This is a genomic window from Corynebacterium suranareeae, from assembly GCF_002355155.1.
GTDB classification, from domain to species: Bacteria; Actinomycetota; Actinomycetes; order Mycobacteriales; family Mycobacteriaceae; genus Corynebacterium; species Corynebacterium suranareeae.
Window position 1 is genome coordinate 2,938,638 of the sequence record NZ_AP017369.1, and the last position, 230,686, is coordinate 3,169,323.

At 51.7% G+C, this 230,686-nt stretch carries 196 protein-coding genes, 1 tRNA gene and 2 pseudogenes (2 of these 199 only partly in view); 74 read left to right on the top strand and 125 right to left on the bottom strand.

The features are described 5' to 3' along the window. The 12 genes from trhA to purD form a co-directional block, all read right to left on the bottom strand. Window positions 1-110, bottom strand: the 5' end (the start) of a protein-coding gene (trhA, locus tag N24_RS13580; RefSeq protein WP_096458167.1) for a PAQR family membrane homeostasis protein TrhA. Its footprint begins 655 nt before the window's first position; the window shows 110 of its 765 coding nt (coding positions 1-110); its start codon is at window positions 108-110; its stop codon lies beyond the left edge, outside the window. Between the two features lie 102 nt (window positions 111-212). Beyond that, window positions 213-2,501 (bottom strand): phosphoribosylformylglycinamidine synthase subunit PurL, encoded by a 2,289-nt coding sequence (gene purL / locus N24_RS13585; protein WP_096458170.1) that lies wholly within the window; start codon window positions 2,499-2,501, stop codon window positions 213-215. 17 nt (window positions 2,502-2,518) lie between these two features. Next, a complete protein-coding gene (purQ, locus tag N24_RS13590) occupies window positions 2,519-3,190 on the bottom strand; it encodes a phosphoribosylformylglycinamidine synthase subunit PurQ (RefSeq protein ID WP_096458173.1) in 672 nt (223 codons plus the stop codon). Beyond that, the gene (purS, locus tag N24_RS13595; RefSeq protein WP_003854010.1) at window positions 3,187-3,432 is read right to left on the bottom strand and encodes a phosphoribosylformylglycinamidine synthase subunit PurS; all 246 of its coding nucleotides are present in this window, start codon (window positions 3,430-3,432) and stop codon (window positions 3,187-3,189) included. Before purS ends, purQ begins: the two co-directional genes overlap by 4 nt. Window positions 3,433-3,517: 85 nt before the next feature. Next, window positions 3,518-3,997, bottom strand: a complete 480-nt coding sequence (locus tag N24_RS13600) for a glutathione peroxidase (RefSeq protein ID WP_096458176.1) — start codon at window positions 3,995-3,997, stop codon at window positions 3,518-3,520. 348 nt (window positions 3,998-4,345) lie between these two features. Then, complete coding sequence (locus N24_RS13605; RefSeq protein ID WP_096458179.1) at window positions 4,346-5,041, bottom strand: DUF2334 domain-containing protein; 696 nt, start codon at window positions 5,039-5,041, stop codon at window positions 4,346-4,348. 55 nt (window positions 5,042-5,096) lie between these two features. Further along, the gene (locus N24_RS13610) at window positions 5,097-6,440 is read right to left on the bottom strand and encodes a cation:dicarboxylate symporter family transporter (RefSeq protein ID WP_096458182.1); all 1,344 of its coding nucleotides are present in this window, start codon (window positions 6,438-6,440) and stop codon (window positions 5,097-5,099) included. A gap of 324 nt (window positions 6,441-6,764) precedes the next feature. Continuing rightward, entirely contained in the window at window positions 6,765-8,885 is a 2,121-nt protein-coding gene (locus N24_RS13615; RefSeq protein WP_096458185.1) for a S9 family peptidase, read from the bottom strand. A gap of 381 nt (window positions 8,886-9,266) precedes the next feature. Beyond that, complete coding sequence (locus N24_RS13620; RefSeq protein WP_096458188.1) at window positions 9,267-10,160, bottom strand: phosphoribosylaminoimidazolesuccinocarboxamide synthase; 894 nt, start codon at window positions 10,158-10,160, stop codon at window positions 9,267-9,269. Window positions 10,161-10,915: 755 nt separating this feature from the next. Further along, the gene (gene purB, locus N24_RS13625) at window positions 10,916-12,355 is read right to left on the bottom strand and encodes an adenylosuccinate lyase (protein ID WP_197702441.1); all 1,440 of its coding nucleotides are present in this window, start codon (window positions 12,353-12,355) and stop codon (window positions 10,916-10,918) included. 34 nt (window positions 12,356-12,389) lie between these two features. After that, window positions 12,390-13,499, bottom strand: coding sequence for a pyridoxal phosphate-dependent aminotransferase (locus N24_RS13630; protein WP_096460228.1), 1,110 nt, complete (start codon window positions 13,497-13,499; stop codon window positions 12,390-12,392). Between the two features lie 70 nt (window positions 13,500-13,569). Then, window positions 13,570-14,835 (bottom strand): phosphoribosylamine--glycine ligase, encoded by a 1,266-nt coding sequence (gene purD / locus N24_RS13635; RefSeq protein WP_096458194.1) that lies wholly within the window; start codon window positions 14,833-14,835, stop codon window positions 13,570-13,572. Between the two features lie 164 nt (window positions 14,836-14,999). On the opposite strand from purD, the gene N24_RS13640 reads away from it, so the two are divergent. Then, on the top strand, window positions 15,000-15,410 hold the full coding sequence (locus tag N24_RS13640) for an HIT family protein (RefSeq protein ID WP_096458197.1): 411 nt from the start codon (window positions 15,000-15,002) through the stop codon (window positions 15,408-15,410). Window positions 15,411-15,641: 231 nt separating this feature from the next. On the opposite strand, the gene N24_RS13645 is transcribed toward N24_RS13640, so the two are convergent. The 6 genes from N24_RS13645 to N24_RS13670 all read right to left on the bottom strand — a co-directional run bounded on the left by N24_RS13645 (window position 15,642) and on the right by N24_RS13670 (window position 22,724). Next, window positions 15,642-16,421 carry a class I SAM-dependent methyltransferase gene (locus tag N24_RS13645; protein ID WP_231911022.1) on the bottom strand — a complete coding sequence of 260 codons (780 nt, stop codon included), beginning with the start codon at window positions 16,419-16,421 and terminating at the stop codon, window positions 15,642-15,644. A gap of 452 nt (window positions 16,422-16,873) precedes the next feature. Beyond that, a complete protein-coding gene (locus tag N24_RS13650; RefSeq protein ID WP_096458200.1) occupies window positions 16,874-18,319 on the bottom strand; it encodes a sensor histidine kinase in 1,446 nt (481 codons plus the stop codon). Between the two features lie 8 nt (window positions 18,320-18,327). Beyond that, on the bottom strand, window positions 18,328-19,035 hold the full coding sequence (locus tag N24_RS13655) for a response regulator transcription factor (RefSeq protein WP_096458205.1): 708 nt from the start codon (window positions 19,033-19,035) through the stop codon (window positions 18,328-18,330). A 120-nt stretch (window positions 19,036-19,155) separates the two neighbouring features. Continuing rightward, a complete protein-coding gene (locus N24_RS13660) occupies window positions 19,156-19,911 on the bottom strand; it encodes a MerR family transcriptional regulator (RefSeq protein ID WP_096458208.1) in 756 nt (251 codons plus the stop codon). A gap of 45 nt (window positions 19,912-19,956) precedes the next feature. Further along, window positions 19,957-20,988, bottom strand: coding sequence for an alanine racemase (locus N24_RS13665; RefSeq protein WP_096458211.1), 1,032 nt, complete (start codon window positions 20,986-20,988; stop codon window positions 19,957-19,959). Next, complete coding sequence (locus N24_RS13670; RefSeq protein WP_096458214.1) at window positions 20,985-22,724, bottom strand: pyruvate dehydrogenase; 1,740 nt, start codon at window positions 22,722-22,724, stop codon at window positions 20,985-20,987. The genes N24_RS13665 and N24_RS13670 overlap by 4 nt, the downstream gene beginning before the upstream one ends. Window positions 22,725-22,941: 217 nt before the next feature. On the opposite strand from N24_RS13670, the gene N24_RS13675 reads away from it, so the two are divergent. The 3 genes from N24_RS13675 to N24_RS13685 are packed head-to-tail and all read left to right on the top strand — an operon-like array spanning window position 22,942 to window position 26,289. Next, on the top strand, window positions 22,942-24,426 hold the full coding sequence (locus N24_RS13675) for an MFS transporter (protein ID WP_096458217.1): 1,485 nt from the start codon (window positions 22,942-22,944) through the stop codon (window positions 24,424-24,426). Then, entirely contained in the window at window positions 24,416-24,949 is a 534-nt protein-coding gene (locus tag N24_RS13680) for a TetR/AcrR family transcriptional regulator (RefSeq protein ID WP_096458220.1), read from the top strand. The genes N24_RS13675 and N24_RS13680 overlap by 11 nt, the downstream gene beginning before the upstream one ends. Before the next feature lie 23 nt (window positions 24,950-24,972). Further along, window positions 24,973-26,289 (top strand): MFS transporter, encoded by a 1,317-nt coding sequence (locus N24_RS13685; protein WP_096458223.1) that lies wholly within the window; start codon window positions 24,973-24,975, stop codon window positions 26,287-26,289. 25 nt (window positions 26,290-26,314) lie between these two features. Here the strand turns inward: N24_RS13685 and N24_RS13690 are convergent, their stop codons facing one another. From N24_RS13690 to shiR, 7 genes are all read right to left on the bottom strand, one after another. After that, window positions 26,315-28,459, bottom strand: a complete 2,145-nt coding sequence (locus N24_RS13690) for a family 16 glycosylhydrolase (RefSeq protein ID WP_167382125.1) — start codon at window positions 28,457-28,459, stop codon at window positions 26,315-26,317. Between the two features lie 138 nt (window positions 28,460-28,597). After that, window positions 28,598-30,349: an FAD-binding protein gene (locus N24_RS13695; protein ID WP_096458226.1), complete on the bottom strand. Its 1,752-nt coding sequence runs from the start codon at window positions 30,347-30,349 to the stop codon at window positions 28,598-28,600. Between the two features lie 19 nt (window positions 30,350-30,368). After that, window positions 30,369-32,039, bottom strand: a complete 1,671-nt coding sequence (locus tag N24_RS13700) for an FAD-dependent oxidoreductase (RefSeq protein WP_096458229.1) — start codon at window positions 32,037-32,039, stop codon at window positions 30,369-30,371. Next, the gene (locus N24_RS13705; RefSeq protein ID WP_096458232.1) at window positions 32,032-33,081 is read right to left on the bottom strand and encodes an alcohol dehydrogenase catalytic domain-containing protein; all 1,050 of its coding nucleotides are present in this window, start codon (window positions 33,079-33,081) and stop codon (window positions 32,032-32,034) included. Before N24_RS13705 ends, N24_RS13700 begins: the two co-directional genes overlap by 8 nt. Before the next feature lies 1 nt (window position 33,082). Beyond that, complete coding sequence (locus N24_RS13710) at window positions 33,083-33,412, bottom strand: YciI family protein (protein WP_096458235.1); 330 nt, start codon at window positions 33,410-33,412, stop codon at window positions 33,083-33,085. A 32-nt stretch (window positions 33,413-33,444) separates the two neighbouring features. Then, window positions 33,445-34,800, bottom strand: a complete 1,356-nt coding sequence (shiA, locus tag N24_RS13715; protein ID WP_096458238.1) for a shikimate transporter — start codon at window positions 34,798-34,800, stop codon at window positions 33,445-33,447. Between the two features lie 326 nt (window positions 34,801-35,126). After that, window positions 35,127-36,014 carry an HTH-type transcriptional regulator ShiR gene (gene shiR, locus N24_RS13720; protein WP_096458241.1) on the bottom strand — a complete coding sequence of 296 codons (888 nt, stop codon included), beginning with the start codon at window positions 36,012-36,014 and terminating at the stop codon, window positions 35,127-35,129. Between the two features lie 146 nt (window positions 36,015-36,160). On the opposite strand from shiR, the gene N24_RS13725 reads away from it, so the two are divergent. Further along, window positions 36,161-36,931, top strand: coding sequence for an SDR family NAD(P)-dependent oxidoreductase (locus N24_RS13725; protein WP_096458244.1), 771 nt, complete (start codon window positions 36,161-36,163; stop codon window positions 36,929-36,931). Between the two features lie 1,336 nt (window positions 36,932-38,267). Here N24_RS13725 and N24_RS13735 read toward each other — a convergent pair. Next, on the bottom strand, window positions 38,268-39,230 hold the full coding sequence (locus tag N24_RS13735; protein ID WP_096458247.1) for a diaminopimelate dehydrogenase: 963 nt from the start codon (window positions 39,228-39,230) through the stop codon (window positions 38,268-38,270). Between the two features lie 69 nt (window positions 39,231-39,299). Between N24_RS13735 and N24_RS13740 the strand changes: the two genes are divergently transcribed. Next, window positions 39,300-40,112 (top strand): alpha/beta hydrolase family esterase, encoded by an 813-nt coding sequence (locus N24_RS13740; RefSeq protein WP_231911023.1) that lies wholly within the window; start codon window positions 39,300-39,302, stop codon window positions 40,110-40,112. Here N24_RS13740 and N24_RS13745 read toward each other — a convergent pair. From N24_RS13745 to N24_RS13760, 3 genes are all read right to left on the bottom strand, one after another. Beyond that, window positions 40,099-40,914, bottom strand: coding sequence for a Cof-type HAD-IIB family hydrolase (locus N24_RS13745; protein WP_096458253.1), 816 nt, complete (start codon window positions 40,912-40,914; stop codon window positions 40,099-40,101). The genes N24_RS13740 and N24_RS13745 overlap by 14 nt on opposite strands. Before the next feature lie 76 nt (window positions 40,915-40,990). Further along, window positions 40,991-41,428, bottom strand: coding sequence for a hypothetical protein (locus tag N24_RS13750; protein ID WP_096458256.1), 438 nt, complete (start codon window positions 41,426-41,428; stop codon window positions 40,991-40,993). A gap of 687 nt (window positions 41,429-42,115) precedes the next feature. Continuing rightward, window positions 42,116-42,188: transfer RNA gene (locus tag N24_RS13760), tRNA-Thr, on the bottom strand. A 146-nt stretch (window positions 42,189-42,334) separates the two neighbouring features. Here N24_RS13760 and thrE point away from each other — a divergent pair. From thrE to otsB, 5 genes are all read left to right on the top strand, one after another. Beyond that, window positions 42,335-43,801, top strand: coding sequence for a threonine/serine exporter ThrE (thrE, locus tag N24_RS13765; protein ID WP_096460237.1), 1,467 nt, complete (start codon window positions 42,335-42,337; stop codon window positions 43,799-43,801). A gap of 80 nt (window positions 43,802-43,881) precedes the next feature. Continuing rightward, window positions 43,882-44,211, top strand: coding sequence for a hypothetical protein (locus N24_RS13770; protein WP_096458263.1), 330 nt, complete (start codon window positions 43,882-43,884; stop codon window positions 44,209-44,211). 12 nt (window positions 44,212-44,223) lie between these two features. Further along, window positions 44,224-45,681, top strand: a complete 1,458-nt coding sequence (locus tag N24_RS13775) for an alpha,alpha-trehalose-phosphate synthase (UDP-forming) (protein WP_096458266.1) — start codon at window positions 44,224-44,226, stop codon at window positions 45,679-45,681. Then, window positions 45,678-46,166 carry a hypothetical protein gene (locus N24_RS13780; RefSeq protein ID WP_096458269.1) on the top strand — a complete coding sequence of 163 codons (489 nt, stop codon included), beginning with the start codon at window positions 45,678-45,680 and terminating at the stop codon, window positions 46,164-46,166. The genes N24_RS13775 and N24_RS13780 overlap by 4 nt, the downstream gene beginning before the upstream one ends. Before the next feature lie 23 nt (window positions 46,167-46,189). Then, the gene (gene otsB / locus N24_RS13785; protein ID WP_096458272.1) at window positions 46,190-46,960 is read left to right on the top strand and encodes a trehalose-phosphatase; all 771 of its coding nucleotides are present in this window, start codon (window positions 46,190-46,192) and stop codon (window positions 46,958-46,960) included. On the opposite strand, the gene N24_RS13790 is transcribed toward otsB, so the two are convergent. Continuing rightward, window positions 46,955-48,046 (bottom strand): LacI family DNA-binding transcriptional regulator, encoded by a 1,092-nt coding sequence (locus N24_RS13790; protein WP_408607608.1) that lies wholly within the window; start codon window positions 48,044-48,046, stop codon window positions 46,955-46,957. The genes otsB and N24_RS13790 overlap by 6 nt on opposite strands. 105 nt (window positions 48,047-48,151) lie before the next feature. Between N24_RS13790 and N24_RS13795 the strand changes: the two genes are divergently transcribed. The 3 genes from N24_RS13795 to N24_RS13805 are packed head-to-tail and all read left to right on the top strand — an operon-like array spanning window position 48,152 to window position 50,672. Then, window positions 48,152-49,087 (top strand): metal ABC transporter solute-binding protein, Zn/Mn family, encoded by a 936-nt coding sequence (locus N24_RS13795; RefSeq protein WP_096460240.1) that lies wholly within the window; start codon window positions 48,152-48,154, stop codon window positions 49,085-49,087. A gap of 10 nt (window positions 49,088-49,097) precedes the next feature. Beyond that, on the top strand, window positions 49,098-49,790 hold the full coding sequence (locus N24_RS13800; RefSeq protein WP_096458278.1) for a metal ABC transporter ATP-binding protein: 693 nt from the start codon (window positions 49,098-49,100) through the stop codon (window positions 49,788-49,790). Then, window positions 49,791-50,672 carry a metal ABC transporter permease gene (locus N24_RS13805; RefSeq protein ID WP_096458281.1) on the top strand — a complete coding sequence of 294 codons (882 nt, stop codon included), beginning with the start codon at window positions 49,791-49,793 and terminating at the stop codon, window positions 50,670-50,672. A 530-nt stretch (window positions 50,673-51,202) separates the two neighbouring features. On the opposite strand, the gene N24_RS13810 is transcribed toward N24_RS13805, so the two are convergent. From N24_RS13810 to N24_RS13870, 14 genes are all read right to left on the bottom strand, one after another. Next, complete coding sequence (locus N24_RS13810) at window positions 51,203-52,897, bottom strand: FAD-dependent oxidoreductase (protein WP_096458284.1); 1,695 nt, start codon at window positions 52,895-52,897, stop codon at window positions 51,203-51,205. Continuing rightward, on the bottom strand, window positions 52,898-53,707 hold the full coding sequence (locus N24_RS13815; RefSeq protein WP_096458287.1) for a sugar phosphate isomerase/epimerase family protein: 810 nt from the start codon (window positions 53,705-53,707) through the stop codon (window positions 52,898-52,900). It lies immediately after the preceding gene. 12 nt (window positions 53,708-53,719) lie between these two features. Then, on the bottom strand, window positions 53,720-54,784 hold the full coding sequence (locus N24_RS13820) for a Gfo/Idh/MocA family protein (protein ID WP_096458290.1): 1,065 nt from the start codon (window positions 54,782-54,784) through the stop codon (window positions 53,720-53,722). After that, window positions 54,785-56,107, bottom strand: a complete 1,323-nt coding sequence (locus N24_RS13825) for an MFS transporter (protein WP_096458293.1) — start codon at window positions 56,105-56,107, stop codon at window positions 54,785-54,787. Between the two features lie 183 nt (window positions 56,108-56,290). Continuing rightward, the gene (locus N24_RS16645; RefSeq protein WP_231911024.1) at window positions 56,291-56,743 is read right to left on the bottom strand and encodes an IclR family transcriptional regulator domain-containing protein; all 453 of its coding nucleotides are present in this window, start codon (window positions 56,741-56,743) and stop codon (window positions 56,291-56,293) included. Next, window positions 56,744-57,061: a helix-turn-helix domain-containing protein gene (locus tag N24_RS16650; RefSeq protein ID WP_231911025.1), complete on the bottom strand. Its 318-nt coding sequence runs from the start codon at window positions 57,059-57,061 to the stop codon at window positions 56,744-56,746. A 56-nt stretch (window positions 57,062-57,117) separates the two neighbouring features. Further along, complete coding sequence (locus N24_RS13835; RefSeq protein ID WP_096458295.1) at window positions 57,118-58,086, bottom strand: alpha/beta hydrolase; 969 nt, start codon at window positions 58,084-58,086, stop codon at window positions 57,118-57,120. A 125-nt stretch (window positions 58,087-58,211) separates the two neighbouring features. Next, window positions 58,212-59,183, bottom strand: a complete 972-nt coding sequence (locus tag N24_RS13840; RefSeq protein ID WP_096458298.1) for a hypothetical protein — start codon at window positions 59,181-59,183, stop codon at window positions 58,212-58,214. A gap of 78 nt (window positions 59,184-59,261) precedes the next feature. Continuing rightward, window positions 59,262-60,203, bottom strand: a complete 942-nt coding sequence (gene rlmB / locus N24_RS13845) for a 23S rRNA (guanosine(2251)-2'-O)-methyltransferase RlmB (RefSeq protein ID WP_096458301.1) — start codon at window positions 60,201-60,203, stop codon at window positions 59,262-59,264. Window positions 60,204-60,255: 52 nt separating this feature from the next. After that, window positions 60,256-61,638: a cysteine--tRNA ligase gene (cysS, locus tag N24_RS13850; RefSeq protein ID WP_096458304.1), complete on the bottom strand. Its 1,383-nt coding sequence runs from the start codon at window positions 61,636-61,638 to the stop codon at window positions 60,256-60,258. Window positions 61,639-61,675: 37 nt separating this feature from the next. Then, entirely contained in the window at window positions 61,676-63,673 is a 1,998-nt protein-coding gene (locus N24_RS13855; RefSeq protein ID WP_096458307.1) for a sucrose-specific PTS transporter subunit IIBC, read from the bottom strand. A 140-nt stretch (window positions 63,674-63,813) separates the two neighbouring features. Further along, window positions 63,814-65,115, bottom strand: a complete 1,302-nt coding sequence (gene scrB, locus N24_RS13860; protein WP_096458310.1) for a sucrose-6-phosphate hydrolase — start codon at window positions 65,113-65,115, stop codon at window positions 63,814-63,816. Between the two features lie 17 nt (window positions 65,116-65,132). After that, window positions 65,133-65,894 carry a glucosamine-6-phosphate deaminase gene (gene nagB, locus N24_RS13865; protein ID WP_096458314.1) on the bottom strand — a complete coding sequence of 254 codons (762 nt, stop codon included), beginning with the start codon at window positions 65,892-65,894 and terminating at the stop codon, window positions 65,133-65,135. A 42-nt stretch (window positions 65,895-65,936) separates the two neighbouring features. Beyond that, window positions 65,937-67,103, bottom strand: a complete 1,167-nt coding sequence (locus N24_RS13870) for an amidohydrolase family protein (RefSeq protein WP_167382128.1) — start codon at window positions 67,101-67,103, stop codon at window positions 65,937-65,939. A gap of 217 nt (window positions 67,104-67,320) precedes the next feature. On the opposite strand from N24_RS13870, the gene N24_RS13875 reads away from it, so the two are divergent. The 3 genes from N24_RS13875 to N24_RS13885 are packed head-to-tail and all read left to right on the top strand — an operon-like array spanning window position 67,321 to window position 69,906. Beyond that, window positions 67,321-68,259, top strand: a complete 939-nt coding sequence (locus tag N24_RS13875) for a dihydrodipicolinate synthase family protein (RefSeq protein ID WP_096458317.1) — start codon at window positions 67,321-67,323, stop codon at window positions 68,257-68,259. Between the two features lie 15 nt (window positions 68,260-68,274). Then, window positions 68,275-69,186 (top strand): ROK family protein, encoded by a 912-nt coding sequence (locus N24_RS13880; RefSeq protein WP_096458320.1) that lies wholly within the window; start codon window positions 68,275-68,277, stop codon window positions 69,184-69,186. Window positions 69,187-69,207: 21 nt separating this feature from the next. Continuing rightward, window positions 69,208-69,906, top strand: coding sequence for an N-acetylmannosamine-6-phosphate 2-epimerase (locus N24_RS13885; RefSeq protein ID WP_096458323.1), 699 nt, complete (start codon window positions 69,208-69,210; stop codon window positions 69,904-69,906). Window positions 69,907-70,215: 309 nt separating this feature from the next. Here the strand turns inward: N24_RS13885 and N24_RS13890 are convergent, their stop codons facing one another. Further along, window positions 70,216-71,430, bottom strand: coding sequence for a sialidase family protein (locus tag N24_RS13890; protein WP_096458326.1), 1,215 nt, complete (start codon window positions 71,428-71,430; stop codon window positions 70,216-70,218). Then, window positions 71,420-72,160: a FadR/GntR family transcriptional regulator gene (locus N24_RS13895; protein WP_096458329.1), complete on the bottom strand. Its 741-nt coding sequence runs from the start codon at window positions 72,158-72,160 to the stop codon at window positions 71,420-71,422. Before N24_RS13895 ends, N24_RS13890 begins: the two co-directional genes overlap by 11 nt. 282 nt (window positions 72,161-72,442) lie before the next feature. Here N24_RS13895 and N24_RS13900 point away from each other — a divergent pair, with 282 nt between their 5' ends. The 4 genes from N24_RS13900 to N24_RS13915 all read left to right on the top strand — a co-directional run bounded on the left by N24_RS13900 (window position 72,443) and on the right by N24_RS13915 (window position 77,984). Continuing rightward, the gene (locus N24_RS13900; RefSeq protein WP_408607596.1) at window positions 72,443-74,056 is read left to right on the top strand and encodes an ABC transporter substrate-binding protein; all 1,614 of its coding nucleotides are present in this window, start codon (window positions 72,443-72,445) and stop codon (window positions 74,054-74,056) included. Between the two features lie 143 nt (window positions 74,057-74,199). Beyond that, the gene (locus N24_RS13905) at window positions 74,200-75,165 is read left to right on the top strand and encodes an ABC transporter permease (protein ID WP_096458335.1); all 966 of its coding nucleotides are present in this window, start codon (window positions 74,200-74,202) and stop codon (window positions 75,163-75,165) included. Next, entirely contained in the window at window positions 75,166-77,169 is a 2,004-nt protein-coding gene (locus tag N24_RS13910) for a dipeptide/oligopeptide/nickel ABC transporter permease/ATP-binding protein (protein WP_096458338.1), read from the top strand. Beyond that, complete coding sequence (locus N24_RS13915) at window positions 77,166-77,984, top strand: ABC transporter ATP-binding protein (RefSeq protein ID WP_096458341.1); 819 nt, start codon at window positions 77,166-77,168, stop codon at window positions 77,982-77,984. Before N24_RS13910 ends, N24_RS13915 begins: the two co-directional genes overlap by 4 nt. Before the next feature lie 143 nt (window positions 77,985-78,127). On the opposite strand, the gene N24_RS13920 is transcribed toward N24_RS13915, so the two are convergent. The 4 genes from N24_RS13920 to N24_RS13935 form a co-directional block, all read right to left on the bottom strand. Beyond that, a complete protein-coding gene (locus tag N24_RS13920) occupies window positions 78,128-78,496 on the bottom strand; it encodes a hypothetical protein (protein WP_096458344.1) in 369 nt (122 codons plus the stop codon). A 400-nt stretch (window positions 78,497-78,896) separates the two neighbouring features. Further along, the gene (ispF, locus tag N24_RS13925; protein ID WP_096458347.1) at window positions 78,897-79,379 is read right to left on the bottom strand and encodes a 2-C-methyl-D-erythritol 2,4-cyclodiphosphate synthase; all 483 of its coding nucleotides are present in this window, start codon (window positions 79,377-79,379) and stop codon (window positions 78,897-78,899) included. Further along, window positions 79,372-80,139, bottom strand: a complete 768-nt coding sequence (ispD, locus tag N24_RS13930; RefSeq protein ID WP_096458350.1) for a 2-C-methyl-D-erythritol 4-phosphate cytidylyltransferase — start codon at window positions 80,137-80,139, stop codon at window positions 79,372-79,374. Before ispD ends, ispF begins: the two co-directional genes overlap by 8 nt. Before the next feature lie 7 nt (window positions 80,140-80,146). Then, window positions 80,147-80,743, bottom strand: coding sequence for a CarD family transcriptional regulator (locus tag N24_RS13935; RefSeq protein WP_096458353.1), 597 nt, complete (start codon window positions 80,741-80,743; stop codon window positions 80,147-80,149). Window positions 80,744-81,419: 676 nt separating this feature from the next. Here N24_RS13935 and N24_RS13940 point away from each other — a divergent pair. The 6 genes from N24_RS13940 to disA all read left to right on the top strand — a co-directional run bounded on the left by N24_RS13940 (window position 81,420) and on the right by disA (window position 87,994). Continuing rightward, window positions 81,420-82,145 carry a response regulator transcription factor gene (locus N24_RS13940; RefSeq protein ID WP_096458356.1) on the top strand — a complete coding sequence of 242 codons (726 nt, stop codon included), beginning with the start codon at window positions 81,420-81,422 and terminating at the stop codon, window positions 82,143-82,145. After that, complete coding sequence (locus tag N24_RS13945; RefSeq protein ID WP_096458358.1) at window positions 82,142-83,260, top strand: sensor histidine kinase; 1,119 nt, start codon at window positions 82,142-82,144, stop codon at window positions 83,258-83,260. The genes N24_RS13940 and N24_RS13945 overlap by 4 nt, the downstream gene beginning before the upstream one ends. A 187-nt stretch (window positions 83,261-83,447) precedes the next feature. Beyond that, on the top strand, window positions 83,448-84,029 hold the full coding sequence (locus N24_RS13950; protein WP_096458361.1) for a hypothetical protein: 582 nt from the start codon (window positions 83,448-83,450) through the stop codon (window positions 84,027-84,029). 118 nt (window positions 84,030-84,147) lie between these two features. Then, complete coding sequence (locus N24_RS13955) at window positions 84,148-85,404, top strand: hypothetical protein (protein ID WP_096458364.1); 1,257 nt, start codon at window positions 84,148-84,150, stop codon at window positions 85,402-85,404. A 91-nt stretch (window positions 85,405-85,495) separates the two neighbouring features. Beyond that, the gene (gene radA, locus N24_RS13960; RefSeq protein ID WP_096458367.1) at window positions 85,496-86,890 is read left to right on the top strand and encodes a DNA repair protein RadA; all 1,395 of its coding nucleotides are present in this window, start codon (window positions 85,496-85,498) and stop codon (window positions 86,888-86,890) included. Between the two features lie 3 nt (window positions 86,891-86,893). After that, entirely contained in the window at window positions 86,894-87,994 is a 1,101-nt protein-coding gene (disA, locus tag N24_RS13965; RefSeq protein ID WP_096458370.1) for a DNA integrity scanning diadenylate cyclase DisA, read from the top strand. Here disA and N24_RS13970 read toward each other — a convergent pair. Next, window positions 87,986-88,630 carry a hypothetical protein gene (locus tag N24_RS13970; protein WP_167382196.1) on the bottom strand — a complete coding sequence of 215 codons (645 nt, stop codon included), beginning with the start codon at window positions 88,628-88,630 and terminating at the stop codon, window positions 87,986-87,988. The genes disA and N24_RS13970 overlap by 9 nt on opposite strands. Before the next feature lie 505 nt (window positions 88,631-89,135). Further along, the gene (locus tag N24_RS13975; RefSeq protein ID WP_096458376.1) at window positions 89,136-89,759 is read right to left on the bottom strand and encodes a carbonic anhydrase; all 624 of its coding nucleotides are present in this window, start codon (window positions 89,757-89,759) and stop codon (window positions 89,136-89,138) included. 66 nt (window positions 89,760-89,825) lie between these two features. Between N24_RS13975 and N24_RS13980 the strand changes: the two genes are divergently transcribed. Continuing rightward, a complete protein-coding gene (locus tag N24_RS13980) occupies window positions 89,826-90,707 on the top strand; it encodes an HhH-GPD family protein (protein WP_096458379.1) in 882 nt (293 codons plus the stop codon). A gap of 36 nt (window positions 90,708-90,743) precedes the next feature. Further along, window positions 90,744-91,907, top strand: a complete 1,164-nt coding sequence (locus N24_RS13985) for a hypothetical protein (protein WP_096458382.1) — start codon at window positions 90,744-90,746, stop codon at window positions 91,905-91,907. Here N24_RS13985 and N24_RS13990 read toward each other — a convergent pair whose 3' ends face one another. Continuing rightward, window positions 91,908-92,081, bottom strand: coding sequence for a DUF4236 domain-containing protein (locus tag N24_RS13990; protein WP_020948639.1), 174 nt, complete (start codon window positions 92,079-92,081; stop codon window positions 91,908-91,910). It lies immediately after the preceding gene. A gap of 149 nt (window positions 92,082-92,230) precedes the next feature. On the opposite strand from N24_RS13990, the gene N24_RS13995 reads away from it, so the two are divergent. Beyond that, entirely contained in the window at window positions 92,231-93,007 is a 777-nt protein-coding gene (locus N24_RS13995) for an acetoin reductase (RefSeq protein WP_096458385.1), read from the top strand. Window positions 93,008-93,063: 56 nt separating this feature from the next. On the opposite strand, the gene N24_RS14000 is transcribed toward N24_RS13995, so the two are convergent. The 4 genes from N24_RS14000 to N24_RS14015 all read right to left on the bottom strand — a co-directional run bounded on the left by N24_RS14000 (window position 93,064) and on the right by N24_RS14015 (window position 98,650). Continuing rightward, on the bottom strand, window positions 93,064-93,639 hold the full coding sequence (locus N24_RS14000; protein ID WP_096458388.1) for a hypothetical protein: 576 nt from the start codon (window positions 93,637-93,639) through the stop codon (window positions 93,064-93,066). Continuing rightward, window positions 93,636-95,021 (bottom strand): AAA family ATPase, encoded by a 1,386-nt coding sequence (locus N24_RS14005; protein WP_096458391.1) that lies wholly within the window; start codon window positions 95,019-95,021, stop codon window positions 93,636-93,638. Before N24_RS14005 ends, N24_RS14000 begins: the two co-directional genes overlap by 4 nt. A 114-nt stretch (window positions 95,022-95,135) precedes the next feature. Continuing rightward, on the bottom strand, window positions 95,136-95,429 hold the full coding sequence (locus tag N24_RS14010) for an antibiotic biosynthesis monooxygenase family protein (RefSeq protein ID WP_096458394.1): 294 nt from the start codon (window positions 95,427-95,429) through the stop codon (window positions 95,136-95,138). 443 nt (window positions 95,430-95,872) lie between these two features. Next, a complete protein-coding gene (locus N24_RS14015; RefSeq protein ID WP_096458397.1) occupies window positions 95,873-98,650 on the bottom strand; it encodes an ATP-dependent Clp protease ATP-binding subunit in 2,778 nt (925 codons plus the stop codon). Window positions 98,651-98,906: 256 nt separating this feature from the next. Here N24_RS14015 and N24_RS14020 point away from each other — a divergent pair, with 256 nt between their 5' ends. The 9 genes and pseudogenes from N24_RS14020 (at window position 98,907) to N24_RS14055 (ending at window position 111,472) form a co-directional block, all read left to right on the top strand. Then, entirely contained in the window at window positions 98,907-100,340 is a 1,434-nt protein-coding gene (locus tag N24_RS14020) for a GuaB1 family IMP dehydrogenase-related protein (protein WP_096458399.1), read from the top strand. 110 nt (window positions 100,341-100,450) lie between these two features. Next, complete coding sequence (locus N24_RS14025; protein ID WP_096458402.1) at window positions 100,451-101,464, top strand: helix-turn-helix domain-containing protein; 1,014 nt, start codon at window positions 100,451-100,453, stop codon at window positions 101,462-101,464. Window positions 101,465-101,628: 164 nt separating this feature from the next. Beyond that, window positions 101,629-103,533, top strand: a complete 1,905-nt coding sequence (locus tag N24_RS14030) for an FAD-dependent monooxygenase (RefSeq protein ID WP_096458405.1) — start codon at window positions 101,629-101,631, stop codon at window positions 103,531-103,533. Window positions 103,534-104,523: 990 nt separating this feature from the next. Continuing rightward, window positions 104,524-104,880, top strand: a complete 357-nt coding sequence (locus N24_RS14035) for a hypothetical protein (RefSeq protein WP_096458410.1) — start codon at window positions 104,524-104,526, stop codon at window positions 104,878-104,880. Window positions 104,881-105,004: 124 nt separating this feature from the next. Beyond that, a pseudogene (locus N24_RS16740) lies at window positions 105,005-105,150 on the top strand (hypothetical protein); the annotation flags it as partial. A gap of 298 nt (window positions 105,151-105,448) precedes the next feature. After that, window positions 105,449-105,793, top strand: coding sequence for an antitoxin VbhA family protein (locus tag N24_RS14040; RefSeq protein ID WP_096458413.1), 345 nt, complete (start codon window positions 105,449-105,451; stop codon window positions 105,791-105,793). Between the two features lie 86 nt (window positions 105,794-105,879). Then, window positions 105,880-107,778: an MFS transporter gene (locus N24_RS14045; protein WP_231911027.1), complete on the top strand. Its 1,899-nt coding sequence runs from the start codon at window positions 105,880-105,882 to the stop codon at window positions 107,776-107,778. Between the two features lie 13 nt (window positions 107,779-107,791). Beyond that, window positions 107,792-109,495, top strand: a complete 1,704-nt coding sequence (locus tag N24_RS14050; RefSeq protein WP_096458416.1) for a hypothetical protein — start codon at window positions 107,792-107,794, stop codon at window positions 109,493-109,495. A gap of 144 nt (window positions 109,496-109,639) precedes the next feature. After that, entirely contained in the window at window positions 109,640-111,472 is a 1,833-nt protein-coding gene (locus N24_RS14055) for an acyl-CoA synthetase (protein WP_231911028.1), read from the top strand. Window positions 111,473-111,540: 68 nt separating this feature from the next. Here the strand turns inward: N24_RS14055 and N24_RS14060 are convergent, their stop codons facing one another. From N24_RS14060 to dacB, 15 genes are all read right to left on the bottom strand, one after another. After that, window positions 111,541-112,986 (bottom strand): MDR family MFS transporter, encoded by a 1,446-nt coding sequence (locus tag N24_RS14060; RefSeq protein WP_096458422.1) that lies wholly within the window; start codon window positions 112,984-112,986, stop codon window positions 111,541-111,543. A gap of 117 nt (window positions 112,987-113,103) precedes the next feature. Then, window positions 113,104-114,057 carry a PDDEXK family nuclease gene (locus N24_RS14065; RefSeq protein ID WP_096458425.1) on the bottom strand — a complete coding sequence of 318 codons (954 nt, stop codon included), beginning with the start codon at window positions 114,055-114,057 and terminating at the stop codon, window positions 113,104-113,106. A 468-nt stretch (window positions 114,058-114,525) separates the two neighbouring features. Next, a complete protein-coding gene (gene lysS / locus N24_RS14070; protein ID WP_096458428.1) occupies window positions 114,526-116,106 on the bottom strand; it encodes a lysine--tRNA ligase in 1,581 nt (526 codons plus the stop codon). Window positions 116,107-116,151: 45 nt separating this feature from the next. Beyond that, window positions 116,152-116,952 (bottom strand): pantoate--beta-alanine ligase, encoded by an 801-nt coding sequence (locus N24_RS14075; RefSeq protein ID WP_096458431.1) that lies wholly within the window; start codon window positions 116,950-116,952, stop codon window positions 116,152-116,154. Continuing rightward, entirely contained in the window at window positions 116,949-117,644 is a 696-nt protein-coding gene (locus N24_RS14080) for a 6PGD fold domain-containing protein (protein ID WP_096458434.1), read from the bottom strand. The genes N24_RS14075 and N24_RS14080 overlap by 4 nt, the downstream gene beginning before the upstream one ends. After that, window positions 117,644-118,378, bottom strand: a complete 735-nt coding sequence (locus tag N24_RS14085) for a DUF6779 domain-containing protein (protein WP_167382129.1) — start codon at window positions 118,376-118,378, stop codon at window positions 117,644-117,646. Before N24_RS14085 ends, N24_RS14080 begins: the two co-directional genes overlap by 1 nt. 10 nt (window positions 118,379-118,388) lie before the next feature. Next, on the bottom strand, window positions 118,389-118,856 hold the full coding sequence (locus N24_RS14090) for a DUF3180 domain-containing protein (RefSeq protein ID WP_096458440.1): 468 nt from the start codon (window positions 118,854-118,856) through the stop codon (window positions 118,389-118,391). Between the two features lie 15 nt (window positions 118,857-118,871). Further along, on the bottom strand, window positions 118,872-119,351 hold the full coding sequence (folK, locus tag N24_RS14095) for a 2-amino-4-hydroxy-6-hydroxymethyldihydropteridine diphosphokinase (protein WP_096458443.1): 480 nt from the start codon (window positions 119,349-119,351) through the stop codon (window positions 118,872-118,874). Continuing rightward, complete coding sequence (gene folB, locus N24_RS14100) at window positions 119,351-119,743, bottom strand: dihydroneopterin aldolase (RefSeq protein ID WP_096458446.1); 393 nt, start codon at window positions 119,741-119,743, stop codon at window positions 119,351-119,353. Before folB ends, folK begins: the two co-directional genes overlap by 1 nt. Then, window positions 119,736-120,590, bottom strand: coding sequence for a dihydropteroate synthase (gene folP, locus N24_RS14105; RefSeq protein ID WP_167382130.1), 855 nt, complete (start codon window positions 120,588-120,590; stop codon window positions 119,736-119,738). Before folP ends, folB begins: the two co-directional genes overlap by 8 nt. Continuing rightward, window positions 120,590-121,198: a GTP cyclohydrolase I FolE gene (gene folE / locus N24_RS14110; RefSeq protein ID WP_096458449.1), complete on the bottom strand. Its 609-nt coding sequence runs from the start codon at window positions 121,196-121,198 to the stop codon at window positions 120,590-120,592. Before folE ends, folP begins: the two co-directional genes overlap by 1 nt. Continuing rightward, on the bottom strand, window positions 121,176-123,701 hold the full coding sequence (ftsH, locus tag N24_RS14115) for an ATP-dependent zinc metalloprotease FtsH (RefSeq protein WP_096458452.1): 2,526 nt from the start codon (window positions 123,699-123,701) through the stop codon (window positions 121,176-121,178). Before ftsH ends, folE begins: the two co-directional genes overlap by 23 nt. Window positions 123,702-123,832: 131 nt before the next feature. Then, window positions 123,833-124,417 (bottom strand): hypoxanthine phosphoribosyltransferase, encoded by a 585-nt coding sequence (gene hpt / locus N24_RS14120; protein ID WP_167382197.1) that lies wholly within the window; start codon window positions 124,415-124,417, stop codon window positions 123,833-123,835. 55 nt (window positions 124,418-124,472) lie between these two features. Then, the gene (gene tilS, locus N24_RS14125) at window positions 124,473-125,417 is read right to left on the bottom strand and encodes a tRNA lysidine(34) synthetase TilS (protein WP_096458458.1); all 945 of its coding nucleotides are present in this window, start codon (window positions 125,415-125,417) and stop codon (window positions 124,473-124,475) included. A 1-nt stretch (window position 125,418) separates the two neighbouring features. Beyond that, a complete protein-coding gene (gene dacB, locus N24_RS14130) occupies window positions 125,419-126,717 on the bottom strand; it encodes a D-alanyl-D-alanine carboxypeptidase/D-alanyl-D-alanine endopeptidase (RefSeq protein WP_096458461.1) in 1,299 nt (432 codons plus the stop codon). 177 nt (window positions 126,718-126,894) lie between these two features. Between dacB and N24_RS14135 the strand changes: the two genes are divergently transcribed. Beyond that, entirely contained in the window at window positions 126,895-127,371 is a 477-nt protein-coding gene (locus tag N24_RS14135) for an inorganic diphosphatase (protein WP_096458464.1), read from the top strand. Between the two features lie 365 nt (window positions 127,372-127,736). On the opposite strand, the gene N24_RS14140 is transcribed toward N24_RS14135, so the two are convergent. From N24_RS14140 to N24_RS14190, 11 genes are all read right to left on the bottom strand, one after another. Further along, entirely contained in the window at window positions 127,737-129,284 is a 1,548-nt protein-coding gene (locus N24_RS14140) for a polyamine aminopropyltransferase (protein ID WP_096458467.1), read from the bottom strand. Next, window positions 129,272-129,697, bottom strand: a complete 426-nt coding sequence (locus N24_RS14145) for a DUF350 domain-containing protein (protein WP_096458471.1) — start codon at window positions 129,695-129,697, stop codon at window positions 129,272-129,274. Before N24_RS14145 ends, N24_RS14140 begins: the two co-directional genes overlap by 13 nt. Before the next feature lie 11 nt (window positions 129,698-129,708). Next, entirely contained in the window at window positions 129,709-130,122 is a 414-nt protein-coding gene (locus N24_RS14150; protein WP_096458474.1) for a DUF4247 domain-containing protein, read from the bottom strand. Further along, window positions 130,119-130,619 (bottom strand): DUF2617 family protein, encoded by a 501-nt coding sequence (locus N24_RS14155; protein ID WP_096458477.1) that lies wholly within the window; start codon window positions 130,617-130,619, stop codon window positions 130,119-130,121. Before N24_RS14155 ends, N24_RS14150 begins: the two co-directional genes overlap by 4 nt. After that, entirely contained in the window at window positions 130,616-131,227 is a 612-nt protein-coding gene (locus N24_RS14160; protein ID WP_096458480.1) for a DUF4178 domain-containing protein, read from the bottom strand. Before N24_RS14160 ends, N24_RS14155 begins: the two co-directional genes overlap by 4 nt. Before the next feature lie 66 nt (window positions 131,228-131,293). Next, window positions 131,294-132,175, bottom strand: a complete 882-nt coding sequence (locus tag N24_RS14165; protein WP_096458484.1) for a PRD domain-containing protein — start codon at window positions 132,173-132,175, stop codon at window positions 131,294-131,296. 9 nt (window positions 132,176-132,184) lie between these two features. After that, on the bottom strand, window positions 132,185-133,609 hold the full coding sequence (locus tag N24_RS14170; protein ID WP_096458486.1) for a glycoside hydrolase family 1 protein: 1,425 nt from the start codon (window positions 133,607-133,609) through the stop codon (window positions 132,185-132,187). Between the two features lie 110 nt (window positions 133,610-133,719). Next, window positions 133,720-135,729 (bottom strand): beta-glucoside-specific PTS transporter subunit IIABC, encoded by a 2,010-nt coding sequence (locus tag N24_RS14175; RefSeq protein ID WP_096458489.1) that lies wholly within the window; start codon window positions 135,727-135,729, stop codon window positions 133,720-133,722. 269 nt (window positions 135,730-135,998) lie between these two features. Next, window positions 135,999-137,234 carry an NAD(P)/FAD-dependent oxidoreductase gene (locus N24_RS14180; RefSeq protein ID WP_096458491.1) on the bottom strand — a complete coding sequence of 412 codons (1,236 nt, stop codon included), beginning with the start codon at window positions 137,232-137,234 and terminating at the stop codon, window positions 135,999-136,001. A gap of 16 nt (window positions 137,235-137,250) precedes the next feature. Continuing rightward, window positions 137,251-137,613: a cupin domain-containing protein gene (locus N24_RS14185; protein ID WP_096458494.1), complete on the bottom strand. Its 363-nt coding sequence runs from the start codon at window positions 137,611-137,613 to the stop codon at window positions 137,251-137,253. Window positions 137,614-137,743: 130 nt separating this feature from the next. Continuing rightward, window positions 137,744-138,526: an EamA family transporter gene (locus tag N24_RS14190; RefSeq protein ID WP_331713149.1), complete on the bottom strand. Its 783-nt coding sequence runs from the start codon at window positions 138,524-138,526 to the stop codon at window positions 137,744-137,746. 354 nt (window positions 138,527-138,880) lie between these two features. Between N24_RS14190 and N24_RS14195 the strand changes: the two genes are divergently transcribed. From N24_RS14195 to N24_RS14230, 7 genes are all read left to right on the top strand, one after another. Continuing rightward, the gene (locus N24_RS14195) at window positions 138,881-139,846 is read left to right on the top strand and encodes an ABC transporter substrate-binding protein (RefSeq protein WP_096458497.1); all 966 of its coding nucleotides are present in this window, start codon (window positions 138,881-138,883) and stop codon (window positions 139,844-139,846) included. Between the two features lie 6 nt (window positions 139,847-139,852). Then, a complete protein-coding gene (locus tag N24_RS14200) occupies window positions 139,853-140,875 on the top strand; it encodes an iron chelate uptake ABC transporter family permease subunit (protein WP_096458500.1) in 1,023 nt (340 codons plus the stop codon). A 4-nt stretch (window positions 140,876-140,879) separates the two neighbouring features. Further along, a complete protein-coding gene (locus N24_RS14205) occupies window positions 140,880-141,962 on the top strand; it encodes a FecCD family ABC transporter permease (RefSeq protein ID WP_096458503.1) in 1,083 nt (360 codons plus the stop codon). Beyond that, window positions 141,959-142,753, top strand: coding sequence for an ABC transporter ATP-binding protein (locus N24_RS14210; RefSeq protein WP_096458506.1), 795 nt, complete (start codon window positions 141,959-141,961; stop codon window positions 142,751-142,753). The genes N24_RS14205 and N24_RS14210 overlap by 4 nt, the downstream gene beginning before the upstream one ends. Before the next feature lie 87 nt (window positions 142,754-142,840). Further along, window positions 142,841-143,131 (top strand): rhodanese-like domain-containing protein, encoded by a 291-nt coding sequence (locus tag N24_RS14215; RefSeq protein WP_096458510.1) that lies wholly within the window; start codon window positions 142,841-142,843, stop codon window positions 143,129-143,131. A 702-nt stretch (window positions 143,132-143,833) separates the two neighbouring features. After that, complete coding sequence (locus tag N24_RS14225) at window positions 143,834-144,280, top strand: MarR family winged helix-turn-helix transcriptional regulator (RefSeq protein WP_096458516.1); 447 nt, start codon at window positions 143,834-143,836, stop codon at window positions 144,278-144,280. A gap of 7 nt (window positions 144,281-144,287) precedes the next feature. Beyond that, entirely contained in the window at window positions 144,288-148,175 is a 3,888-nt protein-coding gene (locus tag N24_RS14230) for a Pls/PosA family non-ribosomal peptide synthetase (RefSeq protein ID WP_096458519.1), read from the top strand. Between the two features lie 3 nt (window positions 148,176-148,178). Here N24_RS14230 and N24_RS14235 read toward each other — a convergent pair whose 3' ends face one another. Next, complete coding sequence (locus N24_RS14235) at window positions 148,179-149,747, bottom strand: succinic semialdehyde dehydrogenase (RefSeq protein WP_096458523.1); 1,569 nt, start codon at window positions 149,745-149,747, stop codon at window positions 148,179-148,181. Window positions 149,748-149,789: 42 nt separating this feature from the next. After that, window positions 149,790-150,440 (bottom strand): TetR/AcrR family transcriptional regulator, encoded by a 651-nt coding sequence (locus tag N24_RS14240; RefSeq protein ID WP_157736430.1) that lies wholly within the window; start codon window positions 150,438-150,440, stop codon window positions 149,790-149,792. Window positions 150,441-150,462: 22 nt separating this feature from the next. Here N24_RS14240 and N24_RS14245 point away from each other — a divergent pair, with 22 nt between their 5' ends. Together N24_RS14245 and N24_RS14250 are read left to right on the top strand one after the other, a co-directional pair. Then, on the top strand, window positions 150,463-150,642 hold the full coding sequence (locus tag N24_RS14245; protein WP_096458529.1) for a hypothetical protein: 180 nt from the start codon (window positions 150,463-150,465) through the stop codon (window positions 150,640-150,642). 50 nt (window positions 150,643-150,692) lie between these two features. Continuing rightward, the gene (locus tag N24_RS14250; protein WP_096458532.1) at window positions 150,693-151,499 is read left to right on the top strand and encodes an ABC transporter ATP-binding protein; all 807 of its coding nucleotides are present in this window, start codon (window positions 150,693-150,695) and stop codon (window positions 151,497-151,499) included. A 49-nt stretch (window positions 151,500-151,548) separates the two neighbouring features. On the opposite strand, the gene ppk2 is transcribed toward N24_RS14250, so the two are convergent. From ppk2 to N24_RS14305, 13 genes are all read right to left on the bottom strand, one after another. Beyond that, window positions 151,549-152,448 (bottom strand): polyphosphate kinase 2, encoded by a 900-nt coding sequence (gene ppk2, locus N24_RS14255; RefSeq protein ID WP_096460254.1) that lies wholly within the window; start codon window positions 152,446-152,448, stop codon window positions 151,549-151,551. Between the two features lie 148 nt (window positions 152,449-152,596). Beyond that, entirely contained in the window at window positions 152,597-152,731 is a 135-nt protein-coding gene (locus tag N24_RS16300) for a porin (protein ID WP_157736431.1), read from the bottom strand. Between the two features lie 89 nt (window positions 152,732-152,820). Next, window positions 152,821-152,985, bottom strand: a complete 165-nt coding sequence (locus N24_RS16305) for a hypothetical protein (protein ID WP_157736433.1) — start codon at window positions 152,983-152,985, stop codon at window positions 152,821-152,823. Window positions 152,986-153,917: 932 nt separating this feature from the next. Next, window positions 153,918-155,564: a chaperonin GroEL gene (gene groL / locus N24_RS14260; protein WP_096458535.1), complete on the bottom strand. Its 1,647-nt coding sequence runs from the start codon at window positions 155,562-155,564 to the stop codon at window positions 153,918-153,920. Window positions 155,565-155,793: 229 nt separating this feature from the next. Beyond that, entirely contained in the window at window positions 155,794-155,976 is a 183-nt protein-coding gene (locus N24_RS14265; protein WP_096458538.1) for a hypothetical protein, read from the bottom strand. Then, entirely contained in the window at window positions 155,973-157,199 is a 1,227-nt protein-coding gene (locus tag N24_RS14270; RefSeq protein ID WP_096458541.1) for a TRAFAC clade GTPase domain-containing protein, read from the bottom strand. The genes N24_RS14265 and N24_RS14270 overlap by 4 nt, the downstream gene beginning before the upstream one ends. Continuing rightward, window positions 157,196-158,161 carry a hypothetical protein gene (locus N24_RS14275; protein WP_096458544.1) on the bottom strand — a complete coding sequence of 322 codons (966 nt, stop codon included), beginning with the start codon at window positions 158,159-158,161 and terminating at the stop codon, window positions 157,196-157,198. Before N24_RS14275 ends, N24_RS14270 begins: the two co-directional genes overlap by 4 nt. Beyond that, window positions 158,158-160,116: a GAP1-N2 domain-containing protein gene (locus N24_RS14280; RefSeq protein WP_231911029.1), complete on the bottom strand. Its 1,959-nt coding sequence runs from the start codon at window positions 160,114-160,116 to the stop codon at window positions 158,158-158,160. Before N24_RS14280 ends, N24_RS14275 begins: the two co-directional genes overlap by 4 nt. 13 nt (window positions 160,117-160,129) lie before the next feature. Further along, window positions 160,130-162,397, bottom strand: a complete 2,268-nt coding sequence (locus N24_RS14285; RefSeq protein WP_096458549.1) for a hypothetical protein — start codon at window positions 162,395-162,397, stop codon at window positions 160,130-160,132. Further along, entirely contained in the window at window positions 162,397-165,198 is a 2,802-nt protein-coding gene (locus N24_RS14290) for a hypothetical protein (protein WP_096458552.1), read from the bottom strand. Before N24_RS14290 ends, N24_RS14285 begins: the two co-directional genes overlap by 1 nt. Next, window positions 165,199-168,792 carry a tubulin-like doman-containing protein gene (locus N24_RS14295; protein WP_096458555.1) on the bottom strand — a complete coding sequence of 1,198 codons (3,594 nt, stop codon included), beginning with the start codon at window positions 168,790-168,792 and terminating at the stop codon, window positions 165,199-165,201. 40 nt (window positions 168,793-168,832) lie between these two features. Beyond that, complete coding sequence (locus N24_RS14300; RefSeq protein ID WP_096458558.1) at window positions 168,833-171,514, bottom strand: vWA domain-containing protein; 2,682 nt, start codon at window positions 171,512-171,514, stop codon at window positions 168,833-168,835. Further along, window positions 171,508-172,125 carry a hypothetical protein gene (locus N24_RS14305; RefSeq protein WP_096458561.1) on the bottom strand — a complete coding sequence of 206 codons (618 nt, stop codon included), beginning with the start codon at window positions 172,123-172,125 and terminating at the stop codon, window positions 171,508-171,510. Before N24_RS14305 ends, N24_RS14300 begins: the two co-directional genes overlap by 7 nt. Before the next feature lie 265 nt (window positions 172,126-172,390). Between N24_RS14305 and N24_RS14310 the strand changes: the two genes are divergently transcribed. The 9 genes from N24_RS14310 to N24_RS14350 all read left to right on the top strand — a co-directional run bounded on the left by N24_RS14310 (window position 172,391) and on the right by N24_RS14350 (window position 181,892). Next, window positions 172,391-173,764 (top strand): dipeptidase, encoded by a 1,374-nt coding sequence (locus N24_RS14310; RefSeq protein WP_096458564.1) that lies wholly within the window; start codon window positions 172,391-172,393, stop codon window positions 173,762-173,764. A gap of 339 nt (window positions 173,765-174,103) precedes the next feature. Next, window positions 174,104-174,664 (top strand): acetyl-CoA acetyltransferase, encoded by a 561-nt coding sequence (locus N24_RS14315; RefSeq protein WP_096458567.1) that lies wholly within the window; start codon window positions 174,104-174,106, stop codon window positions 174,662-174,664. 383 nt (window positions 174,665-175,047) lie between these two features. Continuing rightward, window positions 175,048-178,107, top strand: coding sequence for a Na+/H+ antiporter subunit A (locus N24_RS14320; RefSeq protein ID WP_096458570.1), 3,060 nt, complete (start codon window positions 175,048-175,050; stop codon window positions 178,105-178,107). A gap of 3 nt (window positions 178,108-178,110) precedes the next feature. Then, the gene (locus tag N24_RS14325) at window positions 178,111-178,602 is read left to right on the top strand and encodes a Na(+)/H(+) antiporter subunit C (RefSeq protein ID WP_096458573.1); all 492 of its coding nucleotides are present in this window, start codon (window positions 178,111-178,113) and stop codon (window positions 178,600-178,602) included. Beyond that, window positions 178,595-180,295: a Na+/H+ antiporter subunit D gene (locus N24_RS14330; RefSeq protein ID WP_167382132.1), complete on the top strand. Its 1,701-nt coding sequence runs from the start codon at window positions 178,595-178,597 to the stop codon at window positions 180,293-180,295. The genes N24_RS14325 and N24_RS14330 overlap by 8 nt, the downstream gene beginning before the upstream one ends. Beyond that, on the top strand, window positions 180,292-180,801 hold the full coding sequence (locus tag N24_RS14335; RefSeq protein ID WP_096458576.1) for a Na+/H+ antiporter subunit E: 510 nt from the start codon (window positions 180,292-180,294) through the stop codon (window positions 180,799-180,801). The genes N24_RS14330 and N24_RS14335 overlap by 4 nt, the downstream gene beginning before the upstream one ends. A 3-nt stretch (window positions 180,802-180,804) precedes the next feature. Continuing rightward, the gene (locus tag N24_RS14340) at window positions 180,805-181,080 is read left to right on the top strand and encodes a monovalent cation/H+ antiporter complex subunit F (protein ID WP_096458579.1); all 276 of its coding nucleotides are present in this window, start codon (window positions 180,805-180,807) and stop codon (window positions 181,078-181,080) included. Between the two features lie 3 nt (window positions 181,081-181,083). Further along, on the top strand, window positions 181,084-181,464 hold the full coding sequence (locus N24_RS14345) for a monovalent cation/H(+) antiporter subunit G (RefSeq protein ID WP_096458582.1): 381 nt from the start codon (window positions 181,084-181,086) through the stop codon (window positions 181,462-181,464). 206 nt (window positions 181,465-181,670) lie between these two features. Continuing rightward, window positions 181,671-181,892, top strand: a complete 222-nt coding sequence (locus N24_RS14350) for a hypothetical protein (RefSeq protein WP_096458585.1) — start codon at window positions 181,671-181,673, stop codon at window positions 181,890-181,892. Window positions 181,893-182,659: 767 nt separating this feature from the next. Here the strand turns inward: N24_RS14350 and N24_RS14355 are convergent. Genes N24_RS14355 through N24_RS14370 form a run of 4 tightly spaced genes read right to left on the bottom strand, consistent with a single transcriptional unit; the run spans window position 182,660 to window position 185,307 of the window. Beyond that, complete coding sequence (locus N24_RS14355) at window positions 182,660-183,268, bottom strand: alpha/beta fold hydrolase (RefSeq protein WP_231911030.1); 609 nt, start codon at window positions 183,266-183,268, stop codon at window positions 182,660-182,662. 3 nt (window positions 183,269-183,271) lie between these two features. Beyond that, window positions 183,272-184,402, bottom strand: coding sequence for a glutamate--cysteine ligase (locus N24_RS14360; RefSeq protein ID WP_096458588.1), 1,131 nt, complete (start codon window positions 184,400-184,402; stop codon window positions 183,272-183,274). Between the two features lie 60 nt (window positions 184,403-184,462). After that, window positions 184,463-185,089, bottom strand: a complete 627-nt coding sequence (locus N24_RS14365; RefSeq protein ID WP_096458591.1) for a LytR C-terminal domain-containing protein — start codon at window positions 185,087-185,089, stop codon at window positions 184,463-184,465. Between the two features lie 5 nt (window positions 185,090-185,094). Further along, on the bottom strand, window positions 185,095-185,307 hold the full coding sequence (locus tag N24_RS14370) for a DUF3263 domain-containing protein (RefSeq protein ID WP_003853699.1): 213 nt from the start codon (window positions 185,305-185,307) through the stop codon (window positions 185,095-185,097). 15 nt (window positions 185,308-185,322) lie between these two features. Between N24_RS14370 and N24_RS14375 the strand changes: the two genes are divergently transcribed. Genes N24_RS14375 through cls form a run of 4 tightly spaced genes read left to right on the top strand, consistent with a single transcriptional unit; the run spans window position 185,323 to window position 189,228 of the window. Beyond that, on the top strand, window positions 185,323-185,904 hold the full coding sequence (locus N24_RS14375; protein ID WP_096458594.1) for a peptide deformylase: 582 nt from the start codon (window positions 185,323-185,325) through the stop codon (window positions 185,902-185,904). Beyond that, complete coding sequence (locus N24_RS14380; protein ID WP_096458597.1) at window positions 185,894-186,901, top strand: N-acetylglutamate synthase, CG3035 family; 1,008 nt, start codon at window positions 185,894-185,896, stop codon at window positions 186,899-186,901. The genes N24_RS14375 and N24_RS14380 overlap by 11 nt, the downstream gene beginning before the upstream one ends. A 26-nt stretch (window positions 186,902-186,927) precedes the next feature. Continuing rightward, window positions 186,928-187,719 carry an exodeoxyribonuclease III gene (locus N24_RS14385; protein WP_096458600.1) on the top strand — a complete coding sequence of 264 codons (792 nt, stop codon included), beginning with the start codon at window positions 186,928-186,930 and terminating at the stop codon, window positions 187,717-187,719. A gap of 6 nt (window positions 187,720-187,725) precedes the next feature. Continuing rightward, window positions 187,726-189,228 carry a cardiolipin synthase gene (gene cls / locus N24_RS14390; RefSeq protein ID WP_096458602.1) on the top strand — a complete coding sequence of 501 codons (1,503 nt, stop codon included), beginning with the start codon at window positions 187,726-187,728 and terminating at the stop codon, window positions 189,226-189,228. Window positions 189,229-189,450: 222 nt separating this feature from the next. Here cls and N24_RS14395 read toward each other — a convergent pair whose 3' ends face one another. Then, window positions 189,451-189,654 carry a hypothetical protein gene (locus N24_RS14395; protein ID WP_096458605.1) on the bottom strand — a complete coding sequence of 68 codons (204 nt, stop codon included), beginning with the start codon at window positions 189,652-189,654 and terminating at the stop codon, window positions 189,451-189,453. Between the two features lie 305 nt (window positions 189,655-189,959). Then, window positions 189,960-191,156 carry a multidrug effflux MFS transporter gene (locus N24_RS14400; RefSeq protein WP_096458608.1) on the bottom strand — a complete coding sequence of 399 codons (1,197 nt, stop codon included), beginning with the start codon at window positions 191,154-191,156 and terminating at the stop codon, window positions 189,960-189,962. A 382-nt stretch (window positions 191,157-191,538) separates the two neighbouring features. Here N24_RS14400 and N24_RS14405 point away from each other — a divergent pair, with 382 nt between their 5' ends. After that, window positions 191,539-192,705: a Na/Pi symporter gene (locus N24_RS14405; protein WP_096460263.1), complete on the top strand. Its 1,167-nt coding sequence runs from the start codon at window positions 191,539-191,541 to the stop codon at window positions 192,703-192,705. Here the strand turns inward: N24_RS14405 and N24_RS14410 are convergent. Genes N24_RS14410 through N24_RS14425 form a run of 4 tightly spaced genes read right to left on the bottom strand, consistent with a single transcriptional unit; the run spans window position 192,702 to window position 195,730 of the window. Further along, a complete protein-coding gene (locus N24_RS14410) occupies window positions 192,702-193,520 on the bottom strand; it encodes a PhzF family phenazine biosynthesis protein (RefSeq protein ID WP_096458611.1) in 819 nt (272 codons plus the stop codon). The genes N24_RS14405 and N24_RS14410 overlap by 4 nt on opposite strands. After that, window positions 193,521-194,279: an ABC transporter permease gene (locus tag N24_RS14415; RefSeq protein ID WP_096458614.1), complete on the bottom strand. Its 759-nt coding sequence runs from the start codon at window positions 194,277-194,279 to the stop codon at window positions 193,521-193,523. Beyond that, window positions 194,276-195,205, bottom strand: a complete 930-nt coding sequence (locus N24_RS14420; protein WP_096458617.1) for an ABC transporter ATP-binding protein — start codon at window positions 195,203-195,205, stop codon at window positions 194,276-194,278. The genes N24_RS14415 and N24_RS14420 overlap by 4 nt, the downstream gene beginning before the upstream one ends. Before the next feature lie 30 nt (window positions 195,206-195,235). Then, window positions 195,236-195,730, bottom strand: a complete 495-nt coding sequence (locus N24_RS14425) for an NUDIX domain-containing protein (protein ID WP_167382134.1) — start codon at window positions 195,728-195,730, stop codon at window positions 195,236-195,238. Between the two features lie 119 nt (window positions 195,731-195,849). Between N24_RS14425 and N24_RS14430 the strand changes: the two genes are divergently transcribed. The 3 genes from N24_RS14430 to N24_RS14440 are packed head-to-tail and all read left to right on the top strand — an operon-like array spanning window position 195,850 to window position 200,815. Beyond that, window positions 195,850-197,325, top strand: coding sequence for a hypothetical protein (locus N24_RS14430; protein ID WP_167382198.1), 1,476 nt, complete (start codon window positions 195,850-195,852; stop codon window positions 197,323-197,325). Beyond that, window positions 197,326-198,363 (top strand): glutamate ABC transporter substrate-binding protein, encoded by a 1,038-nt coding sequence (locus tag N24_RS14435; protein WP_096458623.1) that lies wholly within the window; start codon window positions 197,326-197,328, stop codon window positions 198,361-198,363. It begins immediately after the preceding gene. Next, a complete protein-coding gene (locus N24_RS14440) occupies window positions 198,350-200,815 on the top strand; it encodes a serine/threonine protein kinase (RefSeq protein ID WP_096458626.1) in 2,466 nt (821 codons plus the stop codon). The genes N24_RS14435 and N24_RS14440 overlap by 14 nt, the downstream gene beginning before the upstream one ends. A gap of 499 nt (window positions 200,816-201,314) precedes the next feature. Here N24_RS14440 and N24_RS14445 read toward each other — a convergent pair whose 3' ends face one another. Together N24_RS14445 and pta are read right to left on the bottom strand one after the other, a co-directional pair. Continuing rightward, the gene (locus N24_RS14445) at window positions 201,315-202,508 is read right to left on the bottom strand and encodes an acetate kinase (protein ID WP_096458629.1); all 1,194 of its coding nucleotides are present in this window, start codon (window positions 202,506-202,508) and stop codon (window positions 201,315-201,317) included. After that, the gene (pta, locus tag N24_RS14450) at window positions 202,508-203,893 is read right to left on the bottom strand and encodes a phosphate acetyltransferase (protein WP_096458632.1); all 1,386 of its coding nucleotides are present in this window, start codon (window positions 203,891-203,893) and stop codon (window positions 202,508-202,510) included. The genes N24_RS14445 and pta overlap by 1 nt, the downstream gene beginning before the upstream one ends. 490 nt (window positions 203,894-204,383) lie before the next feature. Between pta and N24_RS14455 the strand changes: the two genes are divergently transcribed. Further along, window positions 204,384-205,751 carry an FAD-dependent oxidoreductase gene (locus N24_RS14455; protein ID WP_096458635.1) on the top strand — a complete coding sequence of 456 codons (1,368 nt, stop codon included), beginning with the start codon at window positions 204,384-204,386 and terminating at the stop codon, window positions 205,749-205,751. 136 nt (window positions 205,752-205,887) lie between these two features. After that, a complete protein-coding gene (locus tag N24_RS14460; protein ID WP_096458638.1) occupies window positions 205,888-206,436 on the top strand; it encodes a GNAT family N-acetyltransferase in 549 nt (182 codons plus the stop codon). On the opposite strand, the gene N24_RS14465 is transcribed toward N24_RS14460, so the two are convergent. The 3 genes from N24_RS14465 to purT form a co-directional block, all read right to left on the bottom strand. Next, a complete protein-coding gene (locus N24_RS14465) occupies window positions 206,425-207,471 on the bottom strand; it encodes a hypothetical protein (protein WP_096458641.1) in 1,047 nt (348 codons plus the stop codon). The two genes, N24_RS14460 and N24_RS14465, sit on opposite strands and share 12 nt — an antisense overlap. Before the next feature lie 15 nt (window positions 207,472-207,486). After that, entirely contained in the window at window positions 207,487-208,512 is a 1,026-nt protein-coding gene (locus N24_RS14470) for a hypothetical protein (protein WP_231911031.1), read from the bottom strand. Between the two features lie 110 nt (window positions 208,513-208,622). Further along, window positions 208,623-209,846, bottom strand: a complete 1,224-nt coding sequence (purT, locus tag N24_RS14475; protein ID WP_096458644.1) for a formate-dependent phosphoribosylglycinamide formyltransferase — start codon at window positions 209,844-209,846, stop codon at window positions 208,623-208,625. A 355-nt stretch (window positions 209,847-210,201) separates the two neighbouring features. Between purT and N24_RS14485 the strand changes: the two genes are divergently transcribed. Continuing rightward, window positions 210,202-210,657 carry a hypothetical protein gene (locus tag N24_RS14485; protein WP_096458650.1) on the top strand — a complete coding sequence of 152 codons (456 nt, stop codon included), beginning with the start codon at window positions 210,202-210,204 and terminating at the stop codon, window positions 210,655-210,657. A gap of 73 nt (window positions 210,658-210,730) precedes the next feature. Here N24_RS14485 and N24_RS14490 read toward each other — a convergent pair whose 3' ends face one another. Next, on the bottom strand, window positions 210,731-212,023 hold the full coding sequence (locus tag N24_RS14490) for an adenylosuccinate synthase (RefSeq protein ID WP_096458653.1): 1,293 nt from the start codon (window positions 212,021-212,023) through the stop codon (window positions 210,731-210,733). 119 nt (window positions 212,024-212,142) lie between these two features. Between N24_RS14490 and N24_RS14495 the strand changes: the two genes are divergently transcribed. Together N24_RS14495 and N24_RS16735 are read left to right on the top strand one after the other, a co-directional pair. Then, window positions 212,143-212,994: a hypothetical protein gene (locus N24_RS14495; protein ID WP_167382135.1), complete on the top strand. Its 852-nt coding sequence runs from the start codon at window positions 212,143-212,145 to the stop codon at window positions 212,992-212,994. Window positions 212,995-213,010: 16 nt separating this feature from the next. Continuing rightward, a pseudogene (locus tag N24_RS16735) lies at window positions 213,011-213,103 on the top strand (F0F1 ATP synthase subunit B); the annotation flags it as partial. Window positions 213,104-213,260: 157 nt separating this feature from the next. Here N24_RS16735 and N24_RS14505 read toward each other — a convergent pair. The 8 genes from N24_RS14505 to N24_RS14540 form a co-directional block, all read right to left on the bottom strand. Further along, window positions 213,261-214,430, bottom strand: coding sequence for an FUSC family protein (locus tag N24_RS14505; protein ID WP_096460276.1), 1,170 nt, complete (start codon window positions 214,428-214,430; stop codon window positions 213,261-213,263). 101 nt (window positions 214,431-214,531) lie between these two features. Further along, window positions 214,532-215,566 (bottom strand): class II fructose-bisphosphate aldolase, encoded by a 1,035-nt coding sequence (gene fbaA / locus N24_RS14510; RefSeq protein ID WP_096458656.1) that lies wholly within the window; start codon window positions 215,564-215,566, stop codon window positions 214,532-214,534. Between the two features lie 247 nt (window positions 215,567-215,813). After that, on the bottom strand, window positions 215,814-217,031 hold the full coding sequence (locus N24_RS14515) for a glycoside hydrolase family 76 protein (protein WP_167382136.1): 1,218 nt from the start codon (window positions 217,029-217,031) through the stop codon (window positions 215,814-215,816). 89 nt (window positions 217,032-217,120) lie between these two features. Next, window positions 217,121-217,789 (bottom strand): RNA methyltransferase, encoded by a 669-nt coding sequence (locus tag N24_RS14520; RefSeq protein ID WP_167382137.1) that lies wholly within the window; start codon window positions 217,787-217,789, stop codon window positions 217,121-217,123. Then, complete coding sequence (gene pyrE / locus N24_RS14525; protein ID WP_096458659.1) at window positions 217,776-218,330, bottom strand: orotate phosphoribosyltransferase; 555 nt, start codon at window positions 218,328-218,330, stop codon at window positions 217,776-217,778. Before pyrE ends, N24_RS14520 begins: the two co-directional genes overlap by 14 nt. A 99-nt stretch (window positions 218,331-218,429) precedes the next feature. Further along, window positions 218,430-219,728: a type III secretion system chaperone family protein gene (locus tag N24_RS14530; protein WP_167382200.1), complete on the bottom strand. Its 1,299-nt coding sequence runs from the start codon at window positions 219,726-219,728 to the stop codon at window positions 218,430-218,432. A 43-nt stretch (window positions 219,729-219,771) separates the two neighbouring features. Then, entirely contained in the window at window positions 219,772-220,596 is an 825-nt protein-coding gene (locus N24_RS14535; protein ID WP_096458661.1) for a sulfurtransferase, read from the bottom strand. 328 nt (window positions 220,597-220,924) lie between these two features. After that, complete coding sequence (locus N24_RS14540) at window positions 220,925-221,647, bottom strand: helix-turn-helix domain-containing protein (protein WP_096458664.1); 723 nt, start codon at window positions 221,645-221,647, stop codon at window positions 220,925-220,927. A gap of 201 nt (window positions 221,648-221,848) precedes the next feature. Here N24_RS14540 and N24_RS14545 point away from each other — a divergent pair, with 201 nt between their 5' ends. Beyond that, a complete protein-coding gene (locus N24_RS14545; RefSeq protein ID WP_096458667.1) occupies window positions 221,849-223,228 on the top strand; it encodes an MFS transporter in 1,380 nt (459 codons plus the stop codon). Between the two features lie 198 nt (window positions 223,229-223,426). Here the strand turns inward: N24_RS14545 and N24_RS14550 are convergent, their stop codons facing one another. From N24_RS14550 to N24_RS14560, 3 genes are all read right to left on the bottom strand, one after another. Continuing rightward, window positions 223,427-223,828, bottom strand: a complete 402-nt coding sequence (locus N24_RS14550) for a DUF4265 domain-containing protein (protein WP_096458670.1) — start codon at window positions 223,826-223,828, stop codon at window positions 223,427-223,429. Between the two features lie 5 nt (window positions 223,829-223,833). Beyond that, a complete protein-coding gene (gene clpB, locus N24_RS14555) occupies window positions 223,834-226,392 on the bottom strand; it encodes an ATP-dependent chaperone ClpB (protein ID WP_096458673.1) in 2,559 nt (852 codons plus the stop codon). 295 nt (window positions 226,393-226,687) lie between these two features. Beyond that, a complete protein-coding gene (locus N24_RS14560; RefSeq protein ID WP_096458676.1) occupies window positions 226,688-228,037 on the bottom strand; it encodes a sodium/glutamate symporter in 1,350 nt (449 codons plus the stop codon). 712 nt (window positions 228,038-228,749) lie between these two features. On the opposite strand from N24_RS14560, the gene N24_RS14565 reads away from it, so the two are divergent. Together N24_RS14565 and N24_RS14570 are read left to right on the top strand one after the other, a co-directional pair. After that, window positions 228,750-229,937, top strand: a complete 1,188-nt coding sequence (locus N24_RS14565; protein WP_096460287.1) for an NAD(P)-binding domain-containing protein — start codon at window positions 228,750-228,752, stop codon at window positions 229,935-229,937. A 10-nt stretch (window positions 229,938-229,947) separates the two neighbouring features. Then, window positions 229,948-230,686 carry the 5' portion of an LLM class flavin-dependent oxidoreductase gene (locus tag N24_RS14570; RefSeq protein WP_096458679.1) on the top strand. The gene runs 305 nt beyond the window's last position, so only the first 739 of its 1,044 coding nucleotides appear in the window; it begins with the start codon at window positions 229,948-229,950; its stop codon lies off the right edge, out of view.

Here is a 230,686-nt window from a genome sequence, read left to right on the forward strand (position 1 = left end):
TACTTTGTCAAGGCGAGAAGTGGCTCATCTGAGCTGTCTTTTGTATCTTCTTCCCTGACGCTGTCCTCAATCAGCGGATCTGCGTCCATATATTCACGATCTTTAGACACGTCACGCTTCTTTCTTCCCTGATTTAACAGTTTCCAATGTAGTGGAAGAAACACAAAAACCGGGTTTCGCATGAACAAAACCCGGCTTTTAGTACAGAAATTTTATGCTACTACTGCGTTAGCTCCCACTGCGTGGCCAAAGGCCTCAGGCAAGGTGTTGGTCCAAGCTTCGCGAAGTTCTGCAACAGACACCTCGAATTCAACATCTGCACCCTTGACAGCGATGGTGGCTGAATCGTTGGTGCGTCCCAGCTTGAATACTGGAATACCCAACTCAGCTGCACGCTTTTCCAGCTCTTCGCCGCGGTTGGTGGCAACCACAATGCGAGAAGCTGACTCTGCAAACAGTGAGGTGAACAGGGATGGGTGGATCTGGCTAAGGTCCACATCCATGCCCTTATCAGCGTGGATGGCAAGCTCAGCCAAGGTCTGGCCCAGGCCACCTTCAGACAGATCGTGAGATGCTGCGAATAGGTCAGAACCTACAAAGAGTTCAGCCAAACGCTGCTCATTGGCAAGATCGACAACTGGTGGCAGGCCGTTTAGGCCAGCTCCAGAAACCTGCTGCCAAATGGATCCGCCGAATTCATCGAAGGTTTCACCCAGCAAGTACAGATCATTATCTTCAGCTGGTAAAACATTGCCGATGCTTTGTTCAACGTTGTCTAGGACACCAAGCACACCAACGACTGGGGTTGGCAGGATTGGTTCTTCACCGGTCTGGTTGTAGAAGGACACGTTGCCACCAGAAACTGGAATACCCAGCTGCTTGGAGCCGTCGGCAAGCCCATGGACTGCTTCCTTAAACTGCCACATCACGCCTGGGTTTTCTGGGGAACCAAAGTTCAGGCAGTTGGTGACAGCCACTGGGCGAGCACCGGTGGACACCACGTTGCGGTAAGCCTCAGCAAGGGCAAGCTGTGCACCAGTGTTTGGCTCAAGCTTGGTGTATCGGCCGGAGGCATCGGCGGAAATAGCAACGCCACGGTTGGTTTCTTCGTCGATACGCAAAACGCCGGCGTTGGCATTCTTAGCCTGCACCGTATTGCCGCGCACATAGCGGTCGTATTGCTCGGTGATGAATGCGCGAGATGCCAGCGCTGGTGAAGCGACAAGCTTCAGCCACGCATCCTTGATTTCTTCAGGATCGACTGGGCGGGCGATTTCGCCTTCTAGCTGCAGCTCATCCTGGTTGTCTGGGCGTGCAACTGGGCGGTTGTACACAGGTCCTTCATCAATGGTTGATGGAGGTGCATCGATAACAATTTCGCCGTTGTGGACCACCACGTAGCGGTCTTTTTCATCGGTGACTTCGCCGATTTCAGCGCAGGTAACATCCCACTTTGCACAGATCTCAAGGAAGCGCTCGACGTTTTCTGGGGTGACAACTGCGCACATGCGCTCCTGGGACTCGGAAGCCAGGATTTCAGCTGCGGACATGTTTTCTGCGCGCAGTGGAACGTTGTCGAGGTTAACACGCATGCCGCCGTCACCAGCTGCTGCCAACTCAGAGGTAGCACACGCTAGTCCGCCACCACCGAGGTCCTGAATACCGACCACAACACCTGCTTTGTACAGCTCCAGGCAGCACTCGATGAGAACCTTTTCTGCGAAAGGATCGCCAACCTGAACAGCTGGAAGCTTGCGCTCTTCGCCTTCTTCGAAGGAAGCAGAACCAAGAACAGACACGCCACCGATGCCATCAAGGCCGGTGCGGGAACCAAACAGGATCACCTTGTTGCCGGTACCAGAAGCAAACGCAAGCTTGAGGTCTTCGACCTTGAGGGTACCCACGCACAGTGCGTTGACCAGTGGGTTACCAGCATAGGAATCATCAAATACGGTCTCGCCGCCGATGTTTGGCAGACCAAGGCAGTTGCCGTAGTGGGAAATGCCATCAACCACACCTGGTAGTACGCGCTGGGTGTCTGGGTTATCCAGCGCACCGAAACGTAGCTGATCCATCACAGCGATTGGGCGTGCACCCATGGCCATGATGTCGCGGACGATGCCACCGATTCCGGTTGCAGCGCCCTGGTGTGGCTCCACGAAGGATGGGTGGTTGTGGGATTCCACGCGGAAGGTCACCGCATTGCCGTCTCCGATGTCCACAACGCCTGCGTTCTCGCCGATGCCGGCAAGAATCTTAGAGGCCATTTCCTCAGTGGTGGTTTCACCGAAGTAACGCAGGTGCACCTTGGAGGATTTGTAGGAGCAGTGCTCCGACCACATCACGGAGTACACGGTTAGTTCAGCATCGGTTGGGCGGCGACCAAGGATTTCCTTGATGCGTGCGTATTCGTCGTCTTTCAGGCCAAGAGCCTCATAAGGCTGATCCAGCTCTGGGGTCTTGATCGCGTCATCGACGGTGTCATTGACAAAAGTGCTCATATTTTCTCTGACTCCTCTTAAGCCGCGATGGTGCCAACGGCGGACAGGAACAGCTCCAGGCCATCAAGAGATGGGCCGGTTAGCTTTTCGACGGCATGTTCCGGGTGCGGCATCAAACCGACGACGCGACCAGTTTCATTGCTGATACCGGCGATGTCGTTGACGGAACCGTTGAAGTTATCGGTGTAGCGGAACACCACACGGCCTTCGCCCTCAAGCTGCGCGATGGTTTCAGCATCTGCTTGGAAGCGACCTTCACCGTGTTTTGCTGGAATGAGGATCTTTTGTCCCTTTTCCAAAGTATTGGTCCATGCGGTGGTGTTGTTTTCCACAGCCAAATGGGTATCCACGCAGTGGAAGTGCAGACCCTTGTTGCGGGTCAGTGCACCTGGCAAAAGGCGTGCCTCGGTAAGAATCTGGAAGCCATTGCAAATACCAAGTACTGGCATGCCTTTTCCGGCTTGCTCAATAACGGATTGCATGACAGGCGCTAGTGCAGAGATCGCACCGGTGCGCAGATAATCACCGTAGGAAAAACCTCCTGGGACGACAACAGCGTCGACGCCTTTGAGGTCTTCGTCGGCGTGCCACAGGCTGATTACTTCTGCACCCGCGATGCGTGCAGCACGAGCTGCATCCACATCATCGAGTGTGCCTGGGAAGGTAATTACACCGATTTTGGCGCTCACTTCGCGACCTCAACTCCCACCACATCGAAGTCCTCGATGACGGTGTTTGCGAGGAGGGTTTCAGCAATTTTCTTTAGGTCGGCTTCGGTGACGGAATCATCTACCTCAAGTTCAAAGCGCTTTCCCTGACGGACATCGGAAACGCCAGAAACTCCGATACGTCCGAGGGCGCGGTGTACCGCCTGCCCCTGGGGATCCAGAATCTCAGCCTTAGGCATGACATTGACAACTACACGGGCCACGGTATTTTCCCTTACTCAAGAAATGGGGACGACAATGTTTCCTGCACAAGTGTAATGGTTGACACTGGTCAAACCTAGCCAGCCCTTAGCGGGGGAGATTTTCTTCAATTGCCGCCACCACATCAGCAGCTAAAGGATCCACTCTCGGACCAAAACGCGTAATCGTATTACCTACTGTATCTACGAGGAATTTCTCAAAATTCCACTCAATGTCATCCCCACCCGTGGCCTGTTTTAGCACCTTATAAAGGGGGTGAGCACCTGCCCCATTAACCTCAGTTTTACTTAACAACGGGAAGGTGACGTTGTACTGATTTTGTGCAAAAGCACACACCTGCGCATCAGTTCCTGGCTCTTGTTCATTGAATTGATTACACGGCACACCGATCACGGAAAATCCTCGATCTTGATACTCCGCGTGAAGTTTCTGCAGACCCTCATACTGAGGCGTTAAACCACATTTGGAAGCCACATTGACAATCAGCAGTAGCTTTCCTTCCCAGTCCCGCATGGTGGTTTCTGTGCCGTCGGTCAACGTGACGTTGATGTCATGAATAGAAGTCATGATCGCAACCCTAGTTGAGGGGTGATAAGGCGCGCTGCTTTTAATTTTCAAGCACACGTTGCAACAGGCGATTTAAGGCATTGGAATCCTGGAATGAGCCTTTGTATATCCCAGGCTTACTTAGACGCTCAGAAGCGATTCTGGCAGGCCTTGTTTTTGGGGCCAGTGGTGCAGATGTGAAACCTGGAAGAATCCTGATCAAGGACTCACCACAAACAGGCCTCGAGGGGTATAAATCGGTCAAAAACTTGCACCGAGGAGGCCGTACAGTGAAAATCCCCACCACAAATCACTTAAAACGGCCGATTTGTGGTGGATTTTCGCACATTCTTTCGCCTAGCAGTTAAATCAACTATAGGGCAATTGCGCAGCAGCGTTGGAGTAGGTTTCCACCTGTGCACCCAAGTCCACAGCAGCCAATGCAGCTTCCCTAAAATCTGCTGCTACTTTAGGGTTCGTTAGGTTTCGAGCAGATGCAGATAACCGCACAGTATTTCCTTTTTCTGCCCCGCGTGTTACAGCCTTCATAACATTTTTGCGCCACCATTTAGCAGCACCAAACCCCTCACCCACCGATAGATTTCGGCAGCCTAGAAATTCACCGTTTTCAAGGTTGTGGAGCCCTTTGGTGGACGCAGCAGCTTTGAATGAAAACTCTGGAAGTACCGCAAAAGTACCTTCGGACATACGCCAGCGAGGTGGTGCGAAAATGTCACTGTCCATGCCAATTTTTTGCATTTGCCTAATAGCTCCAGTCAGCCGCAACCGTGCTTCGTGCTTTTCTAAGGTGGCAAATTCAGAACGGCGCCCCTGGACTGCTTGATCAAATCCGTTCAAGATCAGTTCGTGTCCACGTTCGCGTTGTTTTTCCAACCAGGTGAGTGTGTCTTTATCTTTTGCCAAACGCCACTCACCGTCGATTCTGGGTGCGACAAGTAGTGAGACCATGATGCCGTCGGCACGCAGGTTGGAAATCAGCCTGTTGGCCGCCGGTCTGGTCTGATCGAAAATACTAGAAACTGAAACAAGAAGACGGCCGGACATGCTTGGTATTGTCGCATGTCCGGCCGTTGTCGTCCTGTTGAAAAACTAGTTGGACTTAGTGGTCGTCGTCTTCCATTTCTACATATGGGTCTTTGCCATCTAGAACATCATGGACTTGTTTCATATCCACGGTGCCAGTCCACTTACCCACCAGCAGTGTTGCCACGGAGTTACCAGCGAAGTTGGTTAGTGCACGTGCTTCTGACATGAACTTATCGATACCAACGATGACATCCACTCCGTGCAGCAATTCTGGGCGGTGAGAGGATAGACCTGCAGCCAGGGTTGCGATACCCGCACCGGAGACACCCGCAGCACCCTTAGAAGCGATGATCATGAAGACCAGCAGACCGATCTGCTCACCAAGGCTCATGGGCATATTCATTGCATCGGCAATAAAGATCGACGCCATGGTCAGGTAGATTGCTGTGCCATCCAGGTTGAAGGAGTAGCCGGTTGGGACCACGATGCCAACGGTTGGCTTTGCCACACCGATGTGCTCCATCTTGCGCATCAAGTTTGGCAGTGCGGACTCGGAGGAAGAAGTTGCAAAAATCAGCAGGAATTCCTTGGCCAAGTAACGCAGCAGCTTGAAAATGTTCACACCGGTGAAGACCTTGAGCACTGCACCCAAGACACCGAAGATGAAGATCACGCAAGTGACGTAGAAGGCAAGGATCAAGATACCCAGTTGGATAACTGCATCGAAACCGGTTTCACCAACAACACCAGCCATAGCGCCAAAAGCACCGACTGGAGCAAGCCACAAGATCCAGTTCAGGATCTTAAAAATTAGCTTCTGCAGGTGGGATACAAAATCCAGGATTGGCTGTCCTTTAGGACCCATGGACTGTGCAGCAAAACCCACAAGGATTGCAATGAACAGCACCTGAAGCACTGAACCTGCGGTGAATGCAGAGAAGAACGTATCAGGAATGATGGAGTGGATGAAGCCTAAAAGTCCTTCTGGGCTGCCCTCGGTGGCTGCGAAGGCAGATTCCTCATCAACCGGGATATTTAGTCCACTACCTGGCTGGACGAAGTTACCAACAAGCAGGCCGATTGCCAGTGCAAACGTGGACATGGTGATGAAGTATGCAAGGGCGATACCACCGGCACGTCCCACGGTTGCAGCTGCTTTAACTGAACCGATACCGATAACGATGGTGCAGAAAATCACCGGAGCGATGATCATCTTGATCAAGGACACGAACATGGTGCCCAAAATCTTGAGCTCTTTACCTAGCTCTGGGGAAATAAGACCTACGGCAATGCCGCCGATCAATGCGATGATGACGGCGATGTAGAGCCAGTGGGTGCGATCTTTTTTAGGTGGCTTTTGAACTTTAATGTGTTCGTTTTTAACTTCAACACTTGATGATTCGTTATGTGAATCCATGAAGTCGTCCTCTCTGACCTTTTGGGGAAACGCCAAAAGCGGTCAGATTTCTTTGACCGTTAATCAGCGTGGAGTGGGTTTGCCAACAAACATTTAATAGCTACCTGCTGACAATTCTGGAAAATTATGCAAAGGTTTGCCCAATCATGCAAAAAGCAGATTTTATGACCCCCTCACACGGCATACGTAATACCTTTTTTCGTCGCACGTCAGAACGTGAAATATGCCCCAAAAACCCCGATTTGAAACCCCTTGCCCAAAATGAAAAAATCACCCCCGTTTTCACAGTCGGAGGTGATTTAAGGTTCGATAGACGAACAAGCTTTATTCAATAATTCCGGTCGCCTGATTAATCAACCAACCGTATTCAAACGCCGTCTCACGCCATTTTTCATAACGGCCAGAAACTCCACCGTGCCCGGCAACCATTTCCGTTTTCAACAAGAAGTCTCCACCAGTTGCCGTAGCTCGCAGCTGTGCCACCCATTTAGCAGGCTCTACGTACAGCACGCGGGTGTCATTAAGTGATGTCACCGCCAAAATATTTGGATACTTCTTGGCTTCGATATTTTCATATGGCGCATAGGATGCCATGTATTCATAGACTTGCTTGTCGTCAAGCGGATTGCCCCATTCATCCCATTCGATCACCGTTAGTGGGAGTTCTGGCATCAACATGGAAGTCAACGGATCCACAAAAGGAACGTTTGCTTCAATTGCCTTGAAACGATCGCCAGCCATATTGGCTATTGCGCCCATGAGCATGCCACCGGCAGAACCACCTTCAGCTACCAACATCTCTGGGGCAGAAATCTTCTGTTCAATCAGGGCATCTGCCACATCAATGAAGTCGGTGAAAGTGTTCTTCTTCGTGGTGGTTTTACCGTTGTCATACCAGCCACGACCCATCTCACCACCACCGCGAACGTGGGCGATGGCAAAGATCATGCCGCGATCCATCAACGATAAACGCGCAATGGAAAAACCTGGATCGATAGACGATTCATAAGATCCATAGCCATACAACAACGCAGGGTTTGGCGCGGTGACATCAAGGTCTGCGCGGTGCACCAAAGATACAGGGATCTGCGCGCCATCCTTGGCGGTCACCCACAACCGGGATGCCACATAATCTTGCGGATTATATCCACCAAGCACCTCCTGCTGCTTCAGCAACGTACGCTCGCCTGATTCAATCCAATAGTTATACAGCTGGGCTGGGGTAGTAAACGATCCATACGATAAACGGATCACCGGGGCATCCCACTCAGGATTGCCGCCAGAAGCAACGGTGTAAATTTCCTCATCAAATTCAAGCTGCTGGAATTCGCCGAAGGTGCCGTCGACAAGCTTCATGACCGCAACCTGCCCAATGGCGCCGGACCTGTAGCCCAGGATGATGAAATCGCGATACGTATCGACGCCCTCAATGCGCACATCATCCTTGTGCGCGACCAGCGGCGTCAGCGCGCTCAAAGAATTTAGCTTATCGACGCCACCCCACCCCACCGAAAAGTTCGGCCCCTCGGCGTTATGCGTGACCAACCAAATATCGGAGCCATCAACAACCGCATGGTCAACGTCATATTCCACACCCTCAACACGCGGAATCAACACCTGCGGGGTGCCTTCTGGATCATCAAAGGCCAACACCCGAACCTCAGAGGTGATCTTGGATGCGCAACCAAAAAGGATGAATTTTTCTGAACGCGTGGTTCCAACCCAGGTGGAATAGCGCTCATCGGGCTCGTGGTAGACCAAGACATCGTCCTCAACAGGCGTACCTACCTTGTGTCGCCACACCGTATCCGGACGCCAAGCATCATCAACGCGCTGATAAAAGAGGTACTCCTCCCCCACCCACGTAGCGCCGTAAAAAATACCAGTCAATGTATCCGGCAACAGCTCGCCAGTTGTCAGATCCTTAATCCGCAGCGTGAAACGCTCATCACCTGTGACATCAGTGGAATACGCAAGATACCGGCCAGAGGTAGTCACAGAAGAAGCACCCATGGAGAAAAACTCATGGCCTTCTGCCAACTCATTGGCATCCATGATGATGGTTTCCCCTTCAGCGGGCTCGCCTTCAGGAATCACAGGCGGAGTCCACGCATCGGAGCCTTCTGCTACCGGAATCCGGCAGGAATAACCGTAGCTTTTGCCTTCTTCAGTTCGCGAGTAATACCAATACTTGCCAGCACGAACCGGAATAGACATATCGGTTTCTTTAACGCGAGACTTGATCTCTTCATAGATATTGTCGCGCAACGTAGCAAGATGCTCAGTCTCCTGCTTAGTAAACGCATTTTCTGCCTCAAGGTAATCCAAAGTTTCTTGAGATTCTTTATCCCGAAGCCATTCATAGTTATCTACGAAATCAATACCGTGGTGGGTTCGGGTAATCGGATGGATTGGTGCTTGTGGCGGGGTAAGGCGTTTAGACATAAGCCCCGATCTTAGTCACGCCAACTATCCGCATGCTGCTGTGTTCGCCATTGGCGACATTTCGCAGTAACTCCCTTTTGGAGACGCAAGCATTTATCGCCTGTTTAAAGCCTTCAAATTTCTTGCATGAACATTTGTATGGATAGGGCTTAGAAAACCGCTTAGAAACGCTTCTGGGGAGGTATGACTTTTACACGTTGGGTTCAACATTCGGACCCGACCAAACCAGGAGACCCAGAATCTTAGAAAACCCGAATGTTGGGTCTCCCAGTTTGGTACCTAGCGCGACACACCAAACCAGGAGACCCACAAACGTCAAAAACGCGATTTCTGGGTCTCCTGGTTTGGTCTAGCCCTACTTCAGTGCCAAACGGGGCAGTGTTAGACGCAGGATCCAATCCACTGGCAAAACTTCTTCTCAGAGATCAATTCATAGGCTTCGATATAGCGCTCACGGGTTGCTTCAACCACAGAGCCAGGTAGCGCTGGTGGTTCCATGCCGGAATCTTTATCCCAACCAGATTTAGGGCCGGTCAACCAATTGCGTACAAACTGCTTATCAAAACTTGGTTGCACAGAACCTGCCTCATAGCCTTCTACAGGCCAGTAGCGGGAAGAATCTGGGGTTAAGACTTCATCGCCAAGAACTAACGTGCCGTCTTCATCAATGCCGAACTCAAATTTGGTGTCAGCAAGGATCACACCGCGCTCGCGAGCGATTTCTGCAGCAGCAGTGTAGATGGCGATGGAGGCATCGCGAAGCTGGTTAGCCCGGGTTTCGCCCAGGCGTTCCTCCACAACATCGAAAGATACGTTGATGTCATGATCTCCAATATCAGCCTTGGTGGCCGGAGTGAAGATAGGTTCAGGCAGCTTAGATGCTTCAACTAAACCTTCTGGAAGTTCCACGCCACACACAGAACTTGTCTGCTTGTATTCCGCAAGACCAGAACCAGTGAGGTAGCCGCGTACAACGCATTCAAATGGGAGCATGTTGAGCTTCTTACACACCATTGCTCGTCCCAGCACTTCTTCTGGGATGCGGGGGTCATCTGCGGGGCCCGCGAGGTGGTTGGGGAAATCAATGGTGTCGAAGAAGAACTGGCTCATCGCAGTGAGCACTCGACCCTTGTCTGGAATTTCCGTGTCGAGGATGAAATCGTATGCCGAGATACGATCAGAAGCCACCATGAGGATGTGTTTGTCATCGATCTCATAGATCTCACGGACCTTGCCTGCCGACAGGTGCTTGTACTGGGAGAGTTCAGGACGCATGATAGGCAAGTCTAGACCCCTAAGGTGTGTTCGGAAAATTATGGGACATACGGGCAAGAATCCTTAGCTTTGTGGCATGAGGGCAAACGCGCGAAATGGTTCCGCGAAGAGATTAAGGAAAGCTTAAGGATTGACAGGTACTGCACAGGTGTAAAAACGCAAAAAAGACGGACACTCGCTCATGGAGAGTGTCCGTGCTTTTCAGGCTCCTTGAAGCTAACTAAATGTTAGCCAGGGACCTAGGCTGCGATCTCAAAGGATCGCTAGCGACTAGGAAGAAGCGTTCTGGATGGTGTCGAAGACGCCCTGTGCACCGTTGAATACGGAGCCAACGAGGCCCTGGATGCCGTCGAAGATGGACTGGAAAATATCGAAGATCGCCTGCATTATGATCTCACTTTCTTGTGTTCGCCAGGCTCTTGCTGCCTGACTGGGATGACTCAAGTGTGACCCATAACGCCGGTCGGTTGCAACCCCATCGTGAAAAACAGCGCCATTTTTGAACACCGTTTAATAAGTGTCATTTAGATACCTTTAAGGGCAGCGCAATTTTATTCATCGGAAAAATTTTATGAAAATTTTTTTAAAAATTGCCACTTTTGATCGATTCCGAGGCTTAAAATGTCATTTTTTAGACACCTAAAAGTCATCTAATTGCTTCCACTCGGGCGTTCCAAAAGCGTCCCAAAGCGTTCCAAAAAGACCCGAAACCAAAAAATGGGGCCGCGAAGGCCCCATTTTTCTCGTTTCAACCTTTAAAGAATCTCACCTGGGCGGTAGTCAGCTGCGCCGGGGTGGGCGTCGACAAGCGCCTGAATACGATCTAGTACGCGGGAAACTTGTGATTCTGCAGCACCGATAAACGCATGACGGTCTGCAAGAGCGGCCTCGAGGTCGGCTTCAGTCATTGGAAGGCGCTCATCAGCGGCGAGGCGCTGGATAAGGTCCTGGTCACCGCCGTTTTCACGCATGTTGAGGGCAACGGCAACAGCGTTTTCCTTGATTACTTCGTGGGCGGTTTCGCGGCCGACACCTGCGCGAACAGCTGCCATGAGGATTCGGGTGGTTGCCAGGAATGGCAGGTAACGCTCAAGTTCGCGCTCGATCATGGCAGGGAACGCACCGAATTCATCCAGGACTGTCAGGAAGGTTTCAAACATTCCGTCAATGGCGAAGAATGCATCTGGCAGGGCAACGCGGCGGATCACGGAGCAGAAGACATCGCCTTCGTTCCACTGTTGGCCGGAGAGATCCGCAACCATGGTGAGGTATCCGCGGAGAATCACCTGCAGACCGCCGACGCGCTCACAGGAACGAGCATTCATTTTATGCGGCATTGCAGAGGAACCAACCTGGCCCTCTTTGAATCCTTCGGTGACTGTTTCAGTGCCGGCCATCAATCGAATGGTGTGGGACAGTGAGGATGGTCCTGCACCAAGTTGAACTAGAGCAGAGACTGCGTCGAAGTCGAGGGAACGTGGGTAGACCTGACCAACGGAATCAAAAACGCGATCAAAGCCAAGGTGCGCTGCGATGCGGGTTTCCAGATCAGAAAGCCGCGCTTCATCGCCATCCATCAAATCAAGCATGTCTTGTGCCGTGCCCATTGGGCCTTTGATGCCACGAAGTGGGTAACGGTTAAGAAGCTCGGACACACGCTCGAGTGCCACAAGCATTTCATCAGCAGCAGTGGCAAAACGCTTACCCAAAGTTGTTGCCTGAGCTGCCACGTTGTGGGAACGTCCAGCCATGACCAAGCTTTGGTACTGCGCTGCGCGGGAGCCGATAGCAGCTACAACCGCGATGCCTTTGTTGCGAACAAGCTCGAGTGAACGGTGGATCTGCAGCTGCTCAACATTTTCAGTGAGATCACGAGAGGTCATGCCCTTGTGGATGTGCTCATGTCCAGCCAACGCATTGAATTCCTCGATGCGTGCTTTGACATCGTGGCGGGTCACGCGCTCACGATCAGCAATACTTGCCAAATCAACCTGGTCGATCACTGCTTCATAAGCTTCAATTGCTTTTGCAGGGATCTCCACACCCAGGTCTTTTTGGGCTTTCATCACGGCGATCCAGAGCTGGCGCTCCATGATGATTTTTTCTTCCGCACTCCACAGGTTAGAAAGTTCCGCGGAGGCGTAACGGTTCGACAGGACATTTGCGATCTTCTTTTTATCAGCCACGCAAATTATTATTCCTCACGAACCGAAACTAACCTAGTCGCACCTATTTATTAATGAATTCACCGATTCTGCGCACACCTTCAAGGGTGTTTTCCTTGGATGCACACAAACTCAAACGCACCCATTTGTGGCCTTCCTCCGGGTCAAAATCAACTCCCGGCGCGACCGCCACACCCGCCTGATCAAGCAAGTCCAGCGCCCACTTTTCAGAATCATCAGTGTAGTCAGAGACATCCACCCACAAATACAGGCCGCCATCCGGGTCGGCGAAAGTGCCCAGCCCGATTTCAGGAAGCTTGTCGACGAACACCTCCCGCGCCTCGCGGTACGCTTCCACGTGCTCATCCAGTTCGGCCTCAGCTTCCAAGGTGAACGCTGCGCGTCCTGCGGCCTGCCCAATGGCAGGTGCACACAAAGCTAAAGATGCCTGCAAGTTTTCAATCGGTGTGATCAGCTCATCAGGAACGATGATCCAACCCACACGCCAACCTGTCATGGAGAAGTATTTGGACAAAGTGCCAACCACGATGGCGTTTTTGGAAAACTGATGTGCAGTTGCCAACGGACGCCCAAAGCTCATGCCGTGGTAATCCTCATCAGAGATTAAAACTGCATCATTGTCGTCGCACCACTTGGCAATGCGCTCTAGTTCTTCCGGGTCAATGATGGTGCCGGTGGGGTTTCCAGGGCTGGTCACGATGACAGCCTTTGGTTTGTGTGGAAGTTCTTCCAACATCTGCGCTGTGGGCTGGAAACGAGTTTCTGCAGTGCACCGCAGGTTTAGTACCTTCGCACCTAAAGATTCCAAAATATTGCGGTACGCCGGGTAACCAGGGGCAGGCATTGCCACATAATCGCCATGATCCAAGGTGGCGATAAACGATGCCACAAACCCACCTGAAGAACCGGTGGTGACAATAACATTGTCCGCGTTGGTGTCTACGCCATACGTAGCAGAGTGCCAATCGGCGATGCGTTCACGAAATTCTCGATCACCAATGACCTCGGTGTATCCCAAAGGACCTGAGCGAAGTGCGATCTCTGCTTCTTCAATTACAGCTTCTGGCGCACCAGTTGAAGGCTGGCCAGCGCAGAACATAATGGTGTCTTTGCCTTCGCGCCTGCGACGGTGGACTCGGTCCAACATCTGCATGACGCGAAACGGCTGAACATTGCTTCTAGTGCTTGGCTTCATAGAAGATAAGCCTATCTGCGTACTGCTATTAGATCGAGATACGACCCTCTAAAGCAGCCAAAGCGATATCACTTCGGTAGTGGCTTCCCTCAAGTTCAATGTCCTTGATGGTGGTGTATGCGTTATCGCGTGCAGCTTCCAGGGTCTCACCGACACCGATCACGTTGAGCACACGGCCACCTGCAGAGACCAATTCACCTTCAGCATTAAGTGCAGTACCTGCATGAAGTACATTGTCTGCTTCAGCGTTGCGGATGACATCACCAGTACGAGGTGACTCTGGGTAGTTGTAGGACGCCAACACCACGGTCAGTGCATATGCATCTTCCCACTCCAAGGTTGGCTGCTGCGCCAACGTTCCAGTAGCAACCGCGTTGAGCAAAACTGCCAATGGGGTCTTGAGCAGTGCAAGAACAGCCTGGGTTTCTGGGTCACCAAAGCGGCAGTTGAATTCCACCACTGCAGGGCCTTCTGCACCCCATGCGATACCTGCATAAAGCAGACCGGAGTACGCGCAACCACGCGCCACCATCTCACGAGCAACAGGAACACAGACCTCATCGACAATGCGCTGCACGCCATCTTCAGGCAACCAAGGAAGCGGAGCGTATGCACCCATGCCACCAGTGTTTGGTCCCTCATCGTTGTCATACGCACGCTTGTGGTCTTGAGCTGGAAGAAGAGGAACCACAGTCTCACCATCAACCAGGCAGAACAAGGAAACCTCAGGGCCATCAAGGAAAGATTCCAAAAGGACTGGGTTGCCGCCCTCTAGCACTGCATCCACGTGAGCGCGCGCTGCTTCACGATCAGGAGTGACAACAACACCCTTACCGGCAGCCAAACCATCATCTTTAACAACCCACGTTGGACCGAAACGATCAAGTGCTGCATCAATATCGTCAGAGCTCGCACCAGGAGTAATGGCCTCAGCATGTGCAGTGCGCACACCTTGCGCTGCCATCACATCCTTAGCGAAAGCCTTGGATCCTTCGATACGAGCCGCATCCTTGTTTGGACCAAACACAGCGATACCCGCTGCACGAAGTGCATCAGCAACACCTGCCACCAACGGAATCTCTGGGCCGATAACAACCAAATCAGAGTTCAATTCCTTAGCCAACGAGGTAACAGCCTCAGGATCATCAGCCTTAATGCCAGGGTGGACAGTTGCGATCGATCCAAGACCCGCGTTACCTGGGGCAACGTGAAGTTCTGTAGTTGCAGGGTCAGTTGAAAGTCCACGGAGGAGGGCGTGCTCACGGGCGCCCGAGCCGATTACCAGAATGCGCATGGTTGCATAGTTTATCCTGCAAAACTTGGTCCAAGCCATTCCAGTATTCTTGGCCGATTGAAAAGGGTTGAAAGTGGCGTCGAAAAGCGCCTTCAAATAGCTGGTTTACCTGCAATATTCTTGCCTGAACGAATTTCAGGTAGGCGAAGTAGTAGTCTGTGCATATGGCTTCTGTATTCACGAAAATCATTAATGGCGAACTCCCCGGCCGATTTGTTTATCGATCTGAAAATGTCGTGGCTTTCCTTTCCATCGAGCCACTGACCTACGGCCACACTCTGGTCGTTCCCGTTGCAGAAGTTGATCGCTGGACCGACCTTCCCCAAGACATTTGGAGTGAAGTTAATGAAGCATCCCAGCTCATCGGAAACGCAATCCGCGAGGCTTTCGACGCTCCTCGCTGCGGCTACATCATCGCAGGATTTGATGTTCCACATACCCACATCCACCTCTTCCCCACCGACAAAATGGCCGATTACGATTTCCGCAACGCCATGGCTGCTGATGCTACTGACCCAGCCAAGATGGATGAAGCTGCAGAAAAGATCCGCGAAGCGCTGGACGGTCTGGTCTAGTTTCTTAGTATTTACACTTTTCAAGCCCACCCCTTTTTAGTTTTTGGGGTGGGCTTTTTTAAAAACCAGCACAGGCGACCAAAGGAGCTTGAGGAGTTCTGGTTTTTGGTCAAATATGACGGTTTCTCAGGCTTGAAACCAGCACAGGTGACCAAAAGCAGGTCTGGAAAAGCACTTCTTGGTCGTATGCGCTGGTATCACCTTGATCCCGCTCAAAATTTCACCTCGGGCCTAAATAGATTTAACACCCCTGAATAAGAACTGCGGTGTTGACTCATGCCCTGGCGAGAGACCAAAACGTTGATCAAGTTCCGCTAAGCCTTCAATAGGTGTCACCGTGACGTCCCTCAGGCCTGCGTTGTGGAAAAGTTCCGCGAAATTTTGGCCACTAGACGTTGTGGACATGGGTAGTTTCTGCAAAAGTTCCGGGGTGTAGGTCTCTACAAACGCTCCCGGACCATCGACAGAATCAACCTCAGTACCGGCATCAATTCCTTCCGGATACCATGCGGCATCTACACACGCGATAACTCCGCCTGGTTTTAGCAACGACACCCAACGATTAATCGCAGCTTGAGGATCCAATAGCGTCCACAACACATACCGGCTGGTTATCGCATCAAAGGAACCTTCCGGGAATGCAGGGTCATGTGCATCACCGATATGGAATGTGGCAGTTGCCTTGCCTGCCTGTGCACGACGTTCATTTTCCTGCTTGGCTTGGTTAATCATTTCCTCAGAACCATCAACACCGATGGCCTTAAATCCGCAATCGCTGAGAAGGTGGGTGACATAACCAGAACCGCAGCCCAGATCGAGAACTTGTACTGCATCTTCTTTCACATCAGGTAAAGCCCCTGACCACACAGCCTCCCAAATCGGCCGTTCAAATCGAGCGCGCTCACTTTGAGTTTGGTTGAGGTGATATGCCTGCGCCCTGCCACTCCAATAATTGTTGAGGATGTTTTGTAATTCAGGTGATGTCACGGATTCTTGGCCTACTTCTGTCATTCGCTTGTGCTGTGCATCCCAGCCTAGACCTGATAGACGGTACGCTATGCAGGCCAACGTTGGTTTTCAGCAATCGCCTTTTAAAGGCCCTGTGAGGGGTTGAAGATTTCAGATGGGTATTTACATTACTTGTGGTCTGCGAGGGCGTTACACGCCAATCTGTGAGGTCACTTTTCTAGCGGCAATCTTTAAGTTTTGTTTCTCACTTCATCTAGAGACCAAAGCAGCTTATGCAAAGCAGATTCTTGGTCAAATATGGCGGTTTCCAGACGAGCAAACTTGATCTGGCGACCAAAAGCCCTGGAATCCCCTTTGGCTTTGGTCGTAGGCGCTGGTTTTAAGAGACTGCACCCAACCACAGAAGGCCAAAAGACCAATCAGGCGTGCCAAGACTTCTTAGTTAAGGAAATCTTGACACGCCTATTCAAAGATGCGCGATGCAGCTCAGGCGATTACTCCACCCGGGGCAACGTAATGGTGAACACTGTGCCTTCGCCAGGTGTGCTGTCCACAACTACGGTGCCGCCGTGGCCTTCTACCAGGGATTTAGTAATCGCAAGGCCAAGACCTGATCCACCAGATGCTCTAGATCGGGAGGAATCGGCGCGGTAGAAACGTTCGAAAATGTGCTCGGCATCTTCTGGTGACATTCCGACACCGTTGTCTGCGACGAGGATTTTCACATTGGTTTCATCAGCATTGATCTCAATGTTAACTTCTGCGTCTGGTCCACCGTGGTTTAGGCCATTGGCTACCAGGTTGGTGAGTACTTGGTGCAGACGCGTTGGGTCACCTTCAACAACTGGGATGAAATCTGCTTTGTTTGCCACATTTACTGCACGATCTGGCCACGCTGCACGCATTGAGCCGCGTACTGCCAAAGCTAGTTCGAGTACGTCAACGCGGTGTTTTTCCATTTGTTGGCCTTCGGCACGGGTGAGGGATAGAAGGTCTTCCACCAACACGCTCATGCGTTGGGCTTCGCCACCAATTTTGGACATCACCCACTTGGCATCATCGGTTGCACCTGAAGAATACAACTCGGTGAAGCCCTTGACAGAGGTGAGTGGTGTGCGCAGTTCGTGGGAGGCATCGCCAACAAAGCGTCTCATCTGGGCTTCTTTTTGTTGCGCGGAAAGAATCGAGGCTTGGAGTTGTTCCAACATCACGTTAAGTGCATTGGCTAGTTGTCCCACTTCTGTGGTCATTGGCCACTGCGGAACACGCCTGTCCAAATCACCGCCAGCAATCCTCGAGGCTGTCTCCTCTACTTCCCGAAGCGGCTTCAACGATCGTCTGACCAGGAAGAACGACGTTATTAGGATGGCAACCAAAATTAACGCACCGATGATCATCTGCACCATCACGAGTCGGTACAGCAGGTTTGTTTCACGCCCCATGCTTTTACCCACCACGGTGATGATATCGCCGTTTTTCTCCGCCATAACACGCCATGGCGTGTTGGACGTAGATCCATCGGCTGCAGCTACCGTGTGGGGGCCGGTACCAATGGTGGTTTCTCCGAGGTCAGGTGCTGATTGCGCATCGTTGAAGATGATGCTGGATCCGTCAGGAAAAACCTTGGCCACGTAGTAGTCACTGGGCGGGCCTTGGCGGACACCATCGAAGTTGAATAGTTCAACATTGCGGGCCCACGTCCCCATGGATGATTCAAGTTCTTGGTCCATGCGGGTATATGACACTTCACGCATGAGGCTTGAAACGGCAACCGCATTGACCAACAAACCAAGCCCTGCGATACCCACCACGATCAAAATGATGCGCGTGCGCAGTGGAACGGCTCTGCCTACAGCTCTGACAGGCCCGATTTCGGGTTCTTTTTCTACGCCAACTTCTTTTTCTTCTTGCTCAAGCGCAGCGACATAAGGATTTTCCATAAGAAACTTTAGCTACGTGGGGTACGCAGAACGTATCCAACTCCACGCACAGTTTGGATCAGTTGCGGATCCTGGGTATCTACCTTGCGGCGCAGGTAGGAGATGTAGGATTCCACGACGTTGCCGTCGCCACCGAAATCGTAGTGCCATACGTTGTCCAAGATTTTGGCCTTGGAAAGCACAACTTCAGCGTTCAGCATGAGGTAGCGCAGGAGGTTGAATTCGGTTGGGGAAAGATCCACCAATTCGCCTGCCTTGGTGACCTCGTGGGTTTCATCATTGAGGGTGAGGTCAGCGTACTGCAAGGAAGTTGAGGTGTCTTCTTCCACAGCTCCGCCACGACGCAGGATAACGCGCAGACGAGTGATTACTTCTTCCAGGGAGAACGGCTTGGTCACGTAGTCGTCGGCGCCGATGGTCAGGCCGTGGATGCGGTGTTCCACTGCGTCTTTTGCGGTGAGGTACAGAACTGGGCTGTCGAGGCCTTCGCTGCGTAGCTTGGTGAGCAGCTCAAAACCATCCATGCCTGGCATCATCACGTCAAGGATGTAGGCATCTGGGCGGAATTCACGGGCAATCTTGAGTGCTTCGTTGCCGTCATTTGCGGTCATGACGGAAAAGCCCTGGAATTTCAGGCTTACGGTGAGCAGTTCAACGATGTTTGGCTCATCATCAACGACGAGTACGCGGATTTGGCCATCAGACTGGTTGTCCATTTTCATCTCTTCCATAGAGGTCCGTTAGAGGAACGATTAACTTCCAACCAGTGAACACCCTTGAACTTCAGCACCGCTGACTAGTAACTGTGAATGTACTGAGAGAGTTGAAATGGAGGTTTATTCCCATTCAACGTTTTCCAGGTCAACGCCTTCTACCTGGGCTAATGCTTCAACCAACGTTAAAAGATATTCAGCTTGCCCACGGTAAGTTTCATTAAAACGTTCGTCGTCCACATACATTCTGGCCAAAATAACTTGCTTGCTTGGGCTTACGGTGTACCACTGCCCAATGCTTGCGCGGTGCGCAAGCACAAGCTCGTTGCCCTCTGGGGAGCCGGGCGCAATATGGCGGCGGGAGGCGTCGATAAGCTTTTCGACGAACCCCTCATGCTCATCTTTCACCCTCTGGAAATCCTCTTTTGTCATCCGCTCTTGGATTTTTTGGGATTCCGCCCACTCGGGCGTATCACCCCAGCGCTGGAAGGCTTCCTCTTCGTACTTGGGCAAGTCTTCGCCGAAGATCTCAATTTTGTCTTTCACGCTCATCGCATCCTTTCTAAGGATCTCATCGACTGCTCGGACCATCCGATGCAGCTGACCGATCTGTTCCACCAGGAGTTCCCGCTGGCGACGCATGTGCCCACTAGCTGAATCTGGCTGATCAAGCACCGCCGCGATATCCTTCAACGCAATTCCAGCAGCTTTGTAGATAAGTATCTGCAGGCCGCGTTCGACATCGTCTTCTGTGTAGAGGCGATAGTCCGTTGTGGTTCGCCAGCTCGGCTGAAGCAACCCGATGTCATCCCAGTGCCGCAAGGTGCGGGTGGTGACTCCGAGTAGTTCAGCAGCCTCGCCAATGGTTCGATCTGTCATGGTTTTGATTTAAATCCTTGACGTCGCGTGAAGGTCAAGAGCTCTCTAGGAATTTTTACCTCGGGCCGCTACCTTCCATGCTTCAAGTGTTCCATCTGTGGCACGAACGTAAACCTCATCCACTAAATTAATCACGGTGCAGGCATGGTTGGGCACGACCTGCAGTTGATCGCCAATTTCTGGCAGTTCTACATCTTCAGGCCAAAAAATAGTTGCGTGGTGCTCCGATAAAGCAGACACCCTCGCATCTGGTTGCCCAAGCACAAAACCATGACTATCCATCCAGGCCGGCTTATCGGTGCTTAAAATCTTCGAACCAGCATCCAGAATCACCCGTCGGTCTGCCACATTTCGGCTCACCACCGTAGATAACACGGTCATGGAAACCTGATCTTCAGTGCATGCCCCTGATGTGATCTGCTGGGAATCTTTAAACACATAAACCCCTGGTCGCATCTCATCAATTGCACCGGTGAACTGCGCAGATGGCGAGGATCCTCCAGAAGTCAGGCCACCACCAAGGCGTTCAACACTTGTCTGCAGTGCCTGGAGTTCATCAGCTGCCGCCTGCTTGGCATTTCCTGGACCATAAGAATGCCCAGGAAAGGTGAACACTCCGATATACCTGCTGCCCAGCGCCTCACGAATCTGAGTCAAAGCCTCCGATGATGGAGTCACACCACTTCGGCGATGACCTGAATCCACCTCGATCAACGCTTTGATGTCTTCGCGCAATCCGGCCGCTGCACGGGCCATCTCTACAGAATCCACACCAATGCGAATCTCCCCGGCCAGTGCATTGAGTCGTTCAATCGCTCGCTTCGACAGATACACCGGGTAGGAAATAAAGATGTCTGTGAAACCAGCTTCAGCAAAGACCTCTGCTTCACCGATGGTGGCACACGTTATTCCACGAGCACCCGCATCAATCTGCATCTGTGCGATTTCGGGAATTTTGTGCGTTTTCACATGCCGTCGAATTGCCACGCCATGAGCTGCCGCATGAGTCGCCATAGCAGCAATATTGGCATCCAGGCGCTCACGGTCAATGACAACAGCAGGGGTATCAATCATCATGGAGTTGGAATATTCCTTAGGTTCGAGCGGGCGAGATCAAGCATGGCACCCACTCCGCCTCCGAATACTGTTCGGGTTGCGGCTTTACTGAATCCCATGATTTGTTCCCAGGTAATTGTTGGTGGGATCGAAAGTGCATTTGGATCAGTCACGATATCAATCACCACAGGACCAGGATAGGCCAGGGCTTCGGCCAGCTGTTTACGCACCTTCTTTGGATCTGTGATTCGAACTGACTTGATGCCCACCGCCGCTGCGATATCTGCGAAATTCACTTCCTCATGGTCTGTGCCAAATTCTGGTTGGCCTTCCACGAGCATTTCCAGTTTCACCATGCCCAAAGAGCTGTTGTTAAACACCACGGCCTTCAACGGCAGATCATGTAGTTTAACGGTCAGCAACTCACCCAACAGCATGCCTAAACCACCGTCACCGCACATGGCGATTACTTGGCGATCCCGATTCGCGCTTTGCGCGCCGATTGCATGTGGCAACGCATTAGCCATCGTGCCGTGCCTAAAAGATCCCACGAAGTCGCGGGTACCTTCCGGGTTTTCGATATAACGCGCATGCCACACATTGCACATGCCGGTATCCACGGTAAATACGGCGTCGTTATCTGCTAGCTCGTTCAAAATAGAGGCAACGTATTCAGGGTGGATAGGCACCTGCTTTTCGACGTTACGTGTGTAGGCCTCCACCACCGAACTCAGCTTGCGCTCGTGCTCCTTGAGCATGCGATCCAGGAATAAGCGATCGGTCTTTTCTTCTAGATGCGGCAAAATATTTTCAATGGTTGCAGCAACATCACCTGTCACCGGGTATTTCACCGTGGTGCGTCGACCAATATGTGCACCATTGATATCAACTTGAGCCACATTGTCTTTTGGAAGGAAATCTGAATACGGGAAGTCCGTGCCCAGCAGAATAAGAAGGTCAGCTTCATTGGAGGCATCAACGCATGCGCCATAACCTAAAAGGCCAGACATTCCGACATCAAAAGGGTTTTCATGTTGGATGTATTGCTTGCCACCCAACGCATGTCCAATCGGTGCTTTGATTTTCTGTGCTAATTCCAGCACCTGTGCACGGGCATTCTTCACACCCGCACCGCAAAACAGCGTGACCGTTTTTGCGCTGTTAATTGCTTCAACCAACGCTGCTGCTTCGGTGGGATCGGGGAAGACAACTGGGGTGGCGCAAGAAATAGTGGAATTGGCATAGGTGCCGTCACCAGCATCCTCTTTGGCAATGTCACCAGGAATAACAACCACTGATACCCCATTGCCCGCCATGGTGGATTGGATGGCATGGTGCACAATGCGTTCACCTTGCTCACCGCTGTTGACCATTTCGCAGTAACCAGAGCATTCCTTGAACAGAATTTCTGGGTGTGTTTCTTGGAAGAAGGTTGAGCCAATTTGCACACTTGGGATGTGGCTGGCGATTGCCAACACCTTTGCGCCATTTCGGTGCGAATCATAAAGTCCTTGAATCAGGTGAGTATTTCCAGGACCACACGATGCTGCACACACCGCTAATTCTCCGGTGGTTAATGATTCTGCGCCAGCTGCAAACGCTGCTGCTTCCTCATTTCGAACATGCACCCACTCAATATCTGATTGGCGGACGGCATCCACGATGGGATTCAGACTGTCACCAACCAAACCATAAATTCTTTTCACACCTTGAGCCTCCAAGGTGTCGATTAATTGTTCTGCGAAGCTGTGTGCCATCTCAAACTCCTCAACGTTATGGCGATTGTGTTGCCTAACTTGGTGTGGCCTCGATTGTGCTCTTCAAAACTCGTTACTGCCACGTTTCACCTATCTACCTGGGAGTATTTGAAACGACGGCGGCCTTCTCGCGCGATCGGGAGGTCATTGCGGCAGTGTCTTAAAACACCACAGCCACAGTTGAAACTATACCGACCATTCGTTACAGTTACGATTCATGACTTCAGAAGTTTTACAGGCACACACGCCTACAAAGACCCAACGTTGGGCTTTCCTCGCCGTTATCAGCGGCGGACTCTTTCTGATCGGTGTAGACAACTCAATTCTCTACACCGCACTTCCCCTACTCCGAGAACAACTAGAAGCCACAGAAACCCAAGCTCTGTGGATCATCAATGCATATCCCTTGCTCATGGCGGGCCTACTTTTAGGTACTGGCACCTTAGGTGACAAGATCGGCCACCGCCGGATGTTCCTCATGGGGTTGAGCATCTTCGGTATTGCATCACTGGCGGCAGCTTTTGCACCGACAGCATGGGCTCTTGTTGCAGCAAGGGCATTCCTTGGCATTGGTGCTGCCACGATGATGCCTGCCACATTGGCGTTGATTCGCATTACGTTTGAAGATGAACGCGAGCGCAACACCGCGATTGGTATTTGGGGTTCTGTAGCAATTGTTGGTGCGGCAGCAGGCCCAATTATTGGCGGCACGCTATTGGAGTTCTTCTGGTGGGGATCGGTATTCCTCATTAACGTTCCCGTTGCTGCTGTCGCGTTGATCGCAACGATCATGGTGGCTCCAGCCAATATCGCAAATCCGTCCAAGCACTGGGATTTCTTATCGTCGTTCTATGCGCTGCTCACGCTTGGGGGTTTGATCCTTACTATCAAGGAGGCCGTAAATACTGCACGTCATATGCCGCTGCTTGTCGGTGCCATCATCTTGCTTATCGTCGGCGCCATCCTGTTCAACCGCAGACAAAAGCTCATCAAAGAGCCTCTCCTGGATATCTCACTGTTCCGCAACCGTCTGTTCTTAGGTGGCGTGGTTGCTGCCGGCATGGCGATGTTTACGGTTTCTGGACTGGAGATGACCACATCACAACGCTTCCAGCTCTCTGTGGGATTCACCCCATTGGAAGCTGGTTTGTTGATGATCCCCGCAGCTCTGGGCAGCTTCCCCATGTCCATTATTGGCGGCGCAAACCTGCATCGTTGGGGCTTTAAGCCATTGATCAGTGGTGGTTTTGCTGCCACCGCCATTGGCATCGCATTGTGCATTTGGGGTGCAACGCATACGGATGGCCTGCCGTTTTTCATCGCGGGACTGTTCTTCATGGGCGCGGGCGCTGGATCGGTCATGTCGGTGTCCTCGACGGCTATCATCGGCTCCGCGCCAGTGCGCAAAGCAGGCATGGCTTCTTCCATCGAAGAGGTGTCCTATGAGTTCGGTACGCTGTTGTCAGTGGCGATCCTGGGTAGCTTGTTCCCCTTGTTCTACTCGCTGCATGCACCAGCAGAGGTTGCCGATAATTTCTCTGCAGGCGTCCACCACGCAGTTTATGGCGATGCGGCGCGGGCTTCTTTGGACACCGCCTACATTAATGTGTTGATCATTGCCCTAGTATGCGCGGTAGCGGCCTCGTTGATCAGTGGCTATCTTTTCCGCGGCAATCCAAAGGGAGCGAACAATGCGCACTAGCAAAAAAGAGATGATCCTGCGCACCGCCATCGAGTACATCGGCACGCGCAGCCTGGAAACACTCAGCTATGACACGCTCGCCGAAGCAACGGGGCTCTCAAAATCGGGTTTGATTTATCATTTCCCCAGCCGCCACGCGCTGCTTTTAGGCATGCACGAGCTGCTTGCCGACGACTGGGACAAGGAATTGCGCGCCATAGCCCGCGACCCAGAGGATCCACTTGAGCGACTGCGCGCCGTCGTGGTTACGCTCACCGAAAACGTTTCGCGCTCCGAGCTGCTTTTGCTTATCGACGCCCCCTCCCACCCCGATTTTCTCAACGCCTGGCGCACCGTCAACCACCAATGGATCCCCAACACTGACGATCTAGAAAACGACGCCCACAAACGTGCCGTTTATTTAGTACAACTTGCAGCCGATGGCCTCTTTGTTCACGATTACATTCACGATGACGTCCTCAGCCACGCCCAACGTCAAGCAATGCTGGAAACAATTCTCGATCTGATCCCCAGCCAAGAATAGTTTTCTCCCCTAAAGTCTTGGACATGACTGTTCAGGAATCCAACCGCGTGATTAAACCCAAACCGCCCGTCGTGTCCTGGGCATTTTGGGATTGGGGTTCAGCATCCTTCAACGCGGTGCTGGTGACGTTTATCTTCTCGGTGTATCTGACTGATTCAGTCGGCTCCACACTCGCCGAGGGCTCCAACGCCACCTCGCTTTATTCCATGGCTGTTGCCATCGCTGGCGTCATTGTTGCCGTGGTGGCCCCGGTGATGGGCAGGCGCTCTGACATTCGAGGTACCCGGCGTAGATCCTTGCGCACCTGGACGTTAGTCACCGTCTTTTTGATGTTCTGCCTATTCGCAGTCAAAAACACCGACCCGCTTTACTTCTGGTTTGGTGTTGCCATCATGGCGATAGCCAACATCACTTTTGAGTTTGCCGAAGTACAGTACTATGCACAGCTTTCCCAGATCTCAACCCGCGACAACGTCGGCCGAGTGTCAGGTTTTGGTTGGTCCATGGGTTATTTCGGTGGCATTGTTCTACTTTTGGTCTGCTATTTCGGCTTTGTTGCAGGCGATGGTGACACTCGCGGATTTCTAAACCTGCCCATCGAAGATGGTCTAAATATCCGCCTGGTGGCAGTACTTGCAGCCGCATGGTTTTTAATCTCCGCGATCCCAGCGCTGCTGCGTGTCCCTGAAATTGAACCCCAGGTATCAGCAGAAGCCCAACCCAAAGGACTAGTCGCTGCATATAAGGATCTGTTTGCCAAGATTGCACAACTGTGGAAAGAAGACCGCAACGCGGTGTACTTCCTCATTGCGGCAGCAGTGTTTCGCGATGGCCTAGCCGGCGTATTTACTTTCGGCGCGATCCTCGCAGTTACTGTTTATGGACTTTCTGCTGGCGATGTCTTACTTTTCGGAGTCGCAGCAAACGTGGTTTCAGCCCTGGGAGCACTGCTTGGTGGTTTCTTAGATGACCGGATTGGACCAAAGCCCATCATCTTGGCATCGCTAACCATCATGATTGCCGATGCCACCATCCTCTTCTTCGTCGACGGCCCCACCAATTTCTGGATCTACGGATTAATCCTGTGTGCGTTTGTGGGACCAGCGCAGTCGGCGTCGAGAAGCTTTTTAACCCGCCTGTCCCCCGATGGACAAGAAGGCCAGCTCTTCGGCCTTTATGCCACCACCGGCCGTGCTGTGAGTTGGATGGCGCCGTCGCTGTTTGGCGCATTCGTTGCTTTCACCGGTGATGATCGCACCGGCATTTTAGCCATCGCGCTGATTCTACTGTTCGGTATTGCCCTGCTGAGCATGGTGAAACCTCCCCACAAGGTGAATTGAGGGTCTTGGGGAGAGGCTAAATTTTTTACTTGAACTGGCGCAGGAACTGATTAATCAGATTCTGCAGAGCTTCTTGATTAAGCGCGAGTGTGAAAACCAACGAGCTTAAAGCAGTAAACAACGAAATCCAGCTCACTGTCTCTGCGGTGGAGCTTCCAGTGGGATCAGTTTTTGGAGCGCTGTCGTCATCTGAATCTTCAATGCCACTTGAATCTGGGATTTCATTCGCAGCATCAGGCCAGGCATTATCCACAGAATCAGGTTCGATGTCTACTGCTACATGACCAATCTGGAAACGGTGCTCTGGGAACACCTCATTATTATCAACCGCAGTAATCCAGCTGTCCTTGCCGGATTGCTCCACCATGGTGTTCAAAATCAGGTGCCAAGGTCGCCCAATAACTGCACGGTAGTCCTCTTCTGACAAATTAAAGTGCGCTGGGCGAAGTGGTGCAGCAGCTGGGGTCACAGCATTCCCAAAGACGTCCTTGCCTGCAGAAACCACTGGGGAGCCATCAATGGTGAAGACGATCTGGCCATCGAAAACTTCGACACCCCAATCATGCCAATCGCCGAACATGGACTCGTCCATTTCCATTTGACGAAGCTTCATTTCTGGGCGATTACCAGCACAACCCAAGTGCACCGCAGAATACTGAGTGTTTACACGAGAGCTGTAAAACTCGGTGATGTCCAATTCGCCGTAGGGACGTCCATCATTGTCTGCACAGAAATTGGTATCGTTCTGCATCCAGATAGCGGGGCGGATGCCGTCGACAAGCTTTTCGGACTGCGCCCGAGCGCGCACGGTGAGCCGGAAGTTGCCGGCCGGGATTTCTGGAAGGTGGATGCGTGCGGAGCTGTAGCGGGTCACCTCACCTGGCGCGCACGGTGCTTCCTGCGCATTTTCTGGGGTGGCAATGTCATCGGCGGTAGCTAGGCAGTGGCGGCGAGTAACGATATCCATGCGGCCATCAACAAACTCGACGGCTTCTGGACGTTGCTCGAGTTCTGGATTAGCCCACGACTCCTTCAAATTGAAGTAGTTCCAGGAAGGCCTGCGGCCGTCGGCAAAATCAGCGCTTGCAGGCTCATAGCGTTCTAGCACGGGCATGCGGCCGAGGTAGTCCAGTGTGTCTCGGGTCAAAAGCTGGGTGGTATCTGGCATTGGAGTATCTTCCGTTGCCACGGGCGCTCCGGTGACTTCAATGCGGTCAATCACCATGGAACGAACAGGGAAATCCTCATCAGATGAACGAGGCTTTGCCCAGTCAGCGCTTTCTACCTTTTGGTTAAGGGTAAGCGTCCATTCACGATCAACGATCTCATCGAATGTTTGCCCAGTGATGCCAAAATCATCAATCGCAGCATGACCCAAAGTGACATCGTTGCGCCATGACTGGCGATCAATGGCCTCATCATCAATGAAGTACTCAACGCCATCGCGGGTGGTGCTTACAGTCCAGGTGCGCTGAACTCCATCGAGGGATTCATCTAGTTTAAGTTCTCGAGGTGCGCGGTTGGTGCCGTTGACGCTTTCAGGATCGCAACCCAAGTGAGTATTTGCAGGGGACCATGGTGCGCGCAAATCATAGGAAAAGTGCTCCACCAGGTCCAATTCACCGTAGAGACCATTGTTGGTTGGTTGGGAACAAGCTTGTTCACCGTTTTGCATCCAAATGGCGCTTCGCACACCTTCCACGCCTCCGGTGTTGAAAGTTGCGGTGACGGAAAGATCGAACTGTCCGCGAGCAATCTTTGGTGTCACAATGCGAGCACTGGTGAATTTCTCAAACTGATCCGGGGCGCAAGGTTCTACTTGCGCGGTGTCTTCGTTGAGCTTGCCACGATTGGCAGGATCACTAATAGCGAAGTCCTCATCGACACAGTGTCGTTGCGTGGTGATGGTGAGTTTTCCGTTCTCAATGCTTAAAGCGTCTTCGGTATAAAGAACCTTGTCGCTGCCGTAATCTGGCTGGCGGAAAATATTCCAGCCCTTCAGTGCGTCTTCGGAATCAAATTCTTCTACCCATGTATACGGTGCAGAAAGATCTGGGGCTGGATTAGCCACTTGTGCAGCTGCTGGAGAAACGGCAACGCTTACACCAAGTGCAGCCGTTGAAAAAGCCGTTACCAAGGCGGTAACGGCTGAAGTCACATGCTTTTTCAAGATGGACAACCTTCCTTTTCAAACTTGTCTATATCTATCTATTTAAACAAGTTGCCAAGGAATTTCATATTTGTTTAACAGCTGCAAATAAGGTTTTTTCATGCTTTCGCCGTCGGTGGCACGGCGGGCACGCACCACTTACTTGGAAATGCTCGTAGTCTCCTCCGAGTTTTTCAGAGTCTCCACATTGCCCGCCGCATGTTGGGCCGCAATCCACCCAAAGGTCATTCCGGAACCTACTTGCGAACCAGCACCTGGGTATTCAGAGGCCATGACGGACTGGGCGTCATTACCCGCGGAATACAGACCCTTGATCGGTTCGCCGTTGCTATCGACAACTTGCGCATTCGTATTGATGCTGATGCCAAACGCAGTAGCCAATGGAGTGGGAACCACAGCAATTGCGTAGAACGGCCCCTTCTTCATTGGCCCGATATTGGGGTTTGGTTTGTGGTTTGGATCGCCGGCAGCTTGGCCAAAGAGGAATTCACCTTTGTGGAAATCTTCATCCATGCCCGTTTTAGCAAAGGTGTTGTATCGTTTGACGGTTGCTGCTAGACCTTGTGAATCTACCCCAATGTTGCGTGCCAATTCATCTAAGGATGCTCCTGTGTGCAGGTATCCAGAATCGATGTATTTTTGCAGCGCCAGTTTGGGCAGGTGAGGCATGGTGATCATGCCGAGGCCGTATTTGGCGAGGGTGCGGGAATCAACAATCAGCCAGGCTGGAACAGTCGGGGTGGTTTTGTTGGACTCATACATAGCGCGCACAAATCGGTGGTAAGACACGGATTCATCGACGAACCGTTCACCAGCGGAGTTCACCGCGATGACACCTGGTCGGCCACGATCCCAGATGTGTGGGAACACTGCGGTGGATCCATCTGCTCTGGTGCCAATGGATGAGGGGAACCACAGTGCATTTTCGCCGTTATCATCACCTAGGTGCGCACCCACATTGGCAGCGAGTGTCAGAGTATCGCCGGTGGCGCTTTCATTAGCCCTAGAAAATTGTGGGGTGGGTTGCGGCATGTACTTTTTGCGTAGTTCAGGGTTTTGGGAGAACCCACCAGCTGCTAAAACCACACCCTTGTTTACACGAATACGGTGCTCTACTCCCCCATGGTTAACTACTGCCCCAACCACTGCGGAATTTTCTGTAATCAGCTCAGTGGTTACAGCATTTCGCCATACCGTGCCACCACGCGACAAAATCTGGTGATACATTCCTGCGGTCAGTGCATTGCCCATGACAAGACGGGTTCCACGTGGGTATTTAACCATGTCGGTGGCCCAACGAAGGCCAAGTTTAAGAGCAGTTCCGATTGCTGCGGCAGTTGGTTTTGGACGCTTGGAAAATAGTCCTAAAAGAACATTTACTTCCGGCCTGCGCAGCATCATGGTGCCGTTCATCAGTGCGAATTCATGAACCGGTGGACGGATATGAGAGAAGTTGATCTTGCCCAATTTGCGGCCATCGAAAGGTTTTGGTTCAAGAGCACGGCCAGTTTTTCCGGTTTCTGGAAGTTCAGAGTGGTAATCCACAACATTAGGTGAGCGGAGGAATTCCACACCAATGTTTTCCATGTACTTCAACATCTTTGGTCCTTGGTCAACGTAGGCCATGCGCATTGCTTTATCGGATTTATCGCCAATGAGGGTGTCCAGATAGCGTTCTACTTTTTCACGATCATCGGTAATGCCGTCTTCGCGCTGGAAGTGGTTGTTGGGAATCCACATGGTTCCAGCAGAATAGGCAGTAGTACCTCCGATGTAGTCGCTTTTTTCTAAGACCAATACGTTTAGTCCTTCTACAACACCAGTTAATGCTGCAGAGAGTCCGGCTGCGCCTGATCCTAAAACAAGCAGGTCAACTTCTTTTTCCGTCATTGTTCTTCTTTACTCCTAATTAGTTAAACTCAAATGCTTTGTTTAGTGCAGTATCGATGCTTGCACCTATATGTTTGCCCGCTGCGTACGCGCGGGTGATTGCTGATCCGATCGTTGCTCCACCTCCTGGATAGGCATCTTTAAAGACCGTTGCAGAACAATTTCCTGCCGCATATAGCCCTCCCAGTGGAAGCCCATCCCACCCCAGGACCTCACCATTGAGGTTGGTGTGTAAACCACCTGCGGTACCCAGCGCGCCTGGTTTTAATTCGACTGCATAAAACGGACCAGTTTCTAGTGGCGCTAAACATGGGTTTGGGATGTTGACAGGATCGCCCAAGTGGCGATCTTGTTCTGTCGCGCCTCGGCCAAATTCAGAATCAATCCCCTCACGGGCATCGGCGTTGAATTGTAAAACCGTCGAGCAAAGGCCTGCAGGTTCCACACCAAGTTTGTTAGCAAGGTCGTCCAAAGTCTCCGCCTGCACCATCCATGACGGCGCGTCGGCAGCAGAGGAAAACGTTGGATGCCCTGCCACTGGGTATCTAGCAGTGAAGGTTGAATCCATCACCAAAAATGCTGGAATATTAGCAAATTCTGATGTTTCGGGGTCAATGTTGGCAAAGACGCGGGAGAAATCGTGATAGTTCAAAGCCTCATTAACAAAGCGTTTGCCCTGCTTATTCACCACGATCGAACCCGGCAGGGTTGCTTCCACATTGCCCATGCGCCCAGATTGCTGCCCATCGTAGTGCGCGCCGTGAGCAGTAATAACAGGCACACCCCAGATATCGGTGGTCTCTGAAAACGCAGCGCCCACACCGATTCCCAACTTGAGCCCATCACCGGTGTTAGACGGTGCAGAAATAGGGGTGATTGGAAATTTCAGCAATGTGGAGGTGAGCTCCTTGGACCATTCGAAGCCTCCTGAGGCAATGACCACGTGCTTGGCGGTGATGGTGCGGTGGAGGGAGGCGTCGATAAGCAATATTTCCCAGCCGGCCTGGCTGCGGTGAAGTGAGCTGGCTGCGGTACCCACTGCGATGCGGATTCCGGCGTCCCAGGCGGACGCGACCATGGCGGAGATCAGCGCGCCACCCATAGTGCGTACTCCCTGTTCCGCGCGACTTTCAAGCAGTTGCGGGTTGGGGGCAGCGCCGTGGAGATGATCACGCTCATCCATCGTGATCAGCGGCAAATACGTAGGCGGGCGCACGGCCTCCGCCAAACCCGGAACTACCGACGGATCAAAAGGCCTGTGGTCCAAACCGCGACCACCTTGGGTGGAACCGGGCCATTCGCGGTGATAATCCGGGCGATTCAACGGCGCATAATCCACGCGCGTTTTCTCATCCAAAAACTGCACCGCTGCCGCCGCATTGTCCACGTACCAGGCAATCTCCTCAGCAGAAAGCTTGCCCTTGGTCGCCGCACGAATGTACTCCGCCGCGGCCTCCGGCGAATCCGTGAAACCACGCGCACCCATTAAATGGTTGTTCGGCGCCCACATCACCCCGCCACCTGCGGCCGTCGTGCCGCCAAGCTTTTTATGCTTTTCGACGACACCCACCTGCGCACCTTCGCCCGCCGCGACAAGTGCGGCCGTTAACCCAGCACAACCAGACCCAATCACCAGCACATCCAGTTCATCAGGCCATTGGTCCACTGAAGAAAGAAGTGGCTTAGACATGGTGTGCTCCTGGCTGTGTTGTAGGAAAATCGATGGCAATTTTTCCAACACCAGCATCCGGAGTAGTCAACGTGGTGAAAGCCTGATCAAGATCAGCGAACTCAAAACGGTGGGTAATAAGCGCACGCAATGTGTTTTGGTGCTTATCAAGCAGCTCGATGCACTCTGGAAACAGATTCTGGGAATTGCGAGAACCCAACAAATCGATTTCCTTGGATACAAGTGTGCGCATATCAAACACCAGTTCACGATCCGAAATGCCTACGCACACTACCCGACCTGCGGTAGCAACCTGATCAATCGCAGATGCTAAAGATGCTGGGGATCCAGTGGCATCGATGATTAAGGAAGGCCCGTTTCCATCAGTCCACTGCGCAATCTGTGTGTCTTGGGTGCCGTCTGGAACCAGGAAAGTTTTATCAGCACCGCAGTGCACCGCCAGATCCAGACGAGATTGCACCATATCACTAACCGCGACATCGCATCCTTGATCTTTCAGATAGCGCACCGCCAAAACACCAATCGGTCCTGCACCATTAACCAACACCTTCTCACCCTGGACAGGACGCCCACGCTTGCACGCCTGCATGGCAATGGAAATCGGCTCGACTAAAGGTGCAAGATCAATCGGCAATGAATCTGGAATCTTAAATAAATTGGCAAACGGCACAACCTGCTCATCAACCAAAGATCCATCTTCATAGCAGCCGTAAACGCTCATTTCCTTACAAGCATTCACTCGACCAATCGAACAGGCATAGCAGGTGCCACAATAAAACATAGGGCAAATAACAACCCTGTCACCGATCTTAAATCCATTGCCTTCATCGGTTGGATGGATATCCACGATGATTCCAGCAGCCTCATGACCTTGAATGATCGGAAGCTCCGAAGCGTAGTCATCGTCCCAAATATGCGCGTCAGTTCCACACAAAGTAACAGCCGACATGGCGATCCGCGCAGAGCCAGGCGATGTTTCCGGTGTAGGTCTTTCTTGAAACAAGATGGTCTTTTTGGAAACGGTTACAGCAGCGGTAGTCATGTTAGTTCTGCCCTGCTGGTTGTTTTGCTGGTTGCTCTGCTGGGTTTTCAGCAATGGCTCCGAAAGCAACGTTCCACTTTCGAACTAAGCGCTGCGAGACAAATCCACCAGAGAAAATGGGATCCTGATCCATGATCGTCTCGACCTCTTCAACGCTATCGCCTTCGATGATCAACAGCGCGCCCAACGGATCGCATTCAGTTAAACGACCAGAGATCAGCAACGTACCTTGTTCATGGAGATTTTTTAGAAACTCAACGTGAGTAGGTCGAATAGCCGCCATCTCATCATTTTCTGGAACGTATGCGTAAGTTACGGCGTATGCAGCCATGGAGGATCACACTTTCTTAAAATTCGCGGGTTTTACTTTCCCAAGAGATGGGTTGGGGTCTTATAGGTTTCTTTACCTGTGGCAAAAGCAACCGCAGATAGAACCGCGAAGCCCAAGCACATCCACGCAACCGGCAACCAGTTTTCGGTTTGTCCACCAGTGAGCATTTCCGCAACGGCAGGAGAGAAACCAGACACCAGCAAACCAAGCATGAGACCAATAGCCATTCCGGAATAGCGCACCTTCGCAGGGAATTGCTCTGGGAAAGCTGCCATATACGTAGCGTTTGGTGCGGCATAGAAGAGACCCATAAGAACCATGGCTGACAGGTAAATCATCACGATGCTTCCTGTGCTAATCGCATTGAAGAACACAAACATCATGCCGCCTGCCCCAAGCACACCCGTGATAAAGACCGGCTTGCGTCCAATCTTGTCCGACAACAATCCAAACAGTGGCTGAGAAAAGACGGCCATGAGGTTTGCCACGGAGATAACACCCAACATCGTGGTGCGCTCAACATCGCTATACACCGCATATGCCAGTCCGAAGACATTCAAAATGGTGTTCATCATGGCGAAGGTAGAGGAGAACATCACGCGCAGAACAGCAGCCCAGTGAGTACGGAACAACTCCACAACTGGAACCTTTGGTGCTTCCGGAGCTTCTTCGACTTCTTCTTCAAAAGTCTCAGACTCTTCCAAATGCCTACGGATCCACAGCGCGACTACAGTCAAGATGACACTGAGAATAAACGGAATACGCCAACCCCAACTAAATAGTTGCTCATCAGGTAAAGCCGCGACAGGAATGAACACCAAGGAAGACAGCACGATTCCAAACATCACACCAGAGATGGTGAAGGAGGAGTAGAAACCACGACGACGCTGTGGTGCGTGTTCCATTGATAGTGACGCCGCACCTGGAGACTCACCACCGGCAGATAATCCCTGCAGCAAACGAAGAACCACAAGCATGATTGGGGCAAGAATTCCTACCTGACCATAAGTAGGAAGAAGTCCGATGCCTAACGTGGCCAATCCCATGGTGAACAAGATGATCATCAAGGTCTTTCGGCGACCAATAGTATCGCCCAAGTGACCAAACAACACCGCACCAGCAGGGCGAGCAACGTAAGCAACACCAAGGGTGGAAATGGACAACAGGACTGAATTCGCTCCACCCTCTGGGAAGAAAACGTGAGAAAACACCAGTGCTGCGGCAGAACCGTAGATGAAGAAATCGTAGTACTCCAACGTTGACCCTAAGAACGCAGATAGAGCTGCACGCTTAGCTTGCGGAGTGCCTTTAATGGGATCGGGAGTTACCGGGTTGCTTGCATGCGACATGGAACCACCGATCGTCGATGAAGGTGAATTGATAGTCATCGTATTCCCTCTCAAAGGAATGGACATTAAGGTCAACTGGCTACCCATCGAGAGCTTATTTTGTGATCTGGATAACCAATGCGTTGAACTATATGGCGAATCACTTTGTAAGAGAAATACAAAATTCTACATTATTTAAGTAGGAATTGAGCTTAATTAAGTCGTGGTTAATACTTTTGCTGCATTAACCTTTGCAAATAAGGAATCGTGCACTTTTGGCTCACTGCCCAAAAGCCACAAAATTTATGAAAAAATCTTTGTTTCGAAACCTCTTTCAGGGGTGTACGGGCATTCCCTAAGAGAGATTTCACGGAACTCAAGGGCGCTCAAGGGTTAAAAATCTCCAACGCAATATCGATGACCGCATCCCGAGCAACTCGCCCTGCCCCCTGCATCCATGCCACACCATGACGTAGCTCCACAGAGCACTGCTTGATTGGCAAAGTCACCGTATTTGCTGGCGCCAACTTTCCTGTGCTCTGCGTAGTAACCGCAACCCCAACCCCGACCTCAACCAACAATAACGCCATATACGGATCATTTACCTGCTGGCTAATCCTTGGCACAAACCCGGCCTCAGCACACAACTGAAAAGTGGAATTTCTAAAAACAGAACCAGGAAACTCCGGTGTGGTCACAAAACCTTCATCAGATAAATCCGCCAAATCCACCACATCTTCCCCCGCAAGACGATGATTCTTCGGCAGCACCACACAAAAACCCTCAACGCTAATCAGCTGAGTTTCAATCTCTGGATCCTCAATGGGCAATCCCATCAGCGTGATATCCAAAGCCCCCAAACGCAACAAACTCACTGCCTCTTTAGTGAGCTTTTGCCCAACAAGCTCCAACTCCACATTGGGCAAACGCTTACGCACCTCACTTGTCAGCAACGGCAACGTTGAATAGTTCAACACCCCCGAAAAGCCAACACGCACGACACCAACGATTTCCCCCTCAGCGGCATTCACCGCTTCCCGAGCCACCGCAGTGCTGGCAACAATTTCCCTGGCATGGGGCAAAAACGCTTTCCCCGCAGCGGTTAACTCCACCGACCTAGTACTGCGATCAAAAAGCTTCTGCCCCAGTTCCGCCTCCAGCTTCCGAATCAACTGGCTCAAAGGTGATTGCGCCATCCCCAAACGAATTGCCGCATTACTAAAATGCAATTCCTCTGCGACAACGATAAAGCCTTCCAACCACCGAATCTCCACGAGGACTAATCCTATCGTGGATGGACTTTAGGCATTCGGATCAAGATCTACCGAGCATTTCCATATAGCTCACATCACGTTTTAGCAGTCTGAATCACGCTTAGCATTGGACATGGACATTCTTCGATACCTCAAGGAGGTAGATCATGACATTTCCAGTACTAGAAAATAAAGTCGCGATTGTCACTGGCGCTGCGATGGGAATGGGTGAAGCCACCGCCCGACTATTTGCTGAAGCTGGTGCCAAAGTTGTTGTCGCTGACTTTAATGAAGAAAAAGGTCAAGCCGTTGTGGATGACCTGCTAAGCAGTGGGGCGGAAGCCCTATTCGTCAAGGTAGATATTTCCCAAGGTGATCAAGTCGAGGCAATGGTTGCATCGACTGTTGAGTGCTTTGGCAGGCTAGATGTGGCCGTCAATAATGCGGCATTAACTCCCGATAATGCCCCGGTTTCAGAGTTCGATGAAGACTATTGGGATCGCCTGTTAGCTGTGGATTTGAAGGGCACTGCCCTATCGATGAAATATGAGCTTCGGCAGCTAATTGCTCAAGGCGGTGGCGGTTCGATCATTAATATTTCCTCGGTGTCAGGGTTTAGGCCACAACCAAATAACGTCGCTTATGTTGCTGCTAAACATGGTGTCGTCGGTATGACAAAGGTCGCCGCCCTGGAGAACGGTGCACACAATATCAGGATCAACTCGGTTGCTCCTGGCGCCATTGATACCCCAATGCTTCGTGGTGCTCTCGAGGAAACTGGCCAGACTGAAGAAGAGTTCGCACCGATGCTCAGTTTACTCGGCCGTTTTGGCCAGGCACGTGAGATTGCACAAGCAAGTCTCTGGCTCGCCTCAGATCTGTCATCTTATGTAACCGGTACGACAATTCACGTGGATGCCGGATACACCAGTCGCTAGAACTCCCGTCATTTTAGAATTTGCCCCGAGATCATCAAGGTTTCGGGGCAAATCCCGTTTAAACCCTTCTTTAGCAAGAAATCAGTAGCGTCCCTAAAGCGATGCTATTCTCACGTGTAAGTGGGCAGGACTCTCTAAGCCACTGCCCCCATTAATTGAAACGCCGTCGTCGCGAATACCAGGCAATAGCTTGAAGCATCGCGCGGGGGCGTTTTTCATTCCCCGCAAGATATGGAAGACCACTGCGCTGCGCTGATTGGGCTCGGGTTTGCACTTGAAGCGTTTATCGCCTGTTTAAGACCTCGAGATTTTCGAATAAGTATTTGTACGGGTAAAGCCCTGAAAACCTCTTAAAAGCGATTCTGGAGCCTCGAAATTTTTGGGGCTAGACTCCAAAATTCCCTCTACACAGATGAGACCAAACATACATGACAAGGAATCTCGAAAACCCAAAATTTTAGCACGTATGTTTGGTTTATCCTGCCTTAGGCCAGACAGGCATGACAAAGAATCGGGAAAACAAAAATCTTGGCACCTATGTTTGGTCCGGGGATTGTAAAGTGTCAGCACGTTGTGCACACTCAATGTCTAGTCCTTGTGCACGTTCTACCTCACTAGGTTGTGCACACACTGATCCGTAGCGGTGTGCACACCAACCTGAACCCGAGTACCAGTTTTAGTGCAGTAGATCCCCCGGGCTCGAGTGAGTTGAATCGATGCTTTGCCTCATCACGTTTACGCTGCCACAGCGGTGGCGGGTGGCTTATCCACACTCCACGAATGCTGCAGCAAATTGATGTGAGACCCACCCTTGGCAAGAACAGTAGCCCGCTCATGGAATCGATGGTTCACATTCGCTCAGTGGGCTGACTTGGCCTTGGGAAACTATCCGTTGTGCCAGTCGGGCAGGAACAGCCTTCCGGGGGAGGTTCTAAGCCGACTTCAGAACCCTGTGATTGATGGACTGCGCGGGGTATATGGGTCGAATGTGATGATCGTGTACCTCTGAGCGCCTCAGGTAGGTATCAATCTATTGTCAGCAGCCTGGGATTATGCCTGTGGTGGGGTCTTAGGGTGTGCACAATGTCATGACACTGTGCGTGCATAAGGTCATGACATTGTGCGTGAACAAGGTCATGACCTTAAGCGTGCACAACGTCTTGACACAGAACAGTTTGGTCCGGGGATAGTCCAGACCAAACCCGGGACCCAGACTCAAAAGTTAGGCCCCTGTGTCTGCTCCCATGCAACCAAACCATGCAAACAAACACATGAAACCGCTCACTTTCACATGGGACAAGCCCGAATACACCACCCCTGCCTTAAACGCCTTTAATTAGACATCGCGTGCGATCAAATCATCCAGGTTCTCTGGGGACAGCAGGTATGGAGCAACCTCTAAAACAGTGAAGGCACCGCTTTGACCTTGCTGCTTCATGCGGTGAGCTGCGCGACCGAAGGCGATCTGTGCGGAGGCGGTGAAATCTGGGTTTCGGTCCAGCTTCAGGATGTATTCCACGGTGTGGTTGTATCCGCCGGTGTCTGCGGTGGTGATCACGTGTCCGCCGTGTGGCATGCCGGTATGCTCGGCGTCGAAGGTTGCTTCGTCGATGAAGTTGACTTCTACTTCATAGCCAACGAAGTAGTCGGGCATGGTGCGGATGTCGTTTTCGATGCGCTCGTGGTCGGCGGAATCTGCAACCACGAAGCATTGGCGTTTGTGGGTTTGCTTTCCGGTAAGCTCGCCTGCTTCGCCGCGGCGGGCTTTTTCCAAGGCTTCTTCGGATGGGAGGGTGTACTGGACGGCTTTTTGAACGCCAGGGATTCGTCGTAAAGCATCGGAGTGGCCCTGTGATAAACCTGGGCCCCAGAAGGTGTGCTGCTGGTGGTCGGCGAGCACTGCCGCGGCGTAGACGCGGTTGATGGAGAACATGCCTGGGTCCCAGCCGGTGGACACCAGGGCGACGTTGCCAGCGGCACGTGCGGCTTCGTCCATGACCTGGCGGTGACGAGGCACATCGCGGTGGTTGTCGTAGGTGTCCACGGTGCAGGCGAACTGGGCAAACTTGGGTGCCTGCTCAGGGATGTCGGTGGCAGAACCCATGCACAAAAACAGCACGTCAACGTCATCGGCATGCTTGTCCACATCGGCGACATCAAAGACTGGCGTCTTTGTGTCGAGGGTTGCCCGGCGCGAGAAGATTCCTACAAGGTCCATGTCTGGCTGCTTGGCAATTAGCTTTTCGACGCTTCGTCCCAGATTTCCATAGCCTACGATCGCTACTCGGATGTTGGTCATGTTCTTGTATTCCTCCAATTGTGTGGTGGCACTGTCTTGCTAGAGCTTACCGAGATGCATACTTGAATGATGATTCAGGGACATCTCTTTCATCAGGATCGACAGCGCACATTTCGAATTGTTGAGCCTCTTGGTTCGCCCACGGATGCGCTGATCTTTTTCCATGGTTCCCAGCAATCAGGGTCGGTTGTACGCACCTTTACTAATAAGACTTTCGATGCCCTACCCTACTTGGTTGTCTACCCCGATGGTGTGGATCAGCATTGGAACGATGCTCGATTGGGGTTGGATGAAAACACACGTCATTTAGGTATTGATGATGTGGGGTTCTTTATCAAACTAGCCATCTATTTGGGCAATAATTTTGGCATTAAGCGAGTGTTTGTTGCTGGCTATTCCAATGGTGGACAAATGGTGCTGCGCCTTATGCATGAGGTTCCCAAAATGCTTAGCGGTGCCGCCACCATTGCCTCCAATATGCCCGTCCCAGACAATACGTTGTCTGAGGTTAAAACATTTAAAACTTTCCCCGTGCCCTATTTTTCTATGGCTGGTACCGCTGATCCGTTTTCGCCCTATGAAGGTGGTGATGCCGGCATCGGAAAAGCACACCGTCGCGGTCATGGGATGTCGGCATATGAATCAGCTAAATACATCGCGAAAAGAAATGGGCTGACAACACACAGTCATGTTGTTGTCGATTACGTAGTGTCCATTGATTCTTGGGCAGGAAAAAATCCCGTTGAATTTTGGACACTCAACGGGATCGGCCACGTGGTACCAAGTGGCAAAAACTATCCAGAATTCCTGGGCCCCTCAACCACAACAGTGATAGCGGCTGAGGAGATTGGGAAGTTCTTTGATGGGGTTAGGCGTCGATAAGCTCAAGCTTTAAAAACGCATTGCGCAGGCCGTCCTGCGCAACCGGATCCGTGACTAGGTCAGCAGCAGCCTTCAGCGACTCGGTGGCCTCGCCCATCGCAACGCCGTACGCGCTCGCCTCAAATAGCGAGAGATCCTCATCGCTATCACCGAACGCAATGGTGTTTGCGCGATCCGCATTCAGGTACTTCAGCAAACGATCCACGCCGATCTTCTTATTCACCGACACACCGATCGTGCCAAACAGCGCACCCGATGGCCCGCCCCACGTGGTGTGCTCCAAATTAGGAAATGCCACACGTGCAGCATCCAAATCTTCCTGAGAGTTAAAGATATAACTGATCTTGTTTACATCATCACGATCAAGGCTTTGACCCCAGAACATATCCGGATACATGCCATCAACCGTCACATCAGCCTTATCCGACAACCGCGACAAGACAGGCTTAGCGGCTTCACGGAAACCACGGCTTGCGTACAAACCATTGTTGGACTCGAGATAAAACTCCAAACCACGGTCATAGAGCCACTCCACGATATGGCGGGTCTCTTCACCAGACAAACGACGGTGGAACACAGACTCCTGTGCACTTTCCACATATCCGCCATTTGCCCCGATAAGACCATCCACTCCGATATCCCACAACTGAGAAGTCACCTCAGCGCTGCTTCGACCAGAGCTTAAATACACACGATGCCCCTTAGCGCGCGCCTGACGGATCGCGTCGACGGCCGAGTGTGGAACTTCATTTGAGTAATCCAGCAAAGTGCCACCGATGTCTACGAAAAGTAACTTTCCCATGCCCCAAACTTTACGCGTAAGTGTGGTGCAGAATCGAGGAATTTAGCCAACAATCTCAATCGAGACAAAACATTGATTATCCCGCAGCCTTAACTACAAGCCCCCGAAGTTTCGCCTCAAACTTGTCACTAACTGCTAAAACAGCAAAACTCGTGGGCCAAAAATCACCATCATCCAAAAACGCTTCCTCAGTAAAACCTATGCTTCCGTAGCGAGAGTCATACTTGGAGGCAGGTTGAAAAAACACCACAACCTTGCCATCACGCGCATAAGCCGGAAAACCATTCCACGTCTTATGGTCCAAATGCGCCGCTTCATCCTGCACTACTTTGTGCAACAGCTCCGCGATCTGACGATCTGGCCCATCCAACGCTTCAATAGCAGCAAGGCATTCGGCTGCCTCACGTACCTTTTGCTCAGCCACGCTTTCTCCACCACCACCTGTTCCCAGATCCGTGGTGCGCTGTTGCTGATTTAAAGCCTGCAGCTCCACAGCGCTTAATCCCTCGGTCATCTGAATCTTCCTTCTCTTTGTTTGAAATGTTGTGAACTAATCACGAGATTAACGATTCAGCACGGCGTAAGTCTAGGAAAATTTTCGGGGTAATTTTTTGCAGAATTTTGTGCTCGAGGTGTTGATCCTGGGGTTCAGAAGTGTCTGGATTTAATTTTTCACCCCCGATTTGGACCTCATGGAGTGTCATCGTGAGAGAGTTCGGGGGCTTGGCTACACGGGCCCCAGACACAGGTGCCCAACTTTCAGATTTGAGTGGATTCGAGGCGCCCGGGTTTGGTCGTCGTTTGGTCGTTGAGCGCCCCACCTCACTACCCACAGCCCTGCACCAAACATAGGTGACAAGATTTTCGATTTTCACGGATCTTTGTCATCCCCGTCTGGTTTAAAGCGAGATCAACCAAACATACGGGCCAAAATTTCGGATTTTTGAGTTTTCTTGGCACGTATGTTTGCTCTGGCGTGGTTGGCGGAAATTTTGATGGCTGACCTCAAAAAAGTTGAGGCACCAGAATCACTTCTAAGAAGTTTTCAGGGCCTTGCCCATACAGATACTCATTCGAAAATCTCGAGGCCTTAAACAAGCGATAAGCGCCTTTTCCTCAAAGTTATGAGTAAGTTATGACTTAGCCTACATACAAAACCAAAACCCCTTTACCGAACGTACAGATAAAGGGGTATTTTTTGAGCTGGAGACGAGACTTGAACTCGCAACCTACGCATTACAAGTGCGTTGCGCTACCAATTGCGCCACTCCAGCACCGCAGTTGAGGCTAAGCAACAACTACAAAAAGGTATCCTAGCGTATTGATGCATAACAATGGAATTCGGCGCTAGAGTGTCAGGTGAACCGTGCATAAATACCCTTGATTGGACACTTTTTCCTTGCAAAATGTTTTCCAGCGGATGTTGAGTTTTGCAACCCTTCGTGGTCGCATCTCTACCGTTGACGCTGCCAAAGCCGCACCGCCACCTTCCCCACTAGCCCCAATTGATCTCACTGACCATAGTCAAGTGGCTGGTGTGATGAATTTGGCTGCGAGAATTGGCGACATTTTGCTTTCTTCAGGAACATCCAACGGCGATACCAAGGTACAGATCAGAGCAGTGACCTCTGCATATGGTTTGTACTACACCCACGTGGACATCACGTTGAATACCATCACCATCTTCACCAACATTGGTGTGGAAAAAAGGATGCCAGTCAATGTGTTTCATGTTGTGGGCAAACTGGACACCAACTTCTCCAAACTTTCTGAAGTGGACCGTCTGATCCGTTCCATCCAGGCCGGTGCAACCCCACCTGAGGTTGCCGAAAAAATCTTGGATGAATTGGAACAATCCCCTGCTTCATATGGATTTCCAGTTGCGTTGCTTGGTTGGGCAACCATGGGTGGTGCTGTTGCCGTGTTGTTGGGCGGTGGATGGCAAGTATCCCTCATTGCGTTTTTGACTGCCTTCACCATCATTTTCACCACTAGCTATTTGGGAAAGCACGGCCTACCAACCTTCTTCCAAAACGTGGTTGGTGGTTTTATTGCCACGGTGCCAGCAACGATCGCTTATTCTTTGGCGTTGCAGTTTGGTCTAGAGATTAAACCTAGTCAGATCATTGCGTCTGGAATTGTGGTGCTGTTGGCCGGTTTGACCTTGGTGCAATCTTTGCAGGATGGCATCACCGGTGCGCCAGTGACAGCAAGTGCCAGGTTTTTTGAGACATTGCTTTTTACCGGTGGCATTGTGGCCGGAGTTGGTATAGGTATTCAACTATCCGGCATTTTGGATGTGATGCTTCCTGCGATGGAGTCAGCGGCAGCACCGAATCCTTCATCCACCCTTGCGCGAATTATTGCGGGTGGTGTGACTGCTGCAGCCTTCGCGGTGGGTTGTTATGCGGAGTGGTCTTCAGTCATTATTGCCGGTTTAACTGCGTTGATGGGTTCGGCGTTTTATTACTTTTTTGTTCTTTACGCAGGTCCTGTTTCCGCCGCTGCGATCGCTGCAACTGCCGTTGGTTTTACTGGTGGTTTGCTTGCACGTCGATTCTTAATTCCACCATTGATCGTGGCGATTGCAGGTATTACTCCCATGCTGCCTGGCTTGTCCATCTACCGCGGCATGTACGCCACGCTTAATGATCAAACACTTATGGGTTTTACCAACCTCGCGGTTGCTTTGGCGACAGCATCAGCCCTAGCTGCAGGTGTGGTCTTGGGTGAGTGGGTTGCCCGCAGACTGCGCCGACCACCACGATTTAACCCTTACCGTGCCTTTACAAAAGCAAATGCATATTCCTTCCAGGAAGCCCAGCAAAAGCAGCGGCGTCAGAGAAGGCGTAATAAACCTAATCAAAGCACCAATATAAAACGATAGAAAATCTACCTACTTAGGCGTCTTTCGCTTAAATAGCGTAGAATATTGGGTCGATCGCTTTTAAACCCTCAGGAGGATCCTTGCCGGCAAAAATCACGGACACTCGTCCCACCCCCGAATCCCTTCACGCTGTTGAAGAGGAAACCGCAGCCGGAGCCCGCAGGATTGTTGCTACCTACTCTAAAGATTTCTTTGACGGCGTCACCTTGATGTGCATGCTTGGCGTTGAACCACAGGGCCTGCGTTACTCCAAGGTCGCTGCTGAGCATGAGGAAGCACAGCCTAAAAAAGCTGCTAAGCGGACTCGTAAGGCACCAGCAAAGAAAGCTGCTGCTAAGAAAACTACCAAGAAGACCACAAAGAAAACTACTAAGAAGACCACTGCAAAGAAGACCACCAAGAAGTCTTAAGCCGGATCTTTTATGGATGAATCCAATAGCTTTGTAGTCGTTGCTAACCGTCTGCCGGTGGACATGACTGTTCACCCAGATGGTAGCTACAGCATCTCCCCCAGCCCCGGTGGCCTCGTCACGGGGCTTTCCCCCGTTCTAGAGCAACATCGGGGTTGTTGGGTTGGATGGCCAGGAACCGTCGATGTCGCCCCGGAACCTTTCCGCACTGACACGGGTGTTTTGCTGCACCCAGTTGTTTTAACAGCGAGCGATTTTGAAGGTTTCTACGAAGGTTTTTCCAACGCTACGCTGTGGCCTCTTTTCCATGATTTGATTGTCACCCCTGAATACAACACTGATTGGTGGCACGCATTTCGGGAAGTAAACCTGAAGTTTGCTGAGGCTGTGAGTCAGGTTGCTGCCCCAAATGCCACTGTGTGGGTGCAGGACTATCAGTTGTTGCTGGTTCCAGGCATTTTGCGCCAGCTTCGTCCTGATCTAAAAATTGGATTTTTCCTCCACATTCCGTTTCCATCTCCTGATTTATTCCGCCAATTGCCATGGCGTGAAGAAATCGTGAGAGGCATGCTCGGTGCTGATCTTTTGGGATTCCACCTTGTTCAAAACGCCGAAAACTTCCTCACTTTAACGCAACAGGTAGCGGGTACTGCCGGTTCGCATGTGGGGCAACCGGATTCATTGCAGGTCAGCGGTGAAGCATTGGTGCGTGAAATTGGCGCAGATGTACAAACTGCGGATGGTCGTCGGGTCAGCGTCGGGGCGTTTCCCATTTCGATTGATGTGTCAATGTTTGGGGAGGCGTCGAAAAGCGCCGTTTTTGATCTTTTAAAATCGCTCGGCGATCCGGAAACAGTATTTTTGGGCGTGGACCGGCTGGACTACACCAAGGGCATTCTGCAGCGACTTTTAGCGTTTGAAGAACTTTTAGAATCCGGTGCGCTCGAGCCGGAGAAGGCCGTGTTGCTGCAGGTAGCTACGCCGTCACGCGAACGCATCGACCACTACAGAGTTTCTAGGTCCCAGGTGGAAGAAGCAGTGGGGCGGATTAATGGTCGTTTTGGTCAGATGGGCCGACCCGTGGTGCATTATTTGCACAGGTCATTGAGTAAAAATGAGCTACAGGTGTTGTATTCAGCAGCCGATGTCATGCTGGTGACCCCATTTAAAGACGGCATGAACTTGGTGGCGAAAGAATTCGTGGCAAACCACCGCGATGGTTCCGGTGCTTTGGTGCTGTCGGAATTTGCTGGCGCAGCCGCGGAATTAACTGGCGCATATTTGTGTAATCCATTTGATGTGGAATCCATCAAGAGACAAATGATCGCTGCGGTATACGACCTGCAGCACAACCCTGAATCTGCAGAATCGCGGATGAAAACCAACAGCGAACAGGTCTACACCCATGATGTGAATGTCTGGGCAAATAGCTTCCTTGAATGCTTGGCTCAATCAGGAGACAACTCATGATCCGTTCACGTCTTGCTGCACTCAGTCTACTTCCGCTGCCTCTGCTGTTGACTGCGTGTGGTTCCGACACCGTTGAAATGACAGATTCCACATGGTTGGTGAGCAATATTTACACCACCCCGGATGAGCCCAGTTCCATTAGTGATCTTGTTATTTCCCAGCCCAGCCTAGATTTTGGTCATTCTTCACTGACTGGTTTCACCGGATGCGTTCCTTTCAATGGCGCAGCGGAGTTCTTCCATGAAGGCACTCAAAGTTCAGTGACGGACGCTGATTATGTCACGCTATCGTCGCTTGATTTTGACAAGCTTCCAGAAGACTGCCAGGGCCAAGAATTAGAAGTACACAACAAACTGGTGGATCTTTTGCCTGGATCTTTCAAGATTTCTAGGACTTCCCCTTCTGAAATTTTGTTAACCAGTGATGTGGACGATCTAGATAAACCTGCCATCAGGTTGATTTCCTGGATCGCGCCAACTTCCTAAGCCTAATACGTAGACTGGTGCGCATGACTTTGACTATTGAGGACATCGCAAAGACCAAAAACCTTCTGGTTGTCTCCGATTTTGATGGCACCATCGCGGGATTCAGCAAGGACGCTTACAGCGTGCCGATCAACCAAAAATCCCTCAAAGCCGTAAAAGATCTATCCCAGCAAGCCAACACAGAAGTTGTTATTTTGTCAGGACGCCACTTGGAAGGGTTGAGGAAGGTTCTTGATCTTGGTCAGTACCGCATCACCATGGTGGGTTCCCACGGTTCAGAAGACTCTTCCCGGCCTCGCTCCCTAACACCTGAAGAAGAAGCTCGGCTGGATAGGATTCACGCGGATCTAGAAGCCATTGTTGATGGCATCGATGGTGCTTTCGTTGAGGTCAAGCCATTCCACCGCGTGCTGCATTTTATTCGGGTGTCAGATAAGAACCAGGTTCAAGCTATTTTGGATCAGGCTGCCACGGTGGATTCTTCGGGGTTGAAAGTAACCAAGGGCAAGAACATCATTGAATACTCCATCAGCTCTACGACCAAAGGCACCTGGCTGAAGGATTTTGTCAGCCGTACTGATCCCACCGGCATTATTTTCATTGGTGATGACACCACCGATGAGCACGGTTTTGAAGCTCTAGAAAATGACGAACGCGCCCTAACCATCAAAGTTGGTGCTGGCGATACAGCGGCAAAAACCCGGGTTGACGGGGTTGATGATGTGGGAATTTTGCTCGAAAAGCTCGCGTACCACCGCATGCAATATGTAGAAACTACACGTCTGGGGCTATAAGGCTGGGTCTATTTTTGCCACTGTGGAGCCCGGGTGGAAGGATGTTTCCAATTTCACCTGTGGTTCCACATATTCATTTTCAATCATTTTCAACAGTACTTCAGCAGCTTTGAAACCCTTCATTTTGCTCGGCTGAACCACGGTGGTCAGATCACGAGCAAGAGCCATTTGGGTGCCGTCATAGCCAGTGAGGGAAAGATCGGCAGGCACTGACTTTCCGACAGATTTCAGGTATTCCATCACACCGAGTGCCAGCGAATCCGTGGTGCACAGAACTGCGGTGAGGTGTGGGTGGGATTCCAGAAGTTGCTTAGCCACTTCGAAGTTATACTGCCGGTTGTTAATCCAACATTCCATAATCGGAACGGATGCAATATCTACTCCGGCCTGGGCAAACACATCTAGTGCACCACGTACGCGTTCACGTTGCACCTGGTAATGGGCGTTTTCTAGGCGTTCTCGGGTGACTTCGCCGTCGTTTCGTTCGCGGTCTAGGCGGATGGAGAGGATGCCGATGTGGCGGTGGCCGGCGTCGACAAGCGCTTGGGCTGCAGGTGCAATGGCGGTGCGGTCATTGGGGCCGATAAAAGGCATGCCTTCTTCATAGGTTGGCTGATCGGAGACCACCGCGGGAAGGCCGCGGGCTCGAATGGCATCGATGTGGGGGTCGCCTTTTGCCACGGAATACACAACCACCCCATCAACGGCGGCGTTGTTAATTAGCTGCTGAGCAGAGGCGTGGTCAACGCTCGTTTCAGGTGACGCGGGGATCAGCGTTAATTGGATGTCTCCCGCTGCTTGGGCCACTCCGGAGAGGAAATCTACAGATGCCATGTCTTCAAAGGCGTAGGTGAGATCTTCTGTCAGCAAGACACCGATGGCCCCTGCCCGGCGGGTGCGAAGACTTCGAGCAACCGGATCGGGACCGAGATACCCCATTTCTTCTGCGGTATCTAAAATGCGTTGGCGAAGTTCTGCAGAGAGCTGCTCCGGCCTGTTATATGCATTGGACACCGTGGTCCTAGAGACACCGAGTTTCGCAGCGATAGACGCAAGGGTTCCATATTGTTGTTTCCTGCCCATAATCACCTCAATCTACCAGCTGCAACCTTTGTACAGTCTAAAAGGATTACGCGAGAGTGCTATTTTCAATAAGTTTTCATGTTGACAGCCGTTTTCATTAAGCATTTAATGTCAATTATGAAAAAACTCCTCTGGTCGCTTCCACTCTTGTCTTTAATCTTGGCTGGCTGTTCAACTGCATCCACCACGGCATCCACCACAGCTGCCGATAGCGCAGATGATTCCCTCAAGGTTGTTACCTCCACGAAGGTGTGGGCTGATGTCGCCCAGGCAGTTGCTCCTGAATTAGACATTGAAGCCATCATTACTGGCGGAGACACCGATCCTCACTCCTTTGAGCCATCAGCAGCTGATATGGCCAAGGTTTCTGAAGCTGACATCATCATTGTTGGCGGAGGCGGGTACGATTCCTGGCTTTATGACAGCCTGGACGATGATGATCGCATCATCCACGCATTAGAACTCAGCGAGCATGACCATGATCATGACCACGACGCCAACGCAGCCGATGAAGACCACGAAGGCCACGACCACGCCGACGTAGACAACGAACACGTCTGGTATTCCGCCGAACATGTCGCAGAGGTCGCTGATGATTTTGCAGAAAAAGTCACAGAATTAGACCCCGAAGCACAGGTTGATGCTGCGGCAGTTACTGCAAAAATGGATGAGCTCCACAATAAAATCCACGAGCTTCCAGCAGTAAACATCGTGCAGACCGAGCCGATCGCTGATCATATTTTGTCCCACTCCGACATGGTGGAATCCACCCCCGCAGGGTACCGCGCCACCACATTGAGCGAAGGCGAGCCCACCGCAGCTGATGTTGCAGCATTCCAGGATGCACTCAACAATGGTGACATTGATGTTTTGGTCTACAACCCACAGTCTGCGTCCACCGTGGCAACCAGGTTGAAAGACGTCGCGGAAGAAAAAGGCATCCCCGTTGTTGAAATCTACGAGACCCCTCAAAACAACGAGAATTTCCTCGATGCATTCACCAAGGCAGTTGATGATCTCACATCTGCCGCGAACCAGGTTTAGAATATTTTAAATGTTGTTGACTTTCACTGACGCTGCAGTGGATCCCCTCTGGAAGGGCTTGAACCTAGAGCTCCGCCAGGGGGAATTTCTTGTAATTTTAGGACCCAATGGTGTGGGAAAATCCACCCTCATTGGAACCATTTTAGGCACCCGAAAACTCACTCACGGGTCGGTGGAAACCGATGCTCGGGTGGGCTATATCCCGCAACATCGCATCTTTGACGTTCCTTTACGAGCCCGCGATTTAGTCTCCCTCTCCGCTGCGCATGGCGTGATGACCAAAAGGAGGGCGCCGAAGGGGGACGTCGATAAGCTTCTTGCTCGCGTGGGCGCTACCGGAATCGCCGATCGGCGCGTCGGCGAGCTCTCCGGCGGGCAGCAACAACTTATCCGCCAAGCTCAAGCGCTTGCCACCCGCCCGCAATTATTGCTTGCCGACGAACCCCTCCTCAGCCTTGACCCCGGCGTCGCGCAGCGCACAGTGTCCCTATTTGGTGAATTGAAAGCCGAGGGCGTGGGAGTTGTTGTGGTCACTCATGACATCAACCCACTCATGGGGTTAGTGGATCGCATTTTGTACCTCGCACCCAACGGCCACACCATCGGCACAGTCGCAGACGTCATGCAATCCGAAAAACTTAGCGAACTCTACAACGCACCCGTTACCGTGGCACACATCAACGACAGAATCGTGGTGGTTTAAGTGGATCTTTCCACCTGGATTGCTGATACCCAATACTTGATCAGCGTCGATTTCGTCCAACATGCCCTGATCGCCGCAGCCCTTTTGGGACTACTTTCCGGCGTGATTGCTCCCTTGATCGTGGTACGCCAGCAATCCTTCGCAGTCCACGGCACCGCCGAATTAGCACTGATGGGTGCAGCGGCCGCCTTGCTATTCGGGCTCAACGTCGGTGGCGGCGCTGTGATTGGTTCCGTGGTCGCCGCGATCCTCCTGGCATTACTCGGCATGAAACAACAAGACTCCGCAGTTGGTGCCGTGATGAGCTTCGGCCTTGGTCTCTCAGTGTTGTTCATCCACCTCTACCCCGGCCGCAGCTCCACAGCATTTGCACTGCTCACAGGACAAATTGTAGGAGTGTCCTCAGCATCATTGTGGATCCTTGTGGCAGTAACCATCATTGTGGTCGCAGCCGTTGTGATTTTCTGGCGTCCACTACTTTTCGCCAGCGCTGATCCCGTCATGGCGCAAGCCTCCGGCGTTAACGTCCGACTCATCGCGGTGGCTTTTGCAGTATTGGTGGGCCTTACTACCTCCCAGTCCGTGCAGATCGTCGGTGCACTGCTGGTCATGGCGTTGCTGATTACTCCCGGAGCAGCCGCTGTTGCAGTCACCGCCAATCCGATAAAGGCTGTGGTGCTGGCTGTTATTTTCGCTGAAGTCTCAGCCGTCGGTGGCCTCTTATTGTCATTAGCCCCAGGGCTGCCTGTGAGTGTTTTTGTCACCACCATTTCTTTTGTGATTTACCTGGTCTGCCGCTTGATCGGGTGGGCACGCAGCCGCGACGCCCAGCGCGACGAAGACGCTTTTCGACGCCGCCAGCACGACCATCATCCCCACTAGTCCCTTTTGCACCGGCACATTTGCCAAATCCCTGATCCCCACGGTGGCTGCCTTAAGTTCGATTTCACGGTTTCGATTTCTCGTGCTCAATACCTTGAATTCAATTTCTCAAGCTCAATTTCCCTCGGTTTTTAGTGGTTTTGCTAACGGTATCGAACTTAAGAAATTGAGCTTGGGATATTGAATGTGTGATCTCGAAGTTAAAACAGCGAAGGGATAGCTTCAAAAGTGCTAAAGTGCGACTTCACGGTATCGACTTCACGGTGACGTCTTCTCGTGCTCAACTTCTTATTGGGCGACTTCACTACGAAATCACTCCAGCGCCGACTGAAGTCGTCCCACGTGAAGTTGAGTACGTGAAGTCACCTGTTAAGAAGTCGCCTTTTGGCTCTTTCATAACTACTTCAGACCGCATAAAGCCACCCTTTTTAAAGAAGGGTGGCTTCGTTTTCTCGTTGTGTACATAAGACCACAAGATATTGGCAAAAATGTCGCCTAAATCAAGAAATCTTGTGGTCTAATGCACATCCCTAATTGGCGTTGGCTAGTTCTTTGCCCGCAATGTATCCAAATGTCAGTGCGGGACCTAAGTTGATTCCACCGGCTGGGTAGAAACCACCCATGATGGATGCCCGGTCGTTACCTGCGGTGTAAAGGCCGTCGATTACAGTGTCGTCATCGCGTAGGACTCGTGACTTTCCATCAGCTTTGATTCCGTCAAAGGTTCCGAAGGATCCGGGCACAACCTTCACTGCGTAAAACGGTCCCTTTTCAATCGGGGCAAGTGATGGGTTGGGGCCGATCTTTGGATCTCCGCCGTATCTATTGAAAGGTGTAGAGCCTCGTCCGAATTCTGGGTCTTCTCCCCGGCGCGCGTTTTCGTTGAATTCCGTGATGGTGTTGCGCAGACCAGAGGGATCAATGCCACATTTTTGGGCTAGCTCCTCAATGGTTTTACCTTTCACCAGGTATCCAGAGCGCAGGTACGGGGTAAGTGGCACTGGTAGTGGCTTGGCCATTCCTAGTGGATATTTGCGCACGTAGGTGGAGTCTGCGATCTGCCAAGATGCAACCGGTTCGCCTTCTGGAGCTGCCTTAATCATGGCGTCGACGTAGTCGTAGTAGCCATTGGCTTCGTTGACAAAGCGTTTTCCTGTAGAGACGACACCGATGGAGCCTGGTTTTGCGCGGTCCATGATGTGGGGGAAGGTTCCCACTTTGCCGTTGAAGTATGGGACGAGAGATACCGGGCACCATGCGGCTGCGGATTTAAGATCGTTGACAAATCCAGCGCCGACTTCCCTGGCCATGGACAGTCCATCGCCGGTTGTTTCAGCTGGTGCAAGGCTCCAGTGTTCTTGGCCGGTGGGTGTGCGAGGGAAGAGTTCTTTGCGCAGCTCTACGTTGTTGGGGAATCCGCCGGTAGCAAGGACAACGCCTGCGCGTGCCTCGAAATCAACTAAGCCTTGTGGGGTTTGTACCTTTACGCCGGTGACGCGATCATTGTTGTAATTCAACGATACTGCAGCGTGATGAACCAGCAGATCAACACCTAATTTTTCAGCTGAGGTTGCAAGGCGCGCGGTCAAAGCTGCACCGTTAACCATCTGCATGTTGCGTTTGTGCACGACCATGTCCCACATGTGGACAATCACGCGCCTGCCAGCATGAATCCAACCTCGTGGATCAAATTGTGAGGCAGAGAGGAATTTCATCAGGTCAGGCCCTGCCATAATGCCCATGCCGAGGAAGGAGGTTTCGTAGAGTTGGTGGCGTAGTTTCGGCAGGACACTCTTGGGTACTTTGCGTCCGTTGAATGGTTTTGGCCCAACGGAGCGGTGGCCTGTGCCTGCGCCAGGTAGGTCACCGTAGATATCATTGATTTTCGCGCCGGGTGTCCATTGGAGGTCGGTGTTGTTTTCAAAGAAGTCGACCATTTCGGGAGCAGCATCCAAAAAGGCAGAGATGTTGTCTTCTTGGTAGTACTCCCCCACTACGGAACGCAGGTAGGTTTGGAATTCTTCTTTTGATTCCATCACTCCGTCTTTACGCGCGAAGCTGCTGCCAGGAGTCCAGGCCCATCCACCTGACCATGTGGTGGCACCGCCGAGTACTGAGGATTTTTCAATCACGGCAACTTTTTTGCCGTGGTAGGCAGCGCTGACTGCTGCTGATAATCCGCCAGCGCCGGAGCCGACGACGATGACATCATACTGGTGGTTCATTTAGACTGCTTCCTCAACTTTTTCTAAAAGGTCATGGGTAGTGGTGTAAAGGTGGTTGATCCAACCGGCATCACCGCGGGCGGCAAGTTCAGCGTCATTGGGAGTTTCCACGCTCAATGGCACATTCGGGTCAAGTGCGTTGACAAAGGCTAGGAGGTTTTGTTCGCCTTCACCTGGGGCTAGGCGCAACGAGCGGGATTCCGCCACCAGTCCCTCAAGATCCGCTGGACGCTTCAGCGGACTGTCACATAACTGGAGTACTGCTAGAACATCGGCAGCTTGGGCAAGTTCTTCTGGGGTCGCACCAAATCTGGCCATGTGTAAGGTATCTGCCACGACTTTTGCACCGGTTGCCCGGGCGATATCTGCTGCTTGCGGGAGGGAATGCACGCTGCGGTATGAGATTGGTTCAAGGGCTGGGGTAACGCCGAAATCGAGGGCATCTTCAACCATGTTGCCAATGGTGTCGGTAAGTCGTGCAATATCGTCGTCACCAGCTGCAATGGTGGAGGTTTTAGCACCTAGTGCTCCGGCTGCTTCTAGTGCTGGAAGCCAGTCCTTGCGGGTGGTGTCTGCATTTACTTGGAGGAATTCAGTATCGAGCACATACAGGCCAGTTTCGGCTAACGCCTGTTGGGTGGCAGCAAGCAGTGGAGAGCCTGGGGAGAGGTCATACACAGGCTCATTTTGGGTTACTGCATTAACGCGTAGCCCCACGAAGGCGAATCCCGCAGCGGCAGCTAGACGAACCAGCTGATCAGGGGATGTGGATAGTGAAGATAAAGGAGCAAGACCGATTAGAGGTGACATGAGGAACTTCCGTTAGTTCAGGGTTACAGGCAGATGGGTGGCGGCTGATTCATACACACCGAGCAGGACTTTTAATGCCTTGGTGGCATCGCGGCCGGTGATAAGGGGGTCGCGGTTTTCGTCGAGTGCATCGATGAAATCTGCGATCTGTGCTGTGTGATACGGAATCAATGCTCCGTTGATGGTGCTTAGATCAGCATTGGGGTTGAGATCGGATGGATGCGAAGGGGTGGTTTCTACGGTGTCGTTTTCACCGCGGACTATAAGCCGGCCGTCGGTTCCTTCCGGGAACTCAAGAATTGTCATCGTTGCACCTTGTGTGCCCATCACTTGAACTTGAGCACCTAAGGCTGGCTCTGCCGCTGTGGTGGCAGAAATCGTGGCCAAAGCTCCGGATTCAAAGCGCACTGTGGCAACAGCGCTGTCTTCTACTTCGATGTTGTCACCGTGTTTGAAGGAGTCGGTGTAACCAAATACCTCTACTGGTTCACCGAGCAGCCAGCACATCAAATCGATGTAGTGGATCGCTTGGGTCATCAGCACTCCGCCGCCATCAGCTTCCCAGGTTCCTCGCCACGGGGTGGCGGTGTAATAGGAATGCTTTCGGTATAGTGCGACGGTGCATTGGCCCATGATGGGGCGGCCGAGGGAGCCGTCGACAAGCTCTTTTTTCATCTTTTGGGCCGCAGGCCAGAAGCGGCGCTGGAAGAGTACGCCGAGCTGGACTCCGGCGGATTCGCAGGCATCGATCATGCGTTGTGCGGATTCAAGCTCGATGGCGATGGGTTTTTCGCACAGCACGTGGATGCCGGCTGCTGCCGCTGCAAGCACCACTGCTTCGTGGGTTGGGTGCGGGGTGCAAACTGCAACGATGTCCACGCCTGAGGCCAAGATGTCATCAACGGAATCAAAGCTTGAAGCGATGCCGTACTTTTCGGCGGTTTCTTGTGCTTTCGCAGCATCTACGTCACAGACTGCGGTGACTTCTGCGCCATCGATTGCTTGGACTGCTTCGATGTGGTTGCGGCTAATCGCTCCGCAGCCGATGATTCCGACGCTCCAGATTTTGGTCGACATTTATTTCTTTCCTAGATCTTCCAGTTTGGTGAATGCGGTTTCTTTGGTGGTCAAGATAACTGCAGCGGACAGTGCAATTGCGCCGATGACAAACGCGACGACCGCTTCCCAGCCATTCCATGCGAACAAAGCGGTGGCGATGGTTGGCGCGAAACCAACAACGATCAGACCAAGCTGGTTGCCCATAGCCATGCCGGTGTAGCGCACAGGAGCTGCAAACATTTCGGGGAAGAAGATTGTCCACACACCGTTCCAGCAGGCGTAGAACAAACCTTGGTTAACCAGGCAGAGCGCGAAAATCATAACCAGATCTGCTTCAGAAATTGCCTGGAAGTAGAAGTAGGTGGTGATTGCGCAGGCAATAGCTCCAAACAACAACACTGGTTTGCGGCCCAGGCGATCAGATACCCATGCAGCCAAAGGAATGGTACCGATAGACAGCCCCAGGGAAATGGTATTGACCATCACCATGAAGGAACGATCGATGCCAATTTCATTGGTGGCATATGCCAGCGCATAAACATTGAAGGTGGTTTGTACAACGGCGAAGAAAGTGATGAAGAAAACGCGTGCTACATCGATACCTTGGGTGCGCAGAACTTCCAAAGCTGGAGCGCCTGCTTCTTTTTCAGCCTTTTCTGTGGGTGGCTCCTCCAAGCGGGTGCGCACAAAGTAAGCAACCACAAGGACCAATGCAGACAGCAGGAATGGAACGCGCCAACCCCAGGACATGAGGTGTTCTTCCGGCAGCATCAAAAATGGAATGAATACCAAGCCTGCCAAAACGTTTCCGACAGAACAGCCTGCCATCACCGAGGAGGTGAAAAAGCCACGTTTGCCTTCAGGTGAATGCTCCATGGTCAGTGTGGATGCACCAGCAGCTTCTGCGCCTGCAGAAAAACCTTGCGCGATTCGGGCAATCAACAGCAGTACGGTTGCCCAAATGCCGATCTGGCCGTAGGTTGGCAGCAGTCCAATGGAGATGGATGCGATACCCATGATCATCAATGTGACCATGAGGGCTGTTTTGCGGCTGATCCTATCGCCAACATGCCCCATGACCAGGCCACCGATCGGGCGCGCAATGTAGGCGACACCGAAAGACGCCAAGGATCCAATAGTGGCAACTACCGGATCGCCTTGAGGGAAGAAGAGGTGGTTAAACAGCAATGCGGAGGCGGTGCCGTAAATAACAAAATCGTAGTACTCCAGCGTGGAGCCCAGCAGCGACGCCAACGCGGCTTTCTTGGGCGACTTCGGAGACTCTACAGGCGTCGATGTCTGTGCCTCTGTGATATGCGGGGCCAAAGATGTAGTTTCCATGTGCTCACCCTTTCTGTAGAACTTGCCTGAACATTCATGAACTTTCACGAATTCATGAACTCAGTCACTTTTGATGTTCTTTAGATTAGGGGTCACATTTATACGTCCAAGTTTTTCCCATTCAATGGGAAAGGGCGGGTGTAGGGGTTACCTGCCCACAACCTCAAAGTTCGAAATGCGAACTTAATAAATAGCGTCCTTTTGTAGTCTTAAGCTGAGCTTTTGGCATGCATCGAGCACCGTTGCGGTCACATGTTTTACATCAATCTCGCCTGTCCTGGCCACTACCCCCATCGCGGCCCTAACAACACCCTTGCGATCAACCACTGGTGCAGCCACCGCAGTATTTTCCGGCACCAAACCACCAACAAAAACGATATGACCCTTAGCCCGAATTTCTGGAAGCATCGCAGCCACTGCAGCCCCATCCGTGATTTCACCGGTGATGGAATCCTTAAACGGCGTACTGGTTACCGCCTTGATTGTCTGCGGCGACGCAAAAGCCAACATCACCAGCCCCGATGACGTGGTATGCACATCCAAACGGCTTGCATGCCTGCCCAAAATCCGAATATAGCTATCGGGTGCATCAAAACGCTCGACATACAAAATCGTGCGATCAGAAAAATCAGGCACCTACAAACTCACATATTGCCCCAGCTCATCGTGAACATCCCCCAAAATTGACTGAGCCTGCAAACGCAAACGCTCCAAAGGATTCGCCCGCACAAACGTCTCCCACGCATGCGTGCTGATCCCGTATTTTCCATCGGCAAAACGTTCCAACAACTTCACCGACGTTAACTCCACCACCAATCGGTGCGCCGTGGAACTGGGTAAGTCGCTGCGCCGCGCGATGTCCGAGGCCCCCAACCTCGCATTTTCCGCGTCAAAGCATTGCAACACCCGCATCGCGCGCTGCAACACGGTCTCCCCCGATGAAGAATTAGCCATGCCCAAAGTATAGGGTGGCGTCGAAAAGCATTTTGCTTGTCGACGCCCCCTCCGGCTTAACCGTTAAGCAACCGGTCTACCCAGTTGTTACGCGCTGCAAGCGCCATTTGAGAGACCGAAGCATGAGGGACTAATCCTTCAAACCCGTGGAAACCACCTTGCCAAACATGGAGCTCTGCAACTCCGCCGGCTTCCCAAATTCGGTTTGCATATGCAATATCCTCATCGCGGAATACTTCGGCGCTGCCTGTGTCAATGAATGCTGGTGGCAATCCTGAAAGATCTGTGGCGCGCGCAGGTGCAGCATATATGGAGACATCGTCGGTGCCACGTCGATCGCCAAGCAAACTGTTCCATCCCAACAGATTTGATCCGCGATCCCAGACTCCAATTCCATCGATTTGCTGAGTTGAAATGGTGGCGTCACGGTCATCAAGCATTGGACACATGAGAACCTGTCCAAACAACTTTGGCCCTTTCCGATCGCGAGCCAAAAGCGCTGTACCTGCTGCAAGCCCACCGCCCGCACTGGCACCCGCAATAATGATTCTCTCTGGATCAATGCCCAAATCTGTCGCATTTTCAGCAGTCCATGCAAGTGCTGCGTAGCAATCTTCCACTGGATATGGATCAGGGAATTCTGGTGCCAGGCGGTATTCGACAGTCACAACGATGGCCTTGTGCGCATCAATCCATGGGCTGATCTGTTTTAGTCCAACAAATCTGTCGCCCAAGATCATTCCGCCTCCGTGGGTATGAAACACTGCTGGACGTGTGCCTTCAACACCTCGGGGTGTGAAAATGGTGACCGCGATGTCATCTCCGTTGTATCCGGTGACGGTTTCATCGCGTTGCTCAAGATCATGTTTTGCAATGAACTCTTCAATGAAATTTTCTGCCATTCCAGGAACCCCTTTGCGAAACTCTGGCAACATTTCGGCAGTCATTGTAGGTGGTACTCCGACCGTTGAAAGCACAGCTTCAAGCTCCGGATCAAATGGTGGTGCAGTGATTGGGTTTGGCATGATGTACTCCTTCAAGCACGTAAGTGAATGTAATGTATCTAGGATCACTTATTTGCTAAAGAATGACCACCGCCACACCATCGCAGATTTAATGCACCTACCCGCCATTTGGCGGTATCCACCAATTAGCTCTGCAAGCGGGCAAGCAAATCTGCAAGGAGAAAACGGGAACTACCAGCACCGCTGCGTGGGTCATAACCTAATTGTTGGGTCAACGCTGCATGTTGTGCCTGCACAGTCGAATGGTGCAAGCCTACTTCTGTAGCAGCCGCCCGCATGCTTGCCCCATTACTGAGCGCCCGCAGTACTCTCCTGGTACGGGCATCTAGTTTTAAGACAGCCAACACATCAGGATGCTCCGCATGAGAGTGTTCCAGCGCTTGGACTGCCAATCCAAGTAATCCCAGCTCAGTGGCATCAATGCGGGGGTTTTCGACATCGGTGAGTCGGTAAGCAAGCACTGCCAAATCAAAAGATGATGGAAGTTCACTTGGTGCCACAACTGTTCCCACACCTGCAGGAAACTCCGTTGGTTCCTCCACAGCAGAAACAATACTGACACGCACGGGCCCACAGCCTGCGATCACGATGCCATTCCGGCCGGATGTTCGTTCCTTAGAAACATTTTGAATGAGCACTTTGACCCGAGAAGATTCTGTAAGGCCAAGCCGTGAAACGGCCGATTTTCGTTCCGCTGCCGAATGAGCATTATCCACAGCAATTTCCACCGCCGACTGACCACCATCAGCCCGACGCTCAACCAACCCCACCGCCAGCGCAAGTCGCTCGATCACCATCGAGTCAATTGAATGCGCCGCGCCGTCTCGCTCGAGCCAAACAGAACCAGAGTCCGTGGCTTTTTCCACCACAGGAACCAATTCCGACTGTTTATCCGCGACCGCCCCCGAGGCTTCAAATCGCAATCGATAACGAGCACTCTGCGCGCCCGCAACAGTGCCTGCCAGTGCTGCAGCAGCCCGAACAAGACCGTGCACACCTACGCCATGCTGCATCAACGCGTCAAAATACTCAATCACCCGCACAGACTCCGACGCAGCTGAATCAAGATCGATCAGCTTTCCGACCAACTCCTGCATCGCAGTGCTCGTTTCTTTTACTATGGCGGGTGGAACTGGACGTCGAAAAGCGTTTTGCTTGTCGACGCACCCTCCGGTCTAACCCTTAACGCGGCGCTGGCGCGCGAACTCCGACAGCACCACACCAGCTGCAACCGAAGCATTCAGCGATTCCACCCAGCTTTCGGTCGGAATCGACATGATGGTATCGCAGTTTTCGCGGACCAAACGGGAAATTCCCTTGCCCTCAGAACCCACCACGACCACGACGTTGTCGGTGCCGTCGTAAGTATCCAGCGTGTGATCGCCACCAGCATCCAGGCCAACAACCTGGTAACCATTTTGCTGGAATTCCTTCACAACGCGAGTCATGTTGGTTTCCTTTGCCACTGGCACGCGTGCTGCAGTACCAGCAGATGTACGCCATGCCACAGCCGTCACGGAAGCCGAACGACGCTCCGGAATAATCACACCGTTGCCACCAAAAGCAGCAACAGAACGAATCACGGCACCCAGGTTACGAGGGTCAGTGATGTTATCTAAAATCACAAACATGCCGGGCTTCTTAGAAGCTGCAGCATTGGCGATTAGATCATGCACATCCGCATACTCAAACGGAGGAATGGCCAAACCAATGCCCTGGTGCATGCCGTTGCCAGTCATGCGATCCAGCTCAAGCTTGTTTACTTCCAGCACTGGGATGTTGCGGCCAGCTGCAGTGTGCACGGCTTCGCTAAGACGCTCATCATTAGCTGCACCTTGTGCCACATACAACGCCGTTGCTGGAACGCGTGCATGCAGGCACTCCAGAACTGGGTTACGACCCACGACCAACTCCGGTGTCTCACGCTGGTGACGACCACGATCCCTGCGCTCACGCTCTAATTTGCGCTTGTGCGCTGCGTGATACGTGCGATCCTCAGCCTTTGGGGTTGGCCCTTTACCTTTCAGGCCGCGACGAATCTGTCCACCACTGCCCTTGGTTGCACCCTTTTTATTAGTCTTACGTAAGCCGCCACGACGGCTATCATTTCCTGCCATGTTTAAATTGTCTCCTTAAAAATTTTTGTTTATTTACTGCCAGTTACTGCAACTACTGCAGTTTCCATGTGGCGCCATCTGCGGTATCAACAACCTCAATACCTGCACCTGCCAGACGATCTCGAACCTCATCTGCAACCGCCCAATTTTTCTCCGCACGAGCAGTTGCACGACGCTCAAGCTCTGCAGAAATCAGCACATCAAGAGCCTTTTCCGCCTTGCCATCAGCCTCTGAATCTGATCCCCATTCCACAGGATCAAAGCCCAACACACCAGTCATTGCACGAACCGAAGAAGCAAGCTTTTGCGCTGCTTCACGATCATTTTTGTCCAACGCAGCATTGCCTTCACGAACTGCATTATGAATCTCAGCTAAAGCTTTTGGAACCGCGATATCTTCATCCATCGCAGCTTCAAAACCTGGCGTCCACTCACCGACCTCAACATCACCAACGCGCTCCAAGAAAGCTTCGATGCGACGATAACCCACCGCAGCTTCACTTAACGCAGTTTCGGAATACTCCAAAACTGAACGGTAATGAGCAGATCCAAGGTAATAACGCAGCTCCACAGGACGAACCTGCTTCAACATTTCCGGCACCGACAAAACATTGCCCAAAGACTTGGACATTTTTTCTCCGGCCATTGTTACCCAGTGATTGTGCATCCAGTAGTTGGCAAATTTATCGCCAGCCGCATGTGCCTGGGCAATTTCATTTTCGTGATGCGGAAATTGCAGATCCAAACCACCGCAGTGAATATCAAATTGCTCACCCAAATAGTAGGTGGCCATGGCAGAGCATTCCAAATGCCACCCTGGACGCCCCTCTCCCCATGGAGTCGGCCACGATGGCTCCCCTGGTTTGGCTGCCTTCCACAGTGCGAAATCCTGTGGTCCCCGTTTGCCAAAGTTATCGGTTTCGCCTTGTTCCATATCCTCAACTCGGTTGCCAGACAAAGAACCGTAATCTGATCCTTCTGCCTTTGACCAAGCTGCAACATCGAAATACACAGAGCCATCAACAGCGTAGGCAAATCCATTATCAATCAGGCGCTGCATGTACTCAACCATTTGAGTGACATGACCTGTAGCTCGTGGCTCCACCGATGGAGGAAGCACACCAAGGGTGTTATAAGTCCAGGTGAATTCACGTTCGTAGGTGGACACCCACTCCCACCACGGGCGATTGTTCTCAGAGGCCTTGGTTAGAATCTTGTCATCAATATCAGTGACATTTCGAACAAAAGCCACATCGAGCCCCTTAGCCATGAGCCAGCGGCGCAAAATATCAAACGCTACCGCTGAACGCACATGACCGATGTGGGGTAAAGCTTGCGGAGTGGCACCACACAGGTACACCGAGGCATGACCTGGTTTAACAGGCTGGAATTCTCGAAGCGTACGGGTACCGGTGTCAAAGATGCGTAGAGTCACGTGTCCTAGTCTAACCTGTGTGCGAGCACTCCAGAACCTAACTTAAAGCAGTAGCGTTAACCTCTGCTTTGTTTGCCACATTGAGCAGGTTTGATCCAGCCTCAATTTCACCCAAACCATAAGGATTTACAGCTCCAGTTTTCTTGTAATTAGAGACAACAATCGGGGTGGTTACTTCATAGCCCGCAGACTTGATGGCATCAATATCAAACTCGCACAAAAGTTCTCCTGCTTGGACTTCATCGCCTTGCTTTTTCAGTGGCTTAAAGTGCGTGCCATTGAGGTTTACGGTGTCAAAGCCAATGTGCATCAAGATATCCACATTGGAGCCATCTTCTGCTTTGGTGCGAACCGCAAAGGCGTGCCCAGATGGGAAGGCCACCACAACTTTTCCGCTCACTGGAGAAACCAGCTGGCCTTTGGTTGGAACAATGGCAACACCGGAGCCAAGCTTTCCGCTGGCAAACATCGCATCGCTGACACTGCTGAGTGCGATTACTTCACCAGTTAAAGGAGCTTGAATGATGGTGGAGTTGCTTTCAAATTCTTGTGATTCTTCGGCCTGTACTACTTGTGCTGAGGTTGCATTCGGAGTTGCATCTGGAGCTGCATCTGGATCAATGCTTCCATTGCGTCGCACCAAATACAGGCCATAAGCAATCGCTGCACCGAAAGCGATAATAAAGGTAGCAACCGCACAAACTAAGAACATCACCATATCGGGAGCATCAATAGAAACAACACCTAAGAAACCTGCTGCTCCCAGCGCCACTGCCTTGATATTAAACAGTGCAATCAGTGCTCCACCGATAGCTGCGGTACCGATACCGATAAAGAAAGGCCAACGCAGGCGAAGGTTCACACCGAAGATGGCAGGTTCTGTAATTCCTAGAACTGCAGATACACCTGAGGCACCAGCTAGACCTTTAAGCTTCTCGCTCTTAGCCAGGAAGAACACCGCCAAACACGCTGCACCTTGGGCAGTATTAGCCATGGATGCTGTAGCAAAAATGAAGGATCCACCCTGGTTAAACAGTTCTAGCTCAATTGGAGGGAACGACTGGTGCAAACCAGTAATCACGATCGGTGAGTACACCAGACCAAAGAGCAAACCGCCTACCGGACCACCGAACTCATAGAGCCCCTGGAGACCGTGTGCCAACAAATCACCGGCAGAGCGCATCACTGGACCAATCGCAATGAAGGTCAAGAAGCCAGTGAGCAGCAGGGTAAGGACTGGGGTAATCAGGAAGTCCGCGGTGCCCTTGAGGCGTTTGTGCAAGAACTTCTCGATCGTTGCCAAAATCCAAGAAACAACCAAAACCGGAAGTACGGTGCCCTGATAACCAGCTTGGGCAACATCCAAACCAAACAGATTCCACACTGGCATTTCACCCGCAGCCACGGTTGCGGCCACATCGTAGCCATTGACCAGAGTTGGAAATACCATCGCCATGCCAATGCCGGCACCTAGGAACTCATTTCCACCAAAACGTTTAGTTGCTGTAAATCCAACCAATACTGGGAGGAAGGCAAACGGTGCTGATGCCATCAAGTTGATCATCTCAGCAATCCCGCTGATTTGTGGGAACATCTCAACGAGCGATTGCGGGCCAAAGAGATCTTGGGCGACAAGCACGTTGTTGATTGCCATGAGCAGACCGCCACCAACCAAGATTGGGATTAGTGGCACGAAGATGTCTGCCAAGACTTTTACGGCCCGACTAAACCAGTTGGCGTTGTTGGCAACCACATCTTTGAGCTGCTCGGTGGAGACGGCAATGTCTTTGGATGTGGCTTGATCCAGTTCTTTGAATACATGGTCCACATCGCCAGGACCGACGATGATTTGAAACATGCCACCGGTTTCAAACGTTCCTTTGAGGTCTGGATCATCATCGAGTCCTTGGCGGTCCACGCCCTTGGAATCTTTGAGAACGAGACGCAAACGAGTGGCACAGTGCGCGGCGGCCACGATATTGTCTTCGCCGCCGACATCGCGGAGAATCCGCTGTGCGAGAGCCTTGTGATCCATTGATTTCTCCTCAACCGGAAAGAAACAGACATAAATGTTTGTTCAAAAACTAAACAACATTAAACCTGTTTATTTGTGTCCGATCAAGGGTTTTGATCAAAAATTTGTACAATTCACCACAAATAGCCCTATTTTATGACTTAACTCTCAAAAGTGTCACCATTGAACACTCTAAAAGCGAAAGAAACCTGCCCATTACCTGCAGTTATTTCAATTGCTGTGTTGTCATCGGCAATCACCAATTCACCGGGATCAACATATGCCACACGCTTATCGCCGTTCCTGTCCACAGACAACCGGGCACCATCCCACTCCAAAGACACATGATCCCTAATGTTGATTCGGACAGGTTCAGAACCTAAAACAGATCTAGTTATGCCCTCCTCTCCCTCCGGGAGCAACAATTCTTGGTAGATCGCATGGTTACGCAAATAAAGCTTGCGTGGCACAGTCAAACAGTGCACCCAGCCTTCCCGATCAACCGTGGGGTGATCATCTTGAGCAGGTAATCCCATCCAGCCCACAAGCCAGGCATCGGAACCAGAAACCGCAACTTGCGGTGCATAGAATTCATGGCCGAAATCTAGCTCGCTGAATCCGCGAAGAACATGGAAGGTAGTTCCATCGAGCTTGCCGACGACATACCCACACTGATCAGAACTTGCATAGTGGGTAACGTCTTGGTCCAAGCGGTCCAAACCTTGCGGACAAAAAATCAACACATCAAGCTCTTCGCCGGTTTCTTCATCACGCAGTGTAAAGAGGTTGGGACATTCCCACATGTAGCCACCGGGAATAAGGTCTGGGGCGGAACCAGGCTCTGCTTCACTGAGATCAAAAGTAATCTCTCCGGTAAATTCCCAATTCTCCAGATCAGCAGAATGGTACAACACCGCAGCTCCAGTGAGGTTTTCACGTTGTGCCCCAAGCACCATCTTCCAACCATCACCATCAGCGCTGATCATCGGATCGCGGAAGTGTGGCGTGAAACCGTCGGCGGGTCCGTCGATAAGCGGATTTTTTGGAGAACGGCGATGAATGCCACCCATCAGCCCTGTGGGATCCTCGACATCAACAAGGTTTTGGGTGGCGCGGCGTTTGCCGTCGACTTTGAGGTTTCCGGTGTAAAACAGCTTGAGTACACCACCGGAAAACACAGCTCCGCCGGAGTAGCACCCATCCAAATCATAAGGGGCATCCGGGTAGAGCGCGTCAGGTAAATGCTTCCACTGCAGGCGATTAGGCCCAGTCAGTGACGTGACAGTATGCGCCCAGCCCGTGCGTTTTGGTGCAAAAGGGAAACCTGGATCGTGCTGGTAGTAGACATGGAGAGTATCGCCATCGACATACATTCCATTGGGATCATTAAGTCTTCCCTGCGGAGGAGTCACATGAAATGCTGGGCGCAAACTGGAAAGTTCTGTGTGCATAGCCCCACACAGTACTTTCCTTTTTGTTTCTAGCGCAGCTTTAATTGCTCCATGAGTCGGTAATAATCGGCATTTTCCAGCTTGGAAGCTGCTGCTTCATCAACAATGATGGTCGCGTTATTGTGCATCTGCAGGATAGAACCTGGGCAGGAAGAGGTTACTGGACCTTCAACGGTGCCACGAATCGCTTCCGCTTTTCCTTCACCGGTTGCCACCAGCACGATGTTTTGCGCACGTGAAACCGTACCCAAACCTTGCGTCAGCGCATGAGTTGGAACCTCATCGATGGTGTTGAAGAAACGAGCATTATCTTCCACAGTCTTTGGGTGCAGTGCCTGCACTTTGGTTAGTCCGGTCAAAGATGATGTTGGTTCGTTGAAAGCGATGTGTCCGTTTCCGCCGATACCCAGAAGCTGGACAGCTACGGATTCTGCCGCAAGCAAAGCTTCATATTCTGCGGCTGCTGCATGAGGATCTGGGTTTGCACCATCTGGGCTGAAGACACGTTCATCAACGATGTCGATGTGATCGGTGAATTCTTTGCGAATGGTCTTGAAATAGCTGTTGTCATCGTCGCGAGTAAGTCCCACATATTCATCGAGCAAAAATGCCTTGCACTCTTTGAATGACACTTCACCGGCTTCATACATGCGGATGAGTTCTTTGTAGGTGCTGAGTGGAGAAGAACCAGTCGCAAGACCTAAGGTTCCACCATTGTTAGCAAAGGGAGCAATCAGCTTAGCTGCTTCCTTTCCAACCTCTTGAGCATCTTTGCGGATGATAATGTCCATGGCAGGACTCCTTTATGAAAATTAAGAATGTTTTACCTTTAATTAAATTACTTGATTACCCACGTAGACCTGCTGTAACTGCCCTGTTGAGTCAAAGACCACAAAATTTGTAGGGTTGGATGCATCAATTGCGTGGCCACTAATCCCGAGAACGTCGGCGGCGACAGTGGAGGTGTGGAGGGAGGCGTCGATAAGCGTCATACCCCGGCGCACGTGGTGAGCAAACTGACTAGCTAGTGTGCTGGTACCCCCTGCGATGGCACCGCCATCGCTTAAGCGCGCAACGCCACCGGCAACCGTAACCCCCAAAACGCCGAGGATGTACTCCCCGTCGGGCATTCCGGCAGCCTCCATAGCGTCGGTGATGAAAAAAGCGCGTTCGCTAAGCACTAGATCAACGGTGTCGTCGGACAAATGAACGTTATCTGCAATCAATTCCAGGTACGCGTTCCCGGCGCGCGCTGCGGCAAGCAGGGCTCCAACCGCGCCGGGTGATCTGTGGTGCAGTGGAGGCATGGCATTAAAAAGGTGCGTTGCCGTGACTGTGACATTCTTGTGATTTGCCAGCTCAATGGCACTAATGGTGGTGTCAAAATCTGCGTCAGTGTGACCGAAGGAAGCAATGAGGTTGTGTCTAGCGCAAAGATCTAAAATGTCTGTAAGGTTTTCAGTTTCTGGCGCTAGCGTAATGGATTTAATCCACCCATGACCAGCCTGAATAATCTGTTCAAGATCGTTCGGGTTGCCGGGAAAAATAAAATCAGGGTTTTGCGCTCCACAACGGCAGGCATTGATAAAAGGTCCCTCTAAGTGGAAACCGAAAAGTAATCCCTCTTCACACAACGGCACGAGTCTTTTCACCTGCTCGGCAAGATTTTCAGGTGGTGCGGAAACCATACTTGCCAGCATCACTGTGGTGCCGTTTCTGCGGTGATACTGCGCTGCCGTGCGAGCTTGTTCGAGCGAACCAGTAGGAAATGCACCACCATTTCCGCCGTGATTATGCAGGTCAATAAATCCAGGAACAATGGTGGGAAGCTCTTTATGGAATCCGGCATTTGGAGACACTGGTGTGCCACGAAGTTCGGTGATGACACCGTTTTCTATAGTAATAGACCCATCAATCACACCATGTGCGGTGACAATTCTGCCATCAATACTCCCACGTTCTTGACCTGCGATTTCTTGGGTATTCACCGATTTTGCCATCTTTCTAAGATATTCCGCTTCCCTCCAGCAAGCATAGGACGTATGATGTCTTATGTCTACAGTTTTAGTGCGGAATTAATTCGGTTTTTTCAAGGAGCATTCCACCCAGTTTCCCAACCGCCTTTGCCTTATTACCTCAGCCTTCCTAGCTGATGAACTAAGACTAAAAAACGCAGGCACCCTCCCCTAGTTCGCGTCCAACATTTCAAGGAGCACCATGGCTTCCGCAACTTTCACCGGCGTTATTCCACCTGTTATGACCCCACTACATCCCGATGGCAATGTTGATGAGAAAAGCTTGCGCCAGCTTGTTGACCACCTCATAGACGGTGGAGTCGACGGACTGTTCGCACTGGGCTCTTCCGGCGAGACAGCATTTCTTACTCGTGAGCAGCGCAAATTCGCATTGACCACCATCATTGACCACACTGCAGGACGCGTTCCCGTTACCGCTGGCGTTATTGAAACAACCACAGCACGCGTCATTGAATTGGTGGACGATGCTATAGAAGCTGGTGCTCAAGGACTGGTTGCCACAGCTCCGTTTTACACCCGCACCCATGACATGGAAATCGAAGAGCACTTCCGCAAAATCCATGCGGCCGCCCCCGAGCTACCATTGTTTGCCTACAACATTCCAGTATCGGTGCACTCCAATCTCAATCCTGTAATGCTTCTAAAGCTAGCTAAAGAAGGAGTGCTTGCAGGAACCAAGGATTCCAGTGGCAATGATGGCGCAATCCGTGCACTCATCGAAGCCCGCGACGATGCTGGACTAACTAAAGAATTCAGGATTCTTACCGGCAGTGAAACCACAGTAGATTTCGCTTATCTTGCTGGTGCAGATGGAGTTGTACCAGGTTTAGGCAACGTTGATCCAGCCGCTTATGTCACCTTGGCCAAACTCTGCCTTGATGGACAATGGGCAGAAGCTGCAGCGTTGCAAAAGCGCATCAACCACCTCTTCCACATTGTGTTTGTTGGCGATCCCTCCCGCATGTCTGGATCTAGTTCAGGTTTAGGCGGCTTCAAAACAGCGCTCACGCACCTTGGCATTATTGATTCCAGTACCATGGCACCACCTCATCAAAGCCTCAATGATGAGGAAGTAGCCCGAATTCACGCCATTGTTGATGAGTTTTTATACACCCCTTAAGGCCCACTGCTGACTATGACCACCCCCTCTTGCACCCTCGCATTAGACATTGGTGCGACAAAGATTGCTTATGCCCTAGTCCCAGATGACTCCCCCACAGAGGCCCTATCGCCTGGGCGTCTGGGAACTAAAGATGGCAAAAGCCCCATGGAGCAAATCCGACTCGCGTTATCACACGGCATTAACGCCGCCAAGGAACGCGGGCTGAACATCGCTCGAATTGGCATGGGTGCACCAGGGGTTATCTTGGGACCAGAGGGAATCATCGTCTATAATGGCGAGACGCTTACCGAATGGGCAGGCTCTGACCTGCGCGGACTAGCAAATAAAATGCTTGCTGTACCATTTGCGGCACACAATGATGTACGCGTGTGGGCATACGGGGAACATCACCTTGGAGCTGGAAAAAACCTTCAAGGTCGCGTTCTTTATGTCTCGCTTGGTACGGGTATCGGCGGAGCCATTGTTGAAGATGGTCGTATGATGGGCGGACCCACCGGAAGTGCCGGGGAATTCGCAGAAATTGTGTGTGCTGACCATGCGGGCCGTGCTGTGCGATGTGAAAACGTTGCCAGTGGCACCGGGCTAACCAAGTACTACAACGACGCTGCAGTAACACAGTTGGATCTGCCTGCAATCATGGAAAGATTCCACGACGGCGACGGGCTAGCACAGCAAATAATCAACGGAAATCTTCGAGGCTTTGGCCAAGCTTTAGGCGCGTTAGTCACCGTATTAGATCTCTCAGCAGTGGTGATCGGAGGCGGAGTCGCTGGCATTGGACAACCTGTTACAGACCCCATTACCCAAGGAATATTTGAAACAATCCTCACTCCGAACAATGGAGTACAGGTTCTGAGCACCTCGCTTGGCGCCCAGGCTGCTGTTATAGCGGCAGCCCAATACGCACGCGATACTGCTTGTTAAGTACAGGAAGGTTTAAAAACTATGGATCTAAATACTCAACGCACCGAGCTGTACAACAAACTGCAAGGCCAATTGATCGTGTCTGTGCAAGCCCCAGACGGCCACGCCATGCGCGATACCCACACGCTCACACACGTTGCTGCCGCCTGTGTTGATGGCGGTGCACCAGCTATTCGTTGTGGTGGTTACGGCGGATTAGAAGATATCCGTTCCATCTCAAACCGCGTGAATGTACCAGTTTTTGGGCTCACTAAAGAAGGCACCGAAGGCGTTTATATCACTCCCACCAGGGATTCTGTCCGCGCTGTTGCCGAGTCCGGTGCAGCGGTAGTGTGCGCAGATGCCACCTTCCGACCTCGTCCTGATGGATCCACCTTCGCAGAACTTGTCACCGTTGCCCATGATTCCGGGATTTTAATCATGGCCGACTGTGCAACTCCCGAAGAGGTTTTAAGTGCCCATGAAGCCGGCGCGGATTTTGTCTCCACCACCCTTGCTGGCTATACCGAACATCGAGAGAAAACCGCCGGACCGGATTTTGATTGCCTCCGAGAAGCACGCGCTTTAGTTCCCGATGCTTTCCTCATCGGTGAAGGCCGCTTCTCTACCCCTGCGGATGTAGCTCACGGTCGCCTCATCGGGGCAAATGCCATCATCGTGGGAACTGCGATTACAGATCCAGGATTTATCACTGGTCAATTCGCATCCCTTTTGCGTTAGAAATAGCCATCGTCTTTTACAGCCTGTTTAAGCAACCCAAAATTCCACATGAGTATTTGTATCAATCAGGGTCTTTTAGGGCTGTATACGCGAATTTAGAGGGGTCATTTTTCCGACCCCTTTTTTCGATTTTGCCACCATACTGCACGTTATTTTAACTGACGACCAAGAACGCCTACTCCAAATCTATTTTTGGTCACAGGCGTCGGAATCCAGTCCTTCAAATTTCATCTAGCGACCAAGAATCCTTGAAACACCCATGGATTTGGTCGCATATGACGGTTCTAAGCCCCTGCCCCACCCAGATCGTTAAAAACCAACAAATTCCTGCTTTATGGCATCAATCGAACGACCATCGTAGGCAACAGTGACTCCATAACGAACTTCATCACGAGCACGAATATCAAAGACCAGCTCATCACCTATTTCCAAGGATTGCCGGGCAGGTTTTCCTCGGGTGCGAATTTTTTGAGTGCGTGCATCCGGGTTGGACACAATCTTAAAGACGCCCTCACCCCATTGAGACGGATCAGGTAAAGCAACTTCAATGCCATCATGATCGTCGTTGATAACAACATGACGCAGCGAAACGGCATCCGCAATCGGCTTATCTACGCGAGGTTCAATATCGTTTACGCTGATCACAGTACATTTAATTGCCCGCGTTCCTTCAGCTTCCCACACCACTGCCACGTCACCATTGGGCATTTCCACAGCGGTTGAATAGGCAGCTTCTTCGCGTTCGATGGTGATTCGATGAGTCCACGTCGCCCCAAAATCAGTAGAAAGATCAACGACCAAATGGCGCCTTAAATGCGGATCCGCCAAGTGAGTTGCCGCCAGCATGCGTGCGGCTTTCCAATAAAACACGTGTCCGTTGCAGCCGGGATCAACAAGTTCGGGTATTACTTCCAAGGGACTAAAAGTCTCACCGAAATCATCAGAAACGCTGCTTAAACGGTTACCCACTCCCCTAGAATGCAGCACAATCCGACCATTAGGCAGCTGCGTCATCGCGGATTCATTGCCACCATCAATGTCGGTCACATGGCCATCGCTGCGCACAATTCTTAAGGAAATCTGACGCCCGCGCCGCACCACAAAGCTTTGAATCCACCGCCCATCCGCCAGCACAAGCCCGGTCCCCGACGAGGCAAACGCCGCATCCACATCAGCGAATAAGGACGCAATGCTTTTCGACGCCCACCCATGTTCTTCCCGGCGCGCCAGCCGGGGCTCAAGGTCGGTGGGGTCTTCAAAAAATCCTGCCAGATTGGACAATCCGTGGAAGCATAAATCACCGGTGACAAGGCAGGCGTCGCCAACACCTCGGTGCTTAGTTTCTACAATCGCAGGTTTTGGTGTTGCCCAGTGAAATCCATCTGGAGAAGTTGACGACACTAAGTCTATGGGGGCGGGAAGATCATCGACACTGAGGCGGGCGTCGAAAAGCGTTATTAAACCCTGATCCCAGACCAGCGCTGGAATGCGGTACAACCCGCGCGCAATGAGGCTAGTGTGCATCGAGCATGGCCGAAATCATGCGGCGAAAAGGCGCGTAGTGGGAAAGAACCGCTTCGCGGTAGCCCTCGATATTGCCGTTGCTGAGTGCCTCAACGATATCGGCGTGTGCCTTGATAGTTTCATCAATATCGGATGGCATAGCCAAGTTTAAGATGGGCTGTGCTTCTGTTTGAATTTGCCAAAAAGCATCATTGAGCTCACGAATCAATGGGTTTTTAGTCCGAGCTAGAAGTGCTCGGTGGAATTTTTGATCCTCCACCACAAAGGACTCACCTTGGTCATTGTGCTCACGCATTTTATCGACCAAATCTAGCAACAGCTCGCGGTCATCGTCGGTAAATACTTCAATTAATTCTTCACCGAGGGAAAGATCCAAAATCTCGCGCGTATCTACTACATAAAACAGGTTTTCCACCGAGGTGTCATTATCCAAAATGGTGCGGAAAACCATGCCATTGATCAGTGGTTCTAAAGACATCTTCGATACAAAAGTGCCATAGCCATGGCGAACTTCAACAATATCTAAGGTGACCAGAGCGCGGATAGCCTCCCGGATTGCGGAACGAGAACAACCTAATTCCTCACATAAAAATGCTTCAGAGGGGAGAAGATCACCAGTGCGCAGCCGGTTATCCCGAATGTATTGCTTGATATCACGCACTGCATCTTGGGTGGTTGAACGAGACCTGGACCTAGGCCGTGACTGCGCTGGCTGTCTAGAGCTTTCCATTGTTTTCACTTCCTGTTTTTTAAGATGGTTTCGATCATATAGTCAGTTCTATAACCAGACCCCATCTGCCTTTTCTTCTGCGTACCTTGAGGTATTACACAGTTGGGGGTAAAAATCTGCGGGATTTTTGAAGAGATTTCATTAAATTCATTCCTAAACGTCTGATGTCTGATGTATATTGACTTTACAGCAATTCAATGACACCGCTCACATTTTCTTCAATGGGCATATTGTCACACATCATCGCAGATCCGGGCCCCTCTTTTAAAAAGGATGAACCTCATGAGCACATCAATAACGCGCCGCAATTTCCTCCGAGCAACCGGCATTCTCGGAGCCGCAGCTGGCATCGGCGCAACACTTGCAGCTTGTGCCCCCGACTCCAGCAGCAATAGTGGCTCCACCTCCGCTGACGCAGGAAGCGGAACAGCAAACGAAGAAGGCACCATCACCGCAGCCATCTCCTACGAACTAGGAACCAACGGCTACGACCCTATGACCACCACCTCCGCGCTCACCGTCGCCGCAAACTGGCACACCATGGAAGGCCTAACAGAAATTGACCCCGCCACCAGCGAGGTCTACGCAGCACTAGCCAGCGAGCTGCCTTCATCCGATGCATCTTCCGTAGACATCAAGCTTCGCGACGGCGCCACCTTCCACAACGGCGACGCAGTCACCGCAGACGACGTGGTCTTCTCCTTCGAACGCGTCTTGGATCCTGCCAACAACTCCCTCTACGCCTCATTCATCCCATTCATCAAATCAGTGACCAAGAAGGATGACACCACCGTCACCTTTGACCTCGACTACGCAACCGGAATCCTCAACGAACGCCTTGCCGTGGTCAAGATCGTGCCCAAGGCAGCCGTAGAAGCCGATGCTTCCGGATTTGATACCAACCCAATTGGTTCCGGCCCATACAAAATGACCGACAATGGTGGCGCATCCAAGATCGTTAAATTTGAACGCAACGATGACTACACCGGACCACGCCCAGCACGCGCAGCAAAAATGGAATGGCAAATCATCCCTGATGCCTCCACCCGCACCAACTCCCTGCAGTCCGGCAGCACCATGGCGATCGACTCCGTTCCATACCTGTCGATCTCACAACTTGAAGCCTCCAGCACCGTAGAATCCGTCCAAGGTTTCGGACTTCTATTCGCCATGTTCAACTGCTCCGAGAACAACCCGTTCAACGATGTACGCAACCGTCAAGCATTCCTCTACGCACTAGACATGGACAAAATTGTCACCACGGGAATGTCAGGTCAAGCAACCCCAGCGACCTCCTTCGTGCAAAAAGAACACCCCAACTACAACGAAGCATCCACGGTATATTCCCTCGACGCAGACAAAGCCAAGTCACTCTTTGCTGAAACCGGCCTGTCAAGCATCAACCTGCTCTGCACCGATCACGACTGGGTGAAAAACTGCACCCCATTGATCCAAGAATCCCTCACCGCACTTGGCATCAACGTGGACTTCACTGAACGTAAATCCGCCGATGTCTACAACACCATCGACGGCAACCCCAACGCCTTTGACGTTGTTGTCGCACCAGGCGACCCATCCGTATTCGGCAACGACCCCGACCTCCTCATGCGCTGGTGGTACGCAGGAGACGTATGGACCGATACCCGCATGCACTGGAAAGGCAGCGAATCCTACGACCAGGTACAAAACCTCCTCGAGGAAGGTATCCGCTCCACCGACAAGGCAGAACAACAAGACATTTGGAACCGCACCTTCGATGCGATTTCTGAAAACGTCCCCCTCTACCCACTGTTCCACCGCAAAGTTCCAACCGCGTGGAACCCCAACTCACTGGTTGATTTCAAGCCAATTTCACTCACTGGCTTGAGCTTCTCCGGTGTAGCAACCACAGAATAATTTTTAAGTCCAATGCCAACTTCAAGCTCGGCGTAGCCCGCATTCTGCGCCACGCCGGGCTTCAAGTTTTTAAAGCTTTAACTTTAAAGCAGCATTTTTAACGCATTGTTTTTAACGCACCATCGAAAGCGCGATACCCCACTATGTCCAACCTTTTGAGACTAATCGGCCGACGGCTCATCGCTTTACCGATCATGATTATTGGCGTCACCCTGCTGGTTTTCATCGTCATGTCTTTTTCTCCCGCCGACCCAGCCCGCCTAGCACTAGGAGAGTCCGCATCACCTGCAGCGCTGGAAGCCTACCGGGAAGCAAATGGACTCAATGATCCCATGATGGTGCGCTATGTCGATTTCATCATCGGCATGCTGCACGGTGATTTAGGAACATCCAGTGGTGGAGTTGCTGTCACAGACATGGTTGCGCGAGCTTTCCCAATTACTCTGCAATTGACCTTCTGGGGCTTAATCATCGCAGTCGTTTTGGCCCTGGTCCTGGGTGTGATCGCAGCGTTGTACCGCGATCGCTGGCCTGATCAAATCATCCGTGTTCTATCCATCGCGGCACTAGCAACCCCGTCTTTCTGGCTAGCTATCCTGTTGATCCAGTGGCTGGGCACTATCCCTGGAGCGTGGGGTTTCTTCCCTGCACTGGTTACTCGGTGGGTCCCATTCAGCGAAGATCCCGCCACCTATTTCAACAACATTGCTCTTCCAGCCATCGCACTAGCTGTACCAGTGGCTGGTTCCCTAGCCCGAGTTGTTCGCACATCAATGGTGGAGGAACTAGATAAAGATTATGTCCGCACAGCAATTGGTGCAGGTATTCCCAAGACTGAAGTTGTTGCCCGCAATGTTCTCCGCAATGCGCTCATCACTCCGATCACCGTGATTGGTCTTCGCGTTGGTTACCTCATGGGTGGTGCTGTGATCATCGAGATCATCTTCAACATCCAGGCAATGGGCCAGCTGATTCTAGATGGTGTGACCCGCAATGATGTGTACCTCGTCCAAGGCGTCACCCTGACTGTCGCTATCGCCTTTATCATCGTCAATATCGCCGTGGACTTGCTCTACGTCCTGGTCAATCCGCGTATTAGGAGCATCTAGATGCGCCGTAAACTCACCACCACTTTAGAAAACAAGCCCGGTGCACGCCTTGGTGGCTTCCGTGCTCTTCCAGCAACTTCAAAAATCGCGCTAGTTTTCCTAGTCTTGATTTTCCTCCTCGCGATTTTTGCACCGCTGATTGCCAAGTACGATCCACTGGCTTCAGGCACACCGGTTCAAGCTCCAAGCGGTGAACACTGGTTTGGCACAGATGCAATCGGCCGCGATATTTTCTCCCGCGTTGCTCACGGCGCCAGAGCTTCACTCATCATTGGTCTTTTCGCCACGGGTTCGGCTCTCTTGGTGGCAGCTATTTTGGGATCGATTGCTGCAACAGCAAATAAAGCCATCTCTGAAATCCTCATGCGCATCCTCGATGTGATTATGTCCTTCCCAGGAATCGCATTAGCTGCTGTATTCGTAGCAGTATTTGGCAACGGTGTGCCAGTGATCGTGTTTGCCATTGCTTTCCTCTATACCCCACAGCTTGCCCGCATCGTGCGTGCAAATATTTTGTCCCAATTCGGTGAAGACTACGTCAATGCTTCCAAAGTCATTGGTGCTTCAACCACCCACATCCTGATCAAGCACGTTGCCAGAAACTGCATGGCACCAATCCTTGTTTTCGCCACGGTGTTGGTTGCCGATGCAATCGTCTTTGAAGCATCCCTGTCCTTCATTAACGCTGGTGTGAAACCACCATCACCGTCATGGGGCAATATCCTTGCCGATGGCAAAGCCTTACTACTTAGTGGTGCATGGTGGCCAACATTCTTCCCCGGTTTGATGATTCTGCTGACTGTTTTATGCCTGAACATCCTTTCTGAAGGTCTGACCGATACCTTGGCAAGTCCGAAACCAAAGCCAGTATCTGCTTCTGCAAAGAAGGCACTGAAGAAGGAAGAGGAAGGTGCGAAAGCAGGTTCTGGGATCGTGCTTGGACATACGTCCCGTGAAGAAGCCAATGCTTCTCTGCTTGCATCACTTGCCGCATTGTCCGCCAGTGAAAACAAATCCAACAACAGGCTAGTTTTCCAAGGCGATGCAACCCCACTGTTAGAAGTTCGCGATCTTAAAATTTCCTTCCCCAATGCTCACGGGGACATCAACATTGTTGATGGCGTGAATTTCGCTGTCGCTCCTGGCCAGACCATGGGGCTCGTGGGTGAATCCGGTTGTGGTAAATCAATTACCGCAATGTCCATCATGGGACTGCTGCCACCCACTGCAAAGATCGAAGGCGAAATCCTCTTCAATGGACAAAACCTGCTGGCCCTCAAACCAGATGAACTCAATGCTTTGCGCGGCCATGAAATCGCCATGATTTACCAAGACGCGCTTTCATCACTTAACCCATCGATGCTGATCAGTGCACAGATGAAACAACTGACGCGTCGCGGTGGCAAACGCAGTGCTGAAGAACTCATGGAACTTGTTGGCCTCGATCCAAAACGTACCTTGCAGTCATATCCACATGAACTTTCTGGTGGACAACGCCAGCGCGTTCTTATCGCCATGGCTCTAACCCGCAACCCTCGCCTTCTCATTGCCGATGAGCCAACTACTGCATTGGATGTCACTGTCCAACAGCAGGTGGTGGATCTGCTCAACGAACTACGCGAGAAGCTTGGCTTCGCCATGATCTTTGTCTCCCATGACTTGGCTTTGGTCGCGCGCTTGGTGCACAAACTCACCGTCATGTACGCAGGTCAGGTTGTCGAGCAAGGCACCACCCGCGAAATCCTTATCGATCCCCGCCACGAATACACCCGTGGTTTGCTCGGTTCCGTGCTCTCCATCGAAGCTGGTGTGGACCGCCTCTACCAAGTCCCCGGCACTGTTCCATCACCCAAGGAATTTGTTGCAGGCGACCGCTTTGCACCTCGCTCAGAATTCCCAGAACTTGGACTCGAGCAAAAACCAATCCTTCGACCCATTGCAGGCACCGAGCATGCCTACGCAGCAACCGATGAACTTCTTGCAGCAAAGGGAGAACAGCCATGACCACAGCAAACGACACCAGGCAACCCATCTTGGAGCTGCGAAACACCAACGTGATCCACAAGACGCGTACTGGAAAGCTGTTTCGTCCTGATAAAGTCCATGCCAATAAAAAAATCAACTTCAAGGCCTACCGCGATGAAGTTGTAGGAATCGTTGGTGAATCAGGGTGTGGTAAATCTACCCTCGCCCGCGTCATGGTTGGCCTGCAACCTGTAACTTCAGGTGAGGTGCTGTTTAAAGGAAAACCAATGAAACTTCGCGGCGCCCAGCGAAAACAACTAGGTAGTTCTGTCTCTGTGGTATTTCAGGATCCCGCAACATCATTGAACCCACGGCTGACGGTACGCGAGCAGCTTCTTGATCCCCTACGCGTACATAAGGTTGGCAACGAAGCCTCAAGGAACGAATGGGTTTCTGAGCTCATCTCCATGGTGGGCCTACCACAGTCCGCCCTAGAAGTGTTGCCCCGCCAGGTCTCAGGTGGTCAACGTCAACGCGTTGCCATTGCGCGAGCACTAGCTTTGAAACCAGACATCATCGTCGCCGATGAACCAACCTCCGCATTGGATGTGTCCGTTCGCGCACAGGTTCTCAACCTCCTGCTAGATCTAAAAACCGAACTCGGTCTGGGATTGGTATTCATCTCCCACGACATCAACACTGTTCGCTACGTATCAGATCGCATCGCAGTCATGCTCGCTGGAGAAATCATCGAGGAAAACACGACCTCAGAGATCTTCAACAATGCGCAGCAGGACTACACCCGCACCCTGCTTGACGCAACCCCATCGCTGTTGAACAAAACGAGACTGTAGCTTTTGGTTGGGTGCACATTCCTACATTGGCTTGAACTCAGGACAATGTAGGGATTCCGCCGTGATTTATTGCCGAATATTGTGGTGAATAGGCGCAACCTACTATAAATATTCACCTGATCGAGGCATTAAGAAATTACTTCTTAATGCCTCGCTTTATTGGTCCTTTTATTAGAATCCTCATACGGCTGAAGGAAACCACTGAAAATTAATGTCAAAATCACCGTGAGCATGAGCCCAACCCAGAAACTAGTCCATGATTGTGCCACCAGATAAAGCATCAAAATAGGTACTGCTGAGAGCGCAAAAGTACGTGGAATGAGCCAACCAGGAGGCTTTTTGTAATTCCACAGAGCCCACACCAACACTCCGACGACTAATGCGGTGGCACCCCACAAAATTGAAGGTGCAAGGTTGTCGTCCTTAAATCTCATAACCCGCTGGTTAGCCGAAAAACCTAAGAAGATCGCTGCGGCAACATTCCATAGTCTAGGAGATTTCGAGTTGGGCATGCCTTCTGATTGTACAAGTGAAAATCCTAGATCACTTTTAAGTATCTGACTTCCCCTGGTCCCATGATCCAAGCCAGACGCTTAAAAGGATGGGGAAAAAGACCAACCAGGACAGACTGAGCCAAAAGCTTCCGCCCGAATTAGCGAGTAAAAATGAGATAACAGTGGGAGTGGCTATACCTGCATAGACACGGGGTAGAAGCCATCTGGGTGACTTTTTGTAATTGCATAATCCCCACGCGATGGCAATGACTGTTACTATTCCGCACATCCCAAAAGCCCACGAATCAGGATTCTCTTTCTGAAAATCAAGAATTGCTGCTAATGATGCAGTTCCGAACACACTTATCCCGACAAGGTTCCACACTGCAGGTTTAGCGGACATACTTTCTCACGGTACTTAAGCCTTCCACACGACTGCAGTTGCTACCGATGCGCGTCCTTCGCCACGTCCAGTAAATCCCATGTGATCGGTGGTGGTGGCCGACAGTGAGCATGGTGCACCGAGGATTTCTGAGATCACTTGTTGTGCTTCTTCGCGGCGGGGTCCAAATTTGGGGGTTTGGCCAACCAGTTGGGCGGCGACATTTCCAATGACGTATCCTTGCGCCGAGAGAAGCTCCCGAACTTCCGTCAACAACTGTGTACCCGAAACACCATCGTATTCAGGGCGTCCCACACCAACGAAAGAACCCAAATCTCCCAGGCCAGAGGCAGAAAGGAGAGCATCCACAATTGCGTGAGCTACAACATCACCGTCAGAATGGCCTTCGCATCCATCTACATCTTCGAAGAGAAGGCAAGCAATCCAACAAGGTTTTCCGGCTTCGATTTGGTGGGCATCGGTTGCAATTCCAACGCGTGGGATTATTGGGTTAGTCACCTGGTACCTCAAATATTGTGGGTTCGGCTTCATCGGTGATGCGTTGTGCCAGCATCATATCGATGGGCGTGGTTACTTTAAACGCCATCGGATCACCTTGGACACAGACTACTTCGGAGCCGTACCACTCCATCAGGCTGGCATCGTCGGTTGGGACAAAACCTGGATTGGGATCTGCAAAGAATTTCTTATTCGCTGCAACAAGTTCTGATAACAAAAAGCCCTGCGGGGTTTGAACTGCGCGAAGTTCTGCCCGGTTAGGGGTATCTACAACCACTCCACCATCAGGGGAAACCTGCTTGATGGTGTCTGCAACTGGCAGAACTGGAATAACAGCGGTTGCACCTTCATGGACTTTGCGCACTACACGGGCAATCATGCCGGGTGGGGTTAAAGCTCGGGCGCTGTCGTGGATGAGCACAATTGCATCGGGGGTGGCGTCGTCAAGCAAAATTGCCTGGAGTCCTGCCCACACCGAGTCCGCGCGCTCCCCGCCGCCGTGCACGAGCCGCACGCGTACCCCTTCAGGGTTGTCTAAAAGGCCGCGTTTGCGCAGCAAATCGCGCGCGTACGTTTCCATGTCGGGGCTGACAAGGATGATGGCTTCGTCGATGCTTTCAGAGGTCAGCATCGCTTGAAGCGAGCGCTCTAAAAGAGTGCGTTCCCGCAGCGTAACGAATGCTTTGGGGATCGGTCCGCCGAGGCGAGTGCCACGCCCCGCCGCCGCAATCAGCGCGATGACGGGTATTCGAGATGACATGGTGACTCTAGTCTTCGTCGTCGAAGCTCAGATCATCCAGATCCACATCAGCATCGTCGAAGTCGTCGAATGCGTCCTTCTTCTCTTCCTCATCACCAAGCAGATCCGCGCGGTGGCGAGCGATGGTTTCATCAACCTGGTTCAAAAACGCATCCGCTTTTTCATCATCCACGGTTTCAGCAAGCGCGAGCTCACCAACAAGCACCTGACGAGCCTTAGACAGCATGCGCTTCTCACCAGCGGAAAGACCACGGTCCTGATCACGACGCCACAAGTCACGAACAACTTCCGCAACCTTGTTCACATCACCCGAAGCCAGACGCTCCTGGTTTGCCTTGTACCGACGAGACCAGTTTCCAGCCTCCTCAACATCGATCTCACGCAAGACAGAGAAAACCTTCTGCAGGCCTTCTTCACCAACGACGTCACGCACACCAACAAGCTCAGCGTTCTTTGCAGGAACGCGAACCACGAGATCGGAATGATTGATCTGGAGAACCAGGTAGTCCACCGTCTCACCATTCATTTCACGCTGTTCCAGGGCTGAAATAACTGCAGCTCCGTGGTGCGGGTAAACAACGGTATCTCCGACCTTGAATTCCATTCCCACTCCTTCTAATGGCCGATCCTTGGATCCTTGGGTCCTCAGAATCAGCCCATGGTGCCTACATTGTCCATGCAAGCGACCTATTTATACTTCACCCTGCTTGCCTCTTAAAGATTAAGGGCAGACATTAACCTACGAGATTCTACCATATTTACCGCGCCAAAGCGCTAAGATAACGCTTTTCGACGCCCCCTCCCACCCTTTCAGCCGAAGCTCAACGACTATGCAGGGTGAGGCCTCCCATGTAAGTTGCATTTTGGGGCAGGTGTTACTGGTGTGACGACCTTGATGCACGCATTGCGCGTCAGACATGCCTTGGGCTGCTTGGGACCAAACTGGGGTGCCCAGTTTTCGGATTTTTTAAGATCCTGGGTCTCCCAGTTTGGTTTATCGCGCTTGGTACCAAACACAGAGACCCAGCATTTAAGGTTTTAAAGATTTTGGGTCTCCTGGTTTGGTCCGGCTTGATTTCTGGCCTCCAACCCCAAAAGTCATACCTCCCCAGAAGCGCTTCTAACGGCCTTTAGAAGGCTAATTGATACAAATACCCATTCCGAGTTTTCAGGTCGCTTAAACAGGCCATCAGGCGTTAACCACCTAAAACCGCTCACGCGCAAAATTCGACATCACACAAACTAGCTCTTCATTTCCTAAAAAGGCCATACTTGAAACCATGACGAACCCCTCCCCAGCTCTTGATGGAACACTATCCGGCAGGGTGCTGATCGTTGAAGATGAGCGCCCGCTTGCTCGCATGATTTCGCTGTATTTAAGCAAGGCAGGTTTCGATACCACCACGATCCACGATGGTGCCTCCGCCCCAGATAAGGTGGCTCACTTACGCCCCGATGTGGTTATTTTGGATCTTGGCTTGCCAGGGCTGGATGGTTTGGAAGTCTGCAAACGAATCCGCGCATTTACGGATTGTTATATCTTGATGCTTACTGCCAGGGGTTCTGAGCGTGACCGCATTACCGGTTTGGAAATTGGGGCCGATGATTACATCACCAAGCCGTTTAATATCCGTGAACTTGTCATTCGCATTCAGTCGGTGATGCGCAGACCTCGAAAAATTGATGAGACAATCCAAAACGGTATGACGCTCACCCACGGCACCATTGAATTAGATACGTTGGCTCATGAAGTCACAGTTAAAGGTGTTGGGGTAACACTGACTCGCACTGAGTTTGAGCTGCTTCAAGCTCTCATGCATAAACCGGGTGAGGCAGTATCCCGGCGCGATTTAGTTAGCCAGGTGTGGGATACCACGTGGGTTGGTGATGAACGCATCGTTGATGTTCACATTGGTAATTTGCGCCGTAAGCTGGAAAAACCTGCTCCTGGTTCGCATTTCATCGATACTATTCGTGGAGTTGGCTACCGGATGGCGTTCAAATGACTGCTCTGATCCCTGCCCGCCAAAGTCTGACTTTTAGGTTGCTGTCTGCTCAGCTTGCTGTGGTGTTAATCAGTTTACTTGCAGCGTTAGTTGTCGCAGCACTTGTGGGGCCAGCAATTTTTAATTCTCATCTTGATCTTTCTGGCCCTCTTGATCCTCGCCAAACAGATTTCCACATTCAGGAGGCTTATCGGGACGCCAACTACATCGCGCTGGCTGCGGCGTTACCTACTGCGATTTTGAGCTCCATCGGGGTGAGTTTTTGGCTTTCCCACCGCCTTGGTCAGCCGTTGTGGCAACTTTCTCGTGCAGCAACAGCTATGAGTTCTGGCGATTATCAGGTGCGTGTTCCTATTTCCGATGTGGATAAAGAGGTCGCTTCCCTTTCCCTTGCTTTTAATTCCATGGCCGATCAATTGGAGCACACAGAAGAACTACGCCGAAATATGCTCTCTGATCTTTCCCATGAAATGAACACACCCCTGTCGGTGCTTTTGGTATATATCGATGGCCTCCAAGATGGAATGGTGGAGTGGGACGCGGACACGCATGCTGTCTTCGCTGAACAACTTGGGCGTTTATCCCGGCTCACTTCTGATCTCGATGACGTCTCCCGCGCCCAAGAGCACCGTTTTGATCTGGTCTACAGCACTGTTGCCATTGGTGGGCTAATTCACAATGCCGCTGGTGCAGCTGCGAGCGCGTACCAAGAAAAAGGCGTGGCTTTAGAAGTCACCGGTAGTGATTCCACCGAGCTGATCCGCGTCGATAGCCAGCGCTTCGCCCAAGTCATGGCCAATCTGCTTTCCAATGCCTTACGCCACACCCCTGCGGGCGAAAAAGTTCAAGTCAACGTGTTACGCCAAGGCACAGAAACAGTGATCATTGAAGTCCTCGACAGCGGTGAGGGCATAGCCCCTGAGCACCTCAAATACGTTTTTGAACGCTACTTCCGAGCCAAACGTTCTGACTCCGATGATCAATCCGGCTCCGGAATCGGCCTCACCATCTCCCGCGCACTCATCGAAGCCCAAGGCGGCACACTCACCGCAGAATCCGCAGGCCTCGGCAAAGGTGCAAAATTCACCGTCCGGCTCCCCCTAAAAAGCAATTAAAAAAATTGCTTTTCGACGCTCCCCTCCACCCCTTAACAATCCCTATTTAAGATTTATGCCCCTTTTGTTTGCCCCCGTTTACACCCTCCGTTTAATCAACCGACTGTGTGAATGCGCGTAAACGGACTAGGGTTGTGAGCAGTATATCCAGATTTTTCTGGATGATTCCTGGAATTTCTTAAAACCAATGGAGGACGAATCCGTGAAGTCCCTGAACTTGGCTGCCCGTCGTGGCGCGCTCGTGACCGTGGCTGCTGCGTCAGCTCTTGCGCTTGCATCCTGCAGTGCCGGACAGGTCACCCAGACCTCAAGCCAGGTTGCAGCAGTTGATGGCAACCAGGCAGGCTCCGCGAACGACCCAGTTCTGGTGCGTGACGTAACCGTGCACCTCACCACCGAAGGCGAAGCTGGAGTAAAGTTCACCGCCATCAACCAGGACACCACCCACACTTCTCACACTCTTGAGTCCGTCACCGTTGACGGCGAAGAGGTAGAGATCGACGACGCAGAGCCAATCGAGCGCAACTGCTCCCTCGTCGCAGACATCCAGTCTGAACTTGATCTGCTCGAGGAACCTGAGGTTGGCTGCATCCAGCACGTAGCAACTTCTCTTGAGAACCCAGGTTTCGCATACGGCGGAGTCGTTCCAGTTGAGTTCGTCTTCGACACCGGCACCATCACCATCGACGCCACCGTTTCCGCACCTGTTCTTGAAGCAGGTGTAGAAAACCGCCAGGTAGGTGCAGGCTCTGAGTCTAGCCACCACTAGGCATCCCAAAGCTTTTTAAACCGCCCGTCTCCGACGATCTGTTGGAAGTGGGCGGTTTTTCCGTGTGTAATTTCGAATATCCCTGCATGATGTCCACCCCGTCTTTTATCTTTAGATCATGCCTATCAAATTTGCAGATCAATTAACCGGGAAAGTAAAAGAATTTACGAAAGAGTTTCAGGCTGTAATTGACGATCTTTTTGAAGAACGAATCTCGTCACTCCATAGGTCACTTAGAAACCTTTACGCCGTTGAAAACGAATCAGACTTAGATCTCCATCTAACTAGCTCATTAATTACGGTCGAAGAAGAAGCAGCGGTATTCAACGATGCGGTAGACGAGCTAAAGATTGAATTTTTTCAGTGGGAAGAAGCTGTGATCGAGGAAGCTTGGGAAGCGATTTTAGCTAAACTAACTGAAGAAAAAGCACGCAGGGAATCAACCGATATCACCATTCCCCAAAATAGTGAATCCCCTGGTTCCGATAACTTCAATGATTCCTTCCAACTTCAGATTCAAACTGCAAAACTACTGGTTCGCAGCCAAATAGCAGATACTGAAAAATTTGTTCCCGATGCCCACCGGGGAAAATACTCGCACCAACAAATCCGACTTCACTTAGACAACATTCGAAAAAACCACCGGGCAGGAATCCAAAACTGGTTCATTGACAATGCCAAAGCTGATGATCCGTCTGCTAAGTTATCTGCTTCTCACTTCAAAAGAGATCTTGACCTCTTGCAAGGTTATGGGCAGGTCTTGCTAGAGCTCCTTGAAAAAATTGAGGCGGGTACTTTTAAGCCCATAAAGCTTAAACCAAAGAACAAACAGCCCGATACAGGTGAGCTGGGGGGTCCAAAGAAAACATCCAAGGCATCCACTGTCGGCTCAAAGAAGCTAAAAGAAGATACGCTTAAAACCGAGCCTTCTAAGAAAACAAAAGAGTTTACGCTTGAAGCACTTCAGTTCTTAGAAGAAGATTTCTACCGATACCGAAGTCTTTGGAATCACGTGTTCAATGGCCCAGACAATGAAAAGGAAAAACCAAAACTCCTCAAGTTCAAGGAAGTATTAGAGTTACGCCAAGCTGATCTGAATCGCTGGCGAAATCTTCGAAGCTTCGATGGTGACCATCCCGAATCATTGCAGAAGAAGTTCTCCATGTACTGGAGTACTTCAAAGATTAAGAAATCAAAGAAATCTCGTCTAAAAGCTACTAATCGTCATAGCAGAGTAGATCAAAGTGAAATGCGGTCTATCATTCGCGACGTGATTCGGAGTAAGGGATCAAACGTTGTATCGGACAGAGGTACCTGGGATAATCGACGTGTGTTTCTGACGACAGGTGCGGTAGATTTCAGAGCAAAACGTTAACTGCAGAAAAAGATCCACTCTAATGGATGTTTGAAAGCGTTTTCGAACACCGTTTCCCTTCATGTCCACCCCACCGTTTAAGGTAGGGGGCATGGCAAAAAAGGTTCGCAGCGTACACGAGTGTTCTGAATGTGGTTATTCCAGCCCAAAGTGGTTGGGGCGCTGCCCTGAATGTGGTTCTTGGGGTTCCATGGAGGAACGCACCGTCGGGGAATCCGGTGGTGCGGCTCGTGCTGCCGTTTCAGGTGCTGCACCGGTAGGGCTTACGCCTACGTCCCCGGCGGTACCCATCGGAAAAATCGTTGCGTCCCAGGCCACAAGCATTTCCACGGGTATCGGTGAGCTCGACCGTGTGTTAGGAAATGGCATTGTGCCGGGGTCTGTGGTGTTGATGGCCGGTGAGCCTGGTGTCGGTAAATCCACATTGCTGTTGGAGGTTGCTAGCCGGTGGGCATCTATGAAGGAAGGCGATGGCACCCGGACCGCTCTATATGTCACTGCTGAGGAATCAGCTGGCCAGGTGCGGCTTCGCGCGGAGCGCACCGCAGCTGTCAAAGACACGTTGTATCTTGCTGCGGAGTCCAATCTGGACGTGGTTTTCGGCCATGTCAATGAGGTAAAACCTAGCCTGCTCATCGTGGACTCGGTGCAAACCATGCACGCCGCTGGAGTCGAAGGCGTTGCCGGCGGTGTCGCACAATCCCGTGCCGTTACCGCCGCACTGACAACCCTTGCTAAGACTTCCGGAATCCCCATTCTGCTTGTCGGTCACGTCACCAAAGACGGCAACGTCGCAGGTCCTCGCGTTCTGGAGCACCTCGTTGATGTCGTCCTCAACTTCGAAGGCGATCGCCACTCGTCTTTAAGAATGCTTCGCGGCATCAAAAACCGCTTCGGCGCCACCGATGAAGTCGGCTGCTTCGAACAACAATCCGACGGCATCAAAGAAGTCCCCGACCCCTCCGGCCTCTTCCTCTCCCACCGCGGATCGACCCCCGACGGCACCGCAGTCACCGTCGCCATGGATGGCGTACGCCCGCTGCTGGCAGAGGTCCAAAGCTTGCTTGTCGACGCCCCCTCCAAGAATCCCCGCAGGGTCGTCACGGGGCTTGACGCTAATCGGGTCCCCATGGTCCTTGCGGTGTTATCCGCAAGAGCAGGCCGACAAACCCAAGGAAAAGATGCCTACGTAGCAACAGTCGGAGGCATGAAAGTTGGTGAACCTGCAACTGACCTAGCTGTCGCACTTGCCACAGCTTCAGCTTTAGCTAAGAAACCACTGCCAGATAAAACAGTCGTGCTTGGTGAAGTCGGCCTAGCAGGAGAAATCCGACGTGTCCCCAACGTTGACCGTAGGCTTGCTGAAGCTGAACGATTGGGTTATGAAAAAGCAGTCGTTCCTGCAGGCTCTGGGCTTAAACAGACTGGATTGAAAGTCTTTGAAGCGTCGACTCTAGCTGAAGCACTGTCAGCGGTAAGGTTATAGGTCATGACACCAACTTCCACGCCTGGAACCACCCCAGATGTCAATGCGGCTGGAACTCAGGATGTGCACACTCTCAAAGGCACATTGCAACGACTTGCACCTGGCACCCCTCTTCGTGATGCATTGGATCGAATCGTGCGCGGACATACCGGCGCGTTAATTGTCATCGGTGATGATGAAAATGTAACTTCGATTTGTGATGGCGGTTTTGAATTCGACGTCCCGTTCGCTGCCACCAGGCTCCGCGAGCTATGCAAAATGGACGGGGCTGTCATTTTGTCCTCAGATATAGAGCGCATTAAACGTGCCAATGTCCAGCTTCTCCCCTCCCCAACGTGGCCAACCCAAGAATCCGGTACCCGCCACCGTTCCGCTGAACGCACAGCACTTCATACCGGTGTGCCGGTGATTGCTGTTTCGGAATCACAAAACACCATTACTTTGTATGTCGAAGGCAAAGCTCACATGTTAGAGCAACCAGCAACATTGCTGAACCGAGCTAATCAAGCCTTGGGAACAATGGAACGCTACCGTGATCGCCTCGATCAGGTAAACAACCGACTCCACCTCGCTGAACTACATAGCTATGTCACTGTGATTGATGTTGTCTCGGTGATCCAGCGCGAAGAAATGCTACGCAGAGTTGGTGAATCCATTGATGGCAATGTGCTCGAGTTGGGTAAAGACGCCAAACAGATTCAGATCCAACTCAGCGAATTGCGTGGCGATAATGACCGCGAACGCGAATCAATCATTGCGGATTATCTTGTCACCGATGGCATCCCTGCCGATGAGGAAATCTCTGCAGCATTAGATGCTATCTCATATTTAGATGACAAAGCGCTGCTCAAACCAGCAAATATCGCTCGTATTCTTGGACTACCTCCGACAGAGGAAGCCCTCGATGAGCCAGTAGCTCCTCGAGGTTATCGCACGCTAAGCCGCATTCCACGTGTGCAGAAATTCTTGATGGACAAACTCGTCTTAGAATTCGGAAACCTTGATGCCCTTTTAAACGCCTCGGTCGATGACATTAGTGCAGTTGATGGAGTGGGATCGCTGTGGGCACGTCACATTACCGATGGGCTTGGCCGTTTAAGCTAAGTTGAACGTCACTGCTTGTGAAGGGTTGCTTCCAATAACAGTGTGCAGGAAATACGCTCCAGCTGGGACAGCAGCACGGTTATCGCACTGTCCTGGTGCAGAGTTGGTACGAGACCACGTTGCTTGGAAATAGCGGTCTTCACCAGCTGGGAACACACTAGTTCCATTTTCTACTGCAGGATTGCAATCGACATCGGACCAAATACGCGCATTGGTTGCAAGGTTGTATACCTCGAAACGCAGTACTTCTTCTTCAAGGTTGATTTCGCAATCAGCAGCCGTTGGATTATGCACAGTCATGAACAATTCTGGCTGTGCAGTGCCGGTATAGGTTGGCTGGCTTGTGCTTGCGGAAACCACCAAATCGCTAAGCTCACAGGTCTTTTTCGCATCAGCTGCGGCTGTAGTTGTTTCGGAAGGATCTTCACTTGAAGTTTCTTCTGCAGTAGTAGTAGCAGCAGCAGTGGTGGTGGTTTCTTCCACCGACGAGGTTTCTGTCGTCGAAGTTTCCATCGCAGAGGTCTCCACTGCGTTAGTTGGCTGCTCCTCCTCTGCCTCTGATGATCCACCCCGAAGCGCGACAACTGCCCAGATAATTAAGGCAATCACGACGAGCAGAACTAGGAGCGCTGCCATGCGACGGCGCTTGTAGATGACTTCATTATGTCTCGGCGTTCCCACACAGAACACTCTATTACTTTCATCAACGTGTACAGCGGATTAGCGTTCCGGGCGTGTTGTGTAAGACAACCGATTTATGGCCCCGAATGCTCACACCCCATACGAGCCATTTAAGCGACCGTAATTTCCACATGAGTATTTGTATCAACCGGGGTCTGTGAGAGGCTTACAAACGAATCTGTGGCGTCACTTTTTCTGGCCTCAAAATCGGATTTTGCATATCACTTCACCTGGTGACCAAGAAGGCTTGCTGCAGTGGAAGTTTTGGTCTCATATGCCGGTATCAATGTCCACTAACCGGCACAGGCGACCAAGAACCCCTGGAGTGCCTATGGATTTGGTCGTATATGACGGTTTTTAGATACCGTCCCAACCGAATCGCTCTTATTAGCAAAGTTGGAGTGATGAAAACGTGATTTTAGGCATGCCACTTAGTGCCACGCCTGAAACCAACTAAAAATTAGCCGACGTTCTTGCTAATTACCGGTTCGGTACGCCCATCGGAGAGTCGGTAGCGCAAACCAATGATTCCAACCTCACCGGAATCAACTTTGTTTTTGATTTCTGGGGATCGGGACAAAATCTGGTTCACGGTTGCAACGACGTGGTGCTCTTCGAAATCCTGGATGGTGCTTAGTCCTTCGGCTTTTGCTTCCAAGATTGATGGGGCTACTTTTTCGATCAACACGCGCTGGTAACCGCCTGGAATTTCACCACCGTCGAGAGCCTCGGCGGTTGCAGCGACAGCACCGCAGGATTCGTGGCCCATGACAATAACCAGTGGTACACCGATTGCTTCGATTGCGTATTCAATTGATGCGAAAACTGCCTGGTCAAGGATTTCGCCGGCGGTGCGCACAACGAAGAGGTCGCCGAGGCCGACGTCGAAAATAATTTCAACTGGGACGCGAGAGTCAGAGCAGGAGATCACAACGGCTGCAGGGGTTTGTCCTGTGCGAAGTTCTCTTCTGCGCGGGGCGTCCTGGTTTGGTCGATCTTCGTTGAAACTGATGAATCTTTCGTTTCCGGCAAGCAGGGCTTCCCATACTGCGGGTGGAGTTCTATCAACATTACGCAAAGGCATATGCTTTATTCTTCCACCCGGTGTGACGTATGACCTAATGCGCTGGGCAGTACAATTATCTTCGACATGTCATTTACCGCTTTTCAATCAGCCTTGCTCTCCTGGTTTAGAGCAAATGCCCGCGATCTTGCGTGGCGTGAGCCCAATACTTCAGCGTGGGGAATTCTTCTTTCAGAGGTGATGAGCCAGCAAACTCCCGTCGCGCGAGTCGAGCCGATTTGGCGTGAGTGGATGGAAAAATGGCCCACTCCGGAAGATTTCGCGAATGCGAGCACCGATGAGATTTTGCGGGCGTGGGGCAAGTTGGGCTATCCACGTAGGGCGCTGAGGTTGAAGGAATGTGCGGAGGTGATCGTCGAAAAGCATTCTGGCCAGGTGCCGGATACGGTGGAGGCGCTGCTCGCGTTGCCGGGCATCGGCGATTACACGGCGCGCGCGGTTGCTGCGTTTCATTTTGGGCAGCGCGTGCCGGTGGTCGATACGAACGTGCGTCGCGTGTACCAGCGCGCCGTAGCCGGGCGCTACCTTGCCGGGCCTGCGAAAAAGCAAGAGCTTATCGACGTCTCCCTCCTCCTTCCCAACACTCACGCCCCAGAATTCTCTGCCGCAATAATGGAGTTGGGTGCTCTTATCTGCACGGCTACTTCCCCAAAGTGTGACACCTGCCCGCTGCTTGACCAGTGCGAATGGCAAAAACTTGGCTGTCCTTCTCCCAGCGAAGAAGAGCTGGCTTCGGCGAAAAAGCGCGTGCAGAAATTTGTGGGAACCGACCGACAAGTCCGTGGCCTGATCATGGATGTGCTGCGCAACGCCACCGAACCTGTGCCACTATCTGCGATTGATGTGGTGTGGCCCGATGATGCGCAACGTTCCCGAGCTCTGTTTTCGCTTCTTGATGATGGACTCGCGGAACAAAACGAAGCTGGTTATTTCCATCTGCCACGATAAGAACTGCGCGACTGTAAAAAACAGTAGGTTTAAGTCATGTCTGGTTTCTCTCGTCGTAAGTTTGCCATGCTCACTGCACTCACTGCGGGAATAGTCAGCGTTGTTGCTGTTGGTTGTAGCGCCCCCACAGAACCTGAAACCATAGATAATCCCGTATTCATCGGCATCTCCAGCGATCCATTTAAAAACCTAAGTCCGAATAACTCAGCAAATCTCTTCGCTTTATCCGCCGATGGAACGGGAGGAATTTTCCACGAACTCGCTCCCACTTCTTTTCCATCTATGCACCGTTTAGGAAGCAGATTCATCGCACCGGATAGAGATTCCCTTGCAGTTTTCGACGCTTCATTGGAGGAAGTTTTTCGACACGAAGTGGCTGGACTCGGTGCCGGAACACAGTCCCAATCAGCTCAATCTCCACTACATAAATCTGTTGCTTTCTCCTTCAATGAAGGAACAGCTGAGGCTCCATATCGACACCGCATCGTTTCAGCAACTGAGAAAACATCAACTACTACGGTGACAGATCAGCGGCACTTCTCGCTTACTGCATGTGATGACGGATCCACACGGTGGGTCGAATATTTCCCTGACCGCGGAATGGAAGATCCAACGGGTCCAGGTTCAGCACGCATCGTGACACTCCAAGCTGACGGACAACTTGATGAAATTGATGTTGAGTGGAATTTTTCTGAGCGCCCCTACGCCCCAATTATTCTGTCCTGCGACGATCCAAGCGCTTATATAGTTTCGGAAGAAGACGTCATCTATGTAAAAGACCAGCTAAGCCCTGCCGAGTCCATCGGAAAATTACCTGCTTTTGAAGCAGCAGACCGTGGCCGGTTCGGTGTAGTTTCCGGCGAGGACTACTTCGTGTTTTCTTCATCCGGCATGCTGACCCGCATAAACATCCCTGGAGGGAAGGTCATCTACGCACAACCCATTGACTTGGGTGGCAAGCATCCAATTTCTATTACTTTCGATTCGAGCCGTGCTTACGTTGTTGTTCACGCAGATGAAGATAACCAAGCAGGCCTTATTGAAATAGATTTGAATGATCCAACATGTACTTCAGATCAGCTCTTGCTCACTGGCTTTAACAAACTACTGACGGCGCGGAAACCCAAGCCCGAAACTTCCATTGGTATCGACGCCATCATGCCGATAGATCCAGGCTATTCACTTGGCTGTAAGAAGTAGCTATTTCTTCCATCTGCCGCGATAATTCAGACCACCAGGCAACTTCACGGAAATTCCACCTCGCGAATTAATAGTCACCGGCCCAATGCGCTTCGAACCTGAAACTCCAGACTTGGATACATTCAACCAACTGTCTTTTCCGGTCTTGATAATTTTCCGATAATTCAGTCCCATGCGTGCCAGCATAATCTGTATCACATCATCCGTGCAGAATTACTTTGGTTGACCTAAGGTGGCTACTCAAGGGCCTTCAACGGTTCGATTTACGGTGCAGGCCTGGAAAATCTTGGAAACCTAATTTTAAGGAAGCAAGAGGCAGTGTCATGAGCAAAGTAGCAATGGTTACCGGTGGCGCACAGGGCATCGGTCAAGGAATTGCCCAAAAGTTGGCAGCAGACGGATTTGATATCGCAATCGCAGATCTGCCCCAACAAGAACAACAAGCTGCAGAAACCATCAAGTTGGTTGAAGATGCAGGCCAAAAGGCCATTTTCATTGGTCTTGATGTCACGGATAAATCCAACTTTGACAGCGCAGTGGATCAAGCAGCAAAAGAGCTCGGTGGTTTCGATGTCCTGGTCAACAATGCCGGCATCGCACAAATCAAGCCACTATTGGAAGTCACCGAAGACGATCTCAAGCAGATCTACTCCGTCAACGTTTTCAGTGTATTTTTTGGTATTCAGGCAGCTGCCCGAAAGTTCGATGAGCTTGGTGTAAAAGGCAAGATCATCAATGCCGCATCCATCGCAGCCATCCAGGGTTTCCCAATCCTTGGCGCATACTCCACCACAAAGTTCGCGGTTCGTGGTCTAACTCAGGCAGCGGCGCAAGAACTCGCACCCAAGGGTCACACCGTCAACGCCTACGCGCCTGGCATCGTGGGCACCGGAATGTGGGAGCAAATCGATGCCGAGCTTTCCAAGATCAACGGCAAGCCAATCGGTGAGAACTTCAAGGAGTACTCCTCCTCGATCGCATTGGGCCGACCATCAGTACCAGAAGATGTAGCCGGACTGGTTTCGTTCCTAGCTTCTGAAAACTCCAACTATGTCACCGGGCAAGTCATGCTTGTCGACGGCGGCATGCTCTACAACTAGGGGCTCTAGCGGTATCCTGCGAAGCTCCAATCTTAAAAGCTGGAGCTTCGCAGGCATCACCTAACCATTTTCTTATAGCTATACGGCCGCTTCTGAGCATTTTTAATCCGCAGTGGTGAATCAATATCACGACCATTGTCACGCGACGCAGATTTCTGGCTCGTGGACTCCCGATATGTAATCCAGGCATATCGAAATTGTGGTGAGCTTACTTCAATATTTTCATTGTGAAAGTGCGCTATCAGTGCCAACAAATAGTCAATTACTGCGCGTCCGCCTTTAAGCTGTGACACTACTTGTTGCCGGTCACCACTGCTCTTGGTCCCGAGTTTCAGCTCAATGAGCAGAATCTTCGAGTTCTGAGCATCAACAATGACATAGTCGCACCTTTTCCCCAGATCAGAGCCACCGCCGGTTTGCACGAAGCGGCCGTTAAGATCGAAATTGTCAATCTTAATAACCCGTGCTTCCGCAGGAACATCCTTGAGTTTAATCTTTCTTACAGGCTGCCCGACTTCATCTTCTGTAAGAACTAGTAAGCCATCATCATCAGTGAGCTCACTAGCTAAAAATAAAGAATCTTCCTTCAATAAATCAGCTAGCCTCGCCACAAATTTAGATAGCGCGCTCATCCCCACATAACCTCTTCGAACACATCATTCTGTTTGCGAATCGCCTCATCGAAAAATGGAGTGGCAATTCCGTCCTCAACTGTGACGTCGACCGAATGAAGTTTAAAGCGTCGAGAATCCCCCTCTACTTCGGTGTAATCAACTCTCACCGACTCAGGGGAAAGCACATACTCTGATGCGTAACCATCTGGAAGGGCGATCTGGTCTCGTTGTTTCAGCATCACAAGGATGGATAGTTCCCTGACAATATAGTCACTGTGTGTGGTCACCAAAATCTTAAGACCTGCGTTGGATAATGCAGCAAGCAACCTGCCCATCAGTATTTGGTTATGCGGATGAAGATTAAGCTCTGGTTCGTCAATAATTAACCACTGCCCTTTTTTAGCACTGTGACGAAGGAATTCCCCTAATTCAAAAAGGGCACGCACGGTACTCGAGGTAGAAGTAAGCGGTATGGAACCTGTTGCGCCATCGGGTGCAAACTTGAATTCCCCATCACTTTCTACGAAGCGACCCGAGACCATGGCATCAAAAAGCCTTAAGATTTCGGGATGTTCATCCACGAGGAAACTTCTATTGTTTCGTTTCCTATTTAAAGAACGGAACGTGTTGAAATTGTCCTCGATTGCAGGAGACCAAATGGCTGAAGAAACTCCGTTTAAGGCTTTCTCTCCCTCGATTCGAAATTCTTCGACTAGAAGCGACCTGCCGTAGTCAATATCCTGCTGAAATAAACTAATACCAGTTCGTTCTGCACTTAAAATATATGGAGGCGGAACCGTTCCTGAAAAAGAAACCCCAAGCAGAATTCCTATACAACGATTAATTTGCCTGACGTCTGTCGGTATACTCCCGTCGGGGAACTCAGTCCCTGAATCCTGGTCAAGCGAACTTAAAGCCAAAGTAGCGTTTCGTTCCGAAGCAGAGATCTCTAAGACGCACTGCACTTCACCTGCTCCAGTTTTAACAGGGATACTTCTTCGTTGGCTGCTTTTAAACAGAACATCTTCTATGTCATTTTCGTCTACAGAAATCCGCAATGGGAGATCTGCCATATCAGAATTACTCTTGAGATAATTCATAAACGGCCATGCTGATTGCAAAGCCTGCTGCTCTACCAATGTCTTTACAAGGCTAACTAGTTCATCCCTGTCCAGTACAGCTCTTTTATTGTCAACCAGTTGCAACGCAAGATCATCCAAGACGCTCGCTGTTTGAAAAACAGCACGCTGAGGGTTCCACGACAATCCTTTTATCAGTAGGTAAATTGCATGCGCTAAATATGTCTTACCGGAGCCATTAGGACCCGCGATAACATTCAGATTGCTCGGGGACCAATGCGGGTTTACCAGCGGGCCGAGTTCACTAGCGGAGATCTGCATATCCACAGGTTAACATAGGAATTGTTGCCACTTAGATAGTTTAAAATCTAGCCCTGCGGCCATTTCTAAGACGCAGGGCTAAAAGGTTTGTTTTGGCTTAAATCATTTGGGACTTTAGCTTTCCAAAGGAACCACATCAAAACCAAGAACTTCCACGCTCATCCCGCGCTTCTCATCATCCGCGTGGTTGCCAGCAGGACGGGCATCCGACCATGCTTGATAGTCTTCGCGAGAATCCCAACGAGTAACTACGAAGTAGCGATCATCACCAAATTGTGGACGCAACAACTCGAATTCTTGGAATCCTTTGGCCGTATCTACAGCCTTCTTACGAGCCGCGAAGCGTTGTTCGATTTCTTTTTCAGTCCCTGCGGGAAACGTAAGAGCGGTGATGTTAACAAATGACATGATGACCTCCTCCGCAGCGGAACCCCGTCCGCTGCACTATTCACAACCGGACACCATTAGTGTAACCTAACTACATTTTTTATAGCCTATGAGAATCATCACCTTTAGCACTCTGACCTGGCATTAATTCAATTGAATCCCCGCTTGGCGTATTTATAGCCCGTTTAAGACCTCCGAGTTTTTCGAATGGGTATTTGCATGCGTAAAGATCCGAAAACCCCTTGAAAACCCGTCTGGGGAAGTATGACTTTTAGGACTCAAGCGCATAATTTGAGCTCGACTAAACAGGCACGCCCAAAATCTTCAAAATCCCGAATGATGGACCTCGGCACCGGAATGCACTGATCCTGAAGTCATTAGTCAGAATCTCCTCCCTGAGCATTAAAAAAGGGCCTGAACTTTAGGAAAATCCTAAAGTTCAGGCCCTTTTTTTCAAAAGTTTACTACTCCTTGCTTGGAGCAGTGCCTCCCTGATCATCGGTGCCGTAGTAGTCGCCGGACACCTGATCAATGTCGGTGCCGTTTTCTACGTCTTCCTCAAACTTCTCAAGGGTTTCAAGGTCAATGTCGGAAAGGGAATCGGTTTCTGGGACATCGCCGTCAGCTGCAGAATCCACATCTTGGATTGCTTCTGCAGCCTGGACAGAGATCTCAGAGAACTTTCCTTCTGGCAGTGGCTTTGGACGAGGCGTGAAGGTGAACTTCGCGCGGTCGGTGTCCTTGGACTCGCCATCCCAACCTTCGACGTCAACGGTCACGATCTCACCAGCGCCGATTTCACCGAAGAGGATCTTCTCAGACATCTGGTCTTCGATCTCACGCTGGATGGTACGACGCAATGGTCGTGCACCCAGTACTGGGTCGAAGCCACGGTTAGCCAGGAGATCCTTAGCCTTGTCAGTTAGCTCAATGCTCATGTCCTTTTCAGCCAGTGCGTTGGATACGCGGCCAATGAGGAGGTCGACCATTTGAACAATCTGATCCTTGGTGAGCTGGTGGAAGACCACGATCTCATCAATACGGTTGAGGAACTCGGGGCGGAAGTGCTTCTTCAGCTCATCGTGGACCTTGTTCTTCATTCGATCGTACTGAGCGTCGTTATCGGTCTCGGAAGATCCGGAGAAGCCCAGTCCCACAGCCTTGGAAATGTCAGAGGTTCCCAGGTTGGAAGTGAAGATCAGCACGGTGTTCTTGAAGTCCACGATGCGTCCCTGTCCGTCGGTCAGGCGACCGTCTTCTAGGACCTGCAGCAAGGTGTTGTAGATCTCCTTGTGGGCCTTTTCGATCTCGTCGAAAAGCACTACGGAGAATGGCTTGCGGCGAACCTTCTCGGTCAACTGGCCGCCTTCTTCGTAGCCAACGTATCCCGGAGGGGCACCGAACAGCCTGGATGCGGTGAAGCGGTCGTGGAATTCACCCATGTCGATTTGGATGAGGGAGTCATCGTCACCGAAGAGGAATCCAGCAAGTGCCTTGGACAGCTCGGTCTTACCAACACCGGAAGGACCAGCGAAGATGAAGGAACCGGATGGACGCTTAGGATCCTTTAGACCTGCACGAGTACGGCGGATGGCACGGGAAACAGCCTTGACTGCTTCTTCCTGACCAATGATGCGCTTGTGCAGCTCATCTTCCATGTTGAGCAGGCGGGAAGACTCAGCTTCGGTGAGCTTGAAGACAGGGATGCCGGTCCAGTTGGCCAGCACTTCTGCAATCTGCTCTTCGCCGACCTCAGCGATGTCCTCGAGGTCGCCTGAACGCCACTGCTTTTCCTTTTCTGCACGCTCTTCGCCTAGCTTGCGCTCCTTATCGCGAAGACCTGCAGCCTTTTCAAAGTCTTGGGCATCTATTGCTGCTTCCTTCTCGCGGCGAACATCTGCGATGCGCTCATCAACTTCACGCAATGAAGAAGGTGCGGTCATGCGTTTGATACGCATGCGTGCGCCTGCCTCGTCAATCAGGTCAACTGCCTTATCTGGCAAGAAGCGATCGTTGATGTAGCGATCTGCGAGCTGAGCTGCAGCGGTAAGAGCACCATCGGTGATGGAGACACGGTGGTGAGCCTCGTAGCGGTCGCGCAAACCCTTCAAGATTTCCACGGTGAGATCAACGGAAGGTTCTGGAACCTGCACTGGCTGGAAACGACGCTCTAGAGCTGCGTCCTTTTCAATGTGCTTGCGGTACTCATCCAAGGTGGTTGCACCGATGGTCTGCAGCTCACCGCGGGCAAGCTTTGGCTTAAGCAAAGATGCAGCGTCAATTGCACCTTCGGCGGCACCCGCGCCGACAAGGGTGTGGATCTCATCGATAAACAGGATGATATCGCCGCGCTGGTTAATCTCCTTGAGGACCTTCTTCAGGCGCTCTTCGAAGTCACCACGGTAACGAGAACCTGCAACAAGAGAACCAAGGTCAAGGGAGTAAACCTGCTTGTCCTTCAAGGTTTCTGGAACCTTGCCGTTAACGATGTCTAGTGCAAGACCTTCGACAACTGCGGTCTTACCAACACCTGGCTCACCGATAAGAACTGGGTTGTTCTTGGTACGGCGAGACAGCACCTGCATGATGCGCTCGATTTCCTTCTCACGACCAACAACTGGGTCTAGCTTGCCGTCCTTTGCAGCCTGGGTGAGGTTGCGGCCGAACTGGTCAAGAACCAAAGAAGTAGAACGCTCGCCTGGACCACCAGAAGTTGAACGTCCGCCAGGTGCAGAACCTGCACCTACTGCGTCGCCACCGCTAGAAGCGCCCTGGCCACCTTCTGGTGATCCGCCCTGGCCGCCTTCGTAACCGGAGAGAAGCTGAATAACTTGCTGACGCACGCGAGGCAGATCAGCACCGAGCTTGACCAAAACCTGAGCTGCAACGCCCTCGCCTTCACGGATCAAACCGAGAAGCAGGAACTCAGTACCGATGTACTTGTGTCCCATTTGTAGGCCCTCGCGGAGGCTGAGCTCCAGGACCTTCTTGGCACGAGGAGTAAAAGGAATGTGGCCGGTGGTGGGCTGGGAGCCCTGGCCGATAATCTCTTCAACTTCCTGGCGGACAGCATCCAGGGAGATTCCCATGGATTCCAGCGCCTTGGCTGCAACGCCTTCGCCCTCATGAATAAGGCCAAGGAGGATGTGCTCCGTGCCAATGTAATTGTGGTTGAGCATGCGCGCCTCTTCCTGCGCGAGCACAATCACGCGGCGTGCACGATCGGTAAACCTCTCGAACATGTCTCTCCCCTTAATTTGTTTATTTCTAAATTCGCTTTCACCCACTTTAACGCCCCAAGTAGGCAAAACTTCCCGACTTTTCCACCCCGCTTTGAAATTAGCCAAACTTGAAACCATATAAGGCCTGTTCAAGGCCTATTTTTGAGGCCGTAAGGCCCCTGTACGCCTGTAGCGAACACTGGGTTGGGGCGTCGAAAAGCATCTTTGAGGTACTCTTGCCGTGTTCAGGGTTAATTGATTTATCGATAGGATACCCATGCGTTTTCTCAACAACTCCACTCCACCCTATGAGCTGACCTATTCCGATGTGTTTATGGTTCCTTCGCGTTCTGATGTTGGATCGCGCATGTCGGTGGATCTGCATACCAATGACGGCACCGGAACAACCATTCCGCTTGTTGTTGCGAATATGACTGCTGTGGCTGGTCGACGAATGGCTGAGACAATCGCTCGTCGTGGCGGCATTGCTATTTTGCCGCAGGACGTGCCTGCCGATATCGCTGCGGAAACCATTGCCAATGTGAAGAAAGCCGACCTGGTTTTTGACACCCCAATTACGGTGAAACCGCACCACACGGTAGGTTATGCGCGCAACTTGATCCACAAGCGTGCACACGGCGCAGCCATTGTTTTAGACGGCGATAAGCCCGTTGGCATCATCACCGACAAAGACCTCGAGGGCGCGGACAACTTCACTCAAGTTGGCACCCTCATGTCTACGGCGCTGCTGACTTTGCCTGAGGACATTTCCCCCGAGGACGCATTTGGCATTCTCCACGAGCACAGCCGCAAACTCGCGCCCGTCGTCGCAGCCGATGGATCACTTCGCGGCATCCTCACTCGCGCTGGCGCTCTGCGCGCCACCATGTACAGCCCGGCTATCGACGCCCAGGGTCGCCTGCGCGTAGGCGCCGCGATCGGCATCAACGGCGACATCGAGGGACGCACCAAAACGCTTCTCGACGCCGGCGCCGACGTTCTAGTCGTCGACACAGCACACGGCCACCAATCCACCATGATCAGCGCCCTCAAGCGCATCCGTGCACTAGATGTCAACGTGCCGGTCGTCGCTGGAAACGTGGTCACCGCCGATGGTGTCCGCGACCTAGTTGAAGCTGGCGCAAACATCATCAAAGTAGGCGTCGGACCTGGCGCAATGTGCACCACGCGCATGCAAACCGGTGTTGGCCGCCCACAATTTTCCGCAGTGCTCGAATGCGCGGCCGAAGCCCGCAAACTCGGCGCACACGTATGGGCCGACGGCGGTGTACGCGACCCACGAGACGTAGCCCTTGCACTAGCCGCTGGTGCCTCCAATGTCATGGTCGGATCCTGGTTCTCCGGAACTTATGAATCCCCCGGCGACCTGCGTTTCGAATCCGATGGACGCATGTACAAAGAATCCTTCGGCATGGCATCCCGGCGCGCCGTAGAAAGCCGAAACCAGAAGGTTGAAGCTTTCGAAAAAGCACGCCGCTCCATGTTTGAAGAAGGCATCTCCACCGCCCGCATCTACATTGATAAACGCCACGGCGGAGTTGAGGATCTTGTCGATCAAATCATCTCCGGTGTTCGTTCCTCATTTACCTATGCAGGTGCCGATTCGATTGAAACCTTCTTCGAACGCGCCACCGTTGGAGTTCAATCCACTGAAGGTTATGCAGAAGGAAAGCCACGAGCTTCACGTTAAGTGTTGATTGTGGTTGTGCCGGTAACTCGTCGGGAGCTTTAGGGCTCCCGGCCTTTTTTAATTCCACATTAATGACTTATGTGATCTAAGACTCTATCCTGGTACGCACCATGACTGCTCAACCAGCCCAAGAGCCGCCGAAATATCTGCGCTTTAGTACAAGCGGAATCCTGCCGGATAGCCGCGTTCAAATGTGGGAGGGACATAATGCTCGTGCATTAATCCCGCTCGACATTAGAACTATCGACGATCGACCAATGCAGGCGTCGGAAACCAACCTGCATCTGCCATCGATTCGACTTGCCAGCGTGTTTGGCACATCGCAATTTGTCGAGCGTTCTGAAAGTTTTATTTCAAATAATCCCACTGGAGTCATCGCGATCTTCTTCGCTACTGAAGGTGATGCAGTATTCTTCCACCGCGGAGGCCATGTGGCACTGCGCCCAGGTCAAGCCATTGTTTATGATGCTGACCGGCCATTCCTTCGTGGGTTTAACAATCGGTTTCGGGAGTTGGTTCTCACCATTCCAAAGCAACGTTATCAAGAGATCGTGGGATCAAAAGGCCCAGAACTGCCTGCCATATTTGAGTTTGGGGCAACGGGAAATGCCAGTGAGCAGGCTCTAGCACGACTGGTGCAGGAATCTTTGCACAGGATTGAAAGTGGCGAACCACAACACATCGATTCCACCACTTCCTTAACTAAGTCGTGGAGTGATCTCGAGGTCGAGGCTACTGGTCTAATCCGAAATGTGCTTGGTGATGCAGCAAGTAGCGAAGAAGGGCTGATCTCTGCTGCGCAAAAATATATTGAAACCAATATCTCCGACCGCGATCTTAGTGCCGCTCAAGTGGCGGCAGCTGTGGGAATCAGTGAACGCCAATTAGCTCGTATTTTCGCCGATGCAGAACTCACCATTGGGCGCTACGTACTAAATACTCGGCTGGATTTTGCACGAGATGCGCTCTCATCCCGCGAAAGAGACAGAGTATCTGTCAGTGAAATCGGCAAGCGTTTTGGGTTTGCCTCCCCAAGTCATTTCAGCAGAACCTTCCGCGAGAGGTTTAATGTGACACCGCTGCAGTGGAGGAAAGAATCACAACGACAATCCTTGCAGGGCTAAGGACAAGTGCGCGTTTTATCCCCACACGGACATCATCTTGCCCCAAACGGACAATAATGCCAATCACACTTTCAAGCCCATTGTGACCTGAACTACATTTCTGGTTATCGCACGGAACGACTTCCGTGAATGAGATTTAAGAAAACCTCTCGAAAGGATCTGAAATGCAGTTTCACTACGATGGATACGCTACCGCCGACCCAATGGAGATGCGCGCAGAAGGCAGCGGAGTAAACCGACCTGAAACCCTTCCCGAGGTCATGGATGTGTTGATCGTTGGTGCAGGCCCTGCTGGCACTATTGCAGCCGCTCAGCTTTCCCGCTTCCCCAATGTGACTACCCGTCTTGTAGAACGCAGTGACCGTCGCCTCGAGTTGGCCAACGCAGATGGTGTGCACTCCCGAACCATTGAAACCTTCCAAGCTTTCGGTTTCGCTCATGAAATTCTCGCAGAGGCCCACGAGATCACCGATATGGCTTTTTGGAAGCCGGATCCACACAACCCCAGTGAGATCATCCGCGACAACAGCACTCGTGAATTGCCACAACACATCAGTGAATTCCCGATGGCACTTCTTACTCAAACCCGTATCATCGACCACTTCAATCGATTCATGAAAAACTCACCAACCAGGATGGAACCTGATTATGGTTATGAGTTCGTGGACTTTGAAGCAGCAGATGATTCAGACAATGAAGAGTATCCAATCACCGTTACGCTTCGTCGCACAACCGGAGCTCAAGAAGGCGAACTGGTAACAGTCCGCACGAAGTACTTGGTTGGTGCTGATGGTGCTCGTAGCCAGGTTCGTAAATCATTGGGATACCGCTTGCAGGGTAAACAAGCCAACCATGCTTGGGGTGTGATGGATATCCATGCAAACACCGATTTCCCAGATGTACGCAAGAAGTGCACCATCAAATCCGACACTGGGCGAACCATTTTGCTCATCCCACGCGAAGGTGGTTATCTCTTCCGCCTCTATGTTGATCTGGGCGAAGTTCCTGATGACGGCAGCAAGGCTGTTCGTGACACCCCACTGCAAGATGTTATCGATACTGCAAACCAAATCATGGCTCCATTCACCCTGGATGTGAAAAACGTGGTGTGGAACTCCATCTACGAGGTCGGGCACCGCGTCGCAGACCATTTCGATGACCGTGTTTCAGAGAAAACCTCAAGCGAGCACCCACGCATTTTCATTGCTGGCGACGCCTGCCACACTCACAGCGCTAAGGCTGGTCAGGGCATGAACGTGTCCATGCAGGACGGATTCAACCTTGGTTGGAAGCTCGGGCACGTAGCCAGTGGAAATAGTCCCCGCGAGCTGTTGCAAACCTACGCTGAAGAACGCGAGGACATCGCTTACAAGCTCATTGAGTACGACAAGAACTGGTCAACACTCATGGCAAAGCCAAGCAGTGAAATGGGCAGCGCGCAGGATCTAGAAGACTTCTACCGCGCGAACTCCGAATTCAATGCCGGCTACATGACCCACTACCCGCCGTCCTCTATCACGATGGACGGAAGCAACCAAGATCTGGCAAAGGGCTATCCAATTGGTCGACGCTTCAAGTCAGCGATGGTTGGTCGAGTCTGCGACTTCACCGAAACACACCTCGGACACCAAGCCACTGCCGATGGACGTGTGCGTGCATATGTCTTCGCAGGCGCAGATGCACTTGATGGCAACGACTCCGAGCTTGATCGTTGGTCACAGTGGGCAGAACAACACCTTGATCCAGCATTTGTGGATGCCAAGGTGATCTACCAGAAGCAATACACCGAGTTCGATATCCGCCAGGTTCCATCCGTGTTCAAACCTAAGGTAGGCATCTTCGAGCTGACCAACGTGGAAAATTCCTTCGGTATCACCGCAACCTCCGATATCTTCGACAGCCGCGAAATCTCCCGAGATGGTGTCGTGGTGGTTGTCCGCCCAGACCAATATGTATCCGGAATCTTCCCGCTGACTGATACTGCAGGCCTCGGCGAGTTCCTCACCGGATACTTCCCCAAAATGAAGGGCGCACATCAAACAAGTGAACAACAGCTAGTGCTTCAGTGAGTTGTTCGAGCAGCGTGTGAAAAATAGAAACTAGTCGTCTCTCCTTAGTAGGAGAATTGCGGCTAGTTTTTGTTATTTAATCCGCATTTAAACACATTGCTCTTAGAGATTTTGTGAATAGAGAACATCGTCAGTGGGTAGCTCTGGTATGCAGCATGGTGCCCACACACATGGAATCAAAAATTGTGGTGCGACAGGTGCGGAGGACGAGGACTGCTGTGAATTTGCCGAAGATGTTCCGTGGACAGTGACACTGAAGTGGGAGCGCCGCTGTTCGGTGGAATCTGCGTAGCGAATCGCTCCCAGATAGGTTCGATGATAAACGGCAGAAACAGATCTTCGCCTCATTTCAGTCTGATGGTACTGCCCTTTAGCGATTTACTTTTGGAAACTCTCTAGGCACCATCGCATAAGAGCAAGTTCAAATCAGAGCAAAGGCATAAAAGCGTGTGGTGTCATCAGTTTTTCACTGTCAGACAGAGGCATATTGATTAACGCCACTGGTACATCAATTTTGGTCAAGTTAAAAATTTGCTCGTTGAACCACTCTTCCCGCCCAGTTCACCATTACGTAATAGACTCAGGAAGCATCAAGTAGCTGTCAAGATTCCTCCACTTCGACACGCCAAAAGTAGTGAAAGGTGGAGGATTGCACGTATCCCCATATGGGGGTACATAAAATATATTCGTCCTGATTTCACTCCGCCTAATATTTCCTATGCTTATATAGCTTGTACATAATTTTTTAAGAAAGAAGCAAGACGAGGCTATCGAGAAAATCGTTAAGCTTAGCTACTTCAGCATTAATTCCATAGGGTTAATGTCACCGGTAGTACAAACTCGTTTTCCCGCATCGGTCCTGACCTCGGGAAAGTAGACACAGGGGGTCGGCTCCTCCGGTCCGTACTGCTTGCATAGATACTGCAAAAACATACTGGGTAGCAGTTAAATACTCACACTATAGAGAAAACTAGGGTTTAGGAAAGCGGTATGGAAAATCAGGATAAGGTTCCAGTCAAAGCTTTATTGATTCTTTACTTAGTCATATTTCTTGCTCACTGGATTTTCCTACCGATAAAGTCATGGTCAGATGCAGAGGCAGTTTTAATACTTCTTTTCATTTCTCTTGTTGCAGCAGTATTAGTAATGGTCTTTACGCTTAGAGCACCTTTGTGGGTTCTGGTTGTTGTGAGTTTAGTGGGGCTCATTGGCATGGTCGTAGCTATTTATTTCTTAATGCAAGTTCCAGACGGAATTCTTACTCCAGTTTTTATATTTATTGGTGGAGGAATCTTCTTAGCCGAACTCATCGTAGGTGGCGACCGCTACTGGAGAGCTCGCAGATAAAACATCATTGCGGAGTGTAAATATTTTGTAATTTCAACCACGCTGCCTCTTCCGTTAGAAAAAGATTCAAAAATCTATTACGGCCTATAGCTCTGTGGCCAATTGGTCACGGCAGCTAAATGAGACACGCGATGGTGTCCTGGTGGTTGTCCGCCCAGACCAATATGTATCCGGAATATTCCCGCTAACTGATACTGCAGGCCTCGGCGAGTTCCTCACCGGATACTTCCCAACATGAAAGGTGCACATCAGCTAGTCAATGCGAATTAGGGTTCAGGCTTAGCCTTTTCTAAGTACATGTTGCACGGTTAAACACTCACATGAGAGCTGACCAGTTCAACTGAAAAACCAACGGTGCGGTGAGGACGATCTACTGTCCTCACCGCTCATGTGTGCCTGTTCAAGCAAGAACTTTCCGGGTCTAGAAAGTTCTCGATCGTAATTCTTCTACGAAAACTTTGAGGCTCCAATGAGCTTGTTGAAGCTTCCGTTCTTCAAGTATCTTGGGTCTTGCACCAGGCGTTTTTCTATATTAGCCCGACACATCTCGAACAGAAGAGGAAGAATCTTGAACTCGCAAACTCAACGATCTGTGTGGGTCGAGCAGGCTAAGCATTCTTTGTATCTCGAGGGGCTTTTAACAAGTGCCGAATACAATGAGGACGCAGAGCGTTACGTTTCTGGAACCATCAGCGCCGACCAGCTTGTTGAAAAACACGCGCTAGATTTAATCTTTCTTAGAGCATTGCCTGCTCTTAAGGAGCTAGCTAATTTCTTTTACACCTTTTTTGAGATGCCTCAAACCGCAACTATATTTTGTAATTTCAATCATGCTAACGTCTCTTTCATTAGAGAAAGTTTCAAAAATCTGTTACTGTCTATGGCTCTGTGGCCAATTGGTCACGGCAGCTAAATGAGACACGACACGAGGAGTATCTGCAGTACCTCCTGACACGGCACAGTGGTTTAGCTGAACTTACGCCGACTGTCAGGAAAGAAATGACGCATACTCCGACTCCCGCGTTTTCTAAAACGCGCATCGCTTGGATGATTGCAGTTGCTGCGGCCGCTGCATTCCTTGCAACTTTTAATGAGACCTTCCTCAATGTGGCTTTCACGCCCATCATGCAGGATTTCAACGTTGACGTTAACACTGTCCAGTGGTTGACCACTGGTTATTTGCTGGTTGCAGCAGTGTTTGTTCCAGTCTCAAATATTCTTTATCACCGTTTCCCCACCAAGCCGCTGTTCGTTTCGGTTGTTGCGCTGATGCTGGTTGGTTCCATCGTGGGTGCGCTGGCGCCTTCGTTTGAAGTGCTGTTGATCGCGCGTTTACTGCAGGCGATTGGTACTGGTTTGCTCACGCCGATCGGTATGAATATCACGTTGGCGGTCTCGCCGCGTGAGAAGTTGGGCCTCAACATGGGTATCATGGCTGCGATGACCACGCTCGGCCCGTCGCTGGCAATTGTGCTGTCCGGCGCCTTGCTGACGGTCGCTCCATGGACCACCTTGCTGTGGGTGTTTGGCGGTTTGACGCTGGTAGTCCTGCTAGCTGGCGGTTTTGCGTTGCAAAACGTTGCTGCTTTACGACGCCCCGTCTTGGACACCATTTCCTTCCTGCTGGTCGCTATCGGCCTTGTCGGAATCCTTTATGGTGTTTCGGCAGCATTTGGCGGCGCAGCTCTCTATGCTGCTATTTCGGCTGTCATCGGTGTTGTTGCGCTGTGGATTTTTGTAATTCGTCAGCAGCGCATCGAGCATCCGCTACTTAACCTGCGCCCATTCGCTAACATTTCGTTTGTTCTCGGCGTGCTGATGACCATGCTTGGTCTGCTCTTCGTCTTTGCGATGAACGTTGTCATTCCACTATTCCTCCAGTCCGGACACCAGATGGAACCTTTGGGTGCATCCTTGACGCTTGCACCCGGAATTTTGCTCACCGTGGTAATGGGCCCAATTGCCGGCAAACTCTTTGACCGCCACGGTGGACGTTGGTCTATTCCATTGGGATTCCTCATCATGGCAGTGTTTGTCACCCTGGTGGGTGTTGCTGCTGGACACTCCTCCATTTGGTTATTCGGTACGCTATATATCCCCGCAGTTCTGGCAACCGCGCTGGTCATTGGCCCTTCCCAAACCTTTGCGCTTTCCCAACTTGACCGTGAAACCAGCCCACACGGTGTGACCATTGTGTCCACTGGTTTCCAGATCGCAGGTTGTGTGGGTACCTCCCTTGGTGCTGGTATTTACGGTGCAATCAGTGGTGGTAGTGGTGAATTTGATTCCTTACTCGGTGGTTTCCGTGGAGCTGTCGGCTTGGTTGTTGTCACGTCGATAATTGGTATTGTTCTGGCGTTTTTGGCATACCGCTCAACCACTAAAACTCCAGCTGCTTCTGATCAAGAACTCACAGTGCAGTCCATTATGAAGACTGACGTCTACACCCTATCCTTAGATGATTCAGTCCTAGATGCACTCAAGACGTTTACTGATCGCGGTATTTCTGGCGCACCGATTCTTCACAAAGATGGAACTCTTGCAGGGTTCCTGTCCGACGGCGATGTCATGCGCTACCTTTCTGCAACACATCCATCTTCCACCTCGATCTACTCTTATGCGATCGGTGGCGATGACGATCTTGCACAAGCTATGTCTGAACTAGCTGAACTCAACGTGATGCGCATTGCTACCCGTAATGTCCTCACCATCGATGCTGCATCCTCCATTGTTGATGCCGTAACTGCACTTTCCGATGCCCACATCAAGAAAGTTCCAGTTGTACGTGGCGAAAACGGTCCCGTCGTGGGTATCGTTAACCGCTCTGCGGTTAACCGTTTAGCAATTGGCAGCTACCTGCAAGGTGCGCTGGTGGGAGGCGTCGAAAAGCATCTTTAAGTAGCGTTGATGTATGCGCTCGCTTCAATCGATCCTTGACCTGGTGACTTCGGCATCCAAACTGGCTACAAAAATTGTGGTGGAGCGGGTTGAAAAGCATCCTGTTCATGGATTGGAATGGATGATGTATCCGCCATTTCATCCATGGACTGATGCTTCAACGTTGACGATTGAGCGAAAAGGTGACAGTCGGCGCGCGAGCCGGGATGGCGTTGCGGTTCTTCATCAACACGAACAAGTTCAAACTATCGGCCTGGCCAGCTATTTTATTGACGCTAAAGTGTGGGTAACTGAGCTGGCTGGGCTTGATCTTGCCAATATTGCTGAGAGCAAAATTGCTGGTCGTGACGTATTGGTGCTGCCGTTATCTGATCTGACTTTGAGCATCGATGCAAAATATGGCGTGATTTTAGCCGCGGAGGATCACAACGAATCGGTGCGCGCAGTATCGGTGGAATTCCTAGATAAGTGGGTGGATGAGGAACAACCCCCAGTAGAAGAAGCACCCACCTACCAGGAAATCAGCGAAGAACTGCCGCCGCCTGCGCTTCCTCCGGCTCCTTCTGGAAATCGCGATCTCCGGGTTCTGTGCACGTGGGGAGACATTTCGGATTGGAAACCTGGCGATCAAGTTTCCCTATTTTTGTATTTCAACCTCAACGATCCGCCATTTGAACAGTTGAAAACTACTCGTCGCGGCTTCACCGAACCGGGTGAGATTTATAAAAACCAGCGCAGCTATAAATTTCACGCTGATGGATGGAACGCCACTATTTCCACCAAAGTGCCACTGCGCGCCGAAGAAAACCTCACCGGCTACTTCACCCACAGCTCCTACGCATCCACCCGCCGCACGTCAGCGGTCATCACCGCAGTCTACAGCTACGATAAGGGCGCAATTATCGACGTGACCCTCAACGGTGCGAAACCTCCTAGATATCAAGAACCCTTGGAATGGTCCAGTACCAGCACCTGTGACGGTGAAATTTTCTGGCTATCCGACAAAAGCCTGCCCTTCGTCCGGGGTTTCGATGTCTCAACAGGCAAGCTTTTACACGAGATCTCCATCCCCACCTTCAATGAGATCACCCTCGAAAACGGCAACACAGTCCGCGCAGCGAAAAGACTTTGGGAACTTCCAGATCTTAAAGAGGCAACCGACCCTGTTCCCGCTATCCCCGCAGGCTGGACATTACACAAAAGTTTCGGGAAAAACTTCCATGTTGTCAGCGCTGAAAACGGAACCTGGAAACAAACAATCCTTAAGATCAAACCTTTTAAAGCACTTGAGCTTGATCTTGGTTTTGACGAAATTTCCGCGATTTACCAATATGGCGAACTGATTTACCTGCGCGCTCTACTTCACACCATTACGTTCACCAAGGATCTTGAGATCCTCAGCGTGGAAGTCCATGGAAACCCCAATGCAGGTTATTGGCCACTTTCTGATCTTCCACCAGGAGATTCTCCAACGCTGGGTTTTCCTACTGGATCACTCATGATGTTCCATGAGCAAGAAGGCACCTATGCTTTCCATGATCCCGAAACAACGGAACAACTAACCACTGTGAACTTAGACAGGAATAGTTTTTCAGTGGCATATTCTTCCCACACCAAAATTGTTATCTCACTGAAAAATCCAGAAAGCCGCCTCATTGACAAACTGTTGGTATGGGAACCCAAAACCGGGTGGCGGGAACAAAGCCTGGAGCGCTGAGCACGGGCTGATCAAGAGCGATAGCCTTGAGAAATGGAATCCGTTGATGAACTCCTAAATCTGATCCACCGTGGAGCAGCCACCACCGTGAGTATGAAACTTAAGGTGACCCGAAGCCCGAGCACCCTTCACTTCGAGGGTGGGATGAGACCAACACAGCTCTTGAAGTTCGTGAACCCCGATGGTCTAACCATTGACCGCAGCCACGGTACTCTCCACGTGCAGCAAGATGGATCCGATGTAATACGCGGATCTGGGCACACACGGTGGTTCTTCGACGAAAACGATATCCCCTACGTAGTCGACGTGGATGACTTACGAATCCTCGGTGGTGTAGACACCTTCATCAATCCCCTTGAGGTGATTCAGATAATGAATCTCCACTCCTTAGATATTCGCCAGATAACACTTGGCACAATTGCAGAACGTAATACTTGGATCATTCCTACTGCTGCCCGTCTATTTAATGAAACTGCAGCACAACCTCAGACCATAGAAATCGATGCCGAAACCGGCGTCATTTTGGCAAGGGAAAACAAACAGCAACGTATCGAAGCTCAAGCCGTGGAATACCCAACGGATCTTCCTAATCCTGTGTGGACAGGTTCTGCCATTTCTTGGCCACTAAAAGACCCATCAATCGATTTCCCTGACCCGCTCCCCCACAGCATTTCCGAATTACCACCCCAATCCGATAACCCTCGGCATTTGCGAGTATCCATCAGCTTGGATGCAGTAGAAGGTGCATTTCCGCGCTACCGGATCGGTGATTCGATACGTATTTCACTTGTCTTTGCCCGCGACACACCATTCATGTCCGGCTTAGAAACAACACGTCGCGCCTGGATTCAGCCAGCCACGGAAATGGACATCCATGACACATGGCCCATAATTCTCACTGGTGACGGCTGGACTGCACTCTCCCATTCAGACAAACCAATACGCCACGAAGCCGAGTTAAAGGGATGGTTCTTCCACAGTTTGTTCGGCGGTGAAATGCCCTTAAATGATCTGAAGATTGAACGCATCTACGGTGGCCTAGGCACATTCGACAGTGGTGCCACACGGTGGCAAGAACTCACAGACACAGATGATGCCTACACAGAGAATGGCAGCTGGCTGTTGGAAGTTATCGTCGATGCCACCCTTGACGGCGCAGTTCCACCACAACTTCAGCCACAACAGTTTGAAGCATCCATCACTCACATTGTCGATGAACAACTATGGGTCCTTGGACAGATGCTTCCTGTTCTTCGATGCTGGGATCTTGAAACCGGAGAATACCTAGGTCAAACCTATGTGCCTATTTCAGTTTCTCATAGTTCTCGGCTTCAGTTTTCGGAAGGGTTGATTCACGATTATGAAAGCGCCTGGTCGCTGAATCCTGGGGTGCGCATGCTTGCGGAGTCTCAGCCGTGGATAGAACCTGTCACAGAACTAGACGTTCCAGCGCCATGGGAATTACAAGAAAGCTTCCCCGATGGGCTTTACTCCCTAACTGATGGAGAGCTATCAGCACTGGGTCGAAGCACTCCAGCAGGACAATTGGAAATCTGTGTAATCAGCAATGACGGATCCAGGATCTTGAACGCAGGCCGAGTGGAAGACATGTACTTTGTGCAATTCTGGGGCATGACCGTATTTTTGGATTCAAACTTTCAAGTGCAAAGTGCCCAAGAACATTACCTTGGTGCAAAACGTGAACGCTGGATTACACAAGAAGGCGTAGCTGCCAAGTTCACTGAAGAAGATGAAATCATATTTCTCGATCAGATTTCAGGAAGTGAAATAACTAGGTGGAAAACACCAGAAGGGTACTTCACCGAGGTCAGGATTCTGTCACCAACCCACTTCAACATACTGGCAACTCCGCCTGCTGGTACTGATTATCTCAAACCAGTGCCATCCTCTGTCTCAGTGTTTAGAGACGGTCAATGGAGCGACATAATATTCGAGGACGTCCCAGTAGAAATCTAGAGTTTTCGGTGCTTAATCCCCACGCACCTGCAAGGTGCGGTGGAGGGAGGCGTCGAAAAGCAATTCTTTTAAGACTCTGCTTCTTCGACGCGGGTGACGAAGAGGGAAACCACCAAGGCAATCACTGCAATGATCGCGCCGGCGATGAACGCAACCTTTGTACCTGCGGCGACAGCTTCCGCATGCGCAGATCCGGAGGACGCGGCAATGGATGTGCCGAAGGACAGCGCTGCAATCATGATCGCTGTTCCGGCTGCGCCCGCGAGCTGCTGGAAGGTGTTCAAAATCGCGGAGCCGTGGCCATACAGGTGTTTCGGTAGGGCGCCGAGGGCGGTGGTCATGAGAGGGGTCATCATCAAACACATGCCGATGCTGAACAAAATGTGCAGTCCAACGACCATCCACACAGGTGAATTTTCATTCAGGAACGTCATGGATGATGCTGCGATAGCCAACGCGATTGCGCCGGGAATCAGGAGTGGGCGTGGGCCAACTTTGTCGTAGAAACGGCCGATGAATGGACTGATCAGACCTTGAAGAAGACCACCTGGCATGACAACCAGACCGGTAACCAACGCGGTCACACCAAGGGAAGTTTGCAGGTAGATGGGCAATACCATGACGGTGCCGAGCATCGCGCCGAAAGCCAACAGGATCGTGGTCAAGGAGAAGGTGAAGTTCCTTACCTTGAAAGCACGCAGATCCATCAGGGCTTTGTCTTGTTTGCCAAGTTGGTGTTGTCGTAAAGCGAAGATAACAAGCGCGATGGCACCAACAATGATCGCGACGATACCCACGGTGCCTTCACCCTCTAGGATTGCGCCAAAGGAACTGAACCCGTACACCAAACCACCGAAGGCAAACACCGAGACGATAACAGAGAAAATATCCAGCGGAGTGATCTTGGTTTCGCCGATGTTTTTAATCAAGAAGAAACCAATAACCAATGCAACGGCCACGATTGGGAGCATCATCCAAAACAGCCAATGCCACGTCAAAGAGTTAAGAATAAAGCCCGACAATGTAGGCCCAAGCGCTGGGGCCACCGAAATCACAATGGAAATAATGCCCATCATGGAACCACGACGCTCAGCGGGAACCACCGTCAAAGTAACAGTCATCAACAGTGGCATAACCAACGCCGTACCAACTGCCTGAATGATACGAGCACCAAGCAACACAGCAAACGTCGGTGCCAAAGCAGCCGTCAAAGTACCAACCGTAAAGAACAGCAAAGCCGTAACGAAAATAGTCTTGGTAGAAAAACGATCAAGCAAATAACCAGTAGTTGGAATAACCACAGCCATCGTGAGCATAAAACCAGTAGTCAACCACTGTGCAGTAGTTTCTGGAACCTGGAAATCCGCCATAATCGACGGCAGTGCAACTGACAGAATCGTTTCATTAAGAATCATGATCATCGCAGAAATCACGAGGATCGAAAGAACAACAACGACCTCCCTAGGCAGCTTCGCAGCTACCGGAGAGGCCTGAGTATTAATTTGGGAATCCATAAATGGCAGAAATGGCCTTTCACAGCACGAAATTCAGCTTCAAATTTTAAGGAACTGAACAAAAGTAAAAAAAGCTACTCAAGACTGCCACACTGCGAAGTAATGTGCAAGTGTGGTTTAAGAGGCTTGCTTGAGTTGTTTTGGGGGTTGTTGCCGCAAGGTGTTTTTCAGAATTCTGATGAACTCACACTCACCATCAGGGCCGGGATCTAATTGTTTTGGATCAATCCTGAGCACTGCATAACCCTGGTTAAGGAAATACTTCTCACGATCACGTTCAGCCATGAGGACCTCATTAAGCTCCAGGGAATCATATTTGGAACGTCCATCAATCTCCACGATGATCCACTCATTGATCAAGAAATCCACCAAGAAATACTTGCCATGACCATGATCAAAACGACCCTGTACCTGCACTTTTTCAATCTCTGGCAGTTGGGCTTCCATAAGAATCAACCGAGCTCTAGTTTCCTGAGCGCTATCGGAGTTAGGGATCGACAGCTCAATTGCCTGCCGATATGCCTTTACTCCTCGGTGGCGTGGAAACCCTTCGGCGCTTTGCAACAACTTCTCACGCGTAAGTTGTGGATTAAGTCTGCGTGCTGAATCAATCGTGACCACTGCTGCCACCACCCCATCATCCAACGCGATATCTAAAAATGTGCGGAATGCTCCTGTTAATCGGATCCCCTGTTGCTCCCGAATGTCACGCTGTGAGAGGTAACTATTTCGGTACCTGGTGCCAAGAGTCCACTGCTTCATAGACCCACAACGAGAACGTCCAGGTAAAAGACACAAAACAGATTTCTCGATTCCTAAAGTTTGGTATCCCCACAGTCGTGCTGCAGCCTGACCTGCCACCACTGCTTTGTCTACTGTCATACCCACCGCAAAAGCACGAGCTGCTGCTTTATCCCAAGGCGGAAGATCCCGATATTTGCTGGTATTGATTACTACTTCGTGAGTAAGTTTTGTATATTCACCTCGGCTAATCGCCTCGAATGTCTCGATGTCACTGTGAGAAAGTTTGGTGAGATTGATTAGCTTGAATTCTTCTTGCCAGTTTTTCATGGCTTCACTATGGATCCGAACACTAAAAAAGCCAAGCACGAGCACTTTGGAAAACTGAAAATCTGTGGATAGGTTCTGTTATCCACAGGTTAGGCCGGCTCGGCGTTGCTGTTGGAAGGTGGAGTGTGTTAAGGGCGATTTCTTAAGTTCGATATCTCATTACCGAGACCGCAAGTTCGATACCTTGTACTCAATTTCTTGAGCTCAATAGCTCAAGCTCAATTTCAGTCCACTTTTGGCGTTTTCCCGACTGGTATCGAAAGTAAGAAATTGAGTACGCGAAATTGCTAACGAAAAATCGAAACCGAGAAATCGCAGTTAAGGTCTCGAAACCGTGAAATCGAACTTAAGAGGCCCAAACTCCCAGTTCCCCACCATCACACCTAGGAAAAGGAAAAACTCCAGGACACAATGCCCTGGAGCCAACCCCGAGTCCCCCTTAAGTCACACCGTAAAAACCTAAGTAACTTACTTCTGTTCTGGTTTGACCATTGGGAAGAGTACGGTTTCGCGGATTCCGAGGCCGGTGAGTGCCATGAGGAGGCGGTCGATTCCCATGCCGTTGCCGGAGGTTGGTGGCATGCCTTGTTCCATGGCGGCGAGGAAGTCTTCGTCGAGGACCATGGCTTCTTCGTCTCCGTCGGCGGCGAGGCGGGCTTGGTCTTCGAAGCGTTCGCGTTGGATGACTGGGTCGATGAGTTCGGAGTATCCGGTTGCGAGTTCAAAGCCGCGGACGTAGAGGTCCCACTTTTCGGTGACGCCTGGTTTGGTGCGGTGTTGGCGGGTTAGTGGTGAGGTTTCTACGGGGAAGTCTTTGACAAAGATTGGGCCGTAGAGTTGGTCTTCGCAGAGGATTTCCCAGATTTCTTCGACGAGTTTGCCGTGTCCCCAGCCGCCGTTTTCGGGGACGGAGAGGCCGATTACTTTGGCGATTTCGCGGAGTTCTTCGACGGTGGAGTCGATGGTGACTTCTGGTTGTCCTGGGAATTTGCGGGCGAGGGCTTCGTTTAGGGATGGGTACATCTCGATGACTTTCCACTCGCCGCCGAGGTCGTATTCGGTGCCGTCGGCAAGGGTGACCAGGGTGGTTCCGAAGACTTCCATGGCTACTGCTTGGATGAGTCCCTTGATCAGTTTCGCGCCGGTTTCGTAGGTGCCCCAGGCTTCGTAGGTTTCCAGCATGGCGAATTCTGGGGAGTGGGAGGAGTCAACGCCTTCGTTGCGGAAGTTGCGGTTGACTTCGAAGACGCGGTCGATGCCTCCGACTACGCAGCGCTTGAGGTATAGCTCTGGTGCGATGCGTAGGTAGAGGTCGATGTCGAGGGCGTTGGAGTGGGTTTCAAAGGGGCGTGCTGCGGCACCGCCGTGGAGGGTTTGCAGCATGGGGGTTTCTACTTCGAGAAAGTCTTGGTCTTCGAGGTAGTGGCGCAGTGCGCGCATGACTTTGATGCGTGTTAAAGCATTGGTGCGGGCTTGTTCGCGCATGATGAGGTCGGTGTAGCGGTGGCGTACACGGGAGTCTTCGCTCATGTCGGCAAAGGCCACTGGCAGTGGGCGCAGGGACTTTGATGCCATGTGCCAGGAGTTGGCCATGACGGAGAGTTCGCCGCGCTTAGAGGAGATTACTTTGCCGCGTACAGAGACGATATCGCCCATGTCTACGTCGGCTTTCCACGCTTTAAGGGAGTCTTCACCGACTGCTGCAAGCGATAGCATGGCTTGGACGGTGGTGCCGTTTCCTTCTTGGATGGCTGCGAAGCAGAGTTTGCCGGTGTTGCGGATGAACATGACGCGGCCTGCGATTGCTACCTCAACGTCGGTTTCTTCGCCGACCTCGAGGTAGGTTACGCCTTCTTTACGCTCTTCAAGGTCTTCGGTGACGACAACGAATTGGGAGCGCAGATCTGCAATTGAGGTAGTGCGGTCAACCTCGACTGGGTAGGCGTCCAATCCACTGTCCAGAATGCGCTCGCGCTTTTCGCGACGAATTCGCAGCTGCTCAGGCAAATCGGCGGAATTGTTCTTGGAAGTTGGATTGGAATTAGTCACGATGTCCTAGGGTAGTCGATTGATGTGCGAACTGGGTAAACGCCTTTAGCCTTCGATGTTTTTGAAACCGATGCCAAGGGGTAGACCGACGTTGTCGTGGAGTTGGATATCACCGAGTGTAATTGCGGCGAATAGGCGGGCATCACCGGTTTTTGGTGCTGGTCCAAGGTCGAGGCCACGGATTTCCACGTAATCAGGGGTCACCCCGGCAGCACTGAACACCTGTCGGACTGTATCTTTTACTGTTTCCTCGCCGTGTTCAGCAGCGTGTGCACCGGCGGTGAGGGCTGCTGCCAGGCTCAATGCCACCTCGCGGGACTCTTCCGGTACTAAGACATTGCGCAGGGAGATAGCCAGTCCATCAGGCATGCGCACAGTGGGGACGGAATGCAGTTTCACCGGAATATGCAGATCATTAAGGGCACGTTGCACCAGTACGACTAGTTCATAGTCTTTTTCACCAAGAACAACATCGGTGGCTCCCGTGATCCCCAGAAGGCCAAGCACTTTGGTTACTTCCGAACCTAACGGTGTCAACGTAGGCCCGCCGGATACTTCCACCCGGATGCCGTGAGGCCATAGCGTGGCGGGATTGAAGGAGAAGATGGCGTCGATAAGCTCTTCTCTTAGACGTGCGTGATCGGATTCCGGGCCCGCGTAGGCGACGATGACCACCGCGCCGGGGATGCGTTTTGCTGCGCGGATAAGCGCAATATGGCCTGCGTGAAGGCCTTTTCCTAGAGGTACGAGCACCACGGGTTTGCCGGTTTTGCGCAGGGCAGTGCCGAACATGCGGATGTGCTCGACGGTGTCAAAAACCTTGCCCTGACCATGCGTGAAGCTCAATGATCCTCCTTTTGGATTGCCCACAGTTCAATATCTTGTGCGCGCGACATCTCAGCCTTTCTGCGCGCAAGGTCCCGGAAAAGACGCTGCCTGCCGGGACTGCTTATCGAATCGTACTGGGCACGCAACTTATCCAGCGAAGGCAGTCCGTGATAATCCCGCGTGGCATCATCAACGATATCTGATGCCACCTCGACATCTCCCAAAAATTCATCCAGAAAATTCTCGGCATCACGCCGCAAAACACTCATGAACCCGGCATACGTTAACGCCGCCGCCAATTGCTCCCGTTTGGCATCCGGGACATCAACAACCGATCCACCCATCTCACCGACCAACAAACCAACGATGGTCTCCCCCAGCTCATCCACCGCAGACGCCACCCACCGATCCCGCCCCAACGGGTACGCAGACATCACGATGCCACCTGCGGTTTCCAAAGAATCCATCACCGTGATGCCGTGGGTAAGCGAGGTATGCAGGAACATCTGCCCCCGGCGCGCAAAAGCAGAAAGCTTTTCGACGAACCCCTCCACCTTTTCACTCTCTATCACGATGAGCTCAAAGTCGCGGATTTCTTCGGGCTCGTGAAGCACAGTTATGTGGTGCCCAACAGCATCCAACTTTTCGCCAATATCGACTGGTGACGATCCATCGTAGAAAATTCCAACGCGCAGCCGTGGAGCCTGCATTACTTGTTTTCCCTCTTCCTTGCTGCTGCCAAAAGATCAGCCACGCTCAAGCCACCTTCGCGTTCATCGCGGCGTCGGCGTCCACCGCTTTCTTCTGGGGCTGCATGCCTACGCCTTCTGCGACCTGTTGTTGGTTCCTCTTCAACCTCAACGGATACTTCTACAGGAGCAGGTTCTGGAGTTGGCTCTGGAGTTGGCTCAACCACTGGCTCTTCCTCCTTCGGTGCTTCAGAAAGCTCCTGGGAGTGTTCCTGGGAAAGCTGCTGGGATTCCAATTCCAAAATTCGACGTGCCTCTGCGCGCAGCATGGTTGGTTCATAGCCCCACTCACGCCCAGAAAGCTCAGACAATTGGGTGCGCATTTCTTCCAACTGCAGTTTGATCTCCTCGAGGGTTTCTTGGTCACGCACGCGACGTGATTCGGAAATCTCTACCTTTTCGTGCAGAAGTTCAGCTTCTAGTCGGTTGAGTTCAGATTGGTGTGCAAGTTCGAGGGCTTTTTTCTCTTGCGCAGCAGCTTCTACTTGTTTACGGGATCGGTAAACGAGGAAAAATCCAATGATCGCCGCCCATAGCGCAGCAAGGAGCGCGATTTTCATAGCGCCATCACTGTTGGCTAAGAGCATTATCACGCTGGCGATCAATGCGAGTCCGATGAGGACAGCCAGCAGAATCTGTCCACGGTCGACAGAATTGCCGTCGCCGGAATCCTCGTGTGACAGGTCTTGATTCATGGATTCCAATCTAGCTGATCGTTTCCCCAGATTGGGGAGGCGGAGCCTCACAGCTGCGCTCTAAATAAAGTCCGGCAGCCGCTAATGTGATTCCTCCCAGCGCACAGGCTATTACTCCGGGAAGGTCATCTGCGGCGGCAGCTAATTCACCGGAGCGTGGGAGGACATAACTGCCAATTCCTACATACACTCCGCCGAAAATCGCGCCACCCCATGCACATGCCCTACCCAACATGGCTAAATATGCAATGGTCACGGGGTTCATTTGGGATTTATCCTGGCCGATCAAACCTTCGTCCAATCGACCCTGGACTTTAATCCCCGCGAATCCGCACACCACCGCTAGGAGCCAGAAGGTTAATGAGACGGTGACGGAAATGGTGGACATGGATCCATAAAAACGCCACGTCAAAATGGCAGACACTGCAGCGAGAAAACCTCCCGTTGCAATCAACCAACCGGGTGACGTTTTTTGCATGAAACCCAACGCTCCTTAAATCTTGGTGACACCTTCGATGTCTGTGGGATCAAGATTATCCACATGTTCTGCAATGGTGGTGCCGTGCAGAACCGCATCCGGTTCTGCCTCCAACCATGGGATTAACACGAAGGCGCGCTGCCAAGCCCACGGGTGTGGAAGGGTCAGTTCTGGATCTTCAGATAAGATCTCTTCCCCATTGTCGATGATCTGCACGATATCCACATCCAGGGTGCGTGGTCCCCATTTACGTACGCGGACACGTTCTGCTGCTTCTTCGAGTTTTTGTCCTCGACGCAGCAGCTCAAGGGGTGTGCCCTCTACTTCAACAACAAGAACCGCGTTGAGGAATTCATCTTGATCTTCAATACCCCACGGTGGAGTGGAGTAGATCGATGACTGCGCAACAATCTCATCTTTGAACTCTTCGATCACCGTGTTGAGCAGCGCATAGCGATCATCCATGTTCGATCCAATGGACAAAACAGCATGCATTAGTTGTTGCTCCTTCCGGCAGCCATGGCTTTTCTGGAACGCCTGGCTACCACCGCGACATCAGCAAAAGTACGTGGGATGGGTGCTTTAGGCTTATGGATGGTTACTTCCACCGCATGAAGTGCATCAAATTTAGCCATCACAGCATCAGCGGATTCAGTGGCTACCGTTTCAATCAAGTCCCGGGACGGGCCTTCAACGATCTCTGCAACCAGCAGCGCGAGCGCTCCATAATCAACAGTGTCGGAGAGATCATCGCTGGCACCAGCTGCATCGAAATCCATCCAGCAGGTGACATCGACGATAAACGGCTGTCCCTGTTCCTTTTCAAAGTCGAATACTCCGTGGTGACCGAAGCATTCTAAGCCTTTAAGTTCAATCCGATCAGCCATTGTAGGTTCCTCCACTTCGCCACAATGCGGCCACATCAACTGCGTCTCTAGACACCGGGACATCGTGAACGCGCACGCCCCACGCACCCATGTGTGCAGATACTGCCGTTACCGCAGCAGTTGCGGGATCTGCATCAATCGGGGTGACATCAAGGCCTCGTTCTTTGCGTACACCGGCAAGGAAGCGTTTGCGTGATGCTCCCACCAGAATCGGGAAAGGTCCGGAAATAAACTCAGGTAGTGCCTGCAGCAAACGCCAATTGTCTTCGCGTGATTTAGCAAAACCAAGACCTGGATCCAACACGATTTGATCTTCTGCCACACCTGCTTTTGTGGCGCGATTAACCAGATCATCTAGAACTGCATGCACATCAGCGACAACGTCTCCACCGTGATCTGCTTGGCCTGCTGCATCGCCGAATTGCACGGTACGCCAGTGCATCAAACACACCGGGATTTTAGAATCTGCCATGACAGAAAACATGTCAGGATCAGCAAGACCACCGGAGACATCGTTGATCATAGACACTCCAGCTTTAGCGGCTGCATCGGCCACGGAGGCTCGCATGGTGTCTACGGAAGTGTGGATTCCGGCGTCGTGAAGCGCTTTAATAACCGGCACTACCCGGTCGCGTTCCACTGACGCGTCGACGCGCACTGCCCCTGGCCTGGTGGATTCTCCACCGACATCAATCATGTCCGCACCAGCTGCGACCAGCTGCTTTGCGTGCGCAATCGCGTTGTCTACGTCAATGTACTTGCCGCCGTCAGAGAAAGAATCCTCAGTGACATTGACAATTCCCATGACCAAACAGCGTCCCGGGATGGTCAACGAGGACACATTCATCAGTGACGACCCCGAATCAGCGAGAACACCTCAGCGCGTGAGGCAGCGTTGTTTTTGAAACCACCGCGCACCGCAGACGTCGTGGTCACCGCGCCAGGTTTCCGGATTCCGCGCATAGCCATGCACAGGTGCTCAGCTTCAATCACCACGGCCACTGCTTGGGCATCAAGCTTTTCGACGAGCGCATCCGCAATCTGGGAAGTCAACCGTTCTTGCACCTGCGGCCGTTTTGCATACATATCTGCCAACCGAGCCAGCTTGGACAAACCTGTCACCTTGCCGGACTTGCCAGGAATATAACCAATGTGCGCCACTCCGTAAAACGGAACGAGGTGGTGTTCGCACATGGAGTAAATCGGGATCTCACGAACCAGAACCAACTCTTCATGGCCTTCGGAGAAGGTTTTCTCCAGCACCGTCGTTGGGTCCTCATGAAGACCCGCAAACGTCTCTTTGTAGGCCCGTGCTACTCGAGCGGGGGTTTCTAGAAGGCCTTCGCGATCTGGATCCTCACCTACCGCTATCAGCAACTCACGAATCGCAGCTGTTGCGCGCTCCTCATCGAACTCGCGGACTGCAGCGTGGTTATCCACGGTTGTCTCCTTCATTTTCCGGATTCTCCTGTTGCGCCTCACCGGACTTCCCGGAATCAGGCTCATCTGGAACGACAGGCATTTCTGTGGTTTCAGAAGCATCCAAAACAGACTTCTTCTGGGTCTGTTCTGGATAATCCGGACGCTCATGATCCGGCAGACGGAATCCGATCATTTCGGTTGGGGCTTCCTTGGACAGGTTACCCGGGGTGTGTTCCTCACCAGTTGATTGGTCCATGAGTTCAGAATCACCAAAGCCATAAGCCTTCATGCCGGGGTGTTCACCAGAGGTTGATGGGGTGGCATAAGGGTTCGGTCGGGCACTTACTTGGGTGTTTTCTTGAACACCTTCTTGAGCGGCTTCTTGAGTGCCTTCTCCCCCCGCGCGGTGTTTCCCAGCAGATCCAGGCACGCTCCAATCAGCAGGAGGTGGGGTGCCATAAGAAGAAGGAGTATTTGAACCAGAAGCGGCACCAGCAGATTCAGCCGGCTTCAATGGCGTTTTGCGCTGTGCTTCTAATTCTTTACGGCGGCGCTCACGGGTAGCACGAGATGCTTCCAAAATGGAGAACTTCTTTGGTGGTTCTTCGCCACGCTCCAAAGCTAGTTCCACTGGGGTTTTTACTGGCTCGCGGTTTTCCTGGCGTGGGAACCTTGCGGATTCATCTGGGAATACCTCAGAGACCTTGCGTGGCACGATGTCGTTGAATAGCGCTTCAAGGTCTGGGCGTCGCAGGGTTTCTTTTTCCAGAAGTTTCTCTGCAAGCCGGTCTAGGTGATCGCGGTATTCAGCCAAGATGGAGTAAGAAACCTCATGGGCTTTATCCAGCAAGAACTGCACTTCAGTATCAATGGTTGCGGCGATTTCTTGAGAGTGATCAAGGTTTCCGCCACCACCGCGGCCAGAGAAAGGATCTCCCTGTTCTTGGCCGTATTTCACCATGCCGACAGCTGGTGACATGCCGTATTCGGTGACCATGGCGCGTGCAATCTTGGTGGCCATTTCAATATCTGCGGATGCACCGGTGGTGGGTTCACCAAACACGAGTTCTTCGGCAGAGCGTCCACCCATGGCAAAAACCAACCGGGCGAAAAGTTCATTGCGGTTGTACATGCCCTTGTCATCTTCTTGGGCGGTCATGGCATGTCCGCCGGTGCGGCCACGAGCCAAGATGGTGACTTTGTACACGCGTTCAATATCTTCCAACGCCCACGCGGACAGGGTGTGCCCACCTTCGTGGTAGGCGGTGACTTTCTTTTCTTTCTCAGAGATCACTTTGCCGGAGCGGCGAGGTCCACCAACCACACGGTCGGTTGCTTCTTCCAAAGCATCAGCGGTGATCACGTTGCCACCCACACGCGCAGTAAGAAGTGCGGCTTCATTGAGCACGTTGGCAAGATCGGCACCGGACATTCCGGCGGTGCGCTTTGCCAATGCTTTGATATCGGCGTCTGGTGCAAAAGGCTTACCCTTGGCGTGAACTTCCAAGATCTGTTCACGGCCACGCAGATCCGGGTTGGTCACAGGGATTTGGCGGTCAAAGCGACCTGGGCGCAGCAACGCTGGATCCAACACATCAGGACGGTTGGTGGCAGCCATCAAGATCACGCCTTGACGATCACCGAAGCCATCCATCTCAACCAGCAACTGGTTCAGGGTTTGTTCACGCTCATCGTGTCCGCCACCCATTCCTGAGCCACGGGCACGACCAACAGCATCGATCTCATCGACGAAGATGATGCATGGACTGTTTTCTTTCGCCTGCTTGAACAGATCACGCACACGCGATGCACCGACACCGACGAACATTTCCACAAAGTCAGAACCGGAAATGGAATAAAACGGCACGCCTGCTTCACCAGCTACGGCACGAGCAAGCAGGGTTTTACCAGTACCGGGAGGGCCATACAGCAACACGCCACGCGGGATTTTTGCACCTAGTGCTTCATAGCGGGAAGGATCTTCCAAAAAGTCCTTGATTTCATGGAGTTCATCCACGGCTTCTTCGGCACCTGCAACATCATCAAAGGTGTTGGTCGGCATATCTTTGGTCAGCTGCTTGGCTTTGGACCCACCAATGCCAAACATGCCGCCGCCTTGCATGCGGGTGAGGAAGAACATCAACAAACCGAAGATGATCACCATCGGCAAGATGAAGCTCAGCATGGACATCAAGAAACTATCTTGAGTCACATTGGTGGTGTAGGAATCAGGGTTAGCTGCTTCTACTTTTTCAAAAATCACCGGAGCGGTACGTGCCGGGTACTGGGCGATGATTTCCTCAACGCCTTCGCGTTCCTCCACGGTAATGGGGTCGCGCAACGTGAGTCGGACGCGCTGTTCCCGGTCATCGATCTGAGCTTCGGCGACGTTTCCGGCGTCAAGCTGTTCCATCGCAATAGAGGTATCAACCTCCTGGAAATTCCTGGTGTCACTGCTAAACAGGGACACCAAAAACAGAACGATGAGGATTACGGCTGCGATACCGCCGAACTGCAGGTATTTCTTGTTTTTCATACGCAGTGGCAACCGGCTCAACTAAGGCCGTCTTGCCCGTGCCTTTCTCAGAATTCGAATAAGGGGAACTACTAGACAATTAATCAAACGAAATAGAGGGACAAAACGTTCCCTCTTTTCAACTTTGAGCACTAGTCGGAGTAAACGCGTGGCTCCAGGGTGCCCACATATGGCAGGTCGCGGTAGCGTTCAGCGAAATCAAGGCCGTAGCCGACAACGAACTCGTTTGGAATATCAAATCCGATGTCAAACATGTCAATGCTGGTGGTCAGGCGCTCTGGTTTACGCAGCAAGGTGATCACGTTCAAGGACTTTGGGTTGCGGTTTTTTAAGTTGCGCATCAGCCAGGACAAGGTCAGACCGGAGTCAATGATGTCCTCAACGATCAACACATCGCGGCCTTCGATTTCTTTGTCCAGATCTTTGAGGATCCGCACCACACCTGAAGAAGAGGTGGAGTTTCCATAGGAAGATACCGCCATGAATTCAGCCTGGGTGGGGATGTCAAGCATGCGGGAGAAATCTGCCAGGAAGTAGAACGCTCCCTTAAGCACGCACACCAAGATCAGATCATCGTCAGCGTCTTTGTATTCCTCGGAGACACGCTTGGCCATTTCAGCGATGCGTTGTTTGAGCTTGTCTTCGCTGATCAAGATTGATTCAATGTCATCGCCATATGGGTTGGCTGGAACATTGAAGTCTTTTACATCGGCCATTTCTACGTTGTCGCTCATCGTCGCGTTCCCCTTATTGTCATTCTTGGAGTGGGTGTCAATCAGTGATCTTAAGCTTGCCACTTTGACGCACCACTTCCAACCTTCCGTTAGCGCTTTTACCCACAGCGACGCCACCCTGCCCATGCCAATTTATAAGCAATTGGTCCACGGCTTCGATCTTTCTGGAGTTCACAGCAATTCCGTGTCCCCGCAAAAAATCTGCCAGCATGCGCCGCCGCAGGCCTCTAGGTTCCGCCGCTAGTGCGGTAGGGAACCCATCCTGCCACTCATGGCGTCGCTTTTCGACGTCGCCCTCTACCACTTCGGCATCCTCCACAGCGCGTCGCGCCGCAAGTGCCAAACCAGGTACGGGATCACCCCCGTGGACCTGCGCAAGAAGTGGGATCACTTTGTTTCTAATAGCTACCCGACGATAGGCATCATCGAAATTTTGAGGATCCTGCCACGGTGTTAATCCCAACTCTTCACATGCCCCGTGCGTGTGCGCACGCCGGACCCTGAGCAGGGGCCGGATGATGGATAGCTCCAGGCGTCGAGAAGCATCTTTCATCCCTGCCGGATTCCCACGCAAACCGCCCAGCAGGTAGGTTTCGGCCTGATCGTCCATAGTGTGGGCCACCCAAATCTCATCGGTGAGCTGGGCAAAGGCCTCATACCGGGCTTCGCGGGCAGCGGCCTCCATCCCCTCCCCCGGCGCGACGTGAATGCTTTTCACAATCGTCTGCGCGCCCATGTGGCGGGCCATCGCAGCAGCATTGTGCGCGACCTCGGCAGAGCCGGCCTGCAGATTGTGATCAATACAAATCGCTGTTACCTGCATGTTCTCAGCCAGCGCGGCAGCTACCAACGCTAAAGAATCCGGCCCACCCGACAACCCGATGTGGACAGCTTCGCGACGATACCGGCGCACTGCCTTGCGTAATTCTAAGAAATTAGGGCTTACCCTAGGCAGCTCAAGATCCCCAATGAGGGTAGGCATTTTAGAAGTCCCTCAGCATCGACGCCATCTCATCCAAAGCCTCACGCGCCGGCAAAATTGCCGAATCATTAGACACAAATGCAAAGGTAAATACACGGCCTGATTCTGAGGTCACCACACCAGCCAACGCTGAGGTATCAGTCAACGTGCCTGTTTTCGCGCGCACCCACCCTGCACCGGTCATCCCTTCGTAGCGATCTTCCAACGTGCCTGTTCCATGCGCGATCGGCAGGGAGGTGAGCAAGGAACGCAGCTCAGTTTCCGTTGCGGCACGGGTTAAAATATCGTCCAACAGGCGTGGGGTGATGAGGTTGTCAAAACTTAAACCCGAATTATCCACAATGGAGACATCACTTAAATCAAAGCCTTTGCCTTCAAGGATATCCAGAGTCATCGTGGCCGTACTCGCAGAATCCGTGGGCAACCCTTTTGATGCGGCGACTTCCTTAGCGATGCCTTCTGCCATCACATTGTCAGAATCTTCCATCATCCGAGCAAGGCGCTGATCCAAGGTGTCCGACTCGACGCTGGCAAGCACAGTACTGTCCGTAGTTATTTCTGTGGTGCCTGTGGTCTCTGCGCCGATTCGGTCCGCCAACGCCTGCGCCACATCTAACGCCGGGGTGTGAGACCTCGGCAGATCGCCCTCCGAACCACCAATGCGGCCGGCTTCAATCATCGAAGGCTCAACATCAGCGATATAACCAGCATCAACATCGATTGGATCCCACGTGCTAGCAAACCCCTCATCAGGCCAAATAGAGGTATCGATCAACACAGTATCGATATTCTGGCCTTCAAGTTGTGCTGCCAAATCATCGAGCATCTCCTCACTCAACGTGACATCACCGGCAGCTTTGATCACCACTGTTCCAGGCTGCTCCCCTTCAAGCACTTGCGTAGTGATGGTGTCCTCACGACCAAGCTCATACAAGGCCACCGCGGCAGTTAAGATCTTCGTCGCCGATGCTGGTCTTACTGCGGTTCCTTGATTTTGCTCCCACACAATCTCACCAGATTCCACATCACGAGCAACACCAACGAAAGTGCCCAACCGAGGATCCGCAGCTTGCTCAGTGAGTTGAGCGGTAAGGGCCTCGAAATCTGGGGACGATGCGGCATCTTGTGTTGTGTCAGAGTTAATCGCAGGAGAAAACAACGCAGCGGGCATCTCCACCGTCATAGGTGCCGGATGATCCAGACCAAAACCAGTCTGATTCACCCACACTCCACCACCGATAACAGCCCCCACAGCCACCAGCACACCAACCGATGAGCCCACCCACCATGCATTTTTCATGGGCTCTCCTTTTCCTGCGATTTTAAGCTTAAACAGGCCTCTAACCTTATATCCATCGCCATCTTCTGCACGAACCTTACGCGCGCTTTTCTAAGAATTCCTCCCCCGGGTCTCAGAAATTTCCAAACACGCTAGAATTCAAAAGCAGTAATCAAATTCAACCCGGGAGAAATACCTATGAGCATCGAAGTAACCGTCGAAATTCCAAAGGGATCACGCAACAAGTACGAAATCGACCACGAGACCGGCAAGGTTTACCTCGACCGCTACCTGTTCACCCCAATGGCATACCCACTGGACTACGGCTACATTGAGCACACTCTCGGCGAAGATGGCGACCCATTGGACGCACTTGTCATCATCCCAGAGCCAGTTTTCCCAGCTGTCGTGGTGAAGTCCCGCATCATCGGCGTTTTCAAGATGACCGACGAAGCCGGTGGCGACGACAAGCTTCTCGCAGTTCTCGATGATCCACGCTACGACCACCTCCAGGACATCTCCGACGTTTCCGATTTCCTCAAAGATGAAATCGAGCACTTCTTCGTCCACTACAAGGACCTGGAAAAGGGCAAGCACGTTGACGGTTCCGGTTGGGGCGACAAGGCTGAGGCTGAAAAGATCCACGCTGAGGCAATCGACCGCTACAAGGCATAAGTCTTTTGTAATTTAAAGGCTGCGCACCCCTGTTATCCGATTTTTTCGGCCGGGATGCGCAGCTTTTTGCATACCTCTGGGCCCCAACCCTAAAAAACCAAACATACATGCCAAGATTTTGTATTTTCCAGGAATTTTGGCACGTCAGTCCGGTTTTGATTGAGTCAAACCAAACATACGTGCCAAAGATTCGGGTTTTTAAGGAATCTTGTCACGTGTGTTTGGTGACCGACCTATCCGCCCACAACCGGCCAAAGATAACACCTTCACAGGAGGCCGTTTAAGCGGCTTTCACATACGAGCCTATACAAACACTCATTCGGAAATTTCGACGCCTTAAATCGCCTCACAGCGCATCACCGCAGCTACTCGCCTGATTCTCGGTACCCCTTGCGTAGATCCTCCACAACGCGGGGATGATCCAATGTAGACGGCTCGAGATTCTTAGGCTGATTATCCAACCCGAACACCGCAGCAGCCGCCAAAACCTCATCATTGAGGAAAGTCAGCGGTGGAGTGTCATCCCGCATTCCCAATTCCATATCGGTAGGACCGCAGAGTTGGAAACCCCAATCACCGAAGGTTGGAACATGCACGTGATATGGGATGACTTGGTTACAGCCCGACGATTCTAAGGTTGCTCCAACACGCCAAAACACATCCGGGGTGGTGTACGCGCTGGAAGCTTGCACTACCATGCGGCCTTGTTCATTTAGTCGTGCTCGCGCGAGGGTGTAGAACTCTTCGGAATACAGCCTGGCCATGGTGTCATTGTTGGGATCGGGAAGATCGATAATGATGGAATCATATGTTTCACCGTTGTTTCCACCAGAGCGAAGCCAAGTGAAAGCGTCATCGACAATGATGGACACACGGGGATCTTCCATTGCTCCCCCGTTGTCAGAGCGCAGCACTGTGTTGGCTACTTCAATAACTTCAGGGTCTAGTTCTACTTGGGTGATCTGCATGTGAGGAAACCTGAGAAGCTCCCTCGCTGCCAGACCGTCGCCGCCGCCGATAATCAGCACAGATTCCGCCTCTGGGTTCAGGCTTGGATAGACCAGGGACTCTGTATATCTGTGCTGATCACGGGTGGAATATTGCAAACCGCCGTTGAGGTAGAGTCGTCGATCTTTGCCTCGTTCTGTGACCACGATGTCTTGATAGTCCGATTGGTGTGCATAGATCACGGGATCGCGGTAGAGCTGTGCTCTGGCGGTAGCTACGATCCCATCAGATTTCACTAGAACTGTGGCAAGCGCTGTAATGGCAAGAAGAAGCGCTACTACCGAAACGATGAAATGCGTGCGCGGGAGTAGGTGCCTGAGCAACACACATCCCACAAATAGTGCTGCCACCAGGTTGATCATTCCGGCTGCTGCGGCGCCACGCATCATGCCAAGCCACGGCAATAACACAAAAGGCCAGGCCAGACCACCTAAAAGTGCGCCTAAATAGTCGGCGGCATTCAAGGTGGCGACCAAAGATCCGGTGGTTTTGGCATCGGCAAGCCGGCCTTGCTGGATCATGGTCATCAGCAAGGGCAGTTCAGCGCCGACTAAAATTCCGATCGCAGCGGTAGCAAACACTAAAATCCACAACGATTGGCCAATGGTGGCAAAAGTGAAATGCAAAACCAGCGCGGAGCATCCACCGATGAGTCCAAGCAGGGTTTCCACACCAAGGAAAGTTTGTGCAGGCCAGTTAAGAAACGGCTTGACCAGCAAGGCACCCAGACCAAGGGCTGCTACATAACCTGCAACAATCAGTGAGGTTTCCACGATTCCACCACCGTTTAGGCTGGTAGACAGTGAAACCAGAGCGAGCTCATAAACCAGTCCCGATGCCGCGCAGATAGAAACTGAAACTAATAACAGCCAGCGCCAGATGGGACTTAAGTTCAGATCAGACATGCAGCGTTTACGGCTCCCACCACAATCAGGATCACTGCTGCGACAACCGCGCCGGAGCGTAGTTTGCGGTCTTCAACGAGGTCTCGGAAACGTCCTGGAATAACAACTTCCAATACCGCCATGACAACCACTTGGATGACCAGGCCAAGTACACCAAATACAGCGGTTTCTATCAGACCTTCGGTCAAAATATCCGAGGAAGTCAGCACAGCGGTAACCACAATAATTCCGATGGAAACCTGCTGCGCAGCAGTAATCACAGCAGCATTGGGCAGGTGGTGTACAAACACAAGTTCATGCAGTTTACCTGGGGTGATTAAATCTAAAATCACAAAGCCAACAACGAGGATCACCGCCGCCAGCACGAAATATGCCAGGGTGCTGATGGCGCCGTTGATAAGATAATCGCTCATAATTTTTCTTCCTATTTGACGCCACCGCCGGAACCTGAGGATCCGCCGCTGGAACTACTTGGTGAGGATGGCCCAAAACCGCCGCCGAGCCAAATAAATGCACCACTATTGACGCGATCTAGACCTTCGACAGTGATGGTGCATTCCGGGGTGCCTTCGCCTTTCACAATGATCAAATTTTTCCGGTAGCGCAGATATTCATCACCCGTGGCTGGGTCAGTTGCCCGCTCGGTGGGTGTGGACATGCTGGCGATTTGATCAGCAACTCCGGTTTCACCCGCACACGAGTAGGTTCCGTTGTTACCTGGCCAGCGATCCGAAACTTGACTACCCACTGCGGGTTTCGCCACCACAGCAGCAACCAGACACAGCACGGCGAAGAACAAAAAGATAAATCCTAAGGTTCCGTAATTTCGGGAGCTCATGGTTTGTAAATACTCCTCGTGCTCACGATGGTTCGTTCATCTGGGTAGAGGTGGTAACTGAACCATTCCCACACATCTTCCAAAAATTCTGCCGTTAACGCTGTCAGATGATGGTCGCCTGCGCCGGGAAAACTGGCGATCAACCAGTCATCGCCACCCGCTGCGATTTCCTCGGCAGCACGGGCGAAATCTTCCTCCGACAGCACGGCCACATTGGTTTGAAGCAAGTAATTTTCCCGCGTGATGCTATCAGGCAACGGCCAACGCGCATCTTCTGCTTGTGGTGCATGGCAGGAAATTTCCTCCCGGAAACGCCCCTCGGGCGTTTCAACGGTGACCACATGCGAGCTGCCAATCACCGCTAACTGGCAGGTGCTGGGGTGTGGGGAGGCGTCGATAAGCTTATCGACGAGCACCTCCGGCAAATCCCCATTCCAACTCACGCCGAGTGCTTCGGCGCTGACATCGGCAGGTGTGCAATCTAGGTGATAAATCATGAGGCCTCTGGTGCTGGGTAAACGGTGAGTTCGCCGGGCAGCACCTTCCAACCGAGCGAGACTTCAAATTGTCCATCGGAGCCGTAGCGTTCAAAACTCAGCAACCTATTTCCACCAGCTTCGGCGAGATCCCAATACTCGAATTCTCCCTGATCAGCCACACCTGTGGTTCCTTCTGAGGTGAAGGTGCCCACGCCAGATTCAGTTTTGCGGTACCTAACGCCTTCTACTGTGACTTCACGTGCGGGTTGTTCATCAATGTCAGGTCGAGTAATCCACCATCCGAGGTTCAACTGGCCTTCGTCATACTCCACGCTTAAGTACTCACTGCCCTTGCCACCATCAAGCAGGTACTCGTGCCAAATGTACTGGCCTTGCCTAAATTGAATCGCGCCACGGCACACATAATCCACACCACCACGAGAAATAATGGCACCGGGGCCCAAAATGCGGGCATTAAAAGTGTCAGAACCATCAGCAAACTTCAATGGATCTTGACGCTGCCGAGGCTGCTGCGGTTCGCTCTTTTTCTTCTGCGCAGAAAGATAGAAGAACACAACAGCGATGATCACTAAAATGACAGCCAAGATAAGCCACGTCACATTCATGCGAAACTCCCGTGGGGGGTTGGGTTTGAGATACGTGCCAAGTCTACAGATTGGCACAGCTTCCTCTTATCGCGGCGATGTCATCAAACGTGCGATATGCAATGCCAAATACACAGCCTCATCTTCAGAGCAGGTGGTATCTAATTCCAATTGCAGCATCATGATCACTTTGCCAGCAATGGAAAAAGACACCGGATATTCATCCGCTACTTTGGATGAAAGACTAATTAACCCCTTTTCTGCCTCGTGGGCTTTGCCTTCCCGACCGATCAAGCGCTGCAGCAAAAAGCGCAGGTGGGTGATAAACCGAGCAGCCGTCATGGAATCCCGATCAATATGTTGATCCGGCAAAGCTGCTTCCACCACATCAAAAACCTTGGTGAGCAACGTGGTCAACTGCGCTGTCCTCGCCATGGAATCCTGCCGATTATTCTGCGCAAACTGTGCATTGACCACATGCAACGCCAACGACACTGCTTCATCCTCCGGCAAACTCACCTGTGCCGAATTCTTAATATGAGCCAAAGCCTTATGGCCAAACGCGAATTCTCGAGGATAAAACTGGCTGACTTCCCACCGCAGCGGATTCGGCAAAGAAATCCCTTGAGCAGCACGATCAATGGCAAAACGAATATGATCAGCCATTGCCACCACCGTGGAATCAGGAATATCCACATCACACATAAACTCTGCGGTTTCTGCCAACTCACGAGCCAACGCGATGATCGCCGGATTAAGTTCCGTGATCAACCGCGCTAATTGCTCCGGTGGTTGCATCACCGTTGGGCGGAAATATTCTTGGATCGAGTCGACCTGAACAGCAGCACCAGGAGCACGACCAAAACCCAACCCACGGCCCAACAACACAGCCCTATCTGAACCATTTTCAGCTAGAACCACGTTGTTGTTGAAGACTTGAATAATCTTCCAAGCAGTGTTGCTCACCATTGTCACTCGTTATTCTTTTTCAGGCAGGCCTAGTGCGTTACGTGCAATGACACCTTGATACCAGAAGAACGAATCTTTCCGGATGCGTGACAAAGACTTCAGATCACTATCGGTGCGATCAACATAAATAAATCCATATCGTTTGGCCACACCTTGGTGGGTGGACACCAAATCAATGGCCGACCATGGGCAATAACCGAACATATCGATGCCCTCAGCCCGAGCGTATTGGATCTGCTCAATGTGCTTGCTCAGATACTCAATACGGTAATCATCATGGACACGTCCGTCTTCGGTCAAGGTATCAAACTCACCCAAACCATTCTCCGTCAAGATCATCGGTAGTTGGTACCGGTACCAAATCTGACGCATCACCGTGCGGAAACCATTCGGATCAATGCCCCACCCAAAGCTGGTGATCTCTAAGTGCGTATTCTTCACCGCCTTGTATAAGCCCTGCTCACCCCACGCGATCTGCTGATCGCCGCTGCCATCATTGATTTCTTCCCCTTCAGCAATGGCAGCAACGGTTTGGGAATTGTAGTAATTGAACGCAATGAAGTCAGGCTTCGCGGCCTTCATGATCTCCATGTCACCATCTTCAATGGTTGGTTCCCAACCGCGTTCTGTTAGATATACCCACGCGATGCCGTTGTATTCACCACGAACGGCTAAATCTAGGTACAACCAGTTTCGGATGGCCCACCAATTATCTGCAGTAACCACATCTTGGGGTGCTTCCGTAGCTGCATACACAGGAGCGATGTTTGGTGCAGGACCGATCAAAGCATCATCCAACATCTCATGGCAGGCAATCATTGCTTTGGCCTGTGCCACAAACATATTGTGATTTTGCTGGTACAGATCCTTCTTTGCTTCCATACCGCGAAGCTTGGTGGTGCCCAAAGCATCACCATGCAAAATCATCATGTTTTGTTCATTGATGGTCAGCCACCGCTTCACTTTGGAACCATATTCACGGAACAAAATCTTGGCGTAACGCTCAAAAGCATCAACTGTGTTGCGGTTTCCCCAACCACCCTTTTCATCGAGAGCTGCGGGAAGGTCAAAGTGGTACATGGTCACCAAAGGTTCGATGCCATATTTTAGTAATTCATCGATGAGTCGGTGGTAGAACGCGATACCAGCTGGGTTTTCTTCACCATCACCATCAGGAACGATCCGAGTCCAAGCAATAGAGAAGCGGTATGTTTTTAAGCCCAGCTCTGCAAAAAGCGCGACGTCTTCTTCCACGTGATGGTAGGTATCGGTTGCAACCGTGTAATCACAGGTTCCCTCCGGGTAGCTTTCGCGTACATCAATAACAGAAGGACCCTTGCCGTCCTCATTCCAGGCACCTTCAGTTTGATAGGCCGAGGTGGATGCGCCCCAGAGGAAGTTTTCTGGAAATGGTGGAAGTTTAGAAATATGCATGACTACCTTTTCTTTCTATACGTTTAGTGCTTGTACACATTTGCACACGCACCAAAATTCCTCTTCCGTCACCTTTAATAAGGCCTAAAGAAAAGGAATCTGATGAGCATTTATGCGTGGGCGCTTAAGATCGCTGCTGGATCTGTTGAAGCTTCCGAAGGCTGGATGTGAACAACTTCCTTTCCTACCTCCACTGGCCCAAACTCAGTGGAAGTATCAACGTTAAACTTTGAGGAATTTGTCACCAGCATGATCGTTGATGGATCTAATCCTTTGTCTCGAACCAGATCCAAATCCACCTCAGCCAGTAGATCTCCTGCTTTTACTTCATCTCCGCGCTGTACATGCATGGTGAATCCTTCACCAGCAAGTGAGACAGTATCGATGCCAATGTGGATCAAGACATCTACTCCACCTGCTGCACGGAGTCCAAATGCATGTCCAGTTTTCATGGCAACTTTTACCGTCGCATCACAGGGTGCATAGATTTTTCCGGAGTTTGGCAGGATGGAGATTCCCGCTCCCATTTTTCCACTGCGAAATACTGGATCAGATACCTCAGACAACGCAACCAGCGTGCCGTCAACTGGAGCGTTCAATGTGAGTGAGGAAAATTCTGATTCCAAAGCAGGTACTTCTTCTACTTCGGTTTCTTCCTTAACTTCTGCTGCGAGCTTTTGATCTGCTGCAGCAGTTGCATCGTTTGCCAAGTCTTCTTTAGTCATTCCGAAGAAGTAGGTCAAAACAGCTGCGAGAACAAAGGACACTGCTGTGCCGGCGACAAGCCAACCAATGGTGTTGTTGGTTCCGGAAGGATCAATGCCGATGGGAAGTGTGAGTAAACCTGGTGCACCAGTGCCATAAACCATGGTTGAAGTTGCACCAATCATCGCTCCACCAACGCCTGCCGAAATAACAGCGATAACAAACGGGCGCTTTCTTGGCAGGGTCACACCATAAACAGCTGGTTCTGTAATGCCGAAGATACCGGCCAACGCTGCAGAACCAGACAATGCTTTTTGTTGCTTGTCACGCAGGCGCAGGAATAAGCCAAATGCAGCACCGGCTTGGGAGAGCACTGCTGGGAAACATGCAGCTTTGAGTGGATCAAATCCATTGATGGAAATGTTGTTGATAAACACCGGCACGATGCCCCAGTGCACACCGAAAATCACCATGATCTGCCACAGCATCGCAATCAAAATTCCGGAAACGATCGGTGAGAAATCATAAGCAGATTGCAGCATTGCCGCCAGCCCGTTACCAAGCCATACACCTGCAGGTCCCAATGTTGCCAACGTCAGTGGCACCATGACAGCCAAGACGACCATTGGAAGGATGAAGTTTCGGATGGACTCATGCAAAACCTTAGCTACCTGGCGTTCTAAGAGGGATTGCACCCAGACAGCAATGATGATGGGGATAACAGTCGAGGTATAAGACTGCAGCACCACCGGTATCCCTAAGAAAGTGACGTCATTGCCCGCTTTTTGGAATGCCAGCAATGTCATCGACTGCACTTCGCCATCAACAAGCACGGAAACTGCTTGGAGCTGCGTGTACAGCAGTGCGCCGGCTAGAGCGACTGAAGTAAACACATTCGCACCGAATTTACGTGCTGCAGTAATGGCAAGAATGATCGGCAGGAACATGAAGAATGCATCGCCGGCCGCATAAAGAATCTGATAGGTAGTAGATGTTGTATCAACCCAGTGAGCTGCGGCGGCCACAGCAAGGAGACCTTTTAAGATACCCACACCAGCCATGGGTCCTAGGATGGGAGCAAAAATGGAGGAAACAATATCAACGGCTTTACCCAGGAAGTTTCCGGATCCACCGCCTTGAGTAGCACCTTCTGTATCTGCAGTGATTGCTGCTGGCAAAGCTGCGTAGACCTGTGGAACGTTGTTTCCAATCACTACCTGGAATTGTCCACCAGATTCAACAACCGTGATTACTCCGGGTAGCTTTTTGATCTCTACGTCTTGTGCCTTTGAACGATCTTTAAGCACAAACCTTAACCGCGTTGCGCAGTGAACCACGGAAGAAACGTTGTCTTCCCCACCGACGCGCGACATTATCTCACCCGCTAAGGCTGGATAATCCACTTTTGTGGCCATGATGGACCTTCCTTGAAAAGCTTAAAGGATTGCTTCCCACCTGCTCCAAGAATGCAAAAAACCTGGTCACCGGTGGTGATCACGCAACCTTAAAAGGCTGCACAATCAGCATTGGTGACCAGGTTTTGCTTCCAGTGACTGGAATAACAACCCTGATGGACTGTTGCTTGTGTAACTCGAAATTTACTCTAGATCAACTCTTGTAGAAAACGCAATAGCATTGGATGTGATAAACACCCACGCCATCTATATTTTCCGCAAGAACCCAACTAGACCTGCGAAAACGGAATCGTCGGGTCCTCCAGTTTCTTCGGATCAATCTTTTTACCCTCCGCGATCAGTGGCTTGATGTCATCAAGTACATCCCACACGTTGACGTTCATCGCAGCGAGGATAGTGCTATTTTCATCAATCCAAAACGCCACAAACTCTCGCGTGTTCAGATCACCGCGGATAACTACCTGTTCTTGTGAACCGGTGGCATGGCCGACATATTCACAACCAAGATCAAATTGGTCGGTGAAAAAGTACGGCAAGTTGGTGAACTCAGTTGCTTGACCCAACAAAGATTTCACTGCAGCAGCTGGTTGGTTCAGCGCAGTTGCCCAGTGTTCTACACGGATGCGGTGTCCAAGGACTGGGTGATCATGGTTTGCAATATCACCGACAGCATAAATATCAGGATCACTAGTACGTAAAGTGGCATCCACTAAAACACCGTTATCAATGTCAAGACCTGCGGTTTCTGCCAAATCAACCACCGGGGTCACACCAATTCCGATGACCACGGCATCTGCTGGAACCGCGTCACCGTCTTCAAGGCGCACACCCACTGCTTGTCCATCCTCGGTGACAATTTCTGTAATTTTCACCTCGGTGCGCAGATCAACACCATTGGCAATATGCAGATCTGCAAACACTTGAGCAACTTTTTCACCCAAGATTTTAAGCAGTGGTAGCTTGCCACCTTCCAGCACTGTTACATCTGTGCCAGCTCCACGAGCAGCGGATGCAACTTCCAGCCCAATCCAACCACCACCAATGATGGCTAGCTTTTTGCCTTCGCCGAAGGTGGAACGAATCGCATCAGAATCTTCTACGGTACGTAGATAGTGAACGTTGTTGGCATCAGCACCTGGGAGTGGAAGCTTTCGCACCGTGGAACCAGTGGCTAAAACAAGTTTGTCGTAATCAAGTGTTTCGGTTGCCCCACCAGCATCGACAGTAACTTTATGCCCAGCAGCGTCAATGGAAGTTGCTCGTGCACCTTGACGTAGCGTGACATTGTTTTCTTCATACCACTGAGCGGGATGCACAAGTGCTTTATCAAATTCGGCCTTACCGGCCAGATATTCCTTGGACAGCGGTGGGCGTTCATAAGGAAGATGATCTTCCCCGGCGATCAGCATGACAGATCCTTCGAATCCGCTTTCACGCAGGGCCTCTGCAGTTTTGGCTCCGGCTAGCCCTCCGCCAATAATGAGGACGTTTTGTGGTGTGCTCATGTCAAACTCCTGTTCCTTAAATGTGAGGTCGTTGAATCACGACAGTTAGGAAAACTGCGGCGTCTTCCAACGCAATGAGGCTGTGATGATGCTGCGGGATAACAACGTGATCGTCTTCCCCCAAATCGATCGATTGATCCCCCACGACCAATCGGACCCGGCCCTTCAAAACATGCAGGAGAGCTTCGCCCGGGTTTTCGTGCTCCGATAATTCATGATCTTTACGCAATGCCAGCAATACCTGCGACAGTGAACCTTTAGGGATCGCGCGGAACACGTGAGTTGCGCGCCCACTGTGTGCCTGCGCTGCTTTTTCCATGAGCTCATCTGCACGCTCACTGATATTTACGCTGCTCATCGGTTCGATTGACTCGGACATACCACTTGTCTCCTTTGCGGCGAATGCGCATCAAGAACTGCGCATCACACCTAGGTGGGGCCGTGAACTTTTAATTTGCACTGTTTTTTCCGAGTTTATACAAAGTCGGGTTGAAGCGTCGAAAAGCAATTTATTGCTTGACGACGAGCGCAAGCGTGCCTACCACGATGAGCGCCAGCCCGAGGCTAGCTTTTTTAGACAGCTTTTCGCGGAAAACAATCGCGCCGAATGCTAATGAGACCAAAATGCTGAGCTTATCGATCGGCACGACCACACTAGCTGGCCCATCTTGCAGCGCGCGGAAATAGCACAGCCAGGACAAACCGGTGGTCAAACCGGACAAAATAAGAAAGAGCCAACTACGTTTATCGACCGTAAATATTTGCTTGTGCGTGCGCTGAATAAATACGATCAGCCACGCCCTAACAAGGACGACGCAGGTGCGAATCGCAGTGCCCAAGGTGGATTCAACCCCTTCAATGCCGATCTTGCCAAGGATCGCGGTTAGCGCAGCAAATATCGCAGCCCCTGAAGCATAAAGCAGCCACGACCAGCCATGTTTTTCCGACACCTCTCCCACATCGGTCTTGCGTTCAATCATCAACAGCGTTCCAACACCAATTCCCACCATCGCCGCCAACACCCACGCATTGACCTGTTCGCCGAGAAAGATAATCGCCAGAAGCATGGTAAGCACCGTGCTGGATTTATCAACAGGAACCACCTTGTTGATATCGCCAACTTTCAACGCTTTGAAATAACACAACCACGATGCGCCCGTAGCCAGGCCGGAGAGAATCAAAAAGATCCAGGTACCAGCATCAATATCTTTGATTGCGCTCAAAGATCCAGCCAACGGCACGATCAACCACGCCAGCACCAAAACCACTATGGTGCGAATGGCGGTTGCCAGATTTCAGTCGATATCGCGGATGCCCAGCCTGGCCAGCACCGCTGTCACACCAGCAAACAATGCTGAACCGATAGCAAAGGTCAACCACATAATTTTTTACCGCTCCTATTTATGCCTTAATTGCCTTTAATGTCAGAGGCTGCTGGCCCATCTTGATCATCAAGACATTACAGCGATATATCGCAAACTCACAGTAATCCTGAGAAAAAGCTCGCAGCCTGCACGCTCATAAAGCGCGCCATCACGCAAACCTATGTTTCATAAATTCCACATTCTTAAGGTTAGGCATACCTGATACCAACGGTGTATATTTTCCTTGTTCAAACAATGTCCCATCCAACAAAGGAAACCCCAGTGAAAAAGTCAGCTTTGTTCACTCTCGGAGCCGTTGCAGCACTTCTTTTAAGTGCATGCGGTTCATCCAATGAAGAAACTTCAGCAGAAACCACTTCAGCTCAAGAAGGTGAACAGATCACTTTCACCCACCCAACTATTGATGGCCTGGAGCTAGAGTTTGAAAACCAACCAGAAACCTTGGTGATGGACTGCTACGCCTACAGCTCCTTGCATGAATATGGTCTCAAGCCAGATGCACTCTTTGGCTATGAATGTGACAACTCTGCGCTGATGGGTGACGCTGACACGGCGGGCATTGAAAAGATCGGCCAAGACGGTGAGATCGATATCGAGAAACTGGCTGAGCTTCGCCCCGATGTCATCATTGGCAACGGCAACGCTGATGGTTGGTCTTGGTTCGATGACGATGTCAATGCACAGCTGCTGCGCGTAGCTCCATTTGTGCCACTGCCTTCTGAAGGTTCCATTGATGAAAAGATTGCCGATACCCGCGAGATTGCGGACTTCCTTGGCGCAGATGTAGAAGCAGATAATATTGTGGCTGCTGACGCCGACTTGGATGAGGCTAAAGAGGCATTCACCTCTGCTGTTGATGGCAAAGACTTCAACTTCCTGTTGGCAAGCCCAACTAAGGAAATGCTCTACACCGGTGTCGGTTTCGCACAAGCTGATCTTCTAGAAGAACTCGGTGCAACCATCGTCGGACCTGATGCACCAGCAGAGGGTAACCCATGGGGCAAGGTGGCATGGGAGGATGCTTCCACCTATCCAGCCGATGTCATCTTGGTTGAAAACTATGACGAAGAAGCACCGTTTACTGCTGAACTTTGGGACAACTTGCCAGCAGTTCAGGCTGATCAAGTAAGCACATGGTCATCCAAGGGAGCTTTAACCAGCCGCACCTATGCGGATTGGCTACAAGATCTAGCAGACAAGGTTAATACCTACAACAAGGTGGCATAGCCTTTCATGACAGTCACACAAGATAAGCCAACCGCTCAAATAAACCGCACGGCGGGCTTAATTGTTTTAACCTTTGTCTGCTGTGGGGCGCTAGCGCTCAGCATGGCAGTTGGGTCTAGAACAATCCCGCTTTCAGATATTCTGTTTTACCTCCTAAATCCCGATCCAGCTGATCCAGTCTCCCAAGTGGTGTGGCAGTCGAGAGTGCCTCGCACTGTATTGATCCTTGTTGCAGGTGCAGCGCTAGGTGTTGCTGGAGGTCTCATGCAGGCGGTAACCAGAAATCCGATGACTGATCCCGGGATTTTGGGGGTGAATGCTGGAGCTTCCCTCATGGTTGTTGTCGGACTGGCGTTTTTCGGTGTGACTGATATTTCGCATTACATGTGGTGGTCTTTCGCTGGCGCGACGATCACCTCAGTTGCGGTTTTTGCTATTGGTAATACAGGCCCCATGCGCGGAAGTCCCGTTCGTATGACGTTGTCTGGTGTGGCTTTAGGCGCTGTACTTGGAGGTTTTACCTCTGCAGTATTACTCACCAACTCAACTGTCCTCGAACGTATGCGTGGTTGGTCGGCAGGCACCACAGCTTCGCAACCTCTTGATGCAACGTTATCCATTGTGCCGTTCATCATTGTCGGATTAATCATTGCACTTTCGTGCACGCGAGCGTTAGATGTTTTATCTCTTGGTGAAGCCGCAGCTGTTGCCATGGGTGCCCACCCTCAACGAACCCGACTGTGGGCTTTGGTGGCAATCGCTTTGTTAGCTGGTGGTGCAACAGCAGCTGCAGGCCCCATTGGCTTTATCGGTTTGTTAGCCCCACATTTATCCCGCATGGTGGTGGGTCCGCATCAAGGCTGGATTATGGCCTACTGCGTTGTCTTGGCTCCTGCAATCCTTGGCGTTAGCGATGTCATTGGGCGAGTAATCACCGCTGGTGAAGTGCCAGTTGGTGTGGTTACAGCTTTTGTTGGGGCTCCACTACTTATCTACATGGTGCGTAAGTACCGCATGCCGGAGGTGTAACCCGATGGTTGATACACAAATAAAAAAGCCAACTCAACCTGCCTTAGATTTTGGCCGAAAAATTTACCGGATCGGCCCGAAATCAAGGCCATTTCTGCTGATTAGTGCGCGCACCGCCATCATCACTGGAATTTTATGGATCGCCACTGCCACTTTGGCCATGTATTCATTAGTTAATGGATCTGCCTCAATCACCGTCGGCGAAGCCTTGCAGGCTGTGGCCGGCAACGGGGATTCTTTTACCACCATGATCGTTGTGGAATGGCGCGCGCCCCGCATACTGTTAGCAATTTTGTTGGGCGCAACGTTGGCAATGAGTGGTGCGATTTTCCAAAACCTCACCGCCAACCCACTGGGTTCTCCTGATGTGATTGGTTTTCAAACGGGTTCTTATACCGGGGCTCTTATTGTCATGCTTGTCATCGGTGGTAGTTCCGCAGCAACAATGGTCGGTGCTTTAACAGGTGGCATTGTTACCGCAATGGTTGTATTTTTCTTAGCATCTAAGCGTGGTTTTGCGGGCGGAGTTCGTCTTATCATCGTTGGCATTGGTGTCAGTGCGATTCTGGCGTCCATCAACGTGTGGATCTTGCTTACTGCTTCTGTTGAAGATGCCATCATGGCTAGCTTGTGGGGTGCCGGTAACCTGTCTGGAACTTCATGGAAATCCTTAGCACTGGCAGCAGTTGGTTCCATTGTGTTTATCGGAACTGCGGTATTGCTGGCGCGTCCAATGCGCCTTATGCAAATCGGTGTCCCTTTTGCTGTGGCGTTGGGACAAAACGTCAAAGTTGTACAGATCATGGCCGTTATCGCAGGTATCGGCCTTACCGCTTTGGCTACAGCTACGGCTGGCCCGATTTCCTTTATTGCACTGGCTGCCCCTCAAATCGCTCGCCGTCTTGTCCATGTGGATGGCTTAGCGCTTGCTCCTAGCGCAGCGGTTGGATCCTTCTTGCTTATTCTCGCGGATACGATTGCGCAGCGCATTAATCCAGAATCGCCACTACCAGTGGGTATTGTTACGGTATCCATCGGTGGCGTGTACTTCCTATGGCTTCTACTGAGAGAAGGTCGACGCAAATGACACGTCTTGCCCTAGAAAATGCTCGCCTCGGATACGCAGACAAAGTCATCTGCCAAGATGTCAGTCTAGATGTCCCTGATGGGCAGTTCACCGTTATTGTCGGCCCCAACGCGTGCGGTAAGTCCACGTTGCTAAAAAGCCTTACCCGCTTGATCTCTCCTATGCATGGCCAGATCCTGCTTGATGGCCATTCTTTGCACAATCTTCCTACTCGCGATGTCGCACGCAAGGTTGGGCTTCTCCCCCAGGGCCCAATCGCGCCAGATGGAATCCGGGTTATTGATTTGGTGTCTCGTGGACGATACCCACACCAGAGCTTATTCAAGCCCTGGTCCCCAGAAGACGAGGCGGCGGTTGCAGAAGCCATGGACGCAACAGGCATCAGAGAGCTTTCAGGCAGGCTTGTCGACGAACTCTCCGGCGGTCAGCGTCAACGCGTCTGGATGGCTGTGGCTCTAGCCCAACAAACGCCCATTTTGCTGCTTGATGAGCCAACGACATTTCTTGATGTCAGCTACCAGATTGAACTTTTGGAGCTGTGCCGAAAATTAAACCGAAACAGCGGTCACACTTTGGTTGCTGTCCTGCATGATTTAAACCAGGCTGCCCGCTACGCCGATCACATCATCGCGATGAAAGATGGTGAGGTTGTGGCATCCGGCAGCCCTGATGCTGTTATTACTGAAGAATTAGTACGTACGGTTTTCGGCGTAGATTCCATCATCATCCAAGATCCAGAATCCGGCGCGCCATTGATGATCCCAACGTGGGGGCACGCTGACCACCACTAGCGTGCAAAAGTTCACCACTCCTCGCAATCCCCTCCTGTGGTGACTAACCTCTACAGCATAAACATCTAATGAAGGAGAATGCCCCACATGAAGGAAGTATCTGTCAACGACGTTCCAGCAGGCGCACAGCTGATCGATGTTCGTGAAGTAGATGAGTTCGCTGAGGTTCGTGCACAAGGTGCGATCAATATCCCAATGAGTGAGATCGTTGGCCGAGTTGATGAAATTGATTTAGACCGCGATATTTATGTCATCTGCAAGCTGGGTGGACGTTCCGCCAAGGTTGCTGAATACCTTGAGCAGCGTGGCATTGAAGCCATCAATGTTGACGGCGGAACTGAAGGATGGGTTGCTGCAGGACTGCCAACTGAGTCCTAAATTTTTCCTGTTCAAGATCTCGATGTTCCTTAAATCCACGGAGCATCGAGATTTTTTCATGCAGAAACGTGATGCCATTGATTCCACACTTAAAGGTGGTGCGCTTCTACCCCTGATAGACATTTTTCACCAGAGTCGTTTATTGCCCGTTTAAGGCTTCGAGATTTTCGAATGCGTATTTGTATCGACTACGTGCCCAAAACTCGTTACAAGCGCTTCTGGGGAGGTATGACTTTTGGGGTTCAGCGCCAGAAATCAAACCGGACCAAACCAGGAGACCCAAAATCTTCAAAACCTTAAATGCTGGGTCTCTGTGTTTGGTGTCGCGCTTGATAAACCAAACTGAGAGACCCAGGATCTTAAAAAATCCGAAAACTGGGCACCCCAGTTTGGTCCCAAGCATCGCCCGCAGCAAAACACCCAACCAAGCACTCGAATACTCACCTCCACTTGAGTAACTGTACAAATCCGACGCAACTCGGAGAACTTTCCCGCAATATTGCAATAAATTTGGGCGCCATAAGCTCCACCCCATAAAAAGATCCATCCCTAAAGCCATGGATTACGCTCACCGCCATCGGCACTACCCACCCACACCCAACGCCCCGCAACCAGGCATTTTAGAAACTTACCCCAATCAACAAAATAATGGGCTTTCCCCATGATTCGCTAAGTCCCATTGTTGGCGTTACGCTTATACACATGGCTACGCATCCAGATATCCCAACAGAGCTGCTTGAATCCCCGAGCTATCAACTTGAGCGTCTTCGACGCCGTACTCGTGACCATGTGGAGGCAGAATTGTCTAAACATGACACCACGATGAGGGAATTCTGGACGCTTACGTGTTTGGTCCATTCCAATGCTGCAAGCCAGTCAGTTCTGTGTGAGCTGCTGGCTATCGATGCTTCGGATATGGTCAGACTGGTTGATGCATTAGAGAAGCGCGGTTGGGCAAAAAGGGAACGTGATCCCAAAGACCGTCGGCGTCAGATCGTTGCTTCAACCAAGAAGGGAAAAGCTGCTCAGGCGGACTTACACAAAGTTGTGCTTGTGGCAGAGGATGCTGCGTTGGATGAGTCTACATCCAAGCAGTTGAAGCACCTTCGCAAGTTGGCCGCAGCAATTATCGCTACCGAAGAGGACTAATTTAAACGTGGCATTAAGCAGTGTCCCCGCCCAGTTCCTAAGGTCCGCCGAGGCTCCGCCGAAGCGTACGTTGTGGGACATTTTGGAATCTATCGCCTCCACTTATCCTGAAGCCGCAGCTATTGATGATGGCCAGGTACTTACCTATGCGGAGCTTTTAGAGGAAGTCACTACGCTGGCTGATTCTATGCATACCCAAGGTGTTCGTCGGGGTGATCGCATTGGTATTCGTATGCCTTCGGGTACGCGTGATCTTTATATCGCTATTTTGGCTACGTTGGCTGCTGGTGCTGCATATGTTCCAGTGGATGCGGATGATCCAGAGGAACGCGCTGAGATGGTGTTCGGCGAAGCGAATATTAACGCGCTTTTTGATGCCTCGGGTTTCCATATGATCCGCCCAACCGCAGGTGGCGATACCCGCAGGCCTCGCCTTGATGATACTGCGTGGATTATTTTCACCTCTGGTTCTACTGGCAAGCCGAAAGGCGTGGCGGTTTCTCACCGTTCGGCAGCTGCTTTTGTCGATGCCGAAGCACAGATGTTTTTAGTCAACCATCCTTCTGGCCCACTTGGCCCAGAAGACCGCGTCCTTGCAGGATTGTCTGTAGCCTTTGATGCTTCTTGCGAGGAAATGTGGTTGGCATGGGGACATGGTGCTTGCCTGGTCCCGGCGCCGCGCTCGCTGGTTCGCTCAGGCATGGATTTAGGCCCGTGGTTGATCCGCCGCGATATCAGCGTAGTGTCCACGGTTCCTACCCTGGCTGGCCTGTGGCCAGCAGAAGCATTGTCGCAGGTCCGCCTGCTCATTGTCGGCGGGGAGGCTTGCTCGCAGGAGCTCGTCGAACGCTTATCGACGCCCGACCGCGAAGTTTGGAACACCTACGGCCCAACTGAAGCAACGGTGGTTGCTTGTGGCACACAACTGCACGCTGGCCAGCCAGTAGGTATTGGTTTACCTCTTGCTGGGTGGGATTTGGTAGTAGTCAATGATGCTGGCGACCCAGTTGAGGTTGGTGAAGTCGGTGAATTAGTCATCGGCGGTGTCGGACTTGCTCGCTATTTGGATCCGGAAAAAGATCGGGAAAAGTACGCTCCTTTAAAGTCTGTGGGTTGGAGCAGGGCATATCGCTCCGGTGACCATGTGCGTTTGGAGGAAGACGGCCTGTACTTTGTGGGTCGTGTGGATGATCAGGTCAAAATTGGTGGCCGACGCATCGAACTTGGTGAGGTTGATGCCAATGTTGCAGCACTTCCCAATGTGCGTTCTTCAGCGGTAGTGGTTCAAACCACGGGCGCGGATCAAAAAGTTCTTGTTGCGTATGTGTCTTTGGAAGACGCTGCTGCAGGTTTCGATCACGATGGTGCAGCTGCTCGTCTTAGTGACACCATGCCCGCAGCGTTGGTCCCGCGCATTCATGTGATGGATGAGCTTCCTGTTACTACATCAGGCAAAGTAGATAAGAAATCTTTGCCGTGGCCTCTGCCTGGAACTGTTGTGGAAGCCGATGATCTTAGTGCTACTGAAGCGTGGCTAGCGCAAGAGTGGGTGGATATTCTTGGAACCTCAGTCAGTGATAAAGATGCTGATTTCTTTAGCCTCGGAGGTACTTCTCTAGCAGCGGCAACGTTGGTCGGTCGAGTTCGTGAAAAGGTTCCCACAGCAGCGGTGCGTGATCTTTATGATCATCCGCGTTTGGAGAAATTCGCCGAACGCATCGAGACAATCGCTGCAGAGACCGGTATCTCTTTGGAATCTCCACACGAGGTTGAACAGCGTGTGGTTGTCCCAGTTGCTGCAAGCACGCGGGTGATCCAAACCCTCATTCAGATTCCGATCATGACGCTTCAAGCAGCGCAGTGGCTGGCGTGGCTGTTGTTGGGCAACAATATTTTGGTAGCTTTGGACGTCCAGTGGGCGACACCTGTGTCATGGTGGCTTGTTGTTGCCATGATCTTGATTTTCGCAACCCCGATTGGCAGGCTTCCGATTGGTGGTTGGGGTGCACGGTTAATTACCAAGGGAATAACACCTGGGGATTACCCTCGTGGTGGCTCCACACATTTGCGTATTTGGACTGCTGAACGTCTTGCTGATGCCTCTGGTTCACGCAATATTTCTGGTGCCACCTGGGTGAACTATTTCGCCCGTGCACTTGGCGTCAAGCTTGGCAAAGGGGTGGATCTGCACTCACTGCCACCAGTGACAGGCCTGTTGACCTTGGGTAACAATGTCTCAATCGAGCAAGAAGTTGATATGCGCGGCTACTGGCTCGATGGTGATATTTTGCATGTTGGTGCTATTGAAGTGCATGAAAATGCACGTATCGGCGCACGTTCTACGCTTCTTCCAGGCACTGTGGTGGGCAAAGGCGCACATTTGTTGCCGGGTTCCACAGTTACTGGCGATAAAACCATTAAGCCGGGCTCTCGTTGGGCTGGTTCACCTGCGCAAAAAGTTGGTCGCGCAAAGCACAGGTTCCCGGAATCTCAGCCTCCACGCAGGTCACGCTGGGTTCCCGTATTCGGCGCAACCTCAATTGTGTTGTCGCTGTTACCACTTGTGGCATTGGGAGCTGGCGCTGCGCTGACCTTGTGGTTGGCCACCATTAGCCCCATTTCACTCGCAGTGGGTGTCTTAGTTTTTGCCACGGTAGGCGCTTTGGCTGCGTTTTTTGTCTACACCGGAATCATTTGGGTGTTGGTCAGGCTGCTCCAAATTGGTATCACTGGTGGCATCACACCTGTCAGATCACGGCTTGGTTGGCAGGTGTGGACCGTGGAACGATTGATGGATGATGCCCGCACGTACCTCTTCCCTTTGTATGCCTCTCAATTAACTCCACTGTGGTTTAGGAGTTTGGGTGCGAAGATCGGCAAGGATGTAGAAATCTCCACTGCGGTGATGATCCCGAAACTGGCCGATATCCGCGAAGGCGCATTCCTAGCAGATGACACCCTCATCGGCGGATATGAATTGGGCCATGGTTGGTTGCTCAGCGGTGAAACACGCGTGGGTAAACGTTCCTTCTTGGGCAACTCCGGCATTGCTGGGCCTGAGCGTAAATTGGCTAAAAATTCCTTGGTTGCAGTCCTTTCATCGACTCCGAAGAAGGCGAAAGCTAATTCCAACTGGTGGGGTTCACCACCGGAGCGGATGCGTCGAGTAACCGTGGAAGTTGATGAAGGTGAATCCAAAACCTACAACCCAGGCATGGGAGTCAAAATTGCTCGTGGTGTGGTAGAAACAGCCAGGCTTCTTGCACCGATGACCTCTGGTGTTTTAGCTGCGTTTTCTTTGCTGCTCATGCAGTATCTACTTCAGGAATTCAATATGTGGATCAGCTGGTTGCTTGGAGGACTTATTCTCATGGCGGTCGGTGTGTTAGCCATGGGGATTACGGTTGTGATGAAGTGGGTGTGCGTCGGCAAGCATAAGCCCTCAGAGCATCCTCTCTGGAGCCGCTTTGTCTGGCTTAATGAGCTGCAAGATGCGTTTGTGGAATCCGTCGCCGGGCCGTGGTTCTTGGTGCCCAATTTGGGCACCGGCGCGCTGAATCTTGGTTTGAGTGCGCTGGGCGCGCATATTGGCCGTGGTGCGTGGATCGAATCGTATTGGCTGCCCGAAACCGACCTGTGTTTTATCGGTGAAGGCGCCACGGTTGGCCCTGGCGTGGTCGTACAAACGCACCTCTTCCAGGACCGCGTGATGAGCCTGGATACGGTGAGTATCGCTGCAGGCGCCACCCTAGCGGACCACTCCGTTGCCTTACCGGCTTCGCTTATCGACGCCTCCGCCACCATCGGCCCCGGCTCCCTGGTGATGCGCGGCGACAAGGTCCCAGCGCATACCCGCTGGCAGGGCAACCCAATTGAGCCCTGGATAAACTCCTAAACCCTAGGGCAAGATCTTTAAAATTTTTCCCACCCGCAAGGCGGTTGCCACTGTGTCGGCATACACCTTGCGGGATATTTTTGCACTTCCCCGCATAGATACCCAACGTTGTTCAGCAACATTGCGGATCTCCGTGTACTTCAACATGCCTTCCGCACCATGCCTGCGCCCCAACCCGGACTGCTTCATGCCACCCAACGGTGTAGACACACTCGCCCACGTTGCCGCATAGCCATCATTAATGCCCACTCCGCCGGCTTCTAACTGTCTTGCCACGCCACGCCCAGTCTCTGGGGATGCGAAAACAGATGCATTCAGACCATAAGAAGTGTCATTTGCTTTGGTTACTGCCATCTCAAGCGAGGCCACCTTTTCCATAAACACCACTGGACCAAAGACCTCTTCCGTGCGCAAAGCAGCGCTTTCTGGCACATCTGACAGCACGGTAGGTTCATAGAAGTAGGGGCCCAGATCAGGGCGAGCCTTGCCACCACACAGCACAGTTGCACCAGCACTTTTGGCTTGATCCACAAACTCAGACACTCGGTCAAGCTGTGCCTGATTAATCAATGAGCCCATCTCAACTGACCATTCAAAACCAGCACCCAAAGACATCTGTTGCACACCACGAACAAATCGTTCCACTACCTCTTCATACACTTCTTCCTCGATATAAATCCGCTCAATAGATACGCATAATTGGCCAGAGTTGGAAAAACATGCCTGCGGAAGCTCAGCTATCACATGATCAAGATCAGCATCTTTAGCCACAATCAACGGATTCTTTCCGCCTAGCTCTGCAGAAAATCCCACCAAACGCTCACCTACCTGGCGCCCCAAAATCCGCCCAGTTTTAGTAGAGCCGGTAAACATCAAGAAATCACACTGATCAGCAATCGCCCCGCCAACAACCTCCCCTGAACCAGTCACAACCTGCATCAAATGTGGTGGGAGGCCTGCATCAATAAGTAGCTTCACCATGATAAGGCATGAAAAAGGTGTAGCAAGGTCAGGTTTTGCCACCACACCATTTCCAGCTAACAGTGCTGGGACGGCATCTGAAACACCTAACGTCAAGGGGTAGTTCCACGGCGTAATTTGCCCAACCACGCCTTTAGGAACATGCTGTTGGGTGGTCCTTGTAACGATTGGCAGCGCGCCGGGTCGTTTCTTGTCATTTAAGAACTTTGCGGCGTTGTTGACATAAAACCGGGTAGTGATAGCAATATCAAACACTTCATCAGCTGCCGACGCACGATTCTTTCCGGTTTCTAACTGCACGATATCCATCAGCAGTTCACGGTGTTTTAAAACCAGATCATGAAACCTGTCGAAAATTTTCTTCCGACCTGTCACAGGTGTTTGTGCCCACTGCTGCTGTGCTTGCCGAGACAACTCGAAAGCCCTGTCCACATCTACCTGACCGCCATCAAAAACATAACCAATGGGTTTGCCTGTAAAAGGTGCCTCAACTTTTATCTTTTCGGCATCGCCTTGGGCATTGGCAGTCAGATTTAGCAATGTGTTTAGAAAATTTTTGGGCAGCGGACCTAAAGAGAGACGTTTTAACATAAGGGGTTTCTACTTCCAGCTGGTTTTGTTGTGTGCCCCAGCTTATTTGCTGGTGTCCGCGTTTGACCGCAGTCCACTAAGAAAATTATCTACCGCCCAGGCTGAAAAGCCCGGCTCAATACGTTCGACTTGGATAGGCAACGGCCGTGAAGCAGCAACCAGACCGAAGTGAAACTTCAGTGGTTCTAAGTCAGGTGCGACAAAACCGTGTTTTACAGCCTTGTTTAACAAGCCCGCAATAAGTGGCCGAAGATTACTAATCAGCAGTTCACGGACCTTTTCCACCTTCAAAGATTCCACAACTGTGAGATAAAAACTATCGTTTAACACAGTCGCCTCCATCCCCGATAACGTGTGGCAAATTGTATGCCAGGCTTTTGCTGGGTCACTTTCCCACATTGGATCGAAAGAATCAATGAGAGCCTGAATATCGGCTAAAGCAAGTGGAATCACTTCAACAAGTAGGTCCACCAGGCTAGGAAAATGGCGATGCACAGTAGCCACCCCGACATCGGCTTCAGTGGCTATCAACCTAAAAGACAGCTCTGCATTTTCTTTAAAAATCAAGTCTTTAGCAGCTAAAACTATGGCTTCACGTTTAGCTAGCGCATCTGCTCGCATCTTTAACCCTTGCACTTTTTCTAAATGGAATTCTATGTTCCATTTATCCAAAAATGGAACACCTTGTTCCACCTAATTTAGTTGAGGAGACCGCGTGAGTCTACAAACTGCCGCCACAACCCCTGCCACAGGGGTCGACACCGGCACAGATCACCATCCCAAGGATAAGGCTTGGATCAAGGTGCTTGGTCTTGGATTCGGCATCCCCGTTGCCATCGCACTGATGCTTTTGCCTTCCTGGCGCCAACTACAGCCTCAGGACCACACAACTTAACAATTGCAATTTCAGCACCAGCACCTATTGCCACGGCCATGGAAGATTCCATGAATGTCCAAGCTACCGAAGCCTTTGACTTCCAAACCAAGGATTCAGCCTCAGAGGTACAAGACGCCATCATGCACCGCGAAACAGTGGGCGGCATTGTGGTTGATCCAACCACTCAAACCACGACGATTTACACCGCATCAGGAAATGGCGCCCCCTATGCAACGTTGCTGAATACAATCGCACAGGGCATGCAGGCACAAGGCCAACAGGTTATGGTCGAAGAGCTTGCTCCACTAAGTGAAAATGACCCGCAGGGCACAAGCCTTTCTACCCTGGGCCTCCCCTTAGCTTTCGGTGGCATGATCTCTGCAGCCACTCTCACGTTACTGCTCAAGAACAAGCCTTGGCACAAACTCGCTGGATCATTAATCATCAGCCTTGTCGGTGGCCTCGTGGCTGCCGCACTAATGCAATACGGATATGATCTCTTCCCAGCAGACACTAACTTCTGGAGTGTTGCTGGCACCATTTCCCTAGGCATCGCAGCAATTTCGCTGTTTGTCATTGGATTGGCCGGACTAATCGGCATGGCAGGTGTCGGAATTGGAGCGATCCTCACCATCTTCATCGCCAATCCACTATCGGGCCTTGCTACTGGCTGGTGGTGGTTGCCACAACCATGGGGAGCTATCGGACAGTTCCTCCCCATCGGTGCAACCGGTCACCTTCTGCGCTCTGATCTATTCTTCAACGGCACTGGAGCAACCCAAGAGCTGTGGACACTTATTGCCTGGGCCCTTATCGGCGTAGCCCTGAGTGTCATTTCAGGATTTCGACCTCAAACCCAAAACGTAGCTTCCTAGCTGCCTTAACTAGAAAAACTCCCCTGCTGGGGAGTCTTTCTTTTTGCCATTAGTCACCGATCTGATCGCGCCCACGAAGCACAATCTTCGGATCAGGTTCACCAACCAACTCGTAATCCTTATCCGTGTAATCGAACTTAGACAACACATAACGCATCGCATTAATACGAGCACGTTTTTTGTCATTCGATTTAATAGTGATCCACGGGGATTCATCCGTATCGGTGTATCGGAACTGTTCCTCTTTAGCTCGGGTGTAATCATCCCAGCGATCTAGTGAAGCTAAGTCCATTGGAGAAAGCTTCCACTGACGCACCGGATCAACCTGGCGGATAGCAAAGCGTGTGCGCTGCTCTTTACGAGTCACAGAGAACCAAAACTTGGTCAAACTGATCCCAGAACCCAAAATCATGTTTTCCAGCATGGGAACCTCACGCAAAAACTCTGCATGCTGTGATTCAGTACAAAAACCCATGACTCGTTCCACACCGGAACGGTTGTACCAAGACCTATCAAAGAACACGATCTCACCAGCCGAAGGGAAATGCTGAATATAACGCTGGAAGTACCACGAAGTGGATTCACGTGGTGATGGCTTCTCTAGCGCCACGGTACGTGCACCACGAGGGTTCAGGTGCTCATTAAAGCGCTTAATAGTGCCACCCTTACCTGCGGCGTCACGCCCCTCGAACAAAATAATGTGGCGCTGACCAGTTTCCTTGGTCCAGTTCTGCCATTTAAGGAGCTCGATCTGGAGGGAGCGCTTGACCTTTTCATAGTCTTCGCGGGTGACGCGCTCTTCATAAGGAAAATCTTCCCGCCACGTTTCAATGGGGGTGCCATCAGGGCGCAGCAGTACTGGGTCATCCTCATCCGAGTCATCGACAACATACCCTTCAATTTGAGCAAGATCGATAACAGGAAGTTCATTTTCGTGGGTTTCGGACATGGTGGAAAGTTTACTCATACAGGCCACATTCGGCGCGCCAAAGGTGGAATCAAAATAGTGAATTTGATTTCAGGGACGCAAAAAGCTCCGACCTTTAGGGTCGGAGCTTAATACTTAAAATTTAGTGACTTTAAAAAGTCAGACTAAATTACTTGACCAAACCGAGAAGGTTTGCAAGGTGGGAAGCGATGCCACCAAGGGAGTCAAGAAGGCCACCGTCGGTGAACAGTGCACCGATGATGCCGGAGGTGGAAAGAACGTTAAGGTTTTCGAGGAACTCCATTGTAAAACTCCTTTAGGATGAAAAGATTAGAATGAGTTGTTTTCTTGATCTTGAGTAGCCGCTCTTGGACTACTTAAGATTTTTCCTAATTAGGAAGAGAGGTTGTTGAGTGCCTCGCCGGAAGCGTCAACGCCTTCACCGAAGTCGTAGCCGAAGAGCTTAACCAAGAAGCCAGAGAACTCTGAGAAGACCTCGACGTTGGTAGCGAAGGTAGAAAAGTCCTTGAGGTTTGAGATCAGAAGGGAAAGATCCATGAGAAATCTCCTTGAGAGGACCAGCAAATTTTGCTGGTGATGGTTGCCAGTTTGCTGACGCCCTCAGGACGTCACTCAATTATTCAATCACATTTTGGCAACGCGTCAAGGCGAATCCGAAAAAATTCCCAGCGCAATTTCTATCCCAACTCAGCGAAGGATAATTTGGACGACATTGACCAAAATAGGCGCTGAACTGGAATAATGGCAGTTTCTTTATAGGAAAATCGGGAAACTTATCAGTCAATAGTCATGTTTGTGTAACAGTACTTAATGGCGTCTCGATTAAAGCGAAAATTTGGAAAACCACTTTTCATACATGCCCCAATACGGGGGTAATTTTTAATATTACCTAATTGGTGCGGTCGAAAAACTCATGTGGAATCAGTCGTTTTTATCAAGATTTGAGATGTATATCAGGTTAACTCTAGGTTGCCATATGTGTCACTTCAGGCTCCTTCAAGATGGTGAATACTCAGTTTTACCATAGGGCTCCACCGCCGAGCTCCGGCAGAATCAGCGCATCGATTGCCCCAACACTGAACAATACGTAGCCCTGGGAGAGCCTCAATGGCGAGTCCCTAAGTTCTATTTCTCAGCGTTTACTTCTCGGCCGCTAAGGCCTTATTAGCGTCTTCCCAACAGGCGACTTCACGTGGTCGACTTCCCTCGGCGATAAGTCATTTTCGTAGCGAAGTCGCCCCATAAGAAGTTGAGCGTGAGAAGTCGTCATCGTGAAGTCGTACTGTAGTACTCCTGAAGCTACGCTTTGGCTAGTTTAAGTTCGAGATCACACTTCCAATGAACCCCAATTGCCAATGGGGCGCCTTTGGATTTGGTCAAACAAGTTGATGGGAATCGGGATGGAGACGTCGAAAAGCAATAGTAAAGCCCTCCCGCAAGTGTTGCGGGAGGGCTAAAGGAAATGGGGCTTAGAAGCCGCCCATTCCGCCCATCTCGTCTGCGCCTGGCATGCCAGCAGCGCCAGCAGGCTGTGGCTTGTCAGCAACGACAGCCTCAGTGGTCAGGAACAGTGCTGCGATGGAAGCAGCGTTCTGCAGTGCGGAGCGGGTGACCTTAACTGGGTCGTTGATGCCCGCAGCCATCAGGTCAACGTACTCGCCGGTTGCAGCGTTGAGGCCCTCGCCCTGTGGGAGCTGGGAAACCTTGTCAGCAACAACGCCTGGCTCCAGGCCAGCGTTTGCAGCGATCTGCTTCAAAGGTGCAGTCAGAGCTTCACGGACGATGCGAACGCCGGTTGCCTCGTCGCCGGAAAGCTCAAGATCATTGTCCAGGACGTGAGCAGCCTGCAGCAGCGCAACGCCACCGCCTGCAACGATGCCCTCTTCAACAGCTGCCTTAGCGTTACGGACAGCGTCCTCGATGCGGTGCTTGCGCTCCTTGAGCTCAACCTCAGTTGCAGCGCCAACCTTAAGAACTGCAACGCCGCCGGCAAGCTTAGCCAGGCGCTCGTTGAGCTTCTCACGGTCGTAATCGGAATCAGAGTTCTCGATCTCAACGCGGATCTGGTTTACGCGGCCCTCGATCTGAGCCTCGGAACCTGCACCATCAACGATGGTGGTGTCGTCCTTGGTGACAACAACCTTGCGTGCCTGGCCCAGAAGTGGCAGATCAGCGGTCTCAAGGGAGAGGCCGACCTCTTCAGAGATAACCTGGCCGCCGGTCAGAACAGCGATGTCCTGCAGCTGTGCCTTACGGCGATCGCCGAAGCCTGGAGCCTTAACAGCAACAGACTTGAAGGTGCCACGGATCTTGTTCACAACGAGGGTGGACAGTGCTTCGCCTTCAACATCTTCAGCGATGATCAGCAAAGGCTTGCCGGACTGCATGACCTTCTCCAGCAGTGGGAGGAGATCCTTGATGTTGGAGATCTTGCCGGAAACCAGCAGGATGTATGGATCTTCCAGAACAGCCTCAAGGCGCTCCATGTCGGTTGCGAAGTAACCGGAGATGTAGCCCTTATCAAAGCGCATACCCTCAGTAACCTCGAGCTCAACACCGAAAGTGTTGGACTCTTCAACGGTGATGACGGAATCCTTGTTCAGCTTGCCGCCGCCTACTGCGTACATTGCCTTAGCAATCTGTGCACCGATAGCTGGGTCAGCTGCGGAGATACCAGCGGTAGCAGCGATCTGCTCCTCGGTCTCAACTTCCTTTGCAGCTTCAAGCAGCTTCTCAGAAACCTGAGCTACTGCCTTTTCGATTCCGCGCTTGATGCCCATTGGGTTGGAGCCAGCAGCAACGTTGCGCAGGCCTTCCTTAACCAGAGCCTGTGCCAATACGGTAGCGGTGGTGGTACCGTCGCCTGCGACGTCGTCAGTCTTCTTAGCAACTTCCTTGACCAGCTCTGCGCCGATCTTCTCGTAAGGATCCTCAAGCTCGATCTCACGTGCGATGGTGACACCATCGTTGGTAATGGTTGGGGCGCCCCAAGCCTTTTCCAAAACGACGTTACGGCCCTTTGGTCCCAAAGTAACCTTAACGGCGTCAGCCAGGGTGTTCAGTCCCTTTTCTAGGCCACGACGTGCTTCCTCATCAAAGGCGATGATCTTTGCCATGTGTTTGTGCTCCTGAAATATTTGTAGGACGACACTCACGTCTTCTGCCCGGTAGGCGCCCGCGACGGCACGGTTAGTGAGTGTGGACCAACCTCACCCACCAAGCAGTTGATGATCATTATTGGCACTCTGAATAGCTGAGTGCTAACTACTTTTCTAGCACTCAAGGGGTGCGAGTGCAAGATTTCGACGCTTTATTGAGTCCTTAAATGCGCAAGCTGTTGCGCAACTAAATGCGCGACCAGATGAAAACCATCACGAGCACAATAATCACAACGGCTAAAAACCCTGAGCCAATCCACGCAATCGCTGAACGATTCCGAGCCCGGCGCCGTACTTGACGCTGCGCTTCATAATCTTCCTCCGCACGAACCGCATCAAGCCTCACGCCATCGGCATGCTGAAAACTCATTTAAACCACCTCAAAAATCCACGCTTCTTAGGCTCTTCTGCCGGCAATTCCTGAGGCTCCGGCATCGCAGGGACCGGCTGAGCGGGATGACTCGGCTGGCTCGGCACCAAATTGCTTCTCGACGCCTCCAGCCCCTCCAAAATCCCAACTTCTGAGAACAACTCTCTCAAAGGATCTAGACAACGAAATGGTGCGATACCGCTTCGGTTAATGCGATCACCTTCAGGACTTGCTCCCAAAGGCGACACCGCAAAGCACTTGACCGGATAAGAAGCGTCACCAGCTAAAGGTTGGTTGAGCTGATTCAATAAATGCGTTGCATCCAAGCACTGCAGCATGCTTCGGATTTCCAGGTCCAAAATCTCCCCAGCAACGCGGTCATAAGGACCATCAAGTGGAGCGCTATCTCGGCGGAACGTTGCCCCGAAATTGCTCATCACACGCTGCCAGTTGACCATATTTGTTCCTGAATAATGCAGGTGATCTTGGTTTACTTCAGATAGATGCTGCATGGTGTCAAACTTTGACATGCATAGGGAAATCTTGGGTCGATGTTCAGGTCCCAACACTCGCAGTACGTTTCTCAGCACGACCATCGGACCATCGGTTCCTACGTCATGAGTAGGAACGGAGCCTTCAAGCATCTGTCGGATTCTTGGAACAGACATTGGATCAAACAGGAACAAGATGCGATCCGCTTCCTGGAAAAATTCCAATTCTGATTCACGATCCGAAAAATTCTCTTCCTGCAGATCTTCACCCGCGACATCTCTAAAAACTACAAAGAGTCGCTGCTCTGGATGATTCGACGTAGAGATATCAAAAATCAACGGACGTTGCTGATGCGCATCAGGAGCAGAAGCTGGTGGCGTTGGTGGAAGCAGCCCCATCTGTTCAAACAGCGGCTTTTCATACTTCTCCTGGTAAATCCGCTTCGTGTACTCATCGGCATATAAAAAGGATCCGCCGTTAGCAACAACAAGTTTGCGCAAGAGCTTAACAATCACCGCGATGTACATACTTTTTCCCGATGATCGATCACCTGCCATGGCAAAGGTCAACGTCCCGGAATTCTGCCATCCGTCTGGCAAGGTTGCGTCCTGAGTCGTTGCATCAACAAATGGTGATGCGGTGGCTTCTGGGTTCGGTAAAACTTTGAACGTAAATGGGCACCGCGTGGGAAGTAGACCAGTGTCAGATTGGTAAAGATCGGGAGCGGTCATGCCTGTAAGTCCTCTCGTTGTACAGCCGACGTCAACGCATTGAACATTTGATGTGCAGGTCCAGCTAGCAGACGCTGATCATGATTCTTGACAGCGTTTATAAGCAGTGAATCAAAGTAAGTAAAGCTGGTTCCGTGATCCACCAATGGTTTTCTGGAACTTAGAACATGTAAATTGTTGGGCAACTTCAGTACTTCAGCAGGAATATCATCAGAGATCACCACGAGAGCATCTTCAGGTGAAATCTGGTGCAGATCGCAGTTCCACCCCACTTCTCTTACCGGCGCGTACTTTTCCGAAAGCTGGGCTATTTCTTCAGGGTTAGCAACCCGAACCCGCAGGTCAGTAGCACTGCTGGTCATCACGTGAATAGCACGTCCCTGACTGACTACTGATAAAACACCTGTGGCAAAAGAACACATGAGATCGAATACCTCACGGCTTGTACTCGCTTTCATCGAGGATGTCTTGTCCACCAATACTGTGACATTAGCTCGAGCAATATCAGCTGAGCCGTCCTTATCGATTGTGCGTCCCAAGGCTGATCGAACTGCTGCGGCTTCAGAGTCCAAAGAACTATCGCTGCTGACATCCCCAGCCTGCAAACGAATCATGTCCTGGCCTGGGAATACATTAAGAATTGGGATCGAGCGTAAACCACCGATTGGGTACGTTGGAAGCTGCAGCGTGGTTTCTTGTCGTCCTGCTTCCTGGATTACCACGGACACATATAGTTTGGTTCCTGAGGGGAATTCGCCTGGACCACCATCAGGAAATACCGTGACCTCAGTGTGTCTTTGAGGATTACGGATCCACCAGGTGTTCCCGCGTCGATTGGTCTCAGTGGAAGGAACCTCTACGCGAAATCCCACAGATGCGCTGAGGTCAAATTCAAGCCGTGCAGAAAACCCCTCGCGTGGGATGTCATAGGTCTGGTTGGAATCTAATCGAATCACGTTCATGACCGCATGTCCTCTCCACTATTATTCCGACTAATTGTTTTGATGATAGCTTGCGCAACCACAGCAAAAATCTTGTTCACGTCCCTATCGCGGGATACTTTCTTATTAATGACATCTCGCTCGATATAGCTACGGTAATGCTGGATTGCCCGAGCACTGCTGAGCACCAAAGGTAGATCATCGAGTGCGATCTGTTCACCGAATCTTTCAAATCTCCGGATATCTTCCGTTTTTCCCTCTTTGCGCGTTGATTGCACAAAACGCGATACGGAATCAACCGTCAATGTGCTGAAAGCCCTGTACGTTTCGTCTTTTCCAAACACTGCGATGGCAAAATAGACCCGCAAAAGATCCCACATGAAGTGGTTCCTTCCAGTCTGCACAGACACGCCGTTGTTAATTCCAGCAATGATTTGTTGAGCTTGAGGCGTTTCTAGCCATGCTTCTATCTCAGGCAAAGACTTATCTCTGCTGACGTGCAAAATAACATGATCCAGCACGATTCCTACAGGTGCCCTATTCCTGGCATCACGTTCTGCGTCGACAAGCAGCTCTCTCAAGCGGGGATGTGCATCAGCGCTAAGCCTCACGCGTCGCCAGTTGGCAAGCGCTGGGAAATCCGAAAAACTACTCCGGAAATACGGATCTGCGGCGTTAATACTTGTCGCAAGTTCTGTTTTCAGGAGGAAGTCCAAATAAGAAACAAGATCCTGTGCTGGCGAATCATGCAGTTTTTCAATACTGCTGATCGCTTGTTCTGACATATTGCTGATCCTGCGTCTGCTATCAGGAAGCCTCCGAAGGCTTGGCCAATCGTGTGATTCTGATGCCCGTCGAGGATTATGAATCACTTCAGATGCGCGCGCCCAAATTTCATTAGGGTTGGGTGCTGGTTTAGTTGATACGGCCTGGGTAGCAAGCTTATCTGGACGCTTTCCAAACATATGCTGATCAGCAAGTACTCGTATAGGATGCGTGCTGGAAAAACGACCGCTTCGGATAAATCGTGCTAGACCGTCTCCAAATTGGGCTAGCTCTTTTTGGCTGTTATCCAAATTCTCGTTGGCACTGATTAGGCCCGCGACGATTTCATCGGCATCAAAACCATCAGCATAAAGCCCCTGTGTCATCCTAGACCAGGATCCTTGTGGAGCAGCCTTTGCATGCTGTGGATTTTCTGGATCTATAATCACAATCCTTGGATGCTCAGCGAGCAACTCGCGGTCAATTCCTGGGACAACAAACAAGGAACGAGCATCCATCGATTTATCTGGAATCGGCAAGGTTGCTGCACGTTCAAATGTAGAAAAGTGCAACAGTCGCCGAGCTTCATTTGGAGTCAAGGTCGATGACAACGCTTGGATCCAATAGGCTGCCTCGTTTGTGCTGTTTAGAATCAATACAGCTGTTTTCTCCCCTGCTTGGAGGACATCTTGAAGCTGGTAGAACACTTGCCTGCGATCACCAAACATGCTGTCCACCATCATCCATGCCAAAGACAAATCAGTCATCGGCCCGATTCTGGGTTCACCAGAATCTATAGGAAGTTCTGAAGCATTAACAGCAGCGGCACGAAAAGGGGTGAGCAAATCAGGTGAGCGATACAAGGAAATGGGATAGACAGATTCCAAAGGGCTTTCTAAATCCCCATCGATGACTGCATGGGTAAATACATTGCCCGGACGACCCGTAGCGTCCTTGCCTGCAGGGACAGACTGCATGATCAACGATCTACCTGGCAATGGACGGTATTCAAACCTTCTTGGCAACGCATCAATATCTTCTGAAGAGATGAAATCATCAAAAGGCGTCACCGTTTCAATGTGAGTGGGCGCTACCTCCGCGATGAATTGACGGTCTTCTTTTGTTGCTTGCGCAGACCAAGTTCCCACCTTCCATCCACCTCTGCCTGCAGTTCCTTTAAAGGATGCGTAGGTGACATGAGTCCATCTCATAGCCACGGACAACTCACCTGCTTCCGCCGATCCACGTTCCCAAATTGAGTAATGAGGGAGCAGGATCGATGAGAGCCTTCACATGGGTATCATCGGATTCTTCCTGATGAATAAACAGTCGAAAATAACTGGTTGATGGCAGGCTAGCTATCTTTGGGTCAATTTCCCAGAACTCAACTTCTGGTTCCTGCTCAGAACGCAAAGAGGAGGAACTAATGCCAGCTAAAAGGTCAGCGAACTGCTGGTTTTCGCCGTCATTGATAATCTTTCGAGTCATCACTTCTTGACCATCTTCTGGCTCCAGTGGAAGACGAGACGGGTGGATGCGCAAAGAGAATTGGTTGAACTGCTTATTTGGTCGCTCGCTGTAAATAGACAGGAATAAGCGGTTTTCCCTCAAATGCAGTTTGTAACTGAACTTATCTAAACCTCGGTAAGCGAGGATTTCTGGCTGTCCCCAGATTTGGCGTCCTTCGTAGACTCGGGAGGCAAACAACGCAACATCACCGGCGCCCGGTAGTTTGACCCGCATTCCTCCTTCCTCTTCATAGGCTTCCCTGTGAATGGAAACAAGGCTGGAACCTGGGGTATCCGTAGTTGGCCCAATTTCATGACCAGAGCCACGCTCGCCAAAAACAGCGGTGACCTCGTGGGCTTCTTCAGGCCAACCAAAAGTAAGCAATTGGTTGTTCACACGCTCATATAGCTTCGGACGGCTAATCTCTCCCACCCGAACACGCGAATAAGTTTGTCCGACTTGAGCTTGGTTGCCCACCACATTGACTGGTGTGAGGAAGATGGAATACCAATCTTCAGGCCAAATCACATTGCAAGATGTTTTTGTATCCTCGAGGTCATTGGCCCAATCTCTGCGCGCTAATCCAAAGCTTTCCAGCTGGTCAGTTTCAATCGCGTTGAATTGCAGATCGCTTTCTGGGGCTTCCTGTGTTCGGTAAATCCATACCTCACCAGAGTGGGGAGCGTCCCACGTCACGTGAAAACTCGTGCTGAATCCGTCGAAAAGCTCTTGAATCGCAATTGGCACTTCGACGACTTCAGCTGGGACGTCGATGACGAACTCCTCTGAAGGCGCTGAGCCGACCAATTTTCCGTGGATTTCTGCAAACCGGCGCGCAACAAATTTGTATTCGCGGCCGCGGTGCTGCGGGTGGAAGCGGAATCCCTGGAAGTTGTTTTTATCGGTGGCGATCTCATTTCGAGATGCCGTGACCAAACGTTCATTGCTTGGAGCTGCATAAACAGCAACGCGGTGGGTGTGTTCAGCAGGAGCCCACTGCCCCTTGACCTCTGAACCTGCCACCGATAGTTCGATATTGGACACAGGGTTGATAAACACGGACTCCCCGACCAACTGTGGTTGAGAATTCACAGCGGCGGACTCAGTTGTACCCTCATACATCCACACCTGATACATGCGATATGCAGTGGTTAAAGGTTCTTGATCAACCCATTGGCTGCCCACCGTGCTTACGCGGTGTTCACCTAGATCGGGGTCTTGCTCAAAGGCGACCTCATCACTGACAACGCGGAACACTCGGGCTGCATCTATAAAAGGGTCCGGTGCATCCCATTCCAGATCAAGACCACCAGTAAGGTTTGCAGTAACCCGCAGGAATCCACCGTGGACGTGCCTGACCTCTGCAAATCCATCAAGGCGAGCGAACTCGTAGTCCTGCCAATTACGAATATCACGATCAAGTGCCGGTGTTTCAGTGGTTGCAGAACGGTGCGAACCTCTGCTTTGGCGTCGTCGACGAGGCATAGGCGCAGGTGCAGGTGCAGGTGCAGGGACCTGGGTTTCGGCTTCGGCTTCGGCTTCGGCTTCGGCTTCGGTTTCAGCAACGCTCGTTTCAGTTACAGGTTCAGTCTCCGGTTCAGGCTCTTGTTCAGTCTCCGGTTCAGTCTCACTTACTTCTGTGTAGTGATAATCAGCAGGTTCATCCTCGTACATCTCTTGGCCCACGTTGGAATCTTCAAGTTCACTATGCTTGTCAAAATCAAGGTCAGGGGTAAACATCGCCTCGTCAGTTCCCTGTTCAATGACATGGAGGGTCCCTACTTGGACATAGCCTAAGACTCGTCGAAGAGCTGTCGCCCACACTTGAAGTGCTGGATAGTCGCCCCCAGGTTTAAGCTGGTCAGGGTCTTTTGCGGTGGCGAGTAATTCCTCGTCGGTGGGAAGCTGATCTTCGGTGAATTTTGTGCGGGCGATATCGCGCCAGGTTTTAAATGCACTGAGAATTTGGTATTCGCTAGCCATTAAAACTCTCCCGTACCTGGTAGTTCTGGCCGATGTGGTGAATGATTACCGCGGTCGAAAAACGGTGAATCCACCGGGTTTTCGGGACGGAAATCTTCATTGGTAGGCATGCGGTCGAACAAGGTTGGATCGAAGGTTGTGTGTTGAGGTCGGATAAATGAAATATCAGAGTCTTCGGCAGGCTCGCTGATTTGGAGTAGGACTTCGCTGATTCCGATTGCATCTGACTCGTTTTCCTGTGGCTGATACATGCACAGGGATGGATCCAGGCTAAGAATGCCTTTTACGCGACCTTTTTCGCTGGCTATTTCACCGTTGAAAAATCCGACATGTACTAGATCCTTCAGTGGCTGCTGATATGGGGCATCAACTTTTTTACCTGCACGATAAATCTGGAGGGAATTCAAAATTCCGGAACGGACTTCTAGGCTTTCCTGGGACAGTTTCGTGGTGATGTCGTCCCAGATCTGCACACTGCGGTCTATCTGGCGGTATTGATCGCCACTGAGATATTCAGACAATCGAGCAAGATCACCATATGAGCCTTCGCCAGTGCTGCCGAAGAGGGTATTGGGATTAATGCTATTTCCGGTCTCAGCTGCCAAAGCATCGGATGCATCATCTAAAGCAGCCATCACGCTTGTGCTCATCCAACCTTGTTTATACAGGTCTCGGCGGAATTGTCGGGTCAGTTTCTCCACCGCATCGGAATCTGGAATGGCTTCAGCGAAAATAACTGAATCGGGCATCGAATTTATGGGGATTGGTGATTCCCTGCGGGCACGTTCAATATTTCCGAAAGGTCGTTCCAGCAAAGAACCCATAATTTTGGATATTGATAAAAACTGTTGATATCCCACCTCGATGCGCAACTGTGCAAGTTCTGAGATCTCAACGTTTTTCTTTGCGGCATCAAGCTCGGTAACCAGGTTTTTTCGCAGGTGAGTGAAACGAATTTCATCACGGGCTTCGCACACACATTGCGCAATCCAACAAAACAGCCAGATGCCAAACCAAATGCCAAAGAATTTCCATTTGAATGCTTGATCAGTTGCAGCGAAACTTGTGGCCCACCGGCTGATTTCCGCTGAGGTTTCAGCCAAGTAGTATTCAGCTGCCCACCACACGCCGAAAATCGCTGCGGACCAGAAGGATACCCACCCCAGCCACCTAAAGATTCGGGATCCTAAACCTGTACCGGCATAGGATTTTCCCTGTTGGGACAGACGGCTGACTTCTCGGCGCCATTGAATTTCCTGGGCTTCCATGTCGCGTTTTAAATCTTGCAGGCCGGAGCCAACAAAGTAGGCAAAACTCTTCGAGTTTTGGTCTTGCCAGCGCTTGAACTCACCGATTACCTGTCCCATTCCGCGCTGCCCGCGGTCGCTTTCTTTTGCTAATCGACGCTCAAACTCAGCGACACCTTCCAGGTCGTACGGGGGTACCTCTTCGACATCTACTGCCACTTTGACTTCTACGGGCAGGCCGTCACCATAGTTGGTTTCTGGACCTGGAATAACATCTGCGCTGCGCCTTGCCACAACGACTCGTTGGGATTGTCCAGTGTGAACCACAGCTGGTGTTCTAAAACCATTTTCACCGTGAGCTATGAGTCGAGGTTGTGCATCAAGAAGACTCATCGCGGTGTTCGCATACGCCTGCCACAAATCTTGAAGATCGGCAGCATATCTGATTTTCAGGTCCTCAGTCTGCACCGCTTTTTGGTGTGTTTTTCCATCTAGAGCAGTTGCGGTGACTCGATCTCCCACTCGCGTAGCTGAACCGGAATTGCCGTAGATGCTGGCTTGAAGCGCATCTTCTGCAAGAGTTTTTGATTCAGCAGAAAACTCGGCAAAAAAACGGTTGGGGGTTGTCACCATCTTCTTCAACCACGTGCTGAAGAACTGCCTCACAGCGGCACTTCCTGAGATCATTTTCGTTTTCTCAACGTGAGCTACGATTTCTTCCCCGATCAGTGGGGTTCTAAACTCGTCGAGAATTTCACGTGCTGCTTTTTGCGCGAAGGTATCTGGGTTCTCCGCATACTGCGCAGTCCGCTCCTTTCCTGGGACATCCAGGCGAGGCAGCGGGTTTTCAGCAGTGCTGAGAATCTTTTCCTTCAGGCGTGCTTGAACTGCTTGCCCATCAATGCGCCTGTAAAAAGACCTCACTAAGCGGAAGCTGGAACCTTTCGCTGGCACAAGCTGTTCGATGGGGGCAGAGGTACTGCCTTCCCACAGTCCATACAAGCTGGCGATATTGGCCACGCAATGCAAGGTAAAGCGGTGATCGTTAAAACCATGACGGTAGGTCACCGTTGCAGTGCCAGGGCTTTGGCTATCTTCGGGTGCCAACATCAGGTTCACATAACCACGAAGAATCGGCAGATCTTTATCCAGCGGTGCGCCTACCGCACCAATCATCACGTTGGATCGATGAATCTGGTGGTGGGAACACACGCTGTCGATGATTCCAACCAGTGGATTGAGTTCCTCAGCATGAAGCATTCCTTCTGTGCCATCGATAACGTTGATGACCCCGAGATGCAGCTTCGTGGTACGTGACCTAGACACCAACTCATTGAAGGGACGTCGTTGGAGCTCCGGGAGGCCTTCGTGGTTGGTGGCCAAATGCGTGACTTCAGATGACGATTCGTGGAAACTGTCAGCATCAATCCACACCAGATTGCGCACCAGGCCGGTTTCCGCGAAGTCTTCCAGGGTCTGCCTGATCCCTTCAGAGGTCAGGCCCCTCCCCAGGAACACCGTTAAAATGGTGTCCTGCGAATAGGCATCGGACATTTAGAACTCACCCTCACCAGGAAGAGAAGGTCCTGAAGACACATCACGGCGAGCTACGTTCATGTCTACAACTTGCGTTGATGGAGGGCCTGCAGCCAAGCACTTTTCCAAGATGTCGATGATTTCTTGGGTGCCATCGAAAACATCGGCTGCAATATCAGCAAAGACTGGAATCTGTGCAGCTAACTCACGGTCTTTGACGTCACCGAAAGGCCGATCTGCGGTGGTAAATAGTCGGCCTTGGCGCAGTTTGTCACTTGGAACGTAGTTTTGTGCGATGTCGTTTTGGCGTTGCAGGAAGTTCTTCGCAGCCTCGAAACGTGCTGCTGGGGTGACACCAGCTTCGGTTCCTGGGATTTGAAGGACGTTTCCGGCCATGCGTTCGCCGTCGAAAAGCCATTTGTGCAGCAACTTCTCACCGCGCGTGGTGCGGCCCGGTAGGGATGGGCTTGCGGCGTCATCCCACAGCTGGCGGAGTTGAATGTAGGGCTCAACGGATTCAAAGACGGGGCGTTCCCCGGCGCGTGCCCATGCCAACGATGCCGACTCTAAGAGGTTCGGTAGCCAGTCCAGGCTTCCGCGGAAACGGGAGACTGGAGTAAGCATTGGTGTGGAGAAGTTGATCCAGGAATCAGATTTCTCATCGTAAATCTGCACTGGGGTGGTGTCTGCGGTATCCAACGTTGCTGGGAAAAATACGCGTCCAACCAGGCGGCCGACGTACCATCCCCTGACCATGGCGTTGCGTTCAAGGTCAGTCATGGGCAGTGCTGCGGTCAAAGGACGGGTGCGGCGTCCATGCCAGAATTCTGTGCGATCTCCGGTGATCTGGCGCCATTGCTTTTCAATGGGTGGCAGCAGGGAATCAAATACGATGGGTGCGTAGTTGGGGTAGGAACCAAAGATATCAATGGCACGCTCTTCGCCTTGAGAGACCAAAGCTTTGCCCAGTGGCTTGGAGATATCTGCTGGTCGGTGGTTCGGATAATCACGAACTGCCTGCTCTAAGCTCGCGCCTAGTTCATCACCGGCAAAAGGAATGCGGGAGAAGTTGAAGTTGTAGCGGACTTCATCGCCGTAAAGTGCCCGAACCAGCTGTGGATTAATTTGTGCAAGGGGAAGCGCATACGTCATTGCTTCGCTGAATTTGCTCAGTACCTGCTGGCGGCGGGCACGGCGTTCGTGTTCCGCCAAGCCCGGTGCCGTGATGAATTCACGCAGTGAGCTGGAGATAAACTGTTGGAAGGAAAAACCAGGGCGGCGGATGTATTGGCGGGAGCGCTCGAGCACTTCGCCGGTGTCAATCTTAAGATCAAAGCGCGCTGGTTTAGGGTCGCGCAGGCTTCCGGAACCGGAGGGATCCCGGGTTAGATCGCGGGCCACCCAGACGTCGATAAGCCGGATCAAATCACGTGGTGCTTTCTCCGCACCGGACTTGGATTCCCACACGCCACTAACGACTCTCGTGGAGGCTTCTTGCAGAGCGCTTGTGTAATCGTTTTGTTCATTGATGTCATCGGTGGATGAACGGATGTGCGCCTGGAATTGCTCCGGAAAGGAGTCCACATCAGTCAGGAACACTTCATTGGCTGCCTGGCTAAAACGCGTAGGCACGGTGGTTTGAGATTCATCAGGCCACAGCGCGGGCACATTGGTTTTCAGCTGGGAGATACCCAGGTTGACATCGTTGGTGAGCTGGTAGTCCTTTTCTAGGGAGTGGTGCTCGCGTTCGATGGTGCGCTGGAGCGGGTAGATGAAGTTGCGCAGGAAATCATCAAGCACCACAGCCATGTGGTCTGCAATGTATTGAACCGCACGAGCATGAAGCTGACCAGTGGATCGTGACACAATTTCCTGGATGTACCCATCAGAATCATCGATTCTTCCCTTGCTGTTTTCCAATTCGCTGCGGCTGGCATCATCAAGTGAGACGGCTTCTGGTGCACGGCTGTTTGACAGATCAGACAGTTGCCCGATCAGTTGGTTTTGGATCGTCGCACTTAGCGATTCGATCACGCTCACGCCATAAGGTACACCGAGTTTTGCGATCTCATCACGAAGCATTTCCACTACACGGCGCTGCAACACATCTGCGCTGGCCCAATCTGCGACACCTTTGTACAGCTCATTTCGGTTATCGTGCTCGATGCCTTGGCTGCATGCTTGGAAGGCGCGCTGAACATCACCAATCCATTCGTTTCCACGTTGGCCATTGGCTGCTGGAATCTGTTCCTTGATGGCCAGTTTCATGCGCTGGGTCCAGTTTTCAATCACCTGGTTGAAGCCATGGAAGATCCAATCTGCCACCGGCGTGGTGATCGGTAGAACATCGTTGAGGTTGCCCATGATCGATGGCAGATTATTTTGTAGGCGCTTTTGAAGCTGCTGATCAGAGGCGGCATCATTGCTTGGATCAAAGTGTCCCTTGAGTAGGCGATCTACCGCAGATCGTGCCAGGCGCTGGGCTGCATATTCCGCGTAACGATCACGTCCCATGGATAGCTGCGAGTAGCCGTAGCTGCCCCATGGAATGTTTTTAGCTTCTTGGGCACCCCACGCGTACTTGCTTTGATCAGCGCTTCCGCCGCCACGGTTGCCCAAGGTAAATTGCTCAAAGTTGTCCATGGACACTTCATCAGCCATCAATGCTGCAAGACCACGACCAAGGGCACGGTAGACGGTATCTGGTTTGCCATCACCTAACAGTGCGCCGTTTTCACCAGAGCGGATACCCACGGGGAAGATACGACCCACTGGGATGGAATCATCGCCAACAGAAACACCCAATGCGTTAAACAGACGAGCATCTTCTTCTGATGCTGCACCCATCTGAGCTGCCGCAAGCTCCGCAAACATCGCCAAAGCATTGGGGTTGGTGCCGGCAACCTGATCTGGGGAGAGCTGAGAGAAAATATCCGGGGTCACCATAAACAGCGAGCTCAATCCCACTGCATTGCCCTCAAGTCCAGTGAGGAGTCGGCAAATATCCAGCGCCATCGACGCACCCGCACCACCAGCCATGGACGACACCACGAAGATAATTGGCTGCTCTTTAGAGGTTTCGCCACTGGACACAGATGTTCCGTAGAGTGCAGAACGAAGATCAGCGAGCTCACGTTCTGTTTCACCGCTAAACAAAACGTCCCATGATTTACGCAATTCAGTTTGGATTTCCTGAAGGCGGCTCAGGATAAGCATGCGGCCAATCGAACGGTACTGGCCTGCACCTTTACTAATTGGGGTGGTTTCAGAATCAGGGTTCCGAAGCGCCCATGAAGAAACCCCACCCAACGCACCCCGGGTGGCAAGCTGGTTCGACACCGCGGTATCGACCGTGGCATAACGATCCGAAGAGCCACAGGAAATATAACGCCCACCGGCTTCGGGAACATTCGGAAGGTTCGGGCCGGGGCTTTCTGGCGAGGTCGGCACATCGACGGACACAAACTGCCACGCCCCGGGAAGCTTTGCTTCCTTCGGGTTTGGATAACGCTCGGGAAGATTATCCGCAAGGGTGGTCTTGAGCTGGTCCATCATATATGCAAGCGTTTTTGCGCCAGAACCACCGCAGCCGACAACGAGAACTTTCTTCATGTGTTTATCCTTAAATCAGTTTTTAATCGCACGTTACAGGCTATCGCGCACCGAAGCCGCCGCCAGAACCGAATCCACCATTGGTGTCATTAGATCCGCTACCGGATCCAAAGCCACCACCCGATCCGAAGCCGCCTCCAGGGCTGCTGCCAAAACTAGGAGTTTGCTTGTCGACGCTCCCCTGCGCGGCTGCCTCTGGCGCGCGCGGTGGGGTCTTGGCGGACTGGGAGGTCGCGGCGTCGTCAAGCAATTTTTGTAGTTCGCGTGCCCTATCGGGGGCTTTGCTGGTGATGTCGGCGACCATGCGGTCGATTTGGCTTTGTTCGCGCGGCAGGTTGGTGAGAGCGATCAGTTCCATGCGGCTTGGGTCAGCCCCACTTGCGGTGAGGAACCAGTTGCCTTGGACTGCCAGTGGAAGCTTCGCCTGAGTGCCCACTTGTTTCCCATCGCCGCTAATCGATGGGTCGGTTTGGACGATCACTGATGGGGAAGCAAACGGATGCCAGTGGAAACGCTGGACTTTAAGTTTGTGGCCTTCCACATTGAAGCTGTCTCCGTGCACCACAACCTGCTTGGATGCAGTAGTTTGAGCTGCAAGATCAGGGGTGGTGTTTCCTGCATAGCGCAGTGCTTCGCCGGAGAAATCCACCGGGATTCGTACTGCACTCATCGCCGCTGAAGGGACCTTTGCGGAGATAAATCGCACAATGTACAAAATGAGCAGCGGAATCAGAAGAGACAACACAAGTGCCAAAATGAAGGCTGCTGCGAAAGTAGAGGCATTAATCGGGACGCTTAATGTACCTTCGGTGGGCAGATCCACGCTGGTTTCATTAGCGCCTTCCGCATTGGAAATCTGGAGTGGCACTGAGCCGTTGACCAGGCCATCGCGAAGATCACTCACGGTTAACTCAGCAGGCAATGTACCTTGTTCATCTAATCCAAGCACCAAAGCATTCTCGGGACTGTCGAACGTACTGGATACCGCGATGCCTTCCACTCCATCTGGTAGTACTCCACTGAGCTGAGTCCCAGGAGCAACCCATACCTTGCCGGGCCCAGTGACCGGGATATCTACAGTGACCACGTCCTGATCTGCTGCAAAGCGCACAGATGCCGGAAGCTGTGGCATATCGCGCTGGGTAATGGCGATGCGTGTGGTGTTAAGAATTGGACTCAACGTGGTGCCGGGAAGACTATCTACACCTGCGGTGGTAATCGTGGTGCGGGCTTCCACCGTGCCAATAGCTGGCAGCTGGGAAATCATATCCAGCGGGAAGCTTAGATCACCGCCAGAGATATCCAGTCCTTGAGCCAATGGGGTGAACTCACCTGTATCAGCACGGGTGAAACCAAGATCCACCAACGCAGAGCCTTCCAGAACTCGTGGCTGACCATCACGGCCCACCAACTGCATATTTAACTGCTGGTCATCGCGAAGATTCAAAGAACCATCGGCAGATTCCCCTCCACCAAACACCACTTGGAGATCCGGCTGGATTTCCACCGAGTTGAATACGCGTCCATCAACTGCTGCAGGATCGATCCCTTGGAATTGGATCTGCCATACTCCCTTCCAGTCCCCGCCTTCCTGCAGATTTAAGATTCCATCAGCCATCTGCACGGGAGAGCTTTCAGCTTCCCAGCTAACCTCAGTGTTGTTGGCAGTGGTGTTTCCGGAATCTTTCAGCTCTACAGTCTCGCCATTGGGTGCGGTTAAAACCAAGTGAGCGTTCGCACCAAGATCATCCTTAGCAATCGCGGTGAAACGCACGGAGTTCACCGAATTATCCAAAGTGAAACTGAACGGATCGCCAGCTCGGGTTTCCCCGATTGCTTCGCCACCAATGGCTAAAGCCTCACGGAACGCTGCAAAAAGTCCTCCGACGTTATCTGCAGGGAAGAATGCACCATTGGCTGGTTCTACACCACAGGTGCCACCACCTGCGGTGGTGCTCCGAAGAAGGCTGAAATCAGAAGGATTGGAGGGAGCAGATAAACCAATACCAATGTGAGTAATACCGGCACTGCGCAATCTATCTGTCACGCCACCAGGCTCACACAAAGCTGCTTCAGCAACATCTGCGCCTTCCTGGGCAGTCAATGCACCATCGGTAAAAGTCACCAGCATGCGGCAAGAATTCTCAGATCCAGAGCGGGTGAAATCTTGGTAGGCACCCTCAATGGCGGAAGCATAGTTGGTGTATTGCTCCTGAGTGCGATCCGCGAAGCGAGAGATTTCATCTTGAACCCCACTGGCCGTGGAATCATTTAGTTCAGTCCACGCACCATAATTATCTGGATCAGTGGCACCAGACTTGTAGGTTTGACCAAAACCCGCAACCCGGATGCGGGTATTCAAATCGCCATCACTTTGCTTGGCTAGAAGCTCATCCACAAAGCTTTGTGCTGCCGGTACGCGGTGGTGCTGGGCATCTGCGCCTGGCTGATCTGGATTAACCACGCCGTCTTTAGCCTCATGGATCAACGACTCAGTTTCATCAATCATGATAATGACATCAAGAGCACCTTTATCAGCGATACATGCACCCAAATTACTCAGTGACCCTGATGCTCCGTTTTCCGCAACAGGTGGTTCTTGTGCCATTGCTCCCGGCGCGAAACTTACTAAAGCACCGAAAAATAACGCGGTGGTTGCAGCAACAACTCCACGTGTTAATCGAGGTACGTCCACAGTTTTAAAGTTCAATGTGTTCACCATGACTGCTTTCCTACCCACAAGGCAATATCTAGTGCGGACCACACAACAGCGGCGATCAAAAGAATGGCTGTGACGGTAAACAGCGTCTTCTTCCACGGCACTTCTGTATAAAAGCCGGTTGATTTTCGTTCATTGACGGTCGATATGTACTTACCGATGGAAAGCACACTCAAGATTCCTGCCAACACCCAGGCAGTTACTGCCACAATGAAAAAGAGGTTATCGGTGGCCACTGGCGCACCAAAAGTAATCCACGCATTGAGTCCAAGGCTGATCAGCCCTAAGACTAGGCCGGGGAGAATCCATTCAGTGGGTGCTGATTGAAGTCGCCCACCTGCTCGCCTCCTCCCCGAGGAGCTGCCTAAGGAGCTGCCTGTGGAGCTTCCCGGTGCGGGGCTTTGTGGCGCGGCATGGGGCGTCGAAAAGCCTGATGGTGAACCAGAAGAACCTGCTGGTGTGAACCCGCCCGAAGTCCCTCCCGTAAACCCGCCTGAAGAACCACCAAAACCACCACTTTGTGATCCTCCACCAAAACCAGACTGTCCACCGGAGAATCCTCCAGAGGAAGAACCAAACGTCCCTCCGGGTGACTGGTTAAATCCTTGTGACATCAGCTACTCCGCACGTGAATAAATAACCGAAACTTTAAACCTGCCAAGTTTCCTTGAGATTTTCCTTCTTCTTCGACCTTTTCTTGTTTGCCTAATATAACTCACGGGGTGGACACGCCACGCGCCTTAATCCACATAGACTGTAAATTTTTTCGAACACCTCCTGCGTACCGCTTTGCGCTTTCACCTGCTACACCTGCAAAAATAGCGGTTTTTATGATCCTTTCCGTAACTTGGTGGCTTTTCGTATATAAGGTGGAAAAGCATGACCCAATTCGAAAATGTGCAAGAACTTAAAGCAAACATCGAAAGCCAACGCGAGCAGATCTTTACCCAGTTGAAAGAGATCGTTTCCTTCAACTCCGTGCACAGCGACCCCAACCTGTTAGACGATTATGCAGGTGCAAAAGATTGGGTTAAATCAACCCTGAGCGATGCTGGTCTATCTGTCAGCGAATTCCCCGCAGAAGATGGAACCACCAACTTCATTGCCACCCGAAAGGGCACTGAAGGCGCTCCCACAGTCCTGCTGTACAGCCACTTTGATGTTGTTCCTTCCGGCCCGCTTGATCTGTGGGACACCAATCCTTTTGAACTCACCGAGCGCGATGCGGGCCATGGAACACGCTGGTACGGACGAGGCGCTGCGGACTGCAAGGGCAATTTGGTTATGCACCTCGCCGCTCTTCGCGCTGTGGAAGCCAGCGGAAACACTGACCTCAACCTCACCTACGTCGTCGAAGGCTCAGAGGAAATGGGAGGCGGAGCACTCAGCGCGCTCATCAAGGACAAGCCTTCGCTTTTCGACGCCGATGTCATCCTCATTGCCGACAGCGGAAACGCAGCAGTGGGCACCCCAACATTAACCACGACCCTGCGAGGTGGCGGCCAGGTCACCGTCACGGTGAACACACTTGAAGGCGCAGTGCACTCCGGCCAATATGGCGGTGCTGCTCCTGATGCTGTTGCTGCGCTCGTTCGTGTTCTAGACACCTTGCGCGATGAGCATGGCCGCACCGTCATTGATGGTGTTAACACCACCGCGAATTGGGAAGGCGAGCCGTATGATCCAGAAACTTTCCGCAGCGATGCCGGAATTTTGGATGGTGTAGAGATCATGGGCGACGGCGACAACCCAGCAAGCATGCTGTGGTCAAGGCCTGCTATTTCCATCACTGGATTTACCTCTACCCCGGTGGCAGAGGCACTCAATGCTGTTCCAGCGACCGCATCGGCCAAGCTCAACCTTCGAGTCCCAGCAGGGCTTGAAGCAAACGAGGTGGCACAGAAGCTGAAGGATCACCTGATCAAGCACACTCCATGGGGAGCAAAGATCACGGTAGATATCGATGACATCAATCAGCCTTTCTCCACCGATATCACCGGCCCTGCAATGTCCACTCTGGCGTCGTGCCTCAGTGTCGCCTACGACGGCAAGGATCTTGTCACTGAGGGCAGCGGTGGATCCATTCCACTGTGCACTGAGTTAATTGAGATCAACCCAAAGGCAGAATTAGCGCTTTATGGCGTGGAGGAACCACTCACCGTTATCCACTCCGCTAATGAATCTGTTGACCCCAATGAGATTCGTGATATCGCCACAGCCGAGGCATTGTTCCTGCTCAACTATGCTAAGTAGACCCCGAACCGGGAATTAACAAAGCAATCTTCACAGAATTAACCACCCCCTAATGGGGTGGTTTTTTCATTGCTCAAAAAGAGTGTCTTGATTCACTTTGTGACGACGGTTACCATAGCCAACGTGACTAAAAACATTGACCTTAAGCGAGTAGCCAAGGCTACGTACCCTACTGCGGGATAGAAGGACTGGCTCCCCGCACTAGGGAAGTAGTCGTTAATCAACACCAAGAAGCTTAAGAGTCGGTCCTCCACCTAACAGGATCTTTCACACCCATCTTTTCCATATCCAGAGAAGATCGATCCTCCCCTCTTTTTTCAGACGCAAAGGACCGTGTCAATGTCTCTCTACACCTATACCCAAAGCACCCGTCGCTCCACCATCGTCGAGTTCCGCCGCGAACAAACTCGCAACCACACCATGGAACCAATCCAGGCAGAGCCACGGATTTACGCTGATGACCCCTTCCGCGCACGCTTCGGCCACCAACTGCCACGCGGACTCCGCGAGGAAGCACGCGGCATGGAATGGCGCACCTTCACCAACACTTATGCCCCAACCGGCAACCTACGCATCAGCAACTTAGAATCCTCCGCACGCCGTGGTGGCATGTTCCACTTCACCGCCACCCTAATCAACAACAACCAGGGCGAGCGCACCACCACCGACGCTCAGATCATGGCAACAGGCCCGGTCTCCGCATGCACAAATTTGCTTGCCGACGCCGGCCGTCGCGTTGAAATCCTCGAATTCCACCAATTCGACATCTTTGAAGCAACCGTCACCTTCATCTACACCTGCAACAACGTTTCCCGCACCTGGGCAATGGGCTTTGGCGGTAACCCTGAGCAATCTGCAGCTTCCGCAATGAGCTCCGCAGCCCACCTCCTATACGGTTAAGCAACGCTTTCTTTTGATTCCCCGGGTGCCCTCACTGCACCGGGGAATCAACTATTTTCCAGGAAAGTTCAAAAAATCCACCAAAATACCTTTGACCTGGAACAACTGGTTTCAACTTCGCGCAACAGACCCTTATATATACAGTGCAATTCAAAATTCCATTGGGATCTCAGTCAAGACACAGGTAGACTGCCCTCTGTATTGGTCGCGCCCTGTGCGACGCCGACTGAGCTTTAAATGTGTTTCTCGGTTGACAGACTAGGTTTCTTTATTTCAAAAAAATCGATGTGTGTTGCTAGCTGGGGGTAGCACACACGTTGGCGTTGCTGTTTGGTGTGGCTCCAGAATAAATCCAACACGCGCAAAGGGGAACTGGAGAACACGTGCTCATTCTTTTTCTCGCGCTCACTGCAGCCGCAGTAGTCGCCCCCGCTTTAATCCGAACTCTTGGCCGTCCAGCATTTGGACTTTTGGCACTCATCCCTGCCACCGGTTTCTTCTGGGTGCTCACAGAGTTCATTAAAGGCACCTTCAAAGATGGGGGCGCGCTGAGTCTTCACTATGAGTGGATGCCTTCCGCACACCTAGACATTGATTTCCGCATGGACTCCCTTGCGGCGCTATTCTCATTGATCGTCCTGGGTGTCGGCGCGTTAGTGCTTCTTTATTGTTGGGGTTATTTTGACTCCAACCCGGGCCGCCTCAGCGCCTTCGGCGCAGAACTCGTCGCCTTCGCCATGGCGATGTTTGGTTTGGTTATTTCAGACAACATCCTGTTGATGTACGTCTTCTGGGAAATCACGTCCGTTTTATCCTTCCTTTTGGTCGGCTACTACGGCGAGCGTGCATCATCCAGGCGCTCTGCTGGCCAAGCCCTCATGGTCACCACCTTGGGTGGACTATCCATGCTGGTGGGCATCATTTTGGTGGGAACCCAAGCAGGCGTGTGGAAATTCTCTGATATTCCCGCATACTCAGGTTCGTGGGCTGATGTGCCATATATCGCTACAGCAGCCGCACTGATTCTGGCGGGTGCTTTGTCCAAATCAGCCATTGCACCAACCCACTTCTGGCTTCCTGGCGCAATGGCCGCACCTACCCCAGTCTCTGCATACCTGCACTCTGCGGCGATGGTGAAAGCTGGTATCTACCTGGTTGCACGCCTATCTCCCGACTTGAACGTGGTGGGTTCGTGGTACCTGATTATCATTCCGCTTGGCATGCTGACCATGATCATGGGCGGTTGGATGGCGCTGCGCCAAAAGGATCTCAAGTTGATCCTTGCCTACGGTACGGTCTCCCAGCTTGGTTTTATTATTTCCGTGGTGGGAATCGGTACTCGTGAGGCTTTGCTTGCAGGCCTTGCTCTTACCGTTGCGCACTCGTTGTTCAAAGCAACGCTGTTTATGATCGTCGGCGCGATTGACCACACCACAGGTACGCGCGATATCAATAAGCTATCTGGTTTGTGGCGCAAGATCCCAGTACTTTTTGTAGTCGCAGCCATTTCAGCTGCTTCGATGGCAGGTATTCCACCGCTGTTTGGGTTCATTGCCAAAGAAACTGCATTAGACGCCGTGCTCAATGAACAAATGCTGCACGGTATGCCAGGACGGTTGATGCTAGCTGGAATCGTGTTGGGTTCGATTTTCACCATGGCATATTCCTGCTACTTCCTTTACGAGGCTTTTGCCACCAAACACTCCAAGTTCCCAGAGACCAACGGTGTTTCACCAGCGGTTGCATCCATGCACCCAGTGAAGTTCAAGCTGTGGATCGCGCCAGTTATCTTGGCAATCCTCACGGTTTCTTTTGGTGTATTCCCCAAGCCGGTCTCCGAAGCGATTGTTACCCACTTAGACAATGTGACGCCATCGCATGATGAGGCGCATACCTACCTGGCGCTGTGGCACGGATTGAATGTGCCGCTGCTGTTGTCAGTGGTGATCATTATTTCTGGATTTATTATCTTCTGGGAACGTGCCACCGTTGAACGTCTGCGTCCAAATACCGCAGCATTTGGTAGCGCCGATACCGCCTATGATGCGATCCTGGACGGATTGCGCGTGCTGTCCCACCGCCTGACTGCATCCACACAGCGTGGTTCATTGACCTTGAACATCGGTGTGATTTTCTTCGTGCTTGCATTAGTACCGTTGATCGCGTTGATTACTGGCGAACGCAATGTGGTGCGCATGGAGCTCTGGGATACCCCAGTGCAAGGGTTCATCGCAGCGATCATCATCGTGGTGGCCATTGTGGCAACCACCATGGACAATCGCCTTTCTGCGTTGATTTTGGTGGGTGTTACCGGCTATGGCATCGCGGTCATTTTCGCCCTCCACGGCGCACCTGATCTGGCACTGACTCAGGTGCTGGTGGAAACCATCATCATGGTTGTGTTCATGCTTGTGCTGCGCAAGATGCCCACAGAAGTCGCGTGGAAACCAGAACCAAAGCAGTCTCGCGCACGTGCCTGGCTTGCTGCTGCAACGGGACTGTCTGTAGTGATCATCACTATCTTCGCCATGAATGCGCGTACTGCTCAACCAATCTCGGTGTACATGCAAGATTTGGCATATGAGATCGGCCATGGAGCAAACACCGTCAACGTGTTGCTGGTGGATCTGCGTGGTTTTGATACCTTCGGTGAGATCTCTGTTCTGGTGATTGCTGCCACCGGTATTGCCTCCCTGGTCTACCGAAACAGAAGTTTCCGCAAGGATTCTCGCAGGCCCACCTTGGCAACCACTGGGCGTCGTTGGTTGGCTGCTGCTGTTGATACAGAACGTGCACAGAACCGTTCCCTCATGGTTGATGTAGCAACACGTATCCTCTTCCCAGCCATGATGATGTTGTCGGTGTACTTCTTCTTCGTTGGACACAACGCACCCGGTGGCGGTTTCGCCGGTGGTCTTGTGGCATCATTGGCGTTCTCCCTGCGTTACCTCGCCGGTGGACGTGAAGAACTAGAAGAAGCCCTGCCAGTTGATGCTGGCAGAATCCTCGGCACTGGACTGTCGGTCTCTGCAGTAGCGCTGCTTTGGCCAATGGTGCTGTTGGGTGAACCACCATTAACCTCCCACATTTGGGATCTCACCTTGCCACTCATTGGTGATATCCACATTGCATCCGCGTTGATCTTTGACCTCGGCGTTTACCTCATCGTGATCGGATTGACCATGCACATCCTCAACAGCCTGGGCGGCCAGCTCGACCGCGATGAGGAAATGCGTAAGCAGCGTGCTCGTGACCGTGCGCGCCGCTTGGCGCGCAACCAGCGTCGAGAAGCAGCAACCGTGGGTGCTCGCAGGTCAAATGAAAAATCTGCACGCCAAATGCCTACGATTCGGCCTCCCGGAGCAGACACCGAGCCGGTGGCTGAAAACGGTGAGAACGAAACGTCGATAAGCACAAAGCGCATTAAGCAGGAAGGAAAATAACACATGGTTGCCAATCTTTTCCTGCTTCTAGCAGCCGGAACGCTCGTGGCCGCAGGTGTGTATCTGCTGCTTGATCGCGCAATGACCAAAATGATTATGGGATTGATGCTGATCGGCAACGGCGCCAACGTCCTGATTCTTGTCGCCGGTGGCTCTGCTGGATCACCACCAATTTTGCACCGCGAAAGCGAAATCTACGGCGAGAAAATCGCCGACCCCCTTGCCCAAGCCATGATCCTGACTGCAATCGTGATTTCCATGGCTCTGACCGGCTTTATGCTGTCACTTGCATACCGCCAGTACCGTTACCGCACCGAGGACTTTATTGAAGATGACACCGAGGACGTTGCAATTACTGTCCGACCAACCCTGGCTTCTGCTGCCCCTGACCACGATGCGTCCGATGACCCTGAGACTGGCCGCATGACCTCAGACGGTGATGAGTTTGGCCCAGAGTCCTTCGAAGCACCACTAAAGGGAGATAAGGATGACTAGTTTGTACGAAACTCTCGTCCCGCTGATCCCTTACATGGTTCCGCTGCCCGTAATTTTGCCGGCAGTAGCAGCGGCGTTGGCCCTGATTTTGTCCAAGTATCTGACTGCTCAGCGCACCATCACCATGGCGGTACTGCTGTTTCTGATCGGTCTGAATGCCTCCATGCTGTACGTGGTTGACCGCGAAGGTATTCAAACTTTGCAAATGGGCGGCTGGGATGCGCCCATTGGTATCACGCTTGTAGCAGACCGGCTTTCAGTATCCATGCTGACGGTAAGTTCCATCGTGCTGTTTTCCGTCATGTGGTACGCCATTAGCCAGGGTATTCGCGACGGCGGCAAGGACGAACCGGTTGCGGTGTTCCTGCCTACCTACCTGCTTTTGTCCATGGGTGTAAACCTAGCGTTTCTCGCTGGCGATCTGTTTAACCTCTACGTTGGTTTCGAAGTGCTGCTGGTGGCATCGTATGTACTGCTGACCTTGGGGGCGTCGCCTGCGCGTGTGCGTTCAGGCGTAGGTTATGTGATGGTGTCCATGGCATCATCGATGGTGTTCCTCTTTGGGCTTGCCATGGTCTATGCATCAGTAGGAACCTTAAATATGGCGCACATTGGATTGCGCATGGAAGACGTGCCATCCGGTACCCGGTCCGCGATTTTCGCAGTCCTGTTGGTGGCTTTCGGTATTAAAGCCGCAGTATTCCCACTGGATTCTTGGTTGCCGGACTCCTACCCCACCGCACCATCGCTGGTTACTGCAGTGTTCGCAGGCCTTTTGACCAAGGTTGGTGTGTACTCCATCATTCGAGCGCGCTCCATCATCTTCACCGACGGATCCCTAGACACTATGCTCATGTGGGTAGCACTAGCCACCATGCTGATAGGTATTTTGGGTGCGATGGCCCAGAACGATATCAAGCGTTTATTGTCATTTACGCTTGTCAGCCACATCGGCTACATGATCTTCGGCGTGGCTTTAGGATCAGCACAAGGTCTTTCCGGTGCGATCTTCTACGCGATCCACCACATTTTGGTCCAGACCTCCCTGTTCCTGGTTGTTGGACTTATCGAACGCCAAGCCGGTTCCTCATCACTGCGCCGACTTGGATCCCTTGCCTATATTTCCCCGCTGCTAGCCATCTTGTACTTCATTCCCGCCATCAACTTGGGCGGAATCCCACCATTTTCCGGATTCCTGGGCAAAATCATGCTCATTGAAGCCGGTGCCCAAGATGGTGGCTGGCTGGCATGGGTACTTATCGCCGGAGCTGTCATTACTTCCCTGCTCACCCTGTACACCATGGTGTTGGTCTGGTCCAAGGCCTTTTGGCGCGACCGCAAAGACGCCCCAGATGGTGCAACCGCTCTAGCAAGGCCAGCACCACTCGTTGATGTTCAAGACGAAGTTGCTGTCAAAGACCGCGACGATGTGGGACGGATGCCTTGGGGCATGGTCATGTCCACCGCAGTGCTGGTCTCTGCATCGCTTGCTGTATCTGTACTGGCCGGACCACTATCTTCTATCACCGGACGCGCCGCAGAATCCGCACAAGATGTAAATATCTACCGCACCGCAGTGCTTGGCCCCAACTACTTAGAGCCTTCACGCACCCTAGAAATGGAGCGTTACGACGCCAACCGCGATGACATCAACCACCGCGTAGGTGCCAACGGAACGGAGGAACAACCATGATGAGCGGATTCAAACGCCGATTCCGGCCCATATTCATCATCATCCTCACTTTGATGTGGGTAATGCTCATGGCGGAATTTACCTGGGCTAACTTTGTCGGCGGATTCCTTGTTGCCAGCGCAATTGTGCTGTTCCTCCCACTTCCAGCAATGCCCATTGAAAATATTTCCATTCGCTGGGGATCACTCATCCTACTGCTTTTGACCTGGGTGAAAGACCTCGCGGTAGCCTCCGTCAAAGTAGCTTGGCTGGCACTTCGGCCAGCTGACCCACCACGCACCGCAATTCTTCAAGTTCCCATGCGTGTGCAAAACGATTTAGTTTTGTCATTTGCCACCGTGCTGTACAACCTGCAGCCAGGCGGAACTGTCACCGACATCGACATCGCCAATAGAATGTGGACCATTCACGTACTAGACGCCGACAACGAAGAAGACATACGCCGCGAAATCCAAAACGTTGCCGACCTAGAAAGCAACCTGATCCACACCTTTGAAAGGAGCTAAGCGATGGATTCCACCCTTTACACAGCAGGCTTAACTATCGCAGCTGCCTTTTTCATGCTGTCGTTCATCTTCACCATCTACCGCATCGTGGTTGGCCCCAACTCCATCGACCGCCTGCTCGGCCTTGATGGAACCGTCTCCATGATCCAATGCTCCATGGCAACCTACATCTGCTGGACACTGGACACCACCGTTTCCAACTTCATGATGGTTATCGCACTGTTGGGATTCATCAGCTCAGTCTCAGTCGCCCGCTTCCGCAAGAGGGATGGTGCTTAAAAAATGGATCTCCAACTATTCACCGATATTGTCTCTCTCGTGCTGATTCTCAGCGGTGCATTCTTGTCATTTTCCGCATCGATCGGTCTCGTGCGCTTCAAAGACACCATGTCTAGAGTCCACTCCATGACTAAGCCTCAAACAACGGGACTAATCCTTACCGTTGTGGGTGCCATCATCCGCATTTTGGGCCATGAACACTTTGATCAATCCCAACGAAGCGATCTCGGTGTGCTGGTACTGCTCGTACTGTTCGCGTTGCTGACCAGCCCAGTAACCGCCCAACGTGTCGGCCGTGTATCCAGGCGTGAAGGACTTTACGGAGCCAAGGATGATATGTCGGACAACCAAGCACCAGCAGAGTTGAAACCGAAAAAACCTTAAAGATCATCGCGCGCACGGGCCTCTTTCCGGGTTTTAGAGATAGACGTTAAATAGGCTCTAAAGACCGGCAAAGGGCCCCTTTTTGTTTGGTGAAGTGGGCACGAAGCCGGTGGCAAAATATGGTGTGAATCGGCCAATATGCTTGGCTCGGATTGATTGGCTCGGATTGATTGGCTCGACATCCGAGAGAATTCAAGGAGCACCTGATGTTAAAGATTGGAACCATAGTTGCCATTCTCGGTGCAATCATCTTCATAGCTTCAGTTGTTGCGTCTGGTGTCCACTACCGAATCTCGGAGACCGCAGGCGAAGTAACAAACACGCCTGCTTGGATACTCACCTGGCAAGGCGTCGGGCTTGTGATAGCGACAATTGGCGTCATTGTCTTTTTAGCAGCAATCATCCGAGAAAACAGAAGTCAAAACTAAAAAGATCCATGTCGAGCCACCGGGGTGGGGCGATTATCGCTTGTTTAAAGCCTCGGATTTTCTGGATAAGTTCGGTATGCGTGAGGCCTTGAAAACCTCTCAAAAGCGCTCCTGAGGAGGTATGACTTTTCAAAGTACCGGCCCCGTCTTTTAACGATGGAGGGGTATTAACTATCAATGCTCCATTGCCTGGCGATATTACTGAATTAGACGTAGACCTTTTAGGCTTTCTGACAGGAATAATATCTGCTACCTTGATCGTAGATAAAGATGCAATTGGAATTCCTTTGAGATAATTGGGTCAACCATGTGCAACAATGGGATTTGAAAATCGCCTGTTCCGGAAAGGAATTAAGCATGAGTAGTAGAAGAAAAACTACAGATGCTCTGTATTCTGATCGGGTTAAACTCTTACGTGATAATCCTGAGCAGTATTTTAAGAATTTCCCTAAACCAGAATTTGGTTTCCTTCAGACCCGAAAAAATAGCACCACACCAAAGTCCTCCAAATAACAAATTGCTCCCTCTAACCTTTTGACTAGGGGAACATTTTTAGGTTAAGGGACAAAATGTGTGCTTTTACCGTGGGTCGACCATAAGGGAAATTTATCGGGTTGTTCAGGACCCCAAGTTTTTGACATGAAGCTTGGTCCAGATTGGATCTCAAAATCCAAAACTGGAACACCTGTGTGTGCTCCCATGCCTACTAGCCCCATGCCATGCCACAGCGAAGAATCGGCGAACCATCAAATCGACCCGCGCATAACCTACTGAGATAAGAACTCCGCAATCGCAGCACCAGTTTGACGGCCGTGAGTAGTAAACGTCAGCCAACCTGCGCCGTTAATCACCGAGGTCTGTGCCCCCGGTATAGCGAGGTCTTCTCCAATTGTCGCTTTCTTGGATGAGCCTTTAATGATCAACGTGGGTGCTGTGACATCAGAAAACTGTGGCGGTGTGGTTGCACGGGCTTCTTCTACTTGCTGCAGGAGATCCTTTTTGTTCTTTTTCCTAAAGAGAAACCCCGGCATGATTTTCAAAGCGGTACTCATGCTTTTTAGTTGTTTGTCATCGAAACTGACTAAAGGTGAATCGAGTACTAGGCGTTCCACCCGGCGCGGTTGGTTTTGAGCAATGGTTAAAGCTACGCCTGCGCCAGTACCCGCACCGACCAAAATTACTCGGCGGATTTCTTCGCGGTCGAGGATGGATTCCACTGCTTTGACACCTTGGGACACAGAGCCACTCCAGGGCACGATGCGGGGTTTCAGCCCGAGGCCTGATGGAAGTTCATTGACCACATCGGTAAACACATCGGGCATTTGTTGTGATTCGGGGATGAAGATGATGTGTTTGGATTCAAATGTTTGTTCCACGGATTAGTCCAATGCTTTAAGGTCGTTGAGTTCATCGCATGCGAGATCAACGGCAGCTTTCCAGTCTCCGGTTTTTTTGAATACGTTGCGTTGGCGTTCGTATCCACCGCCGCGCTCCAAAATCTCCAAAACGAGTTCTAGTTCACGGACGCAGCCGAGTTCCCTGGCCAAGGGGGTTAATCGGGATACAAGTCGGCGCAGTTCATCTTGAACCATTGCTTCGTCGGTGTCTGTGGAAATGATGATCTCGGCATCAAGTCCGTAGCGGGCTGCTCGCCATTTGTTTTCAGCAACGTGCCATTGCTGCAGAGTGGGGAGTTTTTCACCTGCATCAATCATGCGGTCATAGTGCACAACAAGGCAGTGGGTTAGCGCCACTATGGCAGAAAGTTCCCTCAGGTTTGAGGTGGAATCAGCAATTCTGACTTCAATGGTTCCCCACTTAGATGCAGGGCGGATATCAAAGTGCATGGAGCCGGTGTGGTTGATAACACCGGATTTGTCTTGGTCAGCCATGTAGCTGCACCATTCATCCCAGCTTTGGAATTGGTAGGGCAATCCGGCGGTGGGTAGCTGTTGATACAGCATGGTGCGGTTGGATGCGTAGCCAGTATCTAGTCCATCCCAGGCCGGTGAGCTTGCAGAAAGGGCCAAGATATGGGGGTAGTTGGTGAGCAAGGCGTTGATGATTGGCCAGACTCGGTCCTCGTGGCTGATGCCCACGTGAACGTGGATACCCCAGATCAGCATTTGGTTTCCCCAGTATTGGGTGCGTGCGATGATCTCGTCGTAGGAGCCTTTTTCAGAAACAGGGTTTTCCCGGAAGTCAGAAAATGGGTGGGATCCTGAGGTCCATAGTCGAAGCCCTAGTTCATCGGCTGCTTCTTTGAGGACGTCTAGATCATGGGAGAGTTCTGCTACTGCTTGTGGAACGGTATCGCATACGCCGGTGACTAACTCGACGGTGTTTTGTAGGAATTCGCGTTCCAGGTGTACTTCGGGGTGGTTTTTACCCACTATCTCAAGTATTTCTGCAGCGCGTGGGGCGAGGTCGCGGGTTGTTGGATCAACAAGTGCGATTTCCCATTCAACGCCCAGGGTGGGTCGCGGTGAACGCTTAAACTCTATGCCCATGGCCTGAGCCTCCTAAACATCTGACTTAAAATCTGGCTGAAAATCTTTCAACGCCAAAAACTACAGCGCCACGTCTTGGACTAGTACCAACACGATGGCGTCACGGCCTTCGGTTTCGGTTGGCAGTACTTCGCTGCGCTCCATGGCTACGCCACCAACGCGATCAGCTAGTTCGCGTGCTGCTTTTTCTGCTTCTGCATTTCCTGCGGTGAAGTAGACGGTATTTTGCGGGATGATGGTGTCTGGAAGGTTTCCGGATTCAACATTCTGGTAGTCACCGCTCAGGGTGTCTGCAACGCGGGCTGCCAGTTGTGGAACCGTGGAGTTGTTGAGCACGTACAAGGTGTTCACTGGGGTGGAAGCATTGCCTGCTGGTTGTGGGTCAGCGGCTGTTTCCTCCGATGCATTCTCCGCAGCCTCTTCCGAACTTTCAGCACCAGCTTCTGGTTCACTAGCTGCTACCGAGCCTGTGGTTCCAGGGTTTGTTTGCGTGGATTGGGTTTGTTCGGTGCTTGACGCAGTGGAGGTGGAATCGTCTTTACCCTGCATTGACCACAGTGCCCAAGCTGCCAACAGCACAGCCACGGCGATCAGGATCATGGCCAAGCCACGCATGGGCAGTCCGCCCTGCTTTTCTTCTTCTGGGGTGGCTGAGTGCTGTGGAGAATTCTGCATGTCCGAAGTCATGTGCTTTAGTCTATCTTTCCGGCACGACGTCGTAGCCTGGACACCAAAGTTGGATTCACTTTCATTGCTTCGGGGGTATCGATGATCACGTTGAGGCGTTGGTAATAACGCACCGGTGAGATACCAAAAGTGGCGCGTATGGCTTCCTCTTTAGCCCCGATTGCGTGGGGTGCATGAGCTTCAAACTCGAGGAGGGTTAAATCATCTGCGGAAAGCATGCATAGAATGTTGCCATGACTGTCCGACCAATCGTTATTCATGGAGACCCTGTTCTCCACAACCCAACTGAGCTTGTTACGGAGGATGTCTCTGAACTGCAGGAACTGATTGCAGATATGTATGAGACCATGGATGTTGCCAATGGTGTAGGCCTTGCTGCTAACCAAATTGGTGTATCCAAGCGCATTTTTGTGTATGACTGCCCAGATGATGAAGGTGTCATGCACAAGGGATGCTTTATTAATCCGGTGTTGGAAACTTCTGAAATTCCAGAGACCATGCCTGCTGATGATGGCTCTGATGAGGAAGGCTGCCTGTCTGTTCCTGGCGAAGGTTTCCCTACCGGCCGCGCGCACTGGGCAAAAGTTACTGGCTTAAATGAAAAGGGCGAGGAAGTTTCTGTCGAGGCAGAAGGTTTCTTGGCTCGGTGTTTCCAGCATGAGGTAGGCCACCTTGATGGTTTCTTGTACACCGATGTGTTGATTGGTCGGTGGAAGCGCATGGCCAAGAAGGCAATTAAGGCTAATGGGTGGACTGAGCCTGGTTTGACTTGGATGCCTGGTGAAGATGAGGATCCTTTCGGGCATGACGCCTAGTCTTCCTCGTTTCCGGAGCCATAAACCTGCCATTGGTGATCGTGTTGTTGCACGTCGCCGGATTCCTGGTGCCAGTGTGCATTGGACAGATGTCATTGGCCATGTGATTGGGTTGGATCCGTTGGTGGTGCGCCCGCAAAGTGTTGGCGGTATGCCTTCTGATGCGAAGGAAATTGTTATTCCCGCAGATCAGCTTGAGGTGATAAAGATTTTATCGCCTCGCACGATTAGGAATTCTGATATCCGCGCGGTGGAAGTGGCTACGGCGAAAGCGTTTCCAGGGCTTGTCAACGAGTGGCACGATGGTTGGTTGTTGCGTGCAGGAGATGGCATTGCGGAGCGTTCTAATTCTGCTTCCCCGCTAGGTCCCGGTGTGGGTTTTGAGCCAGTACCTATGGAGGAGATTTCGCGGTTTTATTCACAGCATGATCTCCCAGTAAAGGTGCACATTCCAGAACGGATTGGCCGACCTGCGCAAAAAATGGTGGATGCCGATCCGAAGCAGTGGGTGATGGGTCCAGAGATTTTGGTGATGACGAAATCCCTGGAGCACATTGAGGCCCGCGAAATGGTTGGTGAACTGGAGTTTAGCGTCGATAAGCAGCCGGACCAGGATTGGCTGGACATGTACCATTTCCGCGGACAGGCGTTGCCCGCGCACGCCCTTGAGCTTTTGCGCACGCAAATCGATGGCCGCATGGGGTTTGGGCGCCTGACCACGCCGGCGGGGCAGACCGTGGCAATCACGCGCGCGACCATCACGGCGGCGGAGGAGCGAATATTTTTAGGGTATTCAGCGGTCGAGGTTGCTCCTGCTTATCGACGCCAAGGGCTAGGCACCGCGCTCGGCTCGCGCATTCAGGCCTGGGGCGCCGAACAAGGCGCAGAGGAAGCATATTTGCAGGTAGTTGCCCATAATGAGGCCGGGATTGGTCTTTATGAAAAACTAGGTTTCAGCGAACACCACAGACACCGCTATGCCGAGCGGAAATTCTAAAATTCAAAACAGCTAGGGTATTAGTCATGCGCATTGTAAATTGGAACGTCAACTCAGCTCGCACTCGTGTGGACCGAATGGTGGATTTTTTGCTTCGCCATGATGTTGATGTTCTAGCGGTGCAGGAAACCAAATGCAAAGATGAGCAATTCCCCACCGAACGTTTCACAGAAATCGGCTACGAAGTTGCCCACTTCGGGCTCAACCAGTGGAACGGCGTGGCTATTATTTCCCGCGTTGGCATTGAAAATGTAGAAACCCATTTCCCATCCCAACCAGGTTTCAATAAAGACATCACCAAGGAACAAAGCATTGAAGCGCGTGCCATTGGTGCCCGCTGCGGAGGTGTGCAGGTGTGGAGCCTGTACGTTCCCAATGGCCGCGAAATCGCTGATCCTCACTATGACTACAAACTGCGTTGGCTTTTCGCGCTGCGCAACTACGTGATCGATACCCTGGAATACCGACCTGATGAAAAACTTGTGCTCCTAGGTGATTTCAACATCGCACCAACCGATATCGATGTGTGGGATATCGCCGCCTTTGAAGGCAAAACCCACGTCACCGAACCAGAGCGCGCTGCTTTCGACGGCCTCATTGAAGCAGGACTTACAGAAACCACACCAGGACCAGGAACTTACACGTATTGGGATTACAAAGGCGCACGCTTCCTCAAAGGCGAAGGCATGCGCATTGACTTCCAACTTGCCTCCCCCGCATTGGCGAAAACCGCTGGAGACACCTTCGTTGATGTTGAAGAACGAAGCGGCACCGGAGCATCAGACCACGCTCCAGTCATTGTTGATTACAAGGTGTAGCTGCGTATGAATTTGCAGATCAACCTAGAGTCTTGGCAAACAGTTGGTTTGATCATCGACTACACCATCAAGATCATCGCCATTGGCTATGTACCCGAAGGACGCCGACCCAGCTCCTCCACCGCATGGCTCTTGGCGATTCTTCTACTCCCCTACGTTGGTCTCCCCCTCTTCCTCTTAATGGGCTCGCCGTACATCAACAGGCGACGACACCGCATCCAACAAGAAGTCAATGACCTCATCGAAGACGTCCACGACGATGTCCCCGACGTCCCCGACGGCATGGAAGTCTCCCCCGAAGTAGAATCCGTCATCAAACTCAACCGCAGGCTCACCCGCATGCCCGCAGTCACCGGCGGGAACTGTGGCTTCTACTCCGATTACCGCGAATCCTTAAAACGGATGACCGCTGCCATCGACGAAGCCGAAGAATACATCCACGTCGAGATCTACATCATGGCCTGGGATAAATACACCCAACCTTTTTTCACAGCACTAGAAAACGCCCACAACCGAGGCGTTAAAGTCCGTTTACTCTTCGACCACGTCGGCAGCTGGAAATACCCCGGCTACCGACGCCTGAAAAAAGAACTCAACCGCATGGGATTTGCTTGGTACCTCATGCTCCCCTTACAACCATGGCGCCTACGCTTCCGACGCCCTGACCTGCGCAACCACCGAAAAATGCTCATCATCGACGGCCACACCGGCTTCATGGGCTCCCAAAACCTCATCGCACCCAGCTACCTGCAACGCAAAAACATCAAACTAGGCCGCGAATGGAAAGACCTCATGGTGGAACTGTCCGGCCCCATCGTCTCCTCCATGGAAATGATCTTCGCCGGAGACTGGTACGTCGAATCCAACGAAGCACTAGACATCCGCGACCACGCAGAAGCCCACGGCTACATCGGCAACACTCAAAAAGATTCCGCGACCAACCTCGTGCAGCTCATCCCCTCCGGCCCTGGTTACACCACCGAGCCCAACCTGCGCATGTTCAACTCCATCGTTCACCACGCCAAAGAACGACTCATTTTGTGCAGTCCCTACTTCATCCCCGACGAATCCCTCCTCGAAGCCGTCACCTCAGCCTGCTACCGCGGAGTAACCGTCGAACTATTTGTCTCTGAACAAGCCGACCAATTTGCCATCGACCACGCCCAATCCTCCTACTACCAGGCACTCCTTGAAGCCGGCGTCCGCATTTACCAATTCCCCAAACCCGACGTACTCCATACCAAGTACATGATCGCCGACCCCCACGACACCGACGGCAACGAAGCACTCGCCGTACTCGGATCCTCCAACCTCGATATCCGCAGCTTTGGCCTCAACTACGAAATCTCATTGATGATCGCCAAAGGCAACCTCATCCAAGAACTCAACACACTCACCGACCGCTACCGAGACGCAAGCAAAGAACTCACTCTGGAAAGGTGGAATCAGCGCAGCTGGCGACGCCGCTACGTTGACAACGTCATGCGTTTGACCTCAGCACTGCAATAATGCGCCCGGATTTTTCGTATAGCGTGGTCTCTGATCGGCCCTTAGGTTCGATTCTGGGAGGGCACTTCCTCAGGACTCTTGGCCCGATTTTTGACACTTGATCAGGAAACCAAACATACGTGACAAAAATCCATGTTTTTGAAGATCCTTGTCACGCCTGTCCGGTTAAGAAACCTCAAACCAAACATACGTGCCAATAATTCCTGAAATTTGAAATCTTTGTCACGCCAGTTTGGTCTTTGGATTGAGGTAGTCCGAAGTATCGATCGACGAACCCCGAATGTCACCCATGCGTGGCCCGATTCCGCCGTACACACGCCATTCATGTGCCAGCACCACGCCGGGACCAAACACAGAGACCCAGCATTTAAGTTTTTCGGAATCCTGGGTCTCCTGGTTTGGTTTATCGCACTCGATACCAAACACAGAGACCCAGCATCCCGGTTTTTGAAGATTTTGGGTCTGCTGGTTTGGCCCGTCTTGAATTTTGCCTTTGAAACCGAAAGGTCACACCTCCCCAGAAGCCCTTCTAAGAGGTTTTCAAAGCCCTATCGATACAAATACTCATTCGAAAAAGTCGAGGCTTTAAACAAGCGATAAACGCCTCAAGCTAAATTTCACCGAAACAGCCGAAATAGCCAGGACAACCAGGACAACCAGGACAACCAGGACAACCAGGACAATCGAACCACCTGGGCCACCTGGGCCACCTGGGCCAACCAGGAAACCCCCTATTTCATTTCCGGAACACCTTTTCGTCCAGCTAGGTATGCGCAACCACATGCAAGAATGGCGCACACTGTCATAGAAAAAGCCATGGAAACTGCTTTGTCGGAACCTAATCCCACCAATGAACTAACCAAAGCTCCCATGGCAAACTGCACAAACCCTAAAATTGCGGAACCTGATCCTGCTCTGCTGCGCACTACTTCAGTTCCTAGGGCGGTCGCATTGGCCATGACCATTGGAATGTGTGAGACAAGTAGGAAAAGCAGTACCAAAAATAGTGGTGTCCAGTGAATAACAAGCACTTCAATCAATAAAACTGCACACAATACTGTGAAGCTTGCGAGCACGAACTGCATGATGCGATGCGGATGTACGCTACGCAAAAGTCGTCTATTGATCATTCCGCCAATGATGAGCCCGCACGCGTTGACTCCAAAGATGACGGAATACAGCAGCACCGGAATTCCCATTTGGTTTTGAAGCACAAAGGGAGAGGCGGAAATGTAGGAAAACATCGCGCCGAAGGACAAGCCGAGGGTAAACACATAGGCCAAAAACTGTGGGTTTTTCAGCACAAAAGTGTAGTTAGATAACATGCCCATCAGGCCCGCAGCGGTGCGTTCTTCGACGGGTTTCGATTCTTTAATTTGGAATGATGCAACAAGCAGTTGGGCAAGATTTATCAAAGCGAGTGCCCAGAAAATTCCACGCCAGCCGAATGGCCCAACCAGCATTCCACCGATGAGCGGAGCAACCACGGGGGCAACTCCTTGAATAATCATCAACAGCGCAAATGCTTGTGCGGCTTTTTGTCCGCGTTCCAGATCAGGCACAATCGCACGCGCGATCACTACGCAAGCACCGCCGCCAAGGCCTTGCACCAGACGGGCAATGATTAAGACGCTTATCGACGGCGCCAGCGCGCACACAAAACTAGCCACCAGCGCGGCTACTGCACCTGCCACGAGCAGGGATTTTCTGCCTAGTTGGTCAGATAACGGGCCGATAATTAACTGCCCTACAGCCATGCCTGCCATATAGGAAGAAAGTGTTAACTGCACCATCGGAGCAGTGGTATTTAAGTCTTCTGCAATGCCAGGCATCGCAGGTAAGTACATATCAGTTGATAGTGCGGAGCTTGCGGACAACAACGCCAGCCCCATGATCAAAGCTGTGGTCAGCTGTTGTTTCTTCTGCATCACTGTCTCATATATCTAATTAATAATGCGCATCGGAGTACCATCGAGATAAGAAGATAGCACCAATGCATAAATGCCTATTGCCTAAAACCGTCTATCGTAACTGATTTCATGCAGCCAGGTGGACAAAATCAACGTTTGTTATTGGTTTGTTCACCCTCAAGCAATGTACGATCATTTCAAGCAACTGCAGCAATTGACACGTCAAATTCATTCAAGAAAAGGGGTAGGGAGATCCATGTCTAGTGGTTTTGAATATGTTCAGCACCCCAGACGCGCCCTCCCTCCTCCCATCCCGGAGCGAAAAGGGCCAGCAGCGGCCTTTCTACCGGGAACTTTTCACCCCATAAATCCGAAAAATATCGCAGCAAGCCACGATCAAGTGCTTTTATCTGGTTGGGGCAAGCTTGTTCGCTCGTTGTTGGTGATCTTGTCTATTTTGGTCATCATCATCGGTATCAACCTCATTTTGGATGGCGTTTACGGGTTCGGGACCTTTTCCACCACCCAGATGTATCAGGTTGCCAAAGATCCACTGATCGGCGTGCTGATTGGTATTTTGGCCACTGCGCTAGTGCAATCCTCCACCACGACCACAACGTTGACAGTTACTGCTGTGGGCACCGGCATTGTCTCTGTTCCCGTAGCTATCCCGATTATTTTGGGCGCTAACATTGGCACCACCATCACGGCGATGCTGGTTGCGTTTTCTTATATGGGCGAACGCAGGGAATTTAAACAAGCTTTTACTGTCGCTGCCATGCACGTGTGGTTCAACGTGCTGGTTGTGATGTTCCTGTTCATCGTGGAACAACTTTTTCACCCATTTCGAACGATCAGTGGTGCAATCGCCACTCAGATCACCGAGCAGACTGGGGGTTCATTGCCCACCAGTGATGTCATGACCAAAGTTTTTGAACCTCTCATCGAGATCCTTGGTATGAACGGCCTCATTGGTTTGATTGATAACCAAAGCATTGCTGCAGTTGTGTGCCTCATTGTGGGCACACTCTTTATTCTGTTTGCGGTACGTGCAATGAGTTCTCAAATCCGTACGATTACCGCTGCCACTGTTACGTCCATTATGGATAAGGTCATCAATCCAGAAAATAGCCCCAAGGCAAGAATCTTGTCTAATTTTTGGAGCTTCATCCTGGGTATTTTGTTTACCCTCATGGTTACTGCTTCTTCCGTGACGGTGGCATCCATGCAGCCAGTTGCTGTATCTGGTGTGGTGAAGCAAAAACCACTATTGGGTGTCATTTTGGGTGCGAATGTGGGCACGACTGTAACAGCTATGTTTGCCACATTCGCGATTGTTAACGATCAGGGTGAATTCGCCATTCAGGCTGCGCTGATTCACGTCATTGTGAACTTAACTGGCGCGCTCATGGTGCTATGTATTCCACAATTAGCTAATGCGATTGTCCACCTATCAGAAAAAACTGCGAGGTTTGCTGCCCGCAGTTATTCCGTCACTGTAGCCACCATTGGAAGCTTGTATATTCTGATTCCTTCGTTGGCATTGCTTGTATACGTCCTGCTTTAGAAAAGCGCTTCACCTTTAAAAACTGTCGCTACAGCACCACCTACCCAGATGGTTTCTTCTTCAACGCTGATGTGGATTTCCCCTGCTCGTCCCAAGACGGATCCCTGCGAGGCGATATAGCCATCCCCGGCGCGTCCTGTTCGGTTGAGCCACTGTGCGATGGACGCATTAAGGCTCCCGGTTACTGGATCTTCGCCAATTCCAGGGGCAAAAGCACGAACTTCAAAAGCGTGAGGGCTTCCCTTCGGATAAGCACCGATCACACCAAGTTTCAGGGGAACTTCCGCATTAAATTGTGGTTCTATATCCAATACGTGCTGCGCGCTTGGTAGTTCAATGACTGCCCATCCTGGCCCATTGTCTACCCATTGATGCCCCTGAACCAGCTGCGCCCCAATTCCTAAAGCTTCGCATGCATGGTGAATATAGGTGTCATCCAGTGGCCCGTCTTTAATGGTTGGTGGTGCTTGGAAAGCCAACTGGTCGCCTGTGCGCACTGGAATTAATCCCGCTGCACATTCTTGGATCAACTGCGAATGTGTACTTCCATGCAGTTCTTGAAACACATGGGCAGTGCCTAGCGTGGGATGCCCTGCAAAGGGAAGCTCACCAGTGGGGGTAAAAATACGTACCCGGTAGTCAGCTTCACGTTGTGTTGCTGAAAGAAGAAATGTGGTTTCCGATAAGTTGGTCCACCGTGCAATTCTGGCCATCTGTGCATCGCTGAGATCATCTGCATCCGCGATCACTGCCAGCGGATTGCCCATGAAGGGTTCTGCACTAAACACATCTACTTGATAAAACGGGCGTGACATTTATGCGTCTTTCTTTTCCAAAACCACGATTCCTAAGACAAAGAGCGCTACTGCCCAGGCTCCGAAATACAAAGCACCCGAGGTAGTGGACCATCCTGGATCAATTGTTTGATAGTTGGTGACAAAAGCATAGAAGTTGGTGAAGGGACCGTACTTGGCCACGTATTCTCCAACGCGTGGCAAAAATGATAAAAGGTTCTCAATGGCGAAATGCCACATCAGCACCAAAGCTACTGCTCCTGCTGTTTGGCGGAGCAAAAGTGCAATACCTGAACAAAAAGTAACTAGTAGCGCTGCAGCTAGTGGATATTGCCACATGATCCGCAGTGCTTGTTCATCGTTCCACACTTGCAGAGTTGAGCTTGCTGCATCGGAGGCAAGTGCTTTAGCCAAATAGAAACACAACAATACGGTGATAAACGTCAGTATCACGGCGATAATCAGATACAGCAGCCATTTCGCTACTGCCACAACCCATCTCTTCGGTGTTGCCAGGAAAGTTTGGGTTTGATAGCCGAAGCGGAATTCAGTGGTGAACATCATGGTTGCTTGAATCATGATGATCACAAAACCCAGCAGGTAGAGACCGGTTACGGTGCTGCCTGCAAAAAGAAATAACGAAGCGAAGCTATCACCGGTGGCCAACGATCCGGTTAGTGCCGCGTAGCCGAGGCTAAAAAATAGAACTAATGCGGTTGTCCACCAAAAAGATTTGGTGGAGGTAAGTTTTGTCCATTCAGAACGGATGGTTTTAATCATTCTTTACTGAAACCTCCAGCTTGGTATTGCACTGCTTCCCCTGTGGTTTCAAGGAATGCTTCTTCCAGCGATGCCCTAGTTTCTGATAGTTCCAACAGCCCAATGCCTTGGTCAAAAGCGAGTCGGCCAATGTCATCGCTGCTGGTGTCGTTGATGGTAAAAGCCTCTCGTCCTAGTGCATCAAGGCCCATGGTGTAGGAAATTCCGGCGCTATTCAATGCGGTCACTAGCGCTGCGGCATCGACTGCTCGAACAACCACGGTGGATGCGGAATGCGCGCGGACAAATTCCTGCATGGGCATATCTGCTACTAGTTGCCCTCGTCCAATCACGATCAAATGCTCTGCGGTTTGTGCCATTTCTGACAAGAGGTGGGAACTAACCAAAACTGTTCTGCCTTGTTTCGCAAGGTTTTGCAGCAGAGTTCGAACCCAGTGGATACCTTCGGGATCAAGGCCGTTGACGGGTTCGTCCAAGATTAGATATTCCGGGTCACCCAATAATGCTGCTGCAAGGCCTAAACGTTGCCCCATACCTAGAGAGAATCCGCCTGCATTTTTCTTGGCCACATCTGTTAGACCAACAAGGGCGAGTACTTCGTCTACTCGTTTGGTTGGCAAGCCGTTTGCTTGGGCGATCCACTTCAAATGGTTTGCTGCTGACCTGTTGGGGTGTGTTGCTTTGGCATCAAGTAATGCGCCAACTTTGGTCAGCGGATTTTTTAAGGATCGGTAGTGTTTTCCTTCAATGGTGGCATGCCCTGCAGTGGGGTTGTCTAAGCCAAGGATCAGGCGCATAGTGGTGGATTTTCCAGCTCCGTTAGGGCCAAGAAATCCGGTCACTACTCCAGGTTTTACTTCAAAGCTCAGATCATTTACTGCTCGGACTTGTCCATATTGTTTGGTGAGTCCTTCAACGTTGATCATGCCCACCAGTGTGGCATAAACGTAATAAACTTAGCTTTCAGCGGTAAGACGCTTTTTCAGTTCTGGCCATGCTTTAGCAAAGGCAGGCATCAGCGGTAAGGATTCTACCTCTGCGATATTGACCCACCGTAGTTCTAGAGATTCCTCATTAGCTGTGGTGGGAAGTGTTTCTCCAGTTTTCGTACGGGCAATGACTGTTGTGTAGGTCCATTGTCCGGCGAGTTCTGGGCGTGTGGGATCTGCAGGAAACGGCCCGGCAGTGACAATCGCGTCTAGGACTTCAACGCTGTCGGGCAGGATGCCTGTTTCTTCATACGCTTCACGCAAGGCTGATTCGGATGCAGATTCATGTGAATCTCGTGCACCTCCTGGCAATGCCCAGGTATCACCGTTGTTGGTCCATGCGGCTCGGTGCTGCATGAGCATCTGTTGTCCTGCAACTAGTAATAATCCTGCTGCTCCATTCCTGCCCCATACTGCACTGCCATTGGGTGCTGCTGCCCATCCGTCTCCATCGCCTTTCATGACGTCCACATTAGGCTAAACACAGGGGGTATTCATCAAGGTAGCCAATACTTTCAACATGTCACTAGTCACGCTATTCTGAAACAATGATCCGGGATGGCAATGGGGAGCACACAGAGGTGCCCGACCCTCTGGATAATTCTGCGGTGCAAAAATCTGACATTGCAGGTAGCACCACAGCTAGGTTGGAGTCTTTGGAAGCAGATCAACTCCAAGAGGATTCCCATGACCATTGGCTTGATCCTTTAACGGAGAAGGATACCTCCAGGCGGAGTTTGGTTAATTCGATTGTTCAGGAGACTTTCGGGCAACCAATTTTTGTGGCTCGTCGGATTTGGGCTTTTGTCAGTACGTCGCCTGGTCGGATGACGTTGATGACGGTGGTTATCTCGATTGCTATTTTTGCTGCCGGTTATGCCATGTCTATGTCGTCGGATACTCGGCAGGCCAATTTGGATGAGTTGATCACCAACGCGGAGCCGGTGTCTTATAACGCACACGTACTTTACACCTCGTTATCGGTGGCTGATACTACGGCTAGCACTGGTTTTGTGCAGGCTGGTGTGGAAGGCCCGGTGAACCGGGTGAAGTATCACACCGCTATTGATCGTGCGGTTGTTGCTGCTACCCATACTGCTGCATCAGCGGATACTACTGATGAGCACATGATGGATTTGGTCTTGGAGATTCAGCGTCAGTTGCCGGTGTATACCGGTTTGGTTGAAACGGCTCGTACCAATAACCGTGCTGGCAATCCGGTGAGTGTGGCGTATATGTCAGAGGCTAGCGCGATGATGCGCAATGAGATCTTGCCGATGGCGTCTGAGTTGTACAACTTAACTAGTCGTACTGTTTCGGATCAGCAACGTGCGGCGACAAGGCCTCAGTGGATTCCGTTGTCTGGTTTGCTTGCAGCGTTGGCCATGTTGTTGGTGGCGCAGTGGTGGTTGATGCGTATTACGCGCAGGCGTATCAATAAAGGGTTCGCGTTGGCTACCGTCATGATGATGACGGCCACATTGTGGGTGTCGGCTGCTAACTGGGCTACGTGGCAGGCGGGTACTAAAGGTTTTGAGGAAGCTGCGGGGCCGCTTAATTCTATGACCACGGCGCGTATTTATGCCCAGCAAACGCGCACGACGGAAACGTTGTCGTTGGTGCGCAGGCAGTCTATTCAGGGAAGTAGCACTGGTTTTACCGCCACGATTAATCAGATTAAGCGCGCGTTGGATGAGTATGAGACCACTTCACAGTCAGAGACTGAGGAGCACCAGCAGCTGATTACGACGATCCGAAATGCTATTGCTTCGTGGACTGCTGATCATGATGAGTTCACGGTTTTGCTGTCCACTGGCGATTACAACGGTGCGGTGAGTGCGGTCTTAAGCAGTGATGATGAGGGTCAAACTAGTTTTGATGAGCTTGATACCGCGTTGGCTGAGCTGATCGCGGATTCACGAAGCTCCATGCGGTCTTATATCCAATCAGGTTTGCAGGCCACGCAGCTAGTTTCTGTCATGGTGATGCTTTTGTCTATCGCTTCCGTGCTGGCCTTGTGGATTGGCATCCGCCCTCGCTTGCAGGAGTACCTATAAATGCTTGCTTTTCGACGCCCCCTCCTCCGCATCACGCATCTCGGCGCTGCATTGCTGGCCGCAACGCTGCTGGTTTCTTGTACTCCCGCACCTGTCGAACAAGCAGATACTTTAACTGCTTTGGATCCAGATGCGGGTCCTCCGCTGCCTCCAGATTCTTCCCTAGAAGCTCCTGGAGAGAAGGATCCGGTAGTTGAGACTAAAGAGAATTGGCCTGGGTCATTGCGTCCGGATGATAAGACACCTGAAGAGCGGGTGCCAAGTATCGTCAATCGTGGGCGCATCATCGTCGGTGTTGATCAATCGCAAAATTTGTTGAGTTTCCGTGATCCTGTCACGGGTGAACTTCGTGGCTTTGAGATCGAATTGGCAAGGGAAATCTCCCGCGATATTTTTGGTGACCCCAACCGGGTTGATTTCCGATTCGTCGGATCAGCAGACCGTTTGCGCTCCCTTGATCAAGGTGATGTAGATATTGTCATTCGTTCGGTGGCGATCACTGATGAACGCGCCAAATTAGTGGAGTTTTCCACTCCTTATTTGCAGACTCAAACCCGCATGCTCACCATGGAGTCCTCGGGGATTTCTTCCATTGCGGATCTTCCTGGCCACACCATTTGTGTCACCGAAGGATCGACATCTTTGCAACGGGCTCGCACCATCGCCCCAGAATCCTCCATCTTAAGAACACGCAACTGGTCGGATTGCCTCATGGCTTTGCAGCAACACCAAGCTCAAGTCATTTTGGGCGATGATGTGATTTTGTCTGGTATCGCAGCCCAGGATCCTTATACCGAAATTCTTGATACAGCGTTAGATTCACAATTTTATGGAGTCGCTGCGACATCAACGACTGCTGGAACTGACTCTTCAGGGTTGATTCGCCAGGTAAACTCCACAATTGAAAGAATCCGCGAGGACCGCACATGGTGGACTATGTTCAACGATTGGTTTGGACCATACTTGTGGTCCTACGGGCCACCTCAGCTGCAATACATGCCAGAGGAAGAAGGTGCAGACAACAATGAAGGACAATGAGGACTTCGATCCAGATTCCCCTGCAACGGAAGCTGTCGCTTTCAATCCTTTTGATGATGACGAGGATGATTCACCCGCCACATCTGCTGTTGCCTTCAACCCTTTTGAAGATGATGACGACGACGAGGATTTCCACGGCGATGGTCTAGAATTTTTGCTGCGCGATTTGGACAATCTGCGCGCAACCCAAGGGCAAAAAGTTGCCGAACCACCAGCTGAGGAAGAAACCACCGGTGCTGTGGCAGCCCATACGGAGACAACTGCAGCCTCGATTAGGCCTCGCCCGGAGGTGGATCCAAGTGAGAGGAGTCGTCGACAAGCAATCTCCCTGTTCCGCGAACGACGCCGCATTCGCCGCCAATCTCGCCCCGTGGCCGATGGCATGGTCGAGCTACCGTTCATCACGCCTAAGCCAGAAGATGAGCTGCTCATCGACCCCGATGAAAAACGCAAACCCGGTGTGCAGCCGCCGCAACTTGTCGCCGGCGACATCGTGGCTGAACAATATGAAGTGCTTGGAGTCATCGCGCACGGCGGCATGGGATGGATTTATCTAGCCAACGACCGCAATGTCTCTGGCCGCATCGTGGTACTCAAAGGCATGATGGCGCAATCGTCCATCCAAGATCAAGGCACCGCAGAAGCCGAACGCGAATTCCTCGCCGACATCACCCACCCCGGAATTGTTAAAGCCTACAACTTCATCGATGATCCGCGCGTACCTGGTGGATTCATCGTCATGGAATACGTCAACGGCCCCTCACTGAAAGACCGCTGCAAAGCGCAACCCGACGGCGTGCTGCGCGTCGATCTGGCCATTGGATACATCCTCGAATTGCTGCCCGCCATGGACTACCTGCACCAACGCGGCGTGGTGTACAACGACCTTAAACCTGAAAACGTCATCGCCACTGAAGACCAAGTAAAACTAATCGACCTCGGCGCTGTAACCGGCATCGGCGCATTCGGCTATATTTACGGCACCAAAGGCTTCCAAGCACCCGAAGTAGCCACCCACGGGCCATCCATCGCCTCTGATATTTTCACCATCGGCCGCACCTTAGCTGCCCTGACCATGCCACTTTCCGTCGAAGATGGCATCCTGGCCCCCGGCATTCCTTCACCAAAACACTCCCCTCTCCTGCGCCGACACCTCTCGTTTTACCGCCTGCTTCAACGCGCCACCGCCGAAGACCCCACGCAACGATTCCGAAACGTCAGCGAATTACGCACCCAGCTTTACGGCGTACTCCGCGAAATACTTGCTGTCCGCGACGGCAAACAATACCCACACCAACATTCACTGTTCTCCCCACAACGAAGCACCTTTGGCACCAAACACCTCGTGTTTCGCACCGACCGCATCATCGACGGCATCGAACGCCAAGCACGCATCACCGCCCCCGAAATCGTCTCCGCCCTGCCCGTCCCACTCATTGATCGCACCGACCCCGGCGCACGCATGCTGTCCGGTTCCTCCTACGCAGAACCATCCGAAACACTGGAAACACTGCGCAACGCCATGGAAGACGAACAATACAGCGCCTCAATTGAAATCCCCCTCGGCGTTGTCCGCGCACTACTTGACCTTGGATTTACCACCGAAGCCCGCCAATGGTTGGAAACCCTAGAAGAACGCATCGGTGACGATTGGCGCCACAAATGGTTCTCCGGCATCACCTACTTGCTTCTCGACGACTACGCCACCGCCCAAGTATTCTTCAACACAGTACTAACCATCCTTCCCGGCGAAGCAGCACCAAAACTGGCACTAGCTGCAGTCGATGAATTAATCCTGCAACAAATGGGAGCAGAATCAACCCCATTCCTCACCCCAGAAATCGTCTCTGCAACAGCCACCCTAAGCAAAGACTTCGAAGAACTCGACGCCTCAGCATTCGCTGCACTCAGCGACACCTGGTCACATATCTCCAACGACCCCCAAGTAGTTCGCTTCCACTCCCTACGCCTCTACGCGCTTGTGTGGGCAACAAATCCCACCACCGTATCCTCCGCATTCGGACTGGCACGCCAACTCATGGCCGAAAACCAAATCGAACTTGCCGTGCAATCCCTAGACAAACTTTCCCAATCCTCCACGCACTACCGCATGGCAACCTTGACCACCATCTTGCTGCTGGTCAGCTCCAATTTAAGTGAATCCAGAATTCGAAGAGCCGCACGCCGACTCTCCGAAATCCCCACCAACGAACCACGCTTCAACCAAATCAAAATCGCGATCATGTCCGCCGGACTCACCTGGTTAAGAGAACGACACCTCCAAGCTTCCGCTTCAGCAAACCCACTGTTTGAATTCCCGTTCTCCCAAAAAGGTTTACGCACCGGCATCTCCGAAGCGTTGCGAATCCAGGCTCGTTCAGCACCTTTCGCACACCACCGGTACGCGTTGGTGGATATGGCTAACGCGGTTCGACCATTGACGTGGTTCTAGCTGGTTTGCAGGGTTGAGCGGGCTTTTGGGTTTGGCATGGGTCAATTTAGTGCGGAAATAGCTGTTTGCCCCGGGTGGTTTTAGATGTTCATGTGTTTGTCAGCATGGGACCAAACCAGGAGACCCAGAAATCACATTTTCGACGTTTGTGGGTCTCCTAGTTTGGTGTATCGCTCTCAATACCAAACACAGAGACCCAGCATTTAAGTTTTTAAAGATTCTGGGTCTCCTGGTTTGGTCGCTCTCAAATTTCAGCCCTTACCCTGAAAAGTCATACCTCCCCAGAAGCGCTTCTCACGGGTTTTCAAGGTCAAGCGCATACATAAAGCTCATCCAGAAAACTCGAGGCCTTAAACAAGCGATAAACGCCTAACGCTCATTCTTATGCCATTTGCTTCCGACCGCCTGGCACACTAACACCGCAATCAGCAGTGTGTGGATAGAATTCGCTAAACCCGGCTCGGAACATTTTCAACCGAGTCGGGTTTAACGCAGCTACTTAAGCAAACTTCACCGCATACCGAGCGATAGCCAACTCTTCGTTAGTTGGAATAACAAAAACCTTGACCTTGGATTCATCGGTTGAAATCAAACGAGGTCCATCATTTGGCAAGGCGTTGCGCTCTGGATCGATTTCAATGCCGTACATTTCTAGTCCGGCCAGGGCGTCCTCGCGAACGAACTGCGCATTTTCACCCACACCTGCGGTAAACACAATGGTGTCTACTCGTCCCAATGCCACCATGTAGGAACCTAGGTAGCGGCGGAGCTGGTGGATATAGATGTTGTATGCGGACCACGCATCTTGGTCATTGTTTTCAATCATTTCCCGGAGTTCACGGAAATCGTTGACTCCTGAAAGACCTTTGACGCCTGACTTTTTGTTCAGCAGATTATCGATCTCATCGATGCTCATGCCTGCGGTGCGTGACAGGTGAAACACGATACCTGGATCAATATCACCACTTCGGGTACCCATCACTAGACCTGCCAGTGGTGTCATTCCCATGGAGGTATCCACCGCACGACCGCCTTGAACAGCTGCCATTGAGGCACCATTGCCCAGGTGGAAGGTAATGGTGTTGACTTCTTCGGCGGGCTTTTCCAAGATTTCCACTACGCGCTTGGACACAAACTCGTGGGATGTGCCGTGGAAACCGTAGCGCCTGATTCCGTGTTCCGCTGCGACATCTTTGTTGATGGCATAGAGCGCTGCTGCTGGCGGAAGCGAGTGGAAAAATCCTGTATCAAACACAGCAACGTGTGGAACATCGGGCAAAATTTTGCGGGCCACTTCGATGCCATCAACGTTGGCTGGGTTGTGCAGAGGTGCCAGTGGGATCAGGTCGCGGATCATTTCAACGATTTCATCGGTGATAAGTTCCGGTGCAGAGAACAAGATTCCACCGTGAACCACGCGGTGTCCAACTGCGGTGATTTCCAGTTGGGAGGGGCCACAGTTGTGTTGATCCATGAGGTCAAACGCTAAGTTGAGGCCTTCAGAGTGGTCCGCAATGGGTGTTTCCAGGGTGTATTTTTCGCCCTCAACTTTAAGGACAATGCGACCATTTGGTTCGCCTATTTGCTCTACCAGGCCTGAAACAAAGGGCTCGTCGATAGCAGAATTTTCTGGGTTGACCAGCTGAAATTTGATGGAGGATGAACCGGAGTTCAAAACAAGTGCCAAAGACATTATTTGACTCCTCCTGCCTGAATTGCGGTGATAGCAACGGTGTTCACGATGTCAGGAACGGTAGCACCACGGGAAAGGTCGTTGACTGGTTTGTTCAGTCCCTGCAGAATCGGGCCAACTGCCAGGGCATGCCCGGTGCGTTGTGCGGTTTTGTAGCCAATGTTTCCGGCTTCCAAGTCGGGGAAGATAAACACGTTTGCTTGGCCAGCAACATCTGAGTCTGGCATCTTTTTGCGTGCCACGCCTGGATCTACTGCGGCATCAAATTGCAGTGGTCCATCAACACAGAGTTCTGGGTCTAGCCGGCGTGCTTCTGCCAGCGCGTCAATGGCGCGGTCAACATCTGGGCCACCTCCTGAGTTGCCGGTGGAATAGGACAGGATGGCTACGCGTGGATCGATGCCAAATTGCGCTGCGGTTTTAGCTGATACAACGGCGATTTCACCAAGTTGTTCTGCGGTGGGGTTGGGGTTAACTGCACAGTCGCCGAAAGCCCACAGACGCCCACGAAGCACCATGAGGAAAATCGAGGAGACAACGGATGCTTCTGGAACAGTCTTGATGATCTGGAAGCTGGGCTTGATGGTGTGTGCGGTGGTGTTTGCTGCACCGGAAACCATGCCATCGGCGTCACCATTGTGCACCATCATCGTGCCAAAGTAGGAGATGTCCTTCATGGTTTCGCGGGCTTGCTCAATGGTGACACCCTTTGACTTGCGCAGTTCAGCGAATTGTTCTGCGAATTCTTCCAAGCGTGGGTCAGTCAGCGGGTTGACCAGGTAGGCGGTGTTGAGGTGGAGTCCAAGTTCGGTGGCGCGCTCGCGGATTTTTACAGGATCACCCAGGATTGTGATTTCGCAAATATTTTGTTCCAGCAGTTGGTGTGCTGCCATCAAAATGCGGTCATCATCACCTTCAGGCAAGACGATGTGTGATTGTTCGGTTTGTGCGCGCTTGAGCAGCCAGTTTTCAAAAAGTTCGGCACTCATGACCGGTTCGAGGTTGCTGTGGTTGCGCACGGCTTTGCGTAGCTTGTCGGGCATTGGTTCTTGCTCAGCGGTAAATGCTGCAGCCACTACGGCTCCGGCATTGTTTACCTGGGTACGTGCCAATGCAACGTGCTTGCCCTGTTTATCCACCAGGAGCAGAACAGGGATACCGAGAGCTGCGGCTACCTGTGCATCAAAGAAGGTGTTGCCCGCACCGATGATGAGAGCTGGTCCCTCAGCAAGGAGGTCGGCTGACAGAACTTTAGAAACTTCTAGTTCTTCGTCTGGCAGGTTGGTGAGTCGAACTCCAAGGTCGGCTGCGACTTCTTCCAAATCAAATCCATCGAAGCTGCGATTAACCGTGGTGATCAAAGCTGAGGTCGGTGTGTCAGACATACATCGCCTTTCTAGTTTCAGCCTGAACCCTCACATTAATGACACTTCAGGCTTGTGCCTTCCGGCACTACTGAGGGGAAGTTGTGATTTCTTCCATAGTTTAGCGCCCGTCCGCCTTGCGTACAGCCTGGTTTGCAAAGAATTATTTTGTAATTTTCAAAGCGAACTCAATCCACCGCTTTGAGCTGCACAAATGCATATAGGCTTAAAAAACAATACGGAACGGTTACAAGTTGCGAAGTACCCTTTGCAAAGTTTTTAACGGCACTTTTCAACTCTCCAACCCAGAATAGTGTGGTCTACAAAAGCGCGCATCGTGACAAAAATGACGCCCTTTCAACCCCCTTTACTCCCCGAGTGCCCTTTATTAGTCTGCACTAACCACGTATCATGGAGGGTTGATAGCGAGGCACTTTTAAGCTTTCGAAGATAGTCGCCTGCTAAAGTACTCCATATTTTTAAAACAACCTTTTAAGGAATCGAACTTTATATGTCTCGCCCTTTGCGTGTTGCCGTTGTCGGTGCAGGTCCAGCAGGAATCTATGCGTCTGATTTGTTGATGAAATCTGACACTGATGTGCAGATCGATCTCTTTGAGCGCATGCCAGCGCCGTTCGGTCTTATCCGTTATGGCGTGGCGCCTGATCACCCTCGTATCAAGGGCATCGTGAAGTCGCTGCACAACGTCATGGATAAGGAACAGCTGCGTTTCTTAGGCAACATCGAGGTTGGCAAGGACATCACTGTTGATGAACTCCACGAGTTCTATGACGCTATTGTGTTCTCCACTGGAGCAACAGGTGACCAGGATTTGCGGGTCCCTGGCTCCGACCTCGAGGGTTCTTGGGGTGCGGGTGAATTCGTCGGTTTCTATGACGGCAACCCAAACTTTGAACGCAGCTGGGATCTTTCCGCAGAAAAGGTCGCGGTCATTGGTGTTGGAAACGTGGCTTTGGATGTGGCGCGAATCCTGGCTAAAACCGGTGATGAGCTGCTAGTTACTGAGATCCCGGACAATGTATATGAAAGCTTGGCTAAAAATAATGCCAAGGAAGTACACGTTTTCGGTCGTCGTGGACCAGCTCAGGCAAAGTTCACTCCGTTAGAGCTTAAAGAGCTGGATCATTCTGACACCATTGAAGTAGTGGTCAACCCTGAAGATATTGATTACGATGCCGCTTCAGAGCAGGCGCGCCGTGATTCCAAGTCTCAGGATTTGGTATGCCAGACCCTGGAAGGTTACGCCATGCGTGATCCCAAGGGTGCTCCACACAAGCTGTTTATTCACTTCTTTGAATCGCCTGTGGAAATTCTCGGTGAAGACGGCAAGGTTGTGGGCATTAAAACTGAGCGCACGCAGCTTGACGGCAATGGTGGTGTAACCGGAACTGGCAAGTTCACCACCTGGGATGTGCAGTCGGTCTACCGTGCTGTCGGCTACCGCTCTGACGCTATTGAGGGCGTGCCGTTTGATGCTGAGCGTGCCGTTATCCCGAACGATGGCGGCCACATCATTGATCCTGAGGTCGGTGCCCCAATTGCTGGCCTGTACGCCACTGGCTGGATCAAGCGTGGACCTATTGGTTTGATCGGTAACACCAAGTCTGATGCCAAGGAAACCACCGAAATGCTGCTGGCTGATTACGCTGCTGGTTCTTTGCCTGAGCCTAAAAAACCTGAGCTGGATGCGATCATCGAGTTCCTTGATGAGCGCAAGGTTGCTTTCACCACGTGGGAAGGCTGGCATCTTCTCGATGCCGCGGAACGCGCGTTGGGTGAGCCTGAGGGCCGTGAGCGCAAGAAGATCGTTGAGTGGAATGACATGGTGCGACATGCTCGTCCAGAATACGACATCTAGGTGTAGTTAAAACACAAGAATTGGGCGCTGTTGGAAGTTAATCCACAGCGCCCTTTGCGTGCTCTACTAGTGAATACTGTGTTAATGCTTTGCTGTGGACTGTCTACTTTGGGGGTTTGCAGGCTAGTCTTTTGTCATGACCCGATACTTTGCAGTTTCCAATCTTCAGGAGTTAGGCTCCCTCGAAGTTCACAAATTGTACAAACTTCGTGTAGATATTTTCGTTCACGAGCAGCAGACTCCGTACGCGGAGATTGATGACACCGATGTCGCACCCACCACCAATCACATTTTGGCGTGGGAGCGCGCTGATACCGCCCCGTCACGCCTCGTCGGCTGCGCTCGCCTGGCCCCCACCACCGTCGCCGAGCTCAAGGGCTACACGGGCACAAGCATTTCGCTTGACGACGCCACCGAGCTGTCACAACTCGGCCGCGTCGCGGTGTCTAAGGAAGAGCGGGGCACGGGGCTGTCCCAAGATTTGATGCACAACGCATTGCGTCTTGCCTATGAGCAGTACCCTGATCGTGATGTGGTGCTCACAGCCCAAAAGCCACTGGCTGATTTCTACGGCGAATACGGATTTGAGCCAATCGGTGAAGAATATCTTGATTCTGGTGTCGTACACCTTCCGATGTTGCTCAAGGCTTCGGAATTAGAGAAATTCTCTAACCTAAACGCCTGATCCATAGTCGCTAGAACTCACCCAGATTTCCTTGCCCGTCGCGGTGCGGAAACGCACCCGATCGCCTTCATTAATGACGGCGAGGGAGGCGTCGAAAAGCGAATTTTTAGCGTCAATGAGCTGCCGGCCGCGGAAATAGTCGAGGCCGGGGTTGCCCACCTGCGTGCCTATGACGGTGATGTTGTTGCCGCTGACGCTCATGTGGATGAGGTTGTTGCCGTCGTCCCAGCCAGGCGTGCTTAGTGTTTGGCACCAAAAATCGGACGAGCTTGGCGTGTCGAAGAAGCAAGACATGGAGTTGCCGTCGGCAAATCTGAATTCACCGATGCTGGAAAAGACCTGGTGTAACCCACTTTCTGTGGTCACTATGTCATCGCGTTGGGCGTTCGATAACATGCTAAACCCCGCGCCATTGATGCGGAATGTCTCATTGGTGGCGTATTTTGTGCATGCGATTTCATCAGCAGCATCCGTGAAACATGCCATGGTGTGAAGATCCAGATAGGTTCCAGGCTGCAAAGTTGTGTAATTTTCTGGCATGACATGGGAAATCGCCGTGGTAAGTTCAGCAAACCCAGCGCGATTTTGCTCATTGGTATCCGCCACCGCGTAGCTAGTGCCAAATCGGCAAGCACCTTGAGCAAAACTTACCCGCCAATCAAGCGATGGATTTCGGTTAATTGGGGCATCTTGTTCAATGGGGCGGAACTCGCATTCAATTGACCCATCTACCGATGCGAAGCTTACCTGCCCATCTTGGTATCCACTTGCGTAACTATCTATGTTCTGACGGGTATAGCGCGGGCTTAGATCAAGAGATTCTGCCTGCTTGGTGGTGGTTTCCGTAGGCGTTGTGGGGCGCGGAGGATTATCGTCGGTTTCTGATGTCGGCTGCGCAACTGTTTCCGTGATGGTCTCCACCGGAGCGGGAGGGGATGGAAGAGCTGGGGGATCTGCGTCCGAGGGCCGCGAATCAGCACACGCTACTAGAACGCACGCCACAATGGGGATGATTGCCAGCCGTCGGATATTCATCAGTACTCCTTAGATTTAACCTGTTCCAGCCCCAAAGGCCTGTGTGGTTGCCCAGAATTGGTTTCCCTGCACAGTGGTGATATTTAAGGTATTGCCATCAAATTCCGCGCTTACCCCGTTGGCTAAACGATAAGAACCAGGGCCAAATTTTTGCTGCGATTCATAGATATTGATCCCCGGGTTTGTGGGATGAGCACCCTCGAATTCCCCGTCAGCAGCATCGAGATTCCAGCTGATCGTATTTGCAGGTCCTTGCGACTGCGTGCTTTCCCAACCTGCAGGTCCACTGTTGTGGCACATAAACTGCCCACCGGCTATTTTGCTCACGCAGGTCAGGCTGGTGGCATCATCAAATTCAAACGTGGTGACCATTGAAAGCGCTTGTACCTGGTCTTGAGAATTAGTCAGCTGCCTCGTTGCTTCATCCACGTCGATCTCATGAAAGCCCTGCGCATCAATGGTAAATGCTTGGCTTGAATCAAAATCAAGACAGCTAAATTCCGAAGCAGTAGGTGCCCAGCATCCCATGTGGCCTAAATGAACCATCTCACCAACATCTAAGGTGGCATGTGCTTGGGGCAGCTCTGATTCCAACGATCCTAGCTCGGCAAAGTTACTCTGCACGGTGTCATCGGTGGTGATGCTTACTTGCTGGTTGTCTTGGGCACTTAGCGTGCATGAACCAGCGGTTTCATCAACAGTAAACATTCTTATTTGAAAATTGTACTGACCAAGTGTGGCCTCAAAAAAGCAATGCGCCGTTGTGCCGTCACCGGTGGTAAACACTACTGTTTCTTGATCTGTAACACCAGTGTCATAGGTTGCCGGATCAATATGGATGTAGTCCAACGTGGTGGGTTCAGGTACTTGTGTAACTGTTGTTTCTGGCGCGGCTTCTGGTTCTGAGGAGGTTGCTGGAGAGCTTTCTGAGGAGCTTTCTGGGGCTTCTTCTGTTTCTGTACTTGAGCAGCCTTGAAGAACAAGAAAGCTTACAGAACTTAAAGCCATGAGGGCTGTAGACAAACGTTTCTTAACAATCATGATGAACCTGCCACCCCACAAGGTGTGTTGGAGATCACTTATCTGTAAAACGTTAGTCCTGCCCAACGTTGATTAATACCCTCATAGCTAATTGTTATCACTTCGTGCTGTTATGAGTTTTCTTCACCCGGATGAACTTTGATCGCAGCAGCAGCCAGCGTTGCGCGATCACGAGCAGCGGACACATCCTCGGCAGTTGACACAGCAACACCCATACGCCTGGTATTAAACGCTTCCGGTTTAGCAAAAATACGCAGGTCTGTTTCAGCGACGGTCAGAGCTTCCTCCAAACCGGAATAGCTCACACCTTTAGACTCCACCCCGCCGTAAATAACAGCGGAAGCACCCGGGGAGATCAAAGTGACATCCACAGGCAGACCCAAAATCGCCTTCGCATGCAGCTCAAATTCAGAAAAACGCTGGGTAGCTAAAGTCACCAGGCCAGTATCGTGCGGGCGCGGGGACACTTCAGAGAAATACACATCGTCACCAGAAACAAACAGCTCCACACCAAACACACCACGTCCACCCAATGCATTAGTGATACGCGCAGCCACCGAACGCGCATTTTCCAACGCCCGTGGATTCATCGCCATCGGCTGCCACGATTCCACATAGTCGCCATTTTCCTGACGGTGCCCGATAGGTTCACAGAACCATGTGGCTGGCTTTGACGTATTGGGATCAATCGACCTGACGGTAAGCAGGGTGATTTCATAATCAAATTCCACAAAGGCTTCTACAATCACACGAGAATTGCTCACACGCGCACCACTCATGGCGTAATCCCACGCCGCTTGCAAGTCATCGGCACTGCGCAACACCGACTGTCCCTTGCCTGAAGAGCTCATCACAGGTTTCACCACATTGGGGTACCCAAGCTTTTCTGCTGCGGCAGAAAACTCTTCAAAGGTAGAACAAAACTCGTAGCTAGAGGTAGGCAATCCCAATTCCTCAGCTGCTAGCTTTCGGATACCTTCACGGTTCATCGTCAGCTTTGCGGCCCTAGCAGTTGGAACAATCGTTGCCAGGCCTTCTTCTTCGATCTTCACCAATTCATCAGTTGCCAGAGCTTCAATTTCTGGAATGACAAAATCAGGGCGCACACGCTCCACTAATTCCCTCACCTGCGCAGGGTCTGTCATATCGATGACATAGGAAAAGTGTGCCACCTGGTGCGCCGGGGCGTGCTCATACCTATCAACAGCATGAACCTCAACGCCTAAGCGTTGAAAGGCGATGGCTACCTCTTTACCTAGTTCTCCTGATCCCAGCAGCATCACTTTCGTGGCGTTGGGGGTTAAAGGGGTGCCGATCGTCTCTGGGATGTACATGCCTTCTAGCCTCCATTGGAAGATGTCGAAATATTGTTGTTTACTCTATCGGACGCTGCGTCGTGAAAGCTCTCAACCTGTTAAAAAGGTTGCATTATTTTGCGGTATCGGGTTATTTCTGGCCCCGCTAACCAACAGCTTTTAATGACTTTCCGAGCATCCCAAATTCTTCCAAAGAAACGCTCGCGTTTCTCCGAACTGAAGGATCGCCACCTCCCAAATTTGCCCGATGGGGTGCACAGGGGTCTTTGAGTGATTCTGGGAGGTTGCTATTTTTTTAGCCCAGTAGTCTGGGTAAAAACTTAGGTGAACATAACCATTCCCAAAATCGCACGCCATCAATCTAAGGACTGCCATGTTTAAAGCCAGGTTCATTGCTCAAGGAAGCGCAGCATTATTTTCCTGCCTACTGCTTTCTAGCTGCTCTAATTCACAATCACCGCTTTTGGATTTCCTCGAAGCTTCCGATTTCGATAGCCCTGTGGTCAACCTTGTTGATGTCTACGGCAGCGAGTGGATAGACTTTGCACTTATTTGTGCAGATGCGCCACGTGAATATATAGCTGAAGTCCTTGAACTCCCAAGCGAACAAGTTTCCGATCTAGAGGGATCTGAACAGTCTGGAATTGTATATTGGTCTGGTGATTCGGTTGAATCAGATCTTTTGGATCCATCAGATGCAGCACTTTGTAATTCAAGCACTCCCCTGGCAAGTAAATTAACAGCCCCTACACTCAATTTTTCCCAAGGCACAAATGGTGAATGGTTGCTTAACAATCCCCCTGTAACCGAACCTGCCAGCAGTCAGTAGTAAAAAACTCCCCGACTGTTGGGATCCTGATTTCTCAGGCCAACTGCCGGGGAGGAAAGTAACTTACTGATGGCTAGTTTTCAGCTAGAACATCGTGCAACACGATGGTCTGGTCGCGGCCAGGTCCCACACCAATGTAGGAGAAGCGAGCGCCAGAGAGTTCTTCTAGGCGTCGAACGTAGTCTTGAGCCTTTTGTGGAAGATCTTCAAAGGTCTTGCAGCCCGTAATGTCTTCGTCCCATGCTGGCATGGTTTCAAAGATTGGGGTGGCGTGGTGGAACTCTGACTGGGTCAATGGCATTTCGTCGTGGCGGACACCGTCAACGTCGTAGGCAACGCAGATCGGGATTTCGCCAATGCCGGTGAGCACGTCCAGTTTGGTGAGGAAGTAGTCGGTGAAGCCGTTAACGCGGGATGCGTAACGGGCAATCACGGAGTCGTACCAACCACAGCGACGCTTACGGCCGGTGTTTACTCCGACTTCGCCACCGACGGTTTGCAGGTATTCGCCCCACTTATCAAAAAGCTCGGTTGGGAATGGGCCAGCGCCAACGCGGGTGGTGTAGGCCTTAATGATGCCCAGCGAGCTGGTGATCTTGGTTGGGCCGATACCGGAACCAACGCTTGCTCCACCTGCAGTCGGGTTGGAGGAGGTAACAAACGGGTAGGTACCGTGGTCGACGTCAAGCATGGTTGCCTGGCCGCCTTCCATGAGCACGTGCTTGCCTTGATCAAGTGCTTCATTAAGCACCAAGGTGGCATCGATAACCATGGGGCGCAGGCGATCAGCGTAGGAGAGGAAGTATTGCACGATTTCCTCTGCGACAATCGCCTTGCGGTTGTACATCTTCACCAGCACTTGGTTTTTGTAATCCAGTGCGGATTCGACTTTTTGACGAAGGATGGATTCGTCGAAAATGTCTTGAACGCGGATACCTACGCGGGATACTTTATCGGCGTAGGTTGGGCCGATGCCTCGGCCGGTGGTGCCGATGGCTCGCTTGCCCAGGAAGCGTTCCTGAACGCGGTCCATCACCTGGTGGTATGGGGCAACCAGGTGGGCGTTTGCGGAGATACGCAGGCGGGATGCGTCCGCGCCGCGTGCTTCCAGGCCGTCGATTTCCTCAAACAGTGCCTCAAGGTTGATCACAACGCCGTTGCCCAAAATTGGGGTGGCCGTTTCGGAGAGGACGCCGGCAGGAAGGAGCTTGAGCTCGTACTTCTCGCCGCCGACCACAACAGTGTGTCCAGCGTTGTTGCCGCCATTGGGCTTAACCACGTAATCGACTAATCCGCCGAGAATATCCGTGGCCTTACCTTTGCCTTCATCGCCCCATTGAGCGCCGACAATAACGATTGCAGCCATTGGTTTACGTCACATCCGATCCATAAAGTTGGAGTATGCACGCGTGTGCGCACACAGACGTTATTCCATCTTACTATCCCTTGTGCAGTTTTTTATCATTGCGATACTAAACTTGCGGTATGCGTCTTCTGGTCTTGCGGTGCGATGCCCCACACATCACTGATTTTCCTGCCCTTTCCACCTCTATGGAAATCCACGATTTACCGGCGGTGCCTACGCGCAAAGACCTCAAAATCCTTGATGATGCCGCGTTTGATGTCCTCCCAAACGATCCCACGCCTTCACTTGATGAGATCGCTAAGCAACCAGATGTTGCCCATCTAGGCGCACCGAGCTTTGCTCCACAACAGCCAGACACTCGCCTGCGCATCGTGGTCATTGGTTCAGATGCTGCGCTTTCAAGCGTGCTTACCCGGCTTATGCGCGCTGATAATTTGTGGGCAGAAGTCGGGTTTGTTCCGGTAGGCCCGTCGACAGCCGCTAAGAATTGGGGGCTGCCTACCGATACCTCGGCAGCTTTAGAAATTGCGCTATCCGGCAAGGTTAATCCCGCACCACTAATCCGCGATGACGCTGCCGTCGCCGTTGCTGGGTCTGCCACGGTCACAAATTGGGAACCAGGCGAAATCACCGGCGAAGTCATTGTTGATGATCACGTGCTTATCCGGCATGAGGCAGCAACCAAAGCGCCGCGCCGTGGCATTTATGGCGCTCGCTTGGTGCCCATGCTTGATGCCCCTGGTATCGCTGCGGTTGTCATGGACACCCCACTTCCAGGCGAGGTGCCCTCCCGCGGGCTGTTTCCTCGCCCCACCGGCTCGGTTATTCCAAAAAGCTTTTCGACGGGCCGAGCCATGCAAGCCGGAGGCCCCAGCCTGCGCATACGGGTTGACGGAATTTCTCGTAAACGTACAGTAGAGCGTGTAACTTTCTACCGACATTTACGGGATCTTCAGATCGTCAGACCTTAAAGCCCAAGGAGCCAGTATGGCTGCACTGCCCCTAGAAGCAGGCAACAACATCCTTACACCACCGCTATATGACATTGTGTGGTCGTTGTTTCCACTTATTTTCCTCATCGCATCCATCACGATCGCGGTGGTGGAATATAAGAAGAATAAAGACTGGGTCACCGCGCTGGGCTGGGGCGCTCTCACGTTATTCGTTCCCTTCATCGGGTTTGTGGTTTGGGCTGTGACCTCTCTTGTTCTGCGCTCAATAAGAAATGCTCAAGCAGCTAGTCTTCCTCATCCCACAACTCTGGCGGATACGCCGGACTATCAGAGGTAGGCACCAACACAGCCACGGCTGATTCCCGGGACATGCCACAAATCTGCAAAAGATCCACGATGATAGACCGCGACTGCGCCAAAATTACTTGAGCTGATAAGACCCGATCCTCCGCAATCTCTTCTCCGACTTGGCTGCCTAAATGACGCAAGCGGTTTACTAATTCGGGGATCTCTAACGCTTCACTGATTTCTTTGTGTCGTTCATAAAGATCAGAAAGACGCAACGCGATATCGGCGATTTCCTCGATCACATGAATCTGCTCATTACTTACCGTGTCGTTGTCTTCAGATAACACCACCGCACGGCGAGCCAGCACTCTAGCATTTCTGATCACATTATCTACCGGTGCCAAAATGCGATACAGCGAACGCACCCTGCCTCTATCTCCCCACAAAAATGGCGATACAGTAGTTGCTTCTTTTCCAGAGGAGGCAGCTGTTTCCAGCTTGTTCACTGATGCCTGCGAGTTCCTCAATGCTTCCAATGCATGATTGAGTTTGGCTGCATCATTTTCTCGAAGCGATACCGCCACATCTTCCAACACACTGGCTGCAATCCCCAACACATTGGCTACCTGGTGTCTACCGGCATTCAACGGCGATGTCGGAAGAATCGCAATGACCAAGATGCCCACTGCACCACCGATGAAGGCATCAATCATGCGGTCAATACTGCCGCTATCCCCTGGTGGGAACATGGTGGCAATGAGGATTCCACCAATCGCCATTTGATTACTTACTAAGGGCGCTGGTGAAACAAAAGACGCAACGAGCAGTGCTAGTCCCACAACGACAAAAATCTGCCAATAGCCAGTACCGATCTGCATGACCAGCAAATCTCCCAGACCAACACCAAGGGAGCAGCCCAATGTCAGTTCGGTGGCTCGCTTGATGCGGTCACCACCTGAAAGACCCAAAATGATCACTGCTGACATTGGCGCAAAAAAGGGTGCTTCATGCCCTGCAACTTCTACCGCAAGCCAAAAAGCAATACCTGCACCAATTGCAGAGTGGACAATAAACAGCAGTCGGGAACGAACCCGCAGCAATCTATTGCGTAGGGACTTATCCAGTTCAGACAGTCTGGCGATCGTCCCCAGTTTCTTCTTTGCCATGAAATCAACACTAGCGATACGCAATCTCGCAAGCGTGAAAAGACACCAAAAGGGCAGATCCTTTTATCGGGATCTGCCCTTTTGAAAGTGTTTAAAAGACTTTACTTAGCGGTGGTCTTTCCAACAGACTTAAGATCCTGGCAGGACTCAATAACGCGCTCAGACATGCTTTGCTCAGCCTTCTTCATGTAAGAACGTGGGTCGTAGACCTTCTTGTTTCCTACTTCGCCGTCGATCTTGAGGACGCCGTTGTAGTTTTCAAACATGTGAGAAACGATTGGACGGGTAAATGCGTACTGGGTGTCAGTATCAACGTTCATCTTGATAACACCGTAACGCAGTGCCTCTTCGATCTTTTCCTTCTCGGAGCCTGAGCCACCGTGGAAAACGAAGTCGAATGGAAGAGCATCGTCGGAAAGGCCCAGCTTCTTACGTGCCACCTGCTGGCCCTCAAGAAGAACCTCTGGACGCAGCTTGACGTTACCTGGCTTGTACACGCCGTGGACGTTGCCGAAGGTAGCAGCAAGCAAGTAACGGCCCTTTTCACCGGTGCCGATGGCATCGATGGTCTTTTCAAAGTCCTCTGGGGTGGTGTAAAGGTTTGCGCCAGCCTTAGCCTCAACGCCGTCTTCCTCGCCACCGACAACACCGATCTCAACTTCCAAGATGATGTTTGCTGCCTTGGCCTTAGCCAGCAGCTCTTGTGCGATTTCAAGGTTCTCATCGATTGGGACTGCAGAACCATCCCACATGTGGGACTGGAACAGTGGAAGCTCGCCACGGTCGACGCGCTCCTGGGAGATAGCCAGCAGTGGGCGAACGTACTCGTCCAAGACTTCCTTCTGGCAGTGGTCAGTGTGCAGCGCTACGTTAATGCCGTAGCTCTTAGCTGCCTCGTGGGCGAAAGCTGCAAGAGCAACCGCACCCTTGACCTTGTTCTTTACTGCCAGGCCGGAACCGAACTCTGCACCACCGGTGGAGAACTGGATAATTCCGTCAGATTCAGCCTCTGCGAAGCCCTTCAGAGCTGCGTTGATGGTTTCCGAGGAGGTGCAGTTGATAGCTGGGAAAGCGAATCCGCCTTCCTTTGCGCGATCGAGCATCTCATTGTAGACCTCGGGAGTTGCGATAGGCATAAGGTGTCTCCTCCAAAAGGTGACTGTCACTGAACTGTGTATGTAATTTCTTCATGCGTGCGCATGATGAAGCGCGAACTGATAAACCCACAATCAAAATGTCTGATTATGTTTGACCAAACATTGTTTGTGGCATCTTCAGTCGCCCATAGCCAATTATGCCTGCATCACTCCCCTTTTGTCGTGTGATATTTCCATCAACCTAAGGAAAATGTAAAAGTGCAGGTCAAGACATACACTAACGGGGCTATATTGCTCGTCCGGTGTAGCTGTTGCCGTTATTTTCTAGTTCTTCAGCCACTTTTGCGGCTGCTTCCATGAGCATCCAACCGGACAATTGCACCGAAAGATCACGCTCATCCACACGCACCACACTGACCAAATCGTTCAAACTTGAGGAACTTAAGCCAAAGTTTTGTGGCAATCGGGCATCAGTGGTCCAGTCTGTGGCAAACACAGGAAGTCCATCAACTTCCAATCGGTGGTTCCACACGCTTTCCGCGGATTCTAAAACAAGACGGGCTGCTACCTTCTTGGTTTCGCGGTTGGTTGGGGAATCATCAGGCAACCTAATGGCAACATCGGCTAAGTACCGGACCAAAATTCCCTTAAATAACCCGCCATCACCATCGCCGGTATCCCAATCGATCACGCCGTGAAAGTTAGTCATCTTTCGGGAAACCGCTTGGACGGTGGCGTGGATGTGGGCGAAGTACTTCAAGGAATCTTCAGCCTTGTCTGCATCCGACCAGTGATCTACCACAGTGGTGGTCAGCCCGGCGCGTTCACGCAACTTCAACGCAATTTCCAAACATGCTCCAATGGCCACACCCTGGCAGTAGGGGTGGATATTGCGCACGAGTTCAGGGCCGTGCATGCGCATGCGCAAACCGTCCATCACTAGTCCGTCATCATCGATGAGGTTGTCAAAGATCCAATCGGTGATCGTCATGGCTTCTTCCAAACGTCCAGTGCGCGCCATCATGATGGCAGCTGGACCGTTGGACGGCACGTTGTAGAAGGTTTCCCCTGAACGCCACGGCAGCACACCTGTTAGGGAATCAATGCCATCGACGATGTTTTGCTCAAGCGGTGCGAGGTTTTTTGGCGTGCGAACTTTTCTTACTTTTCCAGCACGCCCCAAAGCAAGCGCTAACCACGCTTTGTCATCGTAATAGCGGTTGGAGGTTAACTTGCCGATGTTTCGGACAGAAATTCCACGAATGGTATCTCTGATTCGGTCACGGCGAGCTTTGGTGGTGCGTCTTCTGGCAGCATCCACAAGACAATCTAAATAGTGCGCCTGCCACCAGTAATGCCAGTGGATAAACAATTTTTCCTTGGCGTTGGCAGGCCATGCCACGAATCCAAGGTTTGTTCGGGGCACGCCCCATACCCTAGCGGAGTGCCTTTCATTAATGGCGGATTCCGCTAGGTCAGCTCTGTTTACCCATTTGTCTAACACTGAGTGTTTCTTCGCTCCAATGCAGGTGTTGCACAACTAAATACGACACCCAAAAGTATAACGAAACTCTAACGATCTAGTAGGTAAATTTACCAAGCTTGCGACAAATCGGCATGCTGACGAATCCATGCATGCATGGCAATACCTGCTGCTACACCTGCGTTAATCGAGCGAGTGGAACCAAATTGAGCAATTGAACACGTCATTAGTGCCCCTGCACGCGCAGCTTCGGTAACACCAGGACCTTCTTGACCAAACAACAGCAGGCAATCTTTTGGCAACTCAGCAGTTTCCAACGGCACAGAACCTGGGGTGTTATCGATGGCAACGATGGTTAGCCCTTCAGCAATCGCCCACTGAAGCAGTGAATCCACATCCGGATGGTGCATTAAGTGCTGGTAGCGATCAGTGACCATCGCTCCCCTACGGTTCCATCTACGCCTGCCCACAATGTGGACGGTATCTACCGCAAACGCATTGGCCGTACGCACAACGGTGCCGATATTGGCATCGTTTTCAAAATTTTCGATCGCTACATGCAAACTGTGGCGGCGGGTATCGATATCCTCAACAATCGCCTCACGAGTCCAATAACGATAAGCGTCAACAACGTTGCGGCGATCACCCTCGTCGAGGAGGGTGGCGTCGAAAAGCGGGCTTGTAGGCCTGGGCACGCCAGGGTTTTCCTCTTCCCATGGGCCTTTACCCACGCGGGACTCACCCCACTCGGTGGGGCCGGGGGTGTTAGTTGAGTCCAAGATCAGAAAGCCCCAGCAAGCTGCGGTATGGAAGGCCTTCGGCGGCGATGACCTCATCTGCACCAGTTGCACGGTCCACCACAGTGGCCACGCCAACTACTTCAATTCCGGCTTCACGCAGCGCGGCGACTGCAGTCAACGGGGAGTTTCCGGTGGTGGTGGTATCTTCCACCACAAGCACCTTCTTGCCTGTGAGATCCGGACCTTCGATGCGACGCTGCATGCCGTGCTTCTTTGCCTCTTTGCGCACAACAAACGCGTTGATCTCACGGCCATCGGCATGCATGATCGCAGTAGCCACTGGATCCGCACCCAAGGTCAACCCACCTACGGCGTCATAATCCCAATCCGCAGTCACCTCACGCAGCAACTGGCCAATCAACCGAGAAGCACGCGCATGCAAGGTAGCGCGACGAACATCAATGTAATAATCCGCCTTCTTACCTGAAGACAAGGTAACTTCACCGTGAACAACAGCAAGTTCCTTGATTAGTTCTGCAAGCTCAGCGCGCGCTTGTGCATTAATGGATGGAGACGACATGAAAGTAGCCCAGCCCTTTCCCTTTTTTAGATAACGAGGTTTTATCCGCTTTGTTACAGCATAGAACCTCGGGTGGACACGACTAAAAAGAAGTTGTTTTTACCACTTCGTTGGAGGCTCATCAGTATCATCAGAATCTTTAAAAATACTGGACTGACCATTAAGATCACGAACCACCCGTGTGCCATACAGATCATTCGGTCGCTCTGGATCACCTTCCGCGATTGACTCCACATCATCTGCGCCTAAGGAACACGGTTCTACAACACCACGACTTTCCTGCACACCTCGCACCGGCATCTGCAAAGGCTCCTCCGGCCTGATCACCAAGGGCTGCGACAGGTCTTCTTCTGAAGCATTGGGGACAAATTCCGGTTTCTCAGGTTCTTCTGGCTTCAACCGGCTGGGCTCAAAATGCTTCAACTCCAAACTGTGAGCACGCGCCGACCTCGGAGGCAACGTAAACGATGCATCCGTCAGCAGCGCCAACGGCTGCAAAATATCTTCCCAATCCGCAGGAGTCGACCCCTTGATTGTCTCTGCCAACACCCAATCAGATTCCATCCACACCGCTGTCACAGCTTCAGGCATCGCATCCAATCCGACACGAATACGTTCATCGACAAACCGTTGCGCAACCCCAGCCACATTGCTGAGCAGGCGGAATCCAGACACCGTATCGACTTCTACCAAATCATCAGACTCTTCACGGTCAGGATCATTCGGTTGCTCACCCCGGCGCGCATCGATAACCACATCAGAGGTAATTCCGCGACGCATCGCCATCACAGGCACACCCGCCAAATCCACAAGATGCGTTTCATAGCCTTCAGCCATGCCGCTGACCACATCACGGGCCACAGCACCCGTCGACGCCGCCCCCCTTGACCATTCATCGGTTAAAAAGGCATCTTCTTTAATGAAATCGAAGTGATGCTTTGCCGCCCAATTCTTGCGTTCGCGGCGCTGCGAACCAGGGAAAGAACTCAAAAAAGAATGCTTATCGACGCCCCGATGCTCCTCATCCGCCACCACTTCAGGGGTGTCCTGGTTTTCTGGTGGTTCCAGTGCCTCTGGTGTTTCTGACGCTTCTGGGGTTTCCGGGACTTCTTCAACCTCAGGTAACTCGGCCAATGCGTCTTCCACATCAGTGTCGAGCTCTGGAGAGTCATCGAAATAAATGTCTTGAGCATGGTCTGGCTCAGGTTCCGGCTCTAGTTCCGGTTCTGGCTTAGGCTCAGGCTCTGGTTCTATTTCAGGCACAGCTGTTTCAACAGGCGCTTGCTTTTCTGCCTGTGGCGCTGCTGATTTAGCCGTCTGCTTAGCCGAGTCAGCACGCCACAGCATGATGCCGGCCACCAGAATTAAAGCGGCGATGATCAAGACACTTATTTCCATCACATCTCACACCTTACTGGCAGTGCGTACTCAAACCAGAGTTTTAGGTCTCAATAGGGTTTTTCGGATTCGCGCTCCACTGCGACCAACCCGCAAAATAGTGGCTCGCCCCGGTGATTCCAGCATGTTCCATACCAGCCAATAGTTGTGAGGAATGGTTACCAGAGCCAGAGTAAACAATGACGTTTTCTCCGCTGGTCACACCCTTCGCTGCAAAAATTGCGCGAATTTCCTCAGGGGATTTGAACGTAAAATCCTCCTGCAACAATGACTTTGCGTTGATATTGATCGCGCCTGGGATGTGTCCAGATTTTAGATCCAACTTCTCACTGCGCCCCGCATAACGATTTTCATCACGCGCATCAATCAAAATACCTTGGTGTGCTTTGACATCATCGATCGTCGAAATTGGCAACTGCCCCGGATTGGGCCTCACATTGCAAAAGTATGGGAAGTTTCCAGGCCCACCAGCTTGGCCGAAATTAAATTTGTCCCATTTTTCAAAACCACCATCCAAAAGCCGCACATTCGGCATGCCGGCCCAGCGAAGAATCCACCACGCTCGTGCTGCATAAAGACCACGACCCTGATCGTAAAGTACGATCTCACGATCAGTATTCAAACCCCATTTTCTAAAAGAACGCTCCAACAAATTGATAGGCGGCAAAGGATTTCGACCATCTGACGAAGAAGGAAGACCTGCAAGTTCAGTCGCGGGATCACAAAAAATAGAAGTTGGGATGTGTTGGGAGCAGAACACTGTATGGCCTGCCCCTTCCAACGGTGCCCAGAAGGCGGCAAGAACTGTTTGTTTTTTACCAGCGTGGATTGATTCAGCAAGGGTGGACGGAGAAATCAACACGGTCATATCCACGAGCCTATGCGTTTATTCCACCTCGTGCAGCGCAGAGCACACAGGCGATTTAACGTGTTGAGTTTTCCCAAATGGGCCTTTGTATGGTCGAGCTTTGTTTAACCCCTTAGAAACGATTCTAGAGAGTGTCTATTTTGGGGCCAGTGGGTCAGATGTGAAACCTGAAAGGTTGCTGATCAAGAATCAGATCACCTAGCACAAGTGAATCTTAAAATCGAACGAATTTTTGCATCACGCCTCCACTTTAATGCAAAAATTCGACCAAAATCGCGAATTCACCTACGAATCGGAACAAATTTTCGCCTATATGTTCCCTTAACCCTTATCGCCAGCCACTGGTGAGGTAATCTGCCTCCTCAAACATGTGCAGGCTGTGCAAATCGATGACAAGCTGCACCGGCGCCACAAAATTCAAACCATCCTGGGTGTAACTTCCCAGCAATTCAGTAGCAGTCGAGGGGACCAGAATAAGATCAGCGTCCTCAACATCAGTTACTACAACGCCGAGGCTGGAAAAATCTAGGTCAGCAGCTGGTTCATGCCACACAATCGAGTTTCCTTCCAGCAGCTTTCCGATAATCACCGTTGCGGTCGCCGCACCCGAAAGCGCCCATTTGATGCCACGCTGTTGGAAAAATTCCGGGAGTTCCGCAAGGCCGGTGGGGTGTAGTTTCACAAAGTGGGCATCAGGGCGATAAGCAATGCCTTGTAGCGTGCCGGCTTCAGAAACCAGGGTGAGAGGATCGTTGATATTCCACCGGTCGAAGCGTTTCAGCCAGGCGAGAATTTCTAAATTGTGAGGATTTTCTGGGACGGAATCGTCGATAAGCGTTCTCGCCGCTGCGGCCGCAAAAGGATCGCACGCATGGTGCGCGTCTACCGTAATATCAAGGCCGAGCGCCAGCGCGACCTCGCGCAAAGTTGACAGCGTGGGCTCACTGGTGCCATCGCCGACCCTTTTAAGAGTCGAGCGCGAGACACCGGAACGCCTGGAAATGCGAGTAGGCTGCTCCGCGGCGAGCGCAATGAGATCATCGATGTTCACACCACACCATGCTAATCTTCCAGGTTTTTCGCCCACGCACCGGCCAAAGCTTTTCGACGCCTCCCTCCCTCAGCCACTCGCCTACGCGGGAAAATTGCGGTATTTTTAGCAGACGCTGTTCTACGGTTTTTAAGACATCACTTGGGATGTTTTACGGGCGGTCGACCAGGGTTTTCACTCCCCACAATCAGGAGATACCCCTTGTCTACATTTCATAAAGTTTTACTCAACACCATGCTGGCCAACGTCACCACAGGTTTTTTATTCTTCGCCGTGGTGTTTTGGATGTATCTCTCCACCGGCGATGTCGCACTAACTGGCATTGTCAGCGGAATTTACATGGGACTTATTGCAGTATGTTCCATATTTTTCGGCACTGTTGTTGATCACAATTTCAAGAAAAACGTCATGGTGTTTTCCAGCACCACCACGCTCATCTTCTACTGCTTAAGTGCAGTTGTGTGGGTGTTTTGGCTCGACGAAGACACCTTAAGCATTGGAAATACTGCGCTGTGGGTGTTTGTATCCTGCATCCTTGTGGGCTCCATTGTAGAACACATGCGCAACATCACGCTGTCTACCGTGGTGACACTTCTTGTCCCCGAAGCTGAACGCGACAAAGCAAACGGCCTGGTTGGCGCTGTTCAAGGTGTTGGATTTTTGGTCACCAGCGTCATTGCAGGTTCTGCCATCGGATTTTTAGGCATGGAAGTCACCCTCTGGATTTGCCTGGCCCTTTCACTGGTTGCGCTGCTACATCTACTGCCGATCCGCATCAACGAACCTGAAATTATCACCCAGGAAGAAGCCCAACTAACACTTGGCGACGACACCATCCCCACCCCTGCATCTGATCTATCAGTTGTATCCAAAGGCATCGACATCAAAGGCTCAATGAAAATCATCTTGAGCGTGCCGGGCCTACTCGCCTTAATTTTGTTTGCATCATTCAACAATCTGATCGGTGGCGTGTACTCCGCCCTCATGGATCCCTACGGTTTGGAACTTTTCAGCCCACAACTCTGGGGCCTACTGCTTGGTCTCACCAGCTTAGGTTTCATCATTGGCGGTGCCGTAATTTCCAAAACTGGCTTGGGTAAAAACCCGGTGCGCACCTTGCTGCTCGTGAACGTTGGTGTGGCATTCGTAGGCATGCTCTTTGCCATCCGCGAATGGTGGTGGCTCTACATTCTTGGCATTTTCATTTTCATGGCGATCACTCCCGCCGCCGAAGCAGCTGAACAAACAATTCTGCAACGCGTGGTTCCATTCCGTCAGCAAGGACGCGTATTCGGATTAGCCATGGCTGTAGAAATGGCAGCCAACCCACTATCGACAGTGATCGTGGCAATTCTGGCCGAGGCCTACCTCATCCCATGGATGGCTGGTCCCGGCGCGGAAACATTCTGGGGAATAATCCTTGGCGACGGCACCGCCCGCGGCATGGCCTTAATGTTCCTCGCCTCCGGCGCAATCATGCTGGTTGTCGTACTGCTGGCGTTTATGTCCAGGTCCTACCGCAAACTCAGCCAGTACTACGCCACCACGCATCAAGACCTTGCCGGATCTGCTGAGAAGTAGGGGTGATCGTGGGGCCAACTTTTAAAACCAAACCGGCGTGCCAATAATTTCTGAAATGTGAAATCTTTGTCACGCCTGTTTGGTCTTTGCGGTGCTGCCCGAAATTTGAACCGAGGCCTCCGAAAAAGTGCCCTTCCAAAATCGCTTCTAAGAGCCTTTTAAAGCGCTAGTGATACAAATGTATGTTTGAGACTTCTTCTAGAGAGCCCGGAAGATCACACCTTGAGCATGTAGATCATCAAGGAGGTTTTCTAAACCATGCTTTGGGGAATCAGGTGCGATATTGACCGTCAACATTTCTGTCATCGGGGCTTCAACATACAATCCCAGTGATTCCAATTGGGCGCGCACATGGTCGGCGGCGATGGCGTCGACAAGCACTCGAAGTGTTTTGTTTCCGCCAGCGACCGCCACGTGTTGAAATTCCAAGACTTCATCAACATGGTGTGCCCGTACGACATCTCCTAGGGCACAATCCTGGGCGACGGCAGGAAGGGTGGCTACAAGGTAGTAGCCTTCAGCAAGCGGTTCTACGCCTACCTCTTCAGATTCCACTCCCGGGACATCCAGTGGAATGCGCAGCTTTTCCTGCTTGCCCACGTGTGTTAGACCGCCCTGGAGACGTCGAGCTTCTGGCCGCCGTCGGCGACGTCGACAAGCACTGCATCGCCATCGCGGACGTTGCCTGCCAGCAATTCCTTAGCCAAGGTGTCACCGATGGCCTGCTGGATGAGCCTGCGCAATGGACGAGCGCCATAGGCAGGATCATAACCACGCTCAGCCAACCAGGACTTCGCGCTATCACTCACACGAAGTGCAAGCCTGCGGTTTGCCAAACGGTCAGTGAGCTGCTTGATCTGGATATCAACGATGCTGGTCAGCTGCTCTGGCGACAGTGGATCAAAGATCACGACATCATCGAGACGGTTGACAAATTCAGGCTTGAAGGCCATCTTCACAGCGTCCATCATCTGTTCGCGCGTACCGCCCGCACCCAGGTTGGAGGTGAGGATCAAGATGGTGTTGCGGAAGTCCACGGTGCGGCCTTGGCCGTCGGTGAGCCGTCCTTCGTCGAGAACCTGCAGGAGGATATCGAAGACATCGGGGTGGGCTTTTTCAACTTCGTCGAAAAGCACCACGGTGTAGGGGCGGCGTCGAACTGCCTCAGTGAGCTGTCCACCTTGGTCGTAACCGACATATCCTGGAGGGGCACCGACCAAACGAGCAACCGAGTGCTTCTCACCATATTCAGACATATCGATGCGGATCATGGCGCGATCATCATCGAAGAGGAACTCTGCAACAGCCTTAGCAAGCTCTGTCTTACCAACACCTGTTGGGCCAAGGAAGAGGAAGGAACCGGTGGGTCGATTTGGATCGGCAACACCAGCACGTGAACGACGCACCGCATCAGACACTGCCGTTACTGCCTCCAGCTGACCGACCACACGGTTGCCCAAGACACGCTCCATGTTCAGAAGCTTTTCGGTCTCACCCTGCATCATCTTGCCTGCTGGGATGCCAGTCCATGCGGAGACAACATCAGCGATCGTATCCGGAGTGACTTCCTCGGTGAGCATGGCGTTTTCATTGACCCCCACCTTGGATTCGGCTTCTTCGATCTGCTTTTCCAGCTCAGGAATCCGGCCGTAGCGCAGCTCTGCGACACGTCCGTAGTTACCGTCACGTTCTGCAATATCGGACTCAGAGCGTAGAGATTCCAGTTCTTCCTTCATCTCACGGACATCATCAATCGCAGACTTTTCATTTTGCCAACGAGCCTTCAACTCAGAGAGCTTCTCACGTTCATCGGCAAGTTCAGAGCGCAGCTTTTCCAGGCGTTCTTTAGAAGCGGCATCTGATTCCTTGGAAAGTGCCATCTCTTCAATCTCAAGGCGACGAACAATACGCTCGAGCTCGTCGATTTCTTGAGGTGAAGAGTCAATCTCCATGCGCAGACGTGACGCAGCTTCATCGACTAGGTCAATAGCCTTGTCTGGCAAGAAACGGCTGGTGATGTAGCGGTTAGAAAGCTCAGCTGCAGCAACCAATGCGGAGTCCTGAATGCGGACACCATGGTGAACCTCATAGCGCTCTTTCAGTCCACGAAGAATACCCACGGCATCTTCTACAGTTGGCTCACCAACATAGACCTGCTGGAACCTACGCTCTAAAGCGGCATCCTTTTCGATGTACTTGCGGTACTCATTTAGCGTGGTAGCACCAACCAAACGCAGCTCACCGCGGGCAAGCAATGGCTTGATCATGTTTCCGGCATCCATGGCGGATTCACCAGAAGCGCCAGCACCAACAATGGTGTGCAGCTCATCAATGAAGGTCACTACCTCACCGTTAGCTCCCTTGATCTCATCAAGAACAGCCTTCAAACGCTCCTCGAACTCACCACGGTACTTTGCACCAGCAACCATGGAACCCAAATCAAGACTGATGAGGGTCTTACCCTTGAGGGATTCTGGAACGTCTCCTGCAACAATGCGGCGAGCAAGGCCCTCAACGATGGCCGTCTTACCCACACCGGGCTCACCAATAAGAACAGGGTTGTTCTTGGTACGACGGCTAAGGACCTGGACCACGCGGCGAATTTCCTGGTCACGGCCAATAACAGGGTCAATCTTGCCTTCACGAGCAAGCTTGGTCAGGTCAGTTGAGTACTTTTCCAAAGCCTGGAACTGGCCTTCAGGATCCTGAGTGGTCACACGCTGCGATCCGCGAACAGAAGGAAAAGCTTCCTTGATGGCATCATAAGTTGCGCCCTTCTTAGTTAACAGATCAGCAGCATCTGACTTTCCGCGCGCAATACCTGCCAGCAGCACTTCCGTTGAAACGTACTCATCGCCTAATTCACCAGCAAGCTCCTGAGCTGCAGTAAACGCATTGAGTGCATCCCGGTTGAAGTTAGGGTTAGCCATATTGGCGCCCGATGCCTTGGGGTAGGAATCCACCAACTTCTTGGCCTCTGCAAGAACGTCCTTAGGCTCCACACCCGTAGCCGTGAGCACTGGGGCTGCCACACCATCAGACTGCTCTAGGATGGCCACCAACAGGTGGGCTGGGCGGATATCGGGGTTACCAAGCGAGGATGCCTGCTGAAGTGCGGCCTGCATGGCTTCATTTGTTTTGGTAGTTGGATTGAATGAACTCATCTTGTCATTGCCCTTTCTTTTTAACGGGCGCCAACCTACACACAATTTGTGTTGATCTCAGTTTCCTGCAGGTCAAGCGCCATTATTTAACTCTCTACTATCTATAACGCACAAAGAGTTGAGTATGTTCCACTCAAGTTTAAAAAAGTTAAAAATAAATTGAGCGAACTGCAGTCAAGTTTAAGTTCTAGCCGCCAAGTACGCATCAGGGTTAACCCGTAACTTTGATGGTACGTGGGGGAAGGCGTCGAAAAGCAAAAAGCGCCGGACACTCAGGGCCCGACGCCAACCACCTTTATTGCGGCTTACCTTCTCCGCGGACGTGTCCGCGCTCTGGCAGCCACTTCAGACCCCACGCGAGGCCTAAAATTACGATCGCAATAATAAGCGAGGCCCAACCAAGCCCCATGGTAAAGCCAGTGAGCACCGCAATTGGCGCGATGATCGTCATGCCGATTTCAAACGGAGCGAAACCGATATACGCCACGCCATACTCATTGAGCGTTCCCGACTTCAATTTGGGATCAACAATCTTCAGCAAGGCGATACCAGTTGCCACCGCCGCGGTTGCCCAACCCCAACCAAAGATCGCGCGCTCCAACCACTTTTCACCAAAGAAACGCGGAGCAACCCAGAAAAAGAAGAAACAACAATAAATAGTACCCAACACAAACAGCACCACGAGAGGCACCCAATAATCAGCAATCGCGGCAGGCGCAATGGATGCAATACCAAACGCGATGAGATAATCCGTCGCTGCGCCGGATACTGAATTAACAGTCTCACGATCCAAATACTCAGGCTTCTTCAGCGCGCGCATAATGCCCATACCCACGATGCCAACCACAAACGACATGGCGAAAAGCGGAATGGAAACGGTTGGGAAAATCTCACCGAGCCACTGGTTAATCGAATACGCAACCGCAACCGTGAGCAAAATGATGCCAGTGTGCAGCGCTAACGGCTCAATCGCCGAAGGATTAGTGCTTGCTTTACCGATCGATGGACGTTCACTGAGCTTATCGATATAACCCGAACGCAAATCCCACGGCAACTGCGCAGGCATCGCCGCAGTCTTACCCTTCTTAATGCCCCACGTTGTGAAAATGATTCCACCAACAATCGCAGCGAACGTACCAACTGTTGCCGAAGTAAAGCCCAAAGACATCGCAGCTTCTGCACCCGAAGACTCCAACGCAGTGCCCACCGCAGCAGCGGTACCAAAACCACCAACGAAACCAACCGGCAACATCATGCCGAACCACTCTTCGGTACCCCACACCGGCTGGAACAAAAACAGTCCCAACAAAATAAACAGGCCCCACTGCCCCACAAACATTGCCGTGGAATACGCCCACATCGTCTTCATGCCAGTACGCACACCACGATCAAACTTCATGGAATACGGCATCGCCGCAAACACAATCGCAATCAACACAGTGGTGTAAGTAGAAAGATGATCAGACCAACCAATCAGCCCCAACACCTTAGGGCCCAAAATCATGCCAATCAGACCAGCAGTAATAGAGGAAGGAATGAGCAAAGTCTGGAAAAATGGGATCTTCCGGCGCATGATATTGCCGATAATCATCAATCCCGAAATCCACCCCACATCGAGAATCAGATCAAACGGTGTGTACTCCATACCTAAAGCACTTCCTTCCACTTTTTCATAGAAATCCTTCTTTTAAGGTTTAAATGTCTTCAGCCGGGTTCGGCTTTTTGTGTTTTGCCGCCTATGCTTTTCGACGCTTAGTTACTCTCTGATCAGTGCGTGATTGCAACTCTCAAAATTGTTGAACAAAACACAACTACCCTAGTCGAGTGGCTCGGATCTTCCACATTTCCTATACGAGGAAACGAAATTTGCGGGGATTAGCAGCACGATTGAATTCGTAGCGCGATTCGGGTTGTATTTCGGATTATGTTTCGGGTCTTTGTGGCCACGCATGCAACGGGACCACAAAGACCCCAAAACAGGAAACGCCTAATCGCCGATTTAAGAGGTTGAATTTTCGGAATGAGCACAAGTATGGATGCGGGCATTTGAGGCGCTTAGAAACGATTCTGTGAGGTCAATTTTTTCGGGGTCTTGATCTTAAATTTGGCGCACTCAAGACAAACCAGACACAGATGCCAAGGATTTGGATTTTTAAGAATTTTTGGCACGTATGTTTGGTTTCGACCTCCCCAAACCGGACTGACATGACAAGAATTCCTCAAAAGTGAAAATCTTGGCACACCAGTTTGGTTTTGAAATTCCCCGGCCCTTAAACCACCGCACGCCACCACGAATCCCCCAAAAACCCATCAAGCGCACACGCCCACAACACAAACCCCATGCTACAATTGTTGATATGTCAACTAATTACGCGCCAACCAATTACGCAGCAATCATCATCGGAGCCGGTCAAGCAGGACTCGCGGCAGCACACGAACTTTCTCGCCGAGGACTAACACCCGGCAAAGATTTCCTCGTTCTCGATTCCAACGACGGGCCCGGCGGTGCCTGGCGGCATAGATGGGATTCACTTACTTTAGGAAAAGCCCACGGCATCGCCGACCTTCCAGGACTGCCCATGAAGCGTCCCGACCCCAAAATTCCAGCTTCTAAATTAGTAACCGAATATTACGGAGCGTATGAAGAGGAGTTTTCCTTCGCAATCGTGCGCCCGGTGAAGGTCTCCCGCGTTGAGCCCACCTCTCCTGATCCCACGAGTCTCCTACGCGTGAGCAGCGAGGACGGCCGGGAATGGACCACCCGAATGGTTTTAAACGCAACCGGCACGTGGACCAATCCTTATGTTCCTTATATTCCAGGCATTGATAAATTCCAGGGCAAGCAGCTTCATACCGTTAATTACCGCAAGGCGGAGGACTTTAAGGATAAGAAAGTCCTGGTCGTGGGCGGTGGCTTGAGTGCAGTGCAGTTTTTACTGGAGTTAGAAGGCTTGGCGGAAACTACCTGGGCGACGCGTCGTCCGCCGAACTTCACCCAGCGCGAGTTCGACGCCGGCTGGGGTCTTGCGGTTGAGCGCGCCGTCCGTGAGCGCACATTTAACGGAATCGCGCCAGCAAGCGTTGTGCGCACCACAGGCATTCCACAATGGCCCGACTATCTTGACGGCGTCGATCGAGGCCTGATTGTCAGCCGCGGCATGTTCGATGAAATTACGCCCACCGGAGTAATTTTCGGCGAGCCTCCCGCCACCTCTGCAGAAGGTTTGGGCCCGTCAGCAGGCGCAACGCTGGCAGTTCCGCAAAGCTGGCAACCATTCCCTGCTGGCACGCAACTAGACGTCGACGTCATTTTCTGGAACACCGGCTTCCGCGCCGCGCTACGCCACCTCTCACCGATGAAACTGCGCGGGCAAGGGCGCGGCATCGAACTAATCGACGAGGTCAGCCCCGCCTCCGACGCCCGCATACTGCTCGTCGGCTACGGCTCCACCGCATCCACGGTCGGCGCCACCCGCGCGGGCAGGATTGCTGGCAAGGTTGCGGCTAAAAGATTGCTTGTCGACGCCTCCCCTCACGTAAATTAAGGTAAATAAAATGAAAGCATTCGGGTTTTTAAGCTTCGGGCACTATCAAATAGGCCACGAACGTTCCATGTTGAAACAAGCATTGGAATTAGCAAAAGAAGCAGACGCCATTGGAGTAAATGGCGCCTACTTCCGGGTTCACCACTTCGCTCCTCAAGGAGCATCACCAATGCCCCTCCTTGGAGCCATCATCGGCGCCACCAAACACATTGAAGTAGGTACTGGCGTAGTGGACATGCGTTATGAAAATCCCCTACATCTTGCCGAGGAAGCAGCAGCATTGAACCTGCTTGCCGATGGCCGAGTAGCACTTGGAGTGTCCAGGGGATCACCAGAACCAGCCGACAAGGGTTGGGAAGCATTCGGCTACGACGGCGGCGATGATCCTAAAGCTGCTGGCATGGCACGCGAGAAATTCCTTCGTTTCTTAAACGCTATTGATGGTCACGGCATGGCTGTCGCATCCGAGAATCAATACCCACGCCTCTACCATCCAGGCACTCCTTTGCCGATCTTCCCCCATGATCCTGACCTGCGGAAATCTATTTGGTGGGGCGCTGGATCTCACAACACAGCCGAACAGGCAGCACGTGATGGTGTCAACCTCATGAGTTCCACTTTGGTTGCTGAAGCTACAGGTCAGTCTTTTGGTGACCTGCAAGCAGATCAAATTGCGTTCTACCGGCAGGCATGGAAAGAAGCTGGACACGATTGGACTCCTCGTGTGTCTGTGTCCAGGTCAATCTTCC

Excerpts from the sequence above, each read along its gene's own strand:
- purL (WP_096458170.1), bottom strand. The coding sequence starts at position 2,501 with ATGAGCACTTTTGTCAATGACACCGTCGATGACGCGATCAAGACCCCA.
- N24_RS13600 (WP_096458176.1), bottom strand. The coding sequence starts at position 3,997 with ATGACTTCTATTCATGACATCAACGTCACGTTGACCGACGGCACAGAA.
- N24_RS13605 (WP_096458179.1), bottom strand. The coding sequence starts at position 5,041 with ATGTCCGGCCGTCTTCTTGTTTCAGTTTCTAGTATTTTCGATCAGACC.
- N24_RS13610 (WP_096458182.1), bottom strand. The coding sequence starts at position 6,440 with ATGGATTCACATAACGAATCATCAAGTGTTGAAGTTAAAAACGAACAC.
- N24_RS13615 (WP_096458185.1), bottom strand. The coding sequence starts at position 8,885 with ATGTCTAAACGCCTTACCCCGCCACAAGCACCAATCCATCCGATTACC.
- N24_RS13620 (WP_096458188.1), bottom strand. The coding sequence starts at position 10,160 with ATGCGTCCTGAACTCTCCCAGTACAAGCACCTGTCGGCAGGCAAGGTC.
- N24_RS13630 (WP_096460228.1), bottom strand. The coding sequence starts at position 13,499 with ATGCAGATGTTGGACCGAGTCCACCGTCGCAGGCGCGAAGGCAAAGAC.
- purD (WP_096458194.1), bottom strand. The coding sequence starts at position 14,835 with ATGCGCATTCTGGTAATCGGCTCGGGCGCCCGTGAGCACGCCCTCCTC.
- N24_RS13640 (WP_096458197.1), top strand. The coding sequence starts at position 15,000 with ATGGCTTCTGTATTCACGAAAATCATTAATGGCGAACTCCCCGGCCGA.
- N24_RS13645 (WP_231911022.1), bottom strand. The coding sequence starts at position 16,421 with ATGACAGAAGTAGGCCAAGAATCCGTGACATCACCTGAATTACAAAAC.
- N24_RS13650 (WP_096458200.1), bottom strand. The coding sequence starts at position 18,319 with ATGGAAAATCCTTATGTCGCTGCGCTTGAGCAAGAAGAAAAAGAAGTT.
- N24_RS13655 (WP_096458205.1), bottom strand. The coding sequence starts at position 19,035 with ATGGACAACCAGTCTGATGGCCAAATCCGCGTACTCGTCGTTGATGAT.
- N24_RS13660 (WP_096458208.1), bottom strand. The coding sequence starts at position 19,911 with ATGACAGATCGAACCATTGGCGAGGCTGCTGAACTACTCGGAGTCACC.
- N24_RS13665 (WP_096458211.1), bottom strand. The coding sequence starts at position 20,988 with ATGATGATTGATACCCCTGCTGTTGTCATTGACCGTGAGCGCCTGGAT.
- N24_RS13670 (WP_096458214.1), bottom strand. The coding sequence starts at position 22,724 with ATGGCACACAGCTTCGCAGAACAATTAATCGACACCTTGGAGGCTCAA.
- N24_RS13675 (WP_096458217.1), top strand. The coding sequence starts at position 22,942 with ATGACTTCAGAAGTTTTACAGGCACACACGCCTACAAAGACCCAACGT.
- N24_RS13680 (WP_096458220.1), top strand. The coding sequence starts at position 24,416 with ATGCGCACTAGCAAAAAAGAGATGATCCTGCGCACCGCCATCGAGTAC.
- N24_RS13685 (WP_096458223.1), top strand. The coding sequence starts at position 24,973 with ATGACTGTTCAGGAATCCAACCGCGTGATTAAACCCAAACCGCCCGTC.
- N24_RS13695 (WP_096458226.1), bottom strand. The coding sequence starts at position 30,349 with ATGACGGAAAAAGAAGTTGACCTGCTTGTTTTAGGATCAGGCGCAGCC.
- N24_RS13700 (WP_096458229.1), bottom strand. The coding sequence starts at position 32,039 with ATGTCTAAGCCACTTCTTTCTTCAGTGGACCAATGGCCTGATGAACTG.
- N24_RS13705 (WP_096458232.1), bottom strand. The coding sequence starts at position 33,081 with ATGACTACCGCTGCTGTAACCGTTTCCAAAAAGACCATCTTGTTTCAA.
- N24_RS13710 (WP_096458235.1), bottom strand. The coding sequence starts at position 33,412 with ATGGCTGCATACGCCGTAACTTACGCATACGTTCCAGAAAATGATGAG.
- shiA (WP_096458238.1), bottom strand. The coding sequence starts at position 34,800 with ATGACTATCAATTCACCTTCATCGACGATCGGTGGTTCCATGTCGCAT.
- N24_RS13725 (WP_096458244.1), top strand. The coding sequence starts at position 36,161 with ATGACATTTCCAGTACTAGAAAATAAAGTCGCGATTGTCACTGGCGCT.
- N24_RS13735 (WP_096458247.1), bottom strand. The coding sequence starts at position 39,230 with ATGACCAACATCCGAGTAGCGATCGTAGGCTATGGAAATCTGGGACGA.
- N24_RS13740 (WP_231911023.1), top strand. The coding sequence starts at position 39,300 with ATGATTCAGGGACATCTCTTTCATCAGGATCGACAGCGCACATTTCGA.
- N24_RS13745 (WP_096458253.1), bottom strand. The coding sequence starts at position 40,914 with ATGGGAAAGTTACTTTTCGTAGACATCGGTGGCACTTTGCTGGATTAC.
- N24_RS13750 (WP_096458256.1), bottom strand. The coding sequence starts at position 41,428 with ATGACCGAGGGATTAAGCGCTGTGGAGCTGCAGGCTTTAAATCAGCAA.
- thrE (WP_096460237.1), top strand. The coding sequence starts at position 42,335 with ATGTTGAGTTTTGCAACCCTTCGTGGTCGCATCTCTACCGTTGACGCT.
- N24_RS13775 (WP_096458266.1), top strand. The coding sequence starts at position 44,224 with ATGGATGAATCCAATAGCTTTGTAGTCGTTGCTAACCGTCTGCCGGTG.
- N24_RS13780 (WP_096458269.1), top strand. The coding sequence starts at position 45,678 with ATGATCCGTTCACGTCTTGCTGCACTCAGTCTACTTCCGCTGCCTCTG.
- otsB (WP_096458272.1), top strand. The coding sequence starts at position 46,190 with ATGACTTTGACTATTGAGGACATCGCAAAGACCAAAAACCTTCTGGTT.
- N24_RS13795 (WP_096460240.1), top strand. The coding sequence starts at position 48,152 with ATGTCAATTATGAAAAAACTCCTCTGGTCGCTTCCACTCTTGTCTTTA.
- N24_RS13800 (WP_096458278.1), top strand. The coding sequence starts at position 49,098 with ATGTTGTTGACTTTCACTGACGCTGCAGTGGATCCCCTCTGGAAGGGC.
- N24_RS13810 (WP_096458284.1), bottom strand. The coding sequence starts at position 52,897 with ATGAACCACCAGTATGATGTCATCGTCGTCGGCTCCGGCGCTGGCGGA.
- N24_RS13815 (WP_096458287.1), bottom strand. The coding sequence starts at position 53,707 with ATGTCACCTCTAATCGGTCTTGCTCCTTTATCTTCACTATCCACATCC.
- N24_RS13820 (WP_096458290.1), bottom strand. The coding sequence starts at position 54,784 with ATGTCGACCAAAATCTGGAGCGTCGGAATCATCGGCTGCGGAGCGATT.
- N24_RS13825 (WP_096458293.1), bottom strand. The coding sequence starts at position 56,107 with ATGGAAACTACATCTTTGGCCCCGCATATCACAGAGGCACAGACATCG.
- N24_RS16650 (WP_231911025.1), bottom strand. The coding sequence starts at position 57,061 with ATGGCTAATTCTTCATCGGGGGAGACCGTGTTGCAGCGCGCGATGCGG.
- N24_RS13835 (WP_096458295.1), bottom strand. The coding sequence starts at position 58,086 with ATGCCAAACCCAATCACTGCACCACCATTTGATCCGGAGCTTGAAGCT.
- N24_RS13840 (WP_096458298.1), bottom strand. The coding sequence starts at position 59,183 with ATGCAGGAGTTGGTCGGAAAGCTGATCGATCTTGATTCAGCTGCGTCG.
- rlmB (WP_096458301.1), bottom strand. The coding sequence starts at position 60,203 with ATGGCAGGAAATGATAGCCGTCGTGGCGGCTTACGTAAGACTAATAAA.
- N24_RS13855 (WP_096458307.1), bottom strand. The coding sequence starts at position 63,673 with ATGGATCACAAGGCTCTCGCACAGCGGATTCTCCGCGATGTCGGCGGC.
- nagB (WP_096458314.1), bottom strand. The coding sequence starts at position 65,894 with ATGGACATTATCATCCGCAAAGATGCTCAAGAGGTTGGAAAGGAAGCA.
- N24_RS13870 (WP_167382128.1), bottom strand. The coding sequence starts at position 67,103 with ATGGCAAAATCGGTGAATACCCAAGAAATCGCAGGTCAAGAACGTGGG.
- N24_RS13875 (WP_096458317.1), top strand. The coding sequence starts at position 67,321 with ATGGCTTCCGCAACTTTCACCGGCGTTATTCCACCTGTTATGACCCCA.
- N24_RS13880 (WP_096458320.1), top strand. The coding sequence starts at position 68,275 with ATGACCACCCCCTCTTGCACCCTCGCATTAGACATTGGTGCGACAAAG.
- N24_RS13885 (WP_096458323.1), top strand. The coding sequence starts at position 69,208 with ATGGATCTAAATACTCAACGCACCGAGCTGTACAACAAACTGCAAGGC.
- N24_RS13890 (WP_096458326.1), bottom strand. The coding sequence starts at position 71,430 with ATGCACACTAGCCTCATTGCGCGCGGGTTGTACCGCATTCCAGCGCTG.
- N24_RS13895 (WP_096458329.1), bottom strand. The coding sequence starts at position 72,160 with ATGGAAAGCTCTAGACAGCCAGCGCAGTCACGGCCTAGGTCCAGGTCT.
- N24_RS13900 (WP_408607596.1), top strand. The coding sequence starts at position 72,443 with ATGAGCACATCAATAACGCGCCGCAATTTCCTCCGAGCAACCGGCATT.
- N24_RS13905 (WP_096458335.1), top strand. The coding sequence starts at position 74,200 with ATGTCCAACCTTTTGAGACTAATCGGCCGACGGCTCATCGCTTTACCG.
- N24_RS13910 (WP_096458338.1), top strand. The coding sequence starts at position 75,166 with ATGCGCCGTAAACTCACCACCACTTTAGAAAACAAGCCCGGTGCACGC.
- N24_RS13915 (WP_096458341.1), top strand. The coding sequence starts at position 77,166 with ATGACCACAGCAAACGACACCAGGCAACCCATCTTGGAGCTGCGAAAC.
- N24_RS13920 (WP_096458344.1), bottom strand. The coding sequence starts at position 78,496 with ATGCCCAACTCGAAATCTCCTAGACTATGGAATGTTGCCGCAGCGATC.
- ispD (WP_096458350.1), bottom strand. The coding sequence starts at position 80,139 with ATGTCATCTCGAATACCCGTCATCGCGCTGATTGCGGCGGCGGGGCGT.
- N24_RS13935 (WP_096458353.1), bottom strand. The coding sequence starts at position 80,743 with ATGGAATTCAAGGTCGGAGATACCGTTGTTTACCCGCACCACGGAGCT.
- N24_RS13940 (WP_096458356.1), top strand. The coding sequence starts at position 81,420 with ATGACGAACCCCTCCCCAGCTCTTGATGGAACACTATCCGGCAGGGTG.
- N24_RS13945 (WP_096458358.1), top strand. The coding sequence starts at position 82,142 with ATGACTGCTCTGATCCCTGCCCGCCAAAGTCTGACTTTTAGGTTGCTG.
- N24_RS13950 (WP_096458361.1), top strand. The coding sequence starts at position 83,448 with ATGGAGGACGAATCCGTGAAGTCCCTGAACTTGGCTGCCCGTCGTGGC.
- N24_RS13955 (WP_096458364.1), top strand. The coding sequence starts at position 84,148 with ATGCCTATCAAATTTGCAGATCAATTAACCGGGAAAGTAAAAGAATTT.
- radA (WP_096458367.1), top strand. The coding sequence starts at position 85,496 with ATGGCAAAAAAGGTTCGCAGCGTACACGAGTGTTCTGAATGTGGTTAT.
- disA (WP_096458370.1), top strand. The coding sequence starts at position 86,894 with ATGACACCAACTTCCACGCCTGGAACCACCCCAGATGTCAATGCGGCT.
- N24_RS13970 (WP_167382196.1), bottom strand. The coding sequence starts at position 88,630 with ATGGCAGCGCTCCTAGTTCTGCTCGTCGTGATTGCCTTAATTATCTGG.
- N24_RS13975 (WP_096458376.1), bottom strand. The coding sequence starts at position 89,759 with ATGCCTTTGCGTAATGTTGATAGAACTCCACCCGCAGTATGGGAAGCC.
- N24_RS13980 (WP_096458379.1), top strand. The coding sequence starts at position 89,826 with ATGTCATTTACCGCTTTTCAATCAGCCTTGCTCTCCTGGTTTAGAGCA.
- N24_RS13985 (WP_096458382.1), top strand. The coding sequence starts at position 90,744 with ATGTCTGGTTTCTCTCGTCGTAAGTTTGCCATGCTCACTGCACTCACT.
- N24_RS13990 (WP_020948639.1), bottom strand. The coding sequence starts at position 92,081 with ATGGGACTGAATTATCGGAAAATTATCAAGACCGGAAAAGACAGTTGG.
- N24_RS13995 (WP_096458385.1), top strand. The coding sequence starts at position 92,231 with ATGAGCAAAGTAGCAATGGTTACCGGTGGCGCACAGGGCATCGGTCAA.
- N24_RS14000 (WP_096458388.1), bottom strand. The coding sequence starts at position 93,639 with ATGAGCGCGCTATCTAAATTTGTGGCGAGGCTAGCTGATTTATTGAAG.
- N24_RS14005 (WP_096458391.1), bottom strand. The coding sequence starts at position 95,021 with ATGCAGATCTCCGCTAGTGAACTCGGCCCGCTGGTAAACCCGCATTGG.
- N24_RS14010 (WP_096458394.1), bottom strand. The coding sequence starts at position 95,429 with ATGTCATTTGTTAACATCACCGCTCTTACGTTTCCCGCAGGGACTGAA.
- N24_RS14015 (WP_096458397.1), bottom strand. The coding sequence starts at position 98,650 with ATGTTCGAGAGGTTTACCGATCGTGCACGCCGCGTGATTGTGCTCGCG.
- N24_RS14020 (WP_096458399.1), top strand. The coding sequence starts at position 98,907 with ATGCGTTTTCTCAACAACTCCACTCCACCCTATGAGCTGACCTATTCC.
- N24_RS14025 (WP_096458402.1), top strand. The coding sequence starts at position 100,451 with ATGACTGCTCAACCAGCCCAAGAGCCGCCGAAATATCTGCGCTTTAGT.
- N24_RS14030 (WP_096458405.1), top strand. The coding sequence starts at position 101,629 with ATGCAGTTTCACTACGATGGATACGCTACCGCCGACCCAATGGAGATG.
- N24_RS14035 (WP_096458410.1), top strand. The coding sequence starts at position 104,524 with ATGGAAAATCAGGATAAGGTTCCAGTCAAAGCTTTATTGATTCTTTAC.
- N24_RS14045 (WP_231911027.1), top strand. The coding sequence starts at position 105,880 with ATGACGCATACTCCGACTCCCGCGTTTTCTAAAACGCGCATCGCTTGG.
- N24_RS14050 (WP_096458416.1), top strand. The coding sequence starts at position 107,792 with ATGCGCTCGCTTCAATCGATCCTTGACCTGGTGACTTCGGCATCCAAA.
- N24_RS14055 (WP_231911028.1), top strand. The coding sequence starts at position 109,640 with ATGAGACCAACACAGCTCTTGAAGTTCGTGAACCCCGATGGTCTAACC.
- N24_RS14060 (WP_096458422.1), bottom strand. The coding sequence starts at position 112,986 with ATGGATTCCCAAATTAATACTCAGGCCTCTCCGGTAGCTGCGAAGCTG.
- N24_RS14065 (WP_096458425.1), bottom strand. The coding sequence starts at position 114,057 with ATGAAAAACTGGCAAGAAGAATTCAAGCTAATCAATCTCACCAAACTT.
- N24_RS14080 (WP_096458434.1), bottom strand. The coding sequence starts at position 117,644 with ATGCAGGCTCCACGGCTGCGCGTTGGAATTTTCTACGATGGATCGTCA.
- N24_RS14085 (WP_167382129.1), bottom strand. The coding sequence starts at position 118,378 with ATGAATCAAGACCTGTCACACGAGGATTCCGGCGACGGCAATTCTGTC.
- N24_RS14090 (WP_096458440.1), bottom strand. The coding sequence starts at position 118,856 with ATGCAAAAAACGTCACCCGGTTGGTTGATTGCAACGGGAGGTTTTCTC.
- folK (WP_096458443.1), bottom strand. The coding sequence starts at position 119,351 with ATGCATGCTGTTTTGTCCATTGGATCGAACATGGATGATCGCTATGCG.
- folB (WP_096458446.1), bottom strand. The coding sequence starts at position 119,743 with ATGGCTGATCGGATTGAACTTAAAGGCTTAGAATGCTTCGGTCACCAC.
- folP (WP_167382130.1), bottom strand. The coding sequence starts at position 120,590 with ATGAATGTGTCCTCGTTGACCATCCCGGGACGCTGTTTGGTCATGGGA.
- folE (WP_096458449.1), bottom strand. The coding sequence starts at position 121,198 with ATGAAGGAGACAACCGTGGATAACCACGCTGCAGTCCGCGAGTTCGAT.
- ftsH (WP_096458452.1), bottom strand. The coding sequence starts at position 123,701 with ATGAAAAACAAGAAATACCTGCAGTTCGGCGGTATCGCAGCCGTAATC.
- hpt (WP_167382197.1), bottom strand. The coding sequence starts at position 124,417 with ATGGCCGATGTAAAAGACTTCAATGTTCCAGCCAACCCATATGGCGAT.
- tilS (WP_096458458.1), bottom strand. The coding sequence starts at position 125,417 with ATGCCTACCCTCATTGGGGATCTTGAGCTGCCTAGGGTAAGCCCTAAT.
- dacB (WP_096458461.1), bottom strand. The coding sequence starts at position 126,717 with ATGAAAAATGCATGGTGGGTGGGCTCATCGGTTGGTGTGCTGGTGGCT.
- N24_RS14135 (WP_096458464.1), top strand. The coding sequence starts at position 126,895 with ATGAGCATCGAAGTAACCGTCGAAATTCCAAAGGGATCACGCAACAAG.
- N24_RS14140 (WP_096458467.1), bottom strand. The coding sequence starts at position 129,284 with ATGTCTGATCTGAACTTAAGTCCCATCTGGCGCTGGCTGTTATTAGTT.
- N24_RS14145 (WP_096458471.1), bottom strand. The coding sequence starts at position 129,697 with ATGAGCGATTATCTTATCAACGGCGCCATCAGCACCCTGGCATATTTC.
- N24_RS14150 (WP_096458474.1), bottom strand. The coding sequence starts at position 130,122 with ATGAGCTCCCGAAATTACGGAACCTTAGGATTTATCTTTTTGTTCTTC.
- N24_RS14155 (WP_096458477.1), bottom strand. The coding sequence starts at position 130,619 with ATGATTTATCACCTAGATTGCACACCTGCCGATGTCAGCGCCGAAGCA.
- N24_RS14160 (WP_096458480.1), bottom strand. The coding sequence starts at position 131,227 with ATGAATGTGACGTGGCTTATCTTGGCTGTCATTTTAGTGATCATCGCT.
- N24_RS14165 (WP_096458484.1), bottom strand. The coding sequence starts at position 132,175 with ATGGTGAGCAACACTGCTTGGAAGATTATTCAAGTCTTCAACAACAAC.
- N24_RS14170 (WP_096458486.1), bottom strand. The coding sequence starts at position 133,609 with ATGCATATTTCTAAACTTCCACCATTTCCAGAAAACTTCCTCTGGGGC.
- N24_RS14175 (WP_096458489.1), bottom strand. The coding sequence starts at position 135,729 with ATGGCCACAAAAGTGGATTATCCAGCCTTAGCGGGTGAGATAATGTCG.
- N24_RS14180 (WP_096458491.1), bottom strand. The coding sequence starts at position 137,234 with ATGAGCACACCACAAAACGTCCTCATTATTGGCGGAGGGCTAGCCGGA.
- N24_RS14185 (WP_096458494.1), bottom strand. The coding sequence starts at position 137,613 with ATGTCCGAGTCAATCGAACCGATGAGCAGCGTAAATATCAGTGAGCGT.
- N24_RS14200 (WP_096458500.1), top strand. The coding sequence starts at position 139,853 with ATGACAGTCACACAAGATAAGCCAACCGCTCAAATAAACCGCACGGCG.
- N24_RS14205 (WP_096458503.1), top strand. The coding sequence starts at position 140,880 with ATGGTTGATACACAAATAAAAAAGCCAACTCAACCTGCCTTAGATTTT.
- N24_RS14210 (WP_096458506.1), top strand. The coding sequence starts at position 141,959 with ATGACACGTCTTGCCCTAGAAAATGCTCGCCTCGGATACGCAGACAAA.
- N24_RS14215 (WP_096458510.1), top strand. The coding sequence starts at position 142,841 with ATGAAGGAAGTATCTGTCAACGACGTTCCAGCAGGCGCACAGCTGATC.
- N24_RS14225 (WP_096458516.1), top strand. The coding sequence starts at position 143,834 with ATGGCTACGCATCCAGATATCCCAACAGAGCTGCTTGAATCCCCGAGC.
- N24_RS14235 (WP_096458523.1), bottom strand. The coding sequence starts at position 149,747 with ATGTTAAAACGTCTCTCTTTAGGTCCGCTGCCCAAAAATTTTCTAAAC.
- N24_RS14250 (WP_096458532.1), top strand. The coding sequence starts at position 150,693 with ATGAATGTCCAAGCTACCGAAGCCTTTGACTTCCAAACCAAGGATTCA.
- ppk2 (WP_096460254.1), bottom strand. The coding sequence starts at position 152,448 with ATGTCCGAAACCCACGAAAATGAACTTCCTGTTATCGATCTTGCTCAA.
- N24_RS16300 (WP_157736431.1), bottom strand. The coding sequence starts at position 152,731 with ATGGAGTTCCTCGAAAACCTTAACGTTCTTTCCACCTCCGGCATCATC.
- N24_RS16305 (WP_157736433.1), bottom strand. The coding sequence starts at position 152,985 with ATGGATCTTTCCCTTCTGATCTCAAACCTCAAGGACTTTTCTACCTTC.
- groL (WP_096458535.1), bottom strand. The coding sequence starts at position 155,564 with ATGGCAAAGATCATCGCCTTTGATGAGGAAGCACGTCGTGGCCTAGAA.
- N24_RS14265 (WP_096458538.1), bottom strand. The coding sequence starts at position 155,976 with ATGAGTTTTCAGCATGCCGATGGCGTGAGGCTTGATGCGGTTCGTGCG.
- N24_RS14270 (WP_096458541.1), bottom strand. The coding sequence starts at position 157,199 with ATGACCGCTCCCGATCTTTACCAATCTGACACTGGTCTACTTCCCACG.
- N24_RS14275 (WP_096458544.1), bottom strand. The coding sequence starts at position 158,161 with ATGAACGTGATTCGATTAGATTCCAACCAGACCTATGACATCCCACGC.
- N24_RS14280 (WP_231911029.1), bottom strand. The coding sequence starts at position 160,116 with ATGAGATGGACTCATGTCACCTACGCATCCTTTAAAGGAACTGCAGGC.
- N24_RS14285 (WP_096458549.1), bottom strand. The coding sequence starts at position 162,397 with ATGGCTAGCGAATACCAAATTCTCAGTGCATTTAAAACCTGGCGCGAT.
- N24_RS14290 (WP_096458552.1), bottom strand. The coding sequence starts at position 165,198 with ATGTCCGATGCCTATTCGCAGGACACCATTTTAACGGTGTTCCTGGGG.
- N24_RS14295 (WP_096458555.1), bottom strand. The coding sequence starts at position 168,792 with ATGAAGAAAGTTCTCGTTGTCGGCTGCGGTGGTTCTGGCGCAAAAACG.
- N24_RS14300 (WP_096458558.1), bottom strand. The coding sequence starts at position 171,514 with ATGGTGAACACATTGAACTTTAAAACTGTGGACGTACCTCGATTAACA.
- N24_RS14305 (WP_096458561.1), bottom strand. The coding sequence starts at position 172,125 with ATGTCACAAGGATTTAACCAGTCACCCGGAGGGACGTTTGGTTCTTCC.
- N24_RS14310 (WP_096458564.1), top strand. The coding sequence starts at position 172,391 with ATGACCCAATTCGAAAATGTGCAAGAACTTAAAGCAAACATCGAAAGC.
- N24_RS14315 (WP_096458567.1), top strand. The coding sequence starts at position 174,104 with ATGTCTCTCTACACCTATACCCAAAGCACCCGTCGCTCCACCATCGTC.
- N24_RS14325 (WP_096458573.1), top strand. The coding sequence starts at position 178,111 with ATGGTTGCCAATCTTTTCCTGCTTCTAGCAGCCGGAACGCTCGTGGCC.
- N24_RS14330 (WP_167382132.1), top strand. The coding sequence starts at position 178,595 with ATGACTAGTTTGTACGAAACTCTCGTCCCGCTGATCCCTTACATGGTT.
- N24_RS14335 (WP_096458576.1), top strand. The coding sequence starts at position 180,292 with ATGATGAGCGGATTCAAACGCCGATTCCGGCCCATATTCATCATCATC.
- N24_RS14340 (WP_096458579.1), top strand. The coding sequence starts at position 180,805 with ATGGATTCCACCCTTTACACAGCAGGCTTAACTATCGCAGCTGCCTTT.
- N24_RS14345 (WP_096458582.1), top strand. The coding sequence starts at position 181,084 with ATGGATCTCCAACTATTCACCGATATTGTCTCTCTCGTGCTGATTCTC.
- N24_RS14350 (WP_096458585.1), top strand. The coding sequence starts at position 181,671 with ATGTTAAAGATTGGAACCATAGTTGCCATTCTCGGTGCAATCATCTTC.
- N24_RS14360 (WP_096458588.1), bottom strand. The coding sequence starts at position 184,402 with ATGGGCATAGAGTTTAAGCGTTCACCGCGACCCACCCTGGGCGTTGAA.
- N24_RS14365 (WP_096458591.1), bottom strand. The coding sequence starts at position 185,089 with ATGACTTCGGACATGCAGAATTCTCCACAGCACTCAGCCACCCCAGAA.
- N24_RS14370 (WP_003853699.1), bottom strand. The coding sequence starts at position 185,307 with ATGCTTTCCGCAGATGATTTAACCCTCCTCGAGTTTGAAGCTCATGCA.
- N24_RS14375 (WP_096458594.1), top strand. The coding sequence starts at position 185,323 with ATGACTGTCCGACCAATCGTTATTCATGGAGACCCTGTTCTCCACAAC.
- N24_RS14380 (WP_096458597.1), top strand. The coding sequence starts at position 185,894 with ATGACGCCTAGTCTTCCTCGTTTCCGGAGCCATAAACCTGCCATTGGT.
- N24_RS14385 (WP_096458600.1), top strand. The coding sequence starts at position 186,928 with ATGCGCATTGTAAATTGGAACGTCAACTCAGCTCGCACTCGTGTGGAC.
- cls (WP_096458602.1), top strand. The coding sequence starts at position 187,726 with ATGAATTTGCAGATCAACCTAGAGTCTTGGCAAACAGTTGGTTTGATC.
- N24_RS14400 (WP_096458608.1), bottom strand. The coding sequence starts at position 191,156 with ATGCAGAAGAAACAACAGCTGACCACAGCTTTGATCATGGGGCTGGCG.
- N24_RS14410 (WP_096458611.1), bottom strand. The coding sequence starts at position 193,520 with ATGTCACGCCCGTTTTATCAAGTAGATGTGTTTAGTGCAGAACCCTTC.
- N24_RS14415 (WP_096458614.1), bottom strand. The coding sequence starts at position 194,279 with ATGATTAAAACCATCCGTTCTGAATGGACAAAACTTACCTCCACCAAA.
- N24_RS14420 (WP_096458617.1), bottom strand. The coding sequence starts at position 195,205 with ATGATCAACGTTGAAGGACTCACCAAACAATATGGACAAGTCCGAGCA.
- N24_RS14425 (WP_167382134.1), bottom strand. The coding sequence starts at position 195,730 with ATGAAAGGCGATGGAGACGGATGGGCAGCAGCACCCAATGGCAGTGCA.
- N24_RS14435 (WP_096458623.1), top strand. The coding sequence starts at position 197,326 with ATGCTTGCTTTTCGACGCCCCCTCCTCCGCATCACGCATCTCGGCGCT.
- N24_RS14440 (WP_096458626.1), top strand. The coding sequence starts at position 198,350 with ATGAAGGACAATGAGGACTTCGATCCAGATTCCCCTGCAACGGAAGCT.
- N24_RS14445 (WP_096458629.1), bottom strand. The coding sequence starts at position 202,508 with ATGTCTTTGGCACTTGTTTTGAACTCCGGTTCATCCTCCATCAAATTT.
- pta (WP_096458632.1), bottom strand. The coding sequence starts at position 203,893 with ATGTCTGACACACCGACCTCAGCTTTGATCACCACGGTTAATCGCAGC.
- N24_RS14455 (WP_096458635.1), top strand. The coding sequence starts at position 204,384 with ATGTCTCGCCCTTTGCGTGTTGCCGTTGTCGGTGCAGGTCCAGCAGGA.
- N24_RS14460 (WP_096458638.1), top strand. The coding sequence starts at position 205,888 with ATGACCCGATACTTTGCAGTTTCCAATCTTCAGGAGTTAGGCTCCCTC.
- N24_RS14465 (WP_096458641.1), bottom strand. The coding sequence starts at position 207,471 with ATGAATATCCGACGGCTGGCAATCATCCCCATTGTGGCGTGCGTTCTA.
- N24_RS14470 (WP_231911031.1), bottom strand. The coding sequence starts at position 208,512 with ATGATTGTTAAGAAACGTTTGTCTACAGCCCTCATGGCTTTAAGTTCT.
- purT (WP_096458644.1), bottom strand. The coding sequence starts at position 209,846 with ATGTACATCCCAGAGACGATCGGCACCCCTTTAACCCCCAACGCCACG.
- N24_RS14485 (WP_096458650.1), top strand. The coding sequence starts at position 210,202 with ATGTTTAAAGCCAGGTTCATTGCTCAAGGAAGCGCAGCATTATTTTCC.
- N24_RS14490 (WP_096458653.1), bottom strand. The coding sequence starts at position 212,023 with ATGGCTGCAATCGTTATTGTCGGCGCTCAATGGGGCGATGAAGGCAAA.
- N24_RS14495 (WP_167382135.1), top strand. The coding sequence starts at position 212,143 with ATGCGTCTTCTGGTCTTGCGGTGCGATGCCCCACACATCACTGATTTT.
- N24_RS14505 (WP_096460276.1), bottom strand. The coding sequence starts at position 214,430 with ATGGCAAAGAAGAAACTGGGGACGATCGCCAGACTGTCTGAACTGGAT.
- fbaA (WP_096458656.1), bottom strand. The coding sequence starts at position 215,566 with ATGCCTATCGCAACTCCCGAGGTCTACAATGAGATGCTCGATCGCGCA.
- pyrE (WP_096458659.1), bottom strand. The coding sequence starts at position 218,330 with ATGTCGTCTCCATCCATTAATGCACAAGCGCGCGCTGAGCTTGCAGAA.
- N24_RS14530 (WP_167382200.1), bottom strand. The coding sequence starts at position 219,728 with ATGGAAATAAGTGTCTTGATCATCGCCGCTTTAATTCTGGTGGCCGGC.
- N24_RS14535 (WP_096458661.1), bottom strand. The coding sequence starts at position 220,596 with ATGACCGTGTTGATTTCTCCGTCCACCCTTGCTGAATCAATCCACGCT.
- clpB (WP_096458673.1), bottom strand. The coding sequence starts at position 226,392 with ATGAGTTCATTCAATCCAACTACCAAAACAAATGAAGCCATGCAGGCC.
- N24_RS14560 (WP_096458676.1), bottom strand. The coding sequence starts at position 228,037 with ATGGAGTACACACCGTTTGATCTGATTCTCGATGTGGGGTGGATTTCG.
- N24_RS14565 (WP_096460287.1), top strand. The coding sequence starts at position 228,750 with ATGTCAACTAATTACGCGCCAACCAATTACGCAGCAATCATCATCGGA.